The organism is Halomonas sp. BN3-1, assembly GCF_003056325.1.
Lineage (GTDB): Bacteria > Pseudomonadota > Gammaproteobacteria > Pseudomonadales > Halomonadaceae > Halomonas > Halomonas litopenaei.
The window spans coordinates 1-226,900 of sequence record NZ_PYVV01000006.1; the positions used below are offsets into that span (position 1 = coordinate 1).

At 62.5% G+C, this 226,900-nt stretch carries 216 protein-coding genes and 3 tRNA genes (1 of these 219 cut by a window edge); 101 read left to right on the forward strand and 118 right to left on the reverse strand.

Annotated features, from left to right (window positions below):
• Positions 1-152: 152 nt before the first annotated feature.
• The 9 genes from C9F12_RS09570 to C9F12_RS09600 form a co-directional block, all read right to left on the reverse strand.
• A complete protein-coding gene (locus tag C9F12_RS09570; protein WP_108448725.1) occupies positions 153-1,211 on the reverse strand; it encodes a hypothetical protein in 1,059 nt (352 codons plus the stop codon).
• 9 nt (positions 1,212-1,220) lie between these two features.
• Complete coding sequence (locus C9F12_RS09575; RefSeq protein ID WP_108448726.1) at positions 1,221-1,865, reverse strand: lambda exonuclease family protein; 645 nt, start codon at positions 1,863-1,865, stop codon at positions 1,221-1,223.
• A complete protein-coding gene (locus C9F12_RS09580) occupies positions 1,853-2,782 on the reverse strand; it encodes a recombinase RecT (protein ID WP_045993464.1) in 930 nt (309 codons plus the stop codon). Before C9F12_RS09580 ends, C9F12_RS09575 begins: the two co-directional genes overlap by 13 nt.
• 68 nt (positions 2,783-2,850) lie before the next feature.
• Positions 2,851-2,997, reverse strand: a complete 147-nt coding sequence (locus tag C9F12_RS22505; protein WP_157033073.1) for a hypothetical protein — start codon at positions 2,995-2,997, stop codon at positions 2,851-2,853.
• A 10-nt stretch (positions 2,998-3,007) separates the two neighbouring features.
• On the reverse strand, positions 3,008-3,259 hold the full coding sequence (locus tag C9F12_RS09585; protein WP_108448727.1) for a hypothetical protein: 252 nt from the start codon (positions 3,257-3,259) through the stop codon (positions 3,008-3,010).
• Positions 3,256-3,507, reverse strand: coding sequence for a hypothetical protein (locus C9F12_RS09590; protein WP_108448728.1), 252 nt, complete (start codon positions 3,505-3,507; stop codon positions 3,256-3,258). The genes C9F12_RS09585 and C9F12_RS09590 overlap by 4 nt, the downstream gene beginning before the upstream one ends.
• Before the next feature lie 85 nt (positions 3,508-3,592).
• Positions 3,593-3,760: a hypothetical protein gene (locus C9F12_RS22510; RefSeq protein ID WP_162816431.1), complete on the reverse strand. Its 168-nt coding sequence runs from the start codon at positions 3,758-3,760 to the stop codon at positions 3,593-3,595.
• A 477-nt stretch (positions 3,761-4,237) separates the two neighbouring features.
• Entirely contained in the window at positions 4,238-4,516 is a 279-nt protein-coding gene (locus tag C9F12_RS09595) for a hypothetical protein (RefSeq protein ID WP_108448729.1), read from the reverse strand.
• A gap of 298 nt (positions 4,517-4,814) precedes the next feature.
• Entirely contained in the window at positions 4,815-5,585 is a 771-nt protein-coding gene (locus C9F12_RS09600; RefSeq protein ID WP_162816432.1) for a helix-turn-helix transcriptional regulator, read from the reverse strand.
• Positions 5,586-5,598: 13 nt separating this feature from the next.
• Between C9F12_RS09600 and C9F12_RS09605 the strand changes: the two genes are divergently transcribed.
• The 11 genes from C9F12_RS09605 (at position 5,599) to C9F12_RS09650 (ending at position 10,962) form a co-directional block, all read left to right on the forward strand.
• Positions 5,599-5,775 carry a Cro/CI family transcriptional regulator gene (locus tag C9F12_RS09605; RefSeq protein WP_108133153.1) on the forward strand — a complete coding sequence of 59 codons (177 nt, stop codon included), beginning with the start codon at positions 5,599-5,601 and terminating at the stop codon, positions 5,773-5,775.
• Between the two features lie 67 nt (positions 5,776-5,842).
• Complete coding sequence (locus C9F12_RS09610) at positions 5,843-6,289, forward strand: phage regulatory CII family protein (RefSeq protein ID WP_108133152.1); 447 nt, start codon at positions 5,843-5,845, stop codon at positions 6,287-6,289.
• A 71-nt stretch (positions 6,290-6,360) separates the two neighbouring features.
• Positions 6,361-7,467, forward strand: coding sequence for a replication protein (locus C9F12_RS09615; RefSeq protein ID WP_108448731.1), 1,107 nt, complete (start codon positions 6,361-6,363; stop codon positions 7,465-7,467).
• Positions 7,358-7,963, forward strand: a complete 606-nt coding sequence (locus C9F12_RS09620; protein WP_240184223.1) for a hypothetical protein — start codon at positions 7,358-7,360, stop codon at positions 7,961-7,963. The genes C9F12_RS09615 and C9F12_RS09620 overlap by 110 nt, the downstream gene beginning before the upstream one ends.
• Positions 7,960-8,523 carry a hypothetical protein gene (locus tag C9F12_RS09625; protein ID WP_108448733.1) on the forward strand — a complete coding sequence of 188 codons (564 nt, stop codon included), beginning with the start codon at positions 7,960-7,962 and terminating at the stop codon, positions 8,521-8,523. The genes C9F12_RS09620 and C9F12_RS09625 overlap by 4 nt, the downstream gene beginning before the upstream one ends.
• Entirely contained in the window at positions 8,520-8,750 is a 231-nt protein-coding gene (locus C9F12_RS09630; protein WP_108133147.1) for a hypothetical protein, read from the forward strand. The genes C9F12_RS09625 and C9F12_RS09630 overlap by 4 nt, the downstream gene beginning before the upstream one ends.
• Entirely contained in the window at positions 8,747-9,193 is a 447-nt protein-coding gene (locus C9F12_RS09635) for a recombination protein NinB (RefSeq protein WP_240184224.1), read from the forward strand. Before C9F12_RS09630 ends, C9F12_RS09635 begins: the two co-directional genes overlap by 4 nt.
• Positions 9,190-9,339: a hypothetical protein gene (locus C9F12_RS22515; RefSeq protein WP_162816434.1), complete on the forward strand. Its 150-nt coding sequence runs from the start codon at positions 9,190-9,192 to the stop codon at positions 9,337-9,339. Before C9F12_RS09635 ends, C9F12_RS22515 begins: the two co-directional genes overlap by 4 nt.
• On the forward strand, positions 9,336-9,773 hold the full coding sequence (locus C9F12_RS09640) for a DUF968 domain-containing protein (RefSeq protein ID WP_108448734.1): 438 nt from the start codon (positions 9,336-9,338) through the stop codon (positions 9,771-9,773). Before C9F12_RS22515 ends, C9F12_RS09640 begins: the two co-directional genes overlap by 4 nt.
• Complete coding sequence (locus C9F12_RS09645; protein ID WP_108448735.1) at positions 9,766-10,188, forward strand: hypothetical protein; 423 nt, start codon at positions 9,766-9,768, stop codon at positions 10,186-10,188. The genes C9F12_RS09640 and C9F12_RS09645 overlap by 8 nt, the downstream gene beginning before the upstream one ends.
• A gap of 234 nt (positions 10,189-10,422) precedes the next feature.
• Positions 10,423-10,962, forward strand: a complete 540-nt coding sequence (locus tag C9F12_RS09650; RefSeq protein ID WP_108448736.1) for a hypothetical protein — start codon at positions 10,423-10,425, stop codon at positions 10,960-10,962.
• A gap of 311 nt (positions 10,963-11,273) precedes the next feature.
• Here the strand turns inward: C9F12_RS09650 and C9F12_RS09655 are convergent, their stop codons facing one another.
• Positions 11,274-11,597 carry a hypothetical protein gene (locus C9F12_RS09655; RefSeq protein ID WP_108448737.1) on the reverse strand — a complete coding sequence of 108 codons (324 nt, stop codon included), beginning with the start codon at positions 11,595-11,597 and terminating at the stop codon, positions 11,274-11,276.
• 139 nt (positions 11,598-11,736) lie between these two features.
• Between C9F12_RS09655 and C9F12_RS09660 the strand changes: the two genes are divergently transcribed.
• The 4 genes from C9F12_RS09660 to C9F12_RS09675 all read left to right on the forward strand — a co-directional run bounded on the left by C9F12_RS09660 (position 11,737) and on the right by C9F12_RS09675 (position 13,547).
• Positions 11,737-12,240: a lysozyme gene (locus C9F12_RS09660; RefSeq protein ID WP_108448738.1), complete on the forward strand. Its 504-nt coding sequence runs from the start codon at positions 11,737-11,739 to the stop codon at positions 12,238-12,240.
• A gap of 61 nt (positions 12,241-12,301) precedes the next feature.
• Positions 12,302-12,532 carry a hypothetical protein gene (locus C9F12_RS09665; protein ID WP_108448739.1) on the forward strand — a complete coding sequence of 77 codons (231 nt, stop codon included), beginning with the start codon at positions 12,302-12,304 and terminating at the stop codon, positions 12,530-12,532.
• 116 nt (positions 12,533-12,648) lie between these two features.
• The gene (locus C9F12_RS09670; protein WP_162816435.1) at positions 12,649-12,957 is read left to right on the forward strand and encodes a hypothetical protein; all 309 of its coding nucleotides are present in this window, start codon (positions 12,649-12,651) and stop codon (positions 12,955-12,957) included.
• A 113-nt stretch (positions 12,958-13,070) separates the two neighbouring features.
• A complete protein-coding gene (locus C9F12_RS09675; RefSeq protein WP_162816436.1) occupies positions 13,071-13,547 on the forward strand; it encodes a 3TM-type holin in 477 nt (158 codons plus the stop codon).
• Between the two features lie 13 nt (positions 13,548-13,560).
• Here the strand turns inward: C9F12_RS09675 and C9F12_RS22520 are convergent, their stop codons facing one another.
• Positions 13,561-13,707 carry a hypothetical protein gene (locus C9F12_RS22520; protein ID WP_162816437.1) on the reverse strand — a complete coding sequence of 49 codons (147 nt, stop codon included), beginning with the start codon at positions 13,705-13,707 and terminating at the stop codon, positions 13,561-13,563.
• A gap of 799 nt (positions 13,708-14,506) precedes the next feature.
• On the opposite strand from C9F12_RS22520, the gene C9F12_RS09680 reads away from it, so the two are divergent.
• The 15 genes from C9F12_RS09680 (at position 14,507) to C9F12_RS09745 (ending at position 24,070) form a co-directional block, all read left to right on the forward strand.
• Complete coding sequence (locus C9F12_RS09680; RefSeq protein WP_108448742.1) at positions 14,507-14,995, forward strand: hypothetical protein; 489 nt, start codon at positions 14,507-14,509, stop codon at positions 14,993-14,995.
• A 70-nt stretch (positions 14,996-15,065) separates the two neighbouring features.
• Entirely contained in the window at positions 15,066-15,524 is a 459-nt protein-coding gene (locus C9F12_RS09685) for a terminase (RefSeq protein ID WP_108448743.1), read from the forward strand.
• Positions 15,487-16,812, forward strand: a complete 1,326-nt coding sequence (locus C9F12_RS09690; protein ID WP_108448744.1) for a terminase family protein — start codon at positions 15,487-15,489, stop codon at positions 16,810-16,812. Before C9F12_RS09685 ends, C9F12_RS09690 begins: the two co-directional genes overlap by 38 nt.
• Position 16,813: 1 nt before the next feature.
• Positions 16,814-18,196, forward strand: coding sequence for a DUF4055 domain-containing protein (locus C9F12_RS09695; RefSeq protein WP_108448745.1), 1,383 nt, complete (start codon positions 16,814-16,816; stop codon positions 18,194-18,196).
• Entirely contained in the window at positions 18,189-19,349 is a 1,161-nt protein-coding gene (locus tag C9F12_RS09700) for a phage minor head protein (protein ID WP_108448746.1), read from the forward strand. Before C9F12_RS09695 ends, C9F12_RS09700 begins: the two co-directional genes overlap by 8 nt.
• Before the next feature lie 14 nt (positions 19,350-19,363).
• Complete coding sequence (locus C9F12_RS22525) at positions 19,364-19,516, forward strand: hypothetical protein (RefSeq protein WP_162816438.1); 153 nt, start codon at positions 19,364-19,366, stop codon at positions 19,514-19,516.
• Positions 19,517-19,587: 71 nt separating this feature from the next.
• Positions 19,588-19,836 carry a hypothetical protein gene (locus tag C9F12_RS09705; RefSeq protein ID WP_108448747.1) on the forward strand — a complete coding sequence of 83 codons (249 nt, stop codon included), beginning with the start codon at positions 19,588-19,590 and terminating at the stop codon, positions 19,834-19,836.
• Between the two features lie 91 nt (positions 19,837-19,927).
• A complete protein-coding gene (locus tag C9F12_RS09710; RefSeq protein WP_045994880.1) occupies positions 19,928-20,653 on the forward strand; it encodes a hypothetical protein in 726 nt (241 codons plus the stop codon).
• An 11-nt stretch (positions 20,654-20,664) separates the two neighbouring features.
• A complete protein-coding gene (locus C9F12_RS09715) occupies positions 20,665-21,624 on the forward strand; it encodes a major capsid protein (protein WP_108448748.1) in 960 nt (319 codons plus the stop codon).
• Between the two features lie 53 nt (positions 21,625-21,677).
• Positions 21,678-22,031 carry a hypothetical protein gene (locus tag C9F12_RS09720; protein WP_108448749.1) on the forward strand — a complete coding sequence of 118 codons (354 nt, stop codon included), beginning with the start codon at positions 21,678-21,680 and terminating at the stop codon, positions 22,029-22,031.
• A 3-nt stretch (positions 22,032-22,034) separates the two neighbouring features.
• Entirely contained in the window at positions 22,035-22,409 is a 375-nt protein-coding gene (locus C9F12_RS09725) for a DnaT-like ssDNA-binding protein (RefSeq protein ID WP_108448750.1), read from the forward strand.
• Positions 22,409-22,786 carry a hypothetical protein gene (locus tag C9F12_RS09730; protein WP_108448751.1) on the forward strand — a complete coding sequence of 126 codons (378 nt, stop codon included), beginning with the start codon at positions 22,409-22,411 and terminating at the stop codon, positions 22,784-22,786. The genes C9F12_RS09725 and C9F12_RS09730 overlap by 1 nt, the downstream gene beginning before the upstream one ends.
• Before the next feature lie 57 nt (positions 22,787-22,843).
• A complete protein-coding gene (locus C9F12_RS09735) occupies positions 22,844-23,224 on the forward strand; it encodes a hypothetical protein (protein ID WP_108448752.1) in 381 nt (126 codons plus the stop codon).
• 55 nt (positions 23,225-23,279) lie between these two features.
• On the forward strand, positions 23,280-23,675 hold the full coding sequence (locus C9F12_RS09740) for a hypothetical protein (RefSeq protein ID WP_108448753.1): 396 nt from the start codon (positions 23,280-23,282) through the stop codon (positions 23,673-23,675).
• The gene (locus tag C9F12_RS09745) at positions 23,672-24,070 is read left to right on the forward strand and encodes a phage tail terminator-like protein (RefSeq protein WP_108448754.1); all 399 of its coding nucleotides are present in this window, start codon (positions 23,672-23,674) and stop codon (positions 24,068-24,070) included. The genes C9F12_RS09740 and C9F12_RS09745 overlap by 4 nt, the downstream gene beginning before the upstream one ends.
• A gap of 52 nt (positions 24,071-24,122) precedes the next feature.
• On the opposite strand, the gene C9F12_RS09750 is transcribed toward C9F12_RS09745, so the two are convergent.
• Positions 24,123-24,746: an NUMOD4 domain-containing protein gene (locus tag C9F12_RS09750; protein WP_108448755.1), complete on the reverse strand. Its 624-nt coding sequence runs from the start codon at positions 24,744-24,746 to the stop codon at positions 24,123-24,125.
• 132 nt (positions 24,747-24,878) lie between these two features.
• Here C9F12_RS09750 and C9F12_RS09755 point away from each other — a divergent pair, with 132 nt between their 5' ends.
• Together C9F12_RS09755 and C9F12_RS09760 are read left to right on the forward strand one after the other, a co-directional pair.
• Positions 24,879-25,793 (forward strand): phage tail tube protein, encoded by a 915-nt coding sequence (locus C9F12_RS09755; RefSeq protein ID WP_108448756.1) that lies wholly within the window; start codon positions 24,879-24,881, stop codon positions 25,791-25,793.
• A 10-nt stretch (positions 25,794-25,803) separates the two neighbouring features.
• Positions 25,804-26,199 (forward strand): hypothetical protein, encoded by a 396-nt coding sequence (locus C9F12_RS09760; protein WP_108448757.1) that lies wholly within the window; start codon positions 25,804-25,806, stop codon positions 26,197-26,199.
• 314 nt (positions 26,200-26,513) lie between these two features.
• Here the strand turns inward: C9F12_RS09760 and C9F12_RS09765 are convergent, their stop codons facing one another.
• Together C9F12_RS09765 and C9F12_RS09770 are read right to left on the reverse strand one after the other, a co-directional pair.
• The gene (locus C9F12_RS09765) at positions 26,514-27,386 is read right to left on the reverse strand and encodes a phage antirepressor N-terminal domain-containing protein (protein WP_108448758.1); all 873 of its coding nucleotides are present in this window, start codon (positions 27,384-27,386) and stop codon (positions 26,514-26,516) included.
• 76 nt (positions 27,387-27,462) lie between these two features.
• Complete coding sequence (locus tag C9F12_RS09770) at positions 27,463-27,618, reverse strand: ribbon-helix-helix protein, CopG family (protein WP_108448759.1); 156 nt, start codon at positions 27,616-27,618, stop codon at positions 27,463-27,465.
• A gap of 44 nt (positions 27,619-27,662) precedes the next feature.
• On the opposite strand from C9F12_RS09770, the gene C9F12_RS09775 reads away from it, so the two are divergent.
• The 9 genes from C9F12_RS09775 to C9F12_RS09810 all read left to right on the forward strand — a co-directional run bounded on the left by C9F12_RS09775 (position 27,663) and on the right by C9F12_RS09810 (position 33,802).
• Positions 27,663-27,941, forward strand: coding sequence for an Arc family DNA-binding protein (locus tag C9F12_RS09775; protein WP_162816439.1), 279 nt, complete (start codon positions 27,663-27,665; stop codon positions 27,939-27,941).
• A gap of 15 nt (positions 27,942-27,956) precedes the next feature.
• Positions 27,957-28,115: a hypothetical protein gene (locus tag C9F12_RS22530; RefSeq protein WP_162816440.1), complete on the forward strand. Its 159-nt coding sequence runs from the start codon at positions 27,957-27,959 to the stop codon at positions 28,113-28,115.
• Positions 28,116-28,253: 138 nt separating this feature from the next.
• The gene (locus tag C9F12_RS09780; RefSeq protein WP_108448761.1) at positions 28,254-28,811 is read left to right on the forward strand and encodes a Panacea domain-containing protein; all 558 of its coding nucleotides are present in this window, start codon (positions 28,254-28,256) and stop codon (positions 28,809-28,811) included.
• On the forward strand, positions 28,811-29,212 hold the full coding sequence (locus C9F12_RS09785; RefSeq protein WP_108448762.1) for a hypothetical protein: 402 nt from the start codon (positions 28,811-28,813) through the stop codon (positions 29,210-29,212). The genes C9F12_RS09780 and C9F12_RS09785 overlap by 1 nt, the downstream gene beginning before the upstream one ends.
• A gap of 176 nt (positions 29,213-29,388) precedes the next feature.
• Positions 29,389-30,327, forward strand: a complete 939-nt coding sequence (locus C9F12_RS09790; protein ID WP_162816441.1) for a hypothetical protein — start codon at positions 29,389-29,391, stop codon at positions 30,325-30,327.
• Between the two features lie 54 nt (positions 30,328-30,381).
• Positions 30,382-30,690, forward strand: coding sequence for a hypothetical protein (locus C9F12_RS09795; protein WP_162816442.1), 309 nt, complete (start codon positions 30,382-30,384; stop codon positions 30,688-30,690).
• Positions 30,691-30,776: 86 nt separating this feature from the next.
• Positions 30,777-32,735: a hypothetical protein gene (locus C9F12_RS09800; protein WP_108448765.1), complete on the forward strand. Its 1,959-nt coding sequence runs from the start codon at positions 30,777-30,779 to the stop codon at positions 32,733-32,735.
• A 3-nt stretch (positions 32,736-32,738) separates the two neighbouring features.
• A complete protein-coding gene (locus C9F12_RS09805) occupies positions 32,739-33,095 on the forward strand; it encodes a phage tail protein (protein ID WP_108448766.1) in 357 nt (118 codons plus the stop codon).
• The gene (locus C9F12_RS09810; RefSeq protein WP_108448767.1) at positions 33,092-33,802 is read left to right on the forward strand and encodes a phage minor tail protein L; all 711 of its coding nucleotides are present in this window, start codon (positions 33,092-33,094) and stop codon (positions 33,800-33,802) included. Before C9F12_RS09805 ends, C9F12_RS09810 begins: the two co-directional genes overlap by 4 nt.
• A gap of 1 nt (position 33,803) precedes the next feature.
• Here C9F12_RS09810 and C9F12_RS09815 read toward each other — a convergent pair whose 3' ends face one another.
• Entirely contained in the window at positions 33,804-34,022 is a 219-nt protein-coding gene (locus C9F12_RS09815; protein ID WP_108448768.1) for a hypothetical protein, read from the reverse strand.
• 64 nt (positions 34,023-34,086) lie between these two features.
• Between C9F12_RS09815 and C9F12_RS09820 the strand changes: the two genes are divergently transcribed.
• Genes C9F12_RS09820 through C9F12_RS09855 form a run of 8 tightly spaced genes read left to right on the forward strand, consistent with a single transcriptional unit; the run spans position 34,087 to position 42,027 of the window.
• Positions 34,087-34,827 (forward strand): NlpC/P60 family protein, encoded by a 741-nt coding sequence (locus C9F12_RS09820; RefSeq protein WP_108448769.1) that lies wholly within the window; start codon positions 34,087-34,089, stop codon positions 34,825-34,827.
• Entirely contained in the window at positions 34,827-35,402 is a 576-nt protein-coding gene (locus C9F12_RS09825) for a tail assembly protein (RefSeq protein ID WP_162816444.1), read from the forward strand. The genes C9F12_RS09820 and C9F12_RS09825 overlap by 1 nt, the downstream gene beginning before the upstream one ends.
• On the forward strand, positions 35,399-38,857 hold the full coding sequence (locus tag C9F12_RS09830; RefSeq protein ID WP_108448771.1) for a phage tail protein: 3,459 nt from the start codon (positions 35,399-35,401) through the stop codon (positions 38,855-38,857). The genes C9F12_RS09825 and C9F12_RS09830 overlap by 4 nt, the downstream gene beginning before the upstream one ends.
• Positions 38,854-39,240 carry a hypothetical protein gene (locus C9F12_RS09835; RefSeq protein ID WP_108448772.1) on the forward strand — a complete coding sequence of 129 codons (387 nt, stop codon included), beginning with the start codon at positions 38,854-38,856 and terminating at the stop codon, positions 39,238-39,240. The genes C9F12_RS09830 and C9F12_RS09835 overlap by 4 nt, the downstream gene beginning before the upstream one ends.
• Positions 39,233-39,592 carry a hypothetical protein gene (locus tag C9F12_RS09840; RefSeq protein ID WP_162816446.1) on the forward strand — a complete coding sequence of 120 codons (360 nt, stop codon included), beginning with the start codon at positions 39,233-39,235 and terminating at the stop codon, positions 39,590-39,592. The genes C9F12_RS09835 and C9F12_RS09840 overlap by 8 nt, the downstream gene beginning before the upstream one ends.
• A gap of 39 nt (positions 39,593-39,631) precedes the next feature.
• On the forward strand, positions 39,632-41,302 hold the full coding sequence (locus C9F12_RS09845) for a prophage tail fiber N-terminal domain-containing protein (protein WP_108448774.1): 1,671 nt from the start codon (positions 39,632-39,634) through the stop codon (positions 41,300-41,302).
• Positions 41,303-41,311: 9 nt separating this feature from the next.
• Positions 41,312-41,638 carry a hypothetical protein gene (locus tag C9F12_RS09850; RefSeq protein ID WP_108448775.1) on the forward strand — a complete coding sequence of 109 codons (327 nt, stop codon included), beginning with the start codon at positions 41,312-41,314 and terminating at the stop codon, positions 41,636-41,638.
• Entirely contained in the window at positions 41,638-42,027 is a 390-nt protein-coding gene (locus tag C9F12_RS09855) for a hypothetical protein (RefSeq protein WP_108448776.1), read from the forward strand. The genes C9F12_RS09850 and C9F12_RS09855 overlap by 1 nt, the downstream gene beginning before the upstream one ends.
• Positions 42,028-42,054: 27 nt before the next feature.
• Here C9F12_RS09855 and C9F12_RS09860 read toward each other — a convergent pair whose 3' ends face one another.
• On the reverse strand, positions 42,055-42,621 hold the full coding sequence (locus tag C9F12_RS09860) for a hypothetical protein (protein WP_108448777.1): 567 nt from the start codon (positions 42,619-42,621) through the stop codon (positions 42,055-42,057).
• An 11-nt stretch (positions 42,622-42,632) separates the two neighbouring features.
• Complete coding sequence (locus tag C9F12_RS09865) at positions 42,633-42,923, reverse strand: hypothetical protein (protein ID WP_108448778.1); 291 nt, start codon at positions 42,921-42,923, stop codon at positions 42,633-42,635.
• Positions 42,924-44,149: 1,226 nt separating this feature from the next.
• Here C9F12_RS09865 and C9F12_RS22535 point away from each other — a divergent pair.
• The 4 genes from C9F12_RS22535 (at position 44,150) to nadB (ending at position 48,702) form a co-directional block, all read left to right on the forward strand.
• Positions 44,150-44,353: a hypothetical protein gene (locus C9F12_RS22535; RefSeq protein ID WP_162816447.1), complete on the forward strand. Its 204-nt coding sequence runs from the start codon at positions 44,150-44,152 to the stop codon at positions 44,351-44,353.
• Positions 44,354-45,429: 1,076 nt separating this feature from the next.
• Positions 45,430-45,648, forward strand: a complete 219-nt coding sequence (locus C9F12_RS09875) for a hypothetical protein (RefSeq protein WP_045994191.1) — start codon at positions 45,430-45,432, stop codon at positions 45,646-45,648.
• A 356-nt stretch (positions 45,649-46,004) separates the two neighbouring features.
• A complete protein-coding gene (locus tag C9F12_RS09880) occupies positions 46,005-47,150 on the forward strand; it encodes an FUSC family protein (protein ID WP_045994192.1) in 1,146 nt (381 codons plus the stop codon).
• Positions 47,131-48,702: an L-aspartate oxidase gene (gene nadB / locus C9F12_RS09885; RefSeq protein ID WP_108448780.1), complete on the forward strand. Its 1,572-nt coding sequence runs from the start codon at positions 47,131-47,133 to the stop codon at positions 48,700-48,702. Before C9F12_RS09880 ends, nadB begins: the two co-directional genes overlap by 20 nt.
• A 25-nt stretch (positions 48,703-48,727) precedes the next feature.
• Here nadB and C9F12_RS09890 read toward each other — a convergent pair whose 3' ends face one another.
• Together C9F12_RS09890 and purU are read right to left on the reverse strand one after the other, a co-directional pair.
• A complete protein-coding gene (locus tag C9F12_RS09890) occupies positions 48,728-49,420 on the reverse strand; it encodes an energy-coupling factor ABC transporter permease (protein WP_045994194.1) in 693 nt (230 codons plus the stop codon).
• Between the two features lie 120 nt (positions 49,421-49,540).
• On the reverse strand, positions 49,541-50,395 hold the full coding sequence (purU, locus tag C9F12_RS09895) for a formyltetrahydrofolate deformylase (RefSeq protein WP_045994195.1): 855 nt from the start codon (positions 50,393-50,395) through the stop codon (positions 49,541-49,543).
• Between the two features lie 289 nt (positions 50,396-50,684).
• Here purU and C9F12_RS09900 point away from each other — a divergent pair, with 289 nt between their 5' ends.
• Positions 50,685-52,271 (forward strand): ribonuclease J, encoded by a 1,587-nt coding sequence (locus C9F12_RS09900; RefSeq protein WP_108448864.1) that lies wholly within the window; start codon positions 50,685-50,687, stop codon positions 52,269-52,271.
• A 216-nt stretch (positions 52,272-52,487) separates the two neighbouring features.
• Here C9F12_RS09900 and C9F12_RS09905 read toward each other — a convergent pair whose 3' ends face one another.
• The 7 genes from C9F12_RS09905 to mobA form a co-directional block, all read right to left on the reverse strand.
• A complete protein-coding gene (locus C9F12_RS09905) occupies positions 52,488-52,772 on the reverse strand; it encodes a hypothetical protein (RefSeq protein WP_045994196.1) in 285 nt (94 codons plus the stop codon).
• Between the two features lie 303 nt (positions 52,773-53,075).
• Positions 53,076-54,068, reverse strand: coding sequence for a GTP 3',8-cyclase MoaA (moaA, locus tag C9F12_RS09910; protein WP_108448781.1), 993 nt, complete (start codon positions 54,066-54,068; stop codon positions 53,076-53,078).
• Complete coding sequence (moaE, locus tag C9F12_RS09915) at positions 54,065-54,523, reverse strand: molybdopterin synthase catalytic subunit MoaE (RefSeq protein ID WP_108448782.1); 459 nt, start codon at positions 54,521-54,523, stop codon at positions 54,065-54,067. Before moaE ends, moaA begins: the two co-directional genes overlap by 4 nt.
• Positions 54,524-54,526: 3 nt before the next feature.
• On the reverse strand, positions 54,527-55,345 hold the full coding sequence (gene moaC / locus C9F12_RS09920) for a cyclic pyranopterin monophosphate synthase MoaC (RefSeq protein WP_108448783.1): 819 nt from the start codon (positions 55,343-55,345) through the stop codon (positions 54,527-54,529).
• A gap of 9 nt (positions 55,346-55,354) precedes the next feature.
• Entirely contained in the window at positions 55,355-56,605 is a 1,251-nt protein-coding gene (gene glp, locus C9F12_RS09925; RefSeq protein ID WP_108448784.1) for a gephyrin-like molybdotransferase Glp, read from the reverse strand.
• Positions 56,602-57,171 (reverse strand): molybdopterin-guanine dinucleotide biosynthesis protein B, encoded by a 570-nt coding sequence (gene mobB, locus C9F12_RS09930; protein WP_108448785.1) that lies wholly within the window; start codon positions 57,169-57,171, stop codon positions 56,602-56,604. The genes glp (C9F12_RS09925) and mobB overlap by 4 nt, the downstream gene beginning before the upstream one ends.
• Positions 57,168-57,779 (reverse strand): molybdenum cofactor guanylyltransferase MobA, encoded by a 612-nt coding sequence (mobA, locus tag C9F12_RS09935; protein WP_045994202.1) that lies wholly within the window; start codon positions 57,777-57,779, stop codon positions 57,168-57,170. Before mobA ends, mobB begins: the two co-directional genes overlap by 4 nt.
• A 175-nt stretch (positions 57,780-57,954) precedes the next feature.
• Between mobA and C9F12_RS09940 the strand changes: the two genes are divergently transcribed.
• Positions 57,955-58,536: a cupin domain-containing protein gene (locus C9F12_RS09940; RefSeq protein ID WP_108133103.1), complete on the forward strand. Its 582-nt coding sequence runs from the start codon at positions 57,955-57,957 to the stop codon at positions 58,534-58,536.
• Between the two features lie 314 nt (positions 58,537-58,850).
• Here the strand turns inward: C9F12_RS09940 and C9F12_RS09945 are convergent, their stop codons facing one another.
• From C9F12_RS09945 to C9F12_RS10020, 15 genes are all read right to left on the reverse strand, one after another.
• On the reverse strand, positions 58,851-60,104 hold the full coding sequence (locus tag C9F12_RS09945; protein ID WP_045994204.1) for a uracil-xanthine permease family protein: 1,254 nt from the start codon (positions 60,102-60,104) through the stop codon (positions 58,851-58,853).
• A 265-nt stretch (positions 60,105-60,369) separates the two neighbouring features.
• Positions 60,370-62,109: an ABC transporter substrate-binding protein gene (locus C9F12_RS09950; protein WP_045994205.1), complete on the reverse strand. Its 1,740-nt coding sequence runs from the start codon at positions 62,107-62,109 to the stop codon at positions 60,370-60,372.
• A 66-nt stretch (positions 62,110-62,175) separates the two neighbouring features.
• Positions 62,176-62,448 carry a DUF2160 domain-containing protein gene (locus C9F12_RS09955; RefSeq protein ID WP_108133102.1) on the reverse strand — a complete coding sequence of 91 codons (273 nt, stop codon included), beginning with the start codon at positions 62,446-62,448 and terminating at the stop codon, positions 62,176-62,178.
• A gap of 11 nt (positions 62,449-62,459) precedes the next feature.
• Positions 62,460-63,353, reverse strand: a complete 894-nt coding sequence (locus C9F12_RS09960; RefSeq protein WP_045994207.1) for a carbohydrate ABC transporter permease — start codon at positions 63,351-63,353, stop codon at positions 62,460-62,462.
• Positions 63,346-64,233 carry a sugar ABC transporter permease gene (locus tag C9F12_RS09965; RefSeq protein WP_045994208.1) on the reverse strand — a complete coding sequence of 296 codons (888 nt, stop codon included), beginning with the start codon at positions 64,231-64,233 and terminating at the stop codon, positions 63,346-63,348. The genes C9F12_RS09960 and C9F12_RS09965 overlap by 8 nt, the downstream gene beginning before the upstream one ends.
• Positions 64,230-65,333, reverse strand: a complete 1,104-nt coding sequence (locus tag C9F12_RS09970; protein ID WP_108448786.1) for an ABC transporter ATP-binding protein — start codon at positions 65,331-65,333, stop codon at positions 64,230-64,232. Before C9F12_RS09970 ends, C9F12_RS09965 begins: the two co-directional genes overlap by 4 nt.
• A 1-nt stretch (position 65,334) precedes the next feature.
• Positions 65,335-66,489, reverse strand: a complete 1,155-nt coding sequence (locus C9F12_RS09975) for an ABC transporter ATP-binding protein (protein WP_108448787.1) — start codon at positions 66,487-66,489, stop codon at positions 65,335-65,337.
• A 309-nt stretch (positions 66,490-66,798) separates the two neighbouring features.
• Complete coding sequence (locus C9F12_RS09980; protein WP_205254663.1) at positions 66,799-67,149, reverse strand: hypothetical protein; 351 nt, start codon at positions 67,147-67,149, stop codon at positions 66,799-66,801.
• Between the two features lie 224 nt (positions 67,150-67,373).
• Positions 67,374-68,003, reverse strand: a complete 630-nt coding sequence (gene upp, locus C9F12_RS09985; RefSeq protein WP_045994211.1) for a uracil phosphoribosyltransferase — start codon at positions 68,001-68,003, stop codon at positions 67,374-67,376.
• A gap of 160 nt (positions 68,004-68,163) precedes the next feature.
• A complete protein-coding gene (gene ung, locus C9F12_RS09990) occupies positions 68,164-68,847 on the reverse strand; it encodes a uracil-DNA glycosylase (RefSeq protein WP_108448865.1) in 684 nt (227 codons plus the stop codon).
• Positions 68,848-68,852: 5 nt separating this feature from the next.
• Positions 68,853-69,329: a xanthine phosphoribosyltransferase gene (gene gpt / locus C9F12_RS09995; protein WP_045994212.1), complete on the reverse strand. Its 477-nt coding sequence runs from the start codon at positions 69,327-69,329 to the stop codon at positions 68,853-68,855.
• A 3-nt stretch (positions 69,330-69,332) separates the two neighbouring features.
• Positions 69,333-69,878: an adenine phosphoribosyltransferase gene (locus C9F12_RS10000; RefSeq protein WP_108133097.1), complete on the reverse strand. Its 546-nt coding sequence runs from the start codon at positions 69,876-69,878 to the stop codon at positions 69,333-69,335.
• Between the two features lie 133 nt (positions 69,879-70,011).
• On the reverse strand, positions 70,012-71,343 hold the full coding sequence (locus C9F12_RS10005; RefSeq protein ID WP_108133096.1) for an NCS2 family permease: 1,332 nt from the start codon (positions 71,341-71,343) through the stop codon (positions 70,012-70,014).
• A 318-nt stretch (positions 71,344-71,661) separates the two neighbouring features.
• Positions 71,662-72,219 carry a cytochrome P460 family protein gene (locus C9F12_RS10015; RefSeq protein WP_240184225.1) on the reverse strand — a complete coding sequence of 186 codons (558 nt, stop codon included), beginning with the start codon at positions 72,217-72,219 and terminating at the stop codon, positions 71,662-71,664.
• 154 nt (positions 72,220-72,373) lie between these two features.
• Complete coding sequence (locus C9F12_RS10020) at positions 72,374-72,994, reverse strand: riboflavin synthase subunit alpha (protein ID WP_108133095.1); 621 nt, start codon at positions 72,992-72,994, stop codon at positions 72,374-72,376.
• Positions 72,995-73,408: 414 nt separating this feature from the next.
• On the opposite strand from C9F12_RS10020, the gene C9F12_RS10025 reads away from it, so the two are divergent.
• The 4 genes from C9F12_RS10025 (at position 73,409) to C9F12_RS10040 (ending at position 76,529) form a co-directional block, all read left to right on the forward strand.
• On the forward strand, positions 73,409-74,452 hold the full coding sequence (locus C9F12_RS10025) for a methionine ABC transporter ATP-binding protein (RefSeq protein ID WP_108133094.1): 1,044 nt from the start codon (positions 73,409-73,411) through the stop codon (positions 74,450-74,452).
• Positions 74,433-75,086 carry a methionine ABC transporter permease gene (locus C9F12_RS10030; protein WP_045992473.1) on the forward strand — a complete coding sequence of 218 codons (654 nt, stop codon included), beginning with the start codon at positions 74,433-74,435 and terminating at the stop codon, positions 75,084-75,086. The genes C9F12_RS10025 and C9F12_RS10030 overlap by 20 nt, the downstream gene beginning before the upstream one ends.
• Positions 75,087-75,190: 104 nt before the next feature.
• Positions 75,191-75,985, forward strand: coding sequence for a MetQ/NlpA family ABC transporter substrate-binding protein (locus C9F12_RS10035; protein WP_045992474.1), 795 nt, complete (start codon positions 75,191-75,193; stop codon positions 75,983-75,985).
• A gap of 79 nt (positions 75,986-76,064) precedes the next feature.
• Positions 76,065-76,529, forward strand: a complete 465-nt coding sequence (locus C9F12_RS10040; protein ID WP_045992475.1) for a GAF domain-containing protein — start codon at positions 76,065-76,067, stop codon at positions 76,527-76,529.
• Positions 76,530-76,708: 179 nt separating this feature from the next.
• On the opposite strand, the gene C9F12_RS10045 is transcribed toward C9F12_RS10040, so the two are convergent.
• The 3 genes from C9F12_RS10045 to C9F12_RS10055 all read right to left on the reverse strand — a co-directional run bounded on the left by C9F12_RS10045 (position 76,709) and on the right by C9F12_RS10055 (position 77,024).
• Positions 76,709-76,785, reverse strand: a tRNA-Val gene (locus C9F12_RS10045).
• Positions 76,786-76,846: 61 nt separating this feature from the next.
• Positions 76,847-76,923 (reverse strand) — tRNA-Val (locus tag C9F12_RS10050).
• A 24-nt stretch (positions 76,924-76,947) separates the two neighbouring features.
• Positions 76,948-77,024: transfer RNA gene (locus tag C9F12_RS10055), tRNA-Val, on the reverse strand.
• 493 nt (positions 77,025-77,517) lie between these two features.
• On the opposite strand from C9F12_RS10055, the gene C9F12_RS10060 reads away from it, so the two are divergent.
• The 4 genes from C9F12_RS10060 (at position 77,518) to C9F12_RS10075 (ending at position 83,308) form a co-directional block, all read left to right on the forward strand.
• Positions 77,518-78,276, forward strand: coding sequence for a DeoR/GlpR family transcriptional regulator (locus C9F12_RS10060; protein ID WP_045992476.1), 759 nt, complete (start codon positions 77,518-77,520; stop codon positions 78,274-78,276).
• Positions 78,277-78,682: 406 nt separating this feature from the next.
• Positions 78,683-80,185, forward strand: a complete 1,503-nt coding sequence (gene glpK / locus C9F12_RS10065) for a glycerol kinase GlpK (RefSeq protein ID WP_108448789.1) — start codon at positions 78,683-78,685, stop codon at positions 80,183-80,185.
• 308 nt (positions 80,186-80,493) lie between these two features.
• Entirely contained in the window at positions 80,494-82,122 is a 1,629-nt protein-coding gene (locus tag C9F12_RS10070) for a glycerol-3-phosphate dehydrogenase/oxidase (protein WP_108448790.1), read from the forward strand.
• A gap of 109 nt (positions 82,123-82,231) precedes the next feature.
• On the forward strand, positions 82,232-83,308 hold the full coding sequence (locus tag C9F12_RS10075) for an endonuclease/exonuclease/phosphatase family protein (RefSeq protein WP_045992479.1): 1,077 nt from the start codon (positions 82,232-82,234) through the stop codon (positions 83,306-83,308).
• A 174-nt stretch (positions 83,309-83,482) separates the two neighbouring features.
• On the opposite strand, the gene C9F12_RS10080 is transcribed toward C9F12_RS10075, so the two are convergent.
• Positions 83,483-84,862, reverse strand: a complete 1,380-nt coding sequence (locus C9F12_RS10080; RefSeq protein WP_108448791.1) for a class II fumarate hydratase — start codon at positions 84,860-84,862, stop codon at positions 83,483-83,485.
• Between the two features lie 407 nt (positions 84,863-85,269).
• Here C9F12_RS10080 and C9F12_RS10085 point away from each other — a divergent pair, with 407 nt between their 5' ends.
• Together C9F12_RS10085 and C9F12_RS10090 are read left to right on the forward strand one after the other, a co-directional pair.
• Positions 85,270-85,653 (forward strand): phasin family protein, encoded by a 384-nt coding sequence (locus tag C9F12_RS10085; protein WP_045992506.1) that lies wholly within the window; start codon positions 85,270-85,272, stop codon positions 85,651-85,653.
• A 271-nt stretch (positions 85,654-85,924) separates the two neighbouring features.
• Positions 85,925-86,524, forward strand: a complete 600-nt coding sequence (locus tag C9F12_RS10090; RefSeq protein ID WP_108133089.1) for a carboxypeptidase-like regulatory domain-containing protein — start codon at positions 85,925-85,927, stop codon at positions 86,522-86,524.
• 101 nt (positions 86,525-86,625) lie between these two features.
• Here C9F12_RS10090 and hda read toward each other — a convergent pair whose 3' ends face one another.
• A complete protein-coding gene (hda, locus tag C9F12_RS10095) occupies positions 86,626-87,327 on the reverse strand; it encodes a DnaA regulatory inactivator Hda (protein ID WP_045992482.1) in 702 nt (233 codons plus the stop codon).
• Positions 87,324-88,418, reverse strand: coding sequence for an AI-2E family transporter (locus tag C9F12_RS10100; protein ID WP_045992483.1), 1,095 nt, complete (start codon positions 88,416-88,418; stop codon positions 87,324-87,326). The genes hda and C9F12_RS10100 overlap by 4 nt, the downstream gene beginning before the upstream one ends.
• Before the next feature lie 174 nt (positions 88,419-88,592).
• Here C9F12_RS10100 and purM point away from each other — a divergent pair, with 174 nt between their 5' ends.
• A complete protein-coding gene (gene purM / locus C9F12_RS10105; RefSeq protein WP_108133088.1) occupies positions 88,593-89,666 on the forward strand; it encodes a phosphoribosylformylglycinamidine cyclo-ligase in 1,074 nt (357 codons plus the stop codon).
• Positions 89,663-90,403 (forward strand): phosphoribosylglycinamide formyltransferase, encoded by a 741-nt coding sequence (gene purN / locus C9F12_RS10110; RefSeq protein WP_045992485.1) that lies wholly within the window; start codon positions 89,663-89,665, stop codon positions 90,401-90,403. Before purM ends, purN begins: the two co-directional genes overlap by 4 nt.
• A gap of 117 nt (positions 90,404-90,520) precedes the next feature.
• On the opposite strand, the gene dcd is transcribed toward purN, so the two are convergent.
• From dcd to C9F12_RS10135, 5 genes are all read right to left on the reverse strand, one after another.
• Positions 90,521-91,087 carry a dCTP deaminase gene (gene dcd / locus C9F12_RS10115; protein WP_045992486.1) on the reverse strand — a complete coding sequence of 189 codons (567 nt, stop codon included), beginning with the start codon at positions 91,085-91,087 and terminating at the stop codon, positions 90,521-90,523.
• 159 nt (positions 91,088-91,246) lie between these two features.
• Entirely contained in the window at positions 91,247-92,050 is an 804-nt protein-coding gene (gene apbC, locus C9F12_RS10120) for an iron-sulfur cluster carrier protein ApbC (protein ID WP_204248941.1), read from the reverse strand.
• A gap of 177 nt (positions 92,051-92,227) precedes the next feature.
• The gene (locus C9F12_RS10125; protein WP_108448792.1) at positions 92,228-93,844 is read right to left on the reverse strand and encodes a hypothetical protein; all 1,617 of its coding nucleotides are present in this window, start codon (positions 93,842-93,844) and stop codon (positions 92,228-92,230) included.
• Positions 93,845-94,092: 248 nt separating this feature from the next.
• A complete protein-coding gene (gene arfB / locus C9F12_RS10130) occupies positions 94,093-94,503 on the reverse strand; it encodes an alternative ribosome rescue aminoacyl-tRNA hydrolase ArfB (protein ID WP_045992488.1) in 411 nt (136 codons plus the stop codon).
• 178 nt (positions 94,504-94,681) lie between these two features.
• Positions 94,682-95,080 carry a DCC1-like thiol-disulfide oxidoreductase family protein gene (locus C9F12_RS10135; RefSeq protein ID WP_108448793.1) on the reverse strand — a complete coding sequence of 133 codons (399 nt, stop codon included), beginning with the start codon at positions 95,078-95,080 and terminating at the stop codon, positions 94,682-94,684.
• A gap of 111 nt (positions 95,081-95,191) precedes the next feature.
• On the opposite strand from C9F12_RS10135, the gene C9F12_RS10140 reads away from it, so the two are divergent.
• Complete coding sequence (locus C9F12_RS10140; protein ID WP_083970369.1) at positions 95,192-96,175, forward strand: YihY/virulence factor BrkB family protein; 984 nt, start codon at positions 95,192-95,194, stop codon at positions 96,173-96,175.
• Here C9F12_RS10140 and C9F12_RS10145 read toward each other — a convergent pair.
• The 20 genes from C9F12_RS10145 to C9F12_RS10245 all read right to left on the reverse strand — a co-directional run bounded on the left by C9F12_RS10145 (position 96,111) and on the right by C9F12_RS10245 (position 115,046).
• Positions 96,111-96,332, reverse strand: coding sequence for a DUF1049 domain-containing protein (locus tag C9F12_RS10145; RefSeq protein WP_045992490.1), 222 nt, complete (start codon positions 96,330-96,332; stop codon positions 96,111-96,113). The two genes, C9F12_RS10140 and C9F12_RS10145, sit on opposite strands and share 65 nt — an antisense overlap.
• Positions 96,333-96,521: 189 nt before the next feature.
• Positions 96,522-97,964 carry a phospholipase D-like domain-containing protein gene (locus tag C9F12_RS10150; protein WP_108448794.1) on the reverse strand — a complete coding sequence of 481 codons (1,443 nt, stop codon included), beginning with the start codon at positions 97,962-97,964 and terminating at the stop codon, positions 96,522-96,524.
• Between the two features lie 169 nt (positions 97,965-98,133).
• Positions 98,134-98,748, reverse strand: a complete 615-nt coding sequence (locus C9F12_RS10155) for a HupE/UreJ family protein (RefSeq protein WP_108448795.1) — start codon at positions 98,746-98,748, stop codon at positions 98,134-98,136.
• A 56-nt stretch (positions 98,749-98,804) separates the two neighbouring features.
• Positions 98,805-99,455 carry an urease accessory protein UreG gene (ureG, locus tag C9F12_RS10160; RefSeq protein WP_045992492.1) on the reverse strand — a complete coding sequence of 217 codons (651 nt, stop codon included), beginning with the start codon at positions 99,453-99,455 and terminating at the stop codon, positions 98,805-98,807.
• Between the two features lie 101 nt (positions 99,456-99,556).
• Positions 99,557-100,252: an urease accessory protein UreF gene (locus tag C9F12_RS10165; protein WP_108448796.1), complete on the reverse strand. Its 696-nt coding sequence runs from the start codon at positions 100,250-100,252 to the stop codon at positions 99,557-99,559.
• The gene (gene ureE, locus C9F12_RS10170; protein WP_108448797.1) at positions 100,252-100,899 is read right to left on the reverse strand and encodes an urease accessory protein UreE; all 648 of its coding nucleotides are present in this window, start codon (positions 100,897-100,899) and stop codon (positions 100,252-100,254) included. Before ureE ends, C9F12_RS10165 begins: the two co-directional genes overlap by 1 nt.
• A gap of 55 nt (positions 100,900-100,954) precedes the next feature.
• Complete coding sequence (gene ureC / locus C9F12_RS10175; protein ID WP_108133079.1) at positions 100,955-102,658, reverse strand: urease subunit alpha; 1,704 nt, start codon at positions 102,656-102,658, stop codon at positions 100,955-100,957.
• Positions 102,655-103,008: an urease subunit beta gene (locus C9F12_RS10180; protein WP_108448798.1), complete on the reverse strand. Its 354-nt coding sequence runs from the start codon at positions 103,006-103,008 to the stop codon at positions 102,655-102,657. Before C9F12_RS10180 ends, ureC begins: the two co-directional genes overlap by 4 nt.
• Before the next feature lie 74 nt (positions 103,009-103,082).
• Positions 103,083-103,385: an urease subunit gamma gene (gene ureA, locus C9F12_RS10185; RefSeq protein WP_045992496.1), complete on the reverse strand. Its 303-nt coding sequence runs from the start codon at positions 103,383-103,385 to the stop codon at positions 103,083-103,085.
• A 61-nt stretch (positions 103,386-103,446) separates the two neighbouring features.
• On the reverse strand, positions 103,447-104,370 hold the full coding sequence (locus C9F12_RS10190) for an urease accessory protein UreD (protein WP_108448799.1): 924 nt from the start codon (positions 104,368-104,370) through the stop codon (positions 103,447-103,449).
• A 256-nt stretch (positions 104,371-104,626) separates the two neighbouring features.
• Positions 104,627-105,325, reverse strand: coding sequence for an urea ABC transporter ATP-binding subunit UrtE (gene urtE / locus C9F12_RS10195; RefSeq protein WP_108448800.1), 699 nt, complete (start codon positions 105,323-105,325; stop codon positions 104,627-104,629).
• A gap of 139 nt (positions 105,326-105,464) precedes the next feature.
• Positions 105,465-106,298, reverse strand: a complete 834-nt coding sequence (gene urtD / locus C9F12_RS10200; protein ID WP_108448801.1) for an urea ABC transporter ATP-binding protein UrtD — start codon at positions 106,296-106,298, stop codon at positions 105,465-105,467.
• Positions 106,295-107,458: an urea ABC transporter permease subunit UrtC gene (urtC, locus tag C9F12_RS10205; protein WP_108448802.1), complete on the reverse strand. Its 1,164-nt coding sequence runs from the start codon at positions 107,456-107,458 to the stop codon at positions 106,295-106,297. The genes urtD and urtC overlap by 4 nt, the downstream gene beginning before the upstream one ends.
• Before the next feature lie 3 nt (positions 107,459-107,461).
• The gene (gene urtB / locus C9F12_RS10210; RefSeq protein ID WP_108448803.1) at positions 107,462-109,096 is read right to left on the reverse strand and encodes an urea ABC transporter permease subunit UrtB; all 1,635 of its coding nucleotides are present in this window, start codon (positions 109,094-109,096) and stop codon (positions 107,462-107,464) included.
• Between the two features lie 101 nt (positions 109,097-109,197).
• The gene (gene urtA, locus C9F12_RS10215) at positions 109,198-110,553 is read right to left on the reverse strand and encodes an urea ABC transporter substrate-binding protein (protein ID WP_083970372.1); all 1,356 of its coding nucleotides are present in this window, start codon (positions 110,551-110,553) and stop codon (positions 109,198-109,200) included.
• A gap of 812 nt (positions 110,554-111,365) precedes the next feature.
• Positions 111,366-111,635, reverse strand: a complete 270-nt coding sequence (locus tag C9F12_RS10225; protein WP_108448805.1) for a type II toxin-antitoxin system ParD family antitoxin — start codon at positions 111,633-111,635, stop codon at positions 111,366-111,368.
• A gap of 226 nt (positions 111,636-111,861) precedes the next feature.
• The gene (locus C9F12_RS10230) at positions 111,862-112,947 is read right to left on the reverse strand and encodes an isocitrate/isopropylmalate dehydrogenase family protein (RefSeq protein WP_205254664.1); all 1,086 of its coding nucleotides are present in this window, start codon (positions 112,945-112,947) and stop codon (positions 111,862-111,864) included.
• Between the two features lie 110 nt (positions 112,948-113,057).
• Entirely contained in the window at positions 113,058-113,627 is a 570-nt protein-coding gene (locus tag C9F12_RS10235) for an N-acetyltransferase (RefSeq protein ID WP_162816448.1), read from the reverse strand.
• A 227-nt stretch (positions 113,628-113,854) separates the two neighbouring features.
• Positions 113,855-114,523 (reverse strand): FMN-binding negative transcriptional regulator, encoded by a 669-nt coding sequence (locus C9F12_RS10240; protein WP_108448808.1) that lies wholly within the window; start codon positions 114,521-114,523, stop codon positions 113,855-113,857.
• Between the two features lie 61 nt (positions 114,524-114,584).
• Entirely contained in the window at positions 114,585-115,046 is a 462-nt protein-coding gene (locus C9F12_RS10245) for a GNAT family N-acetyltransferase (RefSeq protein WP_045992505.1), read from the reverse strand.
• Positions 115,047-115,229: 183 nt separating this feature from the next.
• Between C9F12_RS10245 and C9F12_RS10250 the strand changes: the two genes are divergently transcribed.
• Entirely contained in the window at positions 115,230-116,696 is a 1,467-nt protein-coding gene (locus tag C9F12_RS10250) for a PLP-dependent aminotransferase family protein (protein ID WP_108448866.1), read from the forward strand.
• 108 nt (positions 116,697-116,804) lie between these two features.
• Here the strand turns inward: C9F12_RS10250 and C9F12_RS10255 are convergent, their stop codons facing one another.
• A complete protein-coding gene (locus C9F12_RS10255) occupies positions 116,805-117,773 on the reverse strand; it encodes a formylglycine-generating enzyme family protein (protein WP_108448809.1) in 969 nt (322 codons plus the stop codon).
• 227 nt (positions 117,774-118,000) lie between these two features.
• Between C9F12_RS10255 and C9F12_RS10260 the strand changes: the two genes are divergently transcribed.
• The 4 genes from C9F12_RS10260 (at position 118,001) to betC (ending at position 123,802) form a co-directional block, all read left to right on the forward strand.
• Entirely contained in the window at positions 118,001-119,209 is a 1,209-nt protein-coding gene (locus tag C9F12_RS10260; protein ID WP_045994002.1) for an ROK family transcriptional regulator, read from the forward strand.
• 29 nt (positions 119,210-119,238) lie between these two features.
• On the forward strand, positions 119,239-121,194 hold the full coding sequence (locus tag C9F12_RS10265) for a TRAP transporter fused permease subunit (protein WP_108448810.1): 1,956 nt from the start codon (positions 119,239-119,241) through the stop codon (positions 121,192-121,194).
• Positions 121,178-122,155, forward strand: coding sequence for a TAXI family TRAP transporter solute-binding subunit (locus tag C9F12_RS10270; RefSeq protein ID WP_083970540.1), 978 nt, complete (start codon positions 121,178-121,180; stop codon positions 122,153-122,155). Before C9F12_RS10265 ends, C9F12_RS10270 begins: the two co-directional genes overlap by 17 nt.
• Before the next feature lie 72 nt (positions 122,156-122,227).
• On the forward strand, positions 122,228-123,802 hold the full coding sequence (gene betC / locus C9F12_RS10275; protein WP_045994004.1) for a choline-sulfatase: 1,575 nt from the start codon (positions 122,228-122,230) through the stop codon (positions 123,800-123,802).
• 154 nt (positions 123,803-123,956) lie between these two features.
• Here the strand turns inward: betC and C9F12_RS10280 are convergent, their stop codons facing one another.
• From C9F12_RS10280 to C9F12_RS10290, 3 genes are read right to left on the reverse strand one after another with little or no spacing between them, the layout of a single operon-like run.
• Positions 123,957-125,480 carry a tripartite tricarboxylate transporter permease gene (locus tag C9F12_RS10280; RefSeq protein ID WP_045994005.1) on the reverse strand — a complete coding sequence of 508 codons (1,524 nt, stop codon included), beginning with the start codon at positions 125,478-125,480 and terminating at the stop codon, positions 123,957-123,959.
• Positions 125,480-125,935 carry a tripartite tricarboxylate transporter TctB family protein gene (locus tag C9F12_RS10285; protein WP_045994006.1) on the reverse strand — a complete coding sequence of 152 codons (456 nt, stop codon included), beginning with the start codon at positions 125,933-125,935 and terminating at the stop codon, positions 125,480-125,482. The genes C9F12_RS10280 and C9F12_RS10285 overlap by 1 nt, the downstream gene beginning before the upstream one ends.
• Entirely contained in the window at positions 125,932-126,921 is a 990-nt protein-coding gene (locus C9F12_RS10290) for a tripartite tricarboxylate transporter substrate-binding protein (RefSeq protein ID WP_045994007.1), read from the reverse strand. The genes C9F12_RS10285 and C9F12_RS10290 overlap by 4 nt, the downstream gene beginning before the upstream one ends.
• 252 nt (positions 126,922-127,173) lie before the next feature.
• Between C9F12_RS10290 and C9F12_RS10295 the strand changes: the two genes are divergently transcribed.
• The 4 genes from C9F12_RS10295 to C9F12_RS10310 are packed head-to-tail and all read left to right on the forward strand — an operon-like array spanning position 127,174 to position 131,043.
• Positions 127,174-127,779 carry a helix-turn-helix domain-containing protein gene (locus C9F12_RS10295; RefSeq protein ID WP_045994008.1) on the forward strand — a complete coding sequence of 202 codons (606 nt, stop codon included), beginning with the start codon at positions 127,174-127,176 and terminating at the stop codon, positions 127,777-127,779.
• Positions 127,776-128,435 (forward strand): response regulator transcription factor, encoded by a 660-nt coding sequence (locus tag C9F12_RS10300; RefSeq protein ID WP_045994009.1) that lies wholly within the window; start codon positions 127,776-127,778, stop codon positions 128,433-128,435. The genes C9F12_RS10295 and C9F12_RS10300 overlap by 4 nt, the downstream gene beginning before the upstream one ends.
• On the forward strand, positions 128,432-129,841 hold the full coding sequence (locus C9F12_RS10305; RefSeq protein ID WP_108448811.1) for a sensor histidine kinase: 1,410 nt from the start codon (positions 128,432-128,434) through the stop codon (positions 129,839-129,841). Before C9F12_RS10300 ends, C9F12_RS10305 begins: the two co-directional genes overlap by 4 nt.
• Positions 129,838-131,043, forward strand: coding sequence for an ABC transporter substrate-binding protein (locus C9F12_RS10310; RefSeq protein WP_240184226.1), 1,206 nt, complete (start codon positions 129,838-129,840; stop codon positions 131,041-131,043). The genes C9F12_RS10305 and C9F12_RS10310 overlap by 4 nt, the downstream gene beginning before the upstream one ends.
• 134 nt (positions 131,044-131,177) lie before the next feature.
• On the opposite strand, the gene C9F12_RS10315 is transcribed toward C9F12_RS10310, so the two are convergent.
• The 5 genes from C9F12_RS10315 to C9F12_RS10335 all read right to left on the reverse strand — a co-directional run bounded on the left by C9F12_RS10315 (position 131,178) and on the right by C9F12_RS10335 (position 136,335).
• The gene (locus tag C9F12_RS10315; RefSeq protein ID WP_108448868.1) at positions 131,178-131,525 is read right to left on the reverse strand and encodes a septal ring lytic transglycosylase RlpA family protein; all 348 of its coding nucleotides are present in this window, start codon (positions 131,523-131,525) and stop codon (positions 131,178-131,180) included.
• A 152-nt stretch (positions 131,526-131,677) separates the two neighbouring features.
• Positions 131,678-132,520 (reverse strand): uroporphyrinogen-III C-methyltransferase, encoded by an 843-nt coding sequence (gene cobA, locus C9F12_RS10320; RefSeq protein ID WP_108448812.1) that lies wholly within the window; start codon positions 132,518-132,520, stop codon positions 131,678-131,680.
• A gap of 201 nt (positions 132,521-132,721) precedes the next feature.
• Positions 132,722-134,188: a sodium-dependent transporter gene (locus C9F12_RS10325; protein ID WP_108448813.1), complete on the reverse strand. Its 1,467-nt coding sequence runs from the start codon at positions 134,186-134,188 to the stop codon at positions 132,722-132,724.
• A gap of 236 nt (positions 134,189-134,424) precedes the next feature.
• Positions 134,425-135,513 (reverse strand): 4-hydroxyphenylpyruvate dioxygenase, encoded by a 1,089-nt coding sequence (hppD, locus tag C9F12_RS10330; RefSeq protein ID WP_108448814.1) that lies wholly within the window; start codon positions 135,511-135,513, stop codon positions 134,425-134,427.
• A gap of 216 nt (positions 135,514-135,729) precedes the next feature.
• Complete coding sequence (locus C9F12_RS10335; protein WP_108133064.1) at positions 135,730-136,335, reverse strand: LysE family transporter; 606 nt, start codon at positions 136,333-136,335, stop codon at positions 135,730-135,732.
• Positions 136,336-136,488: 153 nt separating this feature from the next.
• On the opposite strand from C9F12_RS10335, the gene C9F12_RS10340 reads away from it, so the two are divergent.
• The gene (locus C9F12_RS10340) at positions 136,489-137,379 is read left to right on the forward strand and encodes a LysR family transcriptional regulator ArgP (RefSeq protein ID WP_045994014.1); all 891 of its coding nucleotides are present in this window, start codon (positions 136,489-136,491) and stop codon (positions 137,377-137,379) included.
• 91 nt (positions 137,380-137,470) lie between these two features.
• On the opposite strand, the gene C9F12_RS10345 is transcribed toward C9F12_RS10340, so the two are convergent.
• Complete coding sequence (locus C9F12_RS10345; RefSeq protein WP_045994015.1) at positions 137,471-137,773, reverse strand: MTH1187 family thiamine-binding protein; 303 nt, start codon at positions 137,771-137,773, stop codon at positions 137,471-137,473.
• Positions 137,774-137,988: 215 nt separating this feature from the next.
• On the opposite strand from C9F12_RS10345, the gene cfa reads away from it, so the two are divergent.
• From cfa to C9F12_RS10360, 3 genes are all read left to right on the forward strand, one after another.
• Entirely contained in the window at positions 137,989-139,155 is a 1,167-nt protein-coding gene (cfa, locus tag C9F12_RS10350) for a cyclopropane fatty acyl phospholipid synthase (RefSeq protein WP_108448815.1), read from the forward strand.
• Positions 139,156-139,487: 332 nt separating this feature from the next.
• Positions 139,488-140,420, forward strand: coding sequence for a GGDEF domain-containing protein (locus C9F12_RS10355; protein ID WP_108448816.1), 933 nt, complete (start codon positions 139,488-139,490; stop codon positions 140,418-140,420).
• A gap of 106 nt (positions 140,421-140,526) precedes the next feature.
• Complete coding sequence (locus C9F12_RS10360; RefSeq protein WP_108448817.1) at positions 140,527-142,485, forward strand: RecQ family ATP-dependent DNA helicase; 1,959 nt, start codon at positions 140,527-140,529, stop codon at positions 142,483-142,485.
• Positions 142,486-142,598: 113 nt separating this feature from the next.
• Here C9F12_RS10360 and C9F12_RS10365 read toward each other — a convergent pair whose 3' ends face one another.
• Complete coding sequence (locus C9F12_RS10365) at positions 142,599-144,161, reverse strand: sigma-54-dependent transcriptional regulator (protein ID WP_045994019.1); 1,563 nt, start codon at positions 144,159-144,161, stop codon at positions 142,599-142,601.
• Positions 144,162-144,445: 284 nt separating this feature from the next.
• Between C9F12_RS10365 and phhA the strand changes: the two genes are divergently transcribed.
• The 3 genes from phhA to C9F12_RS10380 are packed head-to-tail and all read left to right on the forward strand — an operon-like array spanning position 144,446 to position 146,938.
• Complete coding sequence (phhA, locus tag C9F12_RS10370) at positions 144,446-145,357, forward strand: phenylalanine 4-monooxygenase (RefSeq protein ID WP_108448818.1); 912 nt, start codon at positions 144,446-144,448, stop codon at positions 145,355-145,357.
• Positions 145,358-145,395: 38 nt separating this feature from the next.
• Entirely contained in the window at positions 145,396-145,746 is a 351-nt protein-coding gene (locus tag C9F12_RS10375) for a 4a-hydroxytetrahydrobiopterin dehydratase (RefSeq protein WP_045994020.1), read from the forward strand.
• Position 145,747: 1 nt separating this feature from the next.
• A complete protein-coding gene (locus C9F12_RS10380) occupies positions 145,748-146,938 on the forward strand; it encodes an amino acid aminotransferase (protein WP_108448819.1) in 1,191 nt (396 codons plus the stop codon).
• Positions 146,939-147,263: 325 nt separating this feature from the next.
• Here C9F12_RS10380 and narL read toward each other — a convergent pair whose 3' ends face one another.
• Both narL and C9F12_RS10390 read right to left on the reverse strand, forming a co-directional pair.
• Positions 147,264-147,908: a two-component system response regulator NarL gene (gene narL / locus C9F12_RS10385; protein ID WP_045994022.1), complete on the reverse strand. Its 645-nt coding sequence runs from the start codon at positions 147,906-147,908 to the stop codon at positions 147,264-147,266.
• Positions 147,909-148,000: 92 nt separating this feature from the next.
• Positions 148,001-149,842: a histidine kinase gene (locus C9F12_RS10390; protein WP_108448820.1), complete on the reverse strand. Its 1,842-nt coding sequence runs from the start codon at positions 149,840-149,842 to the stop codon at positions 148,001-148,003.
• Positions 149,843-150,091: 249 nt separating this feature from the next.
• Between C9F12_RS10390 and C9F12_RS10395 the strand changes: the two genes are divergently transcribed.
• The 9 genes from C9F12_RS10395 (at position 150,092) to C9F12_RS10435 (ending at position 162,983) form a co-directional block, all read left to right on the forward strand.
• Positions 150,092-152,803 (forward strand): MFS transporter, encoded by a 2,712-nt coding sequence (locus C9F12_RS10395; RefSeq protein ID WP_108133053.1) that lies wholly within the window; start codon positions 150,092-150,094, stop codon positions 152,801-152,803.
• 82 nt (positions 152,804-152,885) lie between these two features.
• The gene (locus C9F12_RS10400; protein ID WP_108448821.1) at positions 152,886-156,653 is read left to right on the forward strand and encodes a nitrate reductase subunit alpha; all 3,768 of its coding nucleotides are present in this window, start codon (positions 152,886-152,888) and stop codon (positions 156,651-156,653) included.
• Positions 156,650-158,206 (forward strand): nitrate reductase subunit beta, encoded by a 1,557-nt coding sequence (gene narH / locus C9F12_RS10405; protein WP_108133051.1) that lies wholly within the window; start codon positions 156,650-156,652, stop codon positions 158,204-158,206. Before C9F12_RS10400 ends, narH begins: the two co-directional genes overlap by 4 nt.
• A complete protein-coding gene (gene narJ / locus C9F12_RS10410; RefSeq protein ID WP_108448822.1) occupies positions 158,199-158,954 on the forward strand; it encodes a nitrate reductase molybdenum cofactor assembly chaperone in 756 nt (251 codons plus the stop codon). Before narH ends, narJ begins: the two co-directional genes overlap by 8 nt.
• The gene (narI, locus tag C9F12_RS10415) at positions 158,951-159,628 is read left to right on the forward strand and encodes a respiratory nitrate reductase subunit gamma (RefSeq protein WP_108448823.1); all 678 of its coding nucleotides are present in this window, start codon (positions 158,951-158,953) and stop codon (positions 159,626-159,628) included. The genes narJ and narI overlap by 4 nt, the downstream gene beginning before the upstream one ends.
• A gap of 11 nt (positions 159,629-159,639) precedes the next feature.
• The gene (locus C9F12_RS10420) at positions 159,640-160,455 is read left to right on the forward strand and encodes a peptidylprolyl isomerase (protein WP_108448824.1); all 816 of its coding nucleotides are present in this window, start codon (positions 159,640-159,642) and stop codon (positions 160,453-160,455) included.
• Positions 160,456-160,628: 173 nt separating this feature from the next.
• Positions 160,629-161,240, forward strand: coding sequence for a molybdenum cofactor biosynthesis protein B (moaB, locus tag C9F12_RS10425; RefSeq protein WP_108448825.1), 612 nt, complete (start codon positions 160,629-160,631; stop codon positions 161,238-161,240).
• A complete protein-coding gene (gene glp, locus C9F12_RS10430) occupies positions 161,237-162,499 on the forward strand; it encodes a gephyrin-like molybdotransferase Glp (RefSeq protein ID WP_108448826.1) in 1,263 nt (420 codons plus the stop codon). Before moaB ends, glp (C9F12_RS10430) begins: the two co-directional genes overlap by 4 nt.
• A 58-nt stretch (positions 162,500-162,557) precedes the next feature.
• A complete protein-coding gene (locus tag C9F12_RS10435) occupies positions 162,558-162,983 on the forward strand; it encodes a putative zinc-binding protein (RefSeq protein ID WP_108448827.1) in 426 nt (141 codons plus the stop codon).
• A gap of 170 nt (positions 162,984-163,153) precedes the next feature.
• On the opposite strand, the gene C9F12_RS10440 is transcribed toward C9F12_RS10435, so the two are convergent.
• From C9F12_RS10440 to C9F12_RS10500, 13 genes are all read right to left on the reverse strand, one after another.
• On the reverse strand, positions 163,154-163,504 hold the full coding sequence (locus tag C9F12_RS10440) for an antibiotic biosynthesis monooxygenase (protein ID WP_108448828.1): 351 nt from the start codon (positions 163,502-163,504) through the stop codon (positions 163,154-163,156).
• 170 nt (positions 163,505-163,674) lie between these two features.
• Entirely contained in the window at positions 163,675-164,028 is a 354-nt protein-coding gene (locus C9F12_RS10445; RefSeq protein WP_108448829.1) for a hypothetical protein, read from the reverse strand.
• Positions 164,029-164,174: 146 nt separating this feature from the next.
• On the reverse strand, positions 164,175-167,081 hold the full coding sequence (locus tag C9F12_RS10450; RefSeq protein WP_240184231.1) for an amidohydrolase family protein: 2,907 nt from the start codon (positions 167,079-167,081) through the stop codon (positions 164,175-164,177).
• A gap of 258 nt (positions 167,082-167,339) precedes the next feature.
• Entirely contained in the window at positions 167,340-167,753 is a 414-nt protein-coding gene (locus C9F12_RS10455) for a hypothetical protein (RefSeq protein WP_108448831.1), read from the reverse strand.
• A 252-nt stretch (positions 167,754-168,005) separates the two neighbouring features.
• The gene (locus C9F12_RS10460) at positions 168,006-170,186 is read right to left on the reverse strand and encodes a hypothetical protein (RefSeq protein WP_108448832.1); all 2,181 of its coding nucleotides are present in this window, start codon (positions 170,184-170,186) and stop codon (positions 168,006-168,008) included.
• Between the two features lie 2 nt (positions 170,187-170,188).
• Positions 170,189-170,728: a hypothetical protein gene (locus C9F12_RS10465; RefSeq protein ID WP_108448833.1), complete on the reverse strand. Its 540-nt coding sequence runs from the start codon at positions 170,726-170,728 to the stop codon at positions 170,189-170,191.
• A gap of 605 nt (positions 170,729-171,333) precedes the next feature.
• Positions 171,334-172,455: a lyase gene (locus C9F12_RS10470; protein WP_205254666.1), complete on the reverse strand. Its 1,122-nt coding sequence runs from the start codon at positions 172,453-172,455 to the stop codon at positions 171,334-171,336.
• Positions 172,456-172,875: 420 nt separating this feature from the next.
• On the reverse strand, positions 172,876-173,391 hold the full coding sequence (locus tag C9F12_RS10475; RefSeq protein WP_108448834.1) for a GNAT family N-acetyltransferase: 516 nt from the start codon (positions 173,389-173,391) through the stop codon (positions 172,876-172,878).
• 332 nt (positions 173,392-173,723) lie between these two features.
• Entirely contained in the window at positions 173,724-174,143 is a 420-nt protein-coding gene (locus C9F12_RS10480; RefSeq protein WP_240184227.1) for a GNAT family N-acetyltransferase, read from the reverse strand.
• 28 nt (positions 174,144-174,171) lie between these two features.
• Positions 174,172-174,495, reverse strand: a complete 324-nt coding sequence (locus tag C9F12_RS10485; RefSeq protein ID WP_205254669.1) for a hypothetical protein — start codon at positions 174,493-174,495, stop codon at positions 174,172-174,174.
• 257 nt (positions 174,496-174,752) lie between these two features.
• Complete coding sequence (locus C9F12_RS10490) at positions 174,753-175,379, reverse strand: hypothetical protein (protein ID WP_108448836.1); 627 nt, start codon at positions 175,377-175,379, stop codon at positions 174,753-174,755.
• Between the two features lie 119 nt (positions 175,380-175,498).
• Entirely contained in the window at positions 175,499-175,864 is a 366-nt protein-coding gene (locus tag C9F12_RS10495) for a cupin domain-containing protein (RefSeq protein ID WP_108448837.1), read from the reverse strand.
• A 92-nt stretch (positions 175,865-175,956) separates the two neighbouring features.
• Positions 175,957-176,814, reverse strand: coding sequence for a hypothetical protein (locus C9F12_RS10500; RefSeq protein ID WP_108448838.1), 858 nt, complete (start codon positions 176,812-176,814; stop codon positions 175,957-175,959).
• Between the two features lie 348 nt (positions 176,815-177,162).
• On the opposite strand from C9F12_RS10500, the gene C9F12_RS10505 reads away from it, so the two are divergent.
• A complete protein-coding gene (locus C9F12_RS10505; RefSeq protein ID WP_108448839.1) occupies positions 177,163-178,122 on the forward strand; it encodes an integron integrase in 960 nt (319 codons plus the stop codon).
• A 455-nt stretch (positions 178,123-178,577) separates the two neighbouring features.
• On the opposite strand, the gene C9F12_RS10510 is transcribed toward C9F12_RS10505, so the two are convergent.
• From C9F12_RS10510 to truA, 14 genes are all read right to left on the reverse strand, one after another.
• On the reverse strand, positions 178,578-179,837 hold the full coding sequence (locus C9F12_RS10510; protein ID WP_045992464.1) for a D-amino acid dehydrogenase: 1,260 nt from the start codon (positions 179,835-179,837) through the stop codon (positions 178,578-178,580).
• Positions 179,838-180,055: 218 nt separating this feature from the next.
• Positions 180,056-181,354 carry an MATE family efflux transporter gene (locus tag C9F12_RS10515; RefSeq protein ID WP_108448840.1) on the reverse strand — a complete coding sequence of 433 codons (1,299 nt, stop codon included), beginning with the start codon at positions 181,352-181,354 and terminating at the stop codon, positions 180,056-180,058.
• Positions 181,355-181,537: 183 nt separating this feature from the next.
• On the reverse strand, positions 181,538-182,119 hold the full coding sequence (locus C9F12_RS10520; protein ID WP_108448841.1) for a YceI family protein: 582 nt from the start codon (positions 182,117-182,119) through the stop codon (positions 181,538-181,540).
• A 142-nt stretch (positions 182,120-182,261) separates the two neighbouring features.
• Positions 182,262-182,846 (reverse strand): cytochrome b, encoded by a 585-nt coding sequence (locus C9F12_RS10525; protein ID WP_108448842.1) that lies wholly within the window; start codon positions 182,844-182,846, stop codon positions 182,262-182,264.
• Positions 182,847-183,081: 235 nt separating this feature from the next.
• Complete coding sequence (locus tag C9F12_RS10530) at positions 183,082-184,272, reverse strand: O-succinylhomoserine sulfhydrylase (RefSeq protein WP_240184228.1); 1,191 nt, start codon at positions 184,270-184,272, stop codon at positions 183,082-183,084.
• Between the two features lie 110 nt (positions 184,273-184,382).
• Positions 184,383-185,900, reverse strand: coding sequence for an amidophosphoribosyltransferase (gene purF / locus C9F12_RS10535; protein ID WP_045992459.1), 1,518 nt, complete (start codon positions 185,898-185,900; stop codon positions 184,383-184,385).
• Positions 185,901-185,969: 69 nt separating this feature from the next.
• On the reverse strand, positions 185,970-186,572 hold the full coding sequence (locus C9F12_RS10540) for a CvpA family protein (RefSeq protein WP_071211105.1): 603 nt from the start codon (positions 186,570-186,572) through the stop codon (positions 185,970-185,972).
• Positions 186,572-187,249, reverse strand: a complete 678-nt coding sequence (locus tag C9F12_RS10545) for an SPOR domain-containing protein (RefSeq protein ID WP_108448844.1) — start codon at positions 187,247-187,249, stop codon at positions 186,572-186,574. Before C9F12_RS10545 ends, C9F12_RS10540 begins: the two co-directional genes overlap by 1 nt.
• Complete coding sequence (gene folC / locus C9F12_RS10550; protein ID WP_108448845.1) at positions 187,246-188,619, reverse strand: bifunctional tetrahydrofolate synthase/dihydrofolate synthase; 1,374 nt, start codon at positions 188,617-188,619, stop codon at positions 187,246-187,248. Before folC ends, C9F12_RS10545 begins: the two co-directional genes overlap by 4 nt.
• Before the next feature lie 3 nt (positions 188,620-188,622).
• Positions 188,623-189,690: an acetyl-CoA carboxylase, carboxyltransferase subunit beta gene (gene accD, locus C9F12_RS10555; protein ID WP_108448846.1), complete on the reverse strand. Its 1,068-nt coding sequence runs from the start codon at positions 189,688-189,690 to the stop codon at positions 188,623-188,625.
• A 73-nt stretch (positions 189,691-189,763) separates the two neighbouring features.
• Positions 189,764-190,567 (reverse strand): tryptophan synthase subunit alpha, encoded by an 804-nt coding sequence (gene trpA / locus C9F12_RS10560; RefSeq protein ID WP_108448847.1) that lies wholly within the window; start codon positions 190,565-190,567, stop codon positions 189,764-189,766.
• 15 nt (positions 190,568-190,582) lie between these two features.
• Positions 190,583-191,797: a tryptophan synthase subunit beta gene (gene trpB / locus C9F12_RS10565; protein ID WP_181248630.1), complete on the reverse strand. Its 1,215-nt coding sequence runs from the start codon at positions 191,795-191,797 to the stop codon at positions 190,583-190,585.
• 81 nt (positions 191,798-191,878) lie between these two features.
• Positions 191,879-192,517, reverse strand: a complete 639-nt coding sequence (locus C9F12_RS10570) for a phosphoribosylanthranilate isomerase (RefSeq protein ID WP_108448848.1) — start codon at positions 192,515-192,517, stop codon at positions 191,879-191,881.
• Positions 192,517-193,539, reverse strand: a complete 1,023-nt coding sequence (gene truA / locus C9F12_RS10575) for a tRNA pseudouridine(38-40) synthase TruA (RefSeq protein WP_108448849.1) — start codon at positions 193,537-193,539, stop codon at positions 192,517-192,519. Before truA ends, C9F12_RS10570 begins: the two co-directional genes overlap by 1 nt.
• Positions 193,540-194,214: 675 nt before the next feature.
• Between truA and C9F12_RS10580 the strand changes: the two genes are divergently transcribed.
• From C9F12_RS10580 to C9F12_RS10595, 4 genes are all read left to right on the forward strand, one after another.
• Positions 194,215-199,533 carry a tandem-95 repeat protein gene (locus tag C9F12_RS10580; protein WP_162816451.1) on the forward strand — a complete coding sequence of 1,773 codons (5,319 nt, stop codon included), beginning with the start codon at positions 194,215-194,217 and terminating at the stop codon, positions 199,531-199,533.
• 628 nt (positions 199,534-200,161) lie between these two features.
• Positions 200,162-207,505, forward strand: a complete 7,344-nt coding sequence (locus tag C9F12_RS10585; RefSeq protein WP_108448851.1) for an Ig-like domain-containing protein — start codon at positions 200,162-200,164, stop codon at positions 207,503-207,505.
• An 869-nt stretch (positions 207,506-208,374) separates the two neighbouring features.
• Entirely contained in the window at positions 208,375-213,483 is a 5,109-nt protein-coding gene (locus tag C9F12_RS10590) for a tandem-95 repeat protein (protein ID WP_108448852.1), read from the forward strand.
• 761 nt (positions 213,484-214,244) lie between these two features.
• Positions 214,245-215,795, forward strand: a complete 1,551-nt coding sequence (locus C9F12_RS10595; protein WP_108448853.1) for a hypothetical protein — start codon at positions 214,245-214,247, stop codon at positions 215,793-215,795.
• A 124-nt stretch (positions 215,796-215,919) separates the two neighbouring features.
• Here the strand turns inward: C9F12_RS10595 and C9F12_RS10600 are convergent, their stop codons facing one another.
• The 5 genes from C9F12_RS10600 to leuC all read right to left on the reverse strand — a co-directional run bounded on the left by C9F12_RS10600 (position 215,920) and on the right by leuC (position 221,222).
• The gene (locus tag C9F12_RS10600) at positions 215,920-216,597 is read right to left on the reverse strand and encodes a uracil-DNA glycosylase (protein ID WP_162816452.1); all 678 of its coding nucleotides are present in this window, start codon (positions 216,595-216,597) and stop codon (positions 215,920-215,922) included.
• A 117-nt stretch (positions 216,598-216,714) separates the two neighbouring features.
• Positions 216,715-217,827: an aspartate-semialdehyde dehydrogenase gene (gene asd / locus C9F12_RS10605; protein ID WP_045992648.1), complete on the reverse strand. Its 1,113-nt coding sequence runs from the start codon at positions 217,825-217,827 to the stop codon at positions 216,715-216,717.
• A 127-nt stretch (positions 217,828-217,954) separates the two neighbouring features.
• Positions 217,955-219,025, reverse strand: coding sequence for a 3-isopropylmalate dehydrogenase (leuB, locus tag C9F12_RS10610; RefSeq protein WP_108448855.1), 1,071 nt, complete (start codon positions 219,023-219,025; stop codon positions 217,955-217,957).
• A 94-nt stretch (positions 219,026-219,119) separates the two neighbouring features.
• Positions 219,120-219,773, reverse strand: a complete 654-nt coding sequence (leuD, locus tag C9F12_RS10615; protein WP_045992650.1) for a 3-isopropylmalate dehydratase small subunit — start codon at positions 219,771-219,773, stop codon at positions 219,120-219,122.
• A 3-nt stretch (positions 219,774-219,776) separates the two neighbouring features.
• Positions 219,777-221,222, reverse strand: coding sequence for a 3-isopropylmalate dehydratase large subunit (gene leuC / locus C9F12_RS10620; protein WP_045992651.1), 1,446 nt, complete (start codon positions 221,220-221,222; stop codon positions 219,777-219,779).
• A 265-nt stretch (positions 221,223-221,487) separates the two neighbouring features.
• On the opposite strand from leuC, the gene C9F12_RS10625 reads away from it, so the two are divergent.
• Both C9F12_RS10625 and C9F12_RS10630 read left to right on the forward strand, forming a co-directional pair.
• Positions 221,488-222,393, forward strand: coding sequence for a LysR family transcriptional regulator (locus C9F12_RS10625; protein ID WP_108132824.1), 906 nt, complete (start codon positions 221,488-221,490; stop codon positions 222,391-222,393).
• A 33-nt stretch (positions 222,394-222,426) separates the two neighbouring features.
• The gene (locus tag C9F12_RS10630) at positions 222,427-223,743 is read left to right on the forward strand and encodes a hypothetical protein (protein ID WP_108448870.1); all 1,317 of its coding nucleotides are present in this window, start codon (positions 222,427-222,429) and stop codon (positions 223,741-223,743) included.
• 56 nt (positions 223,744-223,799) lie between these two features.
• On the opposite strand, the gene C9F12_RS10635 is transcribed toward C9F12_RS10630, so the two are convergent.
• On the reverse strand, positions 223,800-224,312 hold the full coding sequence (locus C9F12_RS10635; RefSeq protein ID WP_045992653.1) for a zinc ribbon-containing protein: 513 nt from the start codon (positions 224,310-224,312) through the stop codon (positions 223,800-223,802).
• Between the two features lie 231 nt (positions 224,313-224,543).
• On the opposite strand from C9F12_RS10635, the gene leuS reads away from it, so the two are divergent.
• Positions 224,544-226,900: the 5' portion of a leucine--tRNA ligase gene (leuS, locus tag C9F12_RS10640; RefSeq protein ID WP_108448856.1), read on the forward strand. Its footprint extends 220 nt past the window's final position; the window shows 2,357 of its 2,577 coding nt (coding positions 1-2,357); it begins with the start codon at positions 224,544-224,546; its stop codon lies off the right edge, out of view.

Consider the following 226,900-nt stretch of genomic DNA (forward strand, 5'->3'; position numbering starts at 1 on the left):
CATGGCAACGGCGGTGTCCGTAGGCTGACGTTTTGGCGAATATCAGCTTACTCGGATTTACCGCCGTTTCTCTATCCTGCCTGTCCTCACGCGCCTTGCCCGTTTCACGCTAATCTGCGATGAACCCAAAAAAGGCCCCGGTGTGGGGCCTGTCAGTAGTTGATGGTGATACTGGGTATCTGCCCTTTCGCAATGAGCGTGATAGCCGTCTTGGCGCAGTCCTCCGGCATCCCACCGTCAATCATGGCCTCAAGGGCGGCGCGGTTGATGCGGGCGCGATGCTCCTTGTCGGCCTGGCGTCGGGCCAACTCATCTTGCTGGCGACGCTCCTCGGCCAGGCGCTCCTCCTCGCGGCGGCGGTGCTCGTCTTCGATGCGCTGACGCTCTGCTTCTGCTTCCCGGCGTTGGCGTTCGATTGCTGCCTGGTGCTCACGCTCACGCCGCTCTGCTGCCGCTTTGGCTTCGGCTTCTCGGCGAGCGGCCGCGTCACGCTCTGCCTGTGCGGCCGCCTCGGCTTCACGGCGCGCCCGTTCTTCTGCCTCTCGGGCAATACGTTCCTCGCGTTCCTTCTGCTCGCGCGCCTCAGCTTCGGCGCGCAGCCGGGCCAGCTCGGCCTGCTCAGCCTCATAGGCCTGGCGCTTGGCAAGACCCTCCCGCAGCAAAGACAGCACCCGGTCCTTGGTGCGGGCCGCTTCTGCCTCATACTCCTCCCAGTGCTCGCCAATGGCCATGGCCTCGGCTTCGGCGATGCAGTTGGCCAGCTCCTTGCTATCCAGATTGGGGATGTCAGAGGCCAGCAGGTCGAGTCGTTCGATGCCTGCCTGATGCTGTGCCTTGCGCGCCTCCTCGGCGGCCTCCCACTCGTTCAGCGGCCCACGCGCTTCGTCGCGCCATGCGTCCAGCTGGTCACGCCACCGCTTCCGTTCTGCGTCGATGGTCTTTGGCAATTGCTTGAGGTCGGCCACCAGCTCCTTGCCAATATTGTCGATTGCAGTCTTGCTGCGGGCTATCTTGTGCGCCATGGAGGCGTAGGCTTGTCGTCCCTTTGCGGTATCCAGGGTGGGCGGTTCGGCGAGAAAAGCGTCCAGCTCCTCGCGGATCGTTGCCAGGTATGGGTCCAAGCCCTTATCAGCCTTGAACACCTCAAGCGCCGTCTCTTTGGACGGCACGGTGACCAGCTCTGTTGATTCTTTCTCAGCTACTGCGGTCATGCTCTCCTCCTACGCTGCCTTGCTTCGCAGCAGTTGTTCGTATTCATCCACCATCGACTTGAAGGCCACCAGGTCCTCCTCGAGCTGGCCGATGTACTCGTCGTCACGCTCGAACTCCTTGAACCAGAGCTGCTTGCCGATCGGCTCCAGTGCCGGGCAATACAGGCCGATGTGCCACCACTTTCTCCCTGTGATCCACATGCCGCCTTGTACTTGATCCACGACCGTGCTGATGTCGTTGTCGATGTGGAATGCGCGCAGCTTGTCCGGCGCCACAAAGCACTTGTATTCGCTGCCACCGTCGGGGTCGATCAGGCCGTCAGCCGAGGCGCCGAAGAACCCGCAATCAGTGGTGACGAACCCTGCATGCTGAACAATCAGCCCGGTGGCCATCTCGTGTTCCATCCGTGCCATTGGCTCGAGTTCGTGCCCACGCTTCATCGCCCAGGTCTCGAACCCTTCGTCGAGCGGCTGCCCGCTGATGCGCTCGATTGCGAGGCGGAACGCATAGTCCCGCGCCTTCTCAGTAGGCTGGCCCTTCTTTGGGCCGCTCTTGAGCCTGGCGCGCGCAGCCTCGAACATGCTGGCGGTAATGCAACCAGCTCGCGCCAGGTGCCAATCTGCGCTGCCTTGATCGCACTCTATGATTCGCATTGGGCCTCTCCTTCGATGGTATTGGCCTCGGCCTGCTTGAGCGCTTCACCGCGCTTCTCGACCGCTGCCTTGAACTCGCTATAGGCCGCCATGTCTCTGGCCTTCTTGATGTCCGCCAGGCCGGCTTGCCATACCTCAGCCAATCGCTCAGTGCTCTCGGCCTTGGTAGCCTGCTCCACCCAACGCTGACCGAGCCCCTCGTCTCGCTGCGGGCCATCCGCCGCCAAGCCTTCGTTGCCCTCGGTATTGAGGTGGTGGATCGCTTGCTCGAGCTGCTCTGTCTTGGGCCAGTATTTGTAGGCCCGCTTCACGCACGTCTTCTTTGCCATCTCCCCCCAGTCGGTAACCCAGGGGCACGACTTCCCTTTGGACTGATAGGCCTTCCAAGCGCTCGAGCGATCACGAATGGCGTTTACCTCGTCCGCACTCATGGTCTCTGTGAGGTAGTCGCCGTCCGACGTTTTGACGACGACGTAGACGCCGACCACGTCGCCGCGATCCTTGGCGAACGGGTTGAAGCTGTGAAGCGGCGGGCGATCCATGCCCTGCAAGGCGAAGTTGTCGTTGGCCAGCACCAGTTCGGCCTGCGCCCACCGGATGGCGCCGGTGGCCATAGCCAGGTCCATCAGCCCGATGTAGCTGATGTCGAGACAAATCTTGCCGTCTCGCGGCACCAGATAGGCTTGCTTTTTCGCCGGGTTGAGGCTGATGCCGATGGCAGCGATATTGGTCACCGCATTCACCACCGACTGACGATTCCCCATGGCCACCTTGACCATGTAGTCGTTCGCCTGGATTGTCTGAACGGCGAAACCCGCCTCTCTCTCGAAGCTGAGGCCCGGCTCACTCAGCACCGCGGCGAACGAGTCTCGGGTGTCGTAGATGTCCTGCCGGATAGTGGCTACTGCGTTGCTCATTGCGCTACCCTCTCCTCGATACTGTTGGTATCCGCCCCAGTCCGACCGCCATCGGCTGGGGCTTCTCGTCAGTCAACCCCGTGATGGATTGCCCCTGTGGACTGGATCATCGACCGCATGGCGTCGTAGCCGTGGCGGTGGCTGAATTCCCGGTCGATCGGCTGGCTGCTGCAGCCGGCCAGCGCCAGGACGGTGATCAAGATCAGTGCTCGCATGCTTACCTCCTCATGCCGCCCAGGCGTTCCGCTCTCTGCGGTATTCCTCGAGCAGTCGGTCGTAGTCGTTGTCGGTGAGCTTGGCCTCGAGCCACGCCGCCGGATAACCGCGGCGGTCGAGGATGTCGAACTCGAATTCCTCCGGCTCATCGGGATCGGCGTCGCCAAACCCTGAGCCAGTGGTGCGCATCGGCGCCCCAGGGCTGTAGAACGTCACCCGGCACCGGCACGGAATGCCGGCAACGGTGGTCGTGAAGTTCATGCCGCCGCCCTCCTCCGGTAGTGCTGATCCAGGGCGATCTCGATCGCCGTGTTGACGTCGGGCCCGCCCCGGTACCCGTTGGTCAAAAACGCCTCGACAGCGGCCATGACCAACCGATCCATCGACAGCGGGTCGGCCAGCAGAATGGCCTTGATGTCGTCATCGATCGGGTGCGCACCAGGCTCTCGGCCAGCGTCTCGCAGCGCCTCGATGTCCCTCGAGTGTTTGCTCCATCCACTCGTGCACATACCTACCTCCTGCCGCACCAAGCGGCGCCGATGAATGCCAGGGCGTAGAGAAGGGCCGCCACCGCGACCCAGCAAGAATCCGGTGTCATGCCCTACCCCTCGTGCAGATCCACCCCAGCAGGCCAGCCAGGCCGCCCAGGGCAGTGAAGAATGCGAAAAACGAACCCATCACGGTGATAGCGATGGCCTCGTTCGATGCGTCAGGGGGCAGCATGCTGACCGCCCAGACGGCGAACTCGCGGATTGGGTTCATGTGCTGCCCTCCTTGAATGGGGCCCAAAAAAAGCCGCTCGGGTGAGCGGCAATGCAGGGAACAGATGGTGATGCGGGTGCATCGAGGTGGCGGCTGCCCTTTCAGGGACGGCTGGGCGCTCCCGGCCTTCTCAACCGCCACTTCGATGGCCCCGTACTCTGGCCCGGGGCGGGGCGCTGGGCCCAACTGACGCATGGGATCGCGTGGTGGTCACTTGGCAATCAGGCGGCAAAGACGCCGATGGATAACCTCTGATCGAGGTAGGTCACTCCAATGGAAGCCAGGATCAACGCATCGTCCAGACTCATCATGAACTGGACGCTCTGAGGGGTAGCGGCTCTTGATGATGGCTCGCGCTTCAGCCTCAACTGCCGAACGTCGCGTCAGATAGCGCCGACGTGCGGTTGGCGCGTAATAGATGATTGCTTCCTGCTTCTCTATTGCCATCTCTCGTATCCTCGCCCGTAGGCTCCGTTGTCACGCCCTGCGGCGCAGCTCGTTGTAGATGTCCTGCATGAACTCCCGGCCCTGCATTCCAGCCAGCGTCTCGACGCCCGCCTTCCTGTCTTCCTTGTGGGCATCCAGCGCTTCGAAGGTCTTGCACGCCATGTGCTCGACGACCCGCTGCGCCTCTTGCGCCACTTCCCGACCCATCCGGGCCATTTCCGCATCGGTCTCCGGCATGCCGTTCTCGCTGATCCAGCGCTCGGCGGCGAGCAGGTGGTGCGGGGTGATCATGTCCTCGGTGATATGCATCTCGTCTCTCCCGTTGTCATCCGTCAGCCCTCTCGGCGAGAAGGCTGGTGGATAACCCTTTAGGGTCGCGGCTCGCCCTCTGTTGGGGCCTCGCCTCGCCAGCTCCGACTTCGCTGGGTCTCCGGGTCGGCTACATCCGGTAGCTCGGGTGGTGGGCTGCTGCCCTGTCCACGCTTCCCAATTTAAGCATGCTGAAATGGATCGTCAAGCAGAATGCTTAAAGAAATTTCAGTTTACTGAAACATCAGGCGCAAAAAAGCCCGCTCAGGGCGGGCGATTTTTTAGTGCTGTTAAAGGTTTACGCGAAGACTTCCCACCAGAAGACCCGGCCAATGATTTTTGGCGCGTCGGGGTCGCTGATGCTGTACGTCTCTTCTGGATACTCGATCTGGTTGTCGCTCACCACGCGCATTCGGTTGAGCGGCGCGCGGTACAGTCGCTTCACTCGCAGCATACCCCCGTGATCCAGGGCGTATATCTGACCATCAACAATGTGCGTGGTGCCTTTGTCGATGCCGATGGGCGAGCCATCCATGATCACCGGTTCCATTGACGTGCCGGTAAGCGTGGCGCAGGCAGCATTATGGGGCTGGACACCGGCTCGAGCCAGGCGCGCCAGACTGAATTTCATGTACTGCCCATGGTTTTCAATGACCTGGGTGCGGCCGTCTCCGGCAGCCATCTCCACTTCCCTGAAGAACGGGATCTCGATCTCGTCGGGCGCCAAGGGCGCATCGTCCTCGACGATCTCGGTTTCATGGAACTCCAGCTCATCCTTGGGGCGCCCATGCATCAGCCCCTTCCCCTCGACGAGCCAGGTATAGGACACGCCCGTAGCGCGAGCGAGCTTCAGCAGCTTCTCGGCTTTTGGCGCCTTGGTTTCGCCGCTCAGCCACTGGGTGACGGCGGACGGGCTGACCTGGCATCGCTTGGCAATCGCGCTCTTGGATTGCCCGCTGTGCTCGATGGCCTGACGGATTCTGTCGCTGATGTTCATTTTAGCGAGCTTAAACCCATCGCCTTTCAGTATGCTTGCGGAAAGCACTTCAGCATGCTTAAATTGCTGCATACAGGAGGTCCCCATGACTACCGCAGACGCAATCAAGTATTTCGGCGGCAAGAAGATCGACCTGGCTCGAGCCATCGGAGTTTCCCCCTCAGCGATCACCCAGTGGGGTGAGGACGTTCCTACTCTCCGCCAGTACCAGATTGAGCGGTTGAGCAAGGGGAAGTTGAAGGCCCGGCCCAGTGCCGCTTAACCACACCCATAGATTAACCCCGCCCTGTCACCGCCGACAGGATCGAGAACAGAGCAGAGTTCAACACATGGATAAATTCACAGCATCGATTCAGGAAGTGGCCAAGGAATACGGGCTGGAGCGCCTCGCTGGGGATTTAGGCATGACCTACAACTGCCTGTCCGCACAGCTCAACCCAAACAACGGGCGCCCGCTGTCACTGAGCAAGTACTTCCAGCTGATCCGCTTTGCTCGCGATGCACGCCTGGTGCAGCCGCTTCTCGATCAGATGGGGATGGTGGCGATTCAGAAAGGCGCTCGCGACGACGACGCCACCCTGTTCGATCTGGTGATCAACCATCAGGTCGCGGCCGGGACAGTGGCGCAAACAGTGCGTGACGCGCTGGCAGACAACCGAATCAGTGCTCAGGAGCGCAAGGAGATCCGCAAGGCGGTGCGCGCTGAGATTGACGCTCTGACCTCGCTTGAGGCGGAGCTGGAGGAAATGGCCGAGCCGAGACTGGCCAAGGCCTAAACGCAACGAAGCCCCGCGGGTTTGGCGACCGATGGCGGGGCTTCATCACAACTCAAGGTGATAGGTGAATCATGACAGATACCGCTCAGATATTCCAGTTCCCAAGCGCGCCCGAGGCGCCCAGGGAAAAGCGAGGTGCGCAGTTGGAAGACGGATATGTCCGTACTGCCAACGCTATCGTCGAGGCGCTTTGCAAAGCCCCTCTGACGAGCAGAGAGGCCCGTGTCGTCCGTGCAGTAGAGCGAGCCACCTTCGGGTGGGATCGCTCCTCAGCACGCCTCTCGCAAAGCGTCCTGGCCAAGATGACAGGCCTGACGACCAAGCGTTGCAGCGAAACCGTGAACGGGCTGTTGGCCAAGAAAGTTCTTCGTCGCGATGGCGGCTCGCAGGCACCGATCGGTATCAATACCCGCATCAGCGAGTGGGATTTCTCAGCTCAAAAGTCCCGGGTGTCCCCAAAACGGAAGCCTGATCCAACTTGGGGACTCCGACCCCAAAATGGGGACGAAAAACGTCCCCAAGATGGGGACACAAATACAGACACTACAGACACTCTAGAACCTAAAGGTTCTAGAAAGTCCTCGAAGAAATCCTCGCCGAAGAAATGGGGTGACCCCGTTGACCACGAGCTGGCCGAGCAAATGTTCGCCGCCATCAGTGCCGACCTGACCAACCCCAAGCGTCCGAACATGAGCTCCTGGGCAAACGAGTTTCGCCTGATGCGAACCCGTGACGAGCGCACCGTCGAACAAATCCGCTTCCTGATCACCTGGACTGCCCAACACCAGTTCTGGTCAGGCGTCATCCTCAGCCCCACCAAGCTGCGCGCCAAGTGGGACCAGCTCGAAATCCAGGTCAAGAAGCTCAAGGAGTCTCGTCATGAAAATCGCATCTCAGCTGGCAACCGTCGCGCAGAGCAGGATCGTGTCGCAGCGAGCCTCGCAGACCCCTACGACACCTCCTGGGCGGAAGGCCTGTTCGACGAAGGAGGAGCGCAAGGAGGAGATTCAGGCGCTGGTGAACCGGGCGTTTACTCGGCTGGAGGCGATTTTTCCGAGGACTTGGCGGATGTCGTTCTCGACGAACGAGATGCTTCAACTGGCCAAGCGGGAGCTCGGATTTTCGATGGCGAGGTGGTCATCACTGCCGACGATGGAATCGCTCGACATGGCCATTGAAGAAATCAAGCTCGAGGGCGGGAACTGGCCGCCATCCATCGCTGAGCTCTGCCGAATCTTCAAACCGAGCCTGAAAGACTTCGGGCTGCCGGAACCCGAGATCGCCTTCCGCGAGGCTTGCACCTACGCAGGCCGGATTATGGAGCACCACTGGAGTCACCAGGCCGTCATGGACGCCACCACTGCCACCGGCTCCTGGGATCTTCGCCACTGCTCCAGCGAAGGCGAGCGATACCGGCTGCGCAAGGTGTTCTTTGCCGAGTACGAGGCGCTGTGCAATCGACTCCTCGAGGGCGGCGCGCTGGATGACCGGGTAGCCCTTCTCGAAAGCGATGAGATGAAAAGCGATATCCGCAAGGCCCAAGAGGCCAGTGAGCGAAAGGCTCAGCAGGAGGCGGAGGATTTCTGGCGAACCCGTGGCGAAGAGCCGCCGAAGAGCACCGAAGAAACCATCGCTCGAATCAAAGGGATTCTCGCCGAAGGGGGTGATGCATGAGCGGGCGCATCTGGACCGAGGCCGAGTTGACCACCCTTCGCCAGCGCCTGGCCGAAGGCGTTACCCACCGAGCCATCGCCGAGGAGCTTGGCCGGACCAAGAGCTCTGTCAACCACAAGGCGTGGGACTTGGGCCTGACTCGCCAGGCCGGCCCCCGCCAACCCTGGACACGCCAGGAGCTGGACAGGCTCGAGCAGATCATTGCCAGCGGTGCCACCTACCAACAGGCAGCCGACAAGCTGGGGCGCTCCCGCATTTCGGTGCGGGGCAAGGCCGCAGACATGGGGCTGTGCAACCCGGAGCGGGTCGGGGCCTTTCGCCGGAAAGACGTAGCCCTGGTGGCCGAGATCCACGACATCCTGGGCGACTGCATCGACTTCAAGGGCATGAACTGCTCCGAGTGCACTGCCTACCTCAATGCCATCGGCTACGAGGTCAGCAATTCGTGGGTCCACAAGCAGATCGGCGTGCTGGGCCCTAACTACCGCCGTTGGGCCAGGGAGAACGCCAAGCGTCGCCGCTCCCTGATCATGAGCATGCGCAGGAGGGCCGCCGCATGAACGCCGCCATCAAGTGCAACTACCGATCAACCATGACTGACTGCCCAGCGCACGCCGTGCACATGGCTGTGAACCGTGCCGAGATCAGCGGGAGGCGATACGGCGTTTTCTCATGCGGAGAGGGCAAGTTTCGTGTCCGCCGCGTCAAAGGCCGCCCTCAAAGCGCCCTGGAGATCATCACGCCCTCCTGGAGCTACGACAAAGCGTACCGCGAGGAGGTGGTATGAGCAGCAAAGAGCTGACCTACCAGATCGCCACCCTGCGGGACCTGGGCGGCGTCATCCAGATGGCGGCCCGAATGGCTGGCCGGGGCCTGGAAGCAGGCCCTGTCGAACTGGTGCTTCGCCGGCCCAAAAACCAGCGGAGCCTCGACCAGAACCGCCGTCTGTGGGCCGTGCTGTCCGACGTCAGCCGACAGGTTGAGTGGTATGGCCGGCACCTCTCCAAGGAGGCCTGGAAGGACATTTTTTCAGCCGCCCTTGAGCGGCAGGACGTGGTGCCGGGCCTCGAGGGTGGCTTCGTCATGATCGGCGGCCGCACCTCGAAGATGACCAAGCAACGTTTCGCCGACCTGCTGACCCTGATCGACGCCTTCGGGACCGATCACGGCGTCCAGTGGAGCGATCCCGCCCTGCGTGTGTTCGACGAATACCGGGAGGCCGCCGCATGAACCCGACATTCGCCCTATTCGCCGTAGCCATCGCGTCCTGCCTCGGCGCCTGTGCCGCCCTGGCTTGGGCGCAGCGCGAGGAGAAGCGCCGGGCCCGCGAGGAGATGCGCAGCTTTCTCGAGCAGATCGACAGGAGGGATTCATGAAGCGCTCAGCCCTCCAGCGGAAGACACCGCTTCGCAACCGGGCGCCGATGGCCCGCAAGCCTATGCAGAAGCGCCGCAAGACAGCACAGAAGCCGTCGAGCGACACCCGGTGGCGTAGTGAGCGTTACCTGGCGTTCGTCCGGTCCCTGCCCTGCTGCGTCTGCGATGGCCGCGCCACTGACGCCCATCACTGTATCGGCCTTCACTGGGGCCTGTCTGGCATGGGCACCACGGCCCCGGACAGCTTCGCCATGCCCGCCTGCCGGGAGTGCCATCAGGCGATCCATGCCAGCCCCGAGATGCAGGCCCGACAGCCCGGGTGGCTGACCGACACCATCAACCGCGGCCTCGACCACTTCACTGACGAGCCCATCGTCGGCGCCCTGGCCGACGCCCTCGAGTTCATCGCCGCCAAGGAGGATGCCCATGGCTGACCACATCGACAACGCCCTGCTCCGTCATGAGGAATCGGTCTCCGATCGCGTGCGCATCTTCGTGCCGTACCTCGCCAGCAGCACCAATGTGGCTCTGCGCCAGAACAGGTTCGCCCGCAGCCGGGAAGTCAAAGACGCAGCCTGGGCGGCCAAAGCAGCTTGCGCGGGCATGGAGCCGATCAACGGCATGGTCGACCTCGTGTTCCGGCCTCGGCTTGGAAAGGGTCAGCGCACGAGGGACACGTCCAACTATTCCGCCAACGTGAAGCACGTTGAGGACGCCCTGGTGGCCGCTGGCGTTCTGCCCGATGACCGAGGCGAGTACGTCCGCCGCATCACCATGGAGCCGCCAGAGGTCGACCGTAAGAGCGAGACCGGCACCTGGGTAGAGATCATCCCAGTGGAGGCGGTATGAGCGACAAGCAGAGCGAGCGCCCGCCAGATCGGCGCTACCACAACAACGACCCGAGGCGCCGGTCGTGAAGTGGTCACGGAAAAGCGCCTACTCAATCCAGAGCGGCGAATTCGTGATCTGCAAGACGACTCACGGCGGCGTCGACCGCTACACCCTCTGGCGAGGGTTTCAAAGCATCAGCGAACACAGCACGGCGAACGAAGCCAAAGCACGAGCAAAACGGGAGAGCGCGGCATGACATACGACGACTGGAACAAAGTGGGCAATCCGTGGCGCGTCGTCGAGGCGGCCAGCGAAAGTGAAGCGGCGTGCGAATCAGCTCTCGCAAGGGTGATCGACACTATGCTTGAGCTCAAGCTGGACTGCAGGCACAAGAACCCGGGGTTCCAGCCCTTCTCGGTCACCGCTCTGGCTGGCGAGGTGCCGGGCGGTGGCGGCCGTAGCGATCAGGCGATGCTGGCTGCCCAGCGCTACCACCCGGACAGCGAATGGCACCGCGCCTGCGCCTTCATGCTTGACCGCCTTCCCCGACGACAGGCGGCCGCCATGATGCTCCAAGCAGCACGCATCCGGCCCGAGAAGGCCGGGGAGTCAGAGTGGAAGGTGACGGCAAGCCAAATGGTGCAACGCCAGGCCCTGTTGCTGAGGAGCCTGGGTATGGCAGAGGGAGTAAGGCCGTATGAGAGCGTCGAGGCGCTTCAGAAGTGCGCCCGACGGGCTCGCACCACGCTTAGGAACTGGATCGCTCAGCAAGAAGTACGATCAGCTGCTTGACAAGTGGCCGGTTGGTGTTACTCTAATTGGTAGGCTGGCATAGGTACGCCTAAACAGCCCAAGACTTTCAGAGCCTCGCCCTCACCGGCGGGGCTTTTTCGTTCCTGCGCCCTGGCCTCCCGCCGGGGCGTAGTTCGTTATGCCGCCCTGCGAGCCCTGTCCCTCGCCATCGAGTGGGCGGCACCCTTTCCCGTGGAGTTGATCAATGAGCACAGCTGACTTGCACCACGGCGTAAAGCCGCTTCCCTTGTCGAAAATGGCTGACGCCAATGGGAAACGGCTGATTATCGACGGCAGAGTAATACCCGGTCTTATACGCCTTTCTCAGGACGGGGGTAAAACTCGCCTTTCGTATCCGTGATCAAAGTGTTGATGAGGGTACTGTACTGCTCTCGAGCGGCTTCAGTATCGGGAAGGTTCCCAAAGGGCCAGAGCTCCTTGTACCGATATCCCAGGCCAGTCAGCATTTCCTGTTGTATGCCATCTGAATGGCGCAAAGTCTGCGATACCGCAGTAAGTGAAAGCAGCGTCGCCATTTGCGCGGCGGCATTCACGTTCCGCTGTTCCACCAGAGCTTGCTCAAGCTGATCGACTTTCTCTTGCAGAGCCGTCAGTCGCCTTGCGTCGTCTGTCATTGTTGCCTCCATGGCTTGTGGTGAGCTTGGAGCATATCAACGGCGTTGAGCGCGATCTACGGCACCCTTTCCCGTGATGACGCCGCCACCTGGTGTCTTTGCCCGTTACTGCGGGCTCTTTATTCCCCGAGGTGTCGCCATGCAGACCAGTCAGCGTGGACTGAACCTGGTCGCCGAGTTCGAGGGCCTCGAGCTTGAGGCGTACCCCGACCCCGGTACCGGCGGCCATCCCTGGACCATCGGCCTGGGCACGACCCGGTACCCCGATGGCTCCCGCGTACAGCCCGGAGACACGATCACCGAGGATGAGGCGTTCGCCCTACTCCGCCATGACGTTGCCCGGTTCGAGGAGAACGTCGAGCGCCTGGTTACCGTGCCGCTCAACCAGAACCAGTTCGACGCTCTGGTCTCGTTCACCTACAACGTCGGCTCCGGTGCCCTGGAGCGTTCTACCCTGCTGCGCAAGCTGAATACCTGCGACTACCGTGGCGCCGCTGACGAGCTTCCCCGCTGGAACAAAGCCGGCGGCCGCGTACTGGCTGGCCTGACCCGACGCCGAGCGGCAGAGCGCGATCTATTCCTGACGCCTGAGAGCGTCCAGTTTCACTGGCTTGACGAGACCGTCAGAGTCTCGCGGCCCTGATCTACCCCTTTACGAATACGCAGACCGCGAAAGCGGAAAACACACCAGCCCGAGAGCTCCTATGGCTGAACAAGACGATCCTCTCGAAAGGCTGGAGCGCCGCGTCTGCACTGACCCCCAGTTTTCAGAACAAGACGTCGCCCTGATCCACGAGGTGCTGCGAGCCTATCGCGGCTGGAAATCCCTCGGTTGGGCCGCCAAGTGGGTGACGATGATCCTGGCCAGTCTTGCGGGCGCTCTGATGGCATGGAAGACCGTAGCCGAGGAGATACGCAAATGGCTTGCCGGATAGCACGCTGGGCCCTGAGCTGGCCCGCCTTTTTCCTGGCCCTGGGCTGGCTTGGGCTGTTCTCGCAGACAGACACCGCTGCACGACTCCATGGGTCAGTGCTCCCGGTGGTCACAGAGATGCAGATCGAGAGCCTGACCGAGACGGAATACCTGGGCCGCCCTGCCACGATCGTGAGCGGTTCGGCAGTCAAGAATCGGGAGTGCAGCTTCCGAGGCGTCGAATGGGCGCTCGAGGGTCAGTCCGGCATGGACGTGAAGGTCGACGCCTTCTTCAAGGATGCTCCGATGATCCGTGGCGAAGGCGTGCAGCACTGGCAGGCGCTGATCGTCGGCGTTCCCCCTGATCAGCTACCCGACACCCGGGGCGTCGTCCGGCATGAATGCGGACGCTTCCCCGCCATCACGTCGCTCTACAGCGGCGAGTGAGGCCAAGCATGGACTGGAGATCCGCCGTTGAAGAAGTCGCCAAGTACGCGCCTGCCGTGGCCACTGCACTTGGCGGTCCTGCTGTGGGCGGCGCCGCAGCTGGTGCATCTCTCATGGTTACTTCTGCGCTGGGCATCGAGAACGATCCTGCTGCACTGGTGGCAGCGACTCAGGATCCTGCCAAGCGTGCTGAGCTGGTCCGCCTCAACAACGAGCATCGCCAGGCGCTGGAGGCTATGCGCCTTGAGGCTGAGAAGGCCGCTGCCGCCGAGCAGACGGCTCGACTGACCGAGACACAGCGCACTATGCGTGCCGAGCTGGAGCATGAGGGCTGGTTCAAGAGCGGATGGCGCCCTGCCCTTGGCTGGGTGTTCGCCTTCTCCCTGGGCGCCCTGTCTGCCGTGATGGTCTACACCATCGCGATCGACCCCACGGTCGTGGGTGATCCCGAGTTCACTGGCATGCTGATCTGGCTATTCGTGACCATGGGCGCCGCCCTGGGAATCAACGTCCGCCAGCGCACGGTAGACAAGGCGCTCGAGCGTGGTCAGCAGCCCCGCACGTTCATGGACGCGATCAGAACAAAGTGAGCCCGACGGGTATTCAGTCAGCCTCGCTGTCGCGGTTGAGTTTTTCGGCTTCTCGTTCAGCTGATTCGCAGTCGTGGTAGGAAGCAATTACGTCGTCGTTCAGGTGCGTATCGACCACCTGCCAGTAATCGACCTTGGTGCTGTCGGGGTCGGTGAGCACTGAGCGAACCTGAAATCTGGCGGGCATTCTGGAGCGACCTCGCAATGGAAGGGGCTGCCCGAGGATTCTATTTGGCAGCCCGTGAGGCGAAAGACAGGGCTGCAGCTTCGGCACGGGCTTCTTCCTCGAGGGAATGCCGCGAAACAACCTCTCTGGATTCTTCATTGTAGTGCTGAGAAAGCTTAACTACCGCCCACCGCACCCGCCGGCTCTTAGCGGTTAGGTAGCTCTCGACCAAATACTTGTCCACCTCCAGGTCTCCTACAGATCGACTAAGGCGGTGGCAGAGTATGCTGAGAACGAACCTATGGCAACAGCCTACTCACCGGCATAGCAACGGTTTCGATGCGAGCCAATGACCAAAGCCGATGTAAGACGCTTGAGCTTAGTGGTTGCTCCGTACGCATCCAGGCCCTAGCTCAGCGCGCTAAACACCCTGCAGCACCCGGAGGTGGTCCCCCACCTACCAAGGCCCGGCGTCGATAGACGATTCACCCGGTGACCGCCCTTCGGAGAAAGTTCCCAAGGGCCCTATTCAGTCTGTCGTGTTGAGCAATCCACTACACCGACAGCGGATGGCGGATAAATCCCCGGCGATATATTCGCCTTGCGTCAAGTAAACAGAACCACCCAAGCCCTGGCATCCGCTGGGGCTTTTTTGTACCTGCGCCACGCACGGCGCGACAACCCAAGAGCCTTTCAGAAAGAGCCCAGGTGAAGCGTCGGTAAAAGCTGGCGAGCTTCTCTTGGGGCTGGCGTTTCTGTGCGACTGGGCTCTTTGCTAAAAGGAAAACGCACCATGCACACGATCACGTTCAATGGCTACACGCTCAACCTGATCCAGTGGATGTCGCAGCCTTCGGTGACCGCCACAGAACTTGGGAAGGCGCTTGGTTACAAGGACGGGAAGTCGGTCCAGCGGCTGTACCGCCGCAACGCTGACGAGTTCACGACGTCCATGACAGGGGTGGTCACATTGACCACCCCTTCGGGAACGCAGTCGGTTCGCGTCTTTTCCCTTCGTGGCGCCCATCTGATCGCACTGTTCGCTAAGACCAATCTGGCCAAGGCATTCCGCCGACGCGTACTGGATGTACTCGACGCAGAGGCAGCCAAGCGCAGCAAGCTTCAAGAGCTTCATGACGCGGCCTGTATTGAGTACGAAACCGGCAGGCGGATGGCGAGCATGTGTGGCCGCGGCCTTGCCGGATGGAAGCACGAGAAGCAGCCCCTCGAGAGCCGGATCAGCATGCTCGAGGATCAGATGCAACTGCGCCTGCTTGCATGACCGTATTGCTCACGGTGGCTGGCAAGTCCGTCCGCCGTGAGTTCAGCACCGCTTATTCAATGAGGCAACCATGGCACGACCAACCAAGTACAAGGCTGCGTTCGCCGAGCAGGCCCGCAAGCTGTGCTTGCTGGGCGCCACGGATGCCGAGATGGCCGATTTCTTCGAGGTTACCGAATCCACGATCAACAAGTGGAAGAAGGATCACGCGGCGTTTTCGGAGTCCATAAAAAACGGCAAGGTCATGGCCGATGCCGAAGTGGCTTCCCGGCTGTATGAGCGCGCCCTCGGGTATAGCCACCCCGAAGAGAAGGTGTTCAACAACCAAGGCGAGATCGTCACTCACCAGACGACCAAGCATTACCCGCCTGACACTACCGCCGCCGCCATATGGCTGAACAATCGCAAGCCAGACAGGTGGCGCAACAAACCGGAACCAGACGGACAGGACGACGCGCCCCAACCGGTCAACGTCGTCTTCAAGGTGCAGGATGCCAGCGACCCCGATCGAAACCGAGGCGACGCTTAATCGCCCGCAAGGTCAGTTCCTGGCGATGCAGCAGAAGTTCCGGGCCTACGTGGCCGGCTTTGGCTCTGGCAAGACGTGGGTCGGCTGTAGCGGAATCGGCGCCCACGCTTGGCAACACCCGCGCATCAATATGGGGTACTTCGCCCCGACCTATCCTCAGATCCGGGACATCTTCTACCCGACCATCGAGGAGGTCGCGCACTCACTCGCCTTGCGCGCTGAGGTGCGAGAGGCAAACCGCGAGGTCCACCTGTATAGCGGTCGGCAGTACCGCTCCACTGTGATATGCCGCTCGATGGACAAGCCTGGCAGCATCGTCGGTTTCAAGATCGGGCACGCCCTGGTCGACGAGCTCGACCTGATGGCTACTGCCAAGGCCGAAATGGCCTGGCGTAAGATCATGGCGCGGATGCGCTACAAGGTCGACGGGCTCAAGAACGGCATCGACGTGACGACGACGCCCGAGGGGTTCAAGTTCGTCCACCAGCAGTTCGTCAAAGCGTTGCGTGATAAGCCGTCTATGGCCCAGCGCTACGGTCTGGTTCAGGCATCGACCTATGACAACGAGGCGAACCTGCCAGATGACTACATCGATGCTCTGCTGGAGGCCTATCCGCCGCAGCTGATCGATGCCTACCTGCGCGGCCTATTCGTCAACCTGACCACTGGCACGGTCTACCGGCAGTTCGATAGGGCGCTGAATGCTTGCATGGACACCGTGCAGCAGGGCGAACCTCTGTTTATCGGCATGGACTTCAACGTCGGCAAGATGGCGGCAGTGACCCATGTGAAGCGTGACGGCGATCCTCGCGCGGTGGACGAAATCATGGGGGGGCACGACACCCCCGACATGATCCGCCGCATCAAAGAGCGCTATTGGCGCTATGACGGCGACGATTACATCAAGACCTGCGAAATCCACGTATACCCCGACGCCTCGGGCGACTCGCGCCGGTCAGTGAATGCGTCGACAACGGACATTGCTCAATTGCGTGACGCCGGCTTTCGGGTGGTGGTGAACGCCAGTAACCCACCTGTCAAGGACCGCGTCAACTCGATGAATGCGGCGTTTTGCAACGCCAAGGGCGAGCGCCGCTACAAGGTAAACCCCTATGCATGCCCAGCTTATACCGACGCGTTAGAGCAGCAGGCATGGAACAAACAAGGCGAACCTGACAAAGAGAACGACAAGGATCACCCCAACGACGCTGCCGGGTACTTCATTGTGAAGGATTACTTGGTCAACAAGCCGAAGGTCGGCATGAAACGCATTCGAGGACTCGCCTGATATGCCTGTCACCACGACACACCCCCAATACGACGACAAGCTCACCGATTGGGAGCTGATGCGCGACAGCATCGAAGGGGAAGGCGCTATCAAGGATGCTGGCATCGGCTACCTGCCGAAGACCAGCGGTCAGCTGGCCCTCGAGCACCAGGCGAAAACCGACGAAAGCGCGATGCTGTCGCTCGACGAGGCCCGGGAGATCTACCAGTCCTACAAGCGGCGCGCCCAATACCCGCTGTGGGTGAAGGACTCACTGCGTACGATGATGGGGCTTGTGTCTCGCCAGGAACCCGAGATTAACCTACCGACCTCCCTGGCCTCCCTTCAGGACGAGGCCACGGCCGATGGCTTCCCGCTCAAGACGCTGTTTCTTCGCTCAGTGCTGGGTCTGCTGGCCTATGGCCGACAACCTCTACTCGCTGACTGGGATGGCGACGGCCGACCCTATGTGGCCCTCTACGGCGCGCTCGACGCCATCAACTGGCGCGAAGCTGATGTCGATGGGCGTCGCGACCTGGTGCTGAGCGTGCTGCGCGAGGCCGTACACCAGGGTGACGAGTTCAGTCACGACAGTGAGGCCCGCTACCGAGTGCTCGACCTCAACGAGGGTCGATACCGGGTGCGTCTGCTGGATGAGCATGGTGAAGCAGTCGGCGAGGAAGACATGCCGGGCACTAACCAGGCGCCGCTCGACTTCGTCCCCCTGGTCTTCTTGGGCAGCACCGACAACAACGCCGACACCGACGAGATTCCGCTGCTGACCATGGCGAAGGCGGCGCTCAAGAGCTACCAACTCTCGGCAGACTACTACACCAGTCTCCATTACACCTCGCATCCCCAGCCGTGGATCGCCGCGGACCTGGGCGAGGACGAGCAATTCAGTGTCAGCGGTCCCATGGCCGCCTGGAATGTGGGCAAGGACGGCAAGGTCGGGTATCTCGAGTTTCAGGGCGCGGGCATCGAGGCCAACCGCACGGCGATGCAGGACCAGCGCAACACTGCGCTCGAGGCCGGAGCTCGGGTGATCGACGCCGGAGCCGACGAATCTGGCGAGGCCCGCAAGGCCCGCCAGAGCGATCAGCACACCAGCCTGTACAGCGTCGTGGTTACCGCGGCCGAGGGCATTGAGCAGCTGCTTCGCTACTTCGGCCGCTGGCTGAACCTGCCGCAGGCCGACATCGATGCCATCGCGTTCAAGGTCGAGCCCGAATTCACCAAGGCCGAGATCGATGCCGCAATGATGGGCATCGTTCGCGATCTGCGCCTGGCCGACGAGGTGCCGCAGGCGGTGCTGTTCGAGTCGTTGCGCAAGGCCGGGGTCACCAATCTCGCCGACCAGGACCTGTTGGCCCTGCTCGATGGTCAGGTAACCGACGATGAGTGATCGTGAGGACGCACAGCGCCGGATCGTCACCGCTCTGGCGCAGCATGTCTCATACCTGCACCGCACCGGCACAGCGCACGTCAATAAGGCGCTGGCGATCATCGACGAAATGAGCGCCGAGCTTCCCCGGGAGATCGGCGAGCGCCTCGACAACCTGACGCCTGCCGAGCTCCAGGCGTTCGCCCGGGGCCGCTACCACACGACTCGGCTCAAGGGGTTGCGCGACGCAATCGACCGCTGGGTCTCGACGCTTGGCGAGCGCATCAAGACCATGAGTCTCAAGGAGCTGGCGGCCCTAGCCGATCAGGAGGCGGGATACGTCCGCGACCTCATCGCCCAGGCGGTAGAGGGCGAGATCCCGCCGGCTCCTGCTGTGGCATCGGCCGCTCTCTCCCGACCGGTGATGGGGGAGTTCGTCGAGGGCATGCTGGCCGACATCGGGCCGGCCACCCGCAACCGGGTCTACAGCACCATCCGCCAAGGCGTCAGCGAGGGCCAGAGCAACAGCCAGATCATCCGCGCCCTGCGCGGGACGCCGGCGCTCAAATACCGCGATGGCGTGCTGCAGACGACGCGCAACAATGTAGACAACGTAGTGCGCACGGCTCGTCAGCACATGAGCAACGAGGCCTACCGGGAGACCTACAACGCCCTGGGCGTCACCCATGTGGTCTGGGTGGCCCAGCTCGAGGGGCGAACCTGTCGCCGCTGCGCACCGCTCGACGGCCGCCGCTGGAAGATCGACGAGCCACACCCCGAGCCGCCGCTGCATCACCGGTGCCGCTGCTGCCTGGCGCCCTCGCTCGACGGCGACATCATGGGCCAACGTCCCTACGTGCGCGCTCTCAAGGTCAAAGGGCGCGACGACCAGGCCAAGTTCCGCAGCATCGGCAACATGACCAAGAGGCAGCGCGAGGCGGCCGGTCTCGAGGTCGGGCAGGTCAGCGCTGGCACTACCTACTCCGACTGGTTCTCGCGCCAGAGTGCGCGGTATCAGCGCGAGTGGCTGGGCGAACGTCGCTACCGGCTCTACAAGGAGGGCGGCTACAGCCTGGACCGTTTCACCGACCCGCGGCAGCGCGAGTACACGCTGGACGAGCTGCGCGACCGCGACCGCGAGACATTCGCCGAGGTGTTCGGTGAGGCGGCTTGAGGTAGGCTGAGGGCATGACCCCCGCCGACCCCGACTTCATCACCTGGTGGCGATTGTGGCGCTTGCTGCAATCCGGCAGCGGCACGCTCGCTGACCAGCTCCAGGCTCGCCTCTGCTGGAACCTCGCCTTCGAGGTGCGACGCCGTCTCGGCGACCTCGAAGACTGACCAGCGATTCACCCCAAGCCTCGCCATCGTGCGGGGCTTTTTCGTAGCCGCAGCAGCAAGAGGAAGACGACATGTTCACCATTAAGATCGCACCGGAGAGCGACTCCGTGACGCTGGAGGCAGCGCAGCGGGACGTCACCCTGGTCCAGTGTGGCGAAACCGACTACGAGGCCCTCACCAAAGACCTTGATCAGTCGGGCCTGCCGCGCGTCATCCTGTGCTTTGTTGAGCCGGATGGCACCCTCTGCCGCCGGTTCATCCACGCCAAGGATCGCGCATGGATCATGAACGCCAACGGCAAGACCGTCGCCTCGGTCTGATCACCACTAATCACCTTCAGGCCCAGCCATAGCGCTGGGCTTTTTGTGCCCGCGAGGCGGGCTTGTACCACCGCTCAAGGAGCACAACACCATGCCACTGGAAATCGACTTCTCTGAACTCGGCATCGAGCTTGAAGAAGACAAGGCCAAGGCTCTCAAGGAGGCGCTGGACGCCAAACATGAGGAAGCGCTCAACAGCGAGGTCAGCGGCCTCAAGTCAAAGCGCGACCAACTGCTCGAATCACAGAAAACGCTCAAGTCTCAGCTCAAGCAATTCGAGGGGCTGGACCCCGAGCGGGCCCGCAGGCTCGAGCAGCAGCTGGCCGAGAACGAGGAGGCCCAGCTGATCGCCGACGGCAAGCTCGACGAGGTGCTGAACAAGCGCACAGAGCGGATGCGGGAAGGCTATGACCGCCAGCTGAGCGAGGCTCAGCAGACCGCAGAGAGCGCCAAGGCGTTCGCCGACAAGTTCCGCGGCCGGGTCATGAGCGACGAGATCCGAACTGCGGCCGCCGAAGTCGGCATCGTGGACTCGGCTGTTCAAGACGCAGTCTACCGCGCAAGTTCGCTGTTCGAAGTCGATGACGAGGGCAACGTTGTGCCCCGAGAGGAGGCCGGTCTGGATGCAGACGGCAAGCCTCTCACCCCTTCCGCATGGCTTGAGTCCATGCGAGAGAAAGCTCCGCACTGGTTCCCGCAGCCCAAGGGGTCAGGGGCGCCGGGTGGCGGAGGTGGTTCCTCAGCGCCAAGGGCGTGGAAGGACGCGAAGTCTACCGCCGAAAAGGTGGAAATCCTGAAACGCAAGCAAAACCAATGAGGTAGCGCCCTATGGCACTCTCTGATATGAAAGTCTTCAACGACTTCCTGTACTCGGCAGCCACCGAGACCATCCGCCAGCAGATCGAACTGTTCAACGCCGCCACCGGCGGTGCTCTGCAGCTCCAGCAGGCGGGCAACGTGGGCGATTTCGCTCACGAGGCCTCCTACAAGGCCATCGCCAACCTGATGCGTCGTCGCAACGCCTACGGCACCGGCGCCGTCACCCCGACCACTCTGGCCCAGATGGACCATGTAGCGGTGAAGATCGCCGGCGGCACCTCCCCGGTGGAGTTCCAGCCGCAGCAGTTTCAGTGGATTCAGCGTCAGCCCGAAGAGGCCGGTGTGGTGATCGGCGAGCAGGTCGCTCGAGGCGTCATCGCCGATGAGGTGAACACCGCCATCCTGGCCCTGCAGACCGCGATGATCGGCAACTCCGCCGTGGCGCACGACGCCACTGCTGGCACTCTGAATCTGAACGCCCTCAACAAGGGCGCCGGCAAGTTCGGCGATCGCATGATGGACATCATGGTCTGGGTGCTCCACTCCAAGCCGATGACCGACCTGTTCGACGGCGCCCTGACCAACGGCAATCAGCTGTTCGAATTCGGCACCGTGCGCGTCACCCAGGATGGATTCGGCCGCCGGTTTGTGATGACCGACTCTCCTGCGCTGTACGAGGCCGATGGTGGCGGTGCTGGCACCGACCACTACCACACCCTTGGCCTGGCCGAAGGTGCCGCGGTTGTCGAGGACAACAACGACTACTACGCCACCGTCGAGGAGAAGACCGGCGACGAGAACATCCGCCGGATCTTCCAGGCCGAGTACACCTACAACCTCGGCCTCAAGGGCTACTCCTATGGCGGCACCAAGTCGCCCGACGACGCCACCATCGGCACCGGCGGGAACTGGTCGCAGATCGCCAGCGATGTTAAGGACACCGCCGGCGTCATCGTGACCTCTCTGTGATCCCTGGCGGGCGGCCTACGGGTCGCCCGCTGGCCAGCTGATAGGAATCAGCCATGCACCTGATCTACACCACGCGCCGCCGCGGCTTCGAGCCCGGGCGGCAGTACCGCAATCCCCGCTTCTTCGCCGGCGCCGACAAGGCCGCCACCAGCGTCACCGTCGAGGGCCATCACCCCGACGTGGTCGCCGCCTACGAGGCCGCCGGCATCGAGGTCGAGGTGATCGGCACCGATGAAGAGCGCCCGGATGATGCCGAGTCCGACGAGCGGGCCCGCCGCGCCGAGCTAATGAACGCCATCGAGCACGCCACCGGCAAGCGCCCCGGTGCCAACACCAAGACCGAGACCCTGGAACAGCGGATGGCCGAGATCGAGTCCGGCAGCCAGGACGAAGACGGGCAGGAGTAACCCATGGCCACCTACGTCACCGTTGACGATGTCGACACCAAACTGGGCGCCGGCTGGGAAGGCTCGGGCGACAAGACGCGCGCCGTGCTGGAGGCCAACACCTGGCTCACCGCCAAGCGGGCCCGGCTCGCCGATCCTGTCGACGATGACGTGGTCATGGCCGGCGCCCTGCTGGCCCAAGAGGCGGCGAATGGCCGGCTCTACGCCGACACCGACGGCGCCGTGAAGCGCGAGCGGGTAAGGGCCGACACCGTCGAGGTGGAGACCGAGTACCAGGACGGCGCCCAGGCGCAGACCGGCGCGCTGTCGATGATCTCCGACCTGCTGGCCCCGTACCTTCCGAAGACCAACGGGGTCACCATCCTCAAGAGGTTGTGATGGGCTACATCCAGGATAAGATCAACGCCAAGGTGCCCAAGGCGTTCGACGGCAAGCTGAGTGACGCCGTGCGGCGCTTCACTGGCTCCCGCGAGATAGCCGGCGAGTACGATCCAGTGACTGGCAGCAGTACGACAACGGTAGCCTACTCTGGCCGAGGGGTATTCAGCGGATACTCGGTCCAAGAGGTCGACGATCAGCACATCAGGCGTACCGACGTGAAACTCTCCGGCGTACTCCAGAACGAACTGATCTTGGACGCTGACCAGGCCCCGGCCACGCCCAAGGTCGACGACACCATCGACGGCATGCTGGTGGTTAACGTTGGACAGGATCCGGCCAAGGCCACCTGGACGATTCAACTCAGGAGACCGTAAACTGAATTGGAACAATCGGCTACAATAGCTGCACCACCTCTACCTGGCGGTTACAGAATGAGCGATGACAACGAGTTGCTGGATCAATTTGCCGTTGAGGCGATGAAGTCTCTGGTCACGGCCGAGGGCGTAGAGCTTCTCAGCTCCGACACCCGGCATCGGGCAGCGATTGCAAGAACCGCTTACAGCATCGCGGCGGAGATGTTGAAAGAGCGGGAGTTGGCTCACAAAGAGCAGGAATGGTCCGCTATCAACGTTCACGATCTCGTCAAGCGCGCAAAGACCAAGTCTTTCCTCCGTCACTTTGGCATATCCACCGTTGCTCAAGCCGTGAAGCTATCCCACCAGGAGCTACGCAGAACGGAGGGAGTTGGCGTGGCCCTCATTGAGGACTTACAGCAAGCTTTGGAACCTTACGGTGGCTTACGATCACGCTAGGGCCTGCCGCTACTTGCCCAGCCGACGTGCTGGGTTTTTTACGCCTGGAGAAAAAATGACGACGCGCAAGGGATGGTCCAAATCACTTTCCGGCTTTGCGCGAGAAGTGGAGTACGCCCTGGAGAAACAGCAGGGTGAAATGGTGCTGTTCGCTCTGCAGCAGCTCATTCTTCACTCACCTGTCGATACAGGGGCCTACAAGGGGAGTCATCTGGTTACCGTAAATGGCAGTGACAACTCAGTGGTGCCCGAGCCGGACAAGTCAGGCGCCCGAGTCCGGCGAGATGCCGAGGCTGTTTTGTCAGCCGCCCGGGGCAAGCCCTTCAAAGCTGTGGTCCTTCAGTCAAACATAATCTACGGCGAGAGCCTGGAACATGGGCATTCACAGCAGGCGCCTCTAGGCGTCTATTCCATTGCCTTCGAATCCTTGCGTGCGAGGTATATCAATTGACCTTCGACGAGATCCGCATCGCTATCGAGTCGCGCATGGTGGCGTGGGATGGCGTGCCTGTGGCCTATGACGGCGCCCCCAACGGACCGAGCGTGGATACGGCCATCGCCAACCAAGAGCCATGGGTGAGGCTGACCATCCAGCACGGCGACAGCTTCGTCGCTGGTCTCGGCTCCGAACCCTGCGTTCGCCGCCCCGGGCTGATCATGTGCCAGGTGTTCACCAAGGACAATCAGGGCAGCCGGCAGGCGTACCAGATCGCCGACTCCCTGGCTGCGCACCTGCAGTTCTGGCGTACCGGGCACCTTGAGACGCTTGCCTCGTCAGTGCAGCGCGCTGGCCCTTCTGACGGCAATTACCAACTGAACGTATCGACGCCCTTCCGCGTCGGCTAAACCGCCCCACCGCCCACCTCCGAGCCGCCTTGAGCGGCTTTTTGATGGCGGATTAAAGGTTGCGAGGCTTGCGTCGGCCTCTATGGGGGTATCGGTCGTAGTAAGGGTATCCAGCGCACCCCTCGACCTTTACGTGGCTCCATTGAGCACCTGTATTGATCTGGCCAATTGTGGTTACACCGACCGGGAAGTCATCAGCTATTGAGGACTGAGACTCTTTTTGGCAAAGCCTGCGGATAATCTCTTCAACATCTGATTCCGTGAGTTTCGATTGGCTATGCCTTGAACCGGCTCCCGGCAAGCAAAGTCCAGTTCTGAAAGCGTGAAGTGCATTCCCTTGAGCTGTAGTCCATTCAAGGTTGGTCCATACGTTATTGGTTTTCACACCGTCTATATGGTTGACGACATCACACCCCGGCGGCTTTTCACAGAACGCAAAGGCAACAGCCCTGCTTACTAGCACATTGACGCTTGTTCTGGGGCTTCGAGTTTTTGGAGTGACCCGCAGGTAGCCATGCTGGTCAGTTACTTGCTTGAGAAGCACACCACGAAACAGGCGTTTTGCTCCATTCGATTGCTCGATGACGCGATCCACTGACCTAACCTGCCCGAGGTTCGATACCTCGTACTCGCTAGACAGACGGTCATCAGGGAATGGTTTCCAGATCTCATTCATAGCAACTCTCCATCAAGAGTTCTCATCACTGCTGGAGCGCAGCAGGGCCGGTGATGAATCGGCCTTTTCAGGAGCTACCCTAGCTGCGCCTCAATAATTTACCACAGCCCGCCACAATAGGAGGCTAAGGCCATGTCAAGCGGTGCATCTATAGCTACGTTCATCGTGGAAGAGATAACCCCCGGGGAAACGCCCGATCCGGCGACCTGGGACACCCTGCGCCTCACCGGCAATACCCTGACGCCCAACGTCTCCACCGAGGTCTCTGCTGAGATCCGCGAGACGCGCATGCAGGGCGGCAGCATCATCACCAGCCTCGACTACTCCGGCGACCTGGCTGGCGAGATGAGCGCGGGCACGTTCGACAAGCTGCTCGAGGCAGCCTTCTACGGCACCTGGGCGACTGATGTGCTGGAGATTGGTGCTGACCGCCACACCTTCACCATCGTGAAGGCATTCAAGGACATCGGCGTCTACTCAACCTTCAAGGGCGTGCACATCGGTGCCATGCAGCTCGACATCCCCGAAGAAGGCAAGGTGACCTGCAGCTTCACCGGCATGGGCCTCGGCTATGAGGACGGCGAGACCGACCCGACTGCAGCAGGCACCGTGAATCCTCAAACAACCACCGTGGCGATGGGCTCGGCCACCAGTGTTGGCGACATTCTGGTCGACGGCGCCACCTTGGCCGGCGAGGCCTGTATCAGCGCCCTGTCCATGTCGATCGACAGCACGATGAAAACCCAGCGCTGCCTCGGCAAGACCGGTCCCGGCGCCCTGATTGCCACATCGGCCAACGTCTCCGGGTCGCTCACCATGGCCTGGAGTAAGGCGGCCTGGAACCAGTGGAAGAAGATGCTGACCCGCGAAGCTATAGCTGTGTCCTTCCCTCTGACCGATGCCGCTGGCAACAGCTACACCTTCGAGCTGCCCGAGATCGAGATCGATGGCGAGCTGCCGGATGGTGGTAACGAGGACATCGTGCAGGTGTCGCTCAACTACACCGCCAAGAACACCCCAATCAAAGTCACCCGCGTGCTGGTATAAGGAATCTACGATGGCTTTCAATGCAGAGCAGAACGACCCCGCCAAGATCGATGGCGGCGCCTGGGTAGAATTGCGCGGAGCCAAGTGGCTGATTGCCCGCTCAGGCAACGCCGCATACCGCGAGGAGCTTGAGGCCCTGCGCACCAACCTGCCCGAGTCACAAGCGGAGCGCATGGAGGCTGAGGCGCGGGCTCTGGCGAAGGGCATCCTTCGAGGCTGGGAAGATGTCGTCGATCGCAATGGCGACCCTATCCCCTTCACGGTGGCCAATGCTACGCGCGTGCTGCTCGACAACGATGATCTGGCCATTGAGCTGGCCCAAGAATCGCGCCGACGTGAGCACTTCCGCAGGGAGGACATTGCCGAGCAGGGAAAAAAGCCGCGGCAGCGCTCAAGTACCGCCTGACAGCAGCCGGGCGAGAAACCAAGCTCGCCACGATCGCAAAGGCGCTCAATCTCTCTAGACAGGTTGAGCCGCCAGAGATCGACGAGCGCTGCGCCTTCTGGCTGCATCTGTTCGACATCCTCTCCCCTTCACGGCCTGTCGGCTTCGGCACCATCCAGCCCATACCGTTGTCTGAGATGGCTGCCTTGCGCCAGATGATGGTGCTACCCTGCTCAGCGGATGAGTTCATTTCTGTCATTCGGGAGATGGACTGGGCATACATGGAAAGCAGGAGTTAGCCCCGCCGTAACGGGGCTAATTAACGCGGAAAAGGCTCAGTGGATGGGAAGCAGCCCGTAATTCATCCCGAGACGACGGCGGGAGACCTCCATCAACTCCCCTTTCGCCCGAGCGAGGCGATTGGTGAAGGTCTGCGCCATATCCAGGTGCTCACACATCCGCGATGCGACAGGCGACTCAAGAATCCGCATGGCTTCTTCAATCCGGCTCCCCTTCCACTTAGCGTGAAGGTGGTAGACGTGGCACAGAAGGATGTAGAGGTCGCTCAAGTCTTCGTCGGTAAACGTGGCTACTCCCGGCTCGCGGTCAGCCTGGAGCCAATCGCCCTCTAGATCGAAGGACTGCACGGCGCCGAGCGCCTCCGTGTAGCGGTTGTCGTCGATCTGATCGTACTTGGCCACGCCGAATCGATCCTTGAGGTGAGTCCAGAGCGTTGAGAACGCTTTGCGGCGCATCGGTTCGGGAACCTGCATCGCTCGCTGCCTGACGGCTTTCTGGAGGCCGTGCTGGTGCTCTGGCGTCAGTCCGGTGCGGGGATTAATGGCGAAGCCCTCGCTCCAGTATGCCCAGAGCGCGTCGTCGCACTCGTTTTGGTACTGGATGACCCGAGCCTTGGTGTCTGCGTCCTTGATCTTGTTCGGCGAGATGGTCATAAGCCAGCCGGGAAGCTTGCGCAACGGGAAGCACGTCACAGAGCGGCGCTGATCATCGCCTGGAAGCTGAATCACCATTTCGGTGATGCAGGACTTGAAGCGCGATTCGTTCAGCTTTCGGTGTTGAGGCTGCCACTTGAGTCCCATGCCTTCCACGATGGTCTTCATCGGTGTGTAGGGCTGCCCGTCGTAATCGACGAGGAACAGGGAGTGACCGTGGAATGGAACGGTGGTAATGGCGGTGCTAGAATCCATAGTGTCTGTACCTTTCGTGAGAGTTTGGTCTGACTTCGAAGCCCTGGGCGCTGCAACGCTCGGGGCTTCCTCGTTTCTAGGCGGTTTCCTGGCGATCACGCTTCATCTCCTGTCGAGCTAAGTTATTGATGATCCATGTCCGGCTCAGGCGCATTTCCTTTGCTTTGGCGTCGAGCCAGTCTTTCACCTCCGGATCGAGGCGCAGGTTGAATTGAGGGTTCTTCTGGGTCATACGGCCTCCGATAGCCAAATGCTTTATTTTTGCTGCACACCCATATGCTATCCTACAGCTTTATTGGCCGCAACACCTCGCTGCTATATTCTTGCTTCATGAATGAAGATATCGTGCAGATGAACCTCAAGGTGCCGGCGAGCTTGCGTGACAAGCTGCGTGAGGCTGCCGACAAGAACCACCGATCCATGACAGCAGAGCTGATCGCCAGGGTATCCCAGAGCTTTGACGACGAGCCCATGGAAGAGCGTGTGCTTGAGCTCGAGGAGAGGGTTGGTATGTTGGAATCTTTCCTGGAGCGAGCCTATCCAGGTCACTTCTAAACGCGCGGAGGCATCATGTCTTGGAGCACCCGACTCACCATTCCTCGCCGCCAGCCTGGCGAGGTAGCCAAGGCGCGCCCCACGCCCGGGGATCATCGCGCCCAGCTTGAGAAGGTCCGTCAGGTATCAATGGACCGCTATGAGGGCGCCTACCGCGAGCTGGCCAGGGCGTGAGGAAGAAGAAGTGTCTCAGCTCGCTGAGGGGCTGAACTGACACTTATTGCAACTCCTTGCAAGGCCCCTTCCTTGCATTTAAGCTGCCCGTCCCCCATTTTGAGGGTAAAGCGCAAATATGCGCACGGGAGGTGAAGGATGTTCAGCGAAGAGAAAGCAGCACAAGTGGCGGCATACCTGCTACAGCATCGTGGCGGGCAAATGTCGTACCTGAAGCTGATGAAGCTGATGTATCTGGCTGATCGTGCGTCTATGGCCGAGTACGGCTTCCCCATCAGTGACGACGCCTGGTTCTCTATGAACCTCGGGCCCGTCCTCTCCAACACGCTTGAGCTCGTCCAGGGTGGCGGCCGTGAAGGCGAGTGGGACGAATGGGTGCGCCCCGGAGATCAGGCTTACGATGTTGTGCTGTCGCGGGCAAGCCCCGATCGCGATGATTTCGATGAGCTGAGTGACGCCGAGATCGAGATCCTTGATCAGGTCTGGGCCGATCATGGTCACAAAACACGCTGGCAACTCGTGGACTACACCCACAACGAATGCGCCGAGTGGCATGACCCCTATGGCTCCTCGCGCCCGATCAGCCCGCAGGAGATGCTGGAGGCGCTTGGGCGTAGCCCACAAGAGGCTGCCGCCCTATCGCAAGAGCTCCACCAGCGCCGTCAGCTCAAAGCGGTGATGTCGGAGCTTCGTTGATGGCATATCGCCCCCTGCAGCGTGGAACATTGGTTTTTCTGTCGGGGCCGACCTCCCATCTCCACATCGTGATGAATGACCCGGTGGTAAACCCGCTCACAGGGCTTTCATCTGTGCTTCTGGTCAACATCTCGTCTATAAGAGATGGCATTCCTTACGACGACGCCTGTGTTCTGACTCCTGAGAACTGCCCTCACGCGTTCGTGAGGCGCCCAAGCTATGTCTACTATCGCGAGGCATGCGTGAAGGCCGCAGACGATGTCACCCAGAAGGTCGAAATTGGCGAGTTCCAGACACATGACCCTATTCCTGCAGAGGCATTCGCTCAGGTGTGCGACGGCTTCTATCGGTCCAGATTCGTCACCCCGAAGGTCAAGCGCTTCCTCAAATACTGCTGGTGACCGACTAGCTCTCCCGTCCCTCACTCATTATGCTGAGCCGGAAAGTCACAGTGCAAAAGACCGACCAGACTTTCGTCGCACGGTGGCGACACCCCGTCCACCATCGGTTAAGCTAGCTTTGCTAATACAAGCCGTCCGTAGAAGCGGCTATTCTACCGATATGCAGGGGAAAGATTTTGCAACAAGATACCGCAAACGCAAGTTTCAGCATGCCGCTGGAAATTTTCTTCAACACAAATGAACCTGTTGATGTTCGTAACATTGCCAAGTCACTTCTTTCTCTGGAGCAGCTTGCAAAGCGCACACCTCACCTGATTGAGCGTTTATCGGGAGTGGAAATACAAGGCCACCATCTCAAGGTGAGAAAAATAGAGTCCGGGTCTCTACTGCAAGAGGTCGTGCTGCAATTCTTCCTGAAAGAAGAGCAGAAGCAGAGACTGGAAGAATACCTAGAGAGGCATCCAAAAGTGAAAAACACAGCCGCATTCTCACTTGGAGGTCTTGCCATATTCTTGATCGTTGCCGAGGGAATACAGGCATGGAATGCTGTATCAGGAACGAATTCGAAGAGCATAGAAGACAGCTATAACACAACAATAACTATTGCCGCTGAAAATTTAGACATCACCCCTGGCGAATTGACAAGCATCATTCAGGACTCAACCCAGAACCGAAAAAAAATGATAACCCACTCACTGGGGGTGATGAGCCCGGTCCAAGGGCACGATGATGCGTCCGTAGGTATAGGAGGCGAAGATAGCGGAATGTCGATCCCCGAAGATGCTGTGCAAGACATCGACTTTGATCACGACCTGAACTCAACGGTTCAGGAGATTCCTTACGAACACGCGCAACTTCAAGTTGTTTCTCTCCACAGGGAGAATGCAAACTCGGCTTGGAGTGGTCGTTTAGCGTCAGCCATTGGCAACACACTACTTAAAATCGAAATTGATGATGGTGTAAATTTAACCGATCTTAGTCAAAGCGAATTCGTCTATGTCGATGCAATTGTAACCTATCGGCAGGATATAAATGCTGCATCTCTAATACCACAATCTATATTAGTTACGAAGGTCTATGACGAGAGTGAAGATGAAGAACGTACGGAGGCCTGAGCATATATCATAGATGGCATCGTTCTATGACTACTGATGCGCAAGGGGAAAAGCATGAAGGGATATAGCGCGGCTATAGCTGTGACAGCAATCACGCTGGCCGGAAATGCGCAAGCAGGCGATCACGAAGCTTGCAGTATGCGATCACAGCTTGCTGAGGAGGTCATGTGGCATCGCCAGGCAGGCACCCCGATCCGCGAAGTGGTAGACCTGACCTCTCAGGACGGCCCTAACTCTCCGTACATAACGGCGATGATCAACATGGCTTATGAGCGGCAAGCGGCAAGGTCCGAGGAATACCAAAAGATCCAGAGAACCGAGTTCGGGAACGTGTTTTATCTCCACTGTATGCAGCAGGAGTAAGTCCTCCCGCATTGATTCTCACCGATCCCTCCCCTCACTTGTAATCACCCGCCGTTGAGCGGGTTTTTTTATGCCTGGAGATTGTGATGCCCTATTCCAGCCGCCTTGAGTTAGTGATCGACAGCCGAAACGGGGAGCGCTCCTTGTCGCGCATCGAGCGCAAGCTGGAGGGCGTGGATCGCCAAGGGCAGAAGAGCCAGCGCTCCCTCTACAACATCGGCAAGGCTGTCAGACTGGCCAGTGGCGCAGCTGTAGGCCTTGGCGCAATAGGCGGGGCCATGGGCGCCATGGCGAACTACGCCTCGAATGCCGCCGTCGAGATCGAGCGCATGGCCGGCCTGGCCAACACCAGCGTAGAGAGTTTCCAGCGCATGACCTATGCCGCTGGTCAGCACAACATCGAACAGGAAAAGGTCTCAGACATCCTCAAGGATGTAAATGGTCGGGTAGGCGAGTTCCTGCAAAGCGGCTCTGGTGAGATGGCCGAATTCTTCGACAACATTGCCCCCAAGATAGGCGTCACCGCTGAGCAGTTTCGCAACCTGTCTGGCCCTCAGGCGCTCCAGCTCTACTACGACAGCCTCGAGAAGGCGGGGCTGAACCAGCAAGAGATGACGTTCTACATGGAGAGCATGGCCGACGAAGCCACCTCTTTGATCCCACTGCTGCGCAACGGCGGCGAGGAGTTCCAGCGCCTTGGCGATGAAGCGCAGAAAAGCGGCCGCATCCTCTCGAGACTGGAGATCGAACGGCTCAAGGACATCAAATCGGAGTTCTCCGACCTTGGGGCGCTGCTGACGACCGAGACATCGCGCGCGGTGTCTCAGTTCGACAACTTGATGAAGTCCTCCCTGGAGGGGATTGCCGGCGGCGTCGAGTACCTGGCGCAGCGCTTCAACGTCCTCATGGATACGTTTCGCAATGCTGACGAGATGCGCAGCCTGGTAGCGATCAATGAGCAAATCGCTGAGATTGAAAACCGAGTCAACCGTGGCATCGGCGCTGGCGGCGGCGCCTTGGGCACCGGCACTCTGGGCGCCGAGATCCGAGCGGCGGCAGGACAGACCGAGGATGACCTCGCCGAACTCATCGCCCTGCGCGCGAGGCGCGAGGAACTGATGTCGGAGGCGGGGAGCGACAATCGCCCAGACCCCGAAGAGCTTGTTCTTCCCCGCCTCAATAGCAAGGAGCGGGCAGAGGCCGAGCGGGAGCTGGCCAAAGCAGAGCGTGAGCGTATCCGCGAAGAGGAGCGACTGGCGCAGTCCCAGCAGACGCTGCTCGACCGACTCTATCCGCTGGAGGCTGCACACCGACGGTATCGCGAAGAACTCGATCTGCTCGATCTCAAGGCCGCAGCCGACGACACACTGAATCTCGCAGACGCCCAGGAGCGCCTACGCACACAGTATTCGGTGACGCTGACCGGCGGCTTTATGGAGCAGATCGCCACCGGCGGCCTGGCCGATGAGCTGGAGAAAACGAACGATATTGCCAAAGACCTGGGGCTCACGTTCTCAAGCGCGTTCGAGGACGCCATCGTGGGCGGCGAGGGTTTCCGGGACGTCCTGTCCGGTATTGCCGAGGACATTGCTCGCCTCGCCGTTCGCAAGAGCATCACCGAACCAGCGGTGGACTGGCTTGGAACTGCTCTTTCAGTAGGTGTCAGCGCTTTCGGCGGCGGCAGGCCTGTGCAAGGTGGCTTTACGTCAGCCATCAACACCGGGGCGTCCTTTGTTGGGCAGGCGCATGATGGTATTGACCGCATCCCCCGGGAAGGCACTTGGCTGCTGGATGGGGGCGAGCGCGTTATGACTGCACCCCAGGCTGACAAGCTCGATCGGTTCCTAGCGTCACAGCAATCCACTCCGGTTGCTACTACTACCACCATCAACATTCAAGCGCCCATCACCGTGCAGGCGCAGCCGGGCACAAGCGATCGAGACGCAGAACGCCAAGGGCGCGCTGCAGGTAAAGCCCTTGAAGCAACAATGGTTCAAGTCATTCAAAACCAGATGCGCCCCGGCGGGCTGCTCGCCAAGAGGTAATCCATGGAGATCGACTTCCTCCCCGATATTGGCCGGGAGCCTGATTATGGGCTGACCGGCGGCGGCTCGTTTGCTGTGGATGCGGTGAGCTTTGGTGACGGGTATGAGCAGCGTCGCCCCGCCGGTATCAACTCGTCCAGGCGAGAGTGGACCGTGACGTGGAGTCTCATCACCCAAGAGCAGATGGAGCGCTTGCGGGACTTTCTGCTGGAGCGCCGGGGCGTTTACGCCTTCCTATGGCAGGTATCCGGAGAGCCCGAGGCATGGCGTGTGGCCTGCAAAGAGCACCCAAAGGTCACCGAGGACACCTTTAGGCGGCACACCCTGACAGCCACTTTTATCGAGGACTTCGGGCTATGAGCCAGGTCATCGCTTCCGACACCCAGCGCCTGGAGCAGGACGCGATCGTCACCATGTTCGAGCTTGATGCTCGCAACTATGGCGACGGCGTTCTGCGATTCGCGCCCTACCCGGTCGACGGCGGTCCAGTTCGGTTCAATGGCTACGAGTACCAGCCGGTGCCGATCAAGGCCGAGGGCTTCGAGTGGAACGGCCAGGGCACCCTGCCCCGGCCGACGCTTACGGTCACCGCCATGGAGCTCGCGTTTCTGTCGCTGGTGATCAGTGCCGACGACCTGGTCGGCGCCCCGGTCAAGCGGCTGCGCACCTACCGCCGGCACCTGGATGACGGCACAGCGCCCGACCCCGAGGCCTTGTTCCCGATCGACTACTACGTGATCGAGCGCAAAGCATCCCAGAACCGCCGGCAGATCCAGTTTGAGCTGTCGGTACAGATGGATCAGGAGGGCCGCATGATCCCGCATCGCCAAGTGCTGCGGGATACCTGTACACACAGATATCGGTACTTTGCCAACGGCCAGTACCAATACGAGGGCGTGACCTGCCCCTACTCTGGCTCCGGCGAGTGGGAGGCTGATGGGTCAGATGCCCTGCCCGGTATGGGGCGCGACGTGTGCGGCAAGCGGTTGAGCGACTGCCGCTTAAGGTTCGGACAAGCCGGCGTCCTTCCGACGCGGGCATTCCCGGGCGTAGGCCGGGTGAGATGATTCAAAAGTTGCCAGGCTTGGCCCCTGCATCAGAGAGAAGACGCTCTCGCTCTAACTCCACAAAATCAATCAGTTCGGAAATGCTCATCTCAACGCCATCCTCTGGAAAAGACACGGTGAACGCCCAGTGGACACCAGCATCATTGAGGTAATTAGCCTCGACGATGCCCCCTCTACCAGGCTCAACAATGCAAACCTTCTTTAACTCCCACTTGCTCATGCCGAATCCTCAATTTGAGGTTTTGAGTATTTCCCATTTTTAGCATCGGGTGATCACGCAACCAATGCCATTAGTCGACTGTCTGAGTTCGAATCATAATGAGGCGCTAATACGCGCCGAAGCCCTGGCCGCCTATCCAAATGAGGCTGTGTGGTTGATCACCGACCACGGCTGCCGGCAGGTAGCCAATGTGGCAGACGCCCCCCGAACCAGCTTCGCCATTGCCAAGCGCGATATGGCAGCGGCCACCGCCCAGGGTCTGCGGGCCATTGTTCACTCACACCCGGACTACCCGGACTGCCCCAGCGAGGCCGACATGCGCGGCCAGATTGCCTCGGGCGTTCCGTGGGGGATCGTGGCCACCGATGGCAACGCCACGACACCCGTTCGCTGGTGGGGCGGCGGCGACCGGCCGGAGCTTATCGGCAGGGGCTTCGTCCACGGCGTGACCGACTGCTACGCCCTGATCCGCGACTACTACGCGATGGAACTGGGCATCGATCTTCCCGAGTTTCCTCGCTCGTGGGAATGGTGGCTCAAAGGGCAAGACCTCTACCGCCAGGGTTTCGAGCAGGCGGGGTTCCGCGTTATCGAAGCGGACAAGGCCATGCCCGGCGATATGTGGTTCGCCCAGCTTCGCAGCGACGTGCCCAACCATGGCGGCGTCCTGGTCGAGAACGGGCTATGCCTGCACCATCCGTCTGGCCGGCATCCTGTCGACCCCACCCGGATTTCGCGCCGAGACCCTGCCGCCCGTTGGCTCCCCTACATCACCCACTGGCTCCGTCACACGTCGAGGGACTGATGAAAACGCTCTATCTGCATGGCTTTCTTGGGGCTCGCTTCGGCGAGTCCTTTTCGTTGGACGTCCGTGACCCTGCCGAGGCCATCCGTGCGCTGTTGATCCAGATTCCCGGCTTCGAGGCTGTCATCCGTGATGGCGACTGGCATGTCGTGCGCGGCCCTCTCGATGGCGGCGTGTCGCTCGACGAAGAAGGTCTGATGGTCGGCATGGATGACGACACCGAGATTCACTTACTCCCAGCGGTCGCCGGGGCTGGGGGCGATGGTATCTGGCAGACCATTGCGGGCGCCGTCCTGATGGTTGCCAGCTTCTGGGCTGGCCCCGTTTTCGGGCCCGGGATGTTCAATGCGGGCCTGGCTCTTGCCTTGGGTGGTGTCGCACAGATGCTGTCGCCCACCCCGCAGACAGGCGACTACGGCGAGCGGGAGCGACCCGACGAGCGCCCTTCCTTCCTGTTCGATGGACCCACCAACACCAGCACCCAGGGCCTGCCGGTGCCGGTGATCTATGGCCGCGTGAAGGTGGGTAGCGTTGTGGCATCTGCCGGCATGACTGCTGAGGAGCTGGACGAATGACCGATCTGGTTGTCTATGGCGCGAAAGGCGGCAAGGGCGGCGGCGATGAAGCCCGCACTCCCCGCGAGGCGCCCAACACCCTTCGCTCCACCTCCAAGGCCAGGATCATCGACGTGCTGGGCGAGGGGCCGATTGTCGGCCTGACCAATGGCCTCAAGAGCATCTATCTGGATGAGACGCCGCTGCAGGACGAGGGTGGCGACTTCAACTTCCAAGGCGTGACCGTTCACACCCGCACTGGTGAGCCTGATCAGTCGCACATCGCCGGCTTTCCCGCTGTGGAGACGGCCAACGACGTGTCGACCGAGGTGACCAACGCCACGCCAGTCGTTCGCACCGTCACCAACCCGGAGGCCGATGCCGCTCGCGTTACCGTCCAGGTGCAGGCGCTCAGCTACCAGAACGTCGAGAATGGCGATCTGCTGCCCACCGAGGTGGCGGTGGCCGTCGATGTTCGCCCCAATGGAGGCAGCTGGTCCGAGAAGCGCTACGACATCATCAAGGGCAAGACCACCAGCCCCTACCAGCGGTCCTATCGTGTGCCGCTCACCGGTGATGGCCCCTGGGACATCCGCGTGCGCCGAGTGACGCCCGACAACGGCAGCGCCACCCTGCGCAACGCGACGTACTGGGCCACTTACACCGAGATCATCGACGCCAAGCTGCAGTATCCCGATACCGCACTGGTCGGGCTCGAGGTCGATGCCCAGGATTTTGGCAGCCAGATCCCCTCGCGCAGCTACGACGTCAAGGGCTTGATCGTCCGGGTGCCGACCAACTACAACCCCGAGACTCGCGAATACACCGGCCTGTGGAATGGCTCGTTCAAGCTGGCCTGGACCGACAACCCCGCCTGGTGCTTCCTCGACCTGGCCACCAGCGAGCGGTACGGCGCCGGGCTGGAGAACGTCGACAAGTGGGGCCTCTACCAGATCGCCCAATACTGCGACGAGCTGATCCCTGATGGCTTCGGCGGCCAAGAACCGCGCTTCACCTTCAACACCGTGCTGTCGAGCCGAGAGGAAGCCATCAAGGCGCTCGATACCCTGGCGACTGCGTTCCGTGGAATGACCTACTGGGGCGCCAATACCGTCATGGCGACAGCCGACATGCCGGCCGATCCGGTCAAGCTGGTGTCGCCGGCCAATGTCGTCGACGGTGAATTCGAGTACAGCGGCACCGCGCTCAAGGCCCGGCACTCGGTCGCTCTGGTGAGCTGGAACGACCCTGGCGATAACTATCGCCTCCAGGTCGAGGTCGTTGAGGATGCCGATGCCGTCCAGCAATTCGGCTGGAAGCAGATCGACGTCACCGCCGTAGGCTGCACCAGTCGCGGCCAGGCACACCGCCTTGGCAAATGGATGCTCTACAGCGAGCGCGCTGAAACCGAGACGATCACCTACCAGGCCAGCGTCGACCATGCCGACCTGCGCCCGGGCGACATCATCGCAGTCAACGACCCGACCACGGCCGGCGCCCGGCTTTCTGGCCGGATCGTTCGCCCGGGGCTCTCTGCCCTGGTGCTTGACCAGGTGCCCGAGCAGGTCAGCGGCAGCGACTGGTACCTGGACGTGCTGTTGCCCACCGGGGGGATTGAGCGCAGGCAGGTCGACCGGTTCGCCGGTGATCATGTCGAGTTGGTCAGCCCGCTCTCAGCTGAGCCGATCCGTGGCGCCATCTGGATGCTGTCGAGCCAAGACGTGGAGCCACGCAAGTTCCGGGTGCTGTCCGTTGCTGAGCAGGAGACAGCGATATACCAGATCACCGCCGTCGAGCATGACCCGACGAAGTACGATCGCGTCGAGCAGGGCCTCAACCTGCCGGACGAGGATTACACGCTGATCCCGACCGGCCCGGTGGCGGCGCCCTACTCCATTACCGTCGAGGCATCCAAGTACCTGGCTGGCGGAACCGAGCACCAGAAGATCACCGTCAGTTGGACGCCCAGCGATGACGCTCGAGTCGTCCGTTATATTGCCGAGGTGCAGGGGCCGAATGACGTGTCATGGGGTGAGGCCTTCACAGGCCCGGGCACGTCGTTCGACATCCTCGATGCAGAGCCGGGTGAATGGCAGATCCGTGTCCGCGGCATCACCGGCACCGGCTCCGCGTCGCCCTGGGCGTACCGGACCACCAACGTGGCCGGCCTGCTGCTGCCGACGCCGCCGGATAGCGTGGACATCCACGTTGGCACCTTCACCATCACCCTGACACCCAGCGGCCTCTATCCCGGGCAAATGTGGGAATTCTGGCGCTCTAACGTGGCGCTCGAGACGGGGCTCATCGAGTCAAATGCCGTGCGTGTCGGCGTCGGCGCCGTTCTCACCGATACTGAGCTATCCCCCGACACTACCTATTACTACTACATCCGAGGAGTCAACGCCTACGGCGCCTCGGACTGGTACCCGGTGCAGGCCACTACCGACAACGACCCGTCTGTGATCATGGACATCATTAGCGGGGAGATAAAGGAGTCCGACCTCTGGCCAGAACTACAGCAGGACATCGAACAGATAACCGACAACAGCAACGCCATCCAGCAGGAGGTGCTCGACCGGCAGGACGGTGACGAGTACAGCATCCAGCAAATCAACACCGTTCAAACGCAGCTTGGACAGGACATCGCCAGCGTCGAGGAGCAGGCAACGACAGCGATCAATGCTCAAGGCGATAGGATCAGCGCCATGTGGACGTTGCGCGTAGGCGCCAACGGCCTCGTGGGCGGCATTGGACTGGCAAACGATGGGGCTCAGGTCGATTTCATCGTCCGAGCAGATAGGTTTGCAGTTGCTCCGCCGGGCCTGCCGGAAAGCGAAGTCATCCCCTTCTTCGTGCAGGGCAGCACCACCTACATCAAAGAAGCGCTGATCCAGTACCTGACGTTCACCAAGCTCAAGGCGTCCGATGGCTCGTTCATCGTCGAGAACGGCAAGGTCAAGGCCAGCTACATCCAGGCCGATGAGCTCCATGTGGATTACGGCAAGCTGTTCAACATCGACGTGCAGAACGCCCATATTCGTAACGGCGCCATCACCAACGCCAAGATCGGCAATGCAGCGATCACGCGAGCCAAGATCGGAGACGCACAGGTCGACACGCTGCAGATTGCCGGGCAAGCGGTGACCATCCCAGTCGGCACGTCACGAACCTCTGGAGCATCGAGCAATGAAAATTGGGTTGACTGGCTATCCGTTTACATCAATGGCGAAGGAGGGAGAGTGTTCGCCACATTCTCGGCGACGAACGCGAATGGCGGTGGTAGCCGAGCGTACTTCCGGTGGGTGGTCAATGGCGCCGTGCAGTTCGAAATGCCTTCAGGTGATGGCGAGGTAAATTTTGGCTTTACCTTAGACGCCGGCAACAGGCACGGCGTCACTATTGCCATTCAGTGCCGCGGATTCAGAACAGTGAATAGCACGATGTCTACCCTAGTTGCCGAGAGTAAAAAAAGATGATCATCGCAATCTACTGCGAACTGACCGGTGCCATCCTGCGCGTCACAGACTGCCCCGAAGACCATGTCGAGATGCAGTGTGGTGAGCACGAAGACTATGTCGAGGTCGAGGCAGGCTTTGACGATGCCGCCCACTACGTGGACCTGGCGGACGGACAGATCAAGCCGAAGCAGCGCCGAGATGCTCAGGTTACAGTCGAGGGCTTAACGGCCACCATCACCGGGCTGGAGCCTGGCACCCTGCTGGCAATGGACGGCCACCAGATGGTCACCACCGGCGACAGCGCCCAGCTCGATGTCGATGTGCCGGGCACCTTCCAGGTCCAACTGGTCGGCCCCGCCTGGCGCCTCGATGAGACCCTGGAGGTAACGATCGATGGATAGATTGAGCGTTCGCCGGTTCTCCTCCCGAGCAGAGGCCGAGCGGCACTATCTGGAATTAGTGGACAGCGAGGCCGAGGCTGCTCGCTACGTTTCACCCGCCCAAGAGGCCGTCTACCAACTCAAGTTGGCCGAGGCGGCCCAAGGCTCGGGGCCAATGGTCGAAGCCGAGGCGACCGCCACAGACGCTGACGTGACCACCGTATGTCAGCGCATCAAGCGCGCTCGCACCCGATGGGAAAAGCGTGCCGGCACCATCGAGGAGGCGCGTATCGCGGCCAAGGCAGATATTCGAAGATCCGACACACCCGCCGACATGCACCGGGCCCTGGCCCGCTTTCGCAACGCACTCTAACAGCCCGCCAAGCGCGGGCTTTTTTGTGGGAGACACACCATGGCAGTGACGCTTACCGGCGTACTGAAAGACCCCTATGGCCAGCCGCTGCCCGGGGCAACCATTCGATTTGACGCCGTCAGGACATCCGCCACCGTCCTGAACCACATCCGTGCCGAGGCGATCACTGACGCCCAGGGCGACTACTCCATCTCAGTCGAGGTGGGTCGCTACGACGTGCGCGTGATGCAGGGGCGCTCATTCCTCGAGCTCGCCAAGAATCTGGAGGTGCGTGCTGACTCCACCGCCACCGATCTCAACGAGCTGGTGGTCGAGTGGCAAGGTGAGCAAGACCTGACGCCTGGCATCGTGATCGAGTTCCGGGCATTGGTGGACGAAGCCCGCGGGTACCGGGATGAGGCCGTGGCCTCTGCCGGCGAGGCGGCCGCAAGCGAATCCAACGCTGCCGACAGTGCGTCGGCGGCCAACGAATCAGCCTCAAACGCGGCTACGAGTGAGCATAATGCCGCCAACTCGGCGAGCGCAGCCAGCGCATTGGCATCCAGCGCCTCCGACAGTGCCGACGCCGCGTCAACCAGCGAGGCGAATGCCGCCAGCTCAGCCAGTGCGGCAGCAGCGAGCGAGGGCAATGCGGCCACCTCTGCCTCGAATGCAGCGAGCGCTGCGAGCGCCGCTGTGGCCAGCGAATCGAATGCTGCAGGATCAGAAAGCGCAGCAGCAGCTAGCGAGGCAGATGCCGCCCAATCTGCGACTGATGCAGCTGCTTCCGCCGCCTCCATAGATGCTGCAGACCTTGTTCATGCGCCTGGCTCCGGGCTGCCAAACGAGGCCGGCGACATTTACAGCCGCAATGCTGCTGAGTTCGATGCGGCTGGATCAGCCGCCAGTGCTGAGTCAGCAGCCAAAAGCTATGCCGACACCAAGGCCAGTGAAGCCCAGGCACATGCCGTACAGCGCTCGAACCATACAGGCACGCAAACCCTGAGCACTATCTCGGATGCCGGAACAGCGGCAGCAAAGAATGTTGGGACAGTCGCCGGGAATGTAATGGAGGTCGGGGCTTTTGGCCTGGGGATTGCCGAAGGGTGGACAGTAGACTCTCTCAACATCGACGAACTGAAAACCGCAGGTATTTTCAGCTTCTCGGGTAGCGCAGGAACCCCACCCCCTTGGTTTGCGGGGGAGGGAGGGACTGTTGTCGTATCTCGCCACGGAGGAGCGTTCGTTACTCAGGTAGCCACTGCCGGTGGGTCAGGGAAAATGGCGGTAAGGACAGGGGGCGGGCCATCATTTAGCTGGGACGAATGGAGGTTGATTTACACGTCAAACTCCATTGTTTCTAGCGTTTACGATACTGGAGGTATTCCGGGAGGAGGGGTATTCGAGGTTGGGTACAATACTAACGGCAGTTTTTTGAAACTTGCCGATGGTACGTTGATCTGCGTATTCACTGGCACCAGGGATATATATACAACCACGGCTTCAGGCAGCCTATTTAGATCCCCGTCAGGCATTGTCTGGACGTTTCCTTCTGCTTTCCACACTGTCCCTTATTCAAGTTTTGAGTACCGAAGGTCGGGCTCCCTGATCTGGTTTGTGTCCGATGACACCGGATCGAAGACTCAAATGAGCATGTATGCAATGAGTCCGCAAAGCGGTAGCTATGCGGAAGGGTTCTTCCGCGCTTTTGCCATAGGTCGTTGGAAATAAGGAGACGTTATGAAAGCCATACTCACACCACAAAACAGTACAGGCACTACCTACAGTTACCGGGCTGAGGGCGATGTCCTGCACGTCACCGTTAACGGGGTCGAGGACTTCTTCGACTTCACGGGCATGCCAGACGGGTCTGCCAGTGACTTCGAGACCGCCTTGGAGCCGAACCCGCTGATCCAGGCCACTAAGGCCGACGGTGAGCTGACTATCACGCTGTTGGGCTGGTACGGCAATGCCCCAGTGCAGGGCGAAGAAGAGACCGACGAAGCTTTCCAGGAACGCCTGGCAGAGTACGAACTGGCCAAGACTGAACGCGAGGTGACCATCTAATGGGTGCAGTGAACTGGGTGCCGGCACCGACTGCCGAAGAACTGCTTGAGGAAGCAAAGGCCGCTACCATGCGTCGCATCAACGCGGCCTACGAAGCCGAGCTGGCCAGCATCCGCAGCGAGTATCCGGAGTCTGAGCAGATGACCTGGGATAAGCAGGAGCGAGAGGCGCGGGCATTCCTGGCTGACTCAGCTACCGCCACGCCCCTACTGGATGCCATGGCCACGGGCAGGGGCATGGATAAGACCGAGTTAGCGTCGCGGATCATAGCCAAGGCCGATGCCTGGATGCAGGCAAGCGGCCTGGCGACAGGGAAGCGCCAGGCTCTTGAGGATCAGGTGAAGGCCGCCGAGACGGTGGAAGCGGTTGAGGCGATCAGCTGGGAGTGAGATGAAGGGGCCAAGGATGGCTCTACATCATCTGTTCAGCTTGTTGACGATCCACCCAACAGGGCGCGTTAAGATATCATCAAATTTTCTAAACAGAGTTGAAAACAATAAATTGAGATTGGACTGTTTTGCATGCAACTCTATCCTCGCAACTTCCTCGGCATCAGCTAGTAGATCTTTTTTATGTTTAATGTCCAGCATTGCCATATCTTCGCCGTCCATGTGCTCATGAAAATCAAGTCGCTCAAATAAACGATCAAACAAAACAACTTCATTACGGCGCATAAATATGTAATTTATACTATACACACGTCTAGCCTCTTCATTCGCAGATCTGCTGAGGTCCGATTTTTTGTCGACATAATCTGTAATATGCTTTTCAGCATGTGAGTAGCACATTTCCAGATACGCTTCATCGTACTCTATGCTCTTTTTAATAGCATCAATCAGAAGAAAGTACGCTTCTTCCTTTTTCTCCCAAGCCTTTTCTTTTTTAAACTTTCCCAGTGCTAAAGTTGTAGTTATTGACGCCGTCACCAATGCCACTAAAAATGGCATGACGAACGATAACCACACGGTTCCACCCTGCTCCATACTGCACTCCATTAGTTGAATCTCCGCCTCAACTGCCCCACTTCTGCCCGCTGATCCTTCGCCAGCCGCCACACGCCATCGCTGATGCCGTGCTTGCGGGAAAGCAGATACTGCGGCGTGCCTGGCTCCCACCAGTCGTCCTTGACCTCATTGCCAAGGATGCAGCGCCCGCTGATCAGCCAGCCCTGCCAGACAACGTGGTACTCGACCAGCCTGTCGATCGGCGGCGATGACCGGCTCAGGCCGAGCCAGCCCTTGCGCTCGAGGCGTTTGCGCCACTGGGTGATCTCGTACTCGCTCATTGGCACCACTGGGTCTTGCTGGCCCCTGGCCGGTGTGGCCGTGCGAGACAATCAGTACGGGCACGAGTCAGCTCTACGAAAAGTGGCGCTCAATCCGGTTGCAGTGAGTTCCGGATAGCCTCGTGGCCACATGAACGGCATTTTATGATGTAGCACCTCCCATGCGGGGCACCCGGCCGGATCTCGAACTGGCTCCACGGTGAGCGATCGGTGACGTTGAACTCGGCAGAGTGGCATTTCAGGCAGTACATTTCCCAGCCGCCTTCCACGGTCGCAAAATTGATCATCGGCATGTCCAACATGACTATCCTACGTCTAGCCTCCTAGTGCTTAGCGTAGAACATGATGTCAGCTTCTGTGCCGAAGCGGTACTAGCCGAGTAAGTCTGTGCAGGCTCAGCCGTCTGCCTGCTGACTACCAAAGACACCAGGCTCACGAGCACCGGGGCTCATTGAGATGGCGTCACAGCATGATGTCGTAGTTGACTGCCCACCTCAGCCATACCAGTCAGGCTGCATAGAGGCGCGCAGGTTCTTGTGGCCACAGGCCCTGCACGTAATGATGAAGCATCTGCCCCAAGGACCGTCTGGCACCACTTCGAAAAGCCTCCAGCCTTGCCGCCCTGTCTCCTGAAATTCGACGGCTTGGCAAACCAAGCACCGCATTTCCAGCCCGCTCTCCACAACCTGGTAACTGATCATCTGCGTGAGCATCCCTGTCTCCTGAAAACAAAGTGCTTGGCTCAGCGTAGATCAGAGCGGTACGAGGTGCGATCCACAATCTACGATCTGCTATAACCTTTCCGCCATCGCCACTACCTTGCTCGCAACCCGAATCTAAGATGGTCGAAGACTATCCGGATGCAGCGATTTTCGTCGCGATACATGGCGGCATACGCGGCACCTGACGGTGTATCGTCCCCCATTTTTTGTTTCAGGCTGAATTTCGAATTGGAGCCACGGAGAATCTGAGTAGTGGTTAAACTCTAGCGTGTAACAGTTTCTACAGAACAGCTCCCATCCACCATCTACAGCTGTAAAGCTTATTATTTCTTCTCTCATGAGCCCTGCCCCTGCGAGCCAAAATTCACTGACCTGTGCTCGAACACGCCGCAACCAGGCCTTAAAACTATCTTTTTTCACTTCTCTATGCTGGTCCGAGCGTGAGCATCCCAATGTCTCAAAATACTGTTACACTCAGGAACATAGAAGACTTGGAGAGACGCTATGAATGACACAACATCCATCAAGGTAGAAGCGCATTACAGCGAGATTGGGTCAGAAATCGAGTGGGACATTGTGGAGTACAAGCCGGGTGCCCAACGACATGTACTTGATACACTCGAAAGTGAGGTTGATGCTCGCTGCAAAGCAGCCTGCATTGCCTTTGAGACTTATATGAAATCAGTGGGAATTTCTACGCAAAAATAGGCAATACATTATCTTTAACTATCTCCATTCCCTGCGTCATCATTGTTGATGACCATCACGCCGCCTCTGTGACGTAAAGTATTCTATAACATCGATGAGAAGCATGCCAGTATGAGACAATCGCCCAATTCTCACCCTGTTTCTATCATCTCGCCAATCGGTAGACTTAGATATAATTTCTATAGAAGACAGTATCTCCCTGAGCAGCTCTAACTTTTCCTTAAGCTCATCTTGCTCGCAACCATCAGTTTCTTCTAACAAAAGCGTTCCTGTTTCAGCAATTCATATAGTATATGCTGACATAGCAAAGCTCGTAGGACCACAACGTTGCTCACACCTGCACAATTCCGGAAAATCACTCCGTAAAAGTAATAAAAATCAACTAGACAACTCATAAAAGAAGCTAAGCAATGACTAGATTTCTAATACATTGCTTGTAAAAATACCAGTCAGATGCTTTGCTAGACGCCTTTGTCCCGTTCCTAAGTAAAAGTCGTTGTCACCAAGAAATCTCACCGTACCTTGATATGGTCGCAATTTGGTCGCACAGTTAATGCCTGAGAGGCAGCTATGTCCAGCATTACGCAACTTTAAGTGACTGATTTTCATAAAAACCGCATTGCAAGCGCGGCCGCCAATTAGATCAGATCGAACTTAAAATCCCTCGGTGGCAACACCGTGCCGGTTCGAGCCCGGCTCCGGGCACCAACCCTATCGATGTCTTACGTGACTCACTCCCTCGATGACCTGCCTTGTGGTGGTGTTCTGGTCGCGTTCTGGTCGCGCAGCCCACTTTAGCCATCTAGCCGTTGGCGTTGCACGCCAGACGCTTTCCCTGCCCCGCCCCGTCTTTCATCGTCCTCTGATCGCCCTCTTGTCGCTTTGTCATCGCCTTCTCATCGTTCCCCACATCCTTGCTCATCGCTTGCGCCGAAATATCAATAATGGCGAATAAAGAAATACCTCCTATAGTGAATTGTGCCAGTTCAGTTCACGGACGGCAGAGCGCCATATCGCCTCGATGGAGTGAGCGCGGGCCTTCACAGGGTTCAGGGACGACTTCCAGGAGATGCCACATGAAACGCACGCTAGTCGGATCGACCATGATCGCCGCATTTGTGATGGCGGGCAGCACCTTCGCCATGGATTCGGAAGCCCTGCAGGAGCACATGCAGGAAATCGAGGAGAAAGCCCAGCAGAACAGCGAAGAGGACCGGGTGGAAGCCCTCGAGCAACAGGTCGAGGACCTCAAGGAGCTCATTCACAAGATGATGGAAGAGGACGCTGCCGCCTGAGCCTTTGGCGCTGAGCCTTGCCAAGTCATGACGTGCGGCCATGACGTGCGACCATGACTCACCACAATGACTCACCATGATGAAAGGGGCCCCAGGGACGGGGCCCCTTTCCGTTGTCAGCCACCTGGACACCGTCCCTCGAGACATCATTTGGCTCGGGACGGCACGCGAGCCTGCGTGGTAAACTTCACCCCCATTTTCATCAGCACTGCACGGTCTTCAGCATCTTGAGCGACAATGCTTCTCTACCCCGAGATCCCCTGCCCGACGATCTCGGACAGCGTATGACGGCGCCTCCCACCGCCCACCCTCAACCGGCTCGAGAGCCGGCCCCAGGCCGACAGAGAGGCTGAACCATGCTGCTCGGACGCCTGCGCGACCCTTTCATCAATCACCGCCATCGCCGCCTCTTCCACGTACTCCGGGTCAGTCTGGCACTGATCGTGACCTTTGCCATCGTCCAGACGTTCCCCTTCCAGCACAGTGGCTGGGCGCTGGTGAGCACGGTCATGGTGATGGGCAACCTTCCCCATATCGGGGGCGTACTGGACAAGGGGCGCCAGCGCCTGGCCGGCACCCTGATCGGCGCCGCCCTCGGCCTGGCGCTGATCATCCTCCCGCTGCCAGGCTGGGGGGTACAACTCGGCGCACTGATCGGCATCGCCATCGCCACCTGGGTGGTCTTCGGCGGTCGCCAGGCCTACAGCGGACTGATGTTCGCCATCAGCCTGCTGCTGGTGATCGGCGACGGCTCGCAACAGCTCAGCGTGGCACTCTGGCGAAGCGCCGACGTACTGCTCGGCACCCTGGTCGGCATCGGCGCCACCCTGGTCTTCCTGCCCCACAAGGCCACCGACATGCTGCGCTTCCTGCTGGCCGACTGTCTGGATCGCATGGCGCGGCTGTATCACACCCACACCAGCGCCACATCGGCACCGGGCATCGATACCCAGGCACTGTTCAAGGCCGCCAGCCAATTGCTGGTCAAGCAGCGCGGACTGACCGACGCGGTCCACCGCGAAGGACGCCTGACCCGCGGCGAGGTCGACGAGCTGATCTCCTACCAGCGACGCATGCTGTCCACCCTGGAGCTATTGCTCGAGACCCACTGGACCACGCGCGCCGGTCACGAACAGATCGATGCCATGGCAGGACTGCGCGATCAGCAGCACGCCCTGGCGCGGGATCTCGGCACTCTCGCCTTCGAGGTGCGCACCGGACGCCCGGTCACGCTCGAGGTCACGCCCTTCGCGCTGGACGATTTCGCCGACCTCGCCTCCACGGCACGCGCCGAGGATGGCAGAATGCTGTTCAGCCCCAGCGGCTATCTCTGGCTGAACCGGGAGCTGGCCCGCCTGACCGAAGCGACCGCCCGCCGCCTGGGCGGACTCGAGCGACTACCCAGCAGGCGCCTGCGCCGCCGCGCCCCCCGACACGGGCTCCACCGAGCCCCCTCTTTCGACCGCAAGGAAGGAACCACGCATGGCAAACGCCCCTCTTGACGTCCTCATCATCGGTGGCGGCGTCGCCGGTCTGGCGATGGCCCTGGAGATCGCCGATCGCCGGCCGGTCACCCTGCTGCGCCCCGGTGTCGAGGCGCAAGGTGCCAGTCGCTGGGCCCAGGGTGGTATTGCCGCGGTGTTGTCGCCTCAGGACGACATCGAGGCCCACATCCAGGATACCCTGATTGCCGGGGACGGGCTGTGCGATGAAGCGGCGGTGCGCTTCACCGTGGAAAACGGCCCCGACGCCATCGCCTGGCTGTTGAGCCTTGGCGTGCCCTTCACGCCGGATCCCGAGGCGGCCAGCGGTTATCCCTACCACCTCACGCGGGAAGGCGGCCACAACGCTCGCCGAATCATCCACGCCGACGACGCCACCGGCCGGGCCGTGACCGACACCCTGCTGGCCCGGGTGCGCGCCCATTCGCAGATCACGCTGCGCGACGACCTGATCGCCGTCGAACTGCTCACCGATGACCTGGGCGCCTGCTGCGGTGCCCGCTGCCTGGATGCCCACCAGCGCCCTCACGACCTTGTCGCCCAGGACACCGTCCTGGCTACCGGCGGCGCCAGCGGGCTCTACCTGCATACCACCAGCCCCGCCCCGGCCAGTGGCGAGGGCATGGTCATGGCCTGGGAGATCGGCGCCGAACTGATGAACCTGGAGTTCCAGCAGTTCCACCCCACCTGCCTGTTCGATCCACAGGGACCGCCCTTTCTGGTCAGCGAGGCGGTAAGAGGCGAAGGCGGCCTGCTGCTGAACGTGCGTGGCGAGCGGTTCATGCCCGCCATCGATGAGCGCGCCGAACTGGCCCCGCGAGACGTGGTCGCCCGCGCCATCGACGCCGAGATGCAGCGCACCTCGAGCGACCATGTGCTGCTGGACATCCGTCACCTCGGCGACGCCGCCATACGTCACCACTTCCCCACCATCCACGCCCACTGCCTCACACGTGGCCTGGATATCACCACCCAGGCCATCCCGGTGGTGCCGGCGGCCCACTATAGCTGCGGCGGCGTCGCCACCGACCATCGGGGAGCCACGCGCGTGGCGGGGCTCTACGCCATCGGCGAAGTCGCCTGCACCGGACTGCACGGCGCCAATCGCATGGCCAGCAACTCATTGCTCGAGTGCCTGGTCTACGCCAGATCCGCCGCTCGCCACCTGAGTGAGCCGGCGCCGGGACGCACCTTGACACCACGGCCGAGCGCAACAACCGGAGATCGACAGGTTTCCAGCGAGAAACTCGCCTCGTTGCGCCAGCGCGTCCGCCAGATCATGAGCGCGAGGGTCGCCATCGTGCGCCAGGACGAAGGGCTAGCCGAGGCACGCACGACCCTCGAGCAACTGGAATCGGAGTTTCATGACCTGACTCGGGGCGGCGCCGCGAGTGTCGAGCTGCACGCCTGTCGCCAGGCGCTCACTCTGGCCAGTCTGACGGTCGCCAGCGCCTGCACCAGGCGAGAATCCCGGGGGCTGCACTACAATCCGGACTGCGCACGCCACGCGGACCGGACACCGCAACCGTCACGCCAGATCAAACCCGCCTGAGGCAAGGTCGCCGGCCCTGCTCAGCTCACGGGCCCCGGCCGCCGCGACCATCGTCGTCCAGGTAACGGCTGTCGTTGAAGGTGGCGACCCAGTGTGGGTGGTAGAACATCAGAATGCTCAGCAGCATGCCGCTGATAAAGGCCTCCGACGGCATCAGCAGCGGCAGGAAACGCGCGTACTCGCTGGCCTGGAATAACGCTGACGGGTCACTGGCGCCGAGCCGCGTCAACCCCAGCACCGCGAGCCCCGAAGCCAGTGCCGACAGCGCCGCGCACCAGAACCCGCCGATAAACAGGAAAACCATGGGATGAGATGGCAGCCGTCGATCGACCAGGCGCCAGATCAGCACCGTCACCAGCATCGGTACCAGGCCGGTGACCACCAGATTGACGCCCAGCAGTGGCCAGGCGACGCGCCCGGTCAGCACCAGTGACAGATTGACCAGCAGACAGCTCAAGAGCGCCAGGGGGCCTCGAAAGACCAGCGTCATCAGAGTGGTGAACAGCAGGTGCAGACTGAGCCAATCGACCGCCTGGGCCCTTAGTTGCCACAGCATCGCCACCATCAGCGTTGCCGCCAGCCAGCGATGCTGCAGGCCAGTATCTTGAAAGAGGGCGCGCCAGGGACGCTGGAAAAGGGCAAGCACCAGGGCCGACAACGCCACCCCCGCGCAAACCCAGATCAGCCAGGGGGCAAGGATCACCTGAGCAAAGGACATGGCCCCTCCTCTTCCTGCTGCCTACCTGTGCGGGCGATTCCGGCTCGGTTGGCATGCCTGGGTGAGTGACCGGACCAGGCGCCGGGCGTAGAAAGAACGGCCGGCGCCCTTGATGCCGGCTCAGGCAAAGACGACGGTCTTGTTGTCGTGGATCAGCACCCGATCCTCGAGGTGCCAACGCAGCCCCCGTGCCAGCACGGTCTTTTCTACATCGCGCCCGAAACGCACCAGGTCATCCGGCGTATGACAGTGACTGACCCTGTGAATATCCTGCTCGATGATCGGCCCGGCGTCGAGTTCCTCGGTGACGTAGTGGCAGGTCGCACCAATCAGCTTGACGCCGCGCTGGTAAGCCTGGTGATAAGGCTTGGCCCCGGCAAAGGATGGCAGGAAGCTATGGTGAATGTTGATGACTCGCCCACTGTAGCGCTCGCACAGATCAGGCGGAAGAATCTGCATATAGCGCGCCAGCACGATACTGTCGGCCTCGGACGCCTCGACCAGACGCTCGACCTCGGCGAAGGCGGCACTCTTGTCGTCTGCCGAAACCGGCACATGATGGTAGGGAATACCGTGCCACTCGACCATCTTGCGCATGTCGTCATGGTTCGAAATCACCGCCGCAATCTCGCAATCGAGCTCTCCAGCGGTCCATCGATACAACAGATCCACCAGGCAATGAGATTCCCTGGAAACCATCAGCACGACGCGACGCTTCTGACGAGTGTCGCGCAGCGCCCAGTCCATCTCGAATTCACGCGCTACCGGCGCAAAGGCCTCGCACAGGGCTTCCTTCGACATGCCGATGGAGTCGGCCAGGATTTCGTAGCGCATGAAGAAGCGACCAGAGGCCAGGTCCGAGTGCTGATTGGCCTCGGTGATGGAACCACCGTGGCCAGCAATGAAGTTCGACACCCTGGCGACAATACCCAGTCGATCGGGACACGACACGACCAGACGATAGAAATGGGACATAACACCTGTATCCTTGGACCAACTCTCGGTGACCAACCTTGCACCACCATGGGGAGGGGCGATGAGCACGCCCATTCGGGGCATGCATTGTAGCGAAAAGTGAGATGGCGAACGACCGCTGCACGGGTCCTTTGACCTCTCGCGTTGAGTCGTGCGCGGTCGATCCCGTATAGTGAAATGAACACCGTCCACGATGCCGAGCATGATGCCGATTCCGCGAGCCCAGATTCGACCACGACGCCGCCCACCGGTGCATTTTCTGCCCCTGGGAGGCTGTGGCGAGATCGGCATGAATCTAAGCCTGTACGGCTATCAGGACGCCTGGATTGCCGTCGACTGTGGCATGCTTATTCGCCAGGACCTTCCTGGTGAGCCGCTCCAGGTGCCGGACACCTCGATACTGGATACCCGCGGCATCCGTCCGCAGGCGCTGCTCATTACCCATGGCCACGAAGATCATATCGGTGCCGCCGCCTGGCTATGGCCACGCTGGGCCTGCCCTATTCTGGCGACCCCTCTGGTCGCCGCCATGTTGCGCGTCAAGTTCGGCGAACGGGGACTTCCCACCGACGCGATAGACGTCATCGAACCCGGGGACGCCAGGGACATCGCAGGGTTTTCCCTCCGCTTCCTGCCGCTGACCCATTCCATCCCGGAAAGCTGCGCCCTGCTCATTCAGGCAGGCAACTCGCGCATCCTGCATACCGGCGACTGGAAACTGGACCCAGAGCCGCTGATCGGCCAGCCGGTGAACGAAGATCTGTTTCGCGCCCTCGCGCCGGTCGATCTGGTGGTGGGTGATTCCACCAATGCCAACGTGACCGGCCATTCACGCAGTGAAGGCGAGGTCGCAAGGGCCATGGTGTCTACCATCTCCCGCTGCCAGGGCCGCGTTGTCGTTTCCTGCTTCGCCAGCAATCTGGCTCGGGTCCTGGCCATCGGCCGCGCCGCTGCTCGTTGCGGACGTCGGATCAGCCTGCTCGGGCGCTCCATGGAGCGCATGGTGGGCCATGCCAGGCAACTGGGCTATCTCGACGACTTTCCAGCGCTGGTGCCCGTCAGCGACCTGGGCTATCTACCACCCGAGGAAGTACTGGTCATTGCCACGGGGAGCCAGGGCGAACCCCGCGCCGCGCTGTCGCGCCTTGCCCAGGGAAGGCACCCCCACTTCGAGCTGACCACTGGCGATACCGTCATCTTCTCGGCCAAGGCCATTCCCGGCAACGAGCACCTTATCGAGCGGCTCAAGCGCGGCCTGGCGCGCTTTCAGGTCACCATCATCGATGATGCCAGCCACCCCGAACTGCATGCCTCCGGGCACCCCGCACAGCAGGAACTGGAACGCTTCTATCGCTGGCTCCAGCCGACCAGGCTGCTGCCGGTCCATGGCGAGGAAAACCATCAGTCAGCGCATCAGGAACTGGCCTCTCGCCTGGGCATCGAGGCTCCGCTGGCACCTCGCAACGGCGATCTGATCCGCTTCGACCAGGGCGGCCTGACCCGCGAGGAAAGCTTCCCTCTGTCTCAGTGCATCATCGAACGCGGGGGCATCGACCGGCGTCAATCTCCGGCACATGCGCGCAATCGCCACGGCGTACTCTTCCTCGCCATCAGCCTGGTGGCGACCGACACCGGCTGGGCCAGAATTGGCCGGCTGATGATCGACTCAAGCCAGACCAGCCCCCTGGACGAGGACAATTTCATCGACTGGCTCGACGAACAACTCGACGACCTGGCCGTCGATACCCTGTCGGCGCTCCGTCGTGGCCTCTACCCTCGTATTCAGGCCTGGCTGGGCGAACACTTGCAGCGTCTGCCACAGGTCGAACTCCAGTTGATGGCGAGCGATATCGAAGGCATCGCCGGCGACGTCTGAGCCTCCCCCCTATAAACAAAACAACCGGCCCTGGACGTTTCCAGGGCCGGTCGCGGCTCGACGTTCGCCGTACTTGTGGCCGTGCCGTCACCATTCACGCGCTTTGCGTCATGCACGCGCCTTGGTGACACAGCGGCCAAGCTGCACTGGCGACGCGACACGTCCGTGCAAGGTCAGGTCAACCGAACTCGCGTGACCACACCTGCGCCAGCAGAATCACTTGGCGTTCTTGGGCGGACGTCCACGCTTGCGCTTGGGCTGCTCCGATACGAGATCATCCAGCGACAGGCCGGCTTCGGTGATCTGCTCACGGATCTCCGCCAGCTTCTGGGCCTTCTGCATCTCTTCTTCCTGGCGCTGGCGCTCCTCGTCGCGCTTCTGATCGATGACCTCCTCGACCACTTCCGCCAGTTTTTGCAGCTGTTCCATGCTCAGTTGACGAGCCGCTGCCCGTGCCACGTTCTTGTTTCTCGCAATGCGTTCCAATGATTCGCTGGACATAGCTCACTCCATAGCTTTGACACCAAGCGGCGCACGCCGCAATTCACTTGAAGAAAAGTATATGCAACCGGCCACTCTTGGCAAGAAATGCTGGAGATTTTTCCTTGTCAATTACCGAAATATTGGCGGTCTTTATACGTCAACAGCGAGCTCATTGGACGAGCCCAGTCACCCCTTGACCGGTCAATATTGGTTGAAACGCTGACACCTCGAGGAAAAAAGACAGCGGCCAGGATACAAAGAGCGGGCGCCCAAGGCGCCCGCGCAGGTAAGGAAACAAACGGTCACTTGGCGAAAGCGCTGTCAGCCACCGGTCATGTTCATGAAGCGAACCACCTGAACATCCCCATCGGTGGTGAAATGGTGCCGCTCAGGCTTTAGCGGCATCGCCTCCACGATGGCGGCCTTGAGCTTCTCCATGTCACCGGGGTAGCGCCTCAATACCGCCCTGAGATCCACCGAATGCTCGTTGCCAAGGCACAGCAGCAGGCGTCCCTCCACCGTGACCCGAACACGATTGCAGGAAGCACAGAAGTTATGGCTATGGGGCGAGATGAATCCGACCCGAGTCTCGCTATCCTCCATACGGTAGTAGCGAGAAGGCCCTGCGGTGGCTTCCGTCGTGGCCATCAGGGGGTAGCGCTGCTCGATCCTTTCGCGCACCTCGTCACTTGAACAATAGGTCTCGGCACGGGAATGGTCGGACACATCGCCCAGCGGCATCTCCTCGATAAAGCTGATATCCAGCCCCTCTGCCCTGGAGAACTCGACAAGATCCAGCACCTCGTCTTCGTTGCGCCCCTTGAGCACCACCGCATTGAGCTTGATGCGCTCAAAGCCGGCCTGCCGAGCGGCGCTGATGCCGTCCAGCACCTTGTCGAGATCACCGGTACGCGTCAGCCGTCGAAAGCGCTCGGGATCCAGCGAATCCAGACTGATGTTGAGACGCTTCATGCCGCCCTGGCGCAGCGCCTCGGCATGCCGCCTCAGGCCCGCCCCGTTGGTGGTCATGGCAAAGTCCCGAAGCCCCGGCAAGGCCCCTATACTGGACACCAGTTGCTCGATATTGCGACGGACCAGCGGCTCCCCCCCGGTCAAACGAATCTTTTCCACGCCGAGCTCGGTGAAGGCTTGCGCCACCTGGGCGATTTCCTCCAGCGTCAGCACCTGGGCACGTGGCAGGAAGGTCATCTCCTCGCTCATGCAGTAGACGCAGCGAAAGTCGCAGCGGTCGGTGACAGACAATCGGACGTAGGTCACCCGGCGACCGAAACTATCGATCAACTGTTGTGTCATTGCGAAGCGACCTCCCAACGCTTGGCGTCATCATGATCCTGACGACGTTCAGATACCCAGTAATCGCCGCTTTCGGTGTGCTCCTTCTTCCAGAATGGCGCCCGGGTCTTCAGATGGTCCATCAAGAATTCGCAGGCTTCGAAGGCGGCACGCCGATGGGCGCTGGCCACCACCACCAGTACGATGGGATCACCGGGCTCCAGACGACCGATCCGGTGGATCAGGGTTACCTCATCGAGCGGCCAGCGCTGTCGCGCCTCAGCTTCGATCTCGGCCAGCGACGCTTCGGTCATGCCGGGATAATGCTCAAGCGTCAGCGCCGTGACGTCCGGGCGTTCATTGAAGTCCCTGACCAGTCCGGTGAAGCTGACCATCGCTCCGATGTCGGTGCGATGCTCAAGCATCCGGCGCTGTTCATGGCCCGCATCGAAGGTCTCATGCTGCACGCGTATCATCGATCAGCCTCCTGTCACCGGCGGGAAGAAGGCCACCTCGTCCTCACAGGTCAGACGGGTACCGTCACTCGCCATCACCTGATTGACGGCGCACAGCACACGCCCTTCATCCAGCCCCTTGAAGCGATCATCCAGGGTCTTCAGTGCCTGCTTGAGACCGGCAACATCGGCACTGGGCAACCTGTCCAGTGGCACCGATGCTTCACCGACGCCAAGCCTTTCGCGCAGTTCAGCCAGGCACTTAACCCTGACACACTGCTCCGCGGCGGACGCAAGCCCCAGGGTCAACGCCGGGCTGTTCTCGGGGCTGGTCACGATCGGCGTTGCCGTCGCAGCGGTCGCGGTCGCGCTCCGACGCAGATAGTCACCGGACTTGCCACCCTGCTTGGCATCCACGTGGATTTCGCCGATCTCCATCTCCTTGTCCACCGCCTTGCACATGTCGTAAAGGGTGAGACAGGCCACCGATACGGCCGTCAGGGCTTCCATCTCGACCCCGGTCCGTCCGGTCAGACGGCAGGTGGCGGACACCCTGACACAGCTGGATTCGGCGTCGATCTCGAAGTCGACGCTGACCTTGGACAACGCCAGCTGGTGGCAAAGCGGGATCAGCTCGTGGGTGCGTTTCGCGGCCTGAATACCGGCAATCCTGGCGGTCGCCAGCACGTCGCCCTTGGGCAACTTGCCATCGCTCAACAGCGCCAGAGTCTCCGGCGCCATGGAGATGCTTCCGGTCGCCGTCGCCTCCCGTCGGGTCGCTGCCTTGTCGCCGACATCGACCATGTTGGCTTCGCCGCGTGCGTTGAGATGGGAAAGCGTCATGTTCAAGCCTCAGGAAAATCGAAAGAGAGGGAGTACCATCACGATATCATCGATGGACGCCGAGTCCGTATCCTCGGGAATCTCGACCAGGCAATTGGCCGAGACCATGGACGACAGAATACCGGAACCCTGATTGCCTGTATTGACCACCCGCAAGGTCCCGTCCGCATCACAGTGAAAGACACCGCGACTGTAGTCCGTACGTCCGACCCTGCTGCGAAAGGCGCTACCGGCCACGGCCTTCCAGCGTGGCTGAGTGGGTGAGCGCCCTTCCAGAGCCGCCAGCATCGGCACCACAAACACCAGACAGGTCACCATGCAGGCCACCGGGTTACCCGGCAGTCCCAGCAAGGGTGTCTCGTCGGGGCCAATCACCCCACATGCCATGGGCCGGCCTGGCCGCATGGCGATCCGCCACAGGGTCAACCTGCCAAGGCGCTCCACCGCTTCCCGGGTGTGGTCCGCCTGCCCCACCGACACTCCGCCACTGGAGACCACCAGATCCGCGGTCCGGGCGGCGTCAGCGAGCTGTTCGACCAGGGCGTCGGTGTCATCGGCGACGATGCCGAGATCGATTACCTCGGCGCCATGCTCCTGCAACAACCCCATCAGAGAATAGCGGTTGGCATCATAGATCGCCGCCTGGGCGCGTGCCTCACCGGGTGCCGTAACCTCATCGCCGGTGGAGAACACGGCTACCCGAGGACGTCGCCGCACCCGGACCTCGGCCTGCCCGAGAGACGCCAACAGGCCAAGCGCGGCGGCTTCGAGGCGCCTGCCTGCTGCAATGGCCACCTGGCCGGCACGCAGATCCTCGCCCGCCTGGCGCACGTTCTGCCCCTGCTTGACGCGGTCGGCGCGTGTCACCCTCACACGATCGCCATCTCGCTCGAGCTGTTCGAGCATGACCACGGTGTCGGCCCCTGGCGGCAAGGGCGCCCCCGTGGTGATGGCAATACACTCACCGTCGCCCAGGCGACCCTGAAAAGGCTGCCCCGCCAGGGCTTCTCCCACCTGGAGAAAGACCTCGCCGGGCTCCTCGGTCGACCAGTTGAGCGCCACCCCATCCATCGCGGAGTTGGTATGCCCGGGCACATCGAAGGGCGCTTCTACCGCCTCGGCCAGCACTCGGCCGTGGGCCCTGGCCAGGGGCACCTTTTCCGCCGCCAGGCGACCAGCCACCAGCGTCAACAGGGCATCGCGCGCCTCCACGACGCCGAGCATGCGCTCACCAAGATCGAAACAGGAGAGCGTTGTCATGACGGTTCTCCTCCCTGGTGCGCGACAAGCCATTCGGGCCACCGCCTCACCCAGGCCTGGACCCAGGCGGCGATGGCGTCATGATCATTGAGATCGAGCGCATCGCCCCTGGTCGCCAGGGGGGCGTCACTGGCGACGGCCTGAATCCATGGATCGTCTTCCGCCATCAGCGGCTTTTCCAGCGCCGGCCGATGGAGCTCCAGCTTGGGTAAAGGCCAGTCCTTGAAGCCCTCGACCAGCACCAGTTGCGGTTCCAGCGGCGCGACCATGGCCAGCAGGGTTGCCAGATCGGCCTCTTCGCCCCCCGGCGTCTCCATCATCAATGCCAGCCGGGCGCGGGAGGCGATCAGGACAGGTTCGGCCCCCGCCATACGCAGGCGATGACTGTCCTTGCCAGGCTGGTCTACCTCGAAGCGGTGGTGGGCGTGCTTGATCACCGCCACCTTGAGCCCGGCGCCCTTCAACATCGGTACCAGACGTTCGAGCAGGGTGGTCTTGCCGGTCCCGCTCCAGGCGGCGATGCCCAACAGCGGCTGATCGGGGCGCAAGCTCAGCGCCTGCGTCATGAGTCACGCTCCTGACGACACGCCTCCAGCCGTCGTCTTTCCTCTTCGGTGTTGAGATTGGCGAAGGCGGCAGCGCAGTCGCTGACGTCGACCCGGTCCCAGCGGTGGCGATCGTACCAGCGGTCGATCTTGCGTTCGCCCTGCTCGAGCACCGCCGCCAGATCCTCATGCAGGTGACGGGACAGCAACGCCACCACGGGGTGCAGCCGCTCTCCGTCATGGGCGACGACAATATCCAGCCCATCGCGCCAGCCAGCCACCAGCCGGGGCACCAGATCGGCGGGCAGCGCCGGGCTGTCGCAGGGCACCACCACCACCCAGGGCGTAGAGGACGCGACCAGACCACTGTAGATGCCCATCAAGGGTCCGTGGTAGCCCGCCTGGTGATCCTCGACCACTCGATCGGCGAGAGCCGCGTACTCGTCCAGATGGCGATTGGCATTGATCATCACGCTAGCCACATGGGGCTTCAGACAGGCAACGGCGTGCGCCGCCAGCGGCTTGCCGTCGAACGGCACCAGCCCCTTGTCGACTCCCCCCATGCGTCGCCCCTGGCCTCCCGCCAGAACCACGCCGCTTATCTCCTTCGCGTCCAGCCTCGCCACCATTGCACCTCTTTTATTGGTCGTCGACAGCATCCTCCATGATGCCTTAGCCACCCGCAGGCTGCCATGAGCGTATCGGGGTAGACAGTAGACGCCAGGGATGTCGGACAGCGACGTTAGCGGGTATCATGTGTCCATCATTATGCACAACATCGGCTTTGCCGAGACGGGAAACAGGATGGAAGACAGTTTCGACGTCGGCGCCAGATTGCGCCAACTACGACAGGAAAAGCAGCTTTCTCAACGCGAACTGGCGAAAAGAGCCGGCGTGACCAACAGCACCATTTCGCTGATTGAGCTTAACAATGTGAGCCCATCGGTCAGCTCGCTTAAGAAGATTCTTGACGCTTTGCCGGTATCGATCAGCGCCTTCTTCGCGGGTGACGAACCGAACCACCCCAGCCCCTTCTATCGCGCCGCGGAGCTCACCGAGATCGGCGATGGCCATCTGTCCTGGCGGCTTGTCGCGGCCAGACGCCCGGACCGACGCATGTCGGTGCTCCACGAGCGCTATCCGCCCGGAGCCGATACCGGCGAAGAGATGCTTGAACACGACGGCGAGGAAGGCGGCGTCATCATCACCGGCGAGATCGAGATCACCGTCAACGGCGAGACAGGTCTGCTCGGCCCCGGCGACGCCTACTACTTCGACTCACGCCTGCCCCATCGGTTTCGCAACCTGGGGGATCAGGAATGCGTGATTGTCAGTGCGAACACCCCCCCCACCTTTTCCGATGGCGGAGAGCAGCTGCACCATTGAGAAATGCCTTCGACAGGGCATGATTGTCAGTGCCCTGTCGCCAACACCTTCCCCCCCCCCCCCACCTTTTCCGATGGTGGAGAGCAGTTGCACCATTGATGAAAGACTACGGCAGGGCATGATTGTCAGCGCCCTGTCGATAACACCTGTCCCCCCACCTTTTCCGATGGTGGAGAGCAGCTACATCATTGAGTGAACCTGTAGGCAAGCAGCTGCACCATTGATGAAAGACGACGACAGGGCATGATCGTCAGTGCCCTGTCGCCAACAGCCGATGGCCCGGCTGTCGCGCCGGGCCATGGTAATAGCAGGGCTCATTCGTCCTCGCTGGCCCGGGGCAACACCAGGTTGAGGGCGATGCCGATCAAGGCGGCGAGGCTGACCCCCTGCAGGGCGAACTGGCCATCGCCGAACTGCATCCCACCGATGCCGAACACCAGGATCAGCGAGACCACCACCAGGTTACGCGGGGCGGTCAGGGGTTTGCCGGCGCGCACCAGGGTATTCATGCCGACCACCGCGATGGAGCCGAACAGCAGGGTCATGATCCCGCCCATCACCGGGGTAGGAATGGTCTGCAATACTGCCCCCAGCTTGGCGACGAAGGCCAGGGTGATGGCTACCAGTGCGGCGGACACCATGAACATCGGATTGAAGGCGCGGGTCAGGGTGACCGCCCCGGTGACCTCCGAGTAGGTGGTGTTGGGCGGCCCACCGAACAGCGCCGCCGAAATGGTCGCCAGGCCGTCGCCCAACAGGGTGCGATGAAGGCCTGGTTTCTCCAGGTAGTTGCGTCGGGTCACCGAGCCGATCGCCACCATGTCACCGATATGCTCCACCGCCGGCGCGATGGCGACAGGAATCATGAACAGGACCGCCGCCCAGTGAAAGCTCGGCGCGGTGAAGGATGGCAACGCCAGCCAGGCCGCCTCACGTACCGGGCTGAAGTCGACCACCCCCATCAGCAATGCCATCAGATAGCCGGTGACGATACCCCCCATGATCGGCACCAGGCGCAACAGACCGCGCCCGAAGACCGCCAGGATCAGCGTCACCAGCAGGCTCGACATGGACAGCACCATGGCCTGGGTGTAACCGATGGTCTCGCTGTTCTCGCCGGTGGCCATGCTCACCGCGACCGGTGCCAGGGCAAGACCGATGACCATGATCACCGGTCCTACCACCACCGGCGGCAGCAGCCGATGCAGCCACCCCGTCCCCTTCAGCCGAACCGCCTGGGAGATCGCCACGTAGACGAAACCGGCAGCGATCAGCCCGCCCAGGGTGGCAGAGACACCAAAGTGGGCGATGGAGCCCTGAATAGGGGCAATAAAGGCAAAGGACGACGCCAGAAACACCGGAACCGTCAGACGCGTGGTCAGATGGAACACTAGGGTGCCGATACCGGCGGTGAACATGGCGACGTTGGGATCGAGGCCGGTCAGCAATGGCACCAGCACCAGGGCGCCGAACGCCACGAATAGCATCTGGGCACCGACCAGCGCCAGCCGAGGCAAGGAATCCGCCGATGGGGCGACGGGCGAGGAAGAGGACGAGGGGTCTGACATGGAGGGCTCCGCGGTGGACAAACGCCGGCTATGGTACCAACGCACGCGCAACGTTTCGGCAAAATTTTGCGCGTCTTTCGACGCCACCGCCAACGCTTGGCAGACGCTCCTCTCATCCAGCCTGCGCTATCCAGCCGGGGCCATGAATTGCCCACAAGGCACCGGGCCCCCGCTGTCTCCAGCGAGGGCCCGGCGTCCTGCACATCAGGGGCCATGCACGAAAGGCGACCTGCGAAGCGCCGTCACCTGCGCACAAGTCCCCGTCCTACTCACGGGTACCGGCCGACATCCATTCCTCCATCATCTGCTCGTAGGGCACCGTGGTGCCCTGGGGCATTTCGTTGTCCAGCTTGGCCTTGGGCGCGCCGGGCTGGCTCAACCATTCTTCGGGGTCCTTGGGTTCATTGAGCACCGGCGCGTAGGTGGCAAACACCTTGGCCCGCGCCAGACGCGCCATGATGTTGTCGAGGTCACCGGCCAGATTATCCAAGGCCTCCTGGGCGGAGATGTCGCCATTGACCGCGGGGGCCAGATTCTGCCACCACAGCGGCGCCATGCGCGGATAGTCAGGCACGTTGGTGCCGGTAGGCGTCCAGTTGGACTCGTTGGGACTGCGGTAGAATTCCACCAGGCCACCCAGCTTCGGCGCCATCTCGGTCATCTGGTCGGAGAAGATGTCGGACCGGCGGATCGGCGTCAGCCCCGCCATCAGCTTCTCCAGCGAGACGGTCTTGGACACGGTGAACTGGGCAAACAGCCAGGCCGCGCTGCGCCGATCCTCCGGCGTCGAATCGAAGAAGGTCCAGGCCCCCACGTCCTGATAGCCGACTTTCATCCCCTCTTCCCAGTACGGGCCGGTGGGAGACGGCGCCATGCGCCACTTGGGATTGCCCTCATCGTCGGTCACCGCCACATCGGGACTGACCATGTCGGCGGTAAAGGCGGTGTACCAGAACATCTGCTGGGCCACGTTGCCCTGGGCCGGCACCGGCCCGGCCTCGCCGAAGGTCATGCCCTGGGCTTCGGGCGGCGCATAGTCTCGAAGCCACTCCACCATCTTGGTGACGGCGAACACCGAGGCCGGTGAATTGGTGGCGCCGCCACGGCTGACGCTGGCCCCCACCGGGTGGCTCTCTTCATCGACCCGAATGCCCCAGTCGTCTACCGGGTTGCCGAACGGCACCCCGGGACTGCCCATGCCGGCCATGGACAGCCAGGAGTCATGGAAGCGCCACCCCAGCGACGGATCCCGACGGCCGTAGTCCATGTGGCCGTAGACCTTCTGACCGTCGATCTCGCCGACGTGCTCGCTGAAGAACTCGGCGATGTCCTGATAGGCGGTCCAGTTGGTGGGCACACCCAGATCATAGCCGTAGATGTCCTTGAACTGTGCCTTCAGATCATCGCGCTGGAACCAGTCATAGCGGAACCAGTAGAGGTTGGCAAACTGCTGGTCGGGTAGCTGGTAGATGCTGCCGTCGGGCCCGGTGGTGTATTGAATACCGATAAAGTCGTCCAGATCGAGGGTCGGCAGCGTCAGGTCCTTCCACTCGTTGGCCATGGCCTCGCTCAGGTTGATGGTCGAGCCATAGCGAATGTGGGTACCGATGGCGTCCGAGTCGTTGACGTAGGCGTCATAGATATTGCGCCCCGACTGCATCTGGGTCTGCATGTTCTGCACCACATCACCTTCGCCGATGATGTTGTGGGTGACCTCGATACCGGTCAGCTCGGTAAAGGCCGGCGCCAGCACATCGCGCTCCCAGGTGTGGGTGGTCAGGCCCTCGGCGACGGTGTTGATCTCCATGCCTTCAAACGGCTCGGCAGCCTTGGCAAACCATTCCAGTTCAGCGATGCGTTCCTCGCGGCTCAGGGTCGAGTCCTTGAACACCTCGTCGGCCAGGCGCTCGATCACCGCCGTTCGATCGTCCTGGGCCAGGGCGCCGCCGCTGAGCAGCAATAGCCCCACAGCACCTAGTCTGGTCAGCTTGAGTCTAGCGTTCATGGTCACCTCTATTGTTGTCGTCGACCGTCAGGTCGATCGTTGTCGTCGAAGGGAGCCTGGCCCCCGCTAGCCCCATCGCAGCAGGACCAGCATCCACACCACCGATACGCCCAGCGCCAGCCACAGACTCAGGCTGGTGAAGCCCACGACCGCCAGATGGATGTAGGCCGCCGACAGCATGCCGATGAAGAAACGGTCCCCCCGGGTGGTGCTGATCGGCAGAAAACCGCGCCGTTCCCGCGTCGGCGATACCAGCTCCCAGGTCGTCATGACCACCAGCAACAGCGCAATGACACCAAAGAAGATCGCCGTGGGCAGGGTCCATACCATCCAGTCCATGTCGGTGCTCCTCAGGTCCGGCCCAGGGCAAAGCCCTTGGCGATGTGATGGCGCACGAAGAACACCACCACGATGCCGGGCACGATGGTCAGCACCCCGGCCGCCGCCAGGGTGCCCCAGTCGATGCCCGAGGCGGTCGAGGTTCGCGTCATCACCGAGGCGATGGGCTGGGCCTCGGTGGAGGTCAGGGTGCGTGCCAGCAAGAGCTCGACCCAGGAGAACATGAACAGGAAGAACAGCGTCACGCCGATGCCGGAGCGAATCATCGGAATGAACACCTGGACGAAGAAGCGCGGGAAGCTGTAGCCATCGATAAAGGCGGTCTCGTCGATCTCCTTGGGCACGCTGGACATGAAGCCTTCGAGGATCCATACCGCCAGCGGAATATTGAACAGACAGTGGGCCAGCGCCACGGCGATGTGGGTATCGAAAAGGCCCACCGTGTAGTAGAGCTGAAAGTACGGCAGCAGGAACACCGCCGGTGGCGCCATCATGTTGGTCAACAGCCAGAAGAACAGGTGCTTGTCACCGATGAAACGGTAGCGACTGAAGGCGTAGGCCGCCGGTAGCGCCACGCTCATGCTGATGGCCATGTTCATCAACACATAGGTGATCGAGTTGACGTAACCCATGTACCAGCTCGGGTCGGTGAATATCTTGGCGTAGTTGGCCAGGGTCAGCGATTGCGGCCACAGGGTCAGCTCGCCGAGGATCTCGCTGTTGGTCTGCAGCGACATGTTGACCAGCCAGTAGATCGGCAGCAGTACAAACACGATGTAGGCCAGCATCAAGAAGCCACGGCGAAAGCGTCGCCCTGTCGAACGGCCCTGCCGACGGCGGCGGGCCGCCTCCTTTTCGGCGCGCTTTCGCACCTGGTCGGGACTGGATGGCGTAGCGTCAGTCATGGCGAGCCCCTCCCTGCCGGTCCTTCTGCAGATTCATGATGGCGGTATAGAACACCCAGCAGACCAGCAGGATGATCAGGAAGTAGATCAGCGAAAAGGCCGCCGAAGGCCCTACATCGAACTGGGCGGTGGCCATGATCGCCAGCGATTGACTGAGGAAGGTGGTCGCGCTTCCCGGCCCGCCGCCGGTCAACACGAAGGGTTCGGCGTAGATCATGAAGGAGTGCATGAAACGCAGCAGCACCCCGATCACCAGGACGTTGGTGAGCTTGGGTAGCTGGATATAGCGAAACACCGCCCAGCGTGAAGCGCGATCGATGCGCGCCGCCTGATAGTAGGCCTCGGGAATCGCCTGCAGACCGCTATAGCAGAGCAGTGCGATCAGCGAGGTCCAGTGCCAGACATCCATCAGCACGATGGTCACCCAGGCGTCCAGCGGACTCGAGGTGATGTTGTAGGGATAGCCGATCTGGCGCAGGCTCCAGCCCATCAGACCGATGTCGCCACGGGTGAATATCTGCCAGATGCTGCCCACCACGTTCCACGGGATCAACAAGGGCAAGGTCACCAGGATCAACACCAGCGACGCCCGCCAGCCACGCTTGGGCATCAACAGAGCGATTCCCACCCCCAGCGGCACCTGAATCGCCAGGATGGTCAGCGAAAACGCAAACTGCCGGGCCAGCGCCGCCTGCAGCGCCGGATCGTTGAGCATCTTGACGAACCATTCGGTGCCGGTGAAGAAGCGGGTATTGGCGTCGAAGACGTCCTGCACCGAGTAGTTGACCACCGTCATCAGCGGCACGATGGCCGAGAAGGCGACCAGCGCCAGCATCGGCAGCACCAGCCACCAGGCGCGATTATTGGGAACCTTGTTCATGACGCCACCTCTACCCGGGATTCATCTACGTACAAAGTCAGCCATCTTTCGGGGAAGCGCACCGATACGCGCCCGGAAAGCGCGAGCCCGCCCTCCTCCACGCGCACCTTGAAGCGCGCCTGGTCTAGCGCCAGCGTCAAGATCGAGTAGGTCCCTAGATCCTGGCAGTGGTCCACCACGGCGCTGAGGGTGCCGCTCGTGCCGTCCTCGGCAAGCTCGATGAATTCCGGACGAATGCCCAGCTTGAGGTTATCGCTGCGTTCACGAGCACCAAGCAGCGACCGTCGCATCTCGGCGGACAGCTCGAGGCGCTGGCCGTCGATCAGGATGTTGTCGCCATCGATGCATGGCGTGAAGAAGTTCATGCCGGGACTACCGATGAAGTAGCCGACGAAGGTGTGAGCGGGGCTTTCGAACAGCTCGCGCGGGGTACCGAACTGGACGATTCGACCGTCGTACATCACCGCAATCTTGTCGGCAAAGGTCGAGGCTTCGAGTTGATCGTGGGTCACGTAGATCATGGTGATGGCGAAGCGCTGATGGATCTCCTTCAGCTTGCGCCGCAGCTTCCACTTGAGCTGCGGGTCGATCACAGTCAGTGGCTCGTCGAACAGGATGGCCGCCACATCATCTCGGACCAGGCCACGCCCCATGGACACCTTCTGTTTCTCGTCGGCGCTGAGGTTGCGTGCCTTGCTGGCCAGGCGGTCGGTCAGATCAAGGATATCCGCGACCTCCTCGACCCTCTCGCGAACCCGCTCCTCCGGGGTCTTCACGTTGCGCAGCGGGAAGGCCAGGTTGTCGTAGACCGTCATGGTGTCGTAGACCACCGGGAACTGAAACACCTGGGCGATGTTGCGCTCTTCGGGCGGCAGCTCGTTGACCATGACCCCGTCGAAGCGCACCTCGCCCTGGGAAGGCACCAGCAGCCCGGAGATGATATTGAGCAGGGTCGACTTGCCGCAGCCGGATGGCCCCAGCAGGGCATAGGCACCACCCTGCTCCCACACGTGATCCATCTGTTCGATGGCGTAGTCGCTGCGCTTCGAAGGCGACGCCGAATAGCTGTGCGCCAACTGTGAAAGGCGAATCTCGGCCATGCTAGCGCTCCTCCCCTGACGCCGACGCCGGCGGTGCCTGCCGTGACGACGGAAGCGGCGGACGCACCCCTCCGTCACCGGCTTCCGGCGGCACGTGCAGGGTCTTGCCATCCATGTCGAACACGAACAGGCGATGCACCGGTACATAGAGTGTGATCGGCTCATCCACACGAAAGCTGTGAACACCGGGAAGGTGCGCCACCAGCGACATCCTTTCGTTGCCCACGTGCAGGAAGGTCTCAGATCCACTGATCTCGGCCAGCTCGACCTTGACGTCAAGCGCCAGGTCATCGTCCGCCCGGGGCTGCATGGCCAGATGAGCCGGCCGCACACCGAAGCGGTAGCTGCCCTCGTCAAGCGCCGCCAGAGCTTCATCGAGCGGAAAGTGCACCTCGTCGTCAAAGCTCACCTCACCGTCGCGGATACGCCCTTCCAGCACATTGATGGGGGGTTCGGAGAACATCTCCGCCGCGGTCAGGGAGGCCGGCTGGCGGAACACCGTAGCGGTCGGGCCATGCTGAACCAGGCGCCCCTCGTGCAGAATTGCCGTATTGCCACCCAGCGCCAGCGCTTCCGCCGGTTCGGTGGTGGCGTAGACCGCGATGCAGTCACGCCGGGCGAACAAGGCACTCAACTCCTCGCGAAACTCCTCGCGCAGCTTGTAGTCGAGGTTGACCAGAGGCTCATCGAACAGCACCAGGTCCGCGTCCTTGACCAGTGCCCGTGCCATGGCGGTGCGCTGCTGCTGGCCACCGGACAGCTCCAGCGGCTGGCGGTCGAGCAGGCCTTCGATGTGCAGCAGCTCAGCGATCTCGTGGACACGCCGCTGGATCTCGCTCTTGGCGACACGGGCCAGCTTCAGCGGAGAGGCAATATTGTCGAAGACACTCTGGTGGGGGTAGTTGATGAACTGCTGGTAGACCATCGCCACGTTGCGTTGGCGCACCCCCTTGCCGGTCACGTCTTCACCCTGCATCAGGATGCGCCCCCGGGTCGGCTGGTCCAGCCCGGCCATCAGGCGCATCAGGCTAGTCTTGCCGGCCAGGGTGCGGCCCAGCAGGACATTGAAGGAACCCGGCTCCAGGGTCAGGCTGACGTCATCGATGTGGGTCTCGCTCGCCACCTTGCGGGTGACGCCGTCGAGGATCAGGGACATGGGCGTACTCTTTCGCGCAGAGGTTCCCCTCGTCTCCGAGGGGCGTCATCTGTACGGTAGTAGAGAATCTCTACTCGCCCGTGATGTTTTTAAACGAAAGGCCCCACCACGCGCTAGAAGACGCCCTTTTTATGTCTCATCCTCTTGTTTTTGCTTTTCTTTTCCACCTCCACCAACTTTTGTCTAATGCGAAAAGCCACCTCTCTGATAGCTGAGCATTGGTGCAGATGTTGTTTCCAGAAAAAAAAAGCGCCCAATGTTCGCAAAGGAACATTGGGCGCACGACGGAGGCGGGAGAACCCGCTGACGTCAGTTCAACAGCGTACGCACTGGCTTATCCAGCGCATCATCGACCTTCCCGTCCGCTCGCTCGACGCTGTCGTGTGCAGTATCCACCCGATCGGAAACCCCACCCCGAACATCGTCGACGTGATCCGCGACCCCGTCCCGGGCGTCATCGACACGATCATTGACGTTGTCCTTGGCGTTTTCCACGGCGCGATCTGCGGTGCAACGACCAGACACCCCCACCGTGGCCTCGAGTGCCGCATTCTTGGCGACCTTTTCAGCATCGCAGTCGGGGCGTATCCCCCCAGCTTGAACGCTTGCCGCCAGACTCAGAATTACTGCAGCACTAGCTGCCACACGCAACAACTTCATCCATGCCTCCTTGATTCTTGAATCAACCACCGACAGCCACAACGAGAGCGCGGCGTCTGTCCAGACGGACAATGGCTGAACTGCGTTCCCGCCCAACTGACTTGCGGACACAGCAAAGCAGACATTTCACCTGAAATGTCTGCTTTCGATCATAGGCATGAAACCACTGGGTAAAATGCCACCGCTGGATAGTCTGGCCGTGGCATTGGCGGGATATCGCGTGCTTAGCGGGTACCGAAGATCTTGTCCCCGGCGTCGCCCAGTCCCGGCACGATATAACCGTTTTCGTCGAGGCGCTCGTCCACCGAGGCGGTGTAGATCTCGATATCCGGGTAGGCTTCCTGAACGCGGCGGATGCCTTCGGGAGCTGCCACCAGCACGATCACTCGCATCAACTGGCAGCCACGGTCGCGCAGCATGTCCAGGGTGGCCACCATGGAACCTCCGGTGGCCAGCATCGGATCGATGACCACCGCCATGCGCTCGTCCAGGTCGTTGGCGAACTTGGAGAAATAGGGCACTGGCTCGAGGGTCTCTTCATCGCGGTAGAGACCGACCACGCTGACCCGTGCACTGGGAATCAGGTCGGTGACACCTTCCAGCATGCCTAGTCCCGCTCGCAGGATCGGTACGATGGTGACCTTCTTGCCCTTGAGCTGCTTGACGGTGATGGTCTCGCCACTCCAGCCATCGATGTCATAGTCCTGCAACTCCAGGTCCTGGGTCGCCTCGTAGGTGAGCAGTTTTGCCACCTCGCCGGCCAGTTCACGGAAGCTCTTGGTGCTGATGCCGGCTTCACGCATCAGACCGAGTTTGTGCTGGACCAGGGGGTGATCGATGGCATGGACGCTCATTGGCGAGTCCTCTTTGATAACGGGAGGTGGTGCTTGGACGACCTTCGTCGCATGGACGCGGGCGACAAATTGCGCGCCATTCTACCTGCAACGCCGCGTCAGGTTAACCCGCTGCGTGCACCGAAAGCCGGCGGACGTCCAGGCCGTCCGCCCAACACGTTCAGGGAGTCGGCGGCAGCTGCCAATCCACCGTGGATCTCCCGTGCTCGGCGAGAAAGGCGTTGGCCCGAGAGAAATGGTGATTGCCGAAAAAGCCGCGGTGGGCCGACAACGGCGACGGGTGCGGCGACTCCAGCACCAGATGACGCTCCTGATCCACCAGCGCCTTCTTCTGGCGGGCGTGGCTGCCCCACAGCAGAAAGACACAGGGCGGCGCCTCGGCGTTGACGGTCTCGATGGCGCGGTCGGTGAAGGTCTCCCATCCCTTGCCCCGGTGGGAGCCGGCGTTGCCCTCCTCCACCGTCAAGGAGGTGTTGAGCAGCAACACCCCCTGGCGCGCCCAGGCCTCGAGGTGGCCGTGGTTGACCGGCGTCACCCCCAGGTCCTGGGCCAGCTCCTTGTAGATATTGACCAGTGACGGCGGCGGCTTGATGCCCTCGCGCACCGAAAAGCACAACCCATGAGCCTGGCCAGGACCGTGGTAGGGATCTTGCCCCAGGATCACCACTCGTACCTCGTCCAGCGGCGTCAGCTCGAAGGCCCGAAACCAGTCCGACGAGTGCGGATAGATGGTCTTCCTGGCGGCCTTCTCTGCCGCCAGAAACGCCTTGAGCTGCTGCATGTAGGGCGCCTGGAACTCGGCTCCGAGCCAGCGCTCCCAGCTGTCGGGCAATACCTGAACCATGTCGCTCACCGCCGCTGGTCCGCCAGGGGCTCGACGTAGGCCACGCCCATGTCCCAGGGGAACTGGATCCAGCAGTCCTGGGCGACCTCGGTGAGGTACTGATCCACCAGCGGACGACCCTCGGGCTTGGCGTAGATGGTCACGAAGTGCGCCTTGGGCAGCATCTCGCGCACCTTGCGCGCGGTCTTGCCGGTGTCCACCAGATCATCGACCAGCAGCCATCCTTCGCCGTCGTGATCCACGCCCTTGAGCACCTCGAGGCTGTCCTGCTCCATATGGTCGTAGCTCTTGATGCAGACGGTGTCGATCAGGCGAACATTGAGCTCCCGAGCGATCAGCGCGGCCGGAATCAGCCCACCCCGGGTGATCGCAATGATGCCCTTGGTATCGCGCTCGATCAGGCGATGACACAGCTCGCGCACGTCGCGATGAAGCTGGTCCCAGGACACCACGAAATGGCGATGGTAGCGTTGACTGCTCATGGGTCACTCGTCCTCGGTGAAGGAACACACGGCGAACACGCTGTGGCCAGCGTCACGGATTCTCTGGGAGCCGCCGAGATCCGGCAGATCGACGATGGCAGACGTCTCCACCACATGTCCCCCGCTGCGGCTGATCAGTTCGGCCGCGGCCAGCATGGTGCCACCGGTGGCAATCAGGTCGTCCACCACCAGGATACGGTCGCCATCGCGGAAGGCATCGGAGTGCAGCTCTACCTCGGCCTGGCCGTATTCCAGGGTGTAGGTCTGACTGATGGTCTTGAACGGCAGCTTGCCCTTCTTGCGTACCGGCACAAAACTGCAGCCCAGCTCGTAGGCCACCGGCGCGCCGACGATGAAACCGCGGGCGTCGATGGCGGCGATGGCGTCCAGATCCATCTCCTGATAGCGGTGCACGAAGCTGTCGATCAGCTTGCGAAAGGCCGCACTGTTCTGCAGTAGCGGGGTGATGTCACGAAAGTTGACACCCGGCTGGGGCCAGTCGGGAACGGTGCGAATGACGGACTTGATATAGTCGCCGTAGATACTCATGGCGGTTCTCGCTAGGGGTCGAAAGAAGAATGCATGACACATGCGGCGCCTTGTCTCGGCGCCGCACGGCGGGGCTGGCCAACCTGCCGGCTCAGCCGGTCCTGGTCAGCCAGCCCCGGTCAGCCCGATGGGCTCAATCGAGGTAGATCATCTTGATCGCGAACAGCACACCGAGGATCACCACGGCGGCGTTCAGGTCCTTGAAGCGACCGGACAGGGCCTTGATCGCCACGTAGCTGACGAAGCCGAAGGCGATACCTTCGGCGATGGAGAAGGTCAGCGGCATGGCCAGGGCGGCGATCAATACCGGCGCCGCCTCGGTGGCGTCGTCCCAGTCGGCGTGGGCAAGGCTTCCCGCCATCAGCGACGCCACGTACAGGAGTGCCCCCGCGGTGGCATAGGCCGGAATGGAGCCCGCCAGCGGAGCGAAGAACAGGCTGGCCAGAAACAGTACCGCGACCACCACGGCGGTCAGACCGGTACGCCCACCGGCGGCGATGCCGGCGGTGCTTTCCACATAGCTGGTGGTGGTCGAGGTACCGAGGGCAGCGCCGGCCATGGAGGCGGTGGAGTCCGCCATCAACGCACGGCCCAGGCGCGGCAGCTTGCCGTCCTTGTCGAGCAGGCCACCGCGATGGGCAACGCCCACCAGGGTACCGGAGGTGTCGAACAGATCGACGAACAGGAAGGCAAAGACCACGCTGATCATGGCCACGTCGAAGGCACCGGCCAGGTCCATGGACATCAAGGTCGGCGCGATCGACGGCGGCATCGACACCACCCCGCCGAATTCATTGTGGCCCAGCAGCATGGCCACCAGGGTCACCCCCAGAATGCCGATCATCACCGCCCCGGTGACGCGCAGATGGGCCAGCGCGGTAATCACGAAGAACCCGGCCAGGGCGTACAGCGGGGCCGGCTCGGACAGATCGCCCACCGACACCAGGGTGGCCGGGTTGTCGACGATGATGCCGGCATTCTTCATCGCCACCATGGCCAGAAACAGACCGATACCGGCCGCGATGCCGAGTCTCAAGGTGATCGGAATCGAGTTGATGATCCACTCGCGAATGCGAAAGATGCTGAGCAGAAAGAAGGTAACACCGGACAGGAAGACCGCTCCCAGCGCTGCCTCCCAGGTGTAGCCCATGCCCAGCACCACACCGTAGGTAAAGAAGGCGTTCAGACCCATGCCTGGCGCCAGGGCGATGGGATAGTTGGCCCACAGCCCCATTACCAGACAGCCCACCGCGGCGGCGACACAGGTCGCCACGAAGACCGCCCCGTAGTCCATGCCCGCCTCGGACAGGATGCTCGGGTTGACAAAGATGATGTACGCCATGGTCAGGAAGGTGGTGATCCCGGCGATCACCTCCGTCTTGACGGTGGTGCGGTGCTCACTGAGCTTGAAGAAGCGATCGAGCGGGCTCTTGCCGGAGCTCGGTTCAGGCTGCTGGTTGGACATGCGCTGGGTCCTGCACGTGGAGTCAATAGGGGAGTGTCCAGGACGAGAGTTCGCCGAACGCGCCCTGCCACCCTGCGACTAGTGACACCATATAGCAGGCCGTCCAGGGAATCACGACGATCCTGCACAACCTGGCCAACGCACAGGGAGCACGCAGGGTCGTCCGCGCGACCTCCAGCGCCACCACGTCAAGCAAGGCTGCCCGCCCCATAAAGCGGCATCCCAGCCCTCGACGATCGGCCGGGGCCAAACGCACATCGGGCGCGGTACGGCGAGTCCGCCGTACCGCGCCCGATGTCGGCGACTCTCGAAGGCGCGCTACTCTACCAGAATCGGATAGGCTTCGGTACAGATCCAGTCCTTGTCCTGGGCCGGGACATGACAGCCAAGACAGCCGGCCTTGTAGTCGGCCGAAACGTTGGTGGAAGGATCATCGGTCTTGAACAGCGCCCAACCCCAGCCATCGCCCCAACTGCCATTGCTGTCGGCAAAGCGGTCGGTGGAGTCCTTGACCATCACGAACCACTGCTTGATGGTCTCGTTCTCGTAGCTCACCCCGGCGCCGGTGGTGTAGTCGCCGGTGCTGTGTGCCCGCAACTCCTTGACCAGCACGGCGCCGTCGGGGAAGACCCCGTTCTCGCGGAAGGACGCGACGCTCTCGGGCTCGGTATAGACGTTATGGAAGCCACTGGCGTCCCCTTCGGGTACGAACCAGGAGCCCAGATGCGCCATCTCGGTGCGGAAGTTGTCCGGCAAGGAGATGGTGCCCTCGCTGTCCACCCAGGGAGACAGATCCTGGGCCACGGCAGCCGTGGCAATTCCCAACGCCGCTGCGGCGCACACGCCTGTCGCCAATGCCTTGGCTGTCATTTTCATGGTAGTCCCTCGCTGATCACGGTCGGTGCACTTAAAGGAATGTTACATCCGGTTAAGTTAGCAGCTTCTCAAGCGAGGGAGACCACCGCCGACGCCCGTCCGGGCGCTGCGGCACAAAGCTACAGCACTTGGCTGCAAAGGTACTTGTCGACGCTCAGCCCCTGGCCGCCATGACCCGCTCTACCGTCTCGACGATGGCCTGGGTCTGGGGATCGATCTCGAGATTGACCCTGTCTCCCGGGCGACGGTCGGCCAGTGTGGTACGGGCCAGCGTTTCGGGGATCAGGTCGACGCAAAAGGCCGGCCCCCGGGTATCGTTGCGCAACTCACCAATGGTCAGGCTGATGCCGTCCACGCCGATGTAGCCCTTGGCAAAGACAAAGCGCTCGAGCCCTTGCGGCAACAGGAACCACAGGCGACGGTTGTTGGGTGCCTCGTCGAGTTCCACCAGCTCCGCCTGCCCCATGACGTGACCGGACATGGCGTGCCCGCCGATCTCGTCACCGAAGCGCGCCGCCCGCTCGACGTTGACGCGATCACCGACGCTCAGACCGCCGAGATTGGTGACCCGCAGGGTTTCGCGCATCAGGTCGAAGCTGACCAGATCCCCATCGATATCGGTGACGGTCAGACAGACCCCGTTGTGGGCCACCGATGCGCCCAGCTCCAAGCCTTCACACAGGTGACGCGGCATCCGCACCAGATGGCTGCGAAAGGCCTCCGCTTCCTTGATCTCGACCACCTCGGCGGTGCCCTGAACGATACCGGTGAACATCTTTGTCTCCTTACCATCACGGGGCCTTCCCCGAACCGGCCCAGTCTAGAAGCCGCGCCTCCAAAGGTCCACGCTTGCGCTATTGTTCAGAAAACCTATCGCCAGTCACGGCGTCCGGCGGGCGGATCCACTACGACGTGGCGCCTACCTCGAAAGACCTTGCCAGTGGCTATGCGTAAACGATTGACAGGGTCCTTCGCTCGCCCTATCCTTGCCCGCTACATTTTTAGGCGCCGATTTGTACCCGGATTGCGGGCGCCCGTGCCGCGACGCTCACAAGGCGTCGGTGCATGAAGTGCAGCTAAAAGGGTGTGTCCAGCGTTGATGGCCACCCGTCAGGGTGGCCTTTTTTATGCCTGCCCATTGCCGTTCTCTTGCCCGCCCAGGTCCCTCGGTGCCCACCCGGTAGCTGAGATGATACGACTGACCAACCTTTCCAAGACCTTTGGTGCCGGCTCACGCGCCGTCAAGGCGCTAGCCGACGTCGACCTGCACGTACCCCAGGGGCAGATTCACGGCGTCATCGGCCTGTCCGGCGCCGGCAAATCGACGCTGATTCGCTGCGTCAACCTGCTTGAGCGGCCTACCTCCGGCACCGTGGAGGTGGATGGCCAGACGTTGACCAGCCTCTCCGGCCCCGCCCTCAATCAGGCGCGCCACCGTATCGGCATGATCTTCCAGCACTTCAATCTGCTGACCTCGCGCACGGTATTCGCCAACATCGCCCTGCCGCTGGAACTGATGGGCGTCAAGCGCGACGAGATCACCAAGCGCGTCACGCCTCTGCTGGAGCTGGTCGGCCTGGCCGACAAGGCCCAGCAGTATCCGGCACAGCTGTCGGGCGGTCAGAAGCAGCGCGTGGCCATCGCCCGCGCCCTGGCCAGCCGTCCTCAGGTACTGCTGTGCGACGAGGCCACCTCGGCGCTGGACCCCCACACCACCGCCTCGATCCTCGAACTGCTCAAGGACATCAACCAGAAGCTCGGGTTGACCATTCTGCTGATCACCCACGAGATGGAGGTGGTCAAGTCGATCTGCCATCGCGTCAGCCTGATCTCCGGTGGCAGGCTGGTCGAGGAAGCCGATGTCGGTGACTTCTTCACCGCCCCGCGCACTCAGCTCGGCCGCGACTTCCTCAACGAATTCCTCGAACTCGAACCGCCCAGGGAGCTGATCGACCGCCTCGAGCAGACACCCGGGCCGAATTCGCATCCGGTGGTACGCCTGGCGTTTTCCGGCGACGCCGTGTCCACCCCGCTGATCTCGCGGCTGGCGCGGGAGTGCGGCGTGGACGTCAGCATCCTGCAGGCCAAGGTCGAGTCCATCCAGGAGCGAACCCTGGGCCTGATGATCGCCGAACTGATGGGGGATGCCGAGGACACCCGGCGCGCCCTCGCCTACCTGCAATCTCACGACCTGACAGTGGAGGTGCTTGGCCATGTCCAGCGCGATGTTTAACCTCATCCTCGAAGCCACCCTCGACACTCTCTATATGGTGGCGGTGTCCGGTGTGATCGCGGCCCTGGTCGGCATCCCTCTGGGCGTGCTTCTGTATGTCACTCGCCCGGGCCAGATCCTGGCCCAGCCGGTGCTGCAGTCGGTCCTCGGTATCATCACCAACATCGGCCGCTCGATCCCCTTCATCATCCTGATGGTGGCGATCATTCCGTTCACGCGCATGCTGGTGGGGTCGTCCATCGGCACCAACGCTGCCGCCGTGCCGCTGACCATCGCCGCGATTCCGTTTATCGCACGCCTGGTCGAGGGCGCGCTGAACGAGATTTCTCCCGGGCTGGTGGAAGCCGCCCAGTCCATGGGCGCCACCCCTTGGCAGATCATCACCAAGGTACTGCTGCCGGAGGCCCGCGGGGGCATCTTCACCGCCCTGACCGTCACCGCGGTGACCCTGGTCAGCTACTCGGCCATGGCCGGCGCCGTGGGCGGAGGTGGTCTTGGCGACCTGGGCATTCGCTACGGCTACAACCGCTTCAATCCGACCATCATGCTGATCACCGTTGCCATCCTGGTGGTCATGGTTCAGGCCTTCCAGAGCCTGGGTGACTATCTGGTGCGCAAGAGTGACCACAAGTGACATGCACCCTGCATGGCCTTAATAACCAAATTGCATTAGCGAAAGACGTGTTATTCCATTAACATCGCCGCACACGTCACACACCGTTTCGGGAGACACTGAAGATGCGCAAGACACTGCTGGGCGCCCTGGCGCTTTCCACCCTGTCACTGGCGATCAGCCAGGCCAACGCCGATGAGCACAGCCTGAAGGTGGGCACCGTCGCCGGCCCCGAGACCGATGTCATGCAGGTCGCCGCCGATCTGGCCGAGGAGCGCTATGGTCTGGAGATCGAGATCATCGAGTTCACCGACTACGTGACGCCCAACGCCGCCCTGGCCGACGGCAGCCTCGACGCCAACGCCTACCAGCACGAGCCCTACATGAACGCCATGGTCAACGACCGCGGCTACGACTTCGCCATCGCCGGGCGCACCTTCGTCTACCCGATCGGCGCCTACTCCGAGAAGTACGAGAGCATCGAGGACCTGCCCGAGGGCGCCACCATCGCGCTGCCCAACGACCCGTCCAACGAAGGCCGCTCACTGATCCTGCTCCACAACGAGGGCCTGATCACTCTGGACGACCCCGAAAATCTGGAAGCCACGCCGCTGAATATCGTGGAAAACCCCCACGACTTCGACTTCCGCGAGATCGAGGCGGCCCAGCTGCCGCGCGTATTGCCCGACGTGGATATGGCCTTCATCAACAATACCTTCGCCCAGCCGGCCGGCCTGACCCTGGACGACGCCCTGGTCAAGGAAGGCCCCGAGTCGCCCTACGTCAACATCATCGCCGTGCGCGGTGGCGACGAGGATCGCGAGGAGATCCAGCAGCTGGTCGACGCCTACCAGAGCGACGAAGTCGCCGCCAAGGCAGAAGAGCTGTTCAAGGGCGCCGCCGTTCCTGGCTGGAAGTAAGCCTGACGCGCGCTCCCTCTCGAGGCCGGCCCCAGGGCCGGCCTCGCCGTTTTCACCCGCGGACACTGCCACACTCGACATGTCTTCCTACGATCTTCTCGACCGCCAGCTCACCGCCCTGCTCGACTCCGGCGACTGGCTGACCAACGCCGCCCAGACCTCGGCCTTCATCATGCAGGAAGTCCCGCGGCTCAACTGGGTCGGCTTCTATCTGCAGCGCCAGCCGCGCATGCTGTCCCTGGGCCCCTTTCAGGGCAAGCCAGCCTGCCATCCGATCCCCTTCGACAAGGGTGTCTGTGGCGCCGCCGCCCGCAGCCGCCAGACCCAACGCGTCGACGACGTCCACGCGGTCGCGGACCATATCGCCTGCGACAGCGCCTCGCGCTCCGAGCTGGTGGTACCGGTGCTCGACAAGGACGGTGAACTATGGGGCGTGCTCGACCTGGACAGCCCCGACCAGGGGCGCTTCAGCGAAGACGACCAGGCCGGCATCGAGCGCCTGGTGGCCACCTTCCGCCGCTTGAGCGGGCTCGGCGACGCCTGAACCGTCCGAACGGATGAATCGCGCCGCCCCAGAGGCGGCGCACTCACTTCAATGCCCACCCGCGGCTTGGCCACTGCGTTGATCAGGCGATGGCAGCAGTTGCCAAACACCGGCGACGGCGACGACCCTAGAAACGACAAAAGCCCCGAGGCGAGGCCTCGGGGCTTTTGTCTGTAATCTGGTAGGACCAGGCGGATTTGAACCGCCGACCTCCACGATGTCAACGTGGCGCTCTAACCAACTGAGCTATGGTCCTGAAGCAGGAAAGCGAGATGGCACGTCGCAATACGCCTTGCAATGGCACTGCGAGGTAGTGCTGGTAGGACCAGGCGGATTTGAACCGCCGACCTCCACGATGTCAACGTGGCGCTCTAACCAACTGAGCTATGGTCCTGCATCACTCGATGTGCGATCTAGCTGGTAGGACCAGGCGGATTTGAACCGCCGACCTCCACGATGTCAACGTGGCGCTCTAACCAACTGAGCTATGGTCCTACACGGCTGCCGAGACGAGGGAGTCACCACCCTCGCTGCTGACAACGGATGCGAATTCTACGCCTTCGGCAGAATTTTGCAAGCCCTTGAGTTCACCGAATGATTTTTTCCTTCGAGGGGCCCGTGCGGCGTCTCGAACGCCTTCACCGCAGCGCGATTCCACCATCGCCAAATCCGGTCGCGTTCGTTTACGATCATCGGGAATGCGTCTGGTGAAGCGAGATCCACGACAGCCTCATCGGCGTCCCCAAAGCGACGTCCTCGCCGGCAATGTACCAGGACGTTCCATTCACCAGGGCCTACCTGTTCCAGGGCCATCGATGCACAAGGGCTTTCCATCTATCGAGGCCTTCCATCTATCGAGGCCTTCAATCTACCAGGGCCTTTCAGGCACAAGGGCTTTTCTTCTATCGAGGCCTTCCGTCTATCAGGGGCCTTTCAGGCACAAGGGCTTTCCATCTTTCAAGGCCTTCCAAGCACAAGGGCAATCGGGATGAACCAGCAGCAGCGTCAGGACGCCATCATTGCACTGGTCAGTCGCCAGGGATACGCCAGCATCGAGCAGTTGACCGATCACTTCGCGGTGACCCCTCAGACCATCCGCCGCGACCTCAACACACTGGCAAGCGAAGGCCGCTTGCGCCGAGTCCACGGTGGCGCGGGCCTCGAGTCGAGCACCGTCAATACCGCCTACGCCACCCGCAAGACGCTCAACCTCGACGCCAAACGACGCATCGCCGATGCCGTGGCGCGCCAGGTGCCGCACCACGCCTCGCTGTTCATCAATATCGGCACCAGCAACGAACTGGTGGCCGAGGCACTGCTTGAGCATCAGGGCCTGGAGATCATCACCAACAACCTCAATGTGGCGTCCATCCTGCATCACAAAGAAGACTTCAAGGTGATCGTCGCCGGCGGCCAGGTCAGACCCCGTGACGGCGGGATCATCGGCGAGGCGACCATCGACTTCATCCATCAGTTCAAGGTGGACATTGGGCTGATCGGGATCAGCGGCATCGATCAGGACGGCTCCCTGCTCGAGTTCGACTATCAGGAAGTCCGCGTCGCTCAGGCGATTATCGAGAACTCACGTCAGGTGTTTCTGGTCGCCGATCACTCCAAGTTTCACCGCAACCCGGTGGTGCGCCAGGGCAACGTATCCCAACTCGACGCCCTGTTCACCGATCGCGAGCCACCGGAGGCCATCGCACGGCTACTGCAGGACCACGGGGTCGCCCTGCACCTTGCGTGATCCTGCGCCTGGCCTGACCCTGCACCTGGCCTGCCACAGCCGCTCTGTGTCATCTTGCGAAAACGCCAGGCCCTCCCGACTCCTCTTCGGTCCCGTGGACGCCTTGGCGCACCAACCCAGCCGAGGCAACGTTCTTCGCCTGCTCTCCAGACGCCACGACCAAAGTGCTAGCGAAAACTTTCGCGCTCTGGTTGTTCGTTCACGACCTCAACGCTACCTTTATTTTCGATAACGAACTTGTTGTGGCCTCGTACGACCATTGATCACCCGCGGCGGCGACGTTGCATAGGGGCACCCGACGTCGCTGCATCTGGCCATGTCCCTGCCGGCAGCACTAGACGGAAACCGTCTGCTCACCGAAGGTGAAGGTATCGCTCGACCACAACAACCGTCAGGACACCGGAACATGCCAACACGCTATATTCTCGCCTTTGATCAGGGCACCACCAGCTGCCGGGCCATCCTGTTCGACCAGGACACCCGCATCGTCGGCATCGCGCAGAAGGAATTCACCCAGCACTACCCCAAGCCAGGCCAGGTGGAACACGATGCCATGGAGATCTGGGGCAGCCAGATGGGAGTCGCACGAGAAGTGCTGGAAACCCAGGGCGTCAAGCCGTCCCAGGTAGCCGCCATCGGCATCACCAACCAGCGCGAGACCACCCTGATCTGGGACCGGCACACCGGCAAACCGATCCACAACGCCATCGTCTGGCAGGATCGACGCACCGCACCGCTATGCGACGAGCTCAAGGCCCAGGGGCTGGAAACCCATATCCGCGACACCACCGGTCTGGTGGTCGACGCCTACTTCTCCGCCACCAAGATTCGCTGGATCCTCGACCAGGTGGACGGTGCTCAGCAGCGCGCCGAGGCCGGCGATCTGCTGTTTGGCACCATGGACAGCTGGCTGGTGTGGAACCTGACCCGCGGCGAACGCCACCTGACCGATGTCTCCAACGCCTCGCGCACCATGCTGTTCGACATCAAACGGCTCGACTGGGACGACCGACTGCTCGAGGCCCTCGATATTCCCCGGGCGATGCTGCCCGAGGTCAGGCCATCCAGCGAGGTCTACGGCACCACCGCCAAGGAAATGTTCGGTGGCGCCCAGATCCCCATCGCCGGTATCGCCGGTGACCAGCAAGCCGCCCTGTTCGGCCAGGCCTGCTTCGACAAGGGCATGGTCAAGAACACCTACGGTACCGGCTGTTTTCTGCTGATGAATACCGGCGAGACCCCGGTGCCTTCGACCTCGGGCCTGCTGACCACCATCGCCTGGGGGCTCGACGGCAAGGTCACCTATGCGCTGGAAGGATCGATCTTCATCGCCGGCGCGGCGGTGCAGTGGCTGCGCGACGAACTCAAGATGATCGACTCGGCAGAAGACTCCGAATACTACGCCAGCAAGGTCGAGGATGCCGGTGGTGTCTACGTGGTCCCCGCCTTCGCCGGTCTCGGCGCTCCTTACTGGGACATGTACGCCCGTGGAGCGATCTTCGGCCTGACCCGAGGCTCCGGCAAGGAGCATATCACCCGCGCCACCCTGGACGCCCTGGCCTACCAGACGCGAGACATCATCGACGCCATGCAGAAGGACTCGGGGATCACCCTCAAGGCCCTGCGGGTCGACGGCGGCGCCGTCGCCAATAACATCATGATGCAATTCCAGGCTGACATGCTGGCGGTCGACGTCGAACGCCCCAGGGTCATCGAGAGCACCGCCCTGGGGGCGGCCTACCTGGCGGGGATCGCGGTGGGCATGTGGAACCTGCCGGAGCTCGCCACCCGGGGCGACATCGAACGCACCTTTACGCCCGCCATGGAAGACGCCGAACGGGAACGACGCTACAAGGGCTGGAAAAAGGCCGTGCGACGGACCATGAACTGGGAGCGCGACGAAGAGTGAAAAGAAGGCAGTACAACGGCCCATGAACCGGGAGCGCGACGAAGACTGAAAAGAAGGCCGGGCAATTATGGCCCATGAACCGGGAGCGCGACGAAGACTGAAAAGAAGGCCGTGCAATTGTGGCCCATGAACCGGGAGCGCGACGAAGACTGAAAAGAAGGCCGTGCAATTGTGGCCCATGAACCGGGAGCGCGACGAAGACTGAGAAGAAGGCCGTGCAATTATGGCCCAAGAACCGGGAGCGCGACGAAGACTGACCACACCGGGGCCTTGCGTCCCGACTCCTTCAGGAACCGCGGGGGACATGCATGCAACTACGTGACGCCAACCTTCAGCGCCTGAAGGAGGAGCACTTCGATGTACTGATCATCGGCGCCGGCATCAACGGCGCCGCCAGCGCCGCCGCGCTGGCCGGCAAGGGCGCCCGGGTGGCCTTGATCGACCGTGGCGACTTCGCCGGCGAGACCAGTCAGCACTCGTCCAATCTGGTGTGGGGCGGCATCAAGTACATGGAAAGCTATGACTTTTCGCTGGTGCGCAAGCTATGCAAGAGCCGCAACCACCTGATCAGGAGCTTTCCGTCGACGGTCCAGGAAATTCGCTTTCTGACCACCATCGACAGGGGCTTTCGCTATCACCCTCGCATGCTCTGGGCGGGCACCTGGCTGTACTGGCTGATGGGCAACGCCTTCACCCGACTGCCGCGCTACTTGACGCCAAAAGGCATCAACCGACGCGAGCCACTGGTCGATACGCGTGCGGCGATCGGTGGCTTCGAGTACTCCGACGCCTACCTGCATGACAACGATGCCCGCTTCGTCTACAGCTTCGTACGCTCGGCGCTGGACTACGGCGCGGCGGCGGCCAACTACGTCGAGTCGCGGGGTGCACGACGCAGCGACAACGGCTGGGTCGTTGACGCCCGGGACAACCAGAGCGGCGAGACCTTCAGCCTGCGCGCCGGAATCATCATCAATGCCACCGGCCCCTGGGTGGACGACCATAACGCCTTGAGCCGACAGACCACCGATCACCACCACGCCTATTCCAAGGGCATCCACCTGATCGTGCCACGGCTGTCGGAGCGCCAGCGCGTGCTGGCCTTCTTTGCCGACGACGGGCGGCTGTTCTTCGCCATTCCCATGGGGCCGCGCACCTGCATCGGCACCACCGACTCCAAGGAAGAGCGCCCGGAGGTCGCGATCAGCGACGCCGACATCGATTTCGTGCTGGACAACATCAACAAGCGCCTGAGTCTGAAACGCCCGCTCGACCGTTCGGACATCATCGCCACCCGCTGCGGCGTGCGCCCGCTGGCGGTCAAGGCCAACGCCGGCAATGGCCGCGACTTTCTCCAGATGTCGCGCAAGCATGCCATCGACATCAACGCCACGGAGCGCCATATCAGCATCTTTGGCGGCAAGCTCACCGACTGCCTCAACGTCGGCGAGGAGATCGTCAGAGAGGTGCAACGATTAGGCCTCGAGCTGCCACAGCCGCGCGCCCGCTGGTACGGCGAACCTTCCGACACGGACAGGCGAGAATTCCTGCACCAGGCAAGCCTGCTGGGCCTCGATGAGCGCACCCCCTCCTCGTCCAGTGAACCTCTGAGCAAGCGCCTGTGGCGTCGCTACGGCCTCAACGCCTTCGACATGCTGGAGCAGATCCGCCAGGACCCGCGACAGGGAGAGCTGTTGATCGAGGGTACCGAATACCTGCGCTGCGAGCTCGAGCACGCCGCCCGGCGAGAGATGATCACACGACTCGAGGACTTCCTGCGCCGCCGCTCCAAGATCGCCCTGGTGGTGGACACTCAGACCCTGCACGGGTCACCTGGCCTCGATGAGGCCGCCCGAATCCTGTTCGGCGACGAGGCCCAAGAACGGCTCGAGGAATACTTTGCGAGTGCCACACCGACATCGCGCGAACGGGCCTGAGGTCCTCAACGGCGCTCCTTGGCTCTATCGTTAAAGGCCGAGGACCGTTAGGCTCGTCATCATCATTGTTGCGCCGAGCCGGTGCGCCGGACCGAAAAGGGACCCCTGCATGCTCTCACTTGTCATCGATACCCTTCTGATCGCGGTGGTGACCATCGTCGCCGGCGCTACCCTGATCGCCAGGATTCCGTCCCACTGGTGGTGGCTCAGGGCCTGTGAGTTCCCCCGTGTCCAGATCGGACTCATCGGGTTGTTCTGTGCTTTGGCAAGCCCGCTGGCGAGCGACTCCCTGACACTCTGGATTGCCACGGCCGGCCTGGTCGTCTTCGCCATCCAGGCTTTCTATGTACTGCCCTGGACACCGCTGTGGCCGGTGCAGGTCATGGCCGCCAAGGGCGACGCCCCGGAGCGTTGCCTGACGCTCTTGATCGCCAATGTACTCACGCCGAACCGGCGCAGCGACGACCTGCTGGAGATCATCGCCGAGCGCGACCCGGACATGGTGCTGACGCTGGAATCCGACCAATGGTGGGGCGACAAGCTCGATGCCGGCCTGGCAGACGGCTACCCCTACGCCGTGCGGGTCCCGCTGGACAACCTCTACGGCATGCACCTGTATTCCCGTCGCCCGCTGATCGACCCCGAGGTCAAGTGGCTGATCCAGGATGACATCCCCTCGATCCACTGTGAGGTGGAACTCGAAAGCGGAGATCACATCCGCTTTCGCGCCCTTCACCCCAGGCCACCGGCACCGAGCGAGAGCGAGGAATCGCTGTGGCGGGACGCGGAGCTTTCGCTGGTCGCCGAAGAGATCCACCAGAACCCGGTACCGACGCTGGTCGCGGGCGACCTCAATGACGTGGCCTGGTCACGCAGCACGCGCCTGTTCTGCCGCGTCAGCGGCATGCTGGACCTGCGGCGCGGCCGCGGCATGTTCTCGAGCTTCCACGCCGGCTATCCGTTCCTGCGCTGGCCGCTGGACCATGTCTTCGTCAGCGAGCACTTCACCCTTGCCAAGATGGATCGGCTGCGGGCCTTTGGCTCAGACCATTTCCCGATCCTTGCCACCGTCTGTTATCGCCCCTCCAGAGCCGACGAGCACGACACCCCGGACGCCGACAACGAAGAGCATCACGACGCCCGTGAAACCGTCGAGGAAGCCAGGGAGCGCGATCAGTCGAGTTGAGTTCCCGCCTTCCAGGCGATGTCCATGTCGTGGTAACAAGTGTGGCGATGGACTCGCAGCAATAGAAAAGACGGGTAGCAGTAGAAAAGAAGAGCCTTGCCGTCGTGGCAAGGCTCTTCTTCTTCAAGGGGCGTTATTCCAAGAGGCGCCATGTCGGCCGCGCCCTCGCCACCTCTATTCGGGAATACCGCCACGGGTCAGGGAGGCGGGATCCAGCAGGCGTTCGAGCTCATCGCGTCCGAGGTCGGTCTCCTCCTCGGCCACGTCGATGATCGGCCGGCCGGCCTGGTAGGCCTTCTTGGCGATGGCCGCCGCGGCGTTATAGCCGATCACCGAGTTCAATGCCGTCACCAGGATGGGATTGCGCGCCAGTGGCTCACTCAGGTTGTCCTCGCGCACCTTGAAGGTCGCGATCGCCTTGTCCGCCAGCAGCCGCGATGTCTGGCTCATCAGGGTGATCGACGTCAGCAGGTTGCTTGCCACCAGTGGCAGCATCACGTTGAGCTGGAAGTTGCCGCTCTGTCCGGCGACGGTCACGGCGGTGTCCAGACCGATCACCTGAGCGGCGGCCTGGGCGGCGGATTCGGGTATCACCGGATTGACCTTGCCCGGCATGATCGAACTGCCCGGCTGCAAGGCTTCAAGCTCGATCTCGCCAAGCCCCGCCAGCGGGCCGGAGTTCATCCAGCGCAGATCATTGGCGATCTTCATCACCACACACGCCAGACCCTTGAGCTGACCCGACAGTTCCACCGCTGCGTCCTGGGAGCCAAGGCTGGCAAAGAAGCTGTCATTGGGCGTCAGAGCGAGCCCGGTGCGGGCGGAGAGCTCGGCGGCCATGCGCTCGGCAAACTCCGGATGGGCATTGATACCGGTGCCGACCGCAGTCCCCCCTTGGGCCAGCCGACACAGCCGCACCATGGCGCTGTCGAGACGCTCGATGGCCTGCCCCACCTGGCTCGACCAGCCACCGAGTTCCTGACCAAGACGCAGTGGCATGGCATCCATCAGGTGAGTGCGTCCGGTCTTGACCACCTCGTCCAGCTCTTCTGCCCTGGCGTCGATGACACCTCTGAGGTGCTCGAGCGCCGGGCGTAGCGTACCGGTAACTTCCAGCGCCGCCGACAGGTGCAGGGCGGTGGGAATGACATCGTTGCTCGACTGCCCCATGTTGACGTGGTCGTTGGGTCCGACGCTCAAGTCATCGGAGCTCGCCAGGTGGGCGATCACCTCGTTGACGTTCATGTTGCTCGAGGTGCCGGACCCGGTCTGAAACACATCGATGGGGAACTGATCATCGTGCTGACCCGCGATGATCGCGTCTGCCGCCTCGACGATGGCACGACGACGATCGTCGTCCAGCAATCCCAGGTCGCCGTTGACCACCGCCGCCGCTCGCTTGATGCGAGCAATGGCGTGGATAAAGGCTGACGGCATCTGCTGGCCCGACACCGGGAAGTTGTTGACCGCACGCTGCGTCTGGGCGCCATAGAGCGCATTGGCGGGAACCTCGAGCTCCCCCATGCTGTCGCGTTCGATACGGGTCTGCGTCATGGATCACTCCTGATCGTCAAAGGCAAAGGGTTAAAGGTACGGTCCTTCGTTTTCTCTTGAATACCATGGTGGCGAGACTTCCTGCTTGCAAGGCTTGCAGGGATCACATCGCTGTCATGTCTCCACACTAGGCTGAAGGCGATCCAGGGGCACGGTGAACTTGCACGCCGGTATCCCATCAAAGGGCGAAGAAGGCTAGATAACGGACTTTTCGTCGTTTTTTCGCTGTTTCAAGCATTCTTTGGATCCAAACCCCTTTTCCCCCGATTCTCGACCCAATCCATGTTGCGATGCACAAAACCCTCTGCTATTGTGCACTGCAACAGACGACGCAACGGCATCGACCACTGGGAATGGTCCCACGGTCATCGCCGACAAGTAGTTCGAAACCCCAGGAGGTTCACATGATGCGCACTATCGATACCAAAGCACTGTTCAACAACGAGCAAGTCGAAAACCTGTTCTTCGGCCCGGCCCGCGCTTACGCAAGCCTGACCGTCGACTTCGCCGAGAAGCTGACCAGCGCCCAGCTGGAAGCCGCCAAGGCCTACACCGAGACCGGTCTGGCCCAGGCTCGCGCCTTCACTTCCGTCAAGGACGTCGAAGGTCTGCGCTCCTACATGGAAGGCCAGCAGAAGGTCGCCAAGGACCTGACCGAGCGCCTGAAAGGCGACGCCGAGAAGGTCGTGGCCCTGCAGCAGGACTTCGTCTCCAAGAGCCAGAAGCTGGCCGAAGAGAACGTCAAGCAGGCCACCGACACCGCCACCAAGGCTACCGCCAACGCCAAGTAATCTGGCTACGGCAGACGCCTGAACGACTCAGGTCGTTCACCAAGCGGCCCCCGATTTCAATCGGGGGCCGTTTTGCGTCTGCAGCCAGCGTCAATCAAGGCGCTGCCTTGTGACACCGCCACCAAGGCTAGCGCCAACGCCAAGTCATCATGACTGGCTCGGGCAGACGCCTGTCCGGCCACGCACACGCCACGCGTGGCAATTCCGACGCCGATTCCATAAGCTGACAGCACACAGGGCCCAACGACATTCGTTGCAAGGAGACCGCGCCATGAAGGCACCCTACCCGCTGTTGTCACGCCGATTCCGCCTGGCGGTAATCGCCATCCTCGCCTTGCTGATCACCGGCTGTCAGAGCGTCAGCACCACCGGCACGTCCCGCGCCCCGGAGGTCATCGATATCGGCGAACCCGACACCCCGATCGAACAGCCGGGCCCGAGAGACGACCAGCCCACCGCCGATCAAGCCAGGGTCCCCAGGGAGATCCCCTTCCCCGCCGACGTCTACGCCCAGCTGCCGAAGAGCGGCAGCGCCGTGCTGTCCGGCAGACTCACCCTGAACACCCCCGCAGGCCCGGTCATCGGCGGTGGCGAGACGGTATCGGTCGCACCGATCACCAAGTACTCCGCCGAGGCGGCGGCCCAGGCGCTGGCCGGCCGGGCGGTGGAACGCGCCGACCCACGGGCCCGCGAATACACCCACACCACCCGCACCGACACCAACGGCTACTTTCAGCTACGCGACCTGCCCCCCGGCGACTTCTACGTTTCGGGCACGGTGGTCGATCCGGCCAGTGGCAGCCGCCAGATCGTGATCAAGGAAGTCACGCTAAGAAATGGTGGCCACAGCGAGATTCAGCTCAGCCGCTGATACCGCGTACCGATTCGACCTGGCCCTGACAACAGGACGGCGACCCATTGCGGGTCGCCGTCTTGCTTTCCTGGAGAGCTTTCCTGGAGATGCCCAGACCGCTACCAGTCCAGTGCCTTCTTGACGAAGGGGATGGTCAACTTGCGCTGCGCCGACAGCGAGGCGTTGTCCAGCACCTCGAGCGAGCGAAACAGCTCACTGAGCTCGCGTGCACCACGATGCAGGATGTAGCGCGCCACCTCGTCGGGCAACTCCATGCCACGCAGGTGGGCACGCAGCTTCAACGCTTGCATGCGGTCCTCGTCGGACAGCTGCCTGAGGTGGAAGGTCATGCCCCAGGTCAGCCGCGACGCCAGATCCGCCAACTTGATATCGAGTTGCCGGGGCGGGCGATCCGCGGCGATCAACAATCGCTTGCCGCTGTCTCGCAGCCGGTTGAAGGCATGGAACAGCGCCTCCTCCCAGCGCTTGCGCCCCACCACTCGATCCAGATCATCGATGGCCACCAGGTCGAGACGCTCCACATCCTCGAGCATCAACGGCGGGAAGTGGCCCAGCTCCTCCAGTGGCAGATAGAGGGTTCGCAGGTCCCGCGCGGAGGCCTGGTGGCAGGCCGCCTGCAACAGGTGGCTACGACCGACGCCGTCGCCCCCCCACAGGTACAGAAAGGGCTCGCCGTTGTCATCGAACTGATGACTCAGGCACTCCACCAGGGTGGCGTTGGCACCCGGATGGTAGTTGTCGAAGGTCGCGTCGTCGCGCAGTCCGACGCCCAGAGGCAACTGCGCGGGGGCTCGACTCATGAGGACTCCTCGTTGGCGGCGGAGGGCTCCTTGTCGGATTCATGCTCCGCGTCATAGAGCGACGAATTCTTATACGTATCATGCAGGTAGCGCAAGATGACCATCACCATGGCCGCCACCGGCAGCGCCAGCAGCACACCGGTGAAGCCGAACAGCTGGCCGCCGGCCAGCACCGCAAAGATGACCGCGACAGGATGCAGGCCAATCTTGTCCCCCAGCAGCTTCGGCTGCAGCAGGGTGCTTTCCACCAGTTGCCCGAAGCCGAACACCAGCCCCACGCCCAGCAGTACCAGCCAGTCGCCGAACTGGAAGAAGGCCACCACACCGGCCACCGAGATCCCCACGATCACGCCCAGATAGGGCACGATGCTGGCAAGCCCTGAGAGCAGCCCGATCAGCAGGCCAAAGCGAACACCCAGCAGCGTCAGTCCGATGGCATAGATGACGCCGAGACACAGCATCACGATCAACTGGCCACGCAGGAAGGCCGCCAGCACCTCGTCGCACTCCTTGGCCAGCCGAACGGCCGTCGGCTCCCACTGACGCGGCAGCAGACGCCTGACCTTGCCCACCAGCACGTCCCAGTCCAGCAGCAGGTAGAAGGTCACCACCGGAATCAACGCCAGATTGGCCAGCCAGCCGACCAGCGCCATACCCGACCGCGACACCTGGGCCAGTACGCTGGCGGCGACGGTACCGGTTTCTTTCCAGTTTTCCAGTACTGCCTTGCGCAGTGCATCGAAGTCGGTGCTGAGATCGAGCCCGGTCAACGACTGCAGCTCCGGCAACACCGTGCTCTGAATCCAGCTCAGTACTGCCGGCAGCGCTTCCACCAGCTGCCCGATCTGCTGTCCCAGCAGCGGCACCAGCAGCAGCAGCGTCAGCCCTACCAGCAGCGTCAACAGCACAAACACGACGCAGACCGCCCATTGACGCGACAGCCCGCGCTCCTCCAGGCGATCGGCGATAGGGTCACCCAGGTACGCCAGCACCATGCTGACGAAGAAGGGCGCCAACACCGGTTCGATGCTGACGAAGAACCACAGCACAACAGCCGCCACCGCGGCGACGATCCACCACTGCTTGCTCATTCGCTTTTCCCCGAAAGAAACCACCATTCCCTGTGATGCCCGACCGATAGTGTGCCATGGCTGCGATGGCCGAAGCACAGTGCTACAATCTCCGCCCCCAACGTGCCCATTGTCTCACGTTCGTCCGCTGGTGCGCACCACGCCCGCGGGTCGACCGACTCCACAGGATCTGTCATGACCGACTCCTCCTCCTCCCCCGAAAGGGCTTCGCTCAGCTACAAGGACGCCGGTGTCGATATCGACGCCGGCAACGCCCTGGTCGATCGCATCAAGGGCGTCGCCAAACGCACCACCCGCCCCGAGGTAATGGGCGGGCTGGGAGGCTTCGGCGCGCTGTGCCAGCTGCCCAGCGGCTACCGTGAGCCGGTGCTGGTCTCCGGCACCGACGGGGTCGGCACCAAGCTGCGCCTGGCCATGGACCTGGGCCGCCATGACACCATCGGCATCGATCTGGTTGCGATGTGTGTCAACGACCTGGTGGTCGCCGGCGCCGAGCCGCTGCTGTTCCTCGACTACTATGCCACCGGCAAGCTGGACGTCGATATCGCCGCCGACGTGGTCAGCGGCATCGGCGAAGGCTGCGAACGTGCCGGCTGTGCTCTGGTCGGTGGCGAAACCGCCGAGATGCCCGGCATGTACGAAGGCAGCGACTACGATCTGGCCGGCTTCTGTGTCGGCGTGGTGGAGAAGGACGAGATCCTCGACGGCACCAAGGTCGCCGCCGGTGACGTACTGCTGGGCCTGAGCTCATCCGGCCCTCACTCCAATGGCTACTCCCTGATCCGCAAGATCCTCGAAGTGGCTGACGCCGACCTGTCCACCGACATCGACGGCCAGTCACTGGGTGACGCCCTGATGGCGCCGACACGCATCTACGTCAAGCCGCTGCTGGAACTGCTGCGCCACGACGACTATCAGGTCCACGCCCTGTCCCACATCACCGGCGGTGGCCTGCTCGAGAACCTGCCCCGGGTGCTGCCCGAGGACCTCACCGCCCACGTCGATACCAGCCTGTGGCAGCGCCCTGCGGTGTTCGACTGGCTCAAGCAGCAGGGCAACGTGGACGAACATGAGATGCACCGCGTGCTCAACTGCGGCATCGGCATGGTGCTGGTGGTACCTGAAGATCAGGCCGACCAGATCCGCGCTCACCTGCAGGCCCAGGGCGAAGGCGTCCATCGCATTGGCCACATCGCCGCGCGCCAGGGCGACGAGGAGCAGGTGCAACTGGAGATGCCAGCGTCATGAGCGAGGGCGTGAACGAGGGCGAGCTCAACGGCTTCACCCCGGAAGAGGCCACCCAGCCACGGGTGGTAGTGCTGATCTCGGGGGGTGGCACCAACCTGCAGGCGCTGATCGACGCCCAGAGCCACGACGAACTGGGTGGCGAGATCGTGGCCGTGGTGTCCAATGTCGCCGACGCCTACGGTCTGAAGCGGGCGCGTGATGCCGGCATCAACGCGGTGGCCCTGCCCCACCGCGAGTACGACAGCCGCGATGCCTTCGACGGCGCCCTGATCAAGGTGATCGAGCGCCACGAGCCTGACCTGGTGGTGCTGGCCGGCTTCATGCGTATCCTGACGCCACGTTTCGTCCAGCGCTTCATGGGGCGGATGATCAACATCCATCCGTCGCTGTTGCCGGCCTATCAGGGCCTGCACACCCACGCCAGGGCGCTGGCCGACGGCATCGACGAGCACGGCTGCAGCGTACACTTCGTCACCGAGGAACTCGATGGCGGGCCGGTGGCGATCCAGGCCGTGGTCAAGGTTAACAAGGATGACACCGAAGAGACCCTCAAGGAGCGAGTGCTGAGTCGTGAGCACCTGATCTTCCCGATCGCGGTACGCTGGTTCCTCGAGGGGCGTCTGCGCCTGCAGGGCGACATCGCGACCATCGACGGCCAGCCGCTGCCGCCGGGCGGCATGCGACTGTCCCACGAGGACGCCGCCGAGGAACTCGACGAGGACGACGAGTCCCGTTGAAACCTGGCCGCGCTGTCGACTGAAACAACAAGGCCCGCCGAGCGATCGGCGGGCCTTGTTGTCTGTGGGCCTTGCATGCAGCAGTCGCGTGAGCGGTAAGCCCTCGCCTCTTCGCACTCAGGTGCGCGGCAGAGTCACTCCACGCTGGCCCATGTACTTGCCGCCACGATCGGCATAGGAAGTGTCACAGATCTCGTCAGATTCCAGAAACAGCATCTGTGCCACGCCCTCGTTGGCGTAGATCTTGGCCGGCAGATTGGTGGTGTTGGAAAACTCGAGGGTCACGTGACCTTCCCACTCCGGCTCCAGCGGCGTCACGTTGACGATGATGCCGCAACGCGCATAGGTGGACTTGCCCAGGCAAATGGTCAGCACGCTGCGCGGGATGCGAAAGTACTCGACGGTCCGCGCCAGCGCGAAGGAGTTGGGCGGAATCACGCAGACATCGCCCTTGATGTCGACAAAACTCTTCTCGTCGAAGGCCTTGGGATCGACCACCGCCGAGTGAATGTTGGTGAACACCTTGAACTCGTCGGCGCAGCGTACGTCATAGCCGTAGCTCGAGGTCCCATAGGAGATGACCCGCCGGTCGTTGACGTAGCGAACCTGATCGGCCTCGAAGGGCTCGATCATGCCCTCGTTCTCGGCCATGCGGCGGATCCATTTGTCGGACTTGATGCTCATGGGACTTCCTGCTGGGTGCTCGAAGAGTGGACGCGTTCGGTGGGGCCACATGATAGCGGCCCCTCGCTGCCACGTCACGATGCAAAGGTGATAGGCGCCTGACAGGCGCTTGATGAGGATCAGCCGGCGACGCCGCCAGGCGTCATCCTCCGCCGGCCCTTACTCGCTGAAGCTGATGCTCGGCCCCTGGTCGCCACCGTCACCGTCGATCTGCTCGGCCACCTGACGCGCCATGGTGCGGAAGGTCGTCGCCACTTCGCCGTCGGGCTCGGCGACCACGCTGGGACGTCCACCGTCCACCTGCTCACGAATGCCCATCGACAGCGGCAGGCGCCCCAGCACCCGGGTATCGTACTCCGCAGCGATGCGCTCTCCGCCCCCCTCGCCGAAGACCGGCTCACTGTGGCCGCACTTCGAACAGGTATGCAGGCTCATGTTCTCGACCACGCCCAGCACCGGGACCTTGACCTTGCGGAACATCTCGATGCCCTTGCGCGCGTCCAGCAAGGCGATGTCCTGGGGCGTGGTGACGATCACCGCGCCGTCCACCGGTACCTTCTGGGCCAGGGTGAGCTGGATGTCACCGGTGCCCGGCGGCATGTCCACGAACAGATAGTCCAGGTCGCTCCAGCGTGTCTGGTTAAGCATCTGCTGGAAGGCCCCCGCCACCATCGGGCCACGCCACACCATGGGCTCGCGAACGTCGACCATGAACGCCATGGACATGGCCTGGATGCCGTGGGCCTCCAGCGGCAGGAACTGGTTCTCGCCGCTCGCCTGGGGGCGCACGCCTTCGCCGACTCCCAGCATCTGCGCCTGGCTGGGCCCGTAGATATCGGCGTCGAGAACGCCGACGCGATAGCCTTCGGCGGCCATGGCCAGCGCCAGATTCACGGTCACCGTCGACTTGCCGACACCACCCTTGCCCGATGCCACGGCAACGATATGCTTGACCCCTTCGATCACGTCTCGCTCCTGTTTCCAGATGGGCGCGGTTAATCCGCCGGGCCAGTATAGGGCCCAGGCGGCGCGAGGTTAAGCGAAGCGGGACCGCCAAACGCAGCGGCGGGCCCGAAGGCCCGCCGCTGTTGCTTCCCGCAACCTTGCCGGCGTCACCGCCGGCAACCGTCTCGCTGACGCTCAGTTGGTGCTTTCGGTGCTGGCGTCGTCGGTGACCGAGGCTGCCGCATCGCGCACCTTCTCGGCAGCCTGACGGGCCACGTCCTTGACCGTCTCGACGGCCTCGGCGGCACCGGAGGCTACCTCATCGGTCCACTGGGTAGACGACTCCTCGCCCTCGGCGGCCGCATCGGCGGAGCCCTCTTCGCTGGCCGCATCCGCCTGGGAAGCGTCGGCGGAGGAACCTTCCCCGCTCTGGGAGGCGTCGGCAGAAGCCTGATCACCCTCGCTGCCACCCGGGGTCTTCTCCATGGACTCGGACGAGGCCACGTCCTCGTCCTCGGCGGCGCTCTCGTTGGAGCCCTGCTCGCTGGCCGAGGCCGCGCTGTTGCCCGAGGACTGAGAAGAGTCCTGCTCCTGCGACGACTGTTCCTCTGCCGCCGACCGCTTCGCCGACTGAACGGCGATATCGGCCTGGCTCATGCCATCACTGCTCTGGTCGCCGCTGTTTTCGCCGCCACCACTCTGGTCGCCACCCCCGGAGCTGATGACCTCGACGGAGCCGCTGCTGCTTTCGCCCTGGGACGAGGCCTGCTCGTCGGCACTACCCTCGCTGTCACTGCCTTGACCGGAGGATGCGCCATCGGAGAGCTCGGCGGTGGCACGATCGAGGTTCTCGAGCTCGATGCGCCAGGTGTCGAGTTGATTGTTGAGACGAGCCAGACGCTGGCGACGCTCGTCGGCACGGGCCTCGAGTTCATCGATCCTGGCCTGCAGCTCATCGCGGCGGGCGACCGCTTCCTCGGCACGGGACTCGGCCTGGCGAACACGCGCCTCGGCCTGCTCGCGTTGCTCGGCGGTGCTGGCCAGCGTCTGCTCGAGGCGGGCCTGGGCCTGCTCGGCCTGCTTCTGCGCCTCCTGCTGCTGGCTCTCGAGGCTCGCCACTTCTTCCTCGAGTGAACCGACGGCGCTCTGCTTCTCTTCGATGGAGCTTTCCAGATCACTCAGGCGCTTCTCGGCGTCATCGACCTCACCGGTCAAGGACTCAGCCTCGGACTTGAGCGAATCACGACGCTCCACCAGCTGCTGCTGTTCGTTCTGCGCCTCTTCCAGACGATTGCGCGCCGCCACCAGGTCGGACTGCAAGGATGCCTGGGTGGATTCGAGTTCCTTCAGATCGGCCTGTACCTGGGCGGCCTGCTCTTCGGCTGCCGCCTGGGCGGTACGCGCTTCGGCCTCCTCGGCCTTCAGGGTTTCGAGCTGGGCACGCATTTCCTCAAGCGAGGTCTCGGCCTCTTCCCACTGGGATACCTGGCTCTCGAGCTCGGCACGCTGGGCTTCCAGGGTAGCCTGGCTCTCTTCCAGCCCGGACACCTGCTCGCGCAGGGTCTCGACGCGTGACTCGCTGGCATCGAGTTCCTTGGTCAGGGCAGTGCGTGCCTCGCCGTTGGAACTGGCGCTGAGCTGGGCACCGATGGCCCAGATCAGGCTGACGCCGGCCACCGCCGCCAGGCCCTTGACGCGATTGTCCTTGAACAGCTCCTTGGCATCCTTGCCGGAGGCTGAAGACTGGGTCGCCTCGGAGGTGTTGCCATCCTTCTCGGTGTTGTTGTCCTTGTCGGGATTGATCTCTTCCATTCGGGGGTCTCCCTTGGGGTGGGACGGGTCCTGAGGTTCGAGGACCAAAGTGATCACAGCATACTGCCTGACTGCGGGCGCGTCAGGGGTGTGCTCCATCAAAAATACGCGCTAGCGAGCATTAGAAAATTGCCGTGTACCCTATCCGAGCATGTTTTCCGCAGAGCGTCGAGCCCCATTACCGAAGCGCAGGAGTCTGCGGAAAGCCGCCCTCACAAGCGTTCAGGATGCAGCGCCTGTTCGACGCACTACGTCTCCGGCTTGCCGCGTAGCGACTTGAGCTTGCCCCGCTGCTTCTTGCCTTCGAGGCGACGCCGCTTGGCCGCCTTGCTGGGCCGGGTGGCGCGACGCGCCTTGGGAATCACCAGTCCCTGCTGCAACAGCGATTTCAGCCTCGCCAGTGCCGCTGCGCGGTTGGCCTCCTGGGTGCGTTCCGACTGGGCCTTGATGATCACCACTCCGTCCTGGGTGATGCGATGATCATTGAGCGCCAAAAGGCGCTCCTTGACGTCGTCAGGCAACGACGATGCCTGAATATCGAAGCGCAGATGAATCGCCGAGGCGACCTTGTTGACGTTCTGGCCACCGGCTCCCTGGGCACGAATCGCACTCATGGCGATCTCGCTATGAGGGACCGACAGACGTCGACTTAGTTGCATCTTGCCTCCCTCCTGGTGGCTTGATAAATGACGGTAGATGAACGGCGTTGGTGGCCAGTATCGCTGGTCGGTGCCGATGCCCGGTGCTGATACCCAGTGCTGATGCCCGTTGCTGATGCTCAATGTTGATGATCAACGCCAGGCCGTCGGCGGCCCCATCCGGTGGGAGCGACACACTTCAAGGCCTGATCGGACCGACGCCGAGCCCCTTGAGCATGACACGACGAACGGCCTTGAGCAGCGGATAGCTGAGGCGTGCTCGCCGTCTCGACGACAGCCACCACAGCATCCCACGCGACAACGGACCTCGACCTCGCCCGGCCACTGCCGCCATACGTACCGCCTGATCACCATGGTAGCGCTCGTCGCCGAGCTCCAGCACCATACCCTCGTCCAGGCGACAGCCCAGACGCTCCAGACGCCGGACCTCTTCGGGGTGATGGCGCGCATCAACGAGTTCCAGCCGCCCTTCGGACAGTCCGTAGCGCGACACGAAGCTCCGACACAATGGACACTGTCCATCATAGATCAGCCTGGCGTCGGATTCGGTGCGGGATTCCTGGTCTGCAGATGCCACTCGTTCCTCCCGGCGTACCCCCGCCCTTTGACCATCTGGTTGGGCAAGGGTTTGACGCTGACACTGGCTCCCAGCGTATCATGCCCTATCCCTCAAGGACGATTCGGGCCCATGACAGCACCGCGCTGGTACCAACACGCCGTCTTTACTCTGCTGCCACGGCTCGCCTTCTTCATGTGGCGGGTGCTGACCCACTTTCTGCATAATCGGGGAATGCTGCTGGCGGGCGGGGTCGGCTTCAATATTCTGCTGTCCACCATTCCGCTGTTCGCACTGATGGTGGTGGCGATGGCTCAGGTCGTTGACGAGCAGCAGCTGCTCAATGTGATCGCCATGCAGGCACGCCACATCGCCCCGACCCACGCCGAGGTGATGCTGGAGTCGGTGCGCGCACTGCTGGACTCCCGCGACGCGATCGGCATCTACGGCATCCCGGTGCTGCTGATCTTCAGCTCCTTCGCCTTTCGCATGCTGGAAGACGCCCTGGCGCTGATCTTCAGAAAGCCCGACGTCAAGGACACCCGCAGCCTCTGGGTGTCCTTCCTGTTGCCCTACGCCTTCATGCTGGTACTGAGTGCGGCGCTGCTGGCGCTGGCCATGGCGGTCAGCCTGGCCAGCACCCTCAATGGACTGTGGATGGCGCTATACGGCCGTGAGCTGCCCATGGCCTCGCTGTCGGAGCCGGCCCTCAACCTGACCAGCTTCGTCGGCGTCTTCCTGCTGTTCAGCGCCATCTACAAGGTCCTGCCGGTGGTACGCATTTCCCTGAGGCGCGCCTTGGCCGGGGGCTTTGCCGCCGCCCTGATGTGGGAAGGGGTCAGGATCGCCCTGGTCTACTACTTCGCCAACCTGTCACTGGTAAGCGCGGTCTACGGCCCCCTGGCGACCCTGATCGTGGTACTTCTGAGCCTCGAGATCGGCGCCGTGATCCTGCTGCTGGGCGCCCAGGTCATCGCAGAGCTCGAGCACAACTGCCGCCTCGGCCTGCCCTGGCACCAGGACCCTCGAAAGCGCTCGCGGGTCGATGCCCTCAGCGGCGCTGCGGCTCCTTGCCCTGCAGGCGACGAATCAGCCCCATCAGGCCGCGACCGCTGATCATGCCCAGCAGGTAGATCACCACCACCAGCAGGGCCATCGGCATGGCAATGGTCCAGCCGAGCAGTTTCACTTGCACCATCTCGATGTTCTGCACCACCAGGATGGCGATCAGCGCCAGAATCACGACCTTTACCACCAACCAGAACTTTTCCATCGAAGACTCTCCTTGTGCCCGACACGGGCGTTGCGATGTCGCCAGGCCGAGCTCGAAATTGTGTCAAAGCGAGCGTCGGCCAGCGTGTGAAACATGGTCGCGGGGTGGCGGACTGTCAAGCTGGCCGGTCGAGGCACATCGTGGTCCCGCGTCGGTATCTCCACCGTCCTGCGCAGCCCACCAGCGAGGTCAGAAGGTGGACAGGCCGCTGGCCTCCATCAATCGATAGCGCCAGCCATCGAACCAGCCAGCCTCGTCCCGCGGCGCCCAGGCTCGGCTGGTTCGACGTCCGTCGCTCGAGTCCCAGCGCTGGTCGAACCAGGCGCCGATTTCGTCGATGGCGGCGACCCCTCGCCCTTTTAGCAAGACGCTGCTTTCAAGATTGAAGTCGTCGAGATTGCGTCGGGTCAGGTTGGCCGAGCCCAGAATCACGGCGTCCGCCAGCTCGTCCTTCGCCGAGCCCCTTCTCACCAACACCACCTTGCTGTGGCACTGCTCACCGTCGGTGACACACCAGCGCACCTGAACGCCCGCGTCCAGCAGCTCTTCGGCCACCGGCTGGTTGGGCAGGCCTCCCTTTTCAAAACCGAAGGCCTCACGATTGGGGTCGAGCAGCGCCCGAACCGCCACCCCTCGCCCGCTGGCCTCCTTCAGCGCCTGGACCACCCCGCGGTGGGCGACGTAGAAAGCGGCGACATCCAGCCGATCGCCGGCGACGGTGTCATCGACCTGAGCAAGCACGGCGTCACGGATGGCGGCTTCGGTCAGCAGTTGCGCCATCGCGCCATCCGATGTCTCGGCCTCGGGCGCTGGCGGCTGCGATACCTCGACGCCGGACCAGGACGCCACCTCGGCCTCGGAGGCGATGACGTCATGGGCCACGGGGCCGTCGATCCTCAGCGCCACGTTGGAGTGCAGGCTACTGCCGTCGTGGGGATTGGCCGAGGTGATCAGTGTCGACCACCCTTCGGCGTGATCCACCGTCAGCGTCTTGCGATGATTGGCGCGAAAATTGAGCAGCGCCAGGTAGCTTCTCAGGGTCACCGGCTCGCCACCGAAGGCATTGGGCAGCCAGCCGCCGTCCGGATCGTTGCCAAGCCGATCCAGTCCCAGATGCCAAAGGCCTGACCACAGCGGGTTGGAGGCGCGCAGGCGATCGAGACGGGTGATGGCAAGCTCGACCCCCGCCGCCTCGAGCCGCTGATAGAGTGGCACCCGCTGGCCTCCATAGAGAGTATTCAGGGGGTCGGTGATCACCACCACTCGCGGCGACGGCTGGCGTTGGCGGGCGGCGATCAGCGCATCGGCAAGGCGTTCGGCCAAGGGCAGAAACTCGCCCCCGCCGCTGCCTTCGAGGCGATTGAACAGGAACATGTCGACGACGATCAGCCGGCGGGCACCCTCGATCATCGCCACCGCTTCGTCAAAGATGTGCTGATCAAGATGGCGGCGGCCACCCTCGTCATACCAGGTTCGATCGGCGAGAAATTCGACCTCGCCCACTGGCCGCTCGGGCCAGGCCTTGCCGACGTTTTCCGGTAGTGGCTTGATACTCTGCCACAGCCCCATCCCCGCCCAGGCGACCAGCAGTACTGCCCCGCTCCATTTGATCGTGCGTCCCAGCCTGGCCATAGCGTCCTCTTGGCGAATTCATCCGTGGCGCACGAGCATAGCCCAAAACGTTTCACCCACACACGTACTCGTCTCCGCCGTCGCAGGCGGGGCGATGCAGCAGCCTCAAACGCTCGCGCCCGGCACAGGGCCGGGCGCGAGAGACCATCGACGGTCAGTGGGAGATCGCTCAGCTCAGCGCCAGCACCCCACCGCAGACCGCGATGGCGGCGCCGAGGGCACGCACCAGGCGCTGTTCGCGGCTGGCCAGCCAGCCACCCAGCACCCGCGCCAGCATGGTGATGGCAAGCGTCGAGGCCGAAAAGCCCACCACGTAGGCGACGAGTGAGGCGGCTGCAGGCATCTCGGCGCCGTGGGCGATGCCATGCATCGTCATCAGGGCGATCACCAGGCCTCCGCCAAGCGCTGCCGGCAGACGCATCAGCGCCGCCACCATGACCCCGGCGATCAGCACCGACAGGGCAATTCCCCCTTCCACACCGGGCAAGGCGCCGGCGGGAAGCGCGCCGGCCAGCGCCAGACCAGCCCCGGCCAGCATGCCAGCCAGTGCCATCAGCGGGGTAAAACGTCGCATGGCTGCCCCCTGCCCCAGACTCCACAGGCCGATGGCCCCCATCGCCAGCAGGTGATCGAGCCCCAACCAGGGATGCATCAGGCCGGCGGCAAGGCCGCCATGCTCGACGCCGTGGCCGGGGTGCGCCAGCGCCAGCGGTGCGACAAGGCCAGCGGCCATGGCGCCGGCGATCGCCAGGGAACGGGAAGAAACACGAGAACGCTGTGTCATGACAGACTCCTTGTTGACTGAGAACGCAACGCTTCGGCTGCGTGGTAACGGGCGATTCAGGCTTCCACTGCCTCGGCTCGCCGGTCGGGCAACATGCCCCGCTCGAGAATGAAACCGATGATGGTGTCGAGACCGACGCCGTCATACAGATTGGTGAAGACGAAAGGACGTTCGCCACGCATCTTGCGCGAGTCACGGTCCATCACCTCCAGCGAAGCATGCACCTGCTCGGCAATGTCGATCTTGTTGATGATCAACAGATCCGACTTGGTGATGCCCGGCCCGCCCTTGCGCGGGATCTTGTCACCCGCGGAGACGTCGATGACGTAGAGCGTCAGGTCCGACAGCTCAGGACTGAAGGTGGCCGACAGGTTGTCGCCGCCGGACTCCACCAGCACCAGTTCGAGCCCAGGATGGCGGCGGTGCAGCTCGTCGATGGCCGCCAGGTTCATCGAGGCGTCCTCGCGGATCGCGGTGTGCGGACAGCCGCCGGTTTCGACGCCGAGGATGCGATCCGGCGACAGCGCCTCGTTGCGGGTCAGGAAGTCGGCGTCTTCCTTGGTGTAGATGTCGTTGGTCACCACTGCGATATCGTAGTGATCACGCAGGGCCCGACACAGCTGCTTGAGCAGCGCCGTCTTGCCCGAGCCCACCGGGCCGCCCACGCCGACGCGCAGGCACTGGGAGGGAGTGGTTGAAGTGGTCATGGTGTTCTCCTGCCTGTCATGTAAGGCCATTCCCCGACGTGTCGAAGACCGGAAAATGGCGCCGTCGATACCCCGGTATCGATGGCATCGTTGTCACTCGCTCAGCTGCGAAACAGCCGCGAGTACTGGGTTTCGTGCAGGCCGCTGGCCAGGGCGAGCCCCGGCAGCGCCGGCCCCATGTCGTCATCGTCGATGATCAGGGCACGCCCCACCGCCTCGACCAGCGCCGGACGCAGCCGCTCGACCAGTCGCTGGGCCGCGGTATGCCCGAGCGGCAGCGCCTTGCAGGCTGCCGCCAGCTGGTTCTCGAGCCAGGCCCAGGCAAAGCCCAGCATGGCCTGTCGCGGCGGCAACCCGCGGGCTACCGCCAGGGCGCTGAAGGCGGTCACATAGCCAGGCTCGTCAGGCAAGCCGGCTTCGGGCGCCAGCCCCAGGCTGCGCATCAGGCGCACCAGCGACGCGCCCAGCTGGCGATCCTCCTCGCGCAGCTCTCGGGTCTCGCGTACCGCCCCCAGCCAGCAGTCCCAATGCGCCACCCTATCCTCGTCGCCCTGCTGCCAGGCCTCGACGAGTCGCGCCAGGGCAGGCAGTTCCGCCACCGCCAGGCCATCCTCCAGCACGCCCTCGAGCCAGTCGCCAAGACTCTTTTCATCGTGAACCCAGCCCAGTTCGAAGGCGCTCTCGAGCCCCTGGGACCAGGCGAAGGCGCCGATCGGCAACGCCGGGCTGACCAGCTGCAGCAGCCCCAGCAGGGCCAGATCATCGTGCGCCTGTGACGCAGACTCGATCCCGGCCATCAGGTGATCCCCTGAGCGTGGCTGTGTGAGGAGCCATGTGAGGAGCCATGTGAAGAGCCATGTGGCGAGCCGTGTGAATGGCCATGCCCGTGCGAATGCCCGTGCCCATGGTCATGGTCATGGTCATGAGAATCGCTGTGCGAATGACCATGCGAATGCCCACCCATGGTGTAGGCGCCCGGCTCGGGATCAAACGGCGCCTGGTGGTGCTCGAGCCGCGCACCAAGCCGCTCGGCCAGCTCTTCCAGCACATGGTCCGGCGCAAAGCGCACGTAGCAGCAGGCGTCACCCTGGTACTCGCCCTCGCCGATACCGAGGGTCACGTGGCGGTTGCCCAGGTGGTAGCACAACCGAGCCAACGCAAGGCCGGCGTCCGGCCCCGGCGCTACCCAGGCGGTCACCACCGGTTCCGGCGCAGCGATGACCCGGACGCGGCTGCCGTCCTCGGCCTGAAGACCGTCGCCGTGGCGCAGCACCGGACCGCGTTCGAGAAACAGACCCGCCGCACGCCCACTGTCCAGGGTCACCCGCAGGCGCCCCTTGATGCGATCGTCGTAGCTCAGGGTCAGGGTGTCCTGGACGCCGTCTTGCCCATCGCCGACGGGCAACGGCCCGAGCCGGCGGGTCAGCGACAATAGCGAACTCATGGATGACTCCTTGGTACTGTCAGCGGCACTGTCGAAAACCGTCATCATCGCTGACTCAAAAAAGGTGATAGCGCTGGGCCAACGGCAGCACGTCCAGCGGTTCACAGGTCAGAAGCTCGCCATCGCAGGTGACCTCGTAGGTCTGGGCGTCGACCTTGAGATCCGGGCAACGGTCATTGAGCTTCATGTCGCCCTTGCGCACCGCACGCACATCCCGGCAGGCCACCAGGCTGCTTTGAAGCCCCAGCCGATCCTTGAGCCCCGCATCCAGCGCGGCCTGAGACACGAAGCTCACCCGGGTCGCCGCGGCGGCCTGGCCCAGCGCCCCGAACATCGGACGGTAGTGCACCGGCTGGGGAGTCGGGATAGAGGCATTGGGGTCGCCCATGGGGGCCATGGCGATCATTCCCCCCTTGAGCACCAGCGCCGGCTTGACGCCGAAGAAGGCCGGATCCCACAGCACCAGATCGGCCAGCTTGCCCACCTCGACAGAACCGATCTCATCGGCCAGGCCGTGGGTGATGGCGGGGTTGATGGTGTACTTGGCCACATAGCGGCGGGCACGCAGGTTGTCGGCGCCACGTTCTTGATCTTCCGGCAGTAAACCACGCTGCACCTTCATCTTGTGAGCGGTCTGCCAGGTCCTGCACACCACCTCGCCGACGCGTCCCATGGCCTGGGAATCCGAGGCGATCATCGAGATGACGCCGAGGTCATGCAGGATGTCCTCGGCGGCGATGGTCTCGCGGCGAATGCGCGAATCGGCGAAAGCCACGTCCTCGGGAATATTGGGGTCGAGGTGATGACACACCATCAGCATGTCCAGGTGCTCGTCGACGGTGTTCACCGTGTAGGGCCGGGTCGGGTTGGTCGACGACGGCAGCACATAGTCCTTCGAGCAGGCGGTGATGATGTCCGGTGCGTGGCCGCCCCCGGCGCCTTCGGTATGGTAGGTATGGATGCCGCGCTGCTTGAACGCCGCCAGGGTGTCCTCGACGAAACCGGACTCGTTGAGGGTGTCGGTGTGGATCGCGATCTGGACGTCGTAGCGCTCGGCCACGCTCAGGCAGGTATCGATGGAGGCCGGGGTGGTACCCCAGTCCTCGTGCAGTTTCAGCCCCATGGCGCCCGCTTCGATCTGGGCCTCCAGCGCTTCAGGCAGACTGGCGTTGCCCTTGCCGAGCAGACCGATGTTCATCGGCAGGCTGTCGCAGGCCTTGAGCATCTGATGGATGTGCCAGGCCCCCGGCGTGCAGGTGGTGGCGTTCGATCCGGTGGCAGGCCCGGTACCGCCCCCCAGCATGGTGGTGATGCCGCTGGCCAGGGCCTCGTCCACCAGCTGCGGACAGATGAAGTGCACGTGGGCGTCGATGGCGCCGGCGGTGAGGATCTTGCCCTCGCCGGCGATGACCTCGGTGCCGGGTCCGATCACGATGGTGACGTCCGGCTGGGTGTCTGGATTGCCGGCCTTGCCGATGGCGGCGATGCGCCCCGCCTGGAGGCCCACGTCGGCCTTGACGATGCCCCACCAGTCAAGGATCAGGGCATTGGTGATGACGGTGTCCATCACCGTCTGGTCGAGACGCTGGCTCTGCCCCATACCGTCACGAATGACCTTGCCACCACCGAACTTGACCTCGTCGCCGTAGTGGGTGGCGTCCTTTTCTACCTCGATCCACAGCTCGGTGTCTCCCAGGCGCACCCGGTCGCCGACGGTGGGGCCATAGATGTCGGCATAAGCCTGACGACTGATCTTCATCGGGCGTCCTCCTGACCGCTGTCGCCGCTGTGTGCGCCCGTATCGTCCAGCGCGCCCATGACTTCACCGCGAAAGCCGTAGATATGACGACGTCCGGCGAAGCTTACCAGGGTGACCTCACGGCTCTGCCCCGGCTCGAAGCGCACCGCGCTGCCCGCGGCCACGTCCAGACGAAAGCCCCGCGCCCTGTCGCGATCGAACGCCAGTGCCGGGTTGGTCTCGGCGAAGTGATAGTGGGATCCGACCTGAATCGGTCGATCTCCGCGATTGGCCACCTCCAGCGTGACCCTGTCGCGACCCTCGCACAGGGCGATGTCACCGTCCTTCAGTTGGTATTCTCCGGGGATCATCCCGCGCCCTCCCTATTGGTATCAGCGTATGAGCCTGTCGCGTCGCCCCCGGATCAAGCCGGGGCCTGGCAACCTCACGAGATCGGGTTGTGCACCGTTACCAGCTTGGTGCCGTCAGGAAAGGTGGCCTCGACCTGCACCTCGTCGACCATTTCCGCCACCCCTTCCATCACCTCGTCACGCCCCAGTATCTGGCGCCCTCGGCTCATCATCTCGGCCACACTCAGGCCTTCCCGGGCACCCTCCATGATCTCGCAGCTGATCAAGGCCACCGCCTCGGGATAGTTCAGCTTGAGCCCCTTGGCGCGTCGCCGCTCGGCCACCAGGCCAGCGGTAAACAGCAAGAGCTTGTCCTTGTCACGCGGTGTCAGCTCCATCCTTTCATCCTCGATGTTGGTCAGGGTGGCCAGGGGTCGCCTGTCCCGCCCGGCATGACATTCAGGTAAACCAGATGCGTGGCACACAGGCCTCGCGATCCATCAGCATCGGACGCAGCAACGTCCAGGCCGCCTCGCACAGCGACCAGGCCTCGCGCCGCGAGTAACCGAGGTAGCGCAGCAGCAGGACGCCATCACGCACAGTGACGGCCCAGCGCTCGGCTTCACCAGCGCCGGGACTGCCGGCAAGGTCATTCCCTCCCTGCCCCAACCCTTGGCGCAGACGTTCGATCGCCGCGGACTCGTCTTCGAGCCCGACCGCCCACAGGGTTGCCTGGACGCTGCACCCTCGCTGCCCCCAGGCGCCGTGAAAACGACGATGGTCAGGGTCGAGGGGCTGGCGCTCGATCCACAGTGGTCGTCCGTCCCGGGATAACCGAAAGCGCTGTTCGAGGTGGCCGCTGGCAAACGGCAGGTCACTGGCCGGCCGGCCCAGCGCCAGCACCTCCCAGCCCAGGCAGCGGGCGCTGCCGGAAAGCTCGATCTCGGTGGCCTGCACCCCTCGCGAGCCGTCGAAGGCGATGGTTTCCTGGGGCAACCACTCGAGCAGCCCGCCCTCCTCGACCACCAGACGAGTGCGCTGGGACCAGGCCACGGCGTTGCGGTCGGCCCGATACAGCTTGTTGGCCGCCGGTGTGGTCAGCAGCGCCCGCGCCCCCGCGCCCACCCGCGCCTGGATATCCAGGATATCGCCGCTGACCAGGCCCCCCGGGGGATGCAGCAGATAGACGTGGCAGGTGCCGTCGCGGCCTTCGGGATAGAAGGGACGCTGCACCCGCAGGGGGCCGCGATGATCCACTCGATAGAGGCGAGTGGCCTGGCCATCATGGCGAAAGCCGAGATCGAGGCTGGCCTCCCAGCGCCGTCCCTCGTCGAAGCGATGGCCGTGCCGATCGGTCGAATCCTGTGTTGTCTGCGCGCTCATGGCTCTCCCGGGCGGTCCGTCGAGTCGGCGTGGCAAGCGAAAGTAAAAAAGGCCACCACCATTGCCCAATCAAGGTGCAAGCCCCGTACCAGCTTCTCAAATCTCTATTTTTCTACTTATTTTTCAATTTCTTATTAAACAGCCAAGGATTGCACCAGAGAAAAGCACGCCTTTGGCCGCGCACAAAAAAAGTGCGCAACCTTACGATTGCGCACCATTGATGTGCAGCGATTCATCCTGATTGACGCGCTACCGCTCAGACGGTCAGGTAGCGCTTCACCACGGCGTCGTCGAGCTCACCGATATCACCGACGGCGACTCTCCGCCCGCGATCGAGGATGGCGAAGTGGTCGGCGAAGCGACGGGCAAAGGGCAGTTTCTGCTCCACCAGCAGCACGGTCAGCCCATCATCGGCGATCAACCGACGGATGACTTCGCCGATCTGGGCGACGATATTGGGCTGGATGCCCTCCCCCGGCTCGTCGAGGATCAACAGCTTCGGCTCGATCACCAGGGCGCGCCCGATCGCCAGCTGCTGCTGCTGACCGCCGGACAGATCGCCGCCACGCCGGTGACGCATCTCCTTGAGCACCGGGAACAGCTCATAGATCCGTTCGGGCACCTGGCGCAGGCCATCACCACGGGCGGCAAGGCCAGTGCGCAGGTTCTCCTCCACCGTCATCAGCGGAAAGATCTGGCGTCCCTGGGGCACGTATCCCACGCCCAGGCGTGAGCGATCCTCGAGGCGACGGCTCTCCAGCGCGACACCGTCGGCGTAGCGAAGCTCACCGCCGGTGATTGGCACCTCGCCCATGATCGCCTTCATCAGGGTGGTCTTGCCGACGCCATTGCGACCCAGCACACAGGTACAGGCCGCCCTGGGCACGTCGAGATCGAGATCCCACAGGGTGTGGCTCTCGCCATAGAACTGATTGAGCCCGCGAATGCTCAGCATCGATCCACCTCCTTGCCTGTCTCCTGCCCCCACCGGCCGCAGACCTTCGCCCACAGCGTGGCCAGCCTGCCGCGGGATGCGCCGTCCGCCCAGTACAGCGCTCTTACCGAAGACTGCTGAGGTACCCGCTCCAGTCCGATCATGCCGCCTCCTCGTCGCCACCCAGGTAGACCTCGATCACCCTGGGGTCGCTTGCCACCTTGTCCATACTGCCCTCGGCCAGCACCGAGCCCTGATGCAGCACCGTCACCGTGCGGGCGATCGAACGCACAAAGCCCATATCGTGTTCCACCACCACCACCGAGTGCTTGCCGGCGAGGCTCAACAATAGCTCTGCGGTACGCTCCATCTCCTGCTCGGTCATCCCCGCCACCGGCTCGTCGACCAGCAACAGTCGAGGGCGCTGCATCAACAGCATGCCGATCTCGAGCCACTGCTTCTGTCCGTGGGACAGGATGCCCGCCTGGCGGCGACTGAGCGACGCCAGGCCCACCGTCTCGAGCACCTCCTCGATTCGCGTCAGCACCTCCCCGGTCATGCGCGCCTTGAGCGTCGGCCACAGGCTCTTGTCCATGGCCATCGCCAGCTCGAGGTTCTCGAACACCGTCAGCGCCTCGAACACCGTGGGCTTCTGGAACTTGCGCCCGATGCCGAGCCGGGCGATCTCCGGCTCGTTCTTGGTCAACAGGTTGTGGCGGCTGCCGAACCACACGCTGCCCTGATCCGGGCGCGTCTTGCCGGTGATGATGTCCATCATGGTGGTCTTGCCGGCACCGTTGGGGCCGATGATGCAGCGCAGTTCGCCGTCGTCGATGGTCAGGTTGAGATCATTGATGGCCTTGAAGCCGTCGAAGCTCACCGACACGTCCTCGAGATAGAGGATCGGGCCGTGGCGCACGTCGACCGGCGATTGTTCCGGGACCAGAAAGTCGAAGACCCGATCGCGATCGGCCAGGCTCTGAAGAAAGCTCATGAGGTGGCCTCCCTGGGGGTTGCATCCAGCGTGTCGGTTGGCGTGTCACTGTCATCGTCGCTGCCTTGCTGGCGAGAGCGTGACAGAAGCCCGGCGATGCCCTGGGGCAGCAGCACCGTCACCAGCACGAACAGCGCACCGAGCGCGAACAGCCAGGCCTCCGGCATCACCCCGGTGAACACGCTCTTGGCGTAGTTCACCGCCAGCGCACCGATCACCGCGCCATAGAGGGTGGCACGGCCACCCAGGGCCACCCACACCACCACCTCGATGGAGAACAGCGGCGAGAACTCGCTGGGGTTGATGATGCCCACCTGGGGCACATAGAGGGCGCCGGCGACCCCGGCCAGCATGGCCGAGACGACGAACACGAACAGCTGATAGCGCTCCACCCGGTAGCCGAGAAAGCGGGTGCGGGACTCGGCGTCGCGCACCGCCACGCAGACCCGCCCAAGCTTGCTGACCACGATGGCACGACACAGCAGGAAACCCAGCGCCAGCGCTACGCCGGATGCGATAAACAGCCCCAGTCGTGTGGCGTCGGCGGACAGGTCGAAGCCCAGCAGTTCCTTGAAGTCGGTCAGGCCGTTGTTGCCGCCAAAGCCCATCTCGTTGCGGAAGAACGCCAGCATCAGCGCAAAGGTCAGCGCCTGGGTGATGATCGACAGGTAGACCCCGGTGACCCGCGAACGGAACGCCAGGAAGCCGAACACCAGCGCCAGCAGGCCCGGCGCCAGCAGCACCATCACAAAGGCAAAACCGGCCATGTCAAAGCCAAGCCAGTACCAGGGCAGACTGTCCCAGTCGAGGAACACCATGAAGTCCGGCAGCAGCGGATCGCCGTAGACACCGCGGTCGCCGATCTGGCGCATCAGGTACATGCCCATGGCGTAGCCGCCGAGGGCGAAGAAGGCGCCGTGGCCCAGGCTGAGAATCCCCAGGTAACCCCAGACCAGATCCACCGCCACCGCCAGCAGCGCGTAGCACAGGTACTTGCCCAGCAAGGTAACGGTATAAGTAGAGACGTGTAACGGATGCTCCGGCGCCAGCAGCAGATTTGCCGCCACCACCAGCGCCATGGTGGCACCGAGCACCGCCATGAAGATCAGAGTCGACCGCTCGCCGAACGGGCGAGCCAGCCATAGTCGGGATGATGGCATCGCTCAGCCCTCCGCCGCGCGGCCCTTCTGGGGAAAGAGTCCCCTCGGGCGCTTTTGAATGAACAGAATGATGAACACCAGCACCAGGATCTTGGCCAGTACCGCCCCGGCCCAGGGCTCCAGCACCTGATTGATCACCCCCAGCGAGAGCCCCGCCACCAGGGTGCCCCACAGATTGCCGACCCCGCCGAACACCACCACCATGAAGGAGTCGATGATGTAGTTCTGGCCGAGGTTGGGACCGACGTTGGTGAGCTGTGACAGCGCCACCCCCGCTAGGCCAGCCACCCCCGACCCCAGCGCGAAGGTCAGGATGTCGACGCGGGTCGCGCGAATGCCCATGGAGCGTGCCATGGCACGATTCTGGGTCACCGCGCGTACCTCCAGCCCCAGCCGGGTGCGGCGCATCACCAGCATCAAGGCGGCAAACACCAGGATGGCGAAGCCCAGCACATAGAGGCGATTGAGGGTCAGCGACAGCGCCTCGTTGATCACCAGCGAGCCGCTCATCCACTCGGGCGTCACCACGGTACGGTTGAGCGGAGAGATCAGGGTGCGCACCAGCTGCTGCAGGATCAGGCTGACGCCGAAGGTCGCCAGCAGGGTTTCCAGCGGACGCCCCTTGAGGAACTGGATGACGCCTCGCTCGATGGCCACACCCACCAGCGCCGCCACCAGAAAGCCCGCCGGAATCGCCAGCAGCAGCGCAAGCCCCGGCTGCCCCGGCAACAGCTGCTGCATCGCCCAGGTGGTGTAGGCCCCCAGCATGATCAGCTCGCCATGGGCCATGTTGATCACCCCCATGACGCCGAAGGTGATAGCCAGGCCGATCGCCGCCAGTACCAGCACCGAGCCCAGCGACAGGCCGAAGTAGAGCGTCTCGGCGGCGCGGTTGAGCTTGAGCGCCTGCTCGCTTTCGGCAAGCGCCGCCTGGGCGGCTTCTGCCAGCGCTACATCGTCGCTGCGGCTGGCCTGCATCAGCGCGGCCCTGGCCTGGCCATTGAGGCTGCCGGACAGCGCCTCGACCGCCGCGACGTCTCCCTGTTCGACCCGTGCGATGGCGATGGCCTGCTCCAGGGTCGCGGCCACCTCGGGGTCGCTCTCGGCGGCGGCCAGCTCGCTCAGCGACTCGACCGCCTCCGGGTCGACCTCGCCCAGCAGATCCCGCGCCGCCGCCAGCCGCTGGGCAGGGTCGTCGACACGCAGGTCGATCAGCGCCAGGGTGCTGTCCAGATAGCCCCTGAGACTGTTGTTGATGGAGACGCGGTCGAGCTCGCGGCGCGATATTTCGCCCGCCGGCTCCAGCGTCAGGGCGTCGGCCACGGGCCAGTTGCGACCGCGATTTTCCAGTACCACGACGATAGCGCCGCTGTCCTTGACGCGGGCGAGCTTGCCCTCGGCAAAGCTCTCGAGCCAGCGCCGGGCGCGCTCGTCACCGCTCTCGGCGATGGCGTCGATGGCCGCTTCCTTGTCGCGGAAGCTGGACTCGGCCAGCGCCGACAACAGCGCCGGCCCCTGGTCGGAAGAAGCGGCCTCGGAAGCGCCGGCGTCCTGAGCCCAAGCCTGGCCCAGCCCCAGGGCGACGAGGCAAAGCAGCACCAGCGCGCTCAGCCAGTGACGACCTGCAATTAAATTCATGGTGAGGTCCCTTGAGACACCCGGGTGCCGACGGCACCACGGGCAGGGTTGGCGTGATCCGGGCCGGTGCGCCGTGCGCACCGGCCCCTTGTCGTTATGTTCTATTCGCTGGAGGCGACGTCTGAGCCACCACCGCAGCTACCCTGCACCACGTTGTAGTTGCCGCACTCAAGTGGAGCACGCCAGTCGCTGATCAGATCGCGGGAGCCTTCCAGATAGTCGGACCAGGCGTCGCCGGCCACGGTGGACGGGGTCTGCCACACCACCGAGAACTGGCCGTTGTCCTGGATCTCGCCGATCAGCACCGGCTTGGTGATGTGGTGGTTGGGCATCATGGTGGCGTAGCCGCCGGTAAGATTGGGCACCGACACACCGATGATCGCTTCCTTGACCGCATCGACATCGGTGGTCTCCGCCTTGCGCACCGCCTCGGCCCACATGTTGAAGCCGATATAGTGGGCTTCCATGGGGTCGTTGGTGACGGCGTTGTCGTCGCCGGTGTAGTCGTACCAGGCGTCGATGAAGTCGTAGTTGACGTCTTCATCCACGCTCATGAAGTAGTTCCAGGCCGCCAGGTGGCCGACCAGCGGCGCGGTGTCGAGACCGGACAGCTCCTGCTCACCCACCGAGAAGGCCACCACCGGGATATCCGAGGCCTCGACGCCCTGGTTGGCCAGCTCCCGGTAGAAGGGCACGTTGGCGTCGCCATTGATGGTGGAGACCACCGCCGTCTTCTTGCCGGCACCACCGAACTGCTTGATCTCGGAGACGATGTTCTGCCAGTCGGAGTGACCGAAGGGGGTGTAGTTGACCATGATGTCCTCGTCGGCCACGCCCTGTGATTTCAGGTAGGCTTCGAGGATCTTGTTGGTCGTGCGCGGATAGACATAGTCGGTACCGGCCAGCACCCAGCGCTCAACACCGACCTCGTTCATCAGGTAGTCCACCGCAGGAATCGCCTGCTGGTTGGGCGCAGCGCCGGTGTAGAAGACGTTTTCGGAGGATTCCTCGCCTTCGTACTGCACCGGATAGAACAGCAGACCATTGAGCTCCTCGACCACCGGCAGCACCGACTTGCGCGATACCGAGGTCCAGTTGCCGAAGATCACGTCGACCTCTTCCTGCGCCAGCAGCTCGCGGGCCTTCTCGGCAAACAGCGGCCAGTTGGAGGCCGGGTCCACCACCACCGGCTCAAGCTCGCGGCCGAGCAGGCCACCCGCTTCGTTCTGCTGCTCGATCAGCATCAGCATGGTGTCTTTCAGGGTCGACTCGCTGATCGCCATGGTACCGGACAGCGAATGCAGGATACCGACCTTGATCGGGTCCTCCTGGGCGAGCGCCGGTGCGGCGATGGCCAGCGACAGCGTGGACACGGCCAGGCTGGCCAGCGCCTTTTTAGAAAGCGCTTTGGAACGGTGGGCACAAACCTGCGTAGAAGAGATCGAAGCGGTGGGCATGGGAAACCTCCAGGGGTTGCCTTGTCGTTGTGATGGACCATCGTCGAGAGGGAGCCAAGCGGTTCTGCTAAAACCGCTGTATCGCTCAGGCCTGACGTCTTGCGACGTCGACCTCCATCACCACTTCAAGCAAGTCCCATGCCAGCCATATAAAACATTTATAAATTCCGACATTACGTCGGCCAAGACGGGGGCTTACCCACCCCGCCTTGCGCCACAAGAGAGCATCTCGCGCCACCGGGGCGCATCATTGCACCATGCATGGTGCACTTCGCTCCCCCGCCCCCTGCTTCTGCACCACCACAGCGCCAACCAGCGGTGCACCCCGCCACGGCCGGCACCAGAAAGGAGCGCCCTATATCGAGACGCTTCACTTGCAGGGCCCAGCATGACGGCAGCGGCGAGTACAAGTGTTCCGAGCGCAGCCACCTTTCAGCGACACAGCTGGGGTGTCTGTTCGGAAGGCAAATGGGAGTCGATACGAAAACATCACCGAGACAAGGCACGTAGCCATGCGTCCACATTCATCCGTTCGTGGAAGACTTCGACAAGTTCGAGTGTCTCGTCCGTCTCGCGCAAGATCAGATAGTGTCGACCTTCACGGAAGTAGCGAAGGTGAGATTCATGGCCAGCGGTGCTCGATAGTGTCGAGCATGGCCTGGGATGGGGCGGATGTCCCGCCGCCAGGGATTCAAGGCGGTGAACAAGTTGTGCCGTATACCGCTCGGCTCTCGCCTCGCCGAATTCCGATAGGGTCCAACGAAGAATATCTTGCAGGCTTGCAAGTGCCGCCGGCGCGTAAATCAATCACTTCAAGAAGCATCGCCTGTTCGAGCAGCCTCGAGAACACTACCCAGAACTTTTCGTGGATCACCGGTTACACCTTCTCCACGATCAAGCTGCTCAAGCGCGACATCTATTCGAGAGCCGATGAGCGCAATCTCACGACGTTCCTTGAGTGCACGCAACCCCGCTCGTAGCACTTCGCTGGCATTGGCGTAATCCCCAGAGGCCACCAGTTCGTCGATAAAACCATCTAGTTCAGGTGTGAGCGCCACGTTTCGAGCATGATTGGCCGGCATACGCCCTCCTATTGACCAGAATACATCTGGTGCAAGATTGGCCAGGGGTGGCCAGATTAGCCACCCCTGGAACCCGACCAGGACCGTCTGCGCGACCGACGTCTCTCGCAGCACTTGGCGCGCACTGCCTTGAAGACATCGAACCTGAACCGGACTGGGTATCCCGCCATGAGCCCCCTTGGGACCCGACACAGGGCCAAGCACCAGACCGTTTCATCGACAAGGCTTAGCCCTCGAGCTGGCGGAGCACCTGTTCGGTAAAGGCGCTGCAGCCGGTATCGCCGCCGAATTCCCGGGGCCGATACCGGCCATCGGACAGTACGCCGTCCACCGCTTGACGCAACCGACCGGCGGCGTCAGACAGACGATCGTCGGCGTGCTCCACCGCCAGCCATTCGAGCATCATGGCCCCGGACAACAGGGTGGCGATGGGGTTGGCGGCGTCCTGCCCGGCGATATCCGGGGCGCTGCCGTGTGCCCCCTGGAACAGACCGTGGCGATCGCCCAGTTCGGCAGACGGCGACACCCCCATCCCGCCGACGGTGGCCGCCCCCAGGTCCGAAATGATGTCACCGAACAGATTCTCGGCGACGATCACGTCATAGAAGTCCGGACGCTTGACCAGGTGCACCGTCATGGCGTCGACGTAGGCGTAGTCGAGTTCGACGTCATTGAACTCGGCGCCTACCTCGTCGCACACCTTGCGAAAGAAGGCGTAGCTTCTGAGGATGTTGGCCTTGTCACAGACGGTAAGCCGCCGCTTGCCGTCCTTCGGTGCGCCCTGACGTCGCCGTGACAGCTCCAGGGCGAAGCGCGCGACTCGCTCGGTGCCCTTGCGGGTGATCACCAGGCTGTCGCTTGCCATCTCGTCGCGCAGCACCACCCCTGCGCCGCGACTGGCGTAGAGGCCTTCGGTGTTCTCGCGCACGATGACATAGTCGATGGTACCGGGCTGATGGTGTCTCAACGGCGACTCGACCCCGGGCAGCAGGCGGATCGGACGCACGTTGGCGTAAAGGTCCAGTCCGAAGCGCAGCTTGAGGTGCAGGTCGTTGCCCACCTCGGTCCCGTCGTCGTAGGTCACCCCCGGCAGCCCGGCGGCGCCATGCAGGATGGCGTGACTGGCCCGACAGGCGTCCAGCGTCGACTGGGGCAGCACCTCGCCGGTCTTGTCATAGTGCCCCGCCCCACCGTCGAGCCAGTCGAAACGTAGCACGTCGCTGCCCAGCAGCGCTTGCAGTGCCCGCACCGTGGCGCCCGCGACCTCCGGGCCGATACCGTCACCAGCGATGGTGGCAATTCGATAACTCACAGAGATTCCCTCGTCTTGTTGTTGTCCATTGATGGTGGCCTCGCAGTATCGTGGTGCAGCGATGTTCTATCCATAGGACCTTATGGTCGATGGCGATGGCGATGGCGACGTCAGAGATCACGCCGCATGATCAGATCCCTGTCCACCACATCGCCCATCTGAAAACTGTGGGTGCCTACCTCGACAAAGCCCCGGGAGCGATAGAAGGCGATGGCGGGATGATTGTTTTCCCACACGCCCAGCCAGACGAAGGCCCTGGCCTGTTCTCGCGCCTCGGTGATGGCCTTGTCGTACAGCATCTTGCCAAGCCCTCGGCCCTGGGCCTCGGCCAGCAGATAGATGCGCTCGATCTCGAGACCATTGTGCTCGCTCAGATCGGTCTGGGCCTCCCCCCAGTTGAGCTTGAGATAGCCGACCGCTACGGGCGCCTTGGCAACGCCCTCGCGCTCCTTTCCCGCTTCACCCGTCTCGCTGCGGCCGGCCTCTTCCAGCAGCCAGAATCGCGACTGTGGGCAGGCCAACTCGCGCTGCACCCTTCCCAGGTCAAAGGCATCACTCAGATAGCGCTCCATGGTCGCTTTCGAGTAAAAGTCGACAAAGGTCTGGTAAAAGGTCCGGCGCCCCAGGGCGGCCAGCGTTTCGGCGTCCTCGAGCGTTGCCTGCCTCAGGCAGTCATTCATCTCGCGTCCTTGCTCCATCGTTGTTGCCCCATCGTTGTTGCCCCAGCGGGTGGAATCATCGCTGCTGATCGCCACACAGCACGGCAGCGTCACGAGCCGAACGCCCATCCCCTCGAAGGCCTTCGCGGATACCCTCGCGTTCTTCCTGGGCTTGTGCTGCCGGGCTTGTACTAGTCAGCCAAGTGCTTGCCCACCAGTCGCCCGATCTCGAATGCCAGTCCAAGGGGTCAATCGCCTTCGTACCTTGGCGCTGGATCATCTCCACACAGCACGGCAGCGTCACAAGCCGAACGCCCATCCTCTCGAAGGCCTTCGCGGATACCCTCGCGTTCTTCCAACGGCTTGTGCTGGCTGGCCTTGTGTTTGCCCACCAGGCGCGCCACCTCGAGCTCCACCCCCACAATGCCACGCCGCATCCCCTCCAGGTAGTCTTCGGGGGCGTCGTCCACCGCCCAGGGCGCTTCCCGGCCCGCCTCGAAGCGATCGACCAGTGTCGTCAGGTGCGAGGTGAGCCAATCGCTTTCACGCGGGAAGACGAGCCGACCGTGGGCGTGCACTACCTGGTAGTTCCAGGTCGGCACCACGCGACCATGGCGGCGCTTGTCGGGATACCAGCCAGGCGAAATATAGGCGTCGGGGCCATGAAAGATCGCCACCGCCTCGATCGCTGCCGCGTCTGCTCGCTCACCCTCCCCCAGCCGCCAGAGGGCATTAGCTCGGGCGATATGTCCACGCAGCACCAGCGCGCCCTGTGCCGTCTGCTCGACCATCAGGGGCAGGTGGTCGATACACACCCCCTGGTCACCGTCGGTGACCAGGGTCGCAAAGGGATAGGCACGGACCACCGCCATCATGGCGTCATCGTCGGTCATGGCGAAGTGTCTGGGCTGATACAAGGGTCACGCGCTCCTTCAAGGTGGTTGGCATCCATCAATGTTGACTGCGAGAAGTAGAAGTTTATGTGCCCGCAGGGTCATCCAGGTTCAGGGTATAGGCGTAGAAGGCGTCGTTGCGCTGCCAGTTAAGTGACTCATACAACGCCTGGGCGGTGTGGTTGTGGGTCTGCGTATTGAGCGTCAACTGCCCGACACCCTGCTCCCTCGCCAGGTTCGCGGCGGCCTCCATCAGCTCACGGCCGATCCCCTTGCCACGCGCCTCGGGCGCCACGAACAGGTCGGCCAGGGTCCAGCGCGGTCCCACCCGTACCGTGGATAGCGTCGGATAGAGCTGAACGAAGCCTTCGAGCACACCCTCGTTGTCGCTGACCAGCAGGCGCGAGTCGGCGAGCGCGAGGCGCGTCTGGAGAAAGTCGCGGGCAGCCTGGATGTCGCTTTCCTGTGAATAGAACACCCGGTAGCCATCGAGCAGCTCACTCAGGGGTTGTAGATCGGCGATACAGGCAGGACGAACATGGTTCATGAGTCACCTTTCACATTGGCGGTCGTGTGCGCCGGCTGGCCAGAGGCGCACCGGCTCGTCGGGATGACAGGCACCCAGTCTTGCGCAATAGTGGTCCCACCATAAGAACCAATACTGTCCAGAAAAGGGGAACCAGTGTCCAGCCTTCACCGTCACGCCGAATGGATCACCGAAGCGCTGGCCATGCGCCTGGCGCCACCCGCCGCCGAACCCCCGTCGGGTTCGCTGTCCCAGCGCCTGTACGCGGCCCTGCGCGAGTGGATACAGCAAGGTAGCTTGCCCGCCGCCAGCGCCCTGCCCTCGTCTCGACGGCTGGCCGCGGACCTCGGCATCGGCCGCAACACGGTGCTTGCCGCCATGGACCGCCTGGTGGCGGAAGGCTTCGTCGAGGCGCGCCCGGGGGCCGGGCTATTCGTGGCGTCTTTGGCGCTGCCCGAACCCAGCCCGTTGCCCGGCGCCCCCATCCAGGCGAGCCGCTGGCATTCTCGGCGAGGTCAGCGCCTGCTGGAGAGTTGCGGCGAGATGGAGGGCTCCCGTGACGCCTTCGCCCCGGGCGTCCCCGCCCTCGACCTGTTCCCGCGCGAGGCATGGCAGCGCCTGCTACGGCGCCACCGTCACCAGGCCAGTCTCGACGCCTTCGGCTACGCCACCAGCGGCGGGCATCACGCCCTCAAGACGGCGCTGTGTGACTACCTGCGTCTATCGCGCTCGGTCAATTGCCAACCACATCAGATCCTGATTACCCAGGGCGCCCAGCAGGGCTTCGAGCTGATCGCCCGCCTGCTGGCCGACCCCGGTGACAGCGTCTGGGTCGAGGATCCCGGCTATGCCGGTGCCAAGGCCTGCTTCAACATGGCCGGGCTAACGCCCGTCCCGGTACCGGTGGACGCACAGGGCATGCAGCCTGAGGCTCTCGCCCCGGATAGCCCGCCACCGCGACTGATCTATGTCACCCCCTCGCATCAGTACCCCTGCGGCGTGACGATGCCGGTGGCACGGCGTCTCGCCCTGCTCGACTTCGCCCGCCACCACGGCGCGCTGATCATCGAGGACGACTACGACAGCGAATTTCGCTATACCACCGCGCCGGTGGCCTCCCTGCAGGGGCTGGCCGGGGGCGGTCCGGTGCTCTACGTCGGCACCTTCAGCAAGGTGCTCTACCCGGGCCTCAGGCTCGGCTACCTGGTACTTCCCGAGGCCCTGGTGGACGACTTTCGCCGCGCCAACGCGCGACTGCATCGGGAAGGCCAGTACGTCTCCCAGTCAGCGCTGGCAGACTTTATCGTCGAGGGACACTTCTCTCGCCACATCGCGCGCATGCGCCACTGCTATCGACAGCGCCAGGCATGCCTGCGCGAGGCCCTGGCGCCGGCCGTGGAGCAGGGACTTGAACTGTCGGCCGGCCAGGCCGGCATGCACCTGGTGGCAAGGCTCGCCTCACTGAAACAGGAGCAACGCCTGATCGAGCGCGGACGGCGCGAGGGCGTCACCCTGTCACCGCTATCGGGTCACTACCTGGCACCTGATGCCATGCCTGGGCTGGTGCTGGGCTACGCCGGCTCGACACCGGAGCGGATCGCCGAAGCCGGCGGCTGGCTGGCCAGGGCCTGGATCGATGACAACGCACGATGCGATGGCGCGCCGACGTGATGTGACGCCGCTGCACCAAGCTCGCGAGACAGTGGGCAACGACGATGATGCCAGCGGCGATGATCGCAATACGGTTTCCCGCCCCTCGCCGCGACGCGCGCTCGAGTGTCACTTGGCAGTTCGCTGAATATCCCAGACCACCCTGAATCCCTGGTGGGTGGTGGTGGAGTCAGGCGTATTGCTGCTGCGGGCGGCGATGCGATAGCGGAAACAGTAGCTGACGTGGCACAGGTGTGAGCCGCCCTTGAGCAAGCGACATCCCCTTCGCGACTTGCCGAATGCCTGGGCCGATCGTCTCAGCGAGCGAACGACGAAAGGCTCAGCCGTCCACTCCCAGACATTTCCCACCATGTTGAAGAGCCCGTAGCCATTGGGTGCAAAGGCCTTCGCCGGAGCGGTGAACAGATAGCCATCGCGACCGAGATTCTCGTGGGGAAACCGGCCCTGCCAGATATTGCAGGGAAAATACGAGGTGTCGTCGGGCTGCCGATCCCCCCAGGGAAAGGGCACATCACCCTGCCCGCCGCGCGCGGCATGCTCCCATTCCACCTCGGTCGGCAGCCGCCCTCCTGCCCAGTTCGCATAGGCCTTGGCATCATGCCAGGACACATGCACCACCGGATGGTCAGCAAGGCAGGTCGCGGCATCATTGCCCGCGCCGTCGACATCACGCCAGTTGGCTCCGTCCACCCGGCGCCACCACTCCAGTGATTCCACACCCAGGGTGTCACGCACATTGCCTGCTACCTGGCGGTGAAACACGAAGCTCCAGCCGAGGCGCTCGGCCTCGGTCACAAAGCCGGTGTCCTCGACGAACGCCGCAAACTGCGCGTTGGTGACCGCCGTCGCGCCGATTCTGAACGCTGCCACCCGCTTGCGCCGCAGGGGGCCTTCGCCGTCATCGAGGATGACCGGGGTGGCGGTGCCCAGGTAAGCCTTGCCGCCAGGAATCTCGACCGCCCCCTCATCGGCACGCGGAGTGTCCGACCACGGGATCTCGATCGCGGGTGAACGCGAAGCAGCGTCGGCGGAAGGAGAACAGCAGCTGCGGCGGGAAGTGTCATGTATCGAAGTCATGGGCGAACGATCAGATCTCAGTTGGCGCAAGGCGCAGCAAATTGGCATGGCGCAGCAGATTGGCATGGCGCAGGTCAGCGGACTGCCGCCATGGACTCATGGTGCATCAACCCTTGAAAGCCGCCAAACAGACAGCCGGCCAGGCACAAAGCACCCCGAACTTCTGTTTGACAAACCAGCTCCTCCAATTAATATCTAACAGATAGTTATTAAAAGAAACCCTGATCATGATCAACAAAAACACTGACAACACACCCGCCAGCCTGCGCAAGGCCCACCGAGGCCTGTTTCTGTCCGACATCCAGATGAGCCCGGGCATCTCTCGGGCAGAGCTGGCACGTCGGCAGGGATTTTCCGAGATGGCTGCCACCCGCATCGTGCGAGAACTGGTGGCGGCAGGAATCGTCGAGGAATTCAGCGTCGACACCCCGAAGAAGTCCGTCGGCCGCCCCAAGACCGGCCTGCGCATCGTCAAGGACGGCATCTTCGCCGGCGGCATCACGGTGTCGGCCTACCATTCCGAGGTATCGATCTGCGATGCCAACGGCTCCCCCGTCGCCCGCGCCCATCTCGACGATCCCCCCCTTGCCGACGTGGCAGAGACCGCAAAGTTCTACGCCAGAGCGTTGCACGATCTGATCATCGCGTCCGGGATCGACCAGGACCGCATGGTCGGTGTCGGGGTCTCTCTGTCGGCCCGCACCCAGCCGGAAGAAGGCCGAATCGTCAAATCGGAATATTTTGGCTGGGGGGGAGACGACGGGCGCTTCTGCCGTGAGATTCGAGCCCTGACCAACCTGCCGGTCGAGGTCGAGAATATCTCGAATTCACTGGCGATCGCCGAGATGCGGTTCGGCGCCGCCCGGGATATTTCGGACTTCACACTCATCCACGCCGCCACCTTCGTCGGCGCCAGCGTGGTTTCCGATCATCGCCTGGTGCGAGGCGCATCCGAGGTATCGGGGCTGATCGGTCATTTTCGCGCCCAGACGCGTCCGCTCGAATGCGTCTGTGGCAGAAACGATTGCCTCAACCTGTCGGCCACCGGCTTCGGCCTGCTGTCGCAGTTGGGCAAGCTCGATCATCAGCGATTCGATCGCTCCAGGCTGTCCTACTACGCCACCTCACTGCTGGCCGCGCTGGAAGACGGCAAAGCCGATGCCCTGGTCCAGCAGGCCGGGGCACAACTGGCACCGGCGCTTGACTGCATCGTGAAATTGCTCGGCCCGCAAAGGGTGATCCTGAGCGGCCATCTCGGCACCAACGAGACCTACTACTCGGCGGTCGAGACGGCACTGAGAAACGACTTCGACTACGGCACGGATTCGGACTTCGAACTGACCAAAGGCACCTTCTCGTCCGGCGACGCAGCGGCGCTGCTGGCGCTGCATGTCTTCTGCTACTCCAACCGGCTTGACTACCAGCGCTTTGCCTAGCGCGCCACCGAAACGGGAGGGTCTTTCCCATGGCTGACAGCGTACAACAAAGGTGTTTGACCAGCGTGATCGCCATGGCGGCGGTCGGTCTGATCGGACTGACACTCTATACCGCCTACTTCGGGGTCTTCCCCGATGGCATCCAGCGCAGCGCGCATCTGCTGATGGTCATGGTGATGGTGTTCGCCATGGCCCTGATCGGCACCGAGTCTGACGCGGGAGCGCGCGCGCCTGTCGGTATTGGGGCACGCCTGTGGTTCCTGGCCGCCTTGGCAGGGGCAGTCCTCGCCACCGGCCACCAGCTTTTCAATTTCGACGCGATCAACAGCCGCTATGGGGCGATCACCTCCTACGAGATCGTGTTCGGCGTCATCCTCATCGTTGCGCTGTTCGATGCCTGCCGGCGCACCATCGGCTGGCCGATCGTCATTCTCGCTTCCGTCTTTCTCGCCTATGGCTTGCTCGGTGCCTATCTGCCGGAGCCGCTTGGCCACCGGGGGTATTCGGTCAAACGGGTGATCTCGCAGATCTATCTGGGTGGTGGCGGCATCTTCAGTACGCCACTCGGGGTCAGCGCCACCTTCGTCACCGGTGTCGTGGTGCTCGGCGCCTTGCTGGAGAAAACCGGCGCGGGTCAGGTCATGATGGACTTCGCCACCGCACTGACCGGCAAGATGCGAGGTGGGCCAGCCAAGGCCGCCGTGGTCGGCTCGAGCCTGATGGGCATGATCTCCGGCACCGCCGTGGCAAACGTCCTGACAACCGGACCGATTTCGATCCCCTTGATGCAGAAGAGCGGCTATCGCAAGGAAGCCGCCGGCGCCATCGAGGCCGTGGCCTCGACCGGGGGCCAGTTGATGCCGCCGGTGATGGGTGCGGCGGCCTTCATCATGGCGGAGTTCACCAACACCTCCTACCTCGTCATCGCCAAGGCCGCCTTCCTCCCCGCCGTGATCTTCTACGCGGTGCTGCTGGCGATGGTCCATTTCGAGGCGGCGCGGCGCAATATCCCGGTGCAGCACGTGGCCGGCACCGTGACCAACTGGCGCAGGATCCTGAAGCACTCCTACCTGCTGCTTCCCCTGCCGGTTTTCGTGAGCATGCTGCTCAACGGCTATTCCATCATGCTCTCGTCCTTCTGGGCGATCATTGCCTCGTCACTGATCAGCTATCTTGACCGGGCGACGGCGCTGACACCTCGCCGTCTCGTCGACACCTGCCTGGCGGCGGCCCAGGCCGTCATCCCGGTGGCGCTGGCCTGCGCCGTGGCGGGGGTGATCATCGGCATCATCACCCTGACCGGCATCGGGCTGAAGTTCTCGAGCCTGGTGGTGATGCTATCGGGTGGCTCCCTGCCCCTGGCGCTGGTACTGACGATGCTCACCTGCATCATCCTCGGCATGGGCCTGCCGACCGCCGCCGCCTATATCCTGGTCGCCACCCTGGTCGCCCCCGCCCTGGTCGACCTGGGCGTCGGTCTGCTGGCGGCTCATCTGTTCGTGCTGTACTCGGCCATGCTGTCGTCGATCACGCCACCGGTGGCACTGGCTGCCTATGCGGCGGCCTCAATCGCCAAGGGCAACCCTCTCAAGATCGCGGTCCTGGCCTGCCAGTTCGGCATGGCGGCCTTCGCCGTGCCCTACTTCTTCGTCTACGACCCGGCAATCCTGGGCATCGATGTGACCGTGCCCCAGGTGGTGCTGTCGTTCATCACCGCCATCGCCGGCGGGATCTGCGCCAGCGCCGCTATGCTGGGCCACTTCAGCCGGCGCCTGCGCCTGTTCGAACGCCTGGCATTTGCCTTGACCGCCACCCTTTTCATGAACTCCGACTGGCGCTTCGACCTGGCCGCGCTGGTCCTCCTTGCAGCACTCGTCGTCTGGCTCATGCGCAGCACCCTCCCGGCGACGGAGACAGAAAGCACGACCGGGACCGCCCCGGCTTCAACAACAACTAAGGAAACCTCCCATGAAAAACACTCTTAAAGGTGCGCTTGCCGCATCCTGTCTACTGGTGCTTCCAGTCGCGGCCAAGGCCAGTGACTACCTGTCCATCGGTTCCTGCCCGGTACCCTGCACCGCCTATACCTGGGCCGCCGGCGTCGCCGACGTCATCAACAGGAACGTCGAAGGGGTGCAGGCCACCGCCGAGGAAACCAAGGGCTACATCGCCAACATCCGGCTGATGCAGAACGGAGAGATGGAAGCCTCGCTGGCGACCTCACTGTCGGCCTATGAAGCCTACACCGCCACCGGCAACTACGAGGGCACGGAGCCCGGCAAGATCATGGCCTGGATGTCGATCGCTCCGGTCGCCATGCACATCCTCACCGTCGAGGGCAGCAGCGTGAATACGCTCGAGGACCTCAAGGGCAAACGCGTCGGCATGGGCCAGCCCGGCGGGACCTCGATGCTGGATGCCGACCTGCTGATGGAACGTATCGCCGGCGGGGACTATGAGCCCTTCCGTGTGCGCCTTGGCGACATGACCGACATGCTGAGCGACGGCAACATCGACGCCGCCCTGTGGAACGGCTCCTTCCCGTTGCCTCCGGTCATCCAGCTCGCGGCCCAGCGCGACCTCAAGCTGATCCCGGTAGCAGACGATTTCTTCGAAGCGCTGCACGCGGACTACCCGCCCTACTACCGCCTGTCGATCCCCGCCGACACCTATGACGGCGTGACGGAGGACACGCGCACCTATGGCCTGGCCAATGGCCTGGTGATCTCGTCAGACGTGCCCGAAGAGCAGGTCTATCAGATGACCAAGGCGGTGTTCGAGAACCTCGATGACCTGGCCGGCATGCATCCAGCCTTTGCCGCGATGTCGGCAGACACGGTGCTGAACGGCTTCGGCTCGCCGCTGCATCCGGGGGCCCTTCGCTACTACCGCGAAGTCGGCATCCCCGGGATCGAGGAGTTCGTCGCCCGCACCAGCGACGACTGAGCCACCCCCACACAGGAACCAGCGGGGCACCACCCGGGTGCCCCGGTGGCAGACGGCAACAGGAGCTACATCATGTCTCGACCCAATATCCTGGTCATCCAGGCGGACCAGATGACCGCGCTGTGTCTTTCCGCTTACGGCAAGCCCTACGCGATCACCCCGAATATCGACAAGATCGCCAGAAAGGGCACGACCTTCACCAACAGCTATTGCAACAACCCGGTCTGCGGCCCTTCACGCGCCTCGATGATGACCGGACGTCTGCCCTCGGATGTGGGAGTGTTCGATAACGGCGCCGAATTCCTCGCCTCCGAACCGACCTACGCGCACTACATGCGAAAGCTCGGCTACAAGACCACCCTCGCGGGCAAGATGCACTTCGTCGGGCCAGACCAGCTGCATGGCTTCGAAGAGCGACTGACCACCGACATCTATCCCTCCGACTTCGCCTGGACCGCCGACTGGGATCAGACCGACGAACCCTACGCGCCGTCGCACATGAGCCTGCTCAGTGTGGTCGAGGCCGGGTACTGCCAGCGCAACCTGCAGATCGACTACGACGAAGAGGTGTTCAACGCCGCCAAGCAGGAAATGTTCGATCACGCCAGATCGACGGATGACCGCCCCTTCCTGCTGCATGTGTCCTTTACCCAGCCCCACAACCCCTTCGTCGCGGACAAGAAATACTGGGACATGTACGAGGGTGTCGACATTCCCGAGCCGGAGGTGGCGCACATCCCCTACGAGCAGCGCGACCCCTGGTCGCAGCGCTACTACCTCACCATCCGCCAGGACGAATTCGACATCACCCCGCAGCAGCTCTACAACTCGCGCCGCGCCTACTTCGCCATGGTCACCCATCTCGACACCTTGATCGGCGAGTTGATGGAAACCCTGGAGCGGATCGGGGAGCTCGACAACACCTATATCTTCATCACCTCCGACCACGGCGAAATGCTCGGCGAGCGCGGCATGTGGTACAAGTTCAATCCCTTTGAGGCATCGATCCGTGTCCCCCTGATCGCACAGGGTCCTGGGTTCAAGGCGGGTCACCGCGAAGAGGCGCTCGCCTCGCTCGTCGACCTCCTGCCCACCTTCACCGATATCGCCAGCGGTGGCGGCTTCGACGATTTCGTCGCGCCCTATGACGGACGCAGCCTGCTGCGCCTGCCAAAGCGCGGCAGTGCCGAGGACAGAATCTTCATCGAGTTCAATGGTGAAGGGCTCTACGCCCCGGCGCTGATCATGATCAAGGGCCACCTCAAGCTGGTCCATAGCCGCACCGACCCCAAGATGCTCTACGATCTGACAGCCGACCCACAGGAGCTGAACAATCTGGCAGAAGATCCGGCCTATCAGCAGGTGATCGAGGAGATGTTTGCCGAGATGCAGACCCGCTGGGACGAGGACGATCTCGACCGACGCATCCGCGCATCCCAGCGCAAACGGATCTTTGTTCAGGAGGCGATGAAGCATGGCCGCTTCCCCTACTGGGACTTTGGCCCTGCCTACGATCCCGCCAAGGTCTATGTGCGCGGTGGCACCGATCCCAGCACCACAGCCACCAAGCAACGTGCCAGATTCCCCTTTGTTCCGGTGACGCCTCCGGAGAAACCCCGCCACCCCAGGTCCACGAACCAGGGATAAGAGCAACGGCGCACGCCGCACGGTCAGACCGTCATACAGTCAGACGGCAAGGCACGACCAGAAACACGAAAAAAAGGGCGCCCCATCGGGGCGCCCAAGGTCGTTAGTCGAGTCGAGCCCGAAGGCCTTCGTCAACCACCGGGAGCGGGGTCGCTCAATCACCCGGTGTGGTGTGGCCGGTCTGAACCTCCATGCGCTTTCTCAGGATCGGGCCGACGATGTACGGCAGGATCAGGCCGAGACCGGCGAACAGCCACAGGCCGATCGCCAGGCCGCTGTCCCACAGGATCGTCCAGTCGCCGTCGGAGATGTCCATGGCGTGGCGCAGGTTCTTCTCCATCTCCGGGCCAAGCAGCAGACCCAGGATCACCGGCACCAGCGGGATCTCGAGCTTCCTGAGGATGTAGCCACCGACCCCGAAGGCCACCATGAAGTACAGATCAAAGGTGGTGTTGGAGATCGAGTAGATGCCGACGAAGGCCACCATGGTGACGATCGGCAACAGGTACATCGGCGGCACCGACAGCAGCTTGACGAAGATACCGACCAGCGGAATGTTGAGCACCAGCAGCAGGAAGTTGCCGATCAACAGCGCCGCGATCACCCCCCACACGATGTCCGCGTTCTGGGTGAACATCAGCGGACCAGGGGTGATATTCAGCGAGATCAGCAGCGCCAGCAGCACCGCGGTGGTGCCGCTGCCCGGGACGCCCAGGGTCAGCATGGGCACCAGGGCACCGCTGGAGGCGCCGTTGTTGCCGGCCTCGGGGCCAGCCACGCCGCGCGGGTCACCTTCACCGAAGTAGCCCTTCTTGCCGATCACCTTCTTCTCGAGGGTATAGCCGATAAAGCTGCCCAGCGAAGCACCGGCCCCCGGCAGTACGCCGGCGATAAAGCCGAGGATGCCGCCACGGATGCTCGAGGGCATGATGCCCTTGATGTCGGCCCAGGAAAGCTTGAGCTTGTTGACCTTGATGGTCTTCTTGCCCTTGCCGGCACGGTCCTCGATAAAGAACAGAAGCTCCGAGATGGCGAACAGGCCGACGATGGCGATGATGAAGTCGACACCCTCGTAAAGTTCGAGCACCTGGAAGGTGTAGCGCTGCACCCCGGTATTGTCGATACCGATGGTCGCGATCATCAGACCGATGCAGGCGGCCACCACGGTCTTCATCGGGTTCTTGCCGGTGATACCGCCAAGGGTCGCGAAGGCCAGCAGGAACAGCGCGAAGTATTCCGCAGGACCAAAGGTCAGGGCGAAATCGGCCAGGATCGGCGCCAGCAGGATCAGGCCCACGGTGGCGATCAGGCTGCCCATGAAGGAAGCTATGGCGGAGATCGCCAGGGCCTCGGCGGCCTTGCCCTTCTGGGCCATCGGATAGCCGTCGAGGCAGGTCATCATGGCCGGCTCGTCACCGGGAATATTCAACAGAATCGACGAGATACGCCCGCCGTACATGGCGCCAGCGTAGACCGCAGTGAGCATGATCAGGGCGGTCTCGGGCTTGAGCCCAAGGGTAAAGGCCAGCGGGATCAGGATCGCCACACCGTTGGCCGGGCCGAGTCCGGGCAGCGCGCCGATCAGGGTGCCGAGAAAGGCGCCCAGCAGCGCAAACATCAGGTTATGCGGGGCGAGCGCCACCCCGAAGCCATCGATCAGGTAGCCAAGGGTTTCCATCAGCCCACCTCCAGGAAGGACAGCACACCCAGGGGCAGGGGCAGGTCCAGCGCAAAGTTGAAGATCAGAAATACCACCACGCCGGAAATACCGCCGACGATGAAGGCCTTGACCGGCGGCGCGCCCATGCGCCAGCACAGGGTGCCCACCGCCAGCAGGGTCGCCAGGATGAAGCCGAGCGGCTGCAGCAGGGCCGCGTAGAGCACCAGCACCACCAAGGCGATGATCAGCTCGACGCCGGTGCGGCTCCAGGGCCAGGCATTGTCAGGATCCGGGCGCACCACCATGTACAGGCTGGACAGCCCCAGCACGACGGCCAGCAGGTAGGGGAAGGTTTCGGGGCCTACCGCCTCGGCCCCGCCAAAGGGTTCGGGAAACTGGGTGGCGCCCCAGCCGTACGCGACGGCCAGGACGATCATCAAGACCCCGAATACGCGGTCGTTGAACATGCTCATTGCTGGATCAGTCCGATATCTTTGGAGAGCTGGTTGATGTCGGCGATCTGCTCCTTGACGAAGGTCTCGAACTCACCGGCGCTCATGTGGAACGGCATCAGGCCGTTGCTTTCCATGACGTCCTTCCACTCCTGGCTCTCGTAGATGGTGTCCATGGCGTCGACCCAGTACTGCTTGGCGTCTTCAGGAATATCCGCCGGCATGTAGAAGCCGCGCCAGTTCGGACCCACGGCGTCGATGCCCTGCTCCTTGGCGGTGGGGATCTCGCTGAACTCGCCCGGCAGACGCTCCTCGGACAGCACCGCCACCACGCGCAGGTCACCGGACTCCATGAAACCCTGGGCCTCGGTGATGTCACCGGTGAAGGCGTCCACGTGGCCGCCGACCACCTGGGTCATGGCCTCGCCGCCGTTGTTGTAGGACAGGTAGGGGATCCTCGGCAGGTTCTCGACGCCGGCAGCCTGAGCCGCGATCAGCACCTTGAGGTGATCCCAGCCGCCCTTGGCGCTGCCACCGGCGAACTTCACCGCACGCGGGTCTTCCTTGATGGCGTCCATGATGGCGTTGAGGTCCTGGTACTCGCTGTCGGCGCTGACCGCGATGACCCCATAGTCCGCCCCCAGGGCGCCGACCCAGTTGACCATGTCGGCGGTCATTCCCGGGAACTGCCCCTGGGCCAGGCGTGTGGTGGTGGCGGTGGAAGCCGCGACCAGCAGCTGGTCATCACCGGCGCGCTTGCTGACGGTGTGAGCGTAAGCCACGCCACCACCGGCACCGGCCATGTTGACGGTCTGAACACCGCGCGGCACCAGGTCCAGCTCTTCGAGCACGGTACCGACGCTGCGGCAGGTGAAGTCCCAGCCGCCGCCCGGGTCGGCAGGTGCCAGACACTCGACCTTGCCTTCGGGCTCAAAGGCAACGGCAGTGCTGGCTGCACCGGTGATGGCAGCGATGGCGATCAGTTTGACTGGCGTGTTCATGGACATGACGAAGTCCTCTGTTGTTGTCTGCTGACAGGAGGCACGAGCCGACATCCCGTCGCGATTGACGCCGAGACGGCGCCGAGATTTCCACTTGTTGGAAACTGACACCTGGCTTACAATTCTGTAAGGCAGAACGTCGTTCCCTTGGATGGAAAGCTAAGCCCGGATAGCATCCGGGTCAACGCGCGATCGCGTAATTCCGACCAAAGTTGAATGCCAGCGACATCATTCGCTATCACCGACAGGAAGGTTCACATGGCACAGGATCGCGTCGAGGCGGTCGAACGGGCCCTCTCGGTCCTGGAGGTCTTCGATACTCCTCAGGATAGTTTCAGTCTGGCAGAACTGGCCGACGCCACCGGCTTCTACAAGAGCACCCTGCTCAGGCTTCTGGCCTCGCTGGAACGCTTCGACTACACCCAGCGTGGAGAGGATGGCCGCTGGCGCATTGGCGGTGCTCCGGTGCGCCTCGCCCGTCGCCACGCCCCCAGTCGCGATCTCGCGGCACTGATCCAGCCGCTGCTCGACGGCCTGGCGCGACAACTCGGCGACACCGCCAGCCTGCTCGAGGTGACCGCCGGCGTGGTTCACTGTCGCCTGGCCGCCCTGCCCGATCAGAGCCTGCGCCATGACCTTGTTCCCGGCAGCCAGTGGCCCCTTCGAGACACCGACGCTCCGGCGCCGGCCCTTGCGGGAGGCATCATGGTGTGTCGGCGGCTGCCGCTGGAAGGTCGCCACGAACTCTGGCTGGCCCTGTCCGGGCCCGAGGGACGGTTGGACACACACATCGCCGCGACACGGCTCGACGAGGCGGTGACACAGTTGATCGATCAGCGGGACACCCAAGGGAGGCGCGCATGACACTGCTGCTGGTGGAAGACGATCGGCTTCTGGCCGAGACCCTGGTCGATGCCCTCGGCATCGCAGGCCACGAGGTTGTGCATCTCGACAACGGCATCGACGCCCGCGACCGCCTCCAGGGAAATCACCGACTGGACATGGTACTTCTGGATCTGAACCTTCCTGGGCTCGGCGGCCTGGAGGTGCTGGAGGCGTTGAGGCGCCACGACAGCTCGACCCCGGTGCTGATTCTCACCGCTCGCGGCGCGGTAGAAGATCGCGTGCGAGGGCTCGACCTGGGTGCCGATGACTACCTGGCCAAGCCCTTCTCGCTGGAGGAGCTGGAGGCCCGGGTACGCGCCCTGATGCGTCGCCGCGCCCCCTCCGGCCTGATCACCGTTGGCGAACTCAGCTTCGATAGCCTGGCCCAGCGCTTCAGCCTGGGCGACGAGGCGTTGGCACTGCCTCCGCGAGAGCAGCGCCTGCTGGGGTGCCTGATGCGGCACGCCGGCCAGCCGGTGGACAAGGCTACCCTGGTGCGTGAAGCCTTCGGCGAGGAGGAACTCGGCGACAATGCCATCGAGGTCTACGTGCATCGTCTGCGCAAGCGCCTTCAGGGGCATCGAGTGAACCTGCGCACGGTGCGCGGTCTCGGCTACCTGCTGGAAGCACCATGAGCGGGGATTCACTGCATCGCCGACTGTTGACCTGGCTGCTGCTGCCGATGCTGATCGTCGGCTCGGTGGTGCTGTGGCGGGCCTGGCTGGACGCTCGCCAGACCGCCGACCGGGCCTTCGACCGGCTGCTCGACGCCGCCAGTCTGTCGATCGCCGAACAGGCCCAGTGGCAGGACGACCGACTATGGCTCGACCTGCCTCCGGCGGCCCTGGAAATGCTCGCCTCGCGCCACGACGAACGGGTGTTCTATACCTTGGTGGACGCTCGCGGTGAGCGGGTCACCGGCAACGCCGACCTGCCCGGTATCGAAGGCGCCGCCCAGGACGCGAGCGACGTCGTCTATGGCGACGTTGACTACCACGATATGCCTCTGCGCCTCGGGGTGCGCCGCTCTCGGCTTGAGGACTGGCGCCTGCGCGAGCCCTTCGAGATCCGGGTCGCCCACACGCGCGAGGGGCGCGACGCGCTCAGCGGCGAGCTGTTTCGCCAGAGCCTCGCCTACCTGCTGGCGGTGGCGGTGCTGTCGGTGGCCGCCCTGCTGATCGCCATTCGCCTGGCGCTGGCACCGCTGACACGACTGCGACGCCAGATACGCACCCGTGATCCGCGCACCCTGGCACCGCTGGAATTGCCGCTGCCGCGAGAGCTGGCCGAGCTGCGTGACACCGTCAACGAGCTGCTGGCACGGATGCGTCGGGTCAAGGCCAACCAGGAACGCTTTATCGGCGACGCCTCGCATCAGCTCCGAACTCCCCTGGCGGGACTTTCCGCCCGGGCCGAACTGGCCCTGCGCCAGGACGACCCCGCCACCTGGCGCTCGGCCCTGGGCGCCATGCAGACCACCAGCCAGAGCGCCTCGCGCCTGGCCATGCAACTGCTGTCACTGACCCGCCTGGACAATCCCGAGTTCCAGCCCGAACTGGCCCCCACCGATCTGGTTCAGGTCGCCCGTGAGGCGGTGATGGCCCATTGGCAACGCTGTCAGCGCGCCGGCGTCGACCTTGGTCTGGAGGCGCCAGAGGCACCGGTGCACGTGCAGGGGCTCGACTGGCAGCTGGGCGAGGCGCTGGCCAATCTGATCGACAACGCCTGCCACTACGGTGCCAGGCACATCACCGTCGAGGTCAGCGCCGACCCGATCGCTCTGGCGGTCGTCGATGACGGCCCAGGCATCCCCCACGAGCGTCGACTGCTGGTACTGCGCCCCTTCCACCGCGGTGAGCACACCAGCGAAGGCTCGGGTCTGGGCCTGGCCATCGTCGACGGCATCGCCCGCACCCACGGCGCTCGACTGAGCCTCGGTGACGCCCGGGAAGCACCACCGCCGGGCCTGCGAGTCAGCCTGCAATTCGGCGAAGGCGTCGACAAGGGATCGACGTCCGCCCCTTCACGGAGCCAGCCATGATATCCCGCACCCTTGCGCTGCCCCCCTGGATGACCGCCGTTGTCACGCTGGTGGCGTCGCTAGCGCTGTGGTCGCTTCTGCCTGATGAGTCCCTGGCGCAATCCATACCCGAGGCCGGGTCCGACTCCCCCCTCGAGGCATACCCGGGGAACGCCTCGCAGCAGCCAGCCTACGATGAGGTCACCTTCGAAGGGACAGGAGAGTCGTCAGATGCGCTGGTGATCCACGCAGCCCTGGATATCCCCTACGCCCTGCCGCTACTCGAGGACTTCCATCGTCGTCATCCGCGCTACACCATCACCTACCGCAACTTCTCGACGCTGGACGTGCATCAGCGCTTTCTCGACGCCCCCGCAGAGGCCGATGTGGTCATCTCGTCGGCCATGCCCTGGCAGTACCTGCTGGTCAACGAGGGTCACGCCCAGAGCATCGACACCGCCATCACCCAGCGCTGGCCGGACACGGCCAAGTGGCGTCAGGAGCTGTTTGCCTTTACCTTCGAACCCATCGTGATGGTGGTCAGCCGCCGCCTCGAGCAGCGCCTCGGCCCCGTCGACAGCCGCGCCGATCTGCTCGGCCTGCTGGCCGAGGCGCGCTCGCCGCTGCAAGGACGCCTGGTCACCTACGACCCCACCTCCAGCGGCGCCGGCTACACCTACGCCATCGAGGAGTCGCGCCTGTCCCCGCGCTACTGGGATCTGGTGGCGGCGCTGGGCAAGGCAGATACCGCCCTGGTGAATACCACCGGCGCCATGCTGGAAGGCCTCAGGCAGGGTCGCTACGACATCGCCTACAACGTGCTGGGCAGCTATGCCCGGGAAAGGATCGCCGATGACCCCGAGCTCAGGCTGGTGATTCCCGACGACTATGCCCTGGTCATTCGACGTCTGGCCTTCGTGCCTCGCCAGGCGCCGCACGCGGGGGCAGCGCGCCGCTTTGTCGACTACCTGCTGAGCGCCGACGGCCAAAGGGTCATCGCCGAGGCCGGCGAACTCGGCGCCCTGCACCCCCAGCTGGATGGCCCGGGCACCGCCACCGCCATGCGCCGCGACTACCCTGACGGCCTGAGGCCGATTCCTCTGAGCCCCGGCTTGCTGGCGACCCTCGATGAGTTGAAGCGCACCGCACTGCTCGCCCGCTGGCAGCGCGAATTTCACGATCAGCCGGTCGATACCCGGGCGATCGAGCAGTTCTCGCGGTGACGATGCGCCCTGCTATCGTTGCGCAGACACGACAAGGCCCGCCAGGCAAGCCTGGCGGGCCTTGGTCGATCACCTGCGATCGCACATCTTCGTTTCGACGTACCGATGCTTGTGGCCCCTGTTGGTGCCCCGGGTCAAGCTCCGGGCAGGTAGGTCAGAAGGACCGGCGCGGTGCCGCGCTTGAGCATGCCTAGCTCGCGGGCGGCACGCTTGGACAGGTCGATGACCCGTCCCTGGACGAAGGGGCCGCGGTCATTGATCTCGACCTCGACGCTCTGGCCGGTATCACGACGGGTGACCAGCACCTTGGTACCGAAGGGCAGACTGCGATGGGCGGCGGTCAGCGCCTGCTGGTCGAAGGACTCGCCGCTGGCGGTTCGACGCCCCTGGAAGCGATCGCTGTAGTAGGAAGCCTGGCCGCGCTGGGAAGCAACCTCTCCGTCGTCACGGGCCATTGCCGGCGCGCTCGCAAGCGACGCCATGGCCAGAACAACGGCGGCCGCCCAGGCGGCCATGGTCGATCGACCGGACAACATACGACGCAGAGAAATGGACAACATCATCTTCACCTCAGGTAACCCGCGAGACGCGGGGATTCAGAGCCTGGTGCGAAGTCTCCAGCGATGGCGCACGTTCAATCCGAAGAACGTTCTCGGGGTGACGGATGCTTGCCGTGCATCCACCCACGACTCCCCGCTTGCGCATGATCGAACCAGGCCAGTTGCTCGTGCAGCGATACCACGCTGCCGACGATGATCAAGGTGGGCGGTCGAATGATATCCCGATCATTCAACTTCGGCAAATTAGCCAAGTTGGATAGATGGACGCGCTGGCGCTGGGTAGTTCCCTGTTCGACCAGCGCCACCGGGGTGTCCGGGCTCAGTCCCTCGCCGATCAAGCCCTGGCTGATGTAGTCGAGACTGCCAAGCCCCATGTAGAACACCAGCGTCTGACCGGGGCTTGCCAGCGCCCGCCAGTCGAGTTCGCACCCCCCTTCCTTCAAGTGCCCGGTGATAAAGCGCACCGACTGGGCGTGATCACGATGGGTCAAAGGAATGCCGGCGTAGGCGCTGCAGCCGGAAGCCGCGGTGATGCCCGGTACCACTTCCACCTGAACGCCTTCGGCCACCAGGGTCTCAAGCTCCTCACCGCCACGACCGAAGATGAAAGGGTCGCCCCCCTTGAGCCTGACCACACGCTTGCCCTGACGGGCCCAGTCGACCAGCGAGCGATTGATGTCCTCCTGGGGCAGGCTGTGATCGGAGCGAGCCTTGCCGACGTAGTAGCGATCCGCCGATGCCGGCACCAGCGCCAGGATTTCCTCACTGACCAGTCGATCGTGCAGCACCACCTCGGCCTCGCACAGTCGCCGCCAGGCTCGCAGGGTCAGAAGCTCAGGATCGCCGGGACCGGCACCGACGAGACTCACGCTACCGGCCGGAAAGCCACTGTGGGCAGGCAACTGGGAAGGGCTCATGACGGTGGACTCCAGAGTGAACAACGAGCGATGACAACGGGCATCATTATGCCATGTCGGAATTAAACGTCCACTTCGTTATTACCAAAAACACACTTCATTGCTGCTGCAAGGCGTCGTCACCCCAAACCAGAACGCCGCCTTCCCCGACGGAGAAAGCGGCGCTCTGGCGGCTTTGGCAGGGTCAGTGGGGTGACTGTCTTACCCCTTGGCGCTCAGCGTCCGCCGCAGCCTCGGGCTGAGGGTTTCACCGAGACCGGTCATCACGACCAGGATCAGTGCCAGCCACAGCCAGTGAGCGGCGAAATCCACAGCGACGATGCCCAGCGCATCGACGAAGATCACCAGGATGCCCAGGGGACTGACGTAGCGCACCATGAACAGCCACAGGGCGTGTATGCCCGCCGGCAGATCCAGTTCATCGCGTACCGCCTCACTCTTGAGGAAGAAGCCGGCCAGCAGCGCCATGCCGAGTCCGCCCAGCGGCATCATCAGACGCGAGGTGAGGAAGTCGAGCCAGTCGAAGAAGTGCTTGCCGGCCAGTGTCCAGTCGGCACCGATATTGAACGACAGCATCGCCAGGGTGCTCATCAGCCACAGCACGATGCCGGTGCCCCAGGCGGCCGCCTTGCGGCTGATGCCCTTGTTGTCGTTGAGCCAGGACACCGTGGCCTCGACCATCGAGATCGAGGAGGTCAGCGCCGCCATCGACAGCATGATGAAGAACAGGATGCCAAACAGCGTGCCCATCGGCATCGCCTGGAACGCCAGCGGCAGGCTCATGAAGATCAGGCCGGGGCCGCTGTTGGGCTCCATGCCGTTGGCGAAGATCACCGGGAAGATCGCCAGCCCCGCCATCAGCGCCACCAGGGTATCGGCCACCGCGACTGTCAGGGTGGTACGACCGATGGAAGCACGTCTCGGCAGGTAGCTGCCGTAGGTGAGGATGGCCCCGGAGGCCAGTGACAAGGTAAAGAAGGCATGGCCCATGGCGGCCAGCATGCCTTCGCTGGACAGGCTGGAAGCCTTGAAGTCGAACAGGAAGTGGACGGCCTGACCGAAGCCACCGGAGAACATGCCGTAGACGATCATGATCAGCAGCATGATCACCATGCCCGGCATCATCCAGCCGACGCTCTTCTCGATGCCCTGCTGCACCCCCTTGCCAACGATCACCATGGTGGCCACGGTCACCAGGGTGCTCCAACCGCCGAGGCTGAAGGGGTTGGCATTGTTGGCGCCGAAGATGGCCGCCATGTCATCGACGCTGGAACCGACCAGTCCGCCGGAGATCATCTTCCACAGGTAGGCGAAGGACCAGCCGGCGACCACCACGTAGAAACTCAGGATCAAAAAGCCGCAGAGCATCGCCATCCAGCCGAACAGCGACCACAGCGAACTGCCTCCGGATTCCTTGACTACCCGGCGAATGGCGTCGATAGGGCTGCCCCGACCACGCCGCCCCAGGGCGATCTCGGTCATCATGATGGGCACACCGACCGACAGGATACAGACCAGGTAGACCAGCACGAAGGCGCCGCCGCCGTACTCTCCGGTCATGTACGGAAATTTCCAGATATTGCCCAGGCCCACAGCGGAGCCGGTCGCGGCCAGAACGAAGCCCCAGCGGCCTAGCCACTGGGTGCGAGAGGGTTCATTGGTTGTCATGACTCACCAGAGATCGCTTGCGCACTTTTGTTTGTCCACCATGGCGGTGGCGCCCTGAAAACAGCCTGAAACAGCACAGACCCAGGGCATCCAGCGCGCCATTGTGACGGATTTTGTTGTGATTGGGCAGGCCGACGACGCAAAGTCGCGGCCAAGGGCCTACCTGGCGAAGGATCCGCTGCCGCTCACCTGGCCGACAAGACGCCAGTGACGACAGCGGCTGTAGCCGACCGACGTTAGTCGGCGTCGAGGACACCGCGGCGAATCTGATCTTCCTCGATGGATTCGAACAGCGCCTTGAAGTTGCCCTCGCCGAAGCCGTCGTTACCCTTGCGCTGGATGATCTCGAAGAAGATCGGACCGATCACGGTCTCGGTGAAGATCTGCAGCAGCACCCCCTGATCCGGACCGCCATCGATCAGCAGGCTCAACTCACGCAGATCCTCGACCCGCTCTTCGTGGTTGGGCACTCGCACATTGACCTTCTCGTAGTAGGTGTCGGGGGTGGACAGGAAGCGAATGCCGTTGGCCTTCAGCGCGCGCACCGTGGCGTAGATGTCGTCGGTGGCCATGGCCAGGTGCTGGATGCCCTCGCCGTTGTACTCGCGGATAAACTCGGCGATCTGGGAGTTGTCGTCGGCGGACTCGTTGATCGGGATATGCATCTTGCCGCAGGGTGCGGTCATGGCGCGGGAATGAAGCCCGGTCTTCTTGCCCTCGATGTCGAAATAGCGATTCTCACGGAAGTTGGCGATACGGGTATAGAAGTCGGCCCAGGGATCCATCTGACCCCTCGCCACGTTGTGGGTCAGGTGATCCAGCACCTTGAGACCAACGCTGTTGTCCTGAGCCGAGGTGCCGGCGATGGGCTCGAAGTCGATGTCGTAGATGGTACGTCCCTGTTCGTCGACCCGATCATCGACGAAATACAGCAACGAACCACCAATGCCCTCCACCGCCGGAATGCCGACCTCGCCAGCACCGACAGGGTTATCGACCTGACGGGCGCCCTGATCGATGGCGTAGGACAGTGCCTGACGAGCATCCGCTACCTTCCACGCCATGGCGCAGGCGCCCGGACCGTGAATCTCGGCGAACTTGGCGGCGTGACTGCCGGGTTCCGCGTTGAGCACGAAGTTCACCCCCTCCTGCTGAAACAGGGTGACCCGCTTGGAGCGGTGGCGGCGCGTCTCGGTAAACCCCATGGCGAGAAACAGCTCGCGCAGGGCGTCGATGCCAGCCTGATCCGGGGCGCTGTATTCGACGAACTCGAAGCCATTGGTGCCGATGGGGTTGTGGGTATCGATGGGAGCGACTGCGGTCATGTGGGCCTCCGTCATTGTGATTGTCACTCCCCATCCTAGGCTCCTCGACACGCGCCCCCCATCCCCCCGGAGCGGCTTGAGGTGGTAGCGCACACGCCCCGGCATCGGCCAGCTGTAGCGCTGGCGTGACACCCCGTGTGCGCTCTTCACCCCAGGCGTCACGAAATCCTTACACGACGTCACGCTGGCATGACAGGCTGCCTATCGCTGGGACCTTTACAGCGTCAGCGTCACCAGCTGCCACGCCACCAGCAGCATGATCACGGCGATGATCCCGTCCACCCACTGCCATGCCCTCGGGCTCTTCAGCCGCGGTGCCAGGGCGCCGGCGGCGCTGACCAGACCGAAGAACCAGACAAAGGAAGCAATGGTCGCCCCCACGTAGAACCCCACCGGGCTCTCTTGCAGCGAACCGATGGCGCCCAGCATCACCAGGGTGTCCAGATAGACCTGGGGGTTGAGCAGCGTCACCGCCAGGGTCGCCAGCACCACCTGGGCAAGGCTGGCACTGGAGGCAGACGATGCAACGTCCATGCCCCTGGGCCGTCGAACCCGACCAATGGCCAGCCAGGCCTGCCAGGCAAGGAAGGCGGCGCCGCCGTAGCGCGCCAACAGCATGGCCCCTTCACTCTGGGCGATCAGGGCGCCGAGGCCCATCACCCCCAGGCCGATCAGCACGGCATCGCACAGGGCGCAGATCCCCGCCACCCACCAGACGTGTTGTCGCCTCAGTCCCTTGGACAACACAAAGGCGTTCTGCGCGCCGATGGCAATGATCAGTCCCGCTCCGGTGCCCACGCCCTGGATCAGTGAAAGCCACATGGTCTGTCCTTCCTCACGATGATTGTCGACGCTGCGCCGATGTTGGGCGCTGCTGGATGTGGCAGAGACTAGGGCAAGCTGGTAAATAAGAGAAATCACTTCTCCCACTACCTCATTACCATTTCTTATACTCAAGGAAATAGATAGACGCCCATGCTGGACTACAAACTGCTCGATGCACTGGCCGCCGTGCTGACCCACCAGGGCTTCGAGCGCGCGGCCCGTGCGCTGGGGCTGACCCAATCGGCGGTATCCCAGCGCATCAAGCTGCTGGAGGCTCGCCTGGGACAGCCGGTGCTGGTGAGGGGCTCCCCGCCGACACCGACCGAACTGGGTCAACGGCTGTTGAACCACGTGCAGCAGGTACAACTGCTGGAGGGCGAGTTGATCCAGGATGCACCGCAGCTGGCACTGGGCCACCGTCAGCTACGTATCGCCATCAATGCCGATAGCCTCGCCACCTGGTGGCCGGGCGCCATCGCCGGCTACCTCAAGCATCAGGCGATTACCCTGGATCTGGTCATCGAGGATCAGGAGGTCGGACTTGAACGCATGCGCCTGGGAGAAGTGGCTGCGTGCCTGTGCGCAAGCGACATGCCGGTCCAGGGCGCCAGGGTCATCGCCCTGGGCGTGATGCGCTACCGCGCACTGGCGAGTCCCGACTTCATGGCCCGACACTGCCCCCAGGGCGCGGACGCCGGTTCTCTGGCCCAGGCGCCGGCCATCATCTTCGGGCCCAACGATCAACTGCAACACCGCTTCATGGCGGCCCATGGCGTCAACGGCCCCTTCCCGCACCACCGCTGCGCCAGCGTCGAGGGATTTCTGCGCCTGGCCCACGCGGGCCTCGGCTTCGGGCTCATTCCCGAAATCCAGGCGTATCGGGAGCTCTCGACGGGGGAGCTTGAGGACGTGGTGCCGGGCTGGCATCTGGACGTACCGCTGTACTGGCACTACTGGCGCCACGGCGGCGAGCCGCTGGAGCGACTCGGCCGCCACCTGGCCGACCAGGCCGGACACCATCTGTTGCCACCTGCGGATTGACCGGGCCCGGCAAGGTACCCGCCCCGTCTCATGCAGCGATCAGCGTCGCGAGGTCGGGGCAGGCGGTAAAGTGTGCTTTCGAAGTGTGCCGTCAGTCACCCAGGCGTCGTGCCACGCTCTCGACCTTGTCTGCCATGCTCTGATCGCGGTCGGTCCGGGTACCGAGTTTCAAGGTGGTGGTGATGCGTGGCGCCCCCATCTCGTGCACCACCTCATGGCAGCGCTTGACCACCGCCATGACCTCGTCCCAGGGGCCTTCGATATTGGTGCCATAGGCGTGCATCTGGTGGCTGAGACCGGACGCCTGGATCTCCCGCTGGCAAGCGGCCACGTGGTCGGAGACCGAAACGCCCACACCCAGGGGGACCACGCAAAGATCGACGATAACGTGCATAACTTAAGCCTCCTTGATTCTGTGCCAACCCGCCCGCGTTCTTCGCTGGAAAGGCATGCCAGCTGAACTATGCTGTTTTGCAACAATAAAGATAGCCGAAGGTGATTCAGGCCCCTGCCGAGGTGGCGGTCCTGGCCTCACTTCGGAGCGGGCGACTCTCCTGCCCGCTTCTCGTTTCTTCGGACATGCCGCCTGCACAGACACCAGGAGGCCACATGACCAGCGACGCCCGCCCCCATCCCATCGCACTGCCGAACAATCGCCCTCGACGGATCATCGAGCAGTTGCTCGAGGGCTCGGGCATTCGCCTCAACGGACCTGAACCCCACGATATCCAAATCTATCATCCCGATCTGTTCGCCCGCATCCTGCACCAGGGCACGCTGGGGCTCGGGGAAGCCTACATGGATGGCTGGTGGGAGGCGCGGCGTATCGACCAGCTTGCCCATCGGCTGCTGCGCCACGGTCTGGGCCAACGCTCGCGTAGCGCCGCGAGCCACCTCTTCTATCGCCTGCAGGCGGGCTTCTTCAACCTCCAGAGTCGCGCCCGAGCCTATCAGGTCGGCGAGGCTCACTACGACCTCGGCAATGACCTGTTTCGGTATATGCTGGACGACACCATGTGCTACTCCTGTGGCTACTGGCGCCAGGCAACGACGCTGCATCAGGCCCAGCTCGCCAAGCTCGACCTGGTCTGTCGAAAGCTGGCGCTGCGCCCTGGCATGCACCTTCTCGACATCGGCTGCGGCTGGGGCAGCCTGGCCGAGCACGCCGCACGTCACTACGGCGTCAGCGTGACCGGTATCACCATTTCCCGGGAGCAGGTGGCACTGGCCAGGGAGCGCTGCCAGGGCTTGCCCGTCGATATCCAGTTGGCCGACTACCGCGACCTGCAAGGCCAGTACGACCGGATCGCCTCGATCGGCATGTTCGAACACGTAGGACAGCGCAACTACACGACCTTCTTTCGGACGGTGGCCGACCTGTTGCCGGATGACGGACTCTTCCTGCTGCATACCATTGGCTCCAATACTTCTCGCATCACCGCAGACCCCTGGATCCATCGCTACATCTTTCCCAACGGCGTGTTGCCGTCCGCCCGCCAGATCTGCCAGCACAGCGAGGAGACGTTGATGGTGGAAGACTGGCAGAACTTCGGCTCCGACTACGATCTCACCCTGCTGGCGTGGCTAGCCAACCTTGACGCCTGCTGGCATGACATTGCACGTCACTACAACACACGGCACTGCAATGAACGCACCTATCGGATGCTGCGCTACTACCTGGCGATCTGTGCCGGAGCCTTCAGAGCGCGCTACCTGCAACTGTGGCAGGTGGTATTCTCCAGGGGGCGAGAGCTTCGCTATGACGCACCCCGGTAGCCACGAGGTCGCCGGAAATGCGCGCGCTTTCGGTGAATCATGACGGGAACCTGCCTAGTCACTCTCGCTGCGGCATATCCTTGATCAAGCCCTCACGCCGATGTCTGCCGATCGATCAGCGACCGGCTTCACGGCCACAACGCCCGCCACCAGCGGCCCTGCGTAAACATTCAAGCCTTTCCTCCCTATGGCGTAATCCACAAATGCAGAGTTTTGTCTGATATTTCTTAGTCCCTTGGACTGATATACCCGCAATACCCTGCCTTTAAGATGGTGATGAAGGCCCGATACCTCGGGTTGACCCGCCATCCCGTGGCCAAGGACTGCCTGCTATGGAAGATCGTGACCCGCCGTCACCCTCCCCGACCTGCGACGAAAACGCGAGTCTTGTTTGCCTCAAGCGTGTCCCTGGGGTGCTGTTCACCCTGAAGCGAGACGCGCGCGGTCGCCTGCAGCTACCTGCAGTGACCGGTGAAGACCCGATGACGCCTCGCCTTGAGCCACTGCTGGCGATCAACGACGTGCGTCAGCGGCTCGGCGATCTGCTGGGTGACGCCTATGGCGAATTCATCCGGGCCATCGAGCACTCTGCCCACTGGCTGTCGCCGGTCTCCACGCGACTGCGCCTGCCGATCGGCGAACTCACCCCGCACTGGTACTCGCTGGAGGCCCTGCCGGAACGCTCCGAAGAGGGCATCCTGTGGCACGGCCTGCTGGTGGACATCGAGGATCAGGTCGCCGAAGAGCAACGTCTTCGCTACCTGTCCGGCACCGACGAACTCACCGGGCTGACCAACCGACGTTCGATGATGGGACACATCGACAAGATCGCCTCCATGTCCAACCGCCATGGCACGCCGCTATCGCTGTTGCTGATCGACCTGGACCACTTTGCCCTGATCAACGACACCTGGGGGCGCGGACTCGGTGATCGGGTGCTCTGTCAGATCGCCGCCCTGGCATCCAGCCAGTTGCGCCAGGAGGACATGCTGGCACGCATGGGCAGCGACGAATTCGCCCTGCTGCTGCCGATGACACCCGCTGGCAGAGCGCGCGAGCTGGCGGAACGCCTGCGCGAGAGCATCTCTCGTCAGGATTTCGGCATCGGTCGCCACAAGGTCACCGTCAGTATCGGCGTCTCCGACTTCGTTCGCGGCTTGAGCAGCGCGCAACTGATGCAGCAGGTCCACACCAACCTGATGGAAGCCAAGCAGCAGGGCCGCGATCGCGTGATCCAGCGCTGGCTGCCCCAGGGATCATCCTGACACCGCCACCTGAGCTGGCACGTCGTCGCTTCATGCCGGTGACTGTTTTGGGTACCCTTGCCCCCGATCCTGCCGCTGTCACAGGGCCCGCCATCAGGGAGCCAGCATGTCCACCACCATCGACCAGACCCTCGAGAACGTCTTCGGCCACCGCGACTTCAGGCCAGGACAGCGGGAGACCATCAACGCCATCGCAGAAGGCCGCAGCGCAGCGGCGATCTTCCCGACCGGCTCGGGCAAGTCGCTGTGCTATCAGCTACCGGCATTGCACCTGCCCTACCTCACCCTGGTGGTATCTCCTCTACTGGCGCTGATGCAGGACCAGCTGGCGACGCTGACCTCGCGCGGTATCGCCGCCGCCAGCATCGATTCGAGTCAGGATCGCGATCAGGCTCGGGAGGTCATGGCAGCGGCCCGCAACGGCCAGCTCAAGGTGCTGATGGTATCGGTCGAACGCCTGCGCAATGAACGCTTTCGCGCCTTTCTGCGCGACGTGCGGGTCTCCTTGATGGTGATCGACGAGGCCCACTGCCTGTCGGAATGGGGACATAATTTTCGCCCGGACTACCAGAAACTGCCCGACTATCGCCGGGAGTTCGGCATCGACCAGGTGCTGCTGCTGACCGCCACCGCCACGCCCAAGGTCATCGATGACATGCGTCGAGGCTTCGATATCGCGCCTGACGATGTCATCACCACCGGCTTCTACCGCGCAAATCTGGACCTTGCCGTCACCCCGCTGCCCGCCGACAACAGGGCTCGCCATCTGGCCAGTTGGCTGGCGCCAAGACTCGGCAACGGCGGCACCATCGTCTACGTCACCCTGCAGCAAAGCGCCGAACGCCTGGCGGCCTACCTCAAGGCCGCCGGGCTCGAGGTCGCCGCCTACCACGCAGGGCTCGACAGTGAGACCCGCCAGCGACTGCAGGCCGACTTCATGAGCGGACGCCTGCCCGGCATCGTCGCCACCATCGCCTTCGGCATGGGCATCGACAAGGCCGATATCCGCCAGGTGGTGCACTTCGACCTGCCCAAGTCCATCGAGAATTACAGCCAGGAGATCGGACGCGCCGGGCGCGACGGCAAGCCGTCGGAGTGCCTGATGCTGGCCGGACGTGAACACCTGCCAGTGCTCGAGAACTTTATCCATGGTGACGTTCCACCGCTGTCGGGCATCGAAGCGGTATTGACCGATCTGGCGGATGCCTCCGAGACCTGGGAGCTGTCACTCAACGCCCTGTCACGCCTCTCGGACATCCGCGAGCTGCCGCTGAAGACGCTGCTGGTCAAGCTGGAACTGGCCGGCGTGGTACGCGCCAGCCACAGCTACTTTGCCGAGTATCGCTTCAGCCTGGCGATCGAACCAGACGCCCTGCTCGCCCGCTTCCCCGGCGAGCGCGGCGCCTTTCTCGGCGCACTGCTCGATGCCTCGCACAAGGCCCGTACCTGGTATCGGCTGGACTTCGAACGCCTCGACCAGCTGGGCCAGCAACGCGGCCTCGACACCTCCCGCCCACGGGTGCTCAAAGCGCTCGACTACCTGGCGGAACAGGGGCTGATGCGCCTGGAAAGCAAGCAGATGACCGAGGTCTACCACAAACTCGCGGCCGTGGACCCCGGACGGCTGGCTCCCGAACTGCATCAGCAGTTCGTCGAGCGCGCGGGGGTCGAACTCGAGCGGCTCGACGCCATGCTGGCGCTGTTCGAGGCCGACGACTGCATCAGCGCGCGACTCGCCGACTGGTTCGGTGACCCCAACGCCCCCCGACGCTGTGGCCACTGTTCGGCCTGTCGCGGCGAGACCGCCATCCTGCCGCCCGCCCCGGCTCCGGCGCTCCCGGACAAGGGCGAACTGCGAACCTGGCTGACGGGCCTGGCCCAGGCACTGGAAAGTGTCGAGCCAGGCAAGCCGCTGGACCTGGAGCTTGCTACCCGCTTCCTGTGTGGCGTCATCAGCCCGCGCCTGAGTCAGGCCAAGGCGCGACGCCTGCCGGGATTCGCCAGCCAGGAAAGCGCCCGCTATACCGACGTCAGGCAGGCCCTCGCACCACTATTCGAAGGCTAGCCTTGCGACCGCGAGCTATTCGACCGCCAGCTATTCGACCGTGAGCAGTGGGCCTCGATGCCCCGTCGGTGCCTCGAGCCCCCTCAGTCTCACTTTCACTCTCACACTCACCGTCAGCCTTCGCTGCCGGTGATGCCATAGCGATTCAGCTTGTTGGCGATGGTGGTGTGGGATACGCCAAGGCGCCGCGCCAACTGGCGACTGGACGGATGCTGGGGGTACAGCGAGGCCAATACGCGCCGCTCGACCTCGCCCAGGATGTCGTTGAGCGAGCCGTCCAGGTCGATACCGGCAAGACCCGCCGGCGCCCCCGAGGCCGGCAGCCGCAGATGGGCCGGCTCGATGAGCCCGGTCTCGCACAGCGACACCGCCTGGAACAGCACGTTCTCGAGTTGCCGCACATTGCCGGGCCAGTGATAGCTGGCCATGCGCGCCAGTGCCGCGGGGGAAAGCGCAGGCAGCGCGCAGCCGATCTGGCGCGCGGCTCGGTCGACAAAGTGCCCGGCCAGGGCCTCGATGCCATCCAGGCAATCCCTCAGCGGCGGAACGCTCAACGACAGCACGTTGAGGCGATGATAGAGATCCTGACGAAACAGCCCCTGGCCGCACAGGGCCAGCAGATCCTGCTGGGTGGCACAGATCACCCGCACGTCCAGGTAGGTCTCGTCATCGGCGCCGACCCGGCGAAAGCCTCCGTCCTGCAGAAAGCGCAACAGCTTGGCCTGCAGCCGCGGACTCATCTCGCCGACCTCATCGAGGAAGATGGTGCCACCGGCGGTCAGCTCCAGCAGACCCAGCTTGCCCTCGGGGCGAGCGCCATCGAAGGCGCCCGGGGCATAGCCAAACAGTTCGGTCTCGGCCATGGACTCCGGCAGGCCGGCGCAGTTCAGCGCCATGAACGGCGCCTGGCCGCGCTGGCTGGCCAGGTGACAGGCCCGCGCCAGTACCTCCTTGCCGGTGCCGGTCTCGCCAAAGATCAACAGCGGCGCGTCCAACGGCGCCATGCGCCGCGCCTCGTGGATCAGGGAGGCGAGTCGGGGGCTGGCCGCGAACATCGCCTCGAAGCCGCGCATCTCCTGGCGCTGCACCTGATAGATACGCTCGCCGATGCGATCGGCGCTATGCAGCGTGACCACAGCACCGGCCAGCGAGGCCACGTCGTCGTGGTGTTCGCGATGCAGCGGCGCGATATCGGCCAGGTAGGTGGCGTCCTTGAGCCGGATCCTGAGGCCGTTGACCCGAGCATTGTTGCGACGAATCACTTCCGGCAGGTCGAGCTCCGGCAGGTAGCGATTCAGCGACAGCCCGGGCACCTCGTCGACGCGCACGCCGAGCAGCTGGCTCGCCGCCCGGTTGGCCGCCACCAGGTGCCCCTCCATGTCGATGGACATCACCGGGTCGGAGAGTGACGACAGCAGCGCCTCCAGCTCGAGCTGGTGGCGCTCGCTGGGCATCAGGCTGACCCGGCGCACCCCGAATACGCCGGACACCTGCTCGAGACTGGGCTTCAGCGTCGCCAGCTGGGCGTGCAACAGTTGCGGCACGTGCAGATAGATGGCGTTGCCGTGCTCTCCGCCCACCTCGCCCCGGGCCACGTTGACCCCATAGTCGGCCAGCAGGGCCACTATGTCGCGAAGGATGCCGACACGATTCTGGCAGTGAACTCTCAGGCGCATGAAGGGAATGGCTCCGCAAAAGGGTCACACCATCTGAAGTTTCCGTCAGGCTGGTCTGACTCGCATGTCAAGATTTCGTTACAGCCTATCGAAGACAGAGGAGCGCGTCCTGCATCTTTGGTCGATAGACACCATCTCGAGCACCAGCTGTAAAGATTACCTGACAGAAAAGGGCCGCCTTCTGGTGCCTATCCCCCCGATGCACGGCTGCGTGACGAAAGCCCCCATGCCTAGACTCGACTCAGTCTCGATACCACAACAGTCGACAATCGCCGGGAGACACCATGCACGCACCTTCTTCGTCCACCCCGTCCACCAAGGGCACCGCCTATCAGGCCCGTGAGCCGGATGCCGACGGCATCATCCATTGGAGCGAGGTCGAGAACCGAACCTGGCAGACGCTGATGGAACGCCAGCTGACGTTGATCGAAGGGCGCGTGTGCCAGCAGTATCTGGACGGCCTCGAGCGCCTCGGCCTGCCCAGCGATCGTATTCCGCAACTGGGCGACGTCGATCGGGTGCTACAGCAAGCCACCGGCTGGCAGACCGCCCAGGTACCGGCCCTGATCCCCTTCGACACCTTCTTTCAACTGCTGGCCAACCGTCGTTTTCCGGTCGCGACCTTCATCCGTACCCCCGAGGAGCTGGACTACCTCAAGGAACCGGACATCTTCCACGAGATCTTCGGCCACTGCCCGATGCTGACCAACGAGGCCTTCGCCGAGTTCACCGCCACCTACGGCCGCATCGGCCTCGCCGCCGAACCCAAGGACCGGGTCTACCTGGCCAGGCTCTACTGGATGACCGTGGAATTCGGCCTGGTGGACACCCCGCAAGGCCGGCGCATCTATGGCGGCGGTATCATCTCCTCGCCCAAGGAGACCCTGCACGCCCTGTCCGACACCCCTGCACATGCGCCCTTCGACGCCCTCGACGCCCTGCGCACCCCCTACCGCATCGACATCCTGCAGCCCCTTTACTACGTTCTGGACAGCCTCGACAGGCTTCAGGAACTGTCCCGGCGCGACCTGATGGCACTGGTCGAGGAAGCCAAGGCGCTGGGACTGTTCGAACCGCGCTTTCCGCCCAAGCCCAATTCAACGACCAAGCCCAAGCCAACGCCCGGCGAGACCGGCGAGAACGGCCCCATCGCCCATGACGGTGCCGACAACGACCGACGCAGCGAACACGCCTGAACATCCACATTCCCTCACCGACACCACCAGGAGACAGCATGAACGACACCACCCAGACCCTCACCGAGCAGTCCTGCGAAGCCTGCAGCTGGGACGCCCCCCACGCCACCGAGGACGAGATCGAACAGTGGCACGCGCAGATCCCCGAGTGGCGGATCGTCGAGCGCGATGGCATCATGCAACTGGAGCGGAGCTACAAGTTCCGCAACTTTCGGCAGGCCCTTGCCTTTACCAACAGCGTCGGCGAGATCGCCGAGGAAGCCGGCCATCACCCGGCCCTGTTGACCGAGTGGGGCAAGGTCACCGTGACCTGGTGGTCCCACGAGATGAAGGGCCTGCACAAGAACGATTTCATCCTAGCGGCCAGAACCGACGAGGTAGCAAGCTAAAATGTTCGAGAAGATTGAGCGGGTTCCCGGGGATGCCATCCTCGGGCTCATCGAGGCCTTCAAGAAGGACACAAATCCCCAGAAGGTCGATCTTGGCGTCGGCGTCTACCGCGATGCAAAGGGCAACACTCCGGTGATGCGTGCGGTCAAGGAGGCCGAAGCCCTGCTGCTCAACAACGAGACCACCAAGACCTACATCGGCTCACACGGCGCCGCCCAGTACGGTGCCGTGGTGCTGCCGATGGTGCTGGGCCAGGACTCCCCTGTGCTCGAGGCCGGCCGCGCCAGCGTCACCCAGTCCCCCGGCGGTACCGGCGCCCTGCGCCTGGCGGCGGACTTCGTCGCGACCCAACTGCCCGGCAAGGGCATCTGGGTCAGCGACCCGACCTGGCCGAACCACCACGGCATCTTCACCGCCGCCGGCATCGAACTGCACAAGTATCCCTACGTGGACGCCGACAACCGTCTCGACTTCGACGGCATGCTGGAAGCCCTCAAGCAGATCCCCCAGGGCGACGTGGTGGTGCTGCACGCCTGCTGCCACAACCCCACCGGCTTCGACCTGAACCACCAGCAGTGGCAACAGGTACTCGAAGTGATCCAGCAGCGCGACCTGCTGCCGCTGGTCGACTTCGCCTACCAGGGCTTCGCCGAGGGCCTCGACGAGGACGCCTACGCCGTTCGCCTGCTGGCCGAGAATCTCGAAAACGTGCTGATCACCAGCTCCTGCTCGAAGAACTTCGGCATCTACAACGAGCGTACCGGCGCCCTGATCGTGGTGGCGAAGAACAGCGAGGAGATGGAGAACGTCCGCTCGCAGATCGCCATCGTCGCCCGTGAGAACTACTCCAACCCGCCGGCCCACGGCGGCAGCATCGTGGCGGAGATCCTCAACTCGGCAGAACTCGCCGCGGTGTGGCGCGAGGAACTCACCGAAATGCGCGATCGCATCAACACCCTGCGTCGTGACTTCGTCGAGGCCTTGAAGCCCTACGGGCTGGACCAGAAGTACGCCCACATCGCCGAGCAGCGTGGCATGTTCTCCTACACCGGCCTGACGCCGGAACAGGTGGACCGCCTGCGCGACGAGTACGGCATCTACATGGTGCGCTCGGGCCGCGCCAACGTCGCCGGCTTCTCCCAGGAGAATCTGCCCTACCTGGCCAAGGCGGTGGCCGCCGTCAACGACTGACGCCGCCCTGCCAGCTGGCTCTGCCAGCCAGCAAACGACGCCCGGGCCTGCCCCGGGCGTTGTCGTATCCGGACGAACTTCCCGGCGCCACCGAGCGCAACCACCATTCCTGCAAGCCTGTTTCTGCAAGCCCTGGGCTCTGTCCGAAAAGTCGACGAGCGAAGGCAGGTTTCGCAAAAGCCCTAGGCGCAGTCCGAAAAGTCGACGAGCGAAGGTTAGACAAGGCAAAAATCGGTGAGAAAGCGCAGTTTACGGGGTGTAAATGAGCATTTTGATCCGATTTTTAACGCCGTATTACCGAGCGCAGGCACTTTTCAGACAAGCCCTAGCCCAGGCCATGCTTGGTGGCCCACACCGCTGCTTCCACCCGTGAGCGCAGGTCCAGCTTCTTGAACAGATGCTTGACGTGGACCTTGACGGTGCCCTCGGCGATATCGAGCTCACGGGCGATCATCTTGTTGGACAGGCCGCGAGCCAGGGTCCGCAGGATGTCCCTCTCTCGAGCGGTCAGGCACGACATGCCGTCGTCGCCCCCTGCCGGCAGCTCGCCCTTGACCACGCTGGCCAGCAGCGACGCCATCTGTGGCCCCAGCACCACCTGACCCTGGGCCGCCTCGCGAATCAGCCGCAGCACCTCCTCTGGGTCCATGTCCTTGAGCAGATAGCCATCGGCGCCTTCCTTGAGCGCGCGCACCACGTCGTCGTCGGAGTCGGACACGGTCAGGATCACGATACGGCTCTTGACCCGGGCGTCACGCATCCGCCGGAGCACCTCGATGCCGTCGATGGGCTGCATGTTGAGGTCGAGCAGAATCAGGTTGGGTTGCAGATCGACGGCCTTGCGCACCGCCTCGGCGCCATCCGAGGCTTCACCGACCACCACCAGACTAGGATCCATGTCCACCAGTTGACGCACCCCACGCCGGAACAGGGGGTGATCGTCCACGATCATCAATCGAAGCATGCTCATAGTGCTATCTCCAGAGTGGTTTCACCCGACCCGCTGCCGGGCAACACGTTCAGCAGGCCACGTCGTCGCGACCTCGCGCCCGTGAAAGCCCATCACTCGGACGCCACAGGTAACTGCGCCAACAGACGCGGCAGAAAGCGGACGGTCACCACGGTGCCGCAGGGCTTGATGCCCCTGACCGTGAGCTTTCCACTCAGGCTTCGTGCCCGCTCCTCCATGATCGCCATCCCGTGGGACATGGAAGGATCCGATTGCGGTCCGATGCCTACACCGTCGTCCGTGACCGAAAGTTGATAGTGCCCCGTGTCGTCGACGGCGAGGCTGATGGTGCAGTGCCGAGCACGTGCATGGCGGGCCACGTTGGACAGCGACTCTCGCACGATCTGCAGCACATGAATTTCCTCGTTGGGGGTCAGCGACAGCCCGCTCCACTGGCCTTTCAGGGTCAGCTCGAAGTCACCCCGTTTGGAGTACTCCAGCACCGTTTCCTCCAACGCCGCTTCCAGACCCGACTCATGGATGCGCAGACGAAAGGTGTTGAGCAGCTCCCTGAGCTGGCGGTAGGACGAATTGAGACCGTGCCGGAGTTCCGCGACCACCTGCGCCACCTGCTCGTGGCGTTGCTGATCGAGCTGCATCTGTAGACGGGTGACCTGGATCTTCAGGTAGGACAGCGACTGCGCCAGCGAGTCGTGAAGCTCTCGCGCAATCACCGCGCGCTCATCCATCAGCGCCAGCCGACGCTGTTCGTCGGCCTTCTCGGACAGCGACAAGGCCGCGGCAATCAGCCCGGCCACCGTCTCCACCAGCTCGATCTTCCACTGGGCAAGCATATGGCCGGGAGGCTGATGGACACGCAACTCGCCAAAATCCCGACCCGCTTCGCGCACCCTGACCGCATATTCATTGCCGTTGGCATACAGTCCGGCAGCCGCCTTGTCTGATATTTCACGGCCGCGCGATGGTTCCTGAACGAAAGCGCTTTCCGCGCCGGGGCGAGAGCTGAGTCTGACAATATCCTTGCCATTGCCTCCCATGGACAGGCGCAGCTCGAAGGGGCCTTCGTCGGTCACCGCCTCCAGCTGGCGCAGCACTTCCTCGAGCTCTTCCCGGGTCAGCGGAGTGACCCCATTGAGACGCCGCGCGGTCAGATAAAGCATACGCAACGCATCATTGCTGCGCTTCAGTTCATGGGTCTTCGCCGCGACACGCTTTTCCAGCTGACCGTACATTTCCGACAGGCTGGCATTCATCTTGTTGATTGTTCTGGATAACAAGCCTAACTCGTCGTTACCTCGGTAGATGGTTCTCCCCGAAAAGTCACCGACCATCACGCCATTTACAACGCGAATAAGGTCACGAAATGGCGGCATGACACCGCAGACTATTCGATAGACAACCATCACCATAAATATCACGAGAACGGCGAGTGATGCCCCCTGAAAAACCTCAAGAAATACGACCTTTGACTCGGCATATTCTTGAAGCCTTCCCACCAGAATATCGACCTTGTCGACGAACTCTGCGACCTTGTCATCCAGCCGAAAGACGTCACCACCTTCGAAATCCACCGTGTTGGGACGCAGGGTTTCGTGCCAGCACTCCACCACCCTGTCGTAGGCCTCTCTGAGCGGATCATCGGCGTCCACCGGAATCAGCGCGATGATCGCCCCCGCAGCCAGCGTGGCCTCCATCTGTTCGTGCTGCCAGCGTCGCCTGGGGTGATCCGCCGGCAGCAACTCCGACGTCGCCAGCAGTCGATAGGCCTGCATTCGCAGCGAGCCCGCCTGGTTGATGGCGTCGGCGTAACCTCCCGCGCTCTTTGCGATGACGATGGAGCCCAGCAGGCTGACCAGGGCCAGACAGGATATCGCCGCCATGGCGACCAGCATGCGCAGCATCAGTGATCGGCGCAGGTAAAAGGCGCCGTTCATCTACTACACCTTCCCTTTTTGACCCAGATCAAGGGTTTCATCATCTAGAATTTTCCGGAATGTCGCATCCATCTGAGAGGGCAGATAATACGTGACGAACACCTCAAAAACACCCGGATACCTCCATGGAGGTAATTAAGCAAAAGCGCTGGATATAGCACGCAATTCTCTTGACCACAATCAAGTGCCATACAGATACATTGTAGCAAGGTTTAGGGGCCGAACCGGCACCCCTAAAGAGGAAAGCACATGCTCCAACATGACACCGTACCCCGGCGTCAGCAGAACAGAGCGCTAGGCCTATCCACACTCGCCTTCACTCTCTGCTTCGCCGTCTGGACCCTGTTCTCGATTCTCGGTATCCAGATCAAGGAGGACTTCGCGCTCTCCGACACCCAACTTGGCCTGCTGATGGCCACTCCCGTGCTGACGGGTTCGATCAGCCGACTCTTTCTCGGTGTACTGACTGACCGCTTCGGGGGCCGCTGGGTCTTCGGTCTGCTCATGCTGGTCACCGCTACCTGTGTCTACCTGCTGACCTTCGCCAACAGCTACGTGATGCTGCTGGTCGGCGCACTGGGTATCGGCCTGGCCGGTGGCTCCTTCATCGTCGGCGTGGCCTACACCTCGGCCTGGTTCGAGAAGGAACGCCAGGGTACGGCGCTGGGCATCTTCGGGGCCGGTAACGTCGGTGCCGCCGTCACCAACTTCGGCGCGCCCTTCCTGCTGATGGCAATGGGCTGGAAAAGCACCGCCCTGGTCTACGCCACCATCATGGCGATCATGGGCGTGGCCTTTATCCTGCTGGCCAAGGAAGACCCCCAGAATCAGTCGCGCAATGCCGTGCGCCTGCCGCTGTCCGAGCAGTTCGCGCCCCTGGCCGACCTGCGCGTGTGGCGCTTCTCGCTCTACTACTTCTTCGTCTTCGGTGGCTTCGTCGCCCTCGCCCTTTGGCTGCCCCACTACCTGATCGAGGTCTACGGCCTGAGCCTCTCCGCGGCGGGTATCGTGGCGGCGCTGTACACCATCCCGGCCTCGCTGTTCCGTATTCTCGGCGGTTGGATGTCCGACCGCTACGGCGCACGTCGCGTGATGTACTGGACCTTCCTGGCCTCGGTCATCTGCACCTTCCTGCTGAGCTATCCGCCCACCCAGTACGTCGTCGATGGCGTCCGTGGTCCGGTCGAGTTCACCTTCGCCATGCCGCTGGTCGGCTTCATCCTGTTGACCATGGTGCTGGGCTTCTTCATGTCGCTGGGCAAGGCCGCCGTGTACAAGCACATCCCGGTCTACTATCCCAAGAGCGTCGGCCTGGTCGGTGGCGCCGTCGGCATGGTCGGTGGCCTGGGTGGCTTCTTCCTGCCGCTGACCTTCGGCATGCTCAACGATGTCATCGGCATCTGGCAGAGCTGCTTTATGCTGATGTTCGTCGTGGTTGCCGCCGCGCTCATGTGGATGCACTTCGCCATCCGCAAGGCCGAGCGTATCGAGGCCCGCGATCGCTGCGAGTCCACCGACCTGCCCGAGCTGTCCACCCCGAGCCGTTTCGTGCTCGAGGACTGGCGCCCCGAGGACGAGTCCTTCTGGCAGTCCACCGGTCGCAAGATCGCCACGCGTAACCTGTGGATCTCCATCCCCTGTCTGCTGCTGGCCTTCTGCATCTGGATGGTGTGGTCCATGGTCGTGGCCAAGCTGCCCCAGGTAGGCTTCGAGTACACCCCGAACCAGCTGTTCTGGCTGGCGGCCCTGCCGGGTCTTTCCGGTGCCACCCTGCGGATCTTCTACAGCTTTACCGTGCCGATCTTCGGCGGCCGTCGCTTCACCGCGATTTCCACCGCCTCGCTGCTGCTGCCTGCTCTGTGGATCGGCTTCGCCGTCCAGAATCCCGAAACGCCCTACCTGGTGATGGCGATCATCGCCCTGCTGTGTGGTTTCGGTGGCGGCAACTTTGCCTCCTCCATGGCCAACATCGCCTTCTTCTATCCCAAGCGTGAAAAGGGCAAGGCCCTGGCCATGAACGCCGGCCTCGGCAACCTCGGCGTGTCGGTGATGCAGTTCCTGGTGCCCGTGGTCATCTCCACCGGCAGCTTCGTGATGTTCACCGGCAGTGGCCAGCCGATGTCCGACACTGATCTTCTGTGGCTGCAGAACGCCGGCTTCGTGTGGGTGCCGTTCATCGCCATCGCCACCGTTGCCGCCTGGTTCGGCATGAACGACATCGCCAGCGCCAAGTCCTCCTTCAAGGAGCAGTCGGTCATCTTCAAGCGCAAGCACAACTGGCTGATGTGCATCCTGTATACCGGCACCTTTGGCAGCTTCATCGGCTTCTCCGCCGGCTTCCCGCTGTTGACCAAGACCCAGTTCCCGGCCATCGATGCCCTCCAGTACGCCTTCCTCGGCCCGTTCGTCGGCGCCCTGAGCCGTGCCTGGACCGGTGGACTGGCCGACCGCTTCGGTGGTGCCCGGGTCACCTTCTGGACCTTCCTGACCATGATCGGCGGCGTGATCGGCGTGTTGTTCTTCCTGATGAACAAGGACATGTCGATCGCCTTCTACGGCTTCTTCGCCTCCTTCATGCTGCTGTTCTTCGCCACCGGCGTCGGCAATGCCAGCACCTTCCAGATGATCCCGTCGATCTTCCGCAAGGAAGTGCCGCGGCTGATGCCGAACCTGACCGCCGCCGAGCAGCTGGTCCACGCCGAGCGCGAATCCGCTGCCACCATCGGCTTCACCTCGGCCATCGCCGCCTACGGCGCCTTCCTGATTCCGAAGTCCTTCGGTACCTCGATCTCGCTGACCGGTGGCGCCGAAGCGGCGCTGATCGGCTTCATCGTGTTCTACGTGTTCTGCACCGCCCTGACCTGGTTCTACTACAGCCGCAAGGGCGCGGAGATCGAACTGAACCTGGATGCGGGTCCCACCCGCAAGCCAAGCGCCGGTGCGGCTCAGACCCAGCACTGACGTTCCCGTCAAGACCGTGACATTCGAGTCCGCAAGGACCGCCTAGCCAGGCCCCCCTCGGGGGGCCTTTGAGGAGACCTCCATGAGTCATTTTCTCGATCGCCTGAGATACCTGACCAAACGTCCTCCGGAATTCGCCAACGGACACGGCGAAACCCGGGAAGAGACACGTGACTGGGAAGACGGCTATCGCGCCCGCTGGCAGCACGACAAGATCGTGCGCTCCACCCACGGGGTGAACTGCACCGGCTCGTGCAGCTGGAAGATCTACGTCAAGAATGGCCTGGTCACCTGGGAAACCCAGCAGACCGACTATCCGCGTACCCGCGCCGATCTGCCCAACCACGAGCCCCGCGGTTGCCCACGTGGCGCCAGCTACTCCTGGTACCTGTACAGTGCCAACCGCCTCAAGTACCCGCTGATTCGCCAGGAGCTGGTCAGCCTGTGGCGACGCGCGCTGGACAAGCACGCCGACCCGGTGGATGCCTGGGCCTCCATCGTCGAGGACCCGGTCCTGGCCAATCAGTACAAGCGTGCCCGCGGCATGGGCGGCTTCGTCCGCGCCGACTGGGACGAGGCGCAGACCCTGATCGCGGCGGCCAACGTCTACACCGCCAAGACCTACGGTCCCGACCGCATCATCGGCTTCTCGCCGATCCCTGCCATGTCGATGGTCTCCTACGCCGCCGGCGCCCGCTACCTGTCACTGATCGGCGGCGTCTGCCTGTCGTTCTATGACTGGTACTGCGACCTGCCGCCGGCCTCCCCCCAGACCTGGGGCGAGCAGACCGACGTGCCGGAATCCGCCGACTGGTACAACTCCGGCTACATCATCGCCTGGGGTTCCAACGTGCCGCAGACACGTACCCCGGACGCCCACTTCTTCACCGAGGTGCGCTACAAGGGCACCAAGACGGTGTCGATCACCCCGGACTACGCCGAGGTCTCGAAGCTCACCGACGAATGGCTGTCCGCCAAGCAGGGCACCGACGCCGCCCTGGCCATGGCCATGGGCCACGTCATCCTCAAGGAATTCCACCTCGCCTCGCCCAGCGTCTACTTCACCGACTACGTCAAGCGCTACACCGACATGCCCTTCCTGGTGGCCCTCGAGCCCCGCGAGGACGGCACCTACGCCCCGGGCAAGCAGCTGCGTGCGGCCGACTTCGACGCCTCGCTCGGCCAGGACAACAACCCCGAGTGGAAGACCGTCGCCTGGGACGAGACGCGTGACCAGCTGGTGGTGCCGCGCGGTTCCATCGGCTTCCGCTGGGGCGAGAACGACGACGACGAAAAGGGCAAGTGGAGCCTTGAGTCACTGGACGCCGACGGCCAGGAGATCGACCTGCGACTGTCGCTGGCCGACGCCCACGACAGCGTCGCCAAGGTGGCCTTCCCCTATTTCGGTGGCATCGCCCACGAGCACTTCGACCACGTCGAAGGCAACGAGGTGCTGCACCACTGCCTGCCGGCCAAGAAGCTGACCCTGGCCGATGGCAAGGAAGTGCTGGCGGTCACCGTGTTCGACCTGATGTGCGCCAACTACGGTATCGACCGTGGCCTCGGCGGCGAGGGCGAGGACGACGGCGCCACCGCACTGGACCAGCTGCGCCCCTACACCCCGGCGTGGCAGGAAAAGATCACCGGCGTACCCGCCAACCAGTGCATCCGCATCGCCCGCGAGTTCGCCCACAACGCCGACAAGACCCAGGGTCGGTCCATGATCATCGTCGGTGCCGGGATGAACCACTGGTACCACATGGACATGAACTACCGTGGCCTGATCAACATGCTGGTGCTGTGCGGCTGTATCGGTCAGTCCGGCGGCGGCTGGTCCCACTATGTAGGCCAGGAAAAGCTGCGTCCTCAGACCGGCTGGACCCCGCTGGCCTTCGGCCTGGACTGGCAGCGTCCGCCGCGCCACATGAACGGCACCTCGTTCTTCTACAACCACTCGAGCCAGTGGCGCTACGAGAAGCTCGAGGTCAAGGAACTGCTGTCGCCGCTGGCCAAGGCCGACAAGTACGACGGCAGCCTGATCGACTTCAACGTGCGCGCCGAGCGCATGGGCTGGCTGCCGTCGGCGCCGCAGCTCGGGGTCAACCCGCTGCGCCTGGCAGGCCCCGCCAGTGAGGCCGGCATGTCGACCGCCGACTACGTGGTCAGCCAGCTCAAGCAGGGCCGTCTTGGCTTCGCCGCCGAGGACCCGGACAACCCCCAGAACTTCCCGCGCAACATGTTCGTGTGGCGCTCCAACCTGCTGGGCTCCTCGGGCAAGGGTCACGAGTACATGCTCAAGTACCTGCTGGGCACCCGCCACGGGCTGCAGGGCAAGGACCTGGGCGAATCCGGTGGCGCCATGCCCCGGGAAGTCACCTGGCACGACGAGGCCCCCGAAGGCAAGGTGGACCTGTTCACCACCCTGGACTTCCGCATGTCGACCACCTGCCTGTACTCAGACGTGGTGCTGCCCACCGCGACCTGGTACGAGAAGGACGACCTCAACACCTCGGACATGCACCCCTTCATCCACCCGCTGACCGCCGCCACCGATCCGGCCTGGGAAGCGCGCAGCGACTGGGACATCTACAAGGGCATCGCCAAGAGATTCTCCCAAGTCTGCCCCGGCCACCTGGGCGAGGAAACCGACCTGGTCACCTTGCCGCTGCAGCATGACAGCCCCGGCGAGCTGGCCCAGCCCGAAGTGCTCGACTGGAAGCGCGGTGAGTGCGAGCCGATCCCCGGCAAGACCATGCCGAGCCTGATCGAGGTCAAGCGCAACTACCCCGAGACCTACGAGCGCTTCACCTCGGTGGGACCGCTGCTCGAGAGCATCGGCAACGGTGGCAAGGGCATCGGCTGGAACACCGACAAGGAAGTCGAGCTGTTGCGTGGCCTCAACCACGTCAAGCTCGAGGGTCCGGCCAAGGGTCAGCCAAGACTCGAAAGCGCCATCGACGCCGCCGAGATGATCCTGGCGCTGGCCCCGGAGACCAACGGTCAGGTGGCGGTGAAGGCCTGGGACGCGCTGTCGAAGATCACCGGACGCGACCACACCCACCTGGCGATTCCCAAGGAAGAGGAGAAGATCCGCTTCCGCGACGTGGTGGCCCAGCCGCGCAAGATCATCTCCAGCCCGACCTGGTCAGGCCTGGAGGACGAGCACGTGTCCTACAACGCCGGCTACACCAACGTCCACGAGCTGATTCCCTGGCGTACCGTCAGCGGCCGCCAGCAGTTCTACCAGGATCACGCCTGGATGCGTGACTTCGGCGAGAGCCTGCTGGTCTACCGTCCGCCCATCGACACCAAGGCAACCAAGGCCATGGCGATGCCGCGGCCCAACGGTAACCCGGAGATCGCGCTGAACTGGATCACCCCGCACCAGAAGTGGGGCATCCACTCCACCTACTCCGACAACCTGTTGATGCTGACCCTGTCGCGTGGCGGCCCCATCGTCTGGCTGTCCGAGGAGGACGCGGTCGCCATCGGTGTCGAGGACAACGACTGGATCGAGCTGTACAACGCCAACGGCGCCATCGCCGCCCGCGCGGTGGTCAGTCAGCGGGTCAAGACCGGCATGGCGATGATGTACCACGCCCAGGAGCGCATCGTGAACGTGCCCGGCTCCGAGGTCACCGGTACCCGCGGCGGTATCCACAACTCGGTCACCCGCGTCTGCCCCAAGCCGACCCACATGATCGGCGGCTACGGACAGCTCTCCTACGGCTTCAACTACTACGGCACCGTCGGCTCCAACCGCGATGAGTTCGTCATGGTGCGCAAGATGAAGCACGTCAACTGGTTGGACGGCGAAGGACAGGACAGCGCCCAGGAGGCAGTGAAATGAAGATCCGTTCCCAAGTGGGCATGGTGCTCAACCTCGACAAGTGCATCGGCTGTCACACCTGTTCGGTGACCTGCAAGAACGTCTGGACCAGTCGTGAAGGCGTCGAGTACGCCTGGTTCAACAACGTCGAGACCAAGCCGGGCATCGGCTATCCCAAGGAGTGGGAGAACCAGGCGCGCTGGAAAGGCGGCTGGCTGAGGCGCGAGGATGGCACCATCGAGCCGCGCATCGGCGGCAAGTGGCGGGTGCTGGCGAACATCTTCGCCAACCCCGACCTGCCGGAGATCGACGACTACTACGAGCCGTTCACCTTCGACTACCAGCACCTGCACCAGGCCAAGAAGGGCCGCCACCAGCCGGTGGCGCGCCCCCGTTCGCTGATCTCCGGTCAGCGCATGGAGAAGATCGAGTGGGGCCCGAACTGGGAAGAGATTCTCGGCACCGAGTTCGCCAAGCGCCGCAAGGACGCCAACTTCGACAAGATCCAGGCGGACATCTACGGCCAGTTCGAAAACACCTTCATGATGTACCTGCCGCGCCTGTGCGAGCACTGCCTCAACCCGGCCTGTGTGGCCAGCTGCCCGAGCGGTGCGATCTACAAGCGTGAAGAGGATGGCATCGTCCTGATCGACCAGGACAAGTGCCGCGGCTGGCGGATGTGCGTGTCCGGCTGTCCGTACAAGAAGATCTACTACAACTGGAAGTCCGGCAAGTCCGAGAAGTGCATCTTCTGCTACCCGCGTATCGAGTCGGGCCAGCCGACGGTGTGCTCCGAGACCTGCGTCGGTCGCATCCGCTACCTTGGCGTGCTGCTCTACGACGCCGATCGCATCGAAGAGGTCGCCGCCTCCCAGGACGAGCGCGACCTGTACAAGCGCCAGTGCGAGATCTTCCTCGACCCCAATGATCCCGAGGTCATCGCCCAGGCCAAGCGTGACGGCATCGATGACAACGTGATCAAGGCGGCCCAGGAGTCCCCGGTCTACAAGATGGCCATGGACTGGCAGCTGGCGCTGCCGCTGCACCCGGAGTACCGCACCCTGCCGATGGTCTGGTACGTGCCGCCGCTGTCGCCGATCCAGTCGGCGGTGGACGGTGGCCACGTGGAAACCGACGGCGTGCTGCCCAAGGTCGAATCACTGCGTATCCCGGTGAAGTACCTGGCCAACATGCTCACCGCCGGTGACGAGGCGCCGGTGGTTCGCGCGCTCAAGCGCATGATGGCGATGCGTGAGTACATGCGCGGCAAGCACGTGGACGGCGAGTTGCGCCACGACGTGCTCGACGAGGTCGAGCTGAGCGAGGCCCAGGTCGAGGAGATGTACCGCTACCTGGCCATCGCCAACTACGAGGACCGCTTCGTCATCCCGACCAGCCACCGCGAGCAGGCTCGCGAGGCCTTCCCGGAGCGTGGCGGCTGCGGCTTCACCTTCGGCAACGGCTGCCAGGGTGGCAGCGACAAGACCAGCCTGTTCGGTGGACGCAAGCAGACCACCACCCTGGTCAACGTCGAGCAGTACGACCCCAGCCATCCGGAGGTCGAGCATGACTAATCCACTCGCCCAGGGTCTGCGCGCCCTGGCCCGGCTGCTCGACTATCCCGACCGGGAACTGATCGAGGGGCTTGCCGAGGTCAAGGCGGCGATCGCCGCCATGCCACTGCCGGGGGGAGCCCCCCGGCAGGCACTGCTCGACTGGTGTGATCGCCTGGCGGATGCCCGCCTGCTGGACGTTCAGGCGGCCTACGTCGCCCAGTTCGATCGTGGCCGCGCCACCTCGCTTCTGCTGTTCGAGCACGTCCATGGCGAGTCCCGCGACCGTGGCCAGGCCATGGTCGACCTGCTCGGCGAGTACGAGGACGCCGGCTTTGCCCTCGACAGCCGCGAGCTGCCCGACCACCTGCCGCTGCTGCTGGAGTTCCTCTCCACTCGCGAGGGCGACGAGGTCGCCCGCTGGATCGGTGACGTCAGCCATATCCTGGCGCTCATCACCGCCCGCCTGGAGGCCAAGCAGTGCGACCAGGCGCTGGTGACCCTGACCCTGCTGTCGCTGATCGGCGCCGAGGATCAGGTGGACCTCCACCGCGAGGCGGTCAAGGAAGAACCGGACGACAACACCCCTGCCGCCCTCGACGCCGTGTGGGAGGAGGAGGCCGTGCGTTTCTCGGCCGAATCCGACCAGGACTGCGCGCTGACCTCCGCCGAGGGCAAGCGCCTCGCCGAACGCCGGGGCAGTATCCAGCCCGACACCGTTCGCCTCCCCGATGCCATGCCCTCTCGACCCACTGGAGGTCTGTCATGAACTACCTGCACACCCTGCTGTTCGGCCTCTATCCCTACCTGGCGGGCAGCGTCTTCCTGATCGGTAGCCTGTTGCGCTTCGACCACGGCCAATACACCTGGAAGACCGGCTCGAGCCAGATGCTGTCGTCCAGGCGCATGCGCCTGGCCAGTCCGCTGTTCCACGTCGGCATCCTGGTGATCTTCTTCGGTCACCTGGTCGGCCTGCTGACACCGCATTGGGTCTACGCCCCCTTCATCAGCGCCGGCACCAAGCAGGTGTTCGCCATCCTGGTCGGTGGCGTTGCCGGTATCGCCTGTCTGATCGGTGGCGCCATGCTGCTGCATCGCCGCTTCACCGACCCACGGGTCAAGGCGTCCTCCAGCTTCATGGACAACCTGATCATCGTGCTGCTGGTGGTTCAGGTCACCCTGGGCCTGCTGACCATTCCCGCCGCCCTGCATCACCTGGACGGCGGCGTGATGATCAAGCTTGCCGAATGGGCCCAGGCCATCGTCTTCTTCCAGGGCGGCGCCGCCACCCACCTCGAAGGCATTGGCTTTATCTACCACCTGCACATTCTGGTCGGTCTGACCATCGTGCTGGTGTTCCCGTTCACTCGTCTGGTTCACGCCTGGAGCGCTCCCCTGGGTTACTTGGGCCGTCGCTACCAGATCGTCCGGCGCCGTGCCTGAGGAGGCATGTCATGCAAACCATCCCCGTGGAAACCCTGCCGCACACAACGGTTCCCAGCATTCGTGTTGGTGACAGCGTGATCGGCGAGGAAGCCATCGCCGGGGAGATGCAGTTCCATCCGTCAACGGATCGCGAGGCCGCCGCCAAGGCGGCGGCCCGCGCCCTGGTCATCCAGGAACTCTTGCGCCAGCGCGCCGAGATCCTGGGCATCGAGACGGGCTCGTTGCACGAGCCCGACGAACGTGCGATCGCCGTGATGCTGGATCAGGAACTGCAAGTCCCCCCGCCCGATGAAGAGGCCTGCGTGCGCTTTCACGCGGCTCACCCCGAACGCTTCTGCGAGCCCACTCGTCTCAAGGTCCGGCATATCCTGCTGGCGGCGGCCCCCGACGACCTGGACGCCCGCGACGAGCAGTTCAAGAAGGCCGAAGGGCTGATCGACACCCTCAAGCAGCATCCCGAACGCTTCGACGAGATGGCTCAGCGGTTTTCGCAGTGCCCATCGAAGGACGAAGGCGGGAGCCTTGGCTGGGTCAGCCGCGGCCAGACCGTCAGCGAGCTCGACCGCGCGCTGGAACCCCTGCCCGAAGGCCTGCACGAGCGTCCGCTGCCGTCACGCTACGGTTGGCACGTGGTCGTCATCGACGCCCGTCTGGAGCGCCAGCCACTGCCCTACGCCGAGGTCAAGGACAGGGTCGCCCACGAGCTGACCGAACAGGCCACACGCGTCGCCCTGCGCCACTACCTGCTGGCGCTGGAAAGCGAGATCGGCGTCGAGGGTTTCACCCTGGCCGACGATGACGTCGACGGTCCCCTGATGCGCTGACGAGGGCGCTGAAAGGTCGCCATCAAGGGCGTTGAAAGAGCACAGACAGAGCGCCGACCAGGCGCCACTAGCGAATGACGCGTGCCGACTCCCCCTTCCCTCCCACCTGACACCCCCGCCAGACCTCAGGGTCCGGCGGGCTCCCTTCACGTTCTCTCCACCGGAGTCCTTGCATGTCTCATACGTCCACGTGCGCTGTGTTCACCCCGCTGGATATCGCCATCCTCACCGTGTCCGATACCCGAGGCCTGGACGAGGACGGCAGCGGCAACCTGCTGGCGGACCGGTTAGCCGGCGCCGGACACCGCCTGACCGAGCGCGCCCTGGTCCCCGACGACATCTATCGCATTCGCGCCCAGGTCAGCGCCTGGGTGATCCGTTCCGACATCCAGGTAGTGCTGGTCAACGGCGGCACTGGCTTCACCGCCCGTGACAACACCCCGGAGGCACTGACGGTACTGTTCGACAAGGTCGTCGAAGGCTACGGCGAGCTGTTTCGTCTGCGTTCCTTCGAGGCCATCGGCACCTCCACCATCCAGTCCCGCGCTGTGGCCGGGGTGATCGATCGCACCCTGGTGTTCTCCATGCCCGGCTCGCCCAAGGCCTGCGCCATGGCCTGGGACGACATTCTTGCAGCCCAGCTCGACGCCCGCACCCGGCCCTGCAACTTCGTCGCCATGGTGGTGAAGGACAGCCAGCGCTGCACCAGCCGCAGCGCGGATCACCACGTCGCTTCCGTCACCGGGACGACGGCTCGACACGAAGCCCTGGAGGTCACCCCATGAGCGAGACCTGCGGCTGTGACACACCGACCAGGGGCCACACCCTGATCGATCCCTGGCAGGCCCGCGAGCAGGTCATCGCCTTGACCCGCCCGCTGGAGGACACCGAGACGCTGAGAACGACCCACGCCCGTGGCCGCATCCTGGCCGCGCCGCTCAAGGCGCTGCACGACGTTCCCGGCATCGACAACAGCGCCATGGACGGCTACGCCCTGCGTCTGGCCGACCTCAAGCACCGGCTTGCCCTGCCGGTGGTGGCCCGGGTGCCCGCCGGCGCCGCCCCGATCACCCTGCCCTTCGACGGCTGTGCGCGCATCTTCACCGGCGCACCGATTCCCCGCGGTGCCGACGTGGTGGTGCCCCAGGAACAGGTACGGATCGACGACGCCGGCCAGATCCACTTTCCCACTGACTTGCACCTGGGAGACCATATCCGGCGACGCGGCGAAGAGCTCACCCAGGGAGCGGCTCTGCTCGAGCCAGGTGAGCCCCTCGATGCCATCCGCCTGGCGCTGCTGGCGGCCCAGGGCATCACCGAGGTGCCCTGCCGGCGTCGGGTGCGCGTCGCCGTCATCAGTACCGGCTCGGAGCTGGTCACGCCCGGCAAACCGCTAGCCCCGGGCCAGATCTACAACTCGAACGCCGGCATGCTGCACGCCCTGCTGCAGGATCACAACGCCGAGCTTGTCGACCTTGGCAACATCAGCGACAGCGCCACGGCACTCGAAGAAGCGCTGACCTTCGCCGCCCGCCAGGCCGATCTGATCGTCTGTACCGGCGGCGTCTCGGTGGGTGAGGAAGACCACGTCAGGCCCTGTCTCGAGCGCCTTGGCGGCATCTGCCTCAGCGGCGTGGCGATGAAGCCCGGCAAGCCCTTCACCCTGGGCTACATCGGCCAGTCCCCGTCCACCGGCACCCCGTTGCTGGGACTTCCCGGCAACCCCACCGCTGCCCTGGTCGCCTGGCACCTGCTGGGCCTGGCGGTACTGCATCGCCGACAGGGTCGAACCATCGCCCCGCTGGCGAGCTTTGCAGTGCATGCAGGCTTCACCTACCGCGCCAACCGCACCCGCACCCAGTGGCTGCGCGTCCGCCTGGATCACAGCGACATTGCCCCGGTGGCCAGGATCGCCGGCGACCAGGGCTCCAATATGCTCAAGAGTGCGGCACAAGCCGACGGCTACCTCCAGGTCCCCCCTGGCCAGCAGGTGGTGCCCGGCCAGCGCTATCCCTACCTGCCGCTAAGCCAGTTCGCCCGCTAGTGCGACGACCTGAACACCGACAGCACACCCCAGAATGTTCCGACAAGGAGAGCCCACCATGGCCACCCCCTCACCCCTTCCCCTGGTCTACGCCTGCTCCGGCTGCTCCGATGTGGCCCAGCTCGCCAACAGCGTTGCTGTTGCGCTCGACCATCGCGGCATCGCCGAGATGTCCTGCATCTCGGGCGTTGGTGGCGGCGTGCCCGGGCTGGTGCGCAAGGCACAATCCGGGCGACCGATCGTGGCACTCGACGGCTGCCAGATGCACTGCACCGCCCACTGCCTGGACAAGGCCGGCGTCAGCGCCACCCACCATATGCGACTGTACGAGCAGGGCTTCAAGAAGCGACGCGGCCGCCACTACGATGACGATTGCGTGGAAGCTGTCATCAAACAGCTGATTCCCGTCGTCGATGCGCTCTCTGGTGGTGAGGCGAGCCACGAGCAGCGGGACACCCCTGTCAGACTCACCGCTCGCCACTGAGCAAGGGCGACGCGATAACGCCAGCCCCGTCGGGTGAAAGTGGCGTGGCACGTGAGAGCACTACGCAAGAACGACAAGGCCCCGCCGGGCTGCAGTGCAGCAGCTGCCCGGCGGGGCCTTGTTATTGGCCATGTCATATTAGCGGTGCGTCATGACAGCGACGTCGCTGCTCAGCTCATACCCGCTGTCTCGTCGAGTCCATACTCCCGCTCCACCAGTGCCACCCTGACGCGGTAGCTTGCATACCAGCGCTCGCGGCCCCTGGCCTGGGCCTCGCGATGATCCAGGTTGGCCTTCCAGGCGCGAATGGATGCCAGATCAGACCAGTAGGACACCGTGATGCCGGCGGCATATTCACCCGGCGAGCGCGCCGACTCCACCCCCAGAAACCCCGGCTGCTGTGCCGCCAGTTCGACCATGCGCTCGGCCATCTCGCCGTAGCCGTCATCCCCCGGCGTTCTCGTGGAGGTGAAGATCACCGCGTAGTACGGCGGTATCGGTGTGGTGGCGATGGCACTCAACGGTTTTCCTCAGTGACGATGGACTGGACACTCCGAGGCCGTCACGGAAATCGCAATCCGCCACGGCGAACTTGGCAATGTAGCATGAGACGACGTCAACGGCCTTCCCGGTGCATATGCCAGGCTGACACCAAAGACCTGCGCCAGAGACCCGCAGTGACAAGAGCGGATCAGAAACCACCGCTACCCGAGCCAATCGCTCCCTCATTGATATGTTCAGTAAACGGATCATCGAACCCCGAGCCTACCGCGCCTTCATTGATACCCGGGGTAAAAGGATCGTCGTGCCCTGATCCGACTGCGCCTTCGTTGATATCGTCGGTGAACGGATCATCGATGCCCGCGCCGATCACGCCTTCGTTGACGTCTTCCGTGAACGCATCATCGAAACCGGTTCCTACCGCCGCTTCGTTGATGCCTTGCGAAAAAGGATCATCAAAGCCGGAACCCACCGCCGCTTCGTTGATGCCCCTGGTCCAGGGATCATCATGGGCCACGGCGCCTCCCGGCAACAGCGCCAGCATCAGGAAAAGTCCACAGACGCCATACCTCATGACATACCCCATGTCGGCAAAATTTCAGGATACAAGGTCCCATCCGATGCCATGCTGACCCGCATCCTGAAACAAGGGCCGTCAATTGACGGCCCTTGTTCCTGGCGACGAGGCACCTATTCAAGATTCATGGAGAAAGGCGCCACCAGGTCCTCCACGCGATAGGCATGACCGCCCTTCATCACCATTTCCACCTTGATGAGGTCACGGATGTCCTCGTCCGGCTTCCCCCGGACAAAGGCGATATCCGCCATCTTGCCGACTTCCAGCGTGCCCAGTTGCTCATGCAGGCCAAGCTCCATGGCGGGAACTGCTGTGGCAGACCTCAGCGCCTGGAACGGCGTCAAGGGGCCGCTTTCCAGCCAACGCAGATTGCTGTGGAGTCCGAAACCGACAAAGTCCAGAGGGGAGTCGCTGCCGGCGATCAGCCGCCCTCCCGCTTCGACGATCCGAGCAAACGTTTCGGGGTTATCCGCGTACTGTGCCAGGAAGTGGGAGTTGTCGGGGGAGCTGTCGCTGTCGAAGGCCTCCTGAAGGGCATCTCGCTCGGCGCGAGGAACCAACGCCTTGACCCTGACATCGTCACGAATGTCGTTGTCGCCAAACAGCGATGGCTCCACCGCGAAGAAGGTCGACACCACCGACATGTTTGCCCGGGAAAAAAGATCGATCACATCCTGATAGGTCCTGCCCGTCAGCGAGCCGATGCGCGAGTAATCCAGCCGCTCGGTGGCGCCCAGATGGGTCGTGCCGCTCTGGTCCAGATAGACGCCCGGGGCGAGAAAATGCGAATAGGTCGGCACCCCTCGCTGACCCGCTTCATCGGATACCGCTTTCATGAAGGCCGGGTTCATCCGCACATAGGTCTTCATCACATCGAAGTCCAGGGCCTCGGCGCGCTCCAGCTCTGCCGCTAGCTGGCCTTCGTCGGCTACCGGGCGCATGGCATTGTAGTAGATGCGCGAACCATCGAGCGGGCCACCCGTGTAGAAGAAGCGCGGACCGACACGCTTCCCTGACGCGATAGCCTCGTGGTCGCCCACCGCTCGGTAGGCAAGATCCCCCACCGAGACCGTGCTGGTGATCCCCATGGACAACAAAAGGCGGCCCTGCCGGGCGCCATAGCCGAAGGTGTGATTGCCCCAGGTCTGGTGGGTGTGGCCTTCGATCAGCCCCGGTACCGCGGTCAGCTCACTGGCGTCGATGACATTGCCCTGTGGCCTGCTGTCGTCGTGCGAACCGATGGCGGCAATTCGACCGTTCACCACCGTGATATCGACATCGGTGAGCACCTCGTCACTTGCGCCGTTCCACAAGCGGCCAACGTGCACAACCGTGCTCTCAGGCAGCTCCTGTAGCGACCACTCGAGCCTCACGTCGATGTTCTGGACCTCGCCATCGTCGAGGCTCACCATCTTGAGTTGACCATCTTTCAGAAACAGCAAGCGGGATGCATCCCCGCTCCAGGAAGGAGAATCGGCGATGCCCTCTGCGACTCGCCTCGGCTCGCCTGTGGGGCGGCCTTCGGCGGAGACATCCATCACGTAGAGCGCACCATCCAGTACAAAACTCATCTTGCCGCCATCAGGCGACCAGACGGGGCCATTGTCGGAGCGAGTGGTGATCGAGGCATGCTCGGCAACCGGATAGAAGCGCTGCTCACCCGACGCGACATCGACCACCAGCACCTGATTGGTGCCCTCCCTGAAACGGCTGGTGTAGGGCACGACACCGGCAAGCGCGACGTGCTTGCCATCGGCCGACCAACTGGCGCGGCCAGGCTGAAACATGCCTTCGACGATAGCGCGACTTTCACCTGACGCGATATCGATCACCTTGGTATCGCCCGAGGCATTCTGATAGACCAGCCTCGAGCCATCCGGCGACCAGGCAGGATAAAGCTCTGTCGCATCGGTGTTCGTCAGGGCCCACGTCTTCCCGCTCGCCATCTCGCGAATCCAGATGTCCAGAGCGCCATGGCGATCACTGACGTAGGCCAGTCGCTCCCCATCAGGCGACCAAGCAGGGTCGGACTCGTAGTAGACATCGTTGGTCAAGCGTTGCGGAGCCTCGCCGAGCGTCATGAGCCACAGGTCATTGAGCGCGGCAAAGGCGACCTGATTGCCGTCGGGGTGCAACGCTGGCGTCACGATCCCCTTCACCTGGTGCCGCCCGAACCCGACAAGATCGTTCTCGCGGCTGAAGTTCGGTCTGTCGATCGATAGGCTGGCGGCAAAGGGAATCGGGACCAGCTCATCAGACTCGGCTTCCAGGCGCATCAGTTGGCCATCGGCCGCCAATACCGCACTGCCGTCGGCCTGCCAGTCCACGCGGAACGGGAACACGTCGTGTCCATCGAGGCGTACCTCGTCGCCCAGCATCAATTCGGTCTTGCCTGGTGTCGAACGAATCCAGGATATCGGCTCATTGTCCCCCGCCGACCAGGAAGGGGCGTAGGCAACCCCCTGAATATCGGAGACCAATGCCTGGATGTCTCCTGCGCGGCTTACCTCCTTGATACTCGTGCGATCGGCGACGTAGGCGATACGATTGCCGTCTGCTGCCCAGGTGGGGTACGCCTCTTCTTCAGGCGTATCGGTCCACTGGGTAAGGGCCCCCGTTTCCAGCGTCATCGTCCAGACGTCATAGCTACCGCCCCGGTCGGACACAAAGGCGATTTCACGGCCATCAGGCGAAAGCTCCGGCTCGCGCTCGTCCCAGGGCGCACCCGTGAGCGGTTTCAAACCTTCGCCATCGCTGTCCATCATCCAGATATCGAAGGTTCCCTGCTGGTAGGCCTGCATGACGATAAGGTCACCGGACGGCCCCCAGTGCGGCCTGGCCGGATCGAGACCAGGCTCTGTTAGCTTCACCGTCTCCCCCGACGCCATGTCCAGGCGCCAAAGCACACCTTGAATATCGAGGACGGCCTGGCTGCCGTCTGGAGAAACAGTGGCGGCAAGGTTCGTCACTTCCTGGAAGTCGATGTCGACGGGTTCCGCTACCGCCGTTCCTCCCACCATAAAAGGCACCAATGCAATACACCTTATTGGTCTTGAGAAAAACATGGCTTTCTCCTACGTCAAAGCGCAATAAAGAGGGCATGCTGACGTAAGAAAGATAGATTCCACGATTAAAGAGTCGTCATGTTTTTTAGTAGCAACGACTTTCGTCTTGCTCCGATCACCTACAATCTTGCGAAATATTTCAACATCAACAAAATGCAAAGTTCTCAGATAGACAATTCACAAAAAAGAGAGCCTAAATTTCTTTTCTCCTGTTCAAATAACGGAGGCCTCGATAAACCATCTTGGTTTCATTCGACCGAAGTCTTGTCGAATATTACGCTTCAATGATTTCTTCGAATCCAGTACGCGCTCTCCCCCTTCGTCTCGACGAAAGACGACCCAATGCCAGAACGGTCGCCCTCTCTCCCGTCGCCATTTAATCGCCAGCACAGCCAGGTCGGGAAGCCCCTCCCAGGACTCGAACGGCAACTCCCTGGCGCCCAGCTCGACCCCCAGATCGGTTGCCAGCCGCCTGACGTATGCGGTATCAGACCAGAGCGCCTGGTCCTGTGCGTGGATGCCCAACGCCTTGGCCCTGCTCCTGACCTCGGCGTAGCTTACGCCGGCCAGAACCGCGCACGTCGCGATACCGCAACCGGATATCTCTTCCTGAACAACCGCTTTCATTACTTGCCCTCCTCCATTGGCCGTTCAGCGCACGGCCACTAGGCGCTGTCCGAAAAGTCGACGAGCTAAACGCTCGTCAAGCCTCCCTCGACAGGCTGCCTCGCCAGCAGGCGGGGAATCCCGCAACCAGATGGCGTTACGCCGAGGCGCAGAACTCACCAATCAGTAAAGGGCCGGAACCCTGCACGGGTACCGGCCCCTTCCTGCCAACTCTTTTCCTTCTACTTTCTTGCGTCTCTTGTGGGCTCGAGCCTAGCCGATGGGATCTACCTCGACCAGCGGCTCCCGCGGCAGCAAGGGTCGCCAGTAAGCAAGCTCGGCGGCCACCGGCAACAGATTGACCGACACATCCTTGCGAGTCGGTTTGCACGGACGGCAGCGCCGCTCGATACCGGGCTGATTGAGCTGAATACAGGTGTACAGCTCCAGGCCACGGGCATCGATGGCGCTGACACACAGCTCGCACTTGAACGACTGACCCATTTCGGTCGCGACCTTGAGGCGTCGTCCCTCCAGTCGATAGGGAATGATGCCTGCCGCGCTCTTCACCTTGCCATCGCCCTGTTCCAGGGTCTGCCCACACAGGCACCACTCGTAGTCCACCGGGAAGGCGGTGAGCCTGGGCCAGGCTTCAAACACGCCGCACCATCGCACCGGGCTGGAACGACAACGAGAACAGTCCTTCGCAATGTAGTCAGTCACCTCTCCGCGCTCTGTCACGCTCCATCGTGCCGCAATATCCAGCGATGGCGTCGGGGTGTCGAAGGTGATCCAGTCCAGATGCAGTGCACCCTGCTGATCGATCTGGCGCCAGGCACGTAACTTGGCCAGGCGCCCTTCGGACGTGCGCATCCCGAAGACCACCTCATGGTGAGGCATGAACAGGAACCATCGTGGCCACGTGAGGGGTATCAGGCCCAGAGACATCTGGCTTGTTGCCAGCGGCAGGCGCGATATCTGCACCGGTGTCAGCGCGCCGAAGGAGGTCCCCGTGACCGTCAGCCCACTGCCACCGACGGCATTCAAGCCACTTGCGGGATTCCAGGCGAGATCGGTTCCGGGCAGCACCCCCGCACTGAGGGCGCCACTGTCCAGATCCACCGAGAACCCTTCGAGACCGACGTTTCCGCCCTGGTGTTTTACCGGCACCGAGACTGACCGCACGATGCTCGAGCGCAATTCCAGATCATCGAGGACGATACTGGACAGCGTCAGACCACCACCGATAGGCCCGAGCGGGATCGCCGGCAGGCCACCAATGGCCCCACTGATTCCATCCGAAATCAGACCATCGGCGATGCCTTCTGCCACCGCCTCGACAATCGCCAGCACCACGGCGGCAATGATGACTCCGACGATACCGCCGAACAGACCTCCCAGACCGAGTGAGGCAAGCCACACCCACCAGGCCAGGTCCACATCGGTATCCACCACCGGCGTGGTGGCAGTCACCGTGATCGCCCCAGCATCCAGACCGATATCGATGAAGAACGAGAAATTCGACTCCGCCGACCAACCACTACCCGAGTCGGTGGCACGTCCCGTGACGGAAATGCGATTACCGACAACGCGAGCCTCGAGACTTCGAAGCGTCCCCTGACCGCCCGGTGCGGGGATACTGCGGTTTAGCCTCAAGGGGGTGTCGAAATCGGTGACAGGTCTGCCCATGGAGCTTGCGATACGTGGGCGCATTACCCTGGCCAGCAACCAGAAGTTGCTCATCGTCACCAGCGACTGGCTACCGGCAGGGATCAAGCTCGAGGTGACGTTATTGATATTACCCCCGCCGTCGCTGGACATTCGCACACCGAACGCAAGGCAATCACGATCCAGTGCCGTGGTATCGTTCACGGTGGTGACATCGATGTCGAAGACGGTTGTCGCATCCGTATCGTCGACGACCGGGATCGCTGGCGTCAGATCGATTCGACCGATGCTGGACTGAAGCTGGTCGAGCACGACTCCCGCCATCATGTTCTGCGCCTGCGTGAGGCTCAGCCCCGCAACATCCAGAAGCGGCTCAAGCAGTGACACCGACGCAGGATCGAAGGCCACATTGAGCGTGGGCGCACCGGCATTGAAGTCCATGGTGGCGAACTGATTGCTGCCCTCGGTCACCATGGCGATACTGTCCACCACCGTGATGGCGCCACCGATCGGGGCGACCGTCAACGCCAGGGGCGCGGTGATCTGGAGCTGAGAATTGGAAAAGGGAACAGTCAGCCCCATTCTCGGCCGAGGGCGGTCCAGGTCGGCGACGGGGGTATCGAAATTCAGATCGGCGCTCCCGCTGACACCGCCTGCATTGACTGGCACGCTGATACTGGGTGGAAAGATCCCTCCGGCGAGGAAGGCCGTGGCAAGTTGATTGTTGAGTTCGTTCTCGGAAATCTGAACGAGCATGTCAAAACCGGCTGTTCGATCCAGTGCCATGACTAGCCCTCCTTGTGAACAGCAAAGCCATCATCATCCTGCGGCTTCGCACCCGGCTTGATCTCGCCGATACGACCACGCGGGAAGGCCGCAGCCTTGAAACCCGCCACCTTCACTCCGGGACCGACTACTGCTGTCTGTTCGACCTCCCCATGGGCCCGCTCGACGGCCTTCAGCTCCTGCCTTGACAATTTGACACCGGCCTTGAGCAAGGCCTCGACAGGACGCGCCATGTATAGGCTCGCGTTCGCCTCGTCCTTGGCCAACCACTCCATCATCACCTTGTCGGCCTCCTGGAGTTTCTTCATCACCTCCTCTGGTAACGCCAGCGGCTTGGCATCCCGACGGGGCGCTCCCTTGCGAGGACGGCAGCGCAGAGGACGCTTGGGCAGCGCGAAGTCTCCTCCAGGCACAAGGCGCACATTGATGTTGGCCTCAAAGCCCTGGGGCACCCTGGCCACCACGAGCTCTTCCGCCCGATCCTTGCCCAGCCCCACCTGAGGGCGGCATGGGCAGGGATCGGGGTCTTTTGACGTGTTCATGTGTTGGCTCCTTGACGTTGAATGACGTTTGCAACTTCGCAGGGCAGCGCAGTACAGGTCGTCAACAAGAAGCTCGGCGAGAAATAACGCTACCCGGGTCATCGAATCGATGACCGCGCGGGGGTAGTCGACTTCCGGGACGTCAGCCCACCGAAACAGGAGGCAGGCGACCGGAATCTGGTGCTATGCGAGGAAGGAGGGAAACATGCTCGGACACCGGAGCTTTGGATAACGGGCAAGGCGCCCCGACAGCGTCCCCGCGCTGGCCTCTTTCATCTGACACGGAAAGGAAAGCGCTTCTGGCGGCGCAGCCCTGAACAAAATGTGCTTAAAAAGGCACCGGGGCCACGACCGCAGGACACCAAACATCTCGGCTAATTTATCAAGTACTTACCAAGTATTCCTGATGGATTCAATCAGAATGACTACCCCCGTAGAACACTCTTCCTAAGTAAACTTGGCCTTTGAAGCATAGACTGTCTTCGTCAATGTGACGATGTCCAATCAGCCATCAGGTCAACAAACGAAGGCACCCCGCCGAGAGGCTTTCTCGACGGGGTGCCTGAAGGAGTCGGCGTAACGTTCACCGGGACAACCGGTGGCCCTTAGCGATTGATCTCGACACGAATGATGCGATTGGTGGCGCTCTGATGAATCAGCAGCTCGCCATTCCGGGTCGGTCGCATATGCCGCACGATACCTGCGTAAATACCGCCAGACGGGATCGCCCAGCTCTGGAAGGTCTCGGTGGCGGGATCAAAGCGCACCAGGGCATCGGGGCGCATCCCGGATTCGTTGTACCAGACCACGCCATCGAGTACCGCGATCGCGTAGGGATGAGACTTCTCGCCGCTTGGCGACGGCCACTCCTGCACCTCACCGCTGCGGGGGTCATAGCGCCCAAGCCGGCCCCTTCCCGAATTGACGTACCAGATCATGCCGTCATCGGCGATATCGAGCCGGCGCACAGTGGTTGCCTGGTGGGGAAGCTCGATTTCGGTAAGCGCCATGGTGTCGGGATCGACTCGTACCAGGCAGTTGCTGCCATTGCAGGCCACCCAGGGGGTGCCCTCTGCATCGATCTTGATGCCGTAGGGCCGCGCCCCAGTGGTGGGCATGGCAACGAGTTCGACCTCACCGGTTTGTGGATCGAGGCGTCCGACGCGATTGGCGTGCTGCGCCGTAAACCAGAGGAGGCCGTCATCATCGAACACGGCCGTGTGGGGATCACGCACCGAGGGGTCAGGCATGTCGACCACCTCGATATCCCCACTGGCCGGGTCGAGACGCCCCAGCGTCCCGTTCTTGTTACCGGTAAACCACACGCCGCCGTCACGATCTAGCGTTACCGAGTGAGGCATGCTGCCAGGCGGCAGTGGGTATTCGCGCATCTCACCGGACATGGGATCAATGCGCCCCACCAGATTTCCCCATTGGCCCGCCCACCAGATCCCGCCATCTGGCGCCTCGGCCGGATCCCGCGAGCGTTGCCCGAGCGTCGGCACCACCCATTCGTGGAAGCTGATATCGGTATCTCCCTCAAGCAACGTCGGTGCCCGTCGCTCATTGGGAGGAAAATGCTCCGCCAGATAGTCGGCGATAGCCCCGCGGCGGGCAGGATCACTCGAGAGATCCACCATGGTGCCCATCAACTCGAGCCACCCCTCACGGCTGTAGCCAAGGCTCTGGCTGATGCGACTGACCGGATGGCACGCCGAGCACTGCACTTCGACAGCCTCCCTGCCCTCCCCCGATGGCAGGCCGGCGCCCAGGGCCGCCGACGAACCAGCGAGCAGCCAAATCGAGAGACATAGCCTCCGAAACCCAACGTGCCTGGTCATACGCCATCTCCCCGAGCCTGGACCCAAACTTGAGCCTGAACCTGAACGCATCGAGTGCACCGAGTGCACAATTGGGTGTACCGCACTATTTGATCGCCGGCCTCAGTTGGCCTGATCCATCCTCAGCCACCCACTCACCGATTCGATACCAGATACCACCGAGACGTCGCCGTCCCGCTAAGCACCGTCCGTCCTGAGCCATATGACGATCGCCCACGCCGATGCCTATTCAGCCTAGGAAAAATGGCGCGGCCCTGCAGGTCCCGTTCGATGCCGCATGCACTTGCTCATTGAGGCCGCCGACTTCTATTGCTCCATAGCCGGATGTTGTTCATCACCAAGCCGCGCCATATAAAATGCTCCCACGTACTCACCACCTCGAAAGGCAAAATCCTTAGCCTCTCCCTCGATGTCAAAACCGAATCGTTTGTATAATTCAATGGCGCGTTGGTTATCGACATAGACGGTGAGTTCCAACCGCCGAAGAGCAAGCCAATTGTCGGCCAGGTCGATCGCTGTAGAAAGCAAGGCTGTGCCCACGCCTGAACCTTGAGCCTTATCCTTTACTCCCATACCCAAGGAGCCGACGTGTCGTCGACGCGGGTTTTGACAAACCTCCAGGCCAAGGGTTCCGACGATTTCTCCATCCAGTAAAGCAACGTACATATACACATTGTCTGGTGTGCTGGCTAAGCGCTTTTCCCACAAGGCAATAGATGGGTGAGGAAGCTGGAGCGTACCCTCATAAGCGCTTCTGCAGTCGTATATATCTTTAACACCACGAGCATCGGATGGCTCAGCTCTTCTAATCTCGACGTCCATGTTGGCCTATCCCTCCATTGGTAATATCTGCAAAACATCCTATTTACTTATCTATATCGCCCCACAAGCACCACCACCTTTCTAGCCTTTGTATATTCTCTGACTACCAGCCCATACCAAAGCACTGCACATATGTGCCATAACACTTTTATAAAAGAATAAAGATCTCTAAAACTTCCAAAAATCTAACTCGAAATAAAGATAAGATACAGTCAAATAAAGGTGCTCAATCGAGACGCGCACTACACACATACACTAGACCTTCAAACGTGGACTCATGAAACACAGACGCACTATAGACTTGTATAACATGAAGAAACTCCAACGTATTTCTACTCTACAGGCTTCCACAGAGTCTTAGATTGATCTTTGTAGCCTAGCTCTTTATAGAACCTCTCCGCATCTTCATTAAAGGACATGACCTCCAGCCGAATTTGCTCTGCCCCTTGTCCTTTAGCCCAATCATCGCAGTGGGACATCAACATACGTCCAATGCCATATCCTCTTGAGGCTTCATCCACGACTATGGTGCCGACTCGACATATCGGGCTACTTATCAGAAACGGAATCGACACATTTCGCGTAATTTTCGCTGTTACAAAGCCGACAATCTCGCCTGCAATCTCCGCCACCAGAAAAATTCTATCCGTTTCGTCTAAAGCGCTTAGAAGGAAATCCTTTTCCGCATCAGAAGGTTGTACAAATGCCTCTGGTGCATTGTCAAAGTGTGTTAAACCAAGCTGATGATTCAAGCGTAGAAGTGCGTCTATGTCTGATCGTTCAGCTCTCCTTACTCCCAAATTCTGACGGTGTTTTTCTTGGCACACGACTTACTTCCTCGACGGTTTCATTAAGCTTCCGGAGTGTATTGACAGAGATTTGAAACTGACCATTACTCGGCAAACTTTTACCTATGAAATGGCTCCATACAAGATCTCCTGGTCCATTGTAGATTTCCTCGAAAGTACCATCGCGCAAGATTTTGATGATGATCGTATGCTGCGGTTGACTTCGAAACCCCACTGAATTTGACTGCGTTGCTTTTATATCGACTTCCAGGCCCAACTCAGTGACTGCGTCATAGCTCTCGTTGGACGCTGCCATCAGCTCCAGATTATATGCATCCGCGACGAGACATTCCCCCAAACTACCAACCATATGCCCATCCGGAGTAAAGTGCCTCCCAGGAAACATGGCTTCCAATTCGCCAACCGTTGCATAAAGTTATTTGACCAAGGCACGTAACTTATCGTGATCGATCATTCGGGACCTGATACCTAGATGGCTGGACCATCTATCGTCGACTCTCTTCGTCATACGGTGCACCTTCCAAAGCCTAACTCTGAACGAAGCGGCGCGTCTCACGCGTCCGCCTTCCGTGACTTGTTACATAAGCCGATTGCCTTCTGTACCCTCTTTGCGGAAACAACTGAAAACGTCTGGGACAAGAGAAATAATCCAAAGAATATTAAAAATAGAGAAACTCCAATCACAAAAACAATTCCAACTATCGATTGTGATTGAATAGCATTAGTCATCGTCAGAAACAGAGAGCCTATTAGCAACAATAAAATACCAGCTATAATATTGTACCAATAGCCAATCATGTCGAAGGTCGATATTTTTACCTCTAATTCACCATTCTTTATCTCTAAATGGCTCCTTGCTCTTATAAAATGAGCGATCGAAAGCTCTCTATTCAGTCTTACATGCCAATCAATGCATGCATCCCTAACAACCTTTTCCATCTTCACTTTATGAGCCAATCTAAAATATTCATTTTCTATTTCATCTTCGAAATGAACCTTCAGGTTTCCATTTATCGAATCTACAAACACAGCTTCCTTCAACAGCTCGATTCTTCGCTTTTTATAGATGTCTGCAAAGGACAAGATATGTTTTAGGTTAAATAAAATTCCCAAAACAATCGCGATGGAAAATGCGACGTACTCTCCCTGAAAAATGAACTCAAATGCCTTGTCAAACACTCTTCAACCTCCTATTAATGTAACGCCGCGTTAAGGTGTGCAGCTACGTGTGCCATACTTGAGAGAAGCGAAACCGGCACACGTTGGGAGTCACTCTTAAACGCTTTGTTAGCTGTAGTTTACACCCAGACGTCATTTTCTGCAGTTAGTTCACTACTTTCATCACCAGTATTAACGACACCTTTGGGCTCAACAATCATGATCTTACATTCGGTGATAGAGCTTGGCTTGTGTTCTACGCCTTTAGGGATTACAAGCATTTCACCTGCATTAAGCGTGACCATGCCATCTCGGAACTCAATGTTAAGCACACCTTCCATAACGATGAAAACTTCATCTGTATAAGGATGATCATGCCAAACAAACTCTCCCTCAACTTTTACCAACTTAAATTGATAGTCATTCATTTCTGCAATAATACGCGGCGACCAATGCTCAGAAAACTTTGTGTATTTATCTTGGAAATTAATAGATTCAAATTTCATATTGACTCCAGAGTTTCAAAGACAGCTAACGTCTAAATCATGTGCGCCGTAGGCGTCACTTGAATTTACTGGTTAGAACGACGTTGACATTGTTATTTAAATGGCATTCTATCAAGCCAGCAGTTCCAGTTTATGTGCCCATCATCAAAACCAATATATTTAATAAGAACTAACGGTATCAACATACTGAATTGTGAATAATAGTCAAAAATATCGATCTTCTTCATTCGTCCGTTAATATTTACCTCACACTCCAACTTTCCATTGTGGAATAAGGCATTACGGATACGAGCATATGTTGAAACGGCCTTCGCCATACTGTCTACATTGTCTTGAGAAATATCGAATCCATATGGCTTCAAAAATTTTGCTATTGGCGTTGAGCAATTGCTCGACTTGTAATCATCTAAATGAAATCTGGCTAATGACTCTAATGCAGAAAACAGCAGATAATAGTTGAAATCAATGAAACTATCACTTCCCCTAAATACTTCAATCGACTTGAAAAAAGCAGTTCGAAATGGCCCGCCTTCTATATCCGATTCTTTTAGCTTGGCGAGTGCCATTACTATAAAATTCTTTCGAGAAGTGGGGGAGAATGTATCTCCCAAAATCACACCACCACCGCCATTTATTCTTTTTAAAGCTGTAAGCTGTCTAGGATAATCTTCATCTAAATCATTATAACTTTCGTGAACGCGCAATTCATTCGTTATTATAACATTTTTCTGATCAATAAATGATAGAACACCTTGGAGATCAAAGAGCAACGATTTGTTATCTAATGAATTACTTCCATTTATTTCAAGAAATCCAGTCAAATGATAACTATTTAGATCACTAGCCCTCTCTTTGGCTGTCGTATAGTTATCCGTCAAAGGTATCAAATTAAAATCGTCAAACTCAGCACGTTTAGATATTTCGTAACCATAGATTCCGTAACTTTTCATACGCTTATTAGGATGACTCTTGGTAACGTTCTAACATTTTTAATCGTATGCGTGCTTAAATTTTCGCCGCCCGGATCTGCGTAAAATACGTCACATCTTCTTGATACTACCAGTAAATTCATTCTATCCCTTCTCCGCCCTTAGTAGCCAATACGCGCATGCTCGAATTCCTGCGAAAGTGTGCGCGACATTCCACCGGACTCTGCTCACATCTCTCTGATGTTCTGCCTTTTTTCTAGAATTTGTGCGGAGAAAACATGCGTTCTTCTGTTGCTTTCCAGGCGCGTCAGCTGGACGCTTCTCGATATACTGTATGAATGTATAGTTACCGTATTTTGGAGGTTGCACATGAGCAAGAGCCCGTTCCTGGAGTCCATCCGCCGAGATCTACGCTTGCGTGGCTACAGTATTCGAACAGAAAAAACCTACCTGCACTGGATCAAGCGATTCATCTTGTTTCACCAACGCCGACATCCTGCTGAGATGGGTGCACCCGAGGTGCGCGTCTTCCTGACATCGCTCGCCAACGACAACGGTGTCTCGGTCAATACGCAAAAGATTGCGTTAAATGCTCTCGCCTTTCTGTACCACAAGTTTCTTGGTGTCGAGTTGGGACCGCTCGACTTCAAGCATGCTCGCCAACATCGTAGGCTTCCCACCGTACTGACGCGTGCCGAGGTCGCGGCAATCCTGTCGTGCATGTCGGGACGAAACTGGCTGACCTTCTCTTTACTTTATGGCAGTGGGCTACGTATCGCGGAATGTCTTCGGCTTCGTGTCAAAGACATCGATTTCGGTACAGGGGCCTTGACCGTCGTCAGCGGCAAGGGAGGCAAGGATCGCAAGACCTTGCTGAGCACAACCCTGATGGCGGGACTAACTCAACAGATGCAGATGGCCTTGTCCCTGCAACGCGAGGATGTCGCACGGGGGGTAGGCCCTTCGCTGCCCTTTGCGCTGGGTAAAAAATACCCAGGTGCCTACCGCCAACCGGCCTGGATGTTCGTGTTTCCTTCCACTGGCCTATGTGCCCATCCTGTTTCGGGAGTTCTGTGTCGGCATCACCTGCACGACTCGGTCCCTCGCAAGGCGCTGAAGGTGGCGGTGAAACAAGCAGGTATCGTGGACAAGCGGGTCGGCTGTCATACCTTCCGACATTCCTTTGCTACCCATCTGCTTGAGGCAGGTCAGGACATTCGTACGGTGCAGGAATTGCTGGGCCACACCGATGTCCGAACCACACAGATCTATACCCATGTCATCGGCAAACGGTTTGCTGGCACATCCAGCCCATTGGATCTGCTATAGCAACGACACCGGCCCGGCGTGGATATTCCGGTTGCCGATTACCCTACAGGCAGGCTACCGCGGGAGAATGTCACATAGACACGCCCCTTCCATGGCGATTGCTGCCACTTCCTTCCCTGACATCAGCATGACTTCGGCTAACGTGAACAAGGCGTCCTAGCTTCCCTGCCCTGATCGACCTGGATCGTCTGCCATTATGGCTAAGTTTAGTTGTTGCCTTTCAGCATATACCGACATATCCGGGGATTCGAGCTTTGCCGAGACATCGGTCGACACGTCTTGCCTCGGCCCTTTTCCCAAGCGGGGATGCAATTCGCCAGCCCACCTTGCACGTTATCACCACAAACAACGACACCCCGGCGGGCAAGGCCCGTCGGGGGTGTCGTTTGGTGGCGGCTGTGTCTTGGCGCTGTGCCTTGACGCTATGCCTTGTCTTGCCTCTACAGCCTCAGGCTTCAGGCGGCGTAGCGGGATACGGCCAGACCATCGGGGTTGATGGCGGGCGTGCGACCGTCGATCAGGTCGGACAACAGCTGAGCACTGCCACAGCTCATGGTCCAGCCCAGGGTGCCGTGGCCGGTGTTGAGCCACAGGTTGTCGTACTTGGTGGCGCCGATGATCGGTGTGGAGTCCGGGGTCATCGGGCGCAGGCCGGTCCAGAATTCGGCCTTGGCCAGATCGCCGCCTTCCGGGAACACATCGCGCACGACCATGGAGATGGTGGCACGACGCTTCTCGGCCAGGCTGAGGTCGTAGGATGCCAGCTCCGCAGTGCCGCCGACACGGATACGGTCGTCGAAGCGCGAAATCGCCACCTTGAAGGTTTCGTCCATGACGGTGGACTGGGGCGCGCCGCCGTCATCGACCACCGGCAGGGTCAGGCTGTAGCCCTTGACCGGGTAGATCGGCAGGCGGATGTCCAGGTCACGGGCGAGGAACGGCGAGTAGCTGCCCAGCGCCATCACGTAGGCGTCGGCAGTCAGGGTGCCGGCGCTGGTGTGCACCGCCTCTACCTTGCCGGAGACCCGCGTCAGCCGCTCGATGGTGGTGTTGAACATGAACTCGACACCGAGCTTCTCGCGGCAGTAGTCGGCCAGACGATTGGTGAACAGGTGGCAGTCACCGGTCTGATCGTCGGGCAGATGCAGGCCACCGACAAACTTGCCGGGCACACGGGCAAGCGCCGGCTCCACCTGGGCGATGCGGCTGGCGTCCAGCAGTTCATGACGCACGCCGCACTGCTCGAGGACCTTCATGTCCTTGCCCACCGCTTCGACCTGCTTTTCGGTACGGAAAAGCTGCAGCAGGCCACGCTGGCGATCTTCGTAGCGCAGCCCGGTCTCGTCACGCAGCGCATTGATGCAGGCGCGGCTGTGCTCGGCGACGCGGACCATGCGCTCCTTGTTGAGGGCGTAGCTGTCGGGATTGCAGTTGCTGAGCATCTGCATCATGAAGCGACCCATGTTCGAGTCCATCTTGGGCTGGATCTTGAGTGGCGCGTGTTCCTGGAACATCCACTTGACCGCCTTCTGGGGGATGCCCGGGGCAGCCCAGGGGGAAGAGAAGCCGAAGGATACCTGGCCAGCGTTGCCGTAGCTGGTCTCCATCGCCACGGAGGGCTGACGATCGACCACCTTTACCTCGTGTCCCTGACGGGCAAGATAATAGGCGGTGGTAACCCCTACGACACCCGCTCCCAGTACCAGTACCTTCATGTCGCCACTCCTCTGTTCTCGTTGTCGATGGCCCGTCCCGATCCCGGGCGTTGAGCATGAGATAGGCCGTGGCCAATGGCCACGGCCTGCAATGAGAGGAGTATAGGGTCGAGTCTGAAGTGTTTTATTCTTTTTTACCCACCTTTTGCGAACGGTGATATCGAAGTAGTCACCATCAGCAGACTTTACGTTCTTTCATCGACCTTAATATAGTTGATTCAACTACCCTGCATTTCACCCTTGCCGCTACGCTTGGGACGCGACAGGGTCCGTCGCAGCAACAGGTAGGCGCCAAGCCCCGCCAGCAGGTTGCCAACCCCCGCTCCAAGCCCAAGGCCGGTAACACCGCCGATCAGCATTACACCGAGCCACAGGCACGGCAGGTAGAACACGAACAACCGCGCGGCAGACAGCAACATGGCGCGCATGGGCCAGCCGAGGGCATTGCCGGCCGACACCACCAGCATGCACACCCCGAGCGCGGCATAGCTCGGCAACATGAAGCGCATCAGCACCATCAGCGATTCGCTGACCTCCGGCGTGCCGGCCAGGGCACGGGCGACCCAGGGCGAAGCCAGCGCCAGCGACACACCCAGCATCAACTGCCACACCACCACCACCTTGAGGGCAAGGCGCATCAGGCGGTGCACCTGGGCCCAGTCGCCGGCGCCGTAGCAGCGGCCGAGCCAGGGTGGCAGCGACATGGTCAGCGCCAGCACCACCATCAGCGACACCGTCTCCAGACGGCTGGCCAGTCCCCAGGCCGCCACGGCGGATTCGCCCAGGCGTGACACCGTGGAAATCGCCAGCATCGCCGCCAGTGGCGGCATCAACTGGCTGACCATGGCGGGACAGGCGACCCCCGCAAAGGACCGCCCCGATAGCCGCCATTCCTCCCGGAGGCCTTCGAACGCGAGCCAGTGGCGCCCCTTCAACTGCCAGCCGAGCAAGGCAAGGCCGCTGCCAAAGGCAAGCACCGTGGCCCAGGCGGCCCCGGGCAGGCCCAGCCCATCCCAGTTGCCGATACCAAAGATCAGAATCGGATCGAGACACAGGTTCACCAGGCTGGTCAGCACCATCATGCTGCCGGGAAAGCTGGTGTTACCGTGGGCACGAAACAGGCTGTAGCCGAAGTACACCACCGCCCCTAGCCAGGCGGCGACCAGCTGGGGTGCCCAGTAGGCGCGAATCAGCTCCCGCGCGTGAGCGTCGGCCCCAAGGGCCCCGAAGATGGGACTCTGCAGGGCCCATAACACCAGCGCCAGCAAGCCGATAGCGACTGTCCCCATCATCAGCGACAGACTGCCCAGACGCCGGGCGCGGTCGTCTTCGCCTCCGCCCAGCGCCCGGGAAATCAAGGCGGCAATGGCGATCCCCATGCCCACCTGTACGCCGATGATCAGAAACGACAGCGGAAAGGTGTAGGACTGGGCCGCCAGGGGAGCGGTGCCCAGGCGCGCGACGAAGGCAGAGTCGACCAGCTGAAAGCCGAGCAGCGACAACACTCCGATCGCCATCGGCCAGGTCTTTTGCCACAGGGTGCGCCCCAGGGAGGTAGAGTCGGAACTTAGGTGCACGGTGTCTCCGGATGGTAGATAGGCCGCTTATGGTAAGCCATAACGAACCCTCGCTCAGCCTCCTTCAACGGCAAAAGCCCCGGGCACCTGTCCCGGGGCTTTCGTCATGTTGACCAAGGCGTGTTACTGACGAATGCCTTCGAAGGTCACGTAGAGCTCAAGGTTGTGCATCGGCTCGGGGAACTTGCTCATGTCGATGTCGTAGTCGGACAGCGCCAGCTCGGTGGAACCTTCGAAGCCTGCGCGATAGCCGCCCCAGGGGTCGTCACCCTCGCCCAGCAGGGTCACCGGCATCTCGATGCTGTTGGTCACACCGTGCAGGGTCAGGTCACCGCTCAGCACACCTTCACCATCGCCGGTAGATTCAAAGCCGGTGGAGGTAAAGGTGGCGGTCGGATACTCACCGGCGTCGAGGAAGTCACCGCTCAGGATGTGCTTGTCGCGCTCGGCGTGGTTGGTATTCAAACTGGTGACATCGACCTCAACCTCGGCGGACGCCGCCTCGACGTTTTCCGGGTCGTAGCTGAAGGTACCGTCGAAGGACTCGAAGCTACCCAGAATATAGGAATAGCCGAGGTGGCTGATCTTGAACTGGATAAAGGCGTGCTGGCCTTCAGAATCGATGGCGTAGTCGGCGGCCTGGGCCTGGGCCAGCGGCAGCAGCGAGGCGGCGGTCAGGGCGGCGATGGCGGTCTTCTTGAACATGTCACTCTCCTTGATGGTTACGCGGTGATTGCGTCAGCACTCTTTCTCTATACCGACCTCGAGTCATGCATCGGGCTCGGGCCGGTCGATTCTTGACGTCCGGACAACACTTGCCGGCGGTCGCAGGGTAACGTTGGCGTCTTCAGGCCTGCTCCCCGGTGGTCTTTTCTGGCTTGGTCCGACGCGCCAGGCGCGGGTCGACCATGCGAACCAGGGTGTCCTGACGGTCCAGGTAGTGATGCTTGAAGGCCGCCAGGGCGTGGCCCGCCGACAGGATGATCAACGCCAGCGCACTGTACCAGTGAACCACGCCGGCGCGGGAGGCCTGCTCCGGCAGGTCGCTGATCAGCGCGGGCACGGTAAACAGGTCGAGCACGGCGATGCCCTTGCCGTCGGCGGTGGAGATGAGATACCCGCTGATCAGCACCGTGGTCATCAGCAGATACAGCGCCAGATGGCCGAGCGCCGCTCCACGACGCTCAAGCGCTGAACCGTGGGCCTCGGGGGATGGCTGCACCAGCCGCCAGAGAATGCGGCCAGCCACCACGAACAGCAGTAACATGCCGACGCCACGATGCCACCAGGGTGCCAGGTTGTACCAGTTGCTGTAGTAGTCGAGACCGGTCATCCACCAGCCCAGGGCGAACAGACCGAGAATCGCCAGCGCACTTGTCCAGTGCAGCAGGATGGCGAACAGGCCCCACCCCTGGCGTGAATTTCGCCACATGCCAACGTCCTTTGATTAATCGATGAAATCGAGCTTAACGCATCTTTAGACGGCAAACCGTGGAAAAATTTCGAACGATAGATACGATAAAACCGCGATATGGCGTGCCTGACTGCTGCCCTTCCCCCGTAACGCAACGACCGCCGACGAGCGGACTCGTGCGGCGGTCGTGGTAAAGCAGCGCTTCAACACATCACTATGGGGAGGCTCCAACATGGCAGCCTCGGGTGAACCTCTAGGCCAGGGCGTCGAGCCCCCTGGCCAGGTCAGCCTTGATGTCGTCGAGATTCTCGAGCCCCACGGCGATGCGCAGCAGGTTCTCGGAAATGCCGGCGGTCGCCTTCTGTTCGTCCGACAGGCGCCCGTGGGTGGTGGTCGCCGGGTGGGTAATGGTGGTCTTGGCATCCCCCAGGTTGCCGGTGATCGACAGCATGCGGGTGGCATCGACTACTGACCAGGCCTGCTCGCGCCCGCCCTTGACCTCGACCCCGACCACGGCGCCGAAGCCCTGCTGCTGGCGGCTCGCCACCTGGTGCTGGGGATGACTCTCGAGTCCGCTGTAGTGAACCTTCTCTACCGCCGGGTGAGCGTCAAGCCAGCGCGCCAGTTCCAGCGCCGAGGCGGCGTGAGCCTTCATCCGCAGGTTCAGCGTCTCCAGTCCCTTGGTGAAGATCCAGGCATTGAACGGGCTGAGGCATGGACCGCAGGTCCGCACCACCCCGAAGACTTCCTCGAGCTCCTTGTCACGCCCGACCACGGCCCCGCCGATGGCGCGCCCCTGGCCATCCAGGTACTTGGTGGCCGAATGGATCACCAGATCGGCGCCCAGTGACAGCGGCCGCTGCAGCGCCGGCGTCAAGAAGCAGTTGTCGATGGCGAGCAAGGCATCGTGGCGATGGGCCAGTTCGGCCAGCGCTTCGATATCGACGACCTCGGACAGCGGGTTGGAAGGCGTCTCGGCGAACAGCAGCCGAGTCGCCGGGGTCATCGCCGCTTCCCAGGCGTCCAGATCGGAAAGCTCCACATAGCGTGTGGTGATACCGAACTTGCCGAGATACTTGTCGAACAGGCTGACGGTGGAGCCGAACAACGAGCGCGAGGCGACGATCTCGTCACCGGCCTGAAGCAGTGCCAGCGCGGTGGACAGGATGGCGGCCATGCCGGAACTGGTGGCTACACAGCGCTCGCCCCCTTCCATCGCCGCCAGGCGACGCTCGAAGGTGCGTACCGTGGGGTTGGTGAAGCGCGAATAGACGTTGCCCGGCTCATCACCGGAAAACTTGCGCGCCGCTTCGGCTGCGCTGCCGTAGACAAAGCTCGAGGTCGGAAAGATCGGCTCGGAGTGTTCCTGCTCCTGGGTGCGATCGTGCCCCGCCCGGATGGCCAGGGTCTCGAGGTTCCATTCGTCCTGCGTCGGGTCCAGCATATCCGTCTCCATCACTCGCCAGGGTGCCGTCGACTCGGACGGGTAGAGAGAGAGCGCATTCGAGCACTCCCCCTGCCGACCGACGACGCCCTGCGGTTAGCTGTTGGGTATCAGTCGATATCGTCCTGATTGTGCATGCCGACCAGGGCGTGATCGCCAGCGCTCTGATCCTGCTTGGCGCCATCGTTGCGCGAAGCCTCGAGATCGGACAGGTAGGCCTCGTCGATGTCGCCGGTGATGTACTTGCCATCAAACACCGAACAGTCGAACTCGGCCAGCGCCGGATTGACCTCACGACAGGCCGCCTTCAGGTCCTCAAGGTCCTGGTAGACGATACGATCGGCGCCGATCAGCTCACCCACCTCGGCCTCGCTGCGGCCGTGGGCGATCAGCTCGCTGGCGGCGGGCATGTCGATGCCGTAGACGTTGGGATAACGCACGGGAGGCGCGGCAGAGGCAAAGTATACCTTGTTGGCGCCGGCGTCGCGGGCCATCTGGATGATCTGCTTGCAGGTGGTGCCGCGCACGATGGAGTCGTCCACCAGAAGCACGTTCTTGCCCTTGAACTCGATATCGATGGCGTTGAGCTTCTGGCGCACGGACTTCTTGCGCTGGGTCTGCCCGGGCATGATGAAGGTACGCCCGATGTAGCGGTTCTTCATGAAGCCTTCGCGATAGGTGACCCCCAGGTGCTGGGCCATCTCGAGTGCCGAGGTGCGCGAGGTGTCGGGAATCGGGATGACCACATCGATATCGTGATCCGGCCATTCGCTCTTGATGCGATCGGCGAGCTTGCGGCCCATCTGCAGGCGGGTGCCGTAGACGTAGGCACCGTCCAGCAGCGAATCGGGGCGCGCCAGGTAGACGTGCTCGAAGATGCAGGGGGCAAGCAGCGGACGATCGGCACAGGACTGAGTGTGGTAGTTGCCATCCATGTCGACGAAGATGGCCTCGCCCGGCGCCAGGTCGCGCACCAGCTCGAAACCACCGACGTCCAGCGCCACCGACTCGGAGGCGATCATCACTTCCTGGCCCTCGCCCTGATCGCGGGTGCCGAAGACCACCGGACGGATGCCCTGGGGATCACGGAAGGCGACCAGGCCTACACCGTTGATCACCGCCACCGCAGCGTAGCCACCGCGGCAACGACGGTGCACCCGACGCACGGCGTCGAAGATGTCGCCCGGCAGCAGATGGGGCCCCTGCTTACCCAGCTCATGGGCGAAGACGTTGAGCAGCACCTCGGAGTCTGAGCTGGTGTTGATGTGGCGCAGATCCGAGGAGAACAGTTCCTTCTTGAGCTGCTCGGAGTTGGTCAGGTTGCCGTTGTGCGCCAGCGCCAGACCGTACGGGGAGTTCACGTAGAACGGCTGCGACTCGGCCTCGCTGGACGAGCCGGCGGTGGGATAGCGCACGTGGCCGATGCCCAGGTTGCCCTTCAGGCGCGCCATGTGGCGTGTGTGGAAGACGTCACGTACCAGACCGTTGCTCTTGCGCAGCAGGAAACGGCCCTCGTTCCAGGTCATCATGCCCGCCGCGTCCTGACCCCGGTGCTGCAGCACCGTCAGGGCGTCGTAGATTGCCTGGTTAACCGCCTGCTTGGCCATCAGGCCGACGATACCGCACATTCAACTTACCTCATTTACCGTGAAACGCCGCCCGGGGGCCAGCGCAAGAGTCGTCTGTCACTGGCGAAGTCAGAGCGTGCTTGTGGCACCTTGCTTCGCATCGTCGATGGCAGATCCCTCTGCCTCGCCACCGGTCGGCGGCGATGGTTCTGCCTGGGGCAGCTCGCGCAGGGACTCGGGAAAGTCCGGCAGGCTGCCCTCGAAATCACTCAGTTGGCCAAGGCCCCAGTCGCGCAGTTGCTCGAAGTGGGGGCGCACGCTGGCATCCTGCCAGGCCGTCAATTGATCCAGCGGGGTAAAGCCGATCAGCAGCGTGACCAGGGTCAGCACCGCTGCCGCCTTCACCCCACCGAACAAGGCGCCGGTCAGGCGGTTGAGAAAGCCGGCGCCGGCCCACTCCACCGCCGCCTGGATCATCCGTATCAGGATGCCGCCGAGCAGGATCGTGATCACGATGATCAGGATAAAGGCCACGATAAGCCGGCCGTCCGGACTGTCGATCCAGTTGCCCAACACCTCGGCCACCGGCTCGGCGAACATGCGTGCCGCCAAAAGCGCCACGATCCAGCTGGCCAGGCCCAGCGCCTCACGCACCAGGCCACGGACGAACCCCGCCGCCACGGCCAGCGCCAGCACGGCGACGAAGACCCAGTCCACCCATGTCACCAGCATCAGCTATCCACCTTGACCAGAAGCCCCTGCAGATTTTCCCGGGACTTGAGCTCGCTCATCACGCCCTCGGCGTCCTCGGACGCGCCGAAGGGGCCCACGTAGACCGTGGTCAGCGAGTTGTTGCGCTCACGCGAGTAGGCGGGGTAACCCTGGTCACGCAGCTTCTGCATCAGGCGCTGGGCGTTGCCGGCCTCGCCGAAGCTGCCCACCTGCACCGCCCACTCACCGCCTTCCACCGCGGTGGGGGCGCTCGTCGTGCGCTGCTCGGCCTGGCGCGCCAGGGCGGCGATAGGATCTTCCCGCGGCTGGCTGGCCTCGGGTGCCGGTTCGGGCTCGGCCTGGCGCTCGGAGGACGCCTGTTCGGCCACCTGCTGCGCCGGTTCAGGATCCACCTGCTGTGGCTGGCTGGACTCGGAGGGTTCGCTCTGGCCCTGGTCGGCCTGCGAAGCATTGCCCTCGCCAGGGGCAACCGGTGCCTGAATCTGCCCAAGCCCTTCCGGCGGGGTGGGCTCAGGCACGTCGCGGCGCTCCACATCCACCGGCGGGTCGATGGTCAGCACCGGGTCCGGCCGCTGCTCGGGGGATTCGGGCTCATCAAACAACATCGGCACGAAGATGACGCCCAGCGCCACCACGATAATGATCCCGCTGATCCGCTCACGCATTCCGTATTTCATGTCGCTCCCTCGATGACGCCACCGCCACTGGACTGGCGGCTCCATCTCGCCAGTATGGCAGCCACGGTGAAGAAGGATCCCGTCACCAGTACACGATCTGCCGACTCGACGCACGATTCGAGCCAGTCGGCGCCGTCATCGACGCTATCGGCGTGGTGAAGGATGGTGCCACCTTGATGTTCGATACGTGCCGCGAGGTCGGCTGCGCTACGTCCGCGATCGCCTTCGAGCGTCACCGGCAGCCAGGCGTCCACCACCGGCGACAGCGCGGCGATGACCCCCTCGGCGTCCTTGTCCTCGAGCATGCCGATCAGACACAGGGTCCGCCCCTGGACCTCCCGTTGCACTTCACGCCGTTCGACCAGTCGCCCGGCCAGGTAGTTGGCGGCGTGAGGGTTGTGACCCACGTCAAGGCACCAGTTACCGCGCCACTGCATCCGCCCGGGAAGATGCACCTCGGCCAGTGCCTGGCGACAGGCGTCTGGATCGAGTTCACCAAGGGCCAGCCACAGTGCCTGCAACGCAGAAGCGGCGTTGTCCAGCGGCAGCCCGGGATCGCTTAGTCGTTCCAGGCCGACCGGCTGGCCTTGCGCGTCGCTGCCGCGCCACGACCAGCCGCCCTGTTCGCCATCAGGTCCTGCACAAGGTGCTGCTTGAGGGCCTGCATGGCGGCCCGAATGGGCGAAGGCCTCACCGAGCGCAAAGATCGGCGCACCCAGCGAACGGGCATGGTCGGCAACGCTCGAGGGCAGGTCACGACTGCCCAGCACCGCCGGGCGCCCGGTACGCATGATCCCGGCCTTCTCGCGGCCGATGATGGCAATATCGTTGCCCAGGAAGGCGGCGTGGTCCTGAGCCACGGTGGTCACCACGGCCACATCCGGATCCACCACATTGACCGCATCCAGGCGACCACCGAGGCCGACCTCCAGCACCGCCAGGTCGGGCTGGCGCCTGGCGATGGTCCACAGCGCGGCCAGGGTACCGACCTCGAAGTAGGTGAGGCTGACCGGGGATGGCGCGAGCCTGGCCTGCTCCACCGCGACGAAGCCTTCGATCAGCACCTCGTCGCTGGCCTCGCTGGCGTCCAGCCGAAGGCGCTCGTTGTAACGCACCAGATGGGGCGAGGTGTAGGCCGCCGTGGACAGCCCATGGGCCCGTCCCAGCGCCTCGAGCATGGCCACCGTGGACCCCTTGCCGTTGGTGCCGGCGACGGTGATCACCCGGCGTGCAATCGGCCTCTCGGTCAGACCGAGACGCTGTGCCACACAGGCGACCCGCTCGAGGCCCAGATCGATGCCAACGGGGTGGGCGGCCTCGAGTCGGGCGAGCCAGCTATCCAGTGTGGTGGGCAGACCGTCGTTGTCCATGGGCTAGCGCGGTGTGTCCTGGGTGCGTTCGCCGTCCTTCGGCTCCTCGCCTTGGACAGCATCGGCTTCATCGCTTTGCGTCTGCTGCTCGGCCGTCTCCGGCGCGTGCTCGGCCTGGGCGCCTTCACTGTCTGCCATGGCCACCGCCAGGTCACGCTCGGCGGCTTCGGCGGCGTCCACCAGGTCGGGCTCACTGTCGTCGGCGATACCTACCGCAGGTTGATGGGTCAGCTTGCGCAGCACCCCACCCAGCCGCGAACGCATCTCGTGGCGATGCACGATCATGTCGACGGTGCCGTGTTCGAGCAGGAACTCGCTGCGCTGGAAGCCTTCAGGCAGCTTCTCGCGCACCGTCTGTTCGATGACCCGAGGACCGGCAAAGCCGATCAGGGCGTTGGGCTCGGCCACGTTGAGATCGCCGAGCATGGCCAGTGACGCCGACACGCCACCGAACACCGGATCGGTCAACACCGAGATATAGGGCACGCCGGCCTGCTTGAGGCGCTCAAGCGCGGCGGAGGTCTTGGCCATCTGCATCAGCGAGAACAGCGCTTCCTGCATGCGCGCACCGCCGGATGCCGAGAAACACACCAGCGGCTGGCCCTCTTCGAGAGCGATAGTGGCGGCACGCACGAACTTCTCGCCGACCACGGCCCCCATGGAGCCACCCATGAAGGTGAACTCGAAGGCCACCGCGACCACCGGCAGGCCATCCAGCGAACCGCGCATGGCGATCAGGGCGTCGTTCTCGCCGGTGTCCTTCTGGGCCGCGGCCAGGCGGTCCTTGTACTTCTTGGAGTCACGAAACTTGAGACGATCCACCGGCTCGAGGTCGGCGGCGATCTCTTCGCGACCTTCCTTGTCGAGGAACCAGTCAAGGCGCTTGCGCGCGGTCAGGCGCAGATGGTGATCACACTTGGGACACACGTTGTGGTGCTTTTCGAGTTCGGGCAGGTAAAGCACCGACTCGCACTTGGGGCACTTACGCCAGAGACCGTCCGGAACGCTCGCCCGGCGGTCCTTGCGCTGAATGCGGCCCACCGAGGGCACAATCTTGTCTAGCCAGCTCATGTCAGAAGTCTTCCGTTGCTACGGTCGCCGGCGGTGGCCGACGACAGGGTCGAATCTCTTCCCCGATCGCCTCTCAGGCGTCCAGGGCCTGGCGTATCTCTGTCATCACCGCCTTCAATTCGGCGATGGCCTCGCGGGGAGCGTCACAGTGCTCGGCGATGCGTGAGACCAGGGCACTGCCGACGATGACGCCATCGGCAACCTTAGCCACTTCCGCGGCGGAGGCGCCGTCGCGGATACCGAAACCGACACACAGGGGCAGATCGGTCAGCTCGCGCAGCGGCGCCAGATGGGCCGCCACATCGTCGGCGTTGAGGCTCGCCGAGCCGGTCACTCCCTTGAGCGACACATAGTAGAGATAGCCATGCGCGTGGGCGCATATTGTAGCGGCACGCTCTGGGGAAGTGGTAGGGGCGACAAGAAAGATTGGCGCCAAATCCTCGGCTTCCAGCAAGGGCCCCAGTTCATCGGCCTCTTCCGGCGGCATGTCCACCACCAGCACGCCATCGACGCCGGCCGCCCTCGCCTCGCGGGCGAAGCGCTCGATACCCATGCGCTCGATGGGATTGAGATAGCCCATCAACACCACCGGGGTGTCGTCGTCCTGACGCCGAAACTCGGCCACCATGGCCAGCAGGTCGGTCAGGCGGGTGCCGTGCTTCAAGGCACGCTCACAGGCCTTCTGGATGACCGGGCCGTCGGCCATGGGGTCGCTGAAGGGGACCCCGAGTTCGATGATGTCGGCGCCGGACTCGACCAGTGCGTGCATGTAGTCGACGGTCACCTCCGGGGTGGGATCGCCCCCGGTGATGTAGGGAACCAGCGCCTTGCGACCCTGATCGGCGAGAGAACGAAAACGTTTATCGATACGAGACATGGAATTCTCTAGCTCCTACAGGTCGATTCCGTCGATCTTGGCAACGGTGAGGATGTCCTTGTCGCCACGTCCGGACAGGTTGACCACGATGTTCTGGTCCGGGGACAGGGTCGGCGCCAGCACCTTGGCGTGGGCCAGGGCGTGGGCCGATTCCAGCGCCGGCATGATGCCCTCGACGTGGGTCAGCTCACGGAAGGCCTCAAGCACGGCGTCGTCGTTGGCGGCCACATAGTTGACCCGGCCGACGTCCTTCCACAGCGCGTGTTCGGGCCCGACACCGGGGTAGTCGAGGCCCGCCGAGATCGAGTGGGTATCGCTGACCTGGCCGCCCTCGTCGGACATCAGGTAGGTGCGGTTGCCGTGAAGCACGCCGCGGGGCGCGCCGGAGGCCAGGGGCGCAGCGTGACGGCCGGTCTCGACCCCGTCGCCACCGGCTTCGACGCCATACATCTCGACGCCGTCGTCCTCGACGAAGGGATAGAACAGCCCCATGGCGTTGGAGCCACCGCCGACGCAGGCGATCAGCGCGTCAGGCAGCTTGCCGAACTGCTCGAGCGACTGGCGCCGCGCTTCACGGCCGACCACCGCGTTGAAGTCACGCACCAGTTGCGGGTAGGGATGCGGCCCCGCCACGGTGCCGATGATGTAGAAGGTATCGTCGACGTTGGTGACCCAGTCGCGCAGCGCCTCGTTCATGGCATCCTTGAGCGTACGGGTGCCGGAAGTCACCGGAATGACGTTGGCCCCCAGCAGGCGCATGCGATAGACGTTGAGCTTCTGACGCTCGGTATCGGCCTCGCCCATGTAGACGTCGCAGCGCAGGCCCAGCCGCGCCGCCACGGTGGCGGTCGCCACGCCATGCTGACCGGCGCCGGTTTCGGCGATCACCCGGGGCTTGCCACTCTTCTTGGCCAGCAGCGCCTGGCCGATGGTGTTGTTCACCTTGTGGGCGCCGGTGTGATTGAGATCCTCGCGCTTCAGCCATATCTGGGCACCGCCAAGCTGTGCAGACCAGCGCCGGGCGTGATAGAGCGGCGACGGCCGACCGACGTAGTGCGCGAGGTCATGGTCAAATTCGGCCTGAAAGTCGGGATCGTCCTTGAGGCTTTCGTAGGTGCGGCTCAGATCGTCCAGCGCAAAGCTCAAGGTTTCCGAGACAAAGCGACCTCCGTAGGCCCCATAGTGCCCCCGAGCGTCAGGCCATTGGGTCAGTTCACTGAACTTGCTCACGTCGGACTCCTTGCGGATAAACTGGCTGAATAAAAAGTCGGTGATGGTCGCTCGCTACCGGGCGTGGGGCCTGCTGCCGCGTCAGCGGCGGGCGTCGCCCTGCCCCACGGCGCGCATAAAGGCCTGCATGCGCTCTGGATCCTTGGCGCCCGGCGCGCTTTCGATGCCCCCGGAGACGTCGAGGGCAAAGGGCCTCACCCGGTCAATCGCCTCGGCGGCGTTGTCCGCCGACAGGCCACCGGCGAGGATAACAGGTTTTGCCAGCGACGACGGGATGCGCGACCAGTCGAAAGTGTCACCGGTGCCGCCGGGCACGCCTGGGCGATAGGCGTCCAGCAGCAGTGCCTGGGCGCCGGCGTAGGTGCGTTCGGCCTCGTGCAGATCGAGGCCGTCGCGCATTCTCAGCGCCTTTATATAAGGGCGCGCAAAGCGCTCGCAGGCCTCGGCGCTCTCGCTACCGTGAAACTGCAGCAGGTCGAGACACGGCAGTGCCCTTTCGATGGTCTCGTCGTCGGCATCGACGAACAGCCCCACCCGGGTGACGAAGGCCGGCACCCGCGCCGCGAGTTCGGCCAGCCGCTCCAGGCTGACCGCCCGCTTGCTGCCGGGCCACAGCACAAAGCCCAAGGCATCGGCGCCCAACGCCACGGCGGCGTCGATATCCTCTTCGCGGGTAAAGCCGCAGAACTTGACGCGGGTACGGTGCGCGGAAGCAATCATCAGGACTCCTTGTCCGCGGCGTGCGCCGCCGAAGCGCCGGCAGGTCCTTCAGCGAAACCGTCGCCGAGCCCGTCGGCGAGCCCGTCGGCGAGCTCTTCGGCACGTACCGCCCTGCGCGTCTCGGCGATCGGACGTCCGCGGCGAAACTCCACCATGGGGCAGTCCGGCAGCGGGCGCTCTCCTGTCCACTCCCCCAGGAAGGCCAGCAGATTCGGCCCCAAGGGTTCGGCGGGCAGTTGCCACTCGGGGTCGTACAGGGTGTCGACGAAGTGCAACCCACAGCCTGGCGCCGTCACATCGCTCTGCTTGCGATCCTTGAGTGCCATCAGTCGCGCGATGTAGTCGGTGCCCTGCTCACCCCGTCCCACCGTCACCAGCGCGCCGACGATGTTGCGCACCATGTGGTGCAGGAAGGCGTTGGCCTGAAGGTCCACCACCACCAGCGGGCCGTGGCGATGCACCTCGATAAAGTGCAGGTGGCGCCAGGGCGTCTTCGACTGACAGCCAGCCGCACGAAAACTCGAGAAATCGTGCTCGCCGACCAGCGCCTGGGCGGCCTCGTGCATGGCGTCGGCATTCAGCGGGTCGCGGCACCAGGTGGCGTTGGCACGCTCCAGCACCGGGCGACTCGGCTGATTGAGGATGACGTAGCGATAGCGCCGGCCCAACGCCTTGAAGCGGGCGTGGAATTCGTCGGGCACCTCGCGAATCCAGCGGATCGCCACGTCTCGGGGAAGGTTGGCGTTGCCGCCGAACACCCAGGCCTTCTCGGAACGCTCCACCGGCGGGTCGAAGTGGGCGATCTGGCGGGTCGCGTGCACGCCTGAGTCGGTGCGTCCGCTGCAATGCAACGTGATCGGCACACCCGCCACCTTGGCCAGCGCCTTCTCCACCGCCCCCTGCACCGACGGGGCGTGCTTGAGCCGCTGCCAACCGCAATAGTGGGTACCGTCGTACTCGACGCTGAGCGCCAGACGACCCTTGAGGGGGGTACGTTCATCAAGATGGTGAAAGAAGGACATACGACCTGCTGAGCAAAGAAAGCGGTGGAGACAACGAGGGACGCATTATCCCTTATCACCGGCCATGCGGCCAGTAGCGGCGCTTCTCAAGTCGTTGCACACGTCCTCCTGCGCCTATTCCCACAATGGGGATCACCATGTTCGGGGAACGATTGGCCATTACGCCTCCGACTGCCTCACATCGTATTTCAGCGACCTGGAAGCCAACGACGACACTCCAACTACGCTCTATCGACTTCTGTGGTGCCCCCCTCCAGCTCTCTTAGCGTAATTTTTCTCACTTTCTTCTCCCTGGAATCACTTACTTTTGCCCATCCAGCTTTTCTATCAAGTTCAGATGTGCAATGACTCGCCGCCACCCGCCAAATCAAGACTGCACACTTAATGAGAAATACGCTGAAAAATAAAGGCAAAAAAACAAGTTAAAAAAGAGATATCTATCTTTTTGTTTGGTGAAAAAAAGCCCTACACATTCATCTATATATTCGCAATCTCGTCCTAGCCCATCAGTACAATACTTGCGACAGTTTCACTCGAATATGTTTGGGCGACGTCTGTAGCATTTAACCTAAAATATGCAAGGAAATCGCAATGAATTCCGACACCAACACGACACAGACCCATGCAACTCTCGCCGCCTTACTAGCAGTGGAATGCGATTGTGAAGTAAGCGCCTTGACGGCACTCGACGAGGACGGACTCCCCGATGGCATCGCAGGAGGCCCAGGAGATGCCCCCGGCCAGGCCATTACGGGCACCGGCACACTTGGCTACAGCTTCGGTGCGAGTGGCCCCGCTGCATCAGGCGCCTTTCGCTGGGACCCGGCCAGCCTGCCTGAACTGACTTCGGGTGGCGAGGTGCTGAGCTACCAGCTATCACCCAGCGGTGAGACCCTGACCGCACGGACTCCTGACGGCACACCGATCCTCCACATCAAGTTGACGGATCTCGACACTGGCAGCTACAAGGTTTCCCTGCTGGGCCCCCTGGACCACCCGCAACAAGGTACCGAAGACAACCTGGTCTTTTCGATCCGTTACACCATTACCGACAGTGATGGAGACGAGGCCTCCGCTAGACTGGCCCTGGATATTGACGACGACACCCCTACCAATAGCATCGACACTCCCTCTTCGATTGAACCCGGTGACACCGTGACCGGGACCTGGACACAGGATGGAGGCGCCGATGGGGTCGCCGGCACCATCGTAAAACTGCCCGGCGACACCACCGACTACCCCCTTGGCTCCCCCATCGATACCGGCAACGGTACCCTGACAGTCAAGCCCAACGGTAATTGGAGCTTTACTGCCGCCCCGGATGCGGAGGGTACGCTGGACTTCCAGATTGTCACTACCGACGGCGACGGAGACAGCACCAGTTGCAACGGACACATCGACATCGGTGGCGGTGGCAGCGGTGGCAACGGCGTTCCCACGACTCCTGAGACAGATGGTGACCCCAACACCAATCCGGCCAAGGCGATCGTCGATGAAGACGGGCTTCCTGGCGGCATCGCCGGCGGAATCAACGATGTGGCCGGAGAACGAATCGTTGCTACTGGCTCGCTGGGTTACGACTTTGGTGACGACGGTCAGGGCGGCTTTAGCTGGAGCACCGCCAACCTGCCGAGCCTCACCTCCAACGGCAGCCCGGTGACCTGGACCCTGAGTGGTAATGGTCGCTCGCTGGTGGGCTTCGACGGCAACGGTGATCGCGTGATCTCGGTTCAGCTCACCGACGTCGACAATGGCACCTACAAGGTCGTGCTGGCCAAGCCGCTCGATCACTCCAACCCTGATGTCGAGGACGATATCAACTTCAACGTCGGCTACACCATTACCGACAGCGACGGCGACAGCGCCTTCGGCGTACTCAAGGTGACCGTCGACGACGATATGCCGGTCGCCAACAGCGATACCGCCAGCACCGACAGCGATACTCCGGTGACCGTCGATGTTCTCGGCAACGACAACAACGGCGCCGATGGCCCGGGCACTGTCACCGACGCCACCGTCGACGGTGGCCCAGGAGTGGGCACGGTGACCGTCAACCCGGATGGCACCCTGACCTTCGCGCCTAATCCCGACTTTACCGGCAACGCGGTGATCGACTACACCGGCACCGACGGTGACGGCGACACCACCGATGGTAAGCTCACCGTCACGGTAGAAAGTGGTGATGCAGACGATACCCCCACTACCCCGGAAACCGACGGCGACCCCACTACCAATCCAGCCAAGGCCATTGTCGATGAAGACGGGCTTCCTGGCGGCATTGCCGGCGGCATCAAGGATGTGGCCGGAGAACGAATTGCTGCCACTGGCTCGCTGGGTTATGACTTCGGTGACGACGGCCAGGGAAGCTTTAGCTGGAGTACAGCCAATCTGCCGAGCCTCACCTCCAACGGCAGCCCGGTGACCTGGACCCTGAGTGGTAACGGTCGCTCGCTGGTGGGCTTCGACGGCAATGGCGATCGCGTGATCTCGGTTCAACTCACCGACGTTACCAATGGCACCTACAAGGTCGTACTGGCCAAGCCGCTGGATCACTCCAACCCTGATGTCGAGGACGACATCAACTTCAACGTCGGCTATACCATCACCGATAGCGACGGCGATAGCGCCTCCGGCGTACTCAAGGTAACCGTCGACGACGACATGCCGGTCGCCAACGACGACGCGGCCAGCACCGACAGTAATACTCCGGTGACCGTAGACGTCCTCGGCAACGACAATAACGGCGCCGATGGCCCGGGCTCCATCACCGACGCCACCGTCACTGGTGGTCCAGGAGTAGGCACGGTGACCGTCAACCCGGATGGCACCCTGACTTTCGTGCCTAATCCCGACTTTACCGGCAACGCGGTGATCGACTACACCGGCACCGACGGTGACGGCGACACCACCGATGGTCAGCTCACCGTGACCGTCGAAAGTGGTGATGTCGACGACACTCCCACTACCCCGGAAACCGAGGGCGACCCCAATACCCATCCAGCCGTGGCCATTGTCGATGAAGACGGCCTGCCCGGAGGCATTGCTGGCGGCATCAACGATGTGGCCGGCGAAAATACTGCCGCTACCGGCTCGCTAGGCTACGACTTCGGTGACGACGGCCAGGGAAGCTTTAGCTGGAGCACTACCAATCTGCCGAGCCTCACCTCCAACGGCAGCCCGGTGACCTGGACCCTGAGTGGTAACGGTCGCTCGCTGGTGGGCTTCGACGGCAATGGCGATCGTGTGATCTCGGTCCAGCTCACCAACGTCGCCAATGGCAGCTACAAGGTCGTACTGGCCAAGCCGCTGGATCACTCCAACCCGGATGTCGAGGATGACATCAATTTCGACGTCGGCTATACCATCACTGACAGCGACGGCGATAGCGCCTCCGGCGTGCTCAAGGTGACCATCGACGACGACATGCCGGTCGCCAGCAACGACGCCGCCAGCACAGACAGTGATACTCCGGTGACCGTAGACGTCCTCGGCAACGATAACAATGGCGCCGATGGCCCGGGCTCAATCACCGACGCCACCGTCGATGGCGGTTCAGACGTGGGTACGGTCACCATCAATCCGGACGGCACCTTGACTTTCGTGCCTAATCCCGACTTTACCGGCAACGCGGTGATCGACTATACCGGCACCGACGGTGACGGCGACACCACCGACGGCCAACTCACCGTGGCGGTCGACAGTGACGATGTCGACGACACCCCCACCACCCCGGAAACCGACGGCGACCCCAATACCAATCCAGCCAAGGCCATTGTCGATGAAGACGGCCTGCCCAACGGCGTTGCTGGCGGCCCGCAGGATGTGGCGGGAGAAAAGACCACTGCGACCGGCACCCTGGGCTACGACTTCGGTGTCGACGGTGCTGCTGCCAACGGTGGATTCAGCTGGAGCTCCGACACCTCAGGCTTTCCCACGACCACCGCCGAAGGCCAGGACGTGGTCTATTTCCTGAGCAGCAACGGACGCTCCATTCTGGGTCTTGACGAAGACGGCAACCGAGTGATCACCATTGCCATGCTGGATCCGGCAACCGGCGACTACAAGGTCACGTTATCGCAGGCTCTTCAACACAATGTTGCAGGCAGCGAAGATGACCTCGCCTTTGATGTGGGCTACACGGTCACCGACAGCGACGGTGACAGCGCCGCTGGCGTGCTGAAGGTCGTCATCGACGACGATACCCCCATCGCCGCACCGGACTCGGCGTTCACAGCCAGCGAATCACCTGTCGTCATCGACGTGAAGGCCAACGATGGCCTTGGTGCGGACGGTGCCGACGTAACCTCGGCCACGGTGGAGGGTGGGGCCAATACAGGAACCGTCGTCATCAATCCAGATGGCACCCTGACGTTCACCCCTAACAAGGACTTTTCCGGTGAAGCGGTCATCGACTACACCCTGACAGATGGTGACAACGATGTCGCTACCAGCCAGGTCACCGTCACCATCAATGAACTGTTTGTCGGGGACAATGATAACGACATCAACACCACAGGCGCAGGGAACGACGTCCAGATAGGGGACCAGGGAGGAATACGTCAGATCGTCAAGGATGGTCAGGACTATAACATCGCCATTGTGCTGGATTCCTCTCAGTCAATGGGCGGCATGTACCCCATGGCTTCCGGAGAGATACGCATCAATGTCGCCCGTGCTGCCCTGAAGAGCTTCGCGGAAAAACTAGCCGACCATGACGGCACTGTCCATCTCACCCTCATCGATTTCAACCGTACCGCCGACAAGCGGGACTTCCAGGACTTCGACGCCGACGACCTTGGCCCGTGGGGGCAGTATCTCGACAGCATCACCTTGGCCCATGACACCAATACCGAAGCAGGGCTAAGAAAAGCCATCAGCTTCTTCCAGAACCAGCCCACCGATGGCTTTGAAAACCTGACCTACCTGCTGACTGACGGTGAGCCTACCGTATTTACCCGAGACGACGGATCGATTGGCGGCCCACAAAACAAGGCGAATTTCTGGACGGTCCAGGAGGCGGTCAACGCCTTCAAGGAACTATCAGAGTTCAGTGCGGTGGAAACCATCGGCATCGATCCTCATGCGCTGACGCAGAATCCACAGGGCGACGTGATCAATGCCATGCTCGACAGCTCCGGCGTCACTGGCACAGCCACCGTCAACCTCCAAGGAGGCAGCGTTACCAGCGAAGTCGGGCAGCCGGTCAACATAACCAATCAAAGCGAATTTGAAATCGCGCTTCAGACTGGATCGTATCTTGATACCAACATCCCTGTCGGCGACGATATCCTGAATGGCACCTCAGGCAAAGACGTGATCTTCGGGGACAGGATCAACTCCGACCAACTGGCGTGGACCAATGGCGACACCGGAGAGGAGTTTGCTGCCGGCGAACATGACGGACTAAGTTACCAAGGACTTCTCGACTTCCTCAAATGGAGCGAAAACGCTGGCCAAGACCCTTCCGAGCAGCAAATTATCGAGTACATCCAAGGCAACTATGCAGCACTAACAGGGGCCAATGAAGCGGATGGTGGCGACGATGTCCTGAACGGCGCAGCCAACAATGACGTACTCATCGGCGGAGGTGGTAACGACGTCCTGGTCGGTGGCGCAGGGGATGATGAGATCTGGACTGGACTTGGCGCTGACACAGTTGCCTTCCAGTCAGGTGATGAAGGAACCTCTGGTTCCCCGGCCAAGGACGAAATCAAGGACTTTACGCTGGGCAACACTGCCAGCAACACAGCAGCCGACAAGATCGATCTATCCGATCTGCTGGAAAATGCCAGCGAAGCCGATATATCCGACTACCTCTACGCCAGCCAGGAGGGAAGTAACACCGTCATTTCAGTGAAATCAGACGGAGGCATCGGCACCTCTGGTGAAGGCGCTGATCAAGTCATTACCCTGTCCAACATCAGCATGGGCGGAGCATCCAGCGATGACTTCATCAACCAGTTGATCAAGGATGGGCAGTTGGATATCGAGTAACCTACAACGTTTCACTATTAGGTAGTGCAGAAACTTCACCCGGCCTTGGCCGGGTGAAGCTCTTACCACCATGAACTACTACCAAACTTGATTATTGTCGCCCCCTCTACGACCGCGCGCCTTATTAAAAACACCTATCTGCTAAAATTGGTGGAGTACGTTCGTCGAGATGGTGAAAGAAGGACATACGACTTGGCGGATACAAGATAATCGAGAAAGGTGACCAGACCCGCATTCCACAACCTAACCTTCACCGCCAACACAAAACGGTCATTTTCATCTATGCGCGCGGTGGCAGCCATCGGTGCGCATGACTGTCACTTGTCGCGTACGCCTCAGGACCAGCTTCCCACTATTCTTGCCCCCAGCAGCGGCAGCAAAATCCCGCATCGCGACCTCGGCACCAGACCTGGAAAACATCCATGTAAGGAAAAACCCTTTAAAGCAAAAAAGAGACAATATTTCCTTTATAAATTGTCCCAAATTTCTGACATTAGCTCCTCTTATTACTCGCTATATCCTAAATTCCTTGCACTCGTCCATGAGGACAATGTCACCATCCATTCTTCTTGCATACGTTTAACGAGCCCCCGCCTACACCAACGGCAGTCACGCAAGGAATAACCTCATGAATTTCAACACCGATTCATCATTGAATCAGTCCACCGTTGCCACACTGCTGGCGCAGGACAGCATCACTCAGGTCACCGCCCTGGCGCTGCTGGATGAGGATGGCTTGCCCAATGGCATTCCTGGCGGCCCACAGGATGCGGCGGGTCAGGACACCGTGGCAACCGGCACCCTGGGCTACAATTTTGGCGCCAACGGCCCAGCCGCGACCCACCCCTTTCGCTGGGAATCCACCGGCCTTCCTTCATTGACATCTGGCGGCGAGGCCCTTTCCTATCAGGTTTCCGCAAACGGCCGGACACTGTCCGCCTCTACCAGCGATGGCACCACCCTTCTTCAGGTCAGGCTGACCGATCTTGCCTCAGGCAGCTACAGCGTCTCGCTGCTCGGCCCGATCGATCATCCCGACGCAACCATCGAAAACAACCTGATCTTTTCGGTCTACTACACCATCACCGATGGTGATGGTGATAGCGCCACCGCACGCCTGGGCCTGGATATCGACGATGACTCGCCGACCACGACCGTTATCGCTCCCTCGAGTCTGGAAGCCGGCGATACCGTCTCCGGCACCTGGTCACAGCAAGGCGGAGCCGACGGCGTCGCCGACACCGTCGTCAACCTCCAGGCCGACGACAACGAGTATCCGCTCGGCACACCGATCGATACCGGCAAGGGCATCCTGATCGTCAACCCCAACGGTACCTGGCGTTTCAGCGCAGACAACGATGCCAGCGGCGCACTCGACTTCAACATCACCACCAAGGATGGCGACGGTGACAGCTTCAGTTCCAGTGCCCACATCGTCATCTCCGGCGGCAATGGTATAGGCCCCACCACCCCCGAGACGGATGGCAATTCTGCCACCGTATCGCCCAAGGCGGTGGTCGATGAAGATGGCCTTCCCGGCGGTATCGCCGGCGGCATCAATGATTTCCCGGGCGAACGCATCATCGCCACCGGCCGGCTGCGCTATGACTTCGGCGATGACGGCCCAGGGGGCTTCACCTGGAGCACCGCCGGCCTGCCTGTACTGACCTCCCAGGGAAGCCTGGTCAGCTGGGCACTCAGCGCAGACGGACGCTCACTTCTTGGCACCAGCGCCAGCGGACAGCAGGTCCTCTCGATTCAACTGAGCGATCTTGCCGCCGGCACCTACCGGGTCGACCTGTTCAAGCCGCTGGATCACCCCCGAGCCGATGTCGAGAGCGACATCAACTTCAGCGTCGGCTACACCATCACCGACGCCGACGGCGACAGTGCGCAGGGCATCCTCCGCGTTACCGTGGATGACGACATGCCAGTGCCGGGCGACGATACCGCCGCAGGCGACAACAGCGGGCCCATCACGGTTGACGTACTGGACAACGATGATTTTGGCGCCGATGGCCCCGGCGAGCTCACCAGTGTCACCGTCCAGGGCGGCCCGGATGTTGGTACCGCCACCATCAACCCTGACGGCACCCTGACCTTTGTTCCCCACCCTGGCTTTACCGGAAACGCCACGATTGACTACACCGCCACAGATGGCGATGGCAGCACCGTTACCGGCAACCTCAGCGTCGAGGTCGCCGACGGCGGCGGCGGCACAGGCCCCACCACGCCGGAAACCGATGGCAATCCCGACACCACCCCGCCAAAAGCGGTTCTCGACGAGGACGGCTTACCTGGCGGCATCGCCGGTGGCGTCAATGACGTGGCTGGCGAACGGATCGCGGCGACCGGCTCGCTGGGCTACGACTTTGGCAGCGACGGCCGCGGCAGCTTTACCTGGAATACCGCCGGCCTCCCCGTCCTCACCTCCGGCGGCAGCCCGGTCACCTGGTCGCTGAGCGGCAATGGTCGTTCGCTGGTCGGCTTCAACAACGCGGGTGAACGTGTCATTTCCGTCCAGCTCACCGACGTTGCCAACGGCATCTACAAGGTGGTGCTGGCCAAGCCGCTGGATCATTCCAACCCCAGTGTCGAGAGCGACATCAACTTCAGCGTCGGCTACACCATCACCGACAGCGTCGGCGACAGCGCCTCGGGCACTATCGGTATCACCGTCGATGACGATACGCCGGTGGCCAACGCCGACAACGCCACCACCGACAATGACGGCAGCGTCACCGTCGACGTTCTCGGCAACGACCGGTTCGGCGCCGACGGCCCCGGCGGCATCACCAATGCCACCGTCCAGGGTGGCGCGGGTGTCGGTACTGTCACCGTCAACCCTGACGGCTCCCTGACCTTCACGCCCAACCCGGGCTTCGTCGGCAACGCCACCATCGACTATACCGCCACTGACGGTGACGGCAGCGCTGTCGGCGGCAGCCTCAATGTTTCGGTCACAGATGGTGGCTCCGGCCCCACTACGCCAGAAACCGATGGAGATCCGCATACCGTGCCACCCAAGGCGGTGCTCGACGAAGACGGCCTGCCTGGCGGCATCGCCGGTGGCATCAGTGACGTGGCTGGCGAACGGATCGCGGCCACCGGCTCGCTGGGCTATGACTTTGGCAGCGACGGCCCCGGCAGCTTTAGCTGGAACACCGCCGGCCTCCCCGTCCTGACCTCCGGCAGCAGCCCAGTCATCTGGTCGTTGAGCGGCAATGGGCGTTCGCTGGTTGGCTTTGACAACACAGGTAACCGTGTCATCTCCGTCCAGCTCACCGACGTTGCCAACGGCAACTACAAGGTGGTGCTGGCCAAGCCGCTGGATCACTCCAACCCCAGTGTCGAGAGCGACATCAACTTCAGCGTCGGCTACACCATCACCGACAGGGTCGGTGACAGTGCCTCGGGCACTATCCGCATTACCGTCGATGACGACACGCCGGTGGCCAACCCCGACATCGCCATTACCGACAACGACGGTTCCGTCACCGTCGATGTGCTCGGCAACGACCGGTTCGGCGCCGATGGTCCCGGCGACATCACCAAAGCCACCGTCCAGGGAGGCGCGGGTGTCGGTACTGTCACCGTCAACCCCGACGGCACCCTGACTTTCACCCCCAATCCCGGCTTCGCCGGCAACGCCACCATCGACTATACCGCCACCGACGGTGATGGCAGCGCGGTCGGCGGTACCCTCAATGTCGCAGTCGCCGACGGCGGCACCGGCCCCACCACACCCGATAGCGATGGCGACCCCAGTACTTCCGCGCCCACGGCTGTGGTCGACGAAGATGGCCTGCCTGGCGGTATCGCCGGTGGCATAGGTGACGTCCCGGGGGAGCGTACCGTGGCGACTGGCTCACTGGGTTACAGCTTTGGCAGCGACGGCCCCGGCAGCTTTGCCTGGAGCACCACTGGTCTGCCTGCCCTGACCTCCGGCGGCAGCCCGGTCAACTGGTCGCTAAGCGCCAACGGGCTTTCCCTGTTCGGCCTGGATGGCAACGGCAATAGTGTCATTTCGGTGCAACTGACCAACATCGCCAGCGGCTCCTACAAGGTGATACTGGCCAAGCCGCTGGATCACTCCAACCCCAATATCGAGAGCGACATCGACTTCAGCGTCGGCTACACCATCACCGACAGTGCAGGTGACAGCGCCTCAGGCAGCATCGATATCACGGTCGATGACGACATGCCGGTGGCCAACGCCGACGTCGCTACCACCGACAATGACGGTTCCGTCACTGTCGACGTGCTCGGCAACGACCAGTTCGGCGCCGATGGCTCCGACGGCATCAGCAACGCAACAGTCCAGGGCGGCGCGGCTGTCGGCACCGTAGTGGTGAACCCCGACGGTACCCTGACCTTCACGCCCAACCCCGGCTTCGTCGGCAACGCCACCATCGACTATACCGCCACTGACGGTGACGGCAGCACGGCCGGCGGTAGCCTCAGTGTGGCGGTCGGCGACGGCGGCACCGGCCCCACCACGCCTGAGACCGACGGAGATCCGAATACTGCCCCCCCCAAGGCGGTACTCGACGAAGACGGCCTGCCTGGCGGTATCGCCGGTGGCATCAACGACGTGGCCGGCGAACGGACTACAGCCACCGGCTCACTGGGCTACGATTTTGGCAGCGATGGCCCTGGCAGCTTTAGCTGGAACACCACCGGCCTCCCCTCCCTGACCTCCGGCGGCAGCCCGGTCACCTGGTCGCTGAGCGGCAATGGGCGTTCTCTGGTCGGCTTTGACAACACGGGTAACCGTGTCATCTCCGTCCAGCTCACCGACGTTGCCAACGGCAACTACAAGGTGGTACTGGCCAAGCCGCTGGATCATTCCAACCCCGGTGTCGAGAGCGACATCAAGTTCAGCGTCGGCTACACCATCACCGACAGCGTCGGTGACACTGCCTCGGGCAGTATCGGCATTACCGTCGATGACGACACGCCAGTGGCCAACACTGACAGCGCCACCACCGACAACGACGGCAGCGTCACCGTCGACGTTCTCGGCAACGACCAGTTCGGCGCCGATGGTCAAGGCGCGTTAACCGGTGCCACCGTTCAGGGTGGCGCGACAGTCGGTACCGTCGCAGTCAACCCGGACGGCAGCCTGACCTTCACGCCCAATCCCGGCTTCGTCGGCAACGCCACCATCGACTATATCGCCACCGACGGCGACGGCAGCACGGTCGGCGGTAACCTCAATGTGTCGGTCGCTGACGGCGGCACTGACCCCACCACCCCCGATAGCGATGGCGACCCCAATACCAACGCCCCTAATGCTGTCGTCGACGAAGACGGCTTGCCTGGCGGCATTGCCGGTGGCGTCGGTGATGTCCCGGGGGAGCGTACCGTGGCGACTGGCTCACTGGGCTACAGCTTTGGCAGCGACGGCCCAGGCAGCTTTGCCTGGAGCACCGCCGGACTGCCTGCCCTGACCTCCGGCGGCAGCCCGGTCAACTGGTCGATAAGCGCCAACAGGCTTTCCCTGTTCGGCACGGACATCAACGGCAATAGTGTCATTTCGGTGCAACTGACCAACGTCGCCAGCGGTAGCTACCGGGTAGTACTGAGCCGACCGCTGGATCACTCCAGTCCCAACATCGAGAGCGACATCAACTTCAGCGTCGGCTACACCATCACCGACAGCGTTGGCAAGAGCGCCTCGGGGAGCATCGACATCACGGTCGATGACGACATGCCGGTAGCCAACGCTGACAGCGCCACCACCGACAACGACGTTACCGTCACCGTCGATGTGCTCGGTAATGACCAGCTTGGCGCCGACGGCTCCGGCGGCATTACCAACGCCACCGTCCAGGGCGGCGCGGCAGTCGGCACCGTCGCAGTGAATACGGACGGCACCCTGACCTTCACGCCCAACCCCGGCTTCGTCGGCAACGCCACCATCGCCTATACCGCAACCGATGGCGACGGCAGCGCTGTCAGCGGCAACCTTAGCGTCGCGGTCGCCGACGGTGGCACTGAGCCCACCACGCCAGAAACCGAAGGCTCGGCTCCAGTGGTCGCCGTGGTCGATGAGGATGGTCTGCCAGGCGGCAACGCGGGTGGCAATGGTGATGTCGCAGGCACGGCGGTAGTGGTGACGGGGCTACTGGGTTACAGCTTTGGCGACGACGGCCCCGCAGCCAGCGGTGGCTTCGCCTGGGGCTCCGACACTTCGGGTCTGCCTGCACAGACATCCGACGGTCAGGATATTCGCTACTTCCTGAGCAGCAATGCCCTGTCCCTGGTAGGTCTTGATGAAGCCGGCAACCGCGTCATCGCCATCGACATCCTCAATACCGCGACGGGTCAGTACCGAGTCGTGCTTTCTCAGCCGCTCGACCACCCGATCGCGGGTATCGAGGATGACCTGCGCTTCAGCGTCAGCTACACCGTGACGGACAGCGATGGTGACACGGCGCCAGGCAACCTGGTCGTCGTTGTCGATGACGACTCTCCCAAGGCATCAGTGGTCCAGGTCGGTGAGTTGACCGATGGGGCCACCGCCGACATCAGCTTCTTTGGCGCCGACGGTGCCGGCTCGCTGACCTTCGGTTCAGCCTTGGAGGGCACCCAGGTGACGAGCCCGGGAGGACTACCTTTACGCACTTCGAACGGTGAAACCCTCACCTATCAAGTGAGCGGCGATGGTCTGACGCTACAGGCTGTCACCACTAGAGGTTTCGTGGCTTTCGAAGTTAGCCTGACGGCAGACGGATCCCGCTATGAGGTGACACTTAACGACGAAGGTATCAAGGCAACAAGTGACTCTTCTTTGTCGGTTGATGTGGACGGCAACAAGCAGTCTCAAAATGGGCAAGGGCATAGATTCATCACTTTCGACGGTGAGAACGGTAGCCCCGATGTTCTAATGTCTAACTGGACGTTCCGGACTAACGCCGGCCCTAACGGTGAGGCTGGCGCCATTCAAATAGATGGTCTGGGCCATATCGGCCAAGGCCCCAACTTCATCACTGGCGACGACGAAATTATTCGTTTCGATTTTGTCGACAACCTGGCAATCTCTGGCACCGAGGCCAGCTGGGATAATCACCGTGGCGCCACACATTTCGAACAGATGATTTACCAGGTAAAACCCGACAGCCCAAAGTTCCAGCTTTCGGCTTTCACGTTGGCTCCGGATGGAGACGACACAAGCGGAAACCCCTATCAACTGAACAGAGATGAGAAGCTCGACCTTGACGCTTTTGATGTGCGCTTCCTGGATTCTTCAGGCAACGACATTACTTCTCATATATCAGTTACAGAGAACGCGGATGGATCGCTCACCATCAACGGAATTCAGCACGAAGCCAGACTTGTTCTAACCACCGATAAGCCTTTCGAGGCGTTGGAATTCGAAGGACTCGGTGACAAACTCCAGTTCACGCAGAGTGGCGAGTTCGACTTTACTTGGCTGGAAAAAAGTGATGAGAATCTTTCACTTGCGGTTGAAGGCACCGACGGTGATGGAGATCCGGTAAATGGAAGCCTTGAGTTGGCGCTGCCGACTTCCGGAGCTAGCGCGAGAGCAGCATCGGCTCGCAACGTTACTGCCAACGATGATGACAGCGGCGATGGGCAAATCTGGGCGGCTTTCGGTGCAGACACCATCGTGTTCCAGTCGGGAGATGAGGGAACGTCCACCAATCCATCCATGGATGTGGTGAATAACTTCACCCTTGGAGATACCGCGAAAAATACCGATGCGGATACTCTGGATCTATCCGATCTGCTCCACGACGCCAGCGAGGAGGATGTGTCTGACTACCTGCATGCAAGCCAGGACGGGGAAAACATCGTTCTGTCGGTAAAGTCGAACGGTGGCATCGGGGCCTCCGGTGCAGGTGCAGACCAGGTTATCACCCTGTCCAACACCAGCATGGGGGGAGCCTCCAGCGATGACTTCATCAACCAGTTGATCAATAACGGTCAGTTAGACGTCGAGTAAGCTGCAACACCTCTCGAGGTGGAACGCGAGGTCTTCACCCGGACTTGTCCGGGTGAAGCCTTATCTAGCGCGATACGCTACCTGCCTTTACCAAGGGCTATCCCTGCACTCACTGATATCTTCGCCGTTCGTCATTCGTCATTCGTCCCAACGACTCATATAAAAAATCCATATCAACTCACCTGACTAGTTGACACTACAACCTCAAAAAACCCCTTTCTTAAGTACCATAAAACTTCTTACAAACACCCTCGAAACAACCCCATATCAATGATCACAGAACAACCAACCCCCATAAAAAACCGGAACACTTTCACACCAATTCAGAAAATAACAAGATAAAAAATTCAAAATATATTGCCTCGCAATGCTATTCTTGTTCGTCATAATATCGAACATGCGGAAAACAATATCTTCTAAACTTATCGGATAGGGCTTCGCTATACAAGAAAACCAACAGAGGCAATCAGAACCGTGCACCACGACTAAATCATCACATCTAGCGTTCACTGAGCACGTTCGCCTATCCTCGCCGCAACAGCCTGCGATGCACAAAACTGTCGCTTTGTAAGCGAAAGACAAGGCCGGCCCGCCACTACGATCACTCTCAATCCAGGCAGCACCATCCCAGATATCGGCTTCAATGGAAACAGCAGGGCAGGTCCGAGGAAGAAAAAAATTATTTTAGTATAAAATACGATAAACCCTCCCTCAAATAACCCATCAATTCGATTTATTATCACATGTATCGCACTAAACTTTGAGACATTCGCTCCCGTCCATGAGTACAGTTTCACCACCTATTCTTCTTGCATACGTTTAACGATCCCTCGCCTGAACTGACGATAATCCATGCAAGGAATCGCCAAATGAATTTCAACATCGATTCGTCATTGAATCAGTCCACCGCTGCCACTCTGTTTGCGCAAGATAGCACCACCCAGGTCACCGCCCTGGCATTGCTGGATGAGGATGGCTTGCCCGACGGGATTCCAGGCGGCCCCCAGGATGCGGCGGGTCAGGACACCGTGGCAACCGGTACCCTGGGCTATAATTTCGGCGCCAACGGCCCAGCCGCGACCCACCCCTTTCGCTGGGAAACCACCGACCTCCCCGCATTGACGTCTGGCGGTGCCCCTCTTTCCTACCAGGTTTCACCAAGCGGCCGAATCCTATCCGCCTCCAGCAGTGATGGCACAACCGTACTTCAAGTCAGGCTGACTGATCTTGTCTCAGGCAGCTACAGCGTCTCGCTGCTCCACCCGCTCGACCATCCCGACGAAACCATCGAAAACAACCTGATCTTTTCGGTCTACTACACGATTACCGATGATGATGGTGATAGCGCCACCGCACGCCTCGGCCTGGATATCGACGATGACTCGCCAACCACGACCGTTATCGCACCCTCGAGCCTTGAAGCTGGCGATACCGTCTCCGGCACCTGGTCGCAGCAAGGCGGAGCCGACGGCGTCGCCGATACCGTCGTCAACCTCCAGGCCGACGACAACGAGTATCCGCTCGGCACACCGATCGATACCGGCAAGGGCATCCTGATCGTCAACCCCAACGGTACCTGGCGTTTCAGCGCAGACAACGATGCCAGCGGCGCACTCGACTTCAACATCACCACCAAGGATGGCGACGGTGACAGCTTCAGTTCCAGTGCCCACATCGTCATCTCCGGCGGCAATGGGATAGGCCCCACCACCCCCGAGACGGATGGCAATTCTGCCACCGTATCGCCCAAGGCGGTGGTCGATGAAGATGGCCTTCCCGGCGGCATCGCCGGCGGCATCAATGATTTCCCGGGCGAACGCATCATCGCCACCGGCCGGCTGCGCTATGACTTCGGCGATGACGGCCCAGGGGGCTTCACCTGGAGCACCGCCGGCCTGCCTGTACTGACCTCCCAGGGAAGCCTGGTCAGCTGGGCACTCAGCGCAGACGGACGCTCACTTCTTGGCACCAGCGCCAGCGGACAGCAGGTCCTCTCGATTCAACTGAGCGATCTTGCCGCCGGCACCTACCGGGTCGACCTGTTCAAGCCGCTGGATCACCCCCGAGCCGATGTCGAGAGCGACATCAACTTCAGCGTCGGCTACACCATCACCGACGCCGACGGCGACAGTGCGCAGGGCATCCTCCGCGTTACCGTGGATGACGACATGCCAGTGCCGGGCGACGATACCGCCGCAGGCGACAACAGCGGGCCCATCACGGTTGACGTACTGGACAACGATGATTTTGGCGCCGATGGCCCCGGCGAGCTCACCAGTGTCACCGTCCAGGGCGGCCCGGATGTTGGTACCGCCACCATCAACCCTGACGGCACCCTGACCTTTGTTCCCCACCCTGGCTTTACCGGAAACGCCACGATTGACTACACCGCCACAGATGGCGATGGCAGCACCGTTACCGGCAACCTCAGCGTCGAGGTCGCCGACGGCGGCGGCGGCACAGGCCCCACCACGCCGGAAACCGATGGCAATCCCGACACCACCCCGCCAAAAGCGGTTCTCGACGAGGACGGCTTACCTGGCGGCATCGCCGGTGGCGTCAATGACGTGGCTGGCGAACGGATCGCGGCGACCGGCTCGCTGGGCTACGACTTTGGCAGCGACGGCCGCGGCAGCTTTACCTGGAATACCGCCGGCCTCCCCGTCCTCACCTCCGGCGGCAGCCCGGTCACCTGGTCGCTGAGCGGCAATGGTCGTTCGCTGGTCGGCTTCAACAACGCGGGTGAACGTGTCATTTCCGTCCAGCTCACCGACGTTGCCAACGGCATCTACAAGGTGGTGCTGGCCAAGCCGCTGGATCATTCCAACCCCAGTGTCGAGAGCGACATCAACTTCAGCGTCGGCTACACCATCACCGACAGCGTCGGCGACAGCGCCTCGGGCACTATCGGTATCACCGTCGATGACGATACGCCGGTGGCCAACGCCGACAACGCCACCACCGACAATGACGGCAGCGTCACCGTCGACGTTCTCGGCAACGACCGGTTCGGCGCCGACGGCCCCGGCGGCATCACCAATGCCACCGTCCAGGGTGGCGCGGGTGTCGGTACTGTCACCGTCAACCCTGACGGCTCCCTGACCTTCACGCCCAACCCGGGCTTCGTCGGCAACGCCACCATCGACTATACCGCCACTGACGGTGACGGCAGCGCTGTCGGCGGCAGCCTCAATGTTTCGGTCACAGATGGTGGCTCCGGCCCCACTACGCCAGAAACCGATGGAGATCCGCATACCGTGCCACCCAAGGCGGTGCTCGACGAAGACGGCCTGCCTGGCGGCATCGCCGGTGGCATCAGTGACGTGGCTGGCGAACGGATCGCGGCCACCGGCTCGCTGGGCTATGACTTTGGCAGCGACGGCCCCGGCAGCTTTAGCTGGAACACCGCCGGCCTCCCCGTCCTGACCTCCGGCAGCAGCCCAGTCATCTGGTCGTTGAGCGGCAATGGGCGTTCGCTGGTTGGCTTTGACAACACAGGTAACCGTGTCATCTCCGTCCAGCTCACCGACGTTGCCAACGGCAACTACAAGGTGGTGCTGGCCAAGCCGCTGGATCACTCCAACCCCAGTGTCGAGAGCGACATCAACTTCAGCGTCGGCTACACCATCACCGACAGGGTCGGTGACAGTGCCTCGGGCACTATCCGCATTACCGTCGATGACGACACGCCGGTGGCCAACCCCGACATCGCCATTACCGACAACGACGGTTCCGTCACCGTCGATGTGCTCGGCAACGACCGGTTCGGCGCCGATGGTCCCGGCGACATCACCAAAGCCACCGTCCAGGGAGGCGCGGGTGTCGGTACTGTCACCGTCAACCCCGACGGCACCCTGACTTTCGCCCCCAATCCCGGCTTCGTCGGCAACGCCACCATCGACTATACCGCCACCGACGGTGATGGCAGCGCGGTCGGCGGTAGCCTTGGCGTCACGGTCGCTGACGGCGGCACCGAGCCCACCACGCCAGAAACCGAAGGCTCGGCTCCAGTGGTGGCCGTGGTCGATGAGGATGGGCTGCCAGGCGGAAACGCAGGCGGCAATGGCGATGTTGCAGGCACAGCGGTAGTGGTGACGGGGCTGCTGGGTTACAGCTTTGGCGACGATGGCCCCGCAGCCGGCGGTGGCTTCGCCTGGGGCTCCGACACTTCAGGTCTGCCTGCGCAGACATCCGACGGTCAGGATATTCGCTACTTCCTGAGTAGCAATGCCCTTTCCCTGGTGGGTCTTGATGAAGCCGGCAACCGCGTCATCGCCATCGACATCCTCAATACCGCTACGGGTCAGTACCGAGTCGTGCTTTCTCAGCCGCTCGACCACCCGATCGCAGGCACCGAGGACGACCTGCGCTTCAACGTCAGTTACACCATCACGGACAGCGACGGTGACACGGCACAAGGCAACCTGGTCGTCGTGGTCGACGACGACTCACCCAGGACTTCAGCGGTTCAGGTCGGTCAGTTGACCGATGGGGCCACCGCCGACATCAACTTCTTTGGCGCCGACGGTGCCGGCTCGCTGACCTTCGGTTCAGCACTGGCGGGCACCCAGGTGACCAGTCCGAGTGGCTTGCCGGTCAGAACCTCCAACGGCGACACCCTCACCTATCGGCTGAGTGGCAATGGGCTGACACTCAAGGCGACCACCGCTGGTGGTTTCGTGGCATTCGAGGTCACGCTGGCGGCGGACGGTTCCAGCTACTCCGTCAACGTCTTCGATGACGGCATCGGCCCCATCGGGCAGTCAAGTCTCAACCTTAGCGACGCTACCAAAGAGGTCCTTGTCCCGTACCAGTTCCAGGGCGGATCCGGATTCGGGTCTCGCTACCTCGCCTACGAAAATGGCGACGTTGCCCCGGATGTGGTGGTATCCGCCTGGTCGGTCGACGATGGTGGGAGCAGGGCTTCTTACCTGAGGTCCGAGGCGAACGGCGTCGTGGCGGTGGGTAGCGACAACCTGACCGGCGAGAACGAAATCATTCGTGTCGATTTTGTCGACGATCTAGCCTTCTCCAGCAATCGTCCCAACTGGGAAGATCATCGTGGAGTGACCTTCTTCAGCGACGTCATGATGCGCGCCGAGAGAATGGAATTCCCCATGGTCGCGATCAAGGCCTTTGGCCTGGCGCCGGATGGCAACGCCACCAGCGGGCATCCCTACGAAGCTGGCCAGGAAAACGTACTGTCCCTGAGCAGAGGTGATATTCGCTTCTTCGACACGGCAGGCCGCGATATCACCTCGCGCCTGGATATTACCGAGTTGGACGACGGCTCGCTGCGCATCATGAACATCCCGAGTACTGCTCGCTTCGAGATAACCACTGACGAGCCGTTCGAAGCCCTGGAGTTCAAGGGGCTACATGACTGGTATGCATTCTCGCTGAGCGGTGACTTTGAATATTCCTGGCTTGAGAAGGGAGACCAGGGAGGAAGCAATGGCGGAGCCCTGACACTGCCGGTTGAAGGGGCCGATGGGGATGGAGACAGGGTCAACGGAAACCTTGAGTTGGCGTTGCCGTCTTCCGGATCGAGCACGAGAACCGCATCGGCTCGTAGCCTTGATACCAGCAACACAGATGATGGTGATAGTGAAATCTGGGCGGCTGGCGGTGCAGACACCATCGTGTTCCAGTCGGGAGATGAGGGAACATCAGCCAATCCATCCATGGATGTGGTGAATAACTTCACCCTTGGAGATACCGCGACAACTGCTGACGCGGATACTCTGGATCTATCCGATCTGCTCCACGACGCCAGCGAGGAGGATGTGTCTGACTACCTGCATGCAAGCCAGGACGAAGACAACACCGGTCTGTCGGTAAAGTCGGACGGTGGCATCGGGACCTCCGGTGCAGGTGCCGACCAGGTTATCACTCTGACCAACGTCAGCATGTCAGGATCGTCCAGCGACAACTTCCTCAACCAGCTAATTCAGGACGGACAGCTCAACATGGAGTAAACTAGACAGGTTCATGAACTAGCCCAGCAATCACTACGTGCCACTCGGTCCGACATCGAGTGGCGCGTCTCTGCTTATCGATCCACTGCTCTCTTTATCACGACCTGGCCACCCACGATCATTGCCTTCGCAATGCCGGGAACATCTTGCTTTGTAGAACTCCCCCCTTTCTGCCGATGCGTGAAGGCAGAACGATGCAGACCATCGTCCGATTCTCGGTAATGCTGCCGGCAAGGCTTCAGGCGAAGTGGAGCGACATATGGCAACCGTCGAATCCGGCCATGCCGCCAACCCGACAGCTTCTTATCCGCCCTGGCGCGGCATCGACAACGACGACAGACAGTACTTCGCCTTGATGCGGCGCCCGTCGGCCTGGTGATCTCACTGGTGGAAGGCAAATAGCCAGCGCACCGGATCGCATGCGCCCTAAAGCCCCTCATTGATGCTCTACTCGTGACTCAATGTACGCAATCAACGCTTTTTTTCCTGATACATTGTCACATCAACCATTACTTAAACCGCTTACAATATCGGCAGAAAATCACTCATCTTTTTCTTTTTTCCCACCGAATAAACCCCAAGCCATTGATTACACGGAAGCTTAACCCCCTCTCCTCTATCAATAGCCATACCCTCTCTGTGAGGACAAGAATGGATGCCTGGGTGCGGGGTCCCTTCCTTCAGCATACCCTCCATACTCGCCAGAGCATCGAGTTCCCGGCAAACAACCTCTACAGAACCCACCGTCAAGGACTTTTACCATGCGATCTGGCTTGGACAGTCTCGTTGCCGCGACCATCCTGTCGCCCCAATTCGAGGAAGAAAACGATATCAGCACCGTCGCCAAGGTGGATGAAGATGGGCTGCCCGGTGGTAATCTCGAAGGCCCGAGCGACCTTGGCGGGTCCGAGACGGTGGTCACCGGCACCATCCCCTACAGCTTTGGCAGCCTGGGGCCGGCAAGTTTCGCGCCTTTCTCGTGGTCATCCAGCGGCTTGCCAAGCCTGACATCCCGGGGCGAGGCACTGAAATACACCGTTTCCCCCAGCGGCAGGACCCTGGCAGCCAAGACCCTCGAGGGGCAAACCGTCTTGCACCTTACCGTTACCGATATCGATGCCGGGACCTATCGCCTTGCCTTGCGCGCACCGCTGGATCATCCCATCACGGGCAGCGAGGATGATCTGGCCTTTTCGGTCCAGTACACCATTCGCGACAAGCAGAACAATCAGGCTTCGGCACGGGTAGGCATCGTGGTTGACGATGACTCCCCGACAACTACCATCGATTCACCCGTCGCCGTGGACGCTGGCGACAGCGTGACCGGCTTCTGGCGCCAGCGCGGTGGCGCCGATGGCGTCGAATCCACCAAGGTGATCCTGGTCGGCAGCACCACCGAGTTCGATCTGGATCAAAGCATCTTTACCCCGAAGGGAAGCCTGACGGTCCACTCGGACGGCAGTTTCACCCTGGACGCCAGTCCCAGCGTCACCTCAGACGCAGAGCTGGTCTTTCAGATTGTCACCACCGATGGTGATGGCGATAGCGTCGCAAGCGAGGGTCGCATCAGCGTCAATGCATCACTGCTACCTGACGATCGCCCAACGACGCCCTTGAGTGATGACGACATTGCAACCGCATCGCCACTTGCCTTGCTCGATGAGGATGGCCTGCCAGGGGGCGAGCCCGGTGGAATCGGTGACATACCCGGCGAGGCAACCGTCGCCATGGGCAACCTCGGCTACGACTTTGGAGACGACGGCGCCGGAGACGTGGTCTGGGAAACCCACAACCTTCCTGATATCCGTTCCGGTGGCACAAGGATCGACTGGCAGCCAGGCGCTGAGGGCAAGCAGCTGACCGGACTCGACGCCGATGGCAGGACAGCACTTCACGTCGAGCTGCTGGACGTGGAGGACGGCACCTACCGCGTCACCCTGTCACGCCCGCTGGACCATGGTGGAGTCAACATCGAGGACAATCTGGATCTGAGTTTTGGCTACCGGATCACCGACAGCGACGGCGACAGCGCCCTGGGTGAGCTGCTAGTGCGCATCAACGATGACTCGCCGGTGAAGGGACGATCAAACCAGGACACTCCCGCAGCCGAGCCACTCGATATCGCCGAGCTTCTCGATGACAACGAGAGCGCTGGCAAACTCACTGACCGCGCCATCACTCCCTTTTTGGACGATGATGCGAATCCCTCGCCGACAGCGGCGCAGGCCTCTCTCGATAGCGTGATGGCTCCAGCGATCAACGACGATTTGCGCACTCTGCTGGAGGATACGACGATCCCTGCCGATATCTAAGGCGTGCACCAAAGGTGCTTAGGCTCATCGACCTTTCGAATTGTGACTGACACGCAGTCAGACCGCGCCCTGCAAGCAGATCAATCGAGCGGTCTCGACCGAGTAGTGCAGTCGGGAGCGCTTTCTAGCGAGCAGGGTCGACAGTATCCAGCCGACTCATCAGCAGCCTGAGGCCGCGCTCGAATTCCGCCTTGCCGCCGTAGGAAGGGTGACGCAGGGCGACGACCTCGCGCTCGGGAAAGGCAGCCTGGGCGGCCAGGGTGCCCTTTCGCCCTACCCCGGCCACCATCGTCGGCGTCGAGTGAGTAGTGACCAGCTGATCCAGCCGCCTGAGCCAGTCGATGCCTTCGCTCAGCTCTGCTGCGCGTGGCGCGCGGTTGCTGTGCGTCCGCGCTATCTGATGGGGGTGAAAGGGAAAGGCGTTCCACACCAGCGGGGTCATCCCAAGACGTGCGAAGCACTCCCAGGCGATGGTGGCGGTGGCTTCGCTGCCGCCCTCCGGTACCAGGGCGAGGTGCGGTCTCAGCGTCTCGATAAAGGGATGCTTACAAGAACGCAGTAGTGCCGGGCTCGACAACGGGATTCCCGTCTCGCCACCGCCCTTGAAGCCCAGTGCTTCGGCCACCAGCAGCAGTCTGGGCGGGCCAGCGGTGGTCGTTTCCCTGGTGTGTTCCAGCATCAGCTCGAGATAGGCCGTCAGGTTGTCGGCCAATGGCTTCTTGCGCCAGGGATTGGCAACGTCCGGCCCATCTGGCCGCCTGCGCAATCGCCTGACGAATGAACGAACGGTGGTCTGGCCCAAGCGCCCTGCTCCGCTGCTGATCGATCATGTAAAGAACGCGATGGGCCCGCACATCAGAGGCCCTGAACGACGTCGGGGCGCCCAAAAGGCGCCCCGACGATCCGATAGTGCTTTGCCTTAGCGCTCGCGCAGTACCTTGAGCATGCGCTTGAGCGGCTCTGCGGCGCCCCACAAAAGCTGGTCACCGACGCTGAAGGCGCTGAGGTACTCACCGCCCATGTTCAGCTTGCGCAGACGACCCACCGGGATGCTCAGGGTGCCGGTGGCAGCGGTCGGCGTCAGCCCATCGATGGTGGCGTCCTTGTCATTGGGGATGACCTTGACCCACTCATTGTGGCTCGCGATACGCTCCTCGATCTCGTCGAGCGGCACATCCTGCTTGAGCTTGATGGTGAACGCCTGACTGTGAGAGCGCATGGCGCCGATACGCACGCACAGACCGTCGATGGGGACCGGGCTGTCCTGGCGACCGAGAATCTTGTTGGTCTCGACGTAGCCCTTCCATTCCTCGCGGCTCTGGCCGTTGTCCAGCTTGGAATCGATCCACGGCAGCAGGCTGCCGGCCAGCGGCGCACCGAAGTTGTCGGTGGGGATGGCGCCAGTACGCATCGCCTCGGTGACCTTGCGGTCGATGTCGAGGATGGCGCTGGCCGGATCCTTGAGCTCGCTTGCCACGCTGTCACGCAGGCCGCCCATCTGGTTGAGCAGCTCGCGCATGTGCTTGGCGCCGGAGCCGGATGCGGCCTGATACGTCATGGAGGTCATCCACTCGATCATGTCCGCCTCGAACAACCCGCCGAGGCCCATCAGCATCAGGCTGACGGTGCAGTTGCCGCCGACGAAGGTGCGCGCACCGGCGTCGAGCTGAGCGTCGATCACCTTGCGGTTGACCGGGTCGAGCACGATGGTGGCGTCATCGCTCATGCGCAGGGTGCTGGCAGCGTCGATCCAGTAGCCCTTCCAGCCGGCACCGCGCAGGTCTTCGTAGACCTTCTTGGTGTAGTCGCCGCCCTGGCAGGTGATGATCACGTCCAGCGCCTTGAGCGCCTCGATGTCGAAGGCGTCCTTCAGCGGAGGCACGTCCACACCCACGTCGGGGCCGGCCTGACCGACCTGGGAGGTGGTGAAGAAGACCGGCTCGATGCCGTTGAAATCTCCATCTTCCACCATCCGCTGCATGAGCACGGAACCCACCATGCCACGCCAACCGACGAAACCGACTTTCAACATGTGAAGTCCTCCAGAAATCGAGTGAGGCAATCATTATACAGAAACCGGCAGCACCTTTCAGATGCCACCGGCACAGTCAGGATGGGCGACGCCCGATTGCCGGGCGCCAGCACCATTAACAAAGGCGTTAAAGCGCCGCCAGCACCGCATCCCCCATCTCACTGGTGGACACCTGGCGGGTGCCCGGATAGGCGATGTCGGCGGTGCGCAGGCCCTGATCCAGCACCTTGCCCACCGCAGCCTCGATGCGCTCGGCCATGGCCGGCTCGCTGAGCGAATAGCGCAGCATCATCGCCACCGAGAGGATGGTGGCCAGCGGATTGGCGACACCCTGGCCAGCGATATCCGGGGCGCTGCCGTGGCAAGGCTCGTACATGCCTTGGCCGCTTTCGTTGAGCGAGGCCGACGGCAGCATACCGATGGAGCCGGTCAGCATGGCGGCGGCGTCGGACAGGATGTCGCCGAACATGTTGCCGGTCACCACCACGTCGAACTGCTTGGGCGCGCGCACCAGCTGCATGGCGGCGTTGTCCACGTACATGTGCGACAGTTCCACGTCCGGGTACTCGGCGGACAGCCGCTCCATCACCTCGCGCCACAGGATGGTGACCTCCAGCACGTTGGCCTTGTCGACGCTGCAAAGCTTCTTGTCACGCTTGCGCGCCATCTCGAAGGCCACCCGGCCGATGCGCTCGATCTCGCTCTCGCTGTAGACGTAGGTGTTGAAGCCGACGCGCTCACCGTCACGCTCCTCGACGCCGCGCGGCTGGCCGAAGTAGATACCGCCGGTCAGCTCGCGCACGATCATGATATCGAGCCCGGACACCACCTCGGGCTTGAGGGTCGAGGCCTCGGCCAGCTGCGGATACAGGATGGCCGGGCGCAGGTTGCCGAACAGCCCCAGCTCCTTGCGCAGCCCCAGAAGCCCCTTCTCGGGTCGCTTGGAAAGGTCCTCGATGGTGTCCCACTGGGGGCCGCCTACGGCCCCCAGCAGGATGGCGTCCGCCGCACGCGCCTTGGCCAGGGTCTCCTCGGGCAAGGGCTCGCCGTGGACGTCATAGGCGCCGCCGCCTACCAGCGCTTCCTCCACGTCCACGTCGAGCCCCTTGGCCTTGAGCGCCTCGAGCACGCGGCTGGCCTGGGCGGTGATCTCGGGGCCGATGCCGTCACCGGGAAGGACAAGAATCTTGCGGGTCATGAGATGGGGTTCCTGAAAGCTGGCAGAAAGATGAAGATCGAGAGAATCGTAGGCCCCGCCATCGGGCGGGGCCAGCTGTCGATGAGAGACAGGTCTACGCCTTGGCCGGCTCGCGGAACAGCCAGGGGCGAGCGGTGCGATGACGCGCCTCGAAATCGGCGATGGCGGCCTCGTCCTTGAGGGTGATGCCGATATCGTCGAGGCCTTCAAGCAGGCAGTGCTTGCGGAAGGCGTCCACCTCGAACTCGAGGATCTCGCCGCCAGGGGTCACCACACGCTGGTGCTCGAGGTCGATATCGAGACGGTAGCCCTCGTTGGCCTCGACCTCGGCGAACAGCCGGTCGACCTGCTCTTCAGGCAGAGTAATCAGCAGGATGCCGTTCTTGAAGGCATTGTTGTAGAAGATATCGGCGAAACTCGGCGCGATGACCGCGCGGAAGCCGAAGTCCTCCAGCGCCCAGGGCGCGTGCTCACGGGAACTGCCGCAGCCGAAGTTGCGACGTGCCAGCAGCACCTGGGCTCCCTGATAACGCGGCTGATTGAGTACGAAATCCGGGTTCAGCGGGCGCTGACTGACGTCCTGACCGGGCTGGCCCTCGTCGAGGTAGCGCAGTTCATCGAACAGGTTGACGCCGAAGCCGGTACGCTTGATCGACTTCAGAAACTGCTTGGGGATGATCAGGTCGGTGTCGACGTTGGCCCGATCCATCGGCGCGACCAGACCCTCGAGGCGTTCGAACTTTTGCATGGCTCAGGCCTCCTGGCGAGCGGTGGTGGAATCAAACTGGCGCACATCGACGAAGTGGCCGGCGATGGCGGCAGCGGCGGCCATGGCAGGGCTGACCAGGTGGGTGCGACCACCGTAACCCTGACGCCCCTCGAAGTTGCGATTGGAGGTGGAGGCGCAGTGCTCGCCGGCACCGAGCTTGTCGGCGTTCATCGCCAGACACATGGAGCAGCCGGGCTCACGCCACTCGAAGCCGGCCTCGATGAACACCTTGTGGAGCCCTTCCTCCTCGGCCTGGCGCTTCACCAGACCGGAGCCCGGGACGACCATCGCCAGCTGGATGCTGTCGGCGACCTTGCGACCACGGGCCACCTTGGCCGCCTCACGCAGATCTTCGATGCGTGAGTTGGTGCAGGACCCGATGAACACCTTGTCGAGGCGGATATCGGTGATCTTCTGGCGCGGTGACAGCCCCATGTACTCAAGCGCCCGGGTGATGCCGGTGCGCGCGGTGTCGTCATCGGCCTCGGCGGGATCCGGGACCTCACCGCTGACACCGGTGACCATCTCGGGGCTGGTGCCCCAGCTGACCTGAGGCTCGATGGACGCAGCGTCCAGCGTCACCACCTTGTCGAACACGGCGTCGGCATCGGAGACCAGCTCGCGCCAGTCGGCCACGGCGGCGTCCCACTGCTCGCCGCTGGGGGCAAAGGGGCGCTCGGCCAGATACTCGATGGTGGTGTCGTCCACCGCGATCAGGCCGACTCGGGCTCCGGCCTCGATGGCCATGTTGCACACCGTCATGCGACCTTCCATCGACAGGCTCTCGATGGCGCTGCCGGCAAACTCGATGGCGTAGCCGGTGCCACCGGCGGTACCGATCTCGCCGATGATCGCCAGCACCACGTCCTTGGCGGTGACGCCCTCGCCCAGCTCGCCTTCGACGCGCACCTGCATGTTCTTCATCTTCTGCGCCAGCAGACACTGGGTGGCCAGCACGTGCTCGACCTCGGAGGTGCCGATGCCATGGGCCAAGGCGGCAAAGGCGCCGTGGGTAGCGGTATGGGAGTCACCACACACCACGGTCATGCCCGGCAGCGTCGCACCCTGCTCGGGGCCGACCACGTGGACGATGCCCTGGCGCGGGTCATTGATGCGAAACTCCTCGATACCGAAGGCCTCGCAGTTATCATCAAGCGTCTGCACCTGGATCAGTGATACCGGATCCTTGATCCCGCTGTTGCCCTCGGAACGTTCCTTCACGGTGGTCGGTACGTTGTGGTCCGGCGTCGCCAGGTTGGCGTCCAGCCGCCACGGCTTGCGCCCGGCCAGACGCAGACCTTCAAAGGCCTGGGGCGAGGTCACCTCGTGCAGCAGTTGACGATCGATATAGATCAGCGCGGTGCCATCATCGCGCTCCTTGACCAGGTGCTGCCGCCACAACTTGTCGTAGAGTGTCTGGCCTGCCATGCGGTGTCTCCTCCGGGGGCTTGGCTCCAGGCGCCACGCTGGCGGTGGGCCTGTCGGTCGTTCTGAAGCCGCCCCTCTCGATTGATCGAAAACGGTCGTTTGCCGGTCCCGCGGGCCTTGCCCGGGGATGGGATAGATCGAGTGTCGCGCCACTCGCCAATAAAATCAATTCATGTTATTTATTCAAACGATTCCCAAGTGGAATACATCATTACCCGGCAAACCGTCGCCACTTTTCCTCGTCATCCGCCCCGGGAGCACTGCCATGGATACCCAGAGCCTGCAGGCCTTTCTCGCCGTGGCCGACAGCGGCAGCTTCTCCCGCGCGGCGGAGCAGCTGCACCTCACCCAGCCGGCCGTCAGCAAGCGTATCGCCAGCCTGGAGGCGCTGACGCGCGCCCGCCTGTTCGACCGCATCGGCCGCCGCGTCAGTCTGACCGAAGCCGGACGGCTGCTGCTGCCGCGGGCACGCCAGATCCTGGTCATGGTCGACGACAGCCGCCGGGCCCTGAGCAACCTGAGCGACGAGGTCAGCGGCGAGTTGACCCTGGCCACCAGCCATCATATCGGACTGCACCGGCTGCCGCCGGTGTTGGGCAGCTACGTCAAGCGCTACCCGGAGGTGCGCCTCGACCTGCGCTTTCTCGACTCCGAGCAGGCCTACCAGGGCGTGCTGGACGGCGATATCGAGGTGGCCCTGGTGACCCTGTCAGCCCACCCCGACCCTCAGCTTCGCGCCACCAGAGTGTGGGTCGACGACATGACCTTCGTTGCCGCCCCGGAGCATCCGCTCGCGCGGGAGAGCCGCGTAACCCTGGCGACCCTGTGCGAGCATGACGCCCTGTTGCCGGGGCCACTGACCTTCACCCGCCAGCTGATCCTCGAGCGCCTGGCCAGGCACGGTCTGGCGCCGCGGGTGGGACAGTCGACCAACTATCTGGAAACCCTCAAGATGATGGCCACGGCAGGACTTGGCTGGAGTCTGCTGCCCGACCCCATGGTCGAGCGGGACATCGCCAGCCAAAGACTGGTCCGACTGGCCCTCGAGGAGCCTGCGATACAGCGCCCGCTCGGCTACCTGGTGCACCGCGACCGCACCCTGTCCAACGCCGCCCGCTCGCTGCTCGAATGCCTCGACCAGGAAGCCGTGGCAAACCCCGCCTCACCTTGAGCGCACCACCACAGGGACGTCTGAATGACCCGCATGCCTCTCCCTCCACCGCGACACCGCCTGGCCGGCGCACTGACGTTGGCGGGCCTGCTGACGCAGATCGCGGGCCTGTGCCTCGACGGACTGCCGAGCTGGAGCGTCAGCCTGCCCTTGTGGGCCGCCAGCCTGCTGATGTGGCCGGACATTCCCCGGCGTAATCAGTGGCAGGCCGGCGTGCTGGCGGTGCTGGGGCTTGCCTTTCTGGTGTTGGCGGTGGCGGGCTTCGACGCCACCCCTGACATCACCACCTTGCTCGATGGCAACGCCTTCGTGGTGGCCATGCTGGTAGGGGTGAGCTTTATCGCCTTGATCGGGCGCCCCTCGGAGGGGCCACCGAACAGCGAACCGGTGACCGGGCGCCGAGGTCTGGCCGGGACCTGGCTGGGGGTGCAGCTGCTCGGGGCCATCCTCAACCTGTCCGCAGTGTTCATGGTCGGCGATCGCCTGGAGCGCCGCGGTCGTCTGCTCGAGGTTCAACTACTGGGGCTCAACCGAGGGCTTTCCAGCGCCGCCATGTGGTCGCCGTTCTTCGCCGCCATGGGCGTGGCGGTCTCCCTGGCTCCATCGCTTGAATACACCACGGTGCTGGCCGCCGGACTGCCGCTGGCCTTTGCCGGCGGTCTCTACAGCGTGTTCGAACTGTCACGCCGCTTCGACGTCAGCGAGGTCCCCGGCTTTTCACTGTCCCCCCGCAGTCTGCTGATGCCGGCCAGCGTGGCCGGACTGGTGATGGTGTTTCACTACGTCATCACACCGTCTCTGACCATCGTCAGCATCATCACCTTCCTGATGCCGACACTGGCGCTGGCCGCCAACCTGGCCAGGGGCGCTGCAGCGACCCGTGAACGCCTTGTTCGCCACCTCCACTACCGACTGCCGGGCATGCGCGGCGAAATCACCCTGTTTCTGTGTGCGGGACTTCTGACCAAGGGACTCTCGATCCTGGTCGCCGCGGCCACCAACGGTGACTGGACGCTGTTTGCCGACTTTGGCGTGGGGCCCGCCATGCTGAGTTATGTGGCCATCGTTGCCAGCGCCATCGCCGGCTTGCACCCGATCATCGGCATCTCGGTGCTGGCCTCGATGCTGGATCTGGATGGCCCCCACCAGACCCTGTTCGGTTTCGTCGCCCTGGCGTCTTGGGGCGTGGGCACCGCCGTCGGCCCGCTGTCGGGCATCAACCTGTCACTGCAGGGGCGCTACGGGATCAGTGGCTATCGCATGATGAAGCACAATCTACACTACGCTCTGGTCATGTCGGCGCTGGTGCTGGTGGCGATCGCCTGCCTGGCTCAGGCCGTCTCGGTCTGAGCCGCACGCCAGACGATTGCCACCTGACATTGCGCCGACGTCGCGTTCGGCGGACGTCAGCCGACACGTCCAAAGTAGCGATGGCCGCATTGATGGCAGGGCTCGATGCGCTTGACCCCGTGCAATTCGACCACGGCGTCGCAGTGCACGCAGGACATGCGTCCCGGCGCCGCCAGTTCGCCGGCGGTGTAGTCGGCACGGGAGGCCTCGAGGTCGTCCTCGAGCTGCTCGCGCTCGATCACGCTGCGATCGGCGATCGACAAAAGCGAGTCGACCACCTTGCGCGACAGGATGGTCAGGTCGATGCCGAGCCAGCTGGCCACGCCCTCGCCGCCGGCAGCCAGGTAGCGGCGCATGTCCTTGAGATCACGTTCGACCCAGGCCCTGAGCAGCGCCAGTTCGTCCTTGGTGTACTCCTCGAGCTCCGCCTCGAACTCCACGGCGTCATCGAGATCCTTCTGCAGATTGTCCCAGGTGAGGTCCTCGGCCCCTTCCTTGAGCCGGGCCAATACCCGCTCATAGCCGTCGCGCAGACGATGTTCGCCGGACGAAGAATGTTGATCACTCATGACGGTGTCCTCCTTGAAGCAGACAAGGACCGCTCGGGGTAACCCGAACGGAACACTGGCGGCCCACCATAGCCGGACCCCGGGCTGCTGGGGTATCCTTGCGGGCATCATTGCCGCGCCGGTGACAGGGCCGCATCAACCTTGATTCTGCACAACCCTGCCGCCGGACGATACCCATACCCTGCGCGCCGCCTTGGGCGCGCCTTGATTGCAAGGTACTCGAAGACCGCGATGGACGCCCAGTACAAGCCCCACGAAATCGAACACGACGCCCAGCAGTTCTGGAATGAAAACCAGTGTTTCAAGGCGATCGAGGATCAGGATCGCGAGAAATTCTACTGCCTGTCGATGTTCCCCTACCCCAGCGGCAAGCTGCACATGGGGCATGTACGCAACTACACCATCGGCGACGTGGTCAGCCGCTTCCAGCGCATGCAGGGCAAGAACGTGATGCAGCCGATGGGCTGGGACGCTTTCGGCATGCCGGCGGAAAACGCCGCGATCAAGAACCAGGTACCGCCGGCCAAGTGGACCTACGAGAACATCGACTACATGCGTGCCCAGCTCAAGGCGCTGGGCTTCGCCTATGACTGGGATCGCGAGTTCGCCACCTGCGACAGCGACTATTACCGCTGGGAACAGTGGTTCTTCACCAAGCTGGTGGAAAAAGGCCTGGTCTACAAGAAGATGTCCACCGTCAACTGGGACCCGGTGGATCAGACCGTGCTGGCCAACGAGCAGGTCATCGACGGCTGTGGCTGGCGCTCCGGTGCGCCGGTGGAGCGCAAGGAAATCCCGTTGTGGTTCTTGAAGATCACCGACTACGCCGATGAGCTGCTGGCGGATCTGGACAAGGTCGAGTGGCCCGAGCAGGTCAAGACCATGCAGCGCAACTGGATCGGCAAGTCCAAGGGGGTCGAGCTGGCCTTCGACGTCGATGGCGACGAGCCGCTCAGGGTCTACACCACCCGTCCCGACACCCTGATGGGGGTGACCTACGTGGCGGTGGCCGCCGGCCACCCGCTGGCGATCAAGGCCGCCGAGGACAAGCCCGAACTCGCCGCCTTCCTCGAGGAGTGCTCCCACGGCGGCACCTCGGAAGCCGAGCTTGCGACCATGGAAAAACGCGGCATGGCCACCGGCTTCGAGGCCATCCACCCGCTGACCGGCGACCGTGTGCCGGTATATGTCGCCAACTTCGTGCTGATGGAATACGGCACCGGTGCGGTGATGGCGGTGCCCGGCCACGACCAGCGTGACTGGGAGTTCGCCACCAAGTATGACCTTCCGATCCGCGCGGTGATCGCCGACGCCGATGGCCAGGCCCCGGACCTGTCCCAGGGCGCCTGGGTCGAGCACGGCAGCCTGATCAACTCCGGCGAGTTTGACGGCCTCGACTTCCAGGCGGCCTTCGACGCCATCGCCAGCCGCCTCGAGCGCGACGGCCACGGCGAGGTCAAGACCAACTACCGCCTGCGCGACTGGGGCGTGGCCCGCCAGCGCTACTGGGGCGCGCCGATTCCGGTCAAGTACGGCCCCGAGGGCCAGACCGTGCCGCTCACCGACGACGAGCTGCCGGTGGCGCTGCCGCTGGAGGTCACCGTGGACGCTTCCGGCTCGCCGCTCAAGAAGATGCCGGAGTTCAGCGATCTGGGCGATGGCTGGACCCGCGAGACCGACACCTTCGACACCTTCATGGAGTCCTCCTGGTACTACGCGCGCTTCTGCTGCGCCGACAACCCGGAGGCCATGCTGGACGAGCGCGCCAACTACTGGCTGCCGGTGGATCTGTACATCGGTGGCATCGAGCACGCCATCCTCCACCTGCTCTACGCCCGCTTCTTCCACAAGCTGATGCGCGACTTCGGTCTGGTCGACTCCGACGAGCCGTTCCAGCGCCTGCTGACCCAGGGCATGGTGATCGCCGAGACCTTCTACCGCCCCGAGGCCAACGGCGGCAAGGAGTGGTTCAACCCCGCCGACGTCGAGGTCAAGCGTGACGACAAGGGACGCCCGCTCAGCGCCACCCTGATCAGCGATGGCCAGCCGGTGGAGATGGGCGGCATCGAGAAGATGTCGAAGTCCAAGAACAACGGCGTCGACCCCCAGGCCATGATCGATCGCTTCGGTGCCGACACCGTGCGCCTGTTCATGATGTTCGCCGCCCCCCCGGAGCAGTCACTGGAGTGGTCCGACTCCGGCGTCGAGGGCGCCCACCGCTTCCTCAAGCGGCTGTGGCGTCTGGTCGCCGAGCATCTGCAGGCCGGTACGCCGGCAGCGCTGGATGCCGCCGCCATCGCCTCGCTCGACGACGCCCAGCGCGAACTGCGCCGCAAGACCCACGAGACGATCAAGAAGGCCGGCGACGACATCGGCCGCCGCACCACCTTCAACACCGCCATCGCCGCGGTGATGGAGCTGACCAACGCCATCGCCAAGTTCGTCGATACCAGCCCTCAGGGCCTGGCGGTCAGCCGCGAGGCGATCGAGGCCTGCGTGCTGCTGCTGGCACCGATCACGCCCCACGCCTGCCACGCACTGTGGCGCTCACTGGGCCATGACGGCGCGGTCATCGATGCCACCTGGCC

What these genes read in the sequence shown, in the direction of transcription:
- C9F12_RS09570 (WP_108448725.1), bottom strand. Translation starts at nt 1,211, where the DNA reads ATGACCGCAGTAGCTGAGAAAGAATCAACAGAGCTGGTCACCGTGCCG.
- C9F12_RS09575 (WP_108448726.1), bottom strand. Translation starts at nt 1,865, where the DNA reads ATGCGAATCATAGAGTGCGATCAAGGCAGCGCAGATTGGCACCTGGCG.
- C9F12_RS09580 (WP_045993464.1), bottom strand. Translation starts at nt 2,782, where the DNA reads ATGAGCAACGCAGTAGCCACTATCCGGCAGGACATCTACGACACCCGA.
- C9F12_RS22505 (WP_157033073.1), bottom strand. Translation starts at nt 2,997, where the DNA reads ATGCGAGCACTGATCTTGATCACCGTCCTGGCGCTGGCCGGCTGCAGC.
- C9F12_RS09585 (WP_108448727.1), bottom strand. Translation starts at nt 3,259, where the DNA reads ATGAACTTCACGACCACCGTTGCCGGCATTCCGTGCCGGTGCCGGGTG.
- C9F12_RS09590 (WP_108448728.1), bottom strand. Translation starts at nt 3,507, where the DNA reads ATGTGCACGAGTGGATGGAGCAAACACTCGAGGGACATCGAGGCGCTG.
- C9F12_RS22510 (WP_162816431.1), bottom strand. Translation starts at nt 3,760, where the DNA reads ATGAACCCAATCCGCGAGTTCGCCGTCTGGGCGGTCAGCATGCTGCCC.
- C9F12_RS09595 (WP_108448729.1), bottom strand. Translation starts at nt 4,516, where the DNA reads ATGCATATCACCGAGGACATGATCACCCCGCACCACCTGCTCGCCGCC.
- C9F12_RS09600 (WP_162816432.1), bottom strand. Translation starts at nt 5,585, where the DNA reads ATGCAGCAATTTAAGCATGCTGAAGTGCTTTCCGCAAGCATACTGAAA.
- C9F12_RS09605 (WP_108133153.1), top strand. Translation starts at nt 5,599, where the DNA reads ATGACTACCGCAGACGCAATCAAGTATTTCGGCGGCAAGAAGATCGAC.
- C9F12_RS09610 (WP_108133152.1), top strand. Translation starts at nt 5,843, where the DNA reads ATGGATAAATTCACAGCATCGATTCAGGAAGTGGCCAAGGAATACGGG.
- C9F12_RS09615 (WP_108448731.1), top strand. Translation starts at nt 6,361, where the DNA reads ATGACAGATACCGCTCAGATATTCCAGTTCCCAAGCGCGCCCGAGGCG.
- C9F12_RS09620 (WP_240184223.1), top strand. Translation starts at nt 7,358, where the DNA reads ATGTCGTTCTCGACGAACGAGATGCTTCAACTGGCCAAGCGGGAGCTC.
- C9F12_RS09625 (WP_108448733.1), top strand. Translation starts at nt 7,960, where the DNA reads ATGAGCGGGCGCATCTGGACCGAGGCCGAGTTGACCACCCTTCGCCAG.
- C9F12_RS09630 (WP_108133147.1), top strand. Translation starts at nt 8,520, where the DNA reads ATGAACGCCGCCATCAAGTGCAACTACCGATCAACCATGACTGACTGC.
- C9F12_RS09635 (WP_240184224.1), top strand. Translation starts at nt 8,747, where the DNA reads ATGAGCAGCAAAGAGCTGACCTACCAGATCGCCACCCTGCGGGACCTG.
- C9F12_RS22515 (WP_162816434.1), top strand. Translation starts at nt 9,190, where the DNA reads ATGAACCCGACATTCGCCCTATTCGCCGTAGCCATCGCGTCCTGCCTC.
- C9F12_RS09640 (WP_108448734.1), top strand. Translation starts at nt 9,336, where the DNA reads ATGAAGCGCTCAGCCCTCCAGCGGAAGACACCGCTTCGCAACCGGGCG.
- C9F12_RS09645 (WP_108448735.1), top strand. Translation starts at nt 9,766, where the DNA reads ATGGCTGACCACATCGACAACGCCCTGCTCCGTCATGAGGAATCGGTC.
- C9F12_RS09650 (WP_108448736.1), top strand. Translation starts at nt 10,423, where the DNA reads ATGACATACGACGACTGGAACAAAGTGGGCAATCCGTGGCGCGTCGTC.
- C9F12_RS09655 (WP_108448737.1), bottom strand. Translation starts at nt 11,597, where the DNA reads ATGACAGACGACGCAAGGCGACTGACGGCTCTGCAAGAGAAAGTCGAT.
- C9F12_RS09660 (WP_108448738.1), top strand. Translation starts at nt 11,737, where the DNA reads ATGCAGACCAGTCAGCGTGGACTGAACCTGGTCGCCGAGTTCGAGGGC.
- C9F12_RS09665 (WP_108448739.1), top strand. Translation starts at nt 12,302, where the DNA reads ATGGCTGAACAAGACGATCCTCTCGAAAGGCTGGAGCGCCGCGTCTGC.
- C9F12_RS09670 (WP_162816435.1), top strand. Translation starts at nt 12,649, where the DNA reads ATGCAGATCGAGAGCCTGACCGAGACGGAATACCTGGGCCGCCCTGCC.
- C9F12_RS09675 (WP_162816436.1), top strand. Translation starts at nt 13,071, where the DNA reads ATGGTTACTTCTGCGCTGGGCATCGAGAACGATCCTGCTGCACTGGTG.
- C9F12_RS09680 (WP_108448742.1), top strand. Translation starts at nt 14,507, where the DNA reads ATGCACACGATCACGTTCAATGGCTACACGCTCAACCTGATCCAGTGG.
- C9F12_RS09685 (WP_108448743.1), top strand. Translation starts at nt 15,066, where the DNA reads ATGGCACGACCAACCAAGTACAAGGCTGCGTTCGCCGAGCAGGCCCGC.
- C9F12_RS09690 (WP_108448744.1), top strand. Translation starts at nt 15,487, where the DNA reads ATGCCAGCGACCCCGATCGAAACCGAGGCGACGCTTAATCGCCCGCAA.
- C9F12_RS09695 (WP_108448745.1), top strand. Translation starts at nt 16,814, where the DNA reads ATGCCTGTCACCACGACACACCCCCAATACGACGACAAGCTCACCGAT.
- C9F12_RS09700 (WP_108448746.1), top strand. Translation starts at nt 18,189, where the DNA reads ATGAGTGATCGTGAGGACGCACAGCGCCGGATCGTCACCGCTCTGGCG.
- C9F12_RS22525 (WP_162816438.1), top strand. Translation starts at nt 19,364, where the DNA reads ATGACCCCCGCCGACCCCGACTTCATCACCTGGTGGCGATTGTGGCGC.
- C9F12_RS09705 (WP_108448747.1), top strand. Translation starts at nt 19,588, where the DNA reads ATGTTCACCATTAAGATCGCACCGGAGAGCGACTCCGTGACGCTGGAG.
- C9F12_RS09710 (WP_045994880.1), top strand. Translation starts at nt 19,928, where the DNA reads ATGCCACTGGAAATCGACTTCTCTGAACTCGGCATCGAGCTTGAAGAA.
- C9F12_RS09715 (WP_108448748.1), top strand. Translation starts at nt 20,665, where the DNA reads ATGGCACTCTCTGATATGAAAGTCTTCAACGACTTCCTGTACTCGGCA.
- C9F12_RS09720 (WP_108448749.1), top strand. Translation starts at nt 21,678, where the DNA reads ATGCACCTGATCTACACCACGCGCCGCCGCGGCTTCGAGCCCGGGCGG.
- C9F12_RS09725 (WP_108448750.1), top strand. Translation starts at nt 22,035, where the DNA reads ATGGCCACCTACGTCACCGTTGACGATGTCGACACCAAACTGGGCGCC.
- C9F12_RS09730 (WP_108448751.1), top strand. Translation starts at nt 22,409, where the DNA reads ATGGGCTACATCCAGGATAAGATCAACGCCAAGGTGCCCAAGGCGTTC.
- C9F12_RS09735 (WP_108448752.1), top strand. Translation starts at nt 22,844, where the DNA reads ATGAGCGATGACAACGAGTTGCTGGATCAATTTGCCGTTGAGGCGATG.
- C9F12_RS09740 (WP_108448753.1), top strand. Translation starts at nt 23,280, where the DNA reads ATGACGACGCGCAAGGGATGGTCCAAATCACTTTCCGGCTTTGCGCGA.
- C9F12_RS09750 (WP_108448755.1), bottom strand. Translation starts at nt 24,746, where the DNA reads ATGAATGAGATCTGGAAACCATTCCCTGATGACCGTCTGTCTAGCGAG.
- C9F12_RS09755 (WP_108448756.1), top strand. Translation starts at nt 24,879, where the DNA reads ATGTCAAGCGGTGCATCTATAGCTACGTTCATCGTGGAAGAGATAACC.
- C9F12_RS09760 (WP_108448757.1), top strand. Translation starts at nt 25,804, where the DNA reads ATGGCTTTCAATGCAGAGCAGAACGACCCCGCCAAGATCGATGGCGGC.
- C9F12_RS09765 (WP_108448758.1), bottom strand. Translation starts at nt 27,386, where the DNA reads ATGGATTCTAGCACCGCCATTACCACCGTTCCATTCCACGGTCACTCC.
- C9F12_RS09770 (WP_108448759.1), bottom strand. Translation starts at nt 27,618, where the DNA reads ATGACCCAGAAGAACCCTCAATTCAACCTGCGCCTCGATCCGGAGGTG.
- C9F12_RS09775 (WP_162816439.1), top strand. Translation starts at nt 27,663, where the DNA reads ATGCTATCCTACAGCTTTATTGGCCGCAACACCTCGCTGCTATATTCT.
- C9F12_RS22530 (WP_162816440.1), top strand. Translation starts at nt 27,957, where the DNA reads ATGTCTTGGAGCACCCGACTCACCATTCCTCGCCGCCAGCCTGGCGAG.
- C9F12_RS09780 (WP_108448761.1), top strand. Translation starts at nt 28,254, where the DNA reads ATGTTCAGCGAAGAGAAAGCAGCACAAGTGGCGGCATACCTGCTACAG.
- C9F12_RS09785 (WP_108448762.1), top strand. Translation starts at nt 28,811, where the DNA reads ATGGCATATCGCCCCCTGCAGCGTGGAACATTGGTTTTTCTGTCGGGG.
- C9F12_RS09795 (WP_162816442.1), top strand. Translation starts at nt 30,382, where the DNA reads ATGAAGGGATATAGCGCGGCTATAGCTGTGACAGCAATCACGCTGGCC.
- C9F12_RS09800 (WP_108448765.1), top strand. Translation starts at nt 30,777, where the DNA reads ATGCCCTATTCCAGCCGCCTTGAGTTAGTGATCGACAGCCGAAACGGG.
- C9F12_RS09805 (WP_108448766.1), top strand. Translation starts at nt 32,739, where the DNA reads ATGGAGATCGACTTCCTCCCCGATATTGGCCGGGAGCCTGATTATGGG.
- C9F12_RS09810 (WP_108448767.1), top strand. Translation starts at nt 33,092, where the DNA reads ATGAGCCAGGTCATCGCTTCCGACACCCAGCGCCTGGAGCAGGACGCG.
- C9F12_RS09815 (WP_108448768.1), bottom strand. Translation starts at nt 34,022, where the DNA reads ATGAGCAAGTGGGAGTTAAAGAAGGTTTGCATTGTTGAGCCTGGTAGA.
- C9F12_RS09820 (WP_108448769.1), top strand. Translation starts at nt 34,087, where the DNA reads ATGCCATTAGTCGACTGTCTGAGTTCGAATCATAATGAGGCGCTAATA.
- C9F12_RS09825 (WP_162816444.1), top strand. Translation starts at nt 34,827, where the DNA reads ATGAAAACGCTCTATCTGCATGGCTTTCTTGGGGCTCGCTTCGGCGAG.
- C9F12_RS09830 (WP_108448771.1), top strand. Translation starts at nt 35,399, where the DNA reads ATGACCGATCTGGTTGTCTATGGCGCGAAAGGCGGCAAGGGCGGCGGC.
- C9F12_RS09835 (WP_108448772.1), top strand. Translation starts at nt 38,854, where the DNA reads ATGATCATCGCAATCTACTGCGAACTGACCGGTGCCATCCTGCGCGTC.
- C9F12_RS09840 (WP_162816446.1), top strand. Translation starts at nt 39,233, where the DNA reads ATGGATAGATTGAGCGTTCGCCGGTTCTCCTCCCGAGCAGAGGCCGAG.
- C9F12_RS09845 (WP_108448774.1), top strand. Translation starts at nt 39,632, where the DNA reads ATGGCAGTGACGCTTACCGGCGTACTGAAAGACCCCTATGGCCAGCCG.
- C9F12_RS09850 (WP_108448775.1), top strand. Translation starts at nt 41,312, where the DNA reads ATGAAAGCCATACTCACACCACAAAACAGTACAGGCACTACCTACAGT.
- C9F12_RS09855 (WP_108448776.1), top strand. Translation starts at nt 41,638, where the DNA reads ATGGGTGCAGTGAACTGGGTGCCGGCACCGACTGCCGAAGAACTGCTT.
- C9F12_RS09860 (WP_108448777.1), bottom strand. Translation starts at nt 42,621, where the DNA reads ATGGAGCAGGGTGGAACCGTGTGGTTATCGTTCGTCATGCCATTTTTA.
- C9F12_RS09865 (WP_108448778.1), bottom strand. Translation starts at nt 42,923, where the DNA reads ATGAGCGAGTACGAGATCACCCAGTGGCGCAAACGCCTCGAGCGCAAG.
- C9F12_RS22535 (WP_162816447.1), top strand. Translation starts at nt 44,150, where the DNA reads ATGAATGACACAACATCCATCAAGGTAGAAGCGCATTACAGCGAGATT.
- C9F12_RS09875 (WP_045994191.1), top strand. Translation starts at nt 45,430, where the DNA reads ATGAAACGCACGCTAGTCGGATCGACCATGATCGCCGCATTTGTGATG.
- C9F12_RS09880 (WP_045994192.1), top strand. Translation starts at nt 46,005, where the DNA reads ATGCTGCTCGGACGCCTGCGCGACCCTTTCATCAATCACCGCCATCGC.
- nadB (WP_108448780.1), top strand. Translation starts at nt 47,131, where the DNA reads ATGGCAAACGCCCCTCTTGACGTCCTCATCATCGGTGGCGGCGTCGCC.
- C9F12_RS09890 (WP_045994194.1), bottom strand. Translation starts at nt 49,420, where the DNA reads ATGTCCTTTGCTCAGGTGATCCTTGCCCCCTGGCTGATCTGGGTTTGC.
- purU (WP_045994195.1), bottom strand. Translation starts at nt 50,395, where the DNA reads ATGTCCCATTTCTATCGTCTGGTCGTGTCGTGTCCCGATCGACTGGGT.
- C9F12_RS09900 (WP_108448864.1), top strand. Translation starts at nt 50,685, where the DNA reads ATGAATCTAAGCCTGTACGGCTATCAGGACGCCTGGATTGCCGTCGAC.
- C9F12_RS09905 (WP_045994196.1), bottom strand. Translation starts at nt 52,772, where the DNA reads ATGTCCAGCGAATCATTGGAACGCATTGCGAGAAACAAGAACGTGGCA.
- moaA (WP_108448781.1), bottom strand. Translation starts at nt 54,068, where the DNA reads ATGACACAACAGTTGATCGATAGTTTCGGTCGCCGGGTGACCTACGTC.
- moaE (WP_108448782.1), bottom strand. Translation starts at nt 54,523, where the DNA reads ATGATACGCGTGCAGCATGAGACCTTCGATGCGGGCCATGAACAGCGC.
- moaC (WP_108448783.1), bottom strand. Translation starts at nt 55,345, where the DNA reads ATGACGCTTTCCCATCTCAACGCACGCGGCGAAGCCAACATGGTCGAT.
- glp (WP_108448784.1), bottom strand. Translation starts at nt 56,605, where the DNA reads ATGACAACGCTCTCCTGTTTCGATCTTGGTGAGCGCATGCTCGGCGTC.
- mobB (WP_108448785.1), bottom strand. Translation starts at nt 57,171, where the DNA reads ATGACGCAGGCGCTGAGCTTGCGCCCCGATCAGCCGCTGTTGGGCATC.
- mobA (WP_045994202.1), bottom strand. Translation starts at nt 57,779, where the DNA reads ATGGTGGCGAGGCTGGACGCGAAGGAGATAAGCGGCGTGGTTCTGGCG.
- C9F12_RS09940 (WP_108133103.1), top strand. Translation starts at nt 57,955, where the DNA reads ATGGAAGACAGTTTCGACGTCGGCGCCAGATTGCGCCAACTACGACAG.
- C9F12_RS09945 (WP_045994204.1), bottom strand. Translation starts at nt 60,104, where the DNA reads ATGTCAGACCCCTCGTCCTCTTCCTCGCCCGTCGCCCCATCGGCGGAT.
- C9F12_RS09950 (WP_045994205.1), bottom strand. Translation starts at nt 62,109, where the DNA reads ATGAACGCTAGACTCAAGCTGACCAGACTAGGTGCTGTGGGGCTATTG.
- C9F12_RS09955 (WP_108133102.1), bottom strand. Translation starts at nt 62,448, where the DNA reads ATGGACTGGATGGTATGGACCCTGCCCACGGCGATCTTCTTTGGTGTC.
- C9F12_RS09960 (WP_045994207.1), bottom strand. Translation starts at nt 63,353, where the DNA reads ATGACTGACGCTACGCCATCCAGTCCCGACCAGGTGCGAAAGCGCGCC.
- C9F12_RS09965 (WP_045994208.1), bottom strand. Translation starts at nt 64,233, where the DNA reads ATGAACAAGGTTCCCAATAATCGCGCCTGGTGGCTGGTGCTGCCGATG.
- C9F12_RS09970 (WP_108448786.1), bottom strand. Translation starts at nt 65,333, where the DNA reads ATGGCCGAGATTCGCCTTTCACAGTTGGCGCACAGCTATTCGGCGTCG.
- C9F12_RS09975 (WP_108448787.1), bottom strand. Translation starts at nt 66,489, where the DNA reads ATGTCCCTGATCCTCGACGGCGTCACCCGCAAGGTGGCGAGCGAGACC.
- C9F12_RS09980 (WP_205254663.1), bottom strand. Translation starts at nt 67,149, where the DNA reads ATGAAGTTGTTGCGTGTGGCAGCTAGTGCTGCAGTAATTCTGAGTCTG.
- upp (WP_045994211.1), bottom strand. Translation starts at nt 68,003, where the DNA reads ATGAGCGTCCATGCCATCGATCACCCCCTGGTCCAGCACAAACTCGGT.
- ung (WP_108448865.1), bottom strand. Translation starts at nt 68,847, where the DNA reads ATGGTTCAGGTATTGCCCGACAGCTGGGAGCGCTGGCTCGGAGCCGAG.
- gpt (WP_045994212.1), bottom strand. Translation starts at nt 69,329, where the DNA reads ATGAGCAGTCAACGCTACCATCGCCATTTCGTGGTGTCCTGGGACCAG.
- C9F12_RS10000 (WP_108133097.1), bottom strand. Translation starts at nt 69,878, where the DNA reads ATGAGTATCTACGGCGACTATATCAAGTCCGTCATTCGCACCGTTCCC.
- C9F12_RS10005 (WP_108133096.1), bottom strand. Translation starts at nt 71,343, where the DNA reads ATGTCCAACCAGCAGCCTGAACCGAGCTCCGGCAAGAGCCCGCTCGAT.
- C9F12_RS10015 (WP_240184225.1), bottom strand. Translation starts at nt 72,219, where the DNA reads ATGAAAATGACAGCCAAGGCATTGGCGACAGGCGTGTGCGCCGCAGCG.
- C9F12_RS10020 (WP_108133095.1), bottom strand. Translation starts at nt 72,994, where the DNA reads ATGTTCACCGGTATCGTTCAGGGCACCGCCGAGGTGGTCGAGATCAAG.
- C9F12_RS10025 (WP_108133094.1), top strand. Translation starts at nt 73,409, where the DNA reads ATGATACGACTGACCAACCTTTCCAAGACCTTTGGTGCCGGCTCACGC.
- C9F12_RS10030 (WP_045992473.1), top strand. Translation starts at nt 74,433, where the DNA reads ATGTCCAGCGCGATGTTTAACCTCATCCTCGAAGCCACCCTCGACACT.
- C9F12_RS10035 (WP_045992474.1), top strand. Translation starts at nt 75,191, where the DNA reads ATGCGCAAGACACTGCTGGGCGCCCTGGCGCTTTCCACCCTGTCACTG.
- C9F12_RS10040 (WP_045992475.1), top strand. Translation starts at nt 76,065, where the DNA reads ATGTCTTCCTACGATCTTCTCGACCGCCAGCTCACCGCCCTGCTCGAC.
- C9F12_RS10060 (WP_045992476.1), top strand. Translation starts at nt 77,518, where the DNA reads ATGAACCAGCAGCAGCGTCAGGACGCCATCATTGCACTGGTCAGTCGC.
- glpK (WP_108448789.1), top strand. Translation starts at nt 78,683, where the DNA reads ATGCCAACACGCTATATTCTCGCCTTTGATCAGGGCACCACCAGCTGC.
- C9F12_RS10070 (WP_108448790.1), top strand. Translation starts at nt 80,494, where the DNA reads ATGCAACTACGTGACGCCAACCTTCAGCGCCTGAAGGAGGAGCACTTC.
- C9F12_RS10075 (WP_045992479.1), top strand. Translation starts at nt 82,232, where the DNA reads ATGCTCTCACTTGTCATCGATACCCTTCTGATCGCGGTGGTGACCATC.
- C9F12_RS10080 (WP_108448791.1), bottom strand. Translation starts at nt 84,862, where the DNA reads ATGACGCAGACCCGTATCGAACGCGACAGCATGGGGGAGCTCGAGGTT.
- C9F12_RS10085 (WP_045992506.1), top strand. Translation starts at nt 85,270, where the DNA reads ATGCGCACTATCGATACCAAAGCACTGTTCAACAACGAGCAAGTCGAA.
- C9F12_RS10090 (WP_108133089.1), top strand. Translation starts at nt 85,925, where the DNA reads ATGAAGGCACCCTACCCGCTGTTGTCACGCCGATTCCGCCTGGCGGTA.
- hda (WP_045992482.1), bottom strand. Translation starts at nt 87,327, where the DNA reads ATGAGTCGAGCCCCCGCGCAGTTGCCTCTGGGCGTCGGACTGCGCGAC.
- C9F12_RS10100 (WP_045992483.1), bottom strand. Translation starts at nt 88,418, where the DNA reads ATGAGCAAGCAGTGGTGGATCGTCGCCGCGGTGGCGGCTGTTGTGCTG.
- purM (WP_108133088.1), top strand. Translation starts at nt 88,593, where the DNA reads ATGACCGACTCCTCCTCCTCCCCCGAAAGGGCTTCGCTCAGCTACAAG.
- purN (WP_045992485.1), top strand. Translation starts at nt 89,663, where the DNA reads ATGAGCGAGGGCGTGAACGAGGGCGAGCTCAACGGCTTCACCCCGGAA.
- dcd (WP_045992486.1), bottom strand. Translation starts at nt 91,087, where the DNA reads ATGAGCATCAAGTCCGACAAATGGATCCGCCGCATGGCCGAGAACGAG.
- C9F12_RS10125 (WP_108448792.1), bottom strand. Translation starts at nt 93,844, where the DNA reads ATGGAAGAGATCAATCCCGACAAGGACAACAACACCGAGAAGGATGGC.
- arfB (WP_045992488.1), bottom strand. Translation starts at nt 94,503, where the DNA reads ATGCAACTAAGTCGACGTCTGTCGGTCCCTCATAGCGAGATCGCCATG.
- C9F12_RS10140 (WP_083970369.1), top strand. Translation starts at nt 95,192, where the DNA reads ATGACAGCACCGCGCTGGTACCAACACGCCGTCTTTACTCTGCTGCCA.
- C9F12_RS10145 (WP_045992490.1), bottom strand. Translation starts at nt 96,332, where the DNA reads ATGGAAAAGTTCTGGTTGGTGGTAAAGGTCGTGATTCTGGCGCTGATC.
- C9F12_RS10150 (WP_108448794.1), bottom strand. Translation starts at nt 97,964, where the DNA reads ATGGCCAGGCTGGGACGCACGATCAAATGGAGCGGGGCAGTACTGCTG.
- C9F12_RS10155 (WP_108448795.1), bottom strand. Translation starts at nt 98,748, where the DNA reads ATGACACAGCGTTCTCGTGTTTCTTCCCGTTCCCTGGCGATCGCCGGC.
- ureG (WP_045992492.1), bottom strand. Translation starts at nt 99,455, where the DNA reads ATGACCACTTCAACCACTCCCTCCCAGTGCCTGCGCGTCGGCGTGGGC.
- C9F12_RS10165 (WP_108448796.1), bottom strand. Translation starts at nt 100,252, where the DNA reads ATGGCCGGGATCGAGTCTGCGTCACAGGCGCACGATGATCTGGCCCTG.
- ureE (WP_108448797.1), bottom strand. Translation starts at nt 100,899, where the DNA reads ATGAGTTCGCTATTGTCGCTGACCCGCCGGCTCGGGCCGTTGCCCGTC.
- ureC (WP_108133079.1), bottom strand. Translation starts at nt 102,658, where the DNA reads ATGAAGATCAGTCGTCAGGCTTATGCCGACATCTATGGCCCCACCGTC.
- C9F12_RS10180 (WP_108448798.1), bottom strand. Translation starts at nt 103,008, where the DNA reads ATGATCCCCGGAGAATACCAACTGAAGGACGGTGACATCGCCCTGTGC.
- ureA (WP_045992496.1), bottom strand. Translation starts at nt 103,385, where the DNA reads ATGGAGCTGACACCGCGTGACAAGGACAAGCTCTTGCTGTTTACCGCT.
- C9F12_RS10190 (WP_108448799.1), bottom strand. Translation starts at nt 104,370, where the DNA reads ATGAGCGCGCAGACAACACAGGATTCGACCGATCGGCACGGCCATCGC.
- urtE (WP_108448800.1), bottom strand. Translation starts at nt 105,325, where the DNA reads ATGCTGAGCATTCGCGGGCTCAATCAGTTCTATGGCGAGAGCCACACC.
- urtD (WP_108448801.1), bottom strand. Translation starts at nt 106,298, where the DNA reads ATGAGCTTTCTTCAGAGCCTGGCCGATCGCGATCGGGTCTTCGACTTT.
- urtC (WP_108448802.1), bottom strand. Translation starts at nt 107,458, where the DNA reads ATGCCATCATCCCGACTATGGCTGGCTCGCCCGTTCGGCGAGCGGTCG.
- urtB (WP_108448803.1), bottom strand. Translation starts at nt 109,096, where the DNA reads ATGAATTTAATTGCAGGTCGTCACTGGCTGAGCGCGCTGGTGCTGCTT.
- urtA (WP_083970372.1), bottom strand. Translation starts at nt 110,553, where the DNA reads ATGCCCACCGCTTCGATCTCTTCTACGCAGGTTTGTGCCCACCGTTCC.
- C9F12_RS10225 (WP_108448805.1), bottom strand. Translation starts at nt 111,635, where the DNA reads ATGCCGGCCAATCATGCTCGAAACGTGGCGCTCACACCTGAACTAGAT.
- C9F12_RS10235 (WP_162816448.1), bottom strand. Translation starts at nt 113,627, where the DNA reads ATGAATGACTGCCTGAGGCAGGCAACGCTCGAGGACGCCGAAACGCTG.
- C9F12_RS10245 (WP_045992505.1), bottom strand. Translation starts at nt 115,046, where the DNA reads ATGAACCATGTTCGTCCTGCCTGTATCGCCGATCTACAACCCCTGAGT.
- C9F12_RS10250 (WP_108448866.1), top strand. Translation starts at nt 115,230, where the DNA reads ATGCGCCTGGCGCCACCCGCCGCCGAACCCCCGTCGGGTTCGCTGTCC.
- C9F12_RS10255 (WP_108448809.1), bottom strand. Translation starts at nt 117,773, where the DNA reads ATGACTTCGATACATGACACTTCCCGCCGCAGCTGCTGTTCTCCTTCC.
- C9F12_RS10260 (WP_045994002.1), top strand. Translation starts at nt 118,001, where the DNA reads ATGATCAACAAAAACACTGACAACACACCCGCCAGCCTGCGCAAGGCC.
- C9F12_RS10265 (WP_108448810.1), top strand. Translation starts at nt 119,239, where the DNA reads ATGGCTGACAGCGTACAACAAAGGTGTTTGACCAGCGTGATCGCCATG.
- C9F12_RS10270 (WP_083970540.1), top strand. Translation starts at nt 121,178, where the DNA reads ATGAAAAACACTCTTAAAGGTGCGCTTGCCGCATCCTGTCTACTGGTG.
- betC (WP_045994004.1), top strand. Translation starts at nt 122,228, where the DNA reads ATGTCTCGACCCAATATCCTGGTCATCCAGGCGGACCAGATGACCGCG.
- C9F12_RS10280 (WP_045994005.1), bottom strand. Translation starts at nt 125,480, where the DNA reads ATGGAAACCCTTGGCTACCTGATCGATGGCTTCGGGGTGGCGCTCGCC.
- C9F12_RS10285 (WP_045994006.1), bottom strand. Translation starts at nt 125,935, where the DNA reads ATGAGCATGTTCAACGACCGCGTATTCGGGGTCTTGATGATCGTCCTG.
- C9F12_RS10290 (WP_045994007.1), bottom strand. Translation starts at nt 126,921, where the DNA reads ATGTCCATGAACACGCCAGTCAAACTGATCGCCATCGCTGCCATCACC.
- C9F12_RS10295 (WP_045994008.1), top strand. Translation starts at nt 127,174, where the DNA reads ATGGCACAGGATCGCGTCGAGGCGGTCGAACGGGCCCTCTCGGTCCTG.
- C9F12_RS10300 (WP_045994009.1), top strand. Translation starts at nt 127,776, where the DNA reads ATGACACTGCTGCTGGTGGAAGACGATCGGCTTCTGGCCGAGACCCTG.
- C9F12_RS10305 (WP_108448811.1), top strand. Translation starts at nt 128,432, where the DNA reads ATGAGCGGGGATTCACTGCATCGCCGACTGTTGACCTGGCTGCTGCTG.
- C9F12_RS10310 (WP_240184226.1), top strand. Translation starts at nt 129,838, where the DNA reads ATGATATCCCGCACCCTTGCGCTGCCCCCCTGGATGACCGCCGTTGTC.
- C9F12_RS10315 (WP_108448868.1), bottom strand. Translation starts at nt 131,525, where the DNA reads ATGGCGTCGCTTGCGAGCGCGCCGGCAATGGCCCGTGACGACGGAGAG.
- cobA (WP_108448812.1), bottom strand. Translation starts at nt 132,520, where the DNA reads ATGAGCCCTTCCCAGTTGCCTGCCCACAGTGGCTTTCCGGCCGGTAGC.
- C9F12_RS10325 (WP_108448813.1), bottom strand. Translation starts at nt 134,188, where the DNA reads ATGACAACCAATGAACCCTCTCGCACCCAGTGGCTAGGCCGCTGGGGC.
- hppD (WP_108448814.1), bottom strand. Translation starts at nt 135,513, where the DNA reads ATGACCGCAGTCGCTCCCATCGATACCCACAACCCCATCGGCACCAAT.
- C9F12_RS10335 (WP_108133064.1), bottom strand. Translation starts at nt 136,335, where the DNA reads ATGTGGCTTTCACTGATCCAGGGCGTGGGCACCGGAGCGGGACTGATC.
- C9F12_RS10340 (WP_045994014.1), top strand. Translation starts at nt 136,489, where the DNA reads ATGCTGGACTACAAACTGCTCGATGCACTGGCCGCCGTGCTGACCCAC.
- C9F12_RS10345 (WP_045994015.1), bottom strand. Translation starts at nt 137,773, where the DNA reads ATGCACGTTATCGTCGATCTTTGCGTGGTCCCCCTGGGTGTGGGCGTT.
- cfa (WP_108448815.1), top strand. Translation starts at nt 137,989, where the DNA reads ATGACCAGCGACGCCCGCCCCCATCCCATCGCACTGCCGAACAATCGC.
- C9F12_RS10355 (WP_108448816.1), top strand. Translation starts at nt 139,488, where the DNA reads ATGGAAGATCGTGACCCGCCGTCACCCTCCCCGACCTGCGACGAAAAC.
- C9F12_RS10360 (WP_108448817.1), top strand. Translation starts at nt 140,527, where the DNA reads ATGTCCACCACCATCGACCAGACCCTCGAGAACGTCTTCGGCCACCGC.
- C9F12_RS10365 (WP_045994019.1), bottom strand. Translation starts at nt 144,161, where the DNA reads ATGCGCCTGAGAGTTCACTGCCAGAATCGTGTCGGCATCCTTCGCGAC.
- phhA (WP_108448818.1), top strand. Translation starts at nt 144,446, where the DNA reads ATGCACGCACCTTCTTCGTCCACCCCGTCCACCAAGGGCACCGCCTAT.
- C9F12_RS10375 (WP_045994020.1), top strand. Translation starts at nt 145,396, where the DNA reads ATGAACGACACCACCCAGACCCTCACCGAGCAGTCCTGCGAAGCCTGC.
- C9F12_RS10380 (WP_108448819.1), top strand. Translation starts at nt 145,748, where the DNA reads ATGTTCGAGAAGATTGAGCGGGTTCCCGGGGATGCCATCCTCGGGCTC.
- narL (WP_045994022.1), bottom strand. Translation starts at nt 147,908, where the DNA reads ATGAGCATGCTTCGATTGATGATCGTGGACGATCACCCCCTGTTCCGG.
- C9F12_RS10390 (WP_108448820.1), bottom strand. Translation starts at nt 149,842, where the DNA reads ATGAACGGCGCCTTTTACCTGCGCCGATCACTGATGCTGCGCATGCTG.
- C9F12_RS10395 (WP_108133053.1), top strand. Translation starts at nt 150,092, where the DNA reads ATGCTCCAACATGACACCGTACCCCGGCGTCAGCAGAACAGAGCGCTA.
- C9F12_RS10400 (WP_108448821.1), top strand. Translation starts at nt 152,886, where the DNA reads ATGAGTCATTTTCTCGATCGCCTGAGATACCTGACCAAACGTCCTCCG.
- narH (WP_108133051.1), top strand. Translation starts at nt 156,650, where the DNA reads ATGAAGATCCGTTCCCAAGTGGGCATGGTGCTCAACCTCGACAAGTGC.
- narJ (WP_108448822.1), top strand. Translation starts at nt 158,199, where the DNA reads ATGACTAATCCACTCGCCCAGGGTCTGCGCGCCCTGGCCCGGCTGCTC.
- narI (WP_108448823.1), top strand. Translation starts at nt 158,951, where the DNA reads ATGAACTACCTGCACACCCTGCTGTTCGGCCTCTATCCCTACCTGGCG.
- C9F12_RS10420 (WP_108448824.1), top strand. Translation starts at nt 159,640, where the DNA reads ATGCAAACCATCCCCGTGGAAACCCTGCCGCACACAACGGTTCCCAGC.
- moaB (WP_108448825.1), top strand. Translation starts at nt 160,629, where the DNA reads ATGTCTCATACGTCCACGTGCGCTGTGTTCACCCCGCTGGATATCGCC.
- glp (WP_108448826.1), top strand. Translation starts at nt 161,237, where the DNA reads ATGAGCGAGACCTGCGGCTGTGACACACCGACCAGGGGCCACACCCTG.
- C9F12_RS10435 (WP_108448827.1), top strand. Translation starts at nt 162,558, where the DNA reads ATGGCCACCCCCTCACCCCTTCCCCTGGTCTACGCCTGCTCCGGCTGC.
- C9F12_RS10445 (WP_108448829.1), bottom strand. Translation starts at nt 164,028, where the DNA reads ATGCTGGCGCTGTTGCCGGGAGGCGCCGTGGCCCATGATGATCCCTGG.
- C9F12_RS10450 (WP_240184231.1), bottom strand. Translation starts at nt 167,081, where the DNA reads ATGGTGGGAGGAACGGCGGTAGCGGAACCCGTCGACATCGACTTCCAG.
- C9F12_RS10455 (WP_108448831.1), bottom strand. Translation starts at nt 167,753, where the DNA reads ATGAAAGCGGTTGTTCAGGAAGAGATATCCGGTTGCGGTATCGCGACG.
- C9F12_RS10460 (WP_108448832.1), bottom strand. Translation starts at nt 170,186, where the DNA reads ATGGCACTGGATCGAACAGCCGGTTTTGACATGCTCGTTCAGATTTCC.
- C9F12_RS10465 (WP_108448833.1), bottom strand. Translation starts at nt 170,728, where the DNA reads ATGAACACGTCAAAAGACCCCGATCCCTGCCCATGCCGCCCTCAGGTG.
- C9F12_RS10475 (WP_108448834.1), bottom strand. Translation starts at nt 173,391, where the DNA reads ATGGACGTCGAGATTAGAAGAGCTGAGCCATCCGATGCTCGTGGTGTT.
- C9F12_RS10485 (WP_205254669.1), bottom strand. Translation starts at nt 174,495, where the DNA reads ATGGCAGCGTCCAACGAGAGCTATGACGCAGTCACTGAGTTGGGCCTG.
- C9F12_RS10495 (WP_108448837.1), bottom strand. Translation starts at nt 175,864, where the DNA reads ATGAAATTTGAATCTATTAATTTCCAAGATAAATACACAAAGTTTTCT.
- C9F12_RS10500 (WP_108448838.1), bottom strand. Translation starts at nt 176,814, where the DNA reads ATGAAAAGTTACGGAATCTATGGTTACGAAATATCTAAACGTGCTGAG.
- C9F12_RS10505 (WP_108448839.1), top strand. Translation starts at nt 177,163, where the DNA reads ATGAGCAAGAGCCCGTTCCTGGAGTCCATCCGCCGAGATCTACGCTTG.
- C9F12_RS10510 (WP_045992464.1), bottom strand. Translation starts at nt 179,837, where the DNA reads ATGAAGGTACTGGTACTGGGAGCGGGTGTCGTAGGGGTTACCACCGCC.
- C9F12_RS10515 (WP_108448840.1), bottom strand. Translation starts at nt 181,354, where the DNA reads ATGGCGATCGGAGTGTTGTCGCTGCTCGGCTTTCAGCTGGTCGACTCT.
- C9F12_RS10520 (WP_108448841.1), bottom strand. Translation starts at nt 182,119, where the DNA reads ATGTTCAAGAAGACCGCCATCGCCGCCCTGACCGCCGCCTCGCTGCTG.
- C9F12_RS10525 (WP_108448842.1), bottom strand. Translation starts at nt 182,846, where the DNA reads ATGTGGCGAAATTCACGCCAGGGGTGGGGCCTGTTCGCCATCCTGCTG.
- C9F12_RS10530 (WP_240184228.1), bottom strand. Translation starts at nt 184,272, where the DNA reads ATGCTGGACCCGACGCAGGACGAATGGAACCTCGAGACCCTGGCCATC.
- purF (WP_045992459.1), bottom strand. Translation starts at nt 185,900, where the DNA reads ATGTGCGGTATCGTCGGCCTGATGGCCAAGCAGGCGGTTAACCAGGCA.
- C9F12_RS10540 (WP_071211105.1), bottom strand. Translation starts at nt 186,572, where the DNA reads ATGCTGGTGACATGGGTGGACTGGGTCTTCGTCGCCGTGCTGGCGCTG.
- C9F12_RS10545 (WP_108448844.1), bottom strand. Translation starts at nt 187,249, where the DNA reads ATGAAATACGGAATGCGTGAGCGGATCAGCGGGATCATTATCGTGGTG.
- folC (WP_108448845.1), bottom strand. Translation starts at nt 188,619, where the DNA reads ATGGACAACGACGGTCTGCCCACCACACTGGATAGCTGGCTCGCCCGA.
- accD (WP_108448846.1), bottom strand. Translation starts at nt 189,690, where the DNA reads ATGAGCTGGCTAGACAAGATTGTGCCCTCGGTGGGCCGCATTCAGCGC.
- trpA (WP_108448847.1), bottom strand. Translation starts at nt 190,567, where the DNA reads ATGTCTCGTATCGATAAACGTTTTCGTTCTCTCGCCGATCAGGGTCGC.
- C9F12_RS10570 (WP_108448848.1), bottom strand. Translation starts at nt 192,517, where the DNA reads ATGATTGCTTCCGCGCACCGTACCCGCGTCAAGTTCTGCGGCTTTACC.
- truA (WP_108448849.1), bottom strand. Translation starts at nt 193,539, where the DNA reads ATGTCCTTCTTTCACCATCTTGATGAACGTACCCCCCTCAAGGGTCGT.
- C9F12_RS10585 (WP_108448851.1), top strand. Translation starts at nt 200,162, where the DNA reads ATGAATTTCAACACCGATTCATCATTGAATCAGTCCACCGTTGCCACA.
- C9F12_RS10590 (WP_108448852.1), top strand. Translation starts at nt 208,375, where the DNA reads ATGAATTTCAACATCGATTCGTCATTGAATCAGTCCACCGCTGCCACT.
- C9F12_RS10595 (WP_108448853.1), top strand. Translation starts at nt 214,245, where the DNA reads ATGCGATCTGGCTTGGACAGTCTCGTTGCCGCGACCATCCTGTCGCCC.
- asd (WP_045992648.1), bottom strand. Translation starts at nt 217,827, where the DNA reads ATGTTGAAAGTCGGTTTCGTCGGTTGGCGTGGCATGGTGGGTTCCGTG.
- leuB (WP_108448855.1), bottom strand. Translation starts at nt 219,025, where the DNA reads ATGACCCGCAAGATTCTTGTCCTTCCCGGTGACGGCATCGGCCCCGAG.
- leuD (WP_045992650.1), bottom strand. Translation starts at nt 219,773, where the DNA reads ATGCAAAAGTTCGAACGCCTCGAGGGTCTGGTCGCGCCGATGGATCGG.
- leuC (WP_045992651.1), bottom strand. Translation starts at nt 221,222, where the DNA reads ATGGCAGGCCAGACACTCTACGACAAGTTGTGGCGGCAGCACCTGGTC.
- C9F12_RS10625 (WP_108132824.1), top strand. Translation starts at nt 221,488, where the DNA reads ATGGATACCCAGAGCCTGCAGGCCTTTCTCGCCGTGGCCGACAGCGGC.
- C9F12_RS10630 (WP_108448870.1), top strand. Translation starts at nt 222,427, where the DNA reads ATGCCTCTCCCTCCACCGCGACACCGCCTGGCCGGCGCACTGACGTTG.
- C9F12_RS10635 (WP_045992653.1), bottom strand. Translation starts at nt 224,312, where the DNA reads ATGAGTGATCAACATTCTTCGTCCGGCGAACATCGTCTGCGCGACGGC.